The sequence below is a fragment of the Mesorhizobium sp. LSHC412B00 genome, from assembly GCF_000503035.1.
Classification (GTDB): Bacteria; Pseudomonadota; Alphaproteobacteria; order Rhizobiales; family Rhizobiaceae; genus Mesorhizobium.
In genome coordinates this window covers 1-230,686 of record NZ_AYWB01000006.1, presented here as the reverse complement: position 1 = coordinate 230,686, position 230,686 = coordinate 1, and the positions used below count along the sequence as shown (strand labels likewise).

At 63.0% G+C, this 230,686-nt stretch carries 208 protein-coding genes and 8 pseudogenes (1 of these 216 cut by a window edge); 99 read left to right on the top strand and 117 right to left on the bottom strand.

The features are described from left to right. The 3 genes in view from X757_RS150910 to X757_RS150920 are tightly spaced (at most 8 nt apart) and all read right to left on the bottom strand, a layout consistent with a single transcriptional unit that may run on beyond the window. Positions 1–138, bottom strand: the start of a protein-coding gene (locus X757_RS150910) for a HEAT repeat domain-containing protein (protein ID WP_156933430.1). Its footprint begins 930 nt before the window's first position; 138 of the gene's 1,068 nt are visible here — the first part of the coding sequence; it begins with the start codon at positions 136–138; the stop codon falls past the left edge of the window. Then, positions 138–563, bottom strand: coding sequence for a DUF6484 domain-containing protein (locus X757_RS150915; protein WP_023726332.1), 426 nt, complete (start codon positions 561–563; stop codon positions 138–140). Before X757_RS150915 ends, X757_RS150910 begins: the two co-directional genes overlap by 1 nt. A gap of 8 nt (positions 564–571) precedes the next feature. Further along, positions 572–2,905 carry a type VI secretion system Vgr family protein gene (locus tag X757_RS150920; protein WP_023726331.1) on the bottom strand — a complete coding sequence of 778 codons (2,334 nt, stop codon included), beginning with the start codon at positions 2,903–2,905 and terminating at the stop codon, positions 572–574. Positions 2,906–3,176: 271 nt separating this feature from the next. Between X757_RS150920 and tagH the strand changes: the two genes are divergently transcribed. From tagH to X757_RS150960, 8 genes are all read left to right on the top strand, one after another. Then, positions 3,177–4,199: a type VI secretion system-associated FHA domain protein TagH gene (tagH, locus tag X757_RS150925; protein ID WP_023692193.1), complete on the top strand. Its 1,023-nt coding sequence runs from the start codon at positions 3,177–3,179 to the stop codon at positions 4,197–4,199. A 250-nt stretch (positions 4,200–4,449) separates the two neighbouring features. Beyond that, positions 4,450–5,976, top strand: a complete 1,527-nt coding sequence (gene tssL, locus X757_RS150930) for a type VI secretion system protein TssL, long form (RefSeq protein WP_023726330.1) — start codon at positions 4,450–4,452, stop codon at positions 5,974–5,976. Continuing rightward, complete coding sequence (tssM, locus tag X757_RS150935) at positions 5,973–9,494, top strand: type VI secretion system membrane subunit TssM (protein WP_023726329.1); 3,522 nt, start codon at positions 5,973–5,975, stop codon at positions 9,492–9,494. The genes tssL and tssM overlap by 4 nt, the downstream gene beginning before the upstream one ends. Before the next feature lie 157 nt (positions 9,495–9,651). Next, the gene (locus X757_RS150940) at positions 9,652–10,410 is read left to right on the top strand and encodes a PP2C family serine/threonine-protein phosphatase (RefSeq protein WP_023692196.1); all 759 of its coding nucleotides are present in this window, start codon (positions 9,652–9,654) and stop codon (positions 10,408–10,410) included. Then, a complete protein-coding gene (locus X757_RS150945) occupies positions 10,407–12,776 on the top strand; it encodes a serine/threonine-protein kinase (RefSeq protein ID WP_023726328.1) in 2,370 nt (789 codons plus the stop codon). The genes X757_RS150940 and X757_RS150945 overlap by 4 nt, the downstream gene beginning before the upstream one ends. 11 nt (positions 12,777–12,787) lie before the next feature. Further along, positions 12,788–13,249 (top strand): DUF1036 domain-containing protein, encoded by a 462-nt coding sequence (locus X757_RS150950; RefSeq protein WP_050485828.1) that lies wholly within the window; start codon positions 12,788–12,790, stop codon positions 13,247–13,249. Then, positions 13,246–15,642, top strand: a complete 2,397-nt coding sequence (locus tag X757_RS150955) for a M23 family metallopeptidase (protein ID WP_023726327.1) — start codon at positions 13,246–13,248, stop codon at positions 15,640–15,642. The genes X757_RS150950 and X757_RS150955 overlap by 4 nt, the downstream gene beginning before the upstream one ends. 265 nt (positions 15,643–15,907) lie before the next feature. Beyond that, positions 15,908–17,521, top strand: a complete 1,614-nt coding sequence (locus tag X757_RS150960) for a caspase family protein (protein WP_023695271.1) — start codon at positions 15,908–15,910, stop codon at positions 17,519–17,521. A 79-nt stretch (positions 17,522–17,600) separates the two neighbouring features. Here the strand turns inward: X757_RS150960 and X757_RS150965 are convergent, their stop codons facing one another. Next, positions 17,601–18,137, bottom strand: a complete 537-nt coding sequence (locus X757_RS150965) for an OmpA family protein (protein ID WP_023682635.1) — start codon at positions 18,135–18,137, stop codon at positions 17,601–17,603. A 229-nt stretch (positions 18,138–18,366) separates the two neighbouring features. Here X757_RS150965 and X757_RS150970 point away from each other — a divergent pair, with 229 nt between their 5' ends. After that, the gene (locus X757_RS150970; RefSeq protein ID WP_023726325.1) at positions 18,367–18,930 is read left to right on the top strand and encodes a hypothetical protein; all 564 of its coding nucleotides are present in this window, start codon (positions 18,367–18,369) and stop codon (positions 18,928–18,930) included. 57 nt (positions 18,931–18,987) lie between these two features. Here X757_RS150970 and X757_RS150975 read toward each other — a convergent pair whose 3' ends face one another. After that, positions 18,988–20,232, bottom strand: coding sequence for a caspase domain-containing protein (locus tag X757_RS150975; RefSeq protein WP_023667915.1), 1,245 nt, complete (start codon positions 20,230–20,232; stop codon positions 18,988–18,990). A gap of 56 nt (positions 20,233–20,288) precedes the next feature. Next, complete coding sequence (locus X757_RS150980) at positions 20,289–21,368, bottom strand: OmpA family protein (protein ID WP_245275064.1); 1,080 nt, start codon at positions 21,366–21,368, stop codon at positions 20,289–20,291. 378 nt (positions 21,369–21,746) lie between these two features. On the opposite strand from X757_RS150980, the gene X757_RS0133945 reads away from it, so the two are divergent. The 4 genes from X757_RS0133945 (at position 21,747) to X757_RS150990 (ending at position 28,898) form a co-directional block, all read left to right on the top strand. Beyond that, positions 21,747–22,394, top strand: a complete 648-nt coding sequence (locus tag X757_RS0133945; protein ID WP_031244072.1) for a response regulator transcription factor — start codon at positions 21,747–21,749, stop codon at positions 22,392–22,394. A 336-nt stretch (positions 22,395–22,730) separates the two neighbouring features. Beyond that, positions 22,731–25,538, top strand: coding sequence for a DUF5801 repeats-in-toxin domain-containing protein (locus tag X757_RS1000000168525; RefSeq protein WP_023726320.1), 2,808 nt, complete (start codon positions 22,731–22,733; stop codon positions 25,536–25,538). A 105-nt stretch (positions 25,539–25,643) separates the two neighbouring features. Continuing rightward, on the top strand, positions 25,644–27,359 hold the full coding sequence (locus tag X757_RS150985; protein WP_023726319.1) for a type I secretion system permease/ATPase: 1,716 nt from the start codon (positions 25,644–25,646) through the stop codon (positions 27,357–27,359). A gap of 3 nt (positions 27,360–27,362) precedes the next feature. Beyond that, entirely contained in the window at positions 27,363–28,898 is a 1,536-nt protein-coding gene (locus X757_RS150990) for an HlyD family type I secretion periplasmic adaptor subunit (RefSeq protein ID WP_023726318.1), read from the top strand. 199 nt (positions 28,899–29,097) lie between these two features. Here the strand turns inward: X757_RS150990 and X757_RS150995 are convergent, their stop codons facing one another. After that, the gene (locus tag X757_RS150995; RefSeq protein WP_023726317.1) at positions 29,098–29,745 is read right to left on the bottom strand and encodes a ThuA domain-containing protein; all 648 of its coding nucleotides are present in this window, start codon (positions 29,743–29,745) and stop codon (positions 29,098–29,100) included. Between the two features lie 256 nt (positions 29,746–30,001). On the opposite strand from X757_RS150995, the gene X757_RS151000 reads away from it, so the two are divergent. Beyond that, positions 30,002–30,646: a YjbE family putative metal transport protein gene (locus X757_RS151000; RefSeq protein ID WP_023687004.1), complete on the top strand. Its 645-nt coding sequence runs from the start codon at positions 30,002–30,004 to the stop codon at positions 30,644–30,646. A 13-nt stretch (positions 30,647–30,659) separates the two neighbouring features. Here X757_RS151000 and X757_RS01000000164805 read toward each other — a convergent pair. Further along, a pseudogene (locus X757_RS01000000164805) lies at positions 30,660–32,044 on the bottom strand (FAD-binding oxidoreductase). Between the two features lie 225 nt (positions 32,045–32,269). On the opposite strand from X757_RS01000000164805, the gene X757_RS151005 reads away from it, so the two are divergent. Then, the gene (locus X757_RS151005) at positions 32,270–33,334 is read left to right on the top strand and encodes a LacI family DNA-binding transcriptional regulator (protein ID WP_031251301.1); all 1,065 of its coding nucleotides are present in this window, start codon (positions 32,270–32,272) and stop codon (positions 33,332–33,334) included. Here the strand turns inward: X757_RS151005 and X757_RS151010 are convergent. From X757_RS151010 to X757_RS151020, 3 genes are all read right to left on the bottom strand, one after another. Continuing rightward, positions 33,322–34,302 (bottom strand): alpha/beta hydrolase, encoded by a 981-nt coding sequence (locus X757_RS151010; RefSeq protein WP_245275063.1) that lies wholly within the window; start codon positions 34,300–34,302, stop codon positions 33,322–33,324. The genes X757_RS151005 and X757_RS151010 overlap by 13 nt on opposite strands. A 14-nt stretch (positions 34,303–34,316) precedes the next feature. After that, complete coding sequence (locus X757_RS151015; RefSeq protein ID WP_023726312.1) at positions 34,317–35,465, bottom strand: Gfo/Idh/MocA family protein; 1,149 nt, start codon at positions 35,463–35,465, stop codon at positions 34,317–34,319. A gap of 254 nt (positions 35,466–35,719) precedes the next feature. After that, positions 35,720–36,481 carry a DeoR/GlpR family DNA-binding transcription regulator gene (locus X757_RS151020; protein WP_023726311.1) on the bottom strand — a complete coding sequence of 254 codons (762 nt, stop codon included), beginning with the start codon at positions 36,479–36,481 and terminating at the stop codon, positions 35,720–35,722. A 163-nt stretch (positions 36,482–36,644) separates the two neighbouring features. Between X757_RS151020 and X757_RS151025 the strand changes: the two genes are divergently transcribed. From X757_RS151025 to X757_RS151065, 9 genes are all read left to right on the top strand, one after another. Further along, positions 36,645–37,445: a class I fructose-bisphosphate aldolase gene (locus X757_RS151025; RefSeq protein WP_023692211.1), complete on the top strand. Its 801-nt coding sequence runs from the start codon at positions 36,645–36,647 to the stop codon at positions 37,443–37,445. A 3-nt stretch (positions 37,446–37,448) separates the two neighbouring features. After that, positions 37,449–38,399 (top strand): PfkB family carbohydrate kinase, encoded by a 951-nt coding sequence (locus tag X757_RS151030; RefSeq protein ID WP_023724285.1) that lies wholly within the window; start codon positions 37,449–37,451, stop codon positions 38,397–38,399. An 89-nt stretch (positions 38,400–38,488) separates the two neighbouring features. Beyond that, on the top strand, positions 38,489–39,634 hold the full coding sequence (locus X757_RS151035) for an ABC transporter ATP-binding protein (RefSeq protein WP_023686996.1): 1,146 nt from the start codon (positions 38,489–38,491) through the stop codon (positions 39,632–39,634). Positions 39,635–39,749: 115 nt separating this feature from the next. Further along, positions 39,750–40,997: a sugar ABC transporter substrate-binding protein gene (locus tag X757_RS151040; RefSeq protein ID WP_031251297.1), complete on the top strand. Its 1,248-nt coding sequence runs from the start codon at positions 39,750–39,752 to the stop codon at positions 40,995–40,997. Positions 40,998–41,136: 139 nt separating this feature from the next. Then, entirely contained in the window at positions 41,137–42,033 is an 897-nt protein-coding gene (locus X757_RS151045; RefSeq protein ID WP_023726309.1) for a carbohydrate ABC transporter permease, read from the top strand. A gap of 4 nt (positions 42,034–42,037) precedes the next feature. After that, complete coding sequence (locus X757_RS151050) at positions 42,038–42,880, top strand: carbohydrate ABC transporter permease (RefSeq protein ID WP_023726308.1); 843 nt, start codon at positions 42,038–42,040, stop codon at positions 42,878–42,880. 39 nt (positions 42,881–42,919) lie between these two features. Next, positions 42,920–43,741: a sugar phosphate isomerase/epimerase gene (locus tag X757_RS151055; protein WP_023726307.1), complete on the top strand. Its 822-nt coding sequence runs from the start codon at positions 42,920–42,922 to the stop codon at positions 43,739–43,741. A 4-nt stretch (positions 43,742–43,745) separates the two neighbouring features. After that, positions 43,746–44,471 carry a ribulose-phosphate 3-epimerase gene (locus X757_RS151060; protein ID WP_023726306.1) on the top strand — a complete coding sequence of 242 codons (726 nt, stop codon included), beginning with the start codon at positions 43,746–43,748 and terminating at the stop codon, positions 44,469–44,471. Next, positions 44,471–45,493: an ROK family protein gene (locus tag X757_RS151065; protein WP_023726305.1), complete on the top strand. Its 1,023-nt coding sequence runs from the start codon at positions 44,471–44,473 to the stop codon at positions 45,491–45,493. The genes X757_RS151060 and X757_RS151065 overlap by 1 nt, the downstream gene beginning before the upstream one ends. 77 nt (positions 45,494–45,570) lie before the next feature. On the opposite strand, the gene X757_RS1000000168935 is transcribed toward X757_RS151065, so the two are convergent. The 3 genes from X757_RS1000000168935 to X757_RS151075 all read right to left on the bottom strand — a co-directional run bounded on the left by X757_RS1000000168935 (position 45,571) and on the right by X757_RS151075 (position 47,273). After that, a complete protein-coding gene (locus tag X757_RS1000000168935; protein ID WP_280940380.1) occupies positions 45,571–45,765 on the bottom strand; it encodes a hypothetical protein in 195 nt (64 codons plus the stop codon). Between the two features lie 220 nt (positions 45,766–45,985). Next, entirely contained in the window at positions 45,986–46,267 is a 282-nt protein-coding gene (locus tag X757_RS151070) for a hypothetical protein (RefSeq protein ID WP_023726303.1), read from the bottom strand. A gap of 88 nt (positions 46,268–46,355) precedes the next feature. Then, the gene (locus X757_RS151075) at positions 46,356–47,273 is read right to left on the bottom strand and encodes a LysR substrate-binding domain-containing protein (protein ID WP_023726302.1); all 918 of its coding nucleotides are present in this window, start codon (positions 47,271–47,273) and stop codon (positions 46,356–46,358) included. A gap of 102 nt (positions 47,274–47,375) precedes the next feature. On the opposite strand from X757_RS151075, the gene X757_RS151080 reads away from it, so the two are divergent. From X757_RS151080 to X757_RS151090, 3 genes are all read left to right on the top strand, one after another. After that, positions 47,376–48,011: a DsbA family protein gene (locus X757_RS151080; RefSeq protein ID WP_031251296.1), complete on the top strand. Its 636-nt coding sequence runs from the start codon at positions 47,376–47,378 to the stop codon at positions 48,009–48,011. A gap of 51 nt (positions 48,012–48,062) precedes the next feature. After that, positions 48,063–48,671, top strand: coding sequence for an NAD(P)-dependent oxidoreductase (locus X757_RS151085; RefSeq protein ID WP_023667893.1), 609 nt, complete (start codon positions 48,063–48,065; stop codon positions 48,669–48,671). 161 nt (positions 48,672–48,832) lie between these two features. Continuing rightward, entirely contained in the window at positions 48,833–49,564 is a 732-nt protein-coding gene (locus X757_RS151090) for an SDR family oxidoreductase (RefSeq protein WP_023726300.1), read from the top strand. On the opposite strand, the gene X757_RS151095 is transcribed toward X757_RS151090, so the two are convergent. Beyond that, complete coding sequence (locus X757_RS151095) at positions 49,515–50,444, bottom strand: LysR family transcriptional regulator (protein WP_031251294.1); 930 nt, start codon at positions 50,442–50,444, stop codon at positions 49,515–49,517. The genes X757_RS151090 and X757_RS151095 overlap by 50 nt on opposite strands. Positions 50,445–50,708: 264 nt before the next feature. Between X757_RS151095 and X757_RS151100 the strand changes: the two genes are divergently transcribed. From X757_RS151100 to X757_RS1000000169405, 5 genes are all read left to right on the top strand, one after another. After that, the gene (locus tag X757_RS151100) at positions 50,709–51,623 is read left to right on the top strand and encodes a dihydrodipicolinate synthase family protein (protein WP_031251292.1); all 915 of its coding nucleotides are present in this window, start codon (positions 50,709–50,711) and stop codon (positions 51,621–51,623) included. Positions 51,624–51,858: 235 nt separating this feature from the next. After that, positions 51,859–53,715, top strand: coding sequence for an ABC transporter ATP-binding protein (locus X757_RS151105; RefSeq protein ID WP_023726297.1), 1,857 nt, complete (start codon positions 51,859–51,861; stop codon positions 53,713–53,715). Next, positions 53,715–55,601, top strand: coding sequence for an ABC transporter ATP-binding protein (locus tag X757_RS151110; protein WP_023726296.1), 1,887 nt, complete (start codon positions 53,715–53,717; stop codon positions 55,599–55,601). The genes X757_RS151105 and X757_RS151110 overlap by 1 nt, the downstream gene beginning before the upstream one ends. Before the next feature lie 368 nt (positions 55,602–55,969). Next, positions 55,970–56,134, top strand: a complete 165-nt coding sequence (locus tag X757_RS1000000166545; protein WP_023667887.1) for a DUF3309 family protein — start codon at positions 55,970–55,972, stop codon at positions 56,132–56,134. A gap of 212 nt (positions 56,135–56,346) precedes the next feature. Next, positions 56,347–56,481, top strand: a complete 135-nt coding sequence (locus tag X757_RS1000000169405; RefSeq protein ID WP_023682661.1) for a hypothetical protein — start codon at positions 56,347–56,349, stop codon at positions 56,479–56,481. Here the strand turns inward: X757_RS1000000169405 and X757_RS151115 are convergent. Both X757_RS151115 and X757_RS151120 read right to left on the bottom strand, forming a co-directional pair. Next, positions 56,472–57,653 carry an MFS transporter gene (locus X757_RS151115; protein ID WP_023726295.1) on the bottom strand — a complete coding sequence of 394 codons (1,182 nt, stop codon included), beginning with the start codon at positions 57,651–57,653 and terminating at the stop codon, positions 56,472–56,474. The genes X757_RS1000000169405 and X757_RS151115 overlap by 10 nt on opposite strands. Before the next feature lie 102 nt (positions 57,654–57,755). Then, a complete protein-coding gene (locus tag X757_RS151120) occupies positions 57,756–57,983 on the bottom strand; it encodes a DUF1127 domain-containing protein (protein WP_023735668.1) in 228 nt (75 codons plus the stop codon). Between the two features lie 255 nt (positions 57,984–58,238). Here X757_RS151120 and X757_RS151125 point away from each other — a divergent pair, with 255 nt between their 5' ends. Then, on the top strand, positions 58,239–59,756 hold the full coding sequence (locus X757_RS151125) for a winged helix-turn-helix domain-containing protein (RefSeq protein ID WP_023726294.1): 1,518 nt from the start codon (positions 58,239–58,241) through the stop codon (positions 59,754–59,756). Between the two features lie 538 nt (positions 59,757–60,294). Beyond that, a complete protein-coding gene (locus X757_RS151130; protein WP_023726293.1) occupies positions 60,295–61,791 on the top strand; it encodes an aldehyde dehydrogenase in 1,497 nt (498 codons plus the stop codon). A gap of 25 nt (positions 61,792–61,816) precedes the next feature. On the opposite strand, the gene doeB is transcribed toward X757_RS151130, so the two are convergent. From doeB to X757_RS151180, 10 genes are all read right to left on the bottom strand, one after another. Beyond that, complete coding sequence (doeB, locus tag X757_RS151135) at positions 61,817–62,821, bottom strand: N(2)-acetyl-L-2,4-diaminobutanoate deacetylase DoeB (RefSeq protein WP_023667881.1); 1,005 nt, start codon at positions 62,819–62,821, stop codon at positions 61,817–61,819. Positions 62,822–62,826: 5 nt separating this feature from the next. Next, positions 62,827–64,005, bottom strand: a complete 1,179-nt coding sequence (doeA, locus tag X757_RS151140) for an ectoine hydrolase DoeA (protein WP_023726292.1) — start codon at positions 64,003–64,005, stop codon at positions 62,827–62,829. Between the two features lie 129 nt (positions 64,006–64,134). Continuing rightward, entirely contained in the window at positions 64,135–65,127 is a 993-nt protein-coding gene (locus X757_RS151145) for a cyclodeaminase (protein ID WP_023726291.1), read from the bottom strand. 232 nt (positions 65,128–65,359) lie between these two features. Continuing rightward, positions 65,360–66,346: a hydroxyectoine utilization dehydratase EutB gene (eutB, locus tag X757_RS151150; protein WP_023710007.1), complete on the bottom strand. Its 987-nt coding sequence runs from the start codon at positions 66,344–66,346 to the stop codon at positions 65,360–65,362. Between the two features lie 5 nt (positions 66,347–66,351). Continuing rightward, positions 66,352–67,131 (bottom strand): ectoine utilization protein EutA, encoded by a 780-nt coding sequence (eutA, locus tag X757_RS151155; RefSeq protein WP_023710008.1) that lies wholly within the window; start codon positions 67,129–67,131, stop codon positions 66,352–66,354. 8 nt (positions 67,132–67,139) lie between these two features. Further along, on the bottom strand, positions 67,140–67,799 hold the full coding sequence (gene ehuD / locus X757_RS151160) for an ectoine/hydroxyectoine ABC transporter permease subunit EhuD (protein WP_023686970.1): 660 nt from the start codon (positions 67,797–67,799) through the stop codon (positions 67,140–67,142). 34 nt (positions 67,800–67,833) lie between these two features. Then, a complete protein-coding gene (gene ehuC, locus X757_RS151165) occupies positions 67,834–68,493 on the bottom strand; it encodes an ectoine/hydroxyectoine ABC transporter permease subunit EhuC (RefSeq protein ID WP_023667875.1) in 660 nt (219 codons plus the stop codon). Between the two features lie 206 nt (positions 68,494–68,699). Continuing rightward, complete coding sequence (ehuB, locus tag X757_RS151170) at positions 68,700–69,551, bottom strand: ectoine/hydroxyectoine ABC transporter substrate-binding protein EhuB (protein WP_023686968.1); 852 nt, start codon at positions 69,549–69,551, stop codon at positions 68,700–68,702. A gap of 63 nt (positions 69,552–69,614) precedes the next feature. Continuing rightward, on the bottom strand, positions 69,615–70,400 hold the full coding sequence (gene ehuA, locus X757_RS151175) for an ectoine/hydroxyectoine ABC transporter ATP-binding protein EhuA (protein WP_023667873.1): 786 nt from the start codon (positions 70,398–70,400) through the stop codon (positions 69,615–69,617). Positions 70,401–70,524: 124 nt separating this feature from the next. Next, a complete protein-coding gene (locus X757_RS151180) occupies positions 70,525–71,910 on the bottom strand; it encodes a PLP-dependent aminotransferase family protein (RefSeq protein ID WP_023667872.1) in 1,386 nt (461 codons plus the stop codon). Between the two features lie 83 nt (positions 71,911–71,993). On the opposite strand from X757_RS151180, the gene X757_RS151185 reads away from it, so the two are divergent. The 4 genes and pseudogenes from X757_RS151185 (at position 71,994) to X757_RS151195 (ending at position 76,631) form a co-directional block, all read left to right on the top strand. Then, entirely contained in the window at positions 71,994–72,485 is a 492-nt protein-coding gene (locus X757_RS151185; RefSeq protein WP_031251290.1) for an Lrp/AsnC family transcriptional regulator, read from the top strand. Between the two features lie 129 nt (positions 72,486–72,614). Beyond that, a pseudogene (locus tag X757_RS01000000164790) lies at positions 72,615–74,107 on the top strand (NAD-dependent succinate-semialdehyde dehydrogenase). A gap of 32 nt (positions 74,108–74,139) precedes the next feature. Continuing rightward, complete coding sequence (locus tag X757_RS151190; protein ID WP_023726287.1) at positions 74,140–75,519, top strand: aspartate aminotransferase family protein; 1,380 nt, start codon at positions 74,140–74,142, stop codon at positions 75,517–75,519. A gap of 8 nt (positions 75,520–75,527) precedes the next feature. Further along, positions 75,528–76,631 carry an alcohol dehydrogenase family protein gene (locus X757_RS151195; protein WP_023726286.1) on the top strand — a complete coding sequence of 368 codons (1,104 nt, stop codon included), beginning with the start codon at positions 75,528–75,530 and terminating at the stop codon, positions 76,629–76,631. 12 nt (positions 76,632–76,643) lie between these two features. On the opposite strand, the gene X757_RS1000000166535 is transcribed toward X757_RS151195, so the two are convergent. Continuing rightward, a complete protein-coding gene (locus X757_RS1000000166535) occupies positions 76,644–76,820 on the bottom strand; it encodes a hypothetical protein (protein WP_023692240.1) in 177 nt (58 codons plus the stop codon). Between the two features lie 177 nt (positions 76,821–76,997). Between X757_RS1000000166535 and X757_RS151200 the strand changes: the two genes are divergently transcribed. The 6 genes from X757_RS151200 to X757_RS151225 are packed head-to-tail and all read left to right on the top strand — an operon-like array spanning position 76,998 to position 81,899. Further along, the gene (locus X757_RS151200) at positions 76,998–77,744 is read left to right on the top strand and encodes an amino acid ABC transporter permease (protein WP_023726285.1); all 747 of its coding nucleotides are present in this window, start codon (positions 76,998–77,000) and stop codon (positions 77,742–77,744) included. Next, positions 77,744–78,415, top strand: a complete 672-nt coding sequence (locus X757_RS151205; RefSeq protein ID WP_023692242.1) for an amino acid ABC transporter permease — start codon at positions 77,744–77,746, stop codon at positions 78,413–78,415. The genes X757_RS151200 and X757_RS151205 overlap by 1 nt, the downstream gene beginning before the upstream one ends. A gap of 1 nt (position 78,416) precedes the next feature. After that, a complete protein-coding gene (locus X757_RS151210; RefSeq protein WP_023692243.1) occupies positions 78,417–79,151 on the top strand; it encodes an amino acid ABC transporter ATP-binding protein in 735 nt (244 codons plus the stop codon). 2 nt (positions 79,152–79,153) lie between these two features. Further along, positions 79,154–80,074, top strand: coding sequence for an isoaspartyl peptidase/L-asparaginase (locus X757_RS151215; protein ID WP_023726284.1), 921 nt, complete (start codon positions 79,154–79,156; stop codon positions 80,072–80,074). A 17-nt stretch (positions 80,075–80,091) separates the two neighbouring features. Continuing rightward, positions 80,092–80,883 carry a transporter substrate-binding domain-containing protein gene (locus tag X757_RS151220; protein ID WP_023726283.1) on the top strand — a complete coding sequence of 264 codons (792 nt, stop codon included), beginning with the start codon at positions 80,092–80,094 and terminating at the stop codon, positions 80,881–80,883. Next, positions 80,877–81,899, top strand: coding sequence for a LacI family DNA-binding transcriptional regulator (locus X757_RS151225; RefSeq protein WP_245275062.1), 1,023 nt, complete (start codon positions 80,877–80,879; stop codon positions 81,897–81,899). The genes X757_RS151220 and X757_RS151225 overlap by 7 nt, the downstream gene beginning before the upstream one ends. A gap of 80 nt (positions 81,900–81,979) precedes the next feature. Here the strand turns inward: X757_RS151225 and X757_RS151230 are convergent, their stop codons facing one another. From X757_RS151230 to X757_RS151255, 6 genes are read right to left on the bottom strand one after another with little or no spacing between them, the layout of a single operon-like run. Beyond that, entirely contained in the window at positions 81,980–83,239 is a 1,260-nt protein-coding gene (locus X757_RS151230; RefSeq protein WP_023692246.1) for an ABC transporter substrate-binding protein, read from the bottom strand. Between the two features lie 36 nt (positions 83,240–83,275). Continuing rightward, a complete protein-coding gene (locus X757_RS151235) occupies positions 83,276–83,704 on the bottom strand; it encodes a hypothetical protein (RefSeq protein ID WP_023667860.1) in 429 nt (142 codons plus the stop codon). Beyond that, a complete protein-coding gene (locus tag X757_RS151240; protein WP_023726281.1) occupies positions 83,701–84,756 on the bottom strand; it encodes an aldo/keto reductase in 1,056 nt (351 codons plus the stop codon). Before X757_RS151240 ends, X757_RS151235 begins: the two co-directional genes overlap by 4 nt. Continuing rightward, positions 84,753–85,106, bottom strand: coding sequence for a TIGR04076 family protein (locus X757_RS151245; protein ID WP_023667858.1), 354 nt, complete (start codon positions 85,104–85,106; stop codon positions 84,753–84,755). Before X757_RS151245 ends, X757_RS151240 begins: the two co-directional genes overlap by 4 nt. Continuing rightward, the gene (locus X757_RS151250) at positions 85,107–85,595 is read right to left on the bottom strand and encodes a DUF3830 family protein (RefSeq protein ID WP_023667857.1); all 489 of its coding nucleotides are present in this window, start codon (positions 85,593–85,595) and stop codon (positions 85,107–85,109) included. Position 85,596: 1 nt separating this feature from the next. Continuing rightward, positions 85,597–86,319 carry a GntR family transcriptional regulator gene (locus X757_RS151255; RefSeq protein WP_023686960.1) on the bottom strand — a complete coding sequence of 241 codons (723 nt, stop codon included), beginning with the start codon at positions 86,317–86,319 and terminating at the stop codon, positions 85,597–85,599. A 124-nt stretch (positions 86,320–86,443) separates the two neighbouring features. Here X757_RS151255 and X757_RS151260 point away from each other — a divergent pair, with 124 nt between their 5' ends. Genes X757_RS151260 through X757_RS151280 form a run of 5 tightly spaced genes read left to right on the top strand, consistent with a single transcriptional unit; the run spans position 86,444 to position 91,164 of the window. Then, positions 86,444–87,244 carry an ABC transporter ATP-binding protein gene (locus X757_RS151260; RefSeq protein WP_023726280.1) on the top strand — a complete coding sequence of 267 codons (801 nt, stop codon included), beginning with the start codon at positions 86,444–86,446 and terminating at the stop codon, positions 87,242–87,244. After that, on the top strand, positions 87,241–87,987 hold the full coding sequence (locus X757_RS151265) for an ABC transporter ATP-binding protein (RefSeq protein WP_023667854.1): 747 nt from the start codon (positions 87,241–87,243) through the stop codon (positions 87,985–87,987). Before X757_RS151260 ends, X757_RS151265 begins: the two co-directional genes overlap by 4 nt. After that, entirely contained in the window at positions 87,984–88,892 is a 909-nt protein-coding gene (locus tag X757_RS151270; protein ID WP_023682690.1) for a branched-chain amino acid ABC transporter permease, read from the top strand. Before X757_RS151265 ends, X757_RS151270 begins: the two co-directional genes overlap by 4 nt. Beyond that, positions 88,889–89,872 (top strand): branched-chain amino acid ABC transporter permease, encoded by a 984-nt coding sequence (locus X757_RS151275; protein WP_023686957.1) that lies wholly within the window; start codon positions 88,889–88,891, stop codon positions 89,870–89,872. The genes X757_RS151270 and X757_RS151275 overlap by 4 nt, the downstream gene beginning before the upstream one ends. Further along, positions 89,869–91,164 (top strand): FAD-binding oxidoreductase, encoded by a 1,296-nt coding sequence (locus X757_RS151280; protein WP_023686956.1) that lies wholly within the window; start codon positions 89,869–89,871, stop codon positions 91,162–91,164. Before X757_RS151275 ends, X757_RS151280 begins: the two co-directional genes overlap by 4 nt. Before the next feature lie 130 nt (positions 91,165–91,294). On the opposite strand, the gene X757_RS151285 is transcribed toward X757_RS151280, so the two are convergent. The 8 genes from X757_RS151285 to X757_RS151320 all read right to left on the bottom strand — a co-directional run bounded on the left by X757_RS151285 (position 91,295) and on the right by X757_RS151320 (position 102,228). Beyond that, complete coding sequence (locus X757_RS151285) at positions 91,295–94,132, bottom strand: nitrate reductase (protein ID WP_023726278.1); 2,838 nt, start codon at positions 94,130–94,132, stop codon at positions 91,295–91,297. 3 nt (positions 94,133–94,135) lie between these two features. Beyond that, a complete protein-coding gene (nirD, locus tag X757_RS151290) occupies positions 94,136–94,465 on the bottom strand; it encodes a nitrite reductase small subunit NirD (RefSeq protein ID WP_023686954.1) in 330 nt (109 codons plus the stop codon). 5 nt (positions 94,466–94,470) lie between these two features. After that, complete coding sequence (nirB, locus tag X757_RS151295) at positions 94,471–96,921, bottom strand: nitrite reductase large subunit NirB (protein WP_023726277.1); 2,451 nt, start codon at positions 96,919–96,921, stop codon at positions 94,471–94,473. A gap of 4 nt (positions 96,922–96,925) precedes the next feature. After that, complete coding sequence (locus X757_RS151300; RefSeq protein WP_023682696.1) at positions 96,926–97,723, bottom strand: ABC transporter ATP-binding protein; 798 nt, start codon at positions 97,721–97,723, stop codon at positions 96,926–96,928. 11 nt (positions 97,724–97,734) lie between these two features. Further along, positions 97,735–98,625 carry a nitrate ABC transporter permease gene (gene ntrB / locus X757_RS151305; protein WP_023726276.1) on the bottom strand — a complete coding sequence of 297 codons (891 nt, stop codon included), beginning with the start codon at positions 98,623–98,625 and terminating at the stop codon, positions 97,735–97,737. Positions 98,626–98,717: 92 nt separating this feature from the next. After that, positions 98,718–100,046 (bottom strand): CmpA/NrtA family ABC transporter substrate-binding protein, encoded by a 1,329-nt coding sequence (locus tag X757_RS151310; protein WP_031196724.1) that lies wholly within the window; start codon positions 100,044–100,046, stop codon positions 98,718–98,720. Positions 100,047–100,384: 338 nt separating this feature from the next. Continuing rightward, the gene (locus X757_RS151315; RefSeq protein ID WP_027050164.1) at positions 100,385–101,623 is read right to left on the bottom strand and encodes a CmpA/NrtA family ABC transporter substrate-binding protein; all 1,239 of its coding nucleotides are present in this window, start codon (positions 101,621–101,623) and stop codon (positions 100,385–100,387) included. Positions 101,624–101,625: 2 nt separating this feature from the next. Then, positions 101,626–102,228 (bottom strand): ANTAR domain-containing response regulator, encoded by a 603-nt coding sequence (locus tag X757_RS151320; RefSeq protein WP_023667842.1) that lies wholly within the window; start codon positions 102,226–102,228, stop codon positions 101,626–101,628. A gap of 282 nt (positions 102,229–102,510) precedes the next feature. On the opposite strand from X757_RS151320, the gene X757_RS151325 reads away from it, so the two are divergent. After that, positions 102,511–104,799 carry a mechanosensitive ion channel family protein gene (locus X757_RS151325; RefSeq protein ID WP_245275061.1) on the top strand — a complete coding sequence of 763 codons (2,289 nt, stop codon included), beginning with the start codon at positions 102,511–102,513 and terminating at the stop codon, positions 104,797–104,799. 175 nt (positions 104,800–104,974) lie between these two features. Here the strand turns inward: X757_RS151325 and X757_RS151330 are convergent, their stop codons facing one another. The 3 genes from X757_RS151330 to X757_RS151340 all read right to left on the bottom strand — a co-directional run bounded on the left by X757_RS151330 (position 104,975) and on the right by X757_RS151340 (position 109,164). Then, a complete protein-coding gene (locus X757_RS151330; protein WP_023726272.1) occupies positions 104,975–106,462 on the bottom strand; it encodes an aldehyde dehydrogenase in 1,488 nt (495 codons plus the stop codon). Beyond that, positions 106,459–107,652, bottom strand: coding sequence for a cytochrome P450 (locus X757_RS151335; RefSeq protein ID WP_023726271.1), 1,194 nt, complete (start codon positions 107,650–107,652; stop codon positions 106,459–106,461). Before X757_RS151335 ends, X757_RS151330 begins: the two co-directional genes overlap by 4 nt. Positions 107,653–107,715: 63 nt before the next feature. Beyond that, a complete protein-coding gene (locus X757_RS151340) occupies positions 107,716–109,164 on the bottom strand; it encodes an APC family permease (RefSeq protein WP_023726270.1) in 1,449 nt (482 codons plus the stop codon). A 166-nt stretch (positions 109,165–109,330) separates the two neighbouring features. Between X757_RS151340 and X757_RS1000000168930 the strand changes: the two are divergent. From X757_RS1000000168930 to X757_RS151365, 7 genes and pseudogenes are all read left to right on the top strand, one after another. Continuing rightward, positions 109,331–109,390, top strand: a pseudogene (locus X757_RS1000000168930) (hypothetical protein); the annotation flags it as partial. Between the two features lie 47 nt (positions 109,391–109,437). Further along, positions 109,438–110,085: an IclR family transcriptional regulator gene (locus X757_RS15970; RefSeq protein ID WP_023726269.1), complete on the top strand. Its 648-nt coding sequence runs from the start codon at positions 109,438–109,440 to the stop codon at positions 110,083–110,085. Continuing rightward, complete coding sequence (locus X757_RS151345) at positions 110,085–111,368, top strand: Tm-1-like ATP-binding domain-containing protein (protein WP_023740567.1); 1,284 nt, start codon at positions 110,085–110,087, stop codon at positions 111,366–111,368. The genes X757_RS15970 and X757_RS151345 overlap by 1 nt, the downstream gene beginning before the upstream one ends. Further along, positions 111,365–112,027: an HAD family hydrolase gene (locus tag X757_RS151350; protein ID WP_023726267.1), complete on the top strand. Its 663-nt coding sequence runs from the start codon at positions 111,365–111,367 to the stop codon at positions 112,025–112,027. The genes X757_RS151345 and X757_RS151350 overlap by 4 nt, the downstream gene beginning before the upstream one ends. Positions 112,028–112,047: 20 nt before the next feature. Further along, complete coding sequence (locus X757_RS151355; protein WP_023726266.1) at positions 112,048–113,397, top strand: aminotransferase class III-fold pyridoxal phosphate-dependent enzyme; 1,350 nt, start codon at positions 112,048–112,050, stop codon at positions 113,395–113,397. Between the two features lie 33 nt (positions 113,398–113,430). Continuing rightward, the gene (locus tag X757_RS151360) at positions 113,431–114,738 is read left to right on the top strand and encodes an aminotransferase class III-fold pyridoxal phosphate-dependent enzyme (protein WP_023726265.1); all 1,308 of its coding nucleotides are present in this window, start codon (positions 113,431–113,433) and stop codon (positions 114,736–114,738) included. Beyond that, complete coding sequence (locus X757_RS151365) at positions 114,735–115,766, top strand: phosphotransferase enzyme family protein (RefSeq protein ID WP_023726264.1); 1,032 nt, start codon at positions 114,735–114,737, stop codon at positions 115,764–115,766. The genes X757_RS151360 and X757_RS151365 overlap by 4 nt, the downstream gene beginning before the upstream one ends. A 17-nt stretch (positions 115,767–115,783) precedes the next feature. On the opposite strand, the gene hpaH is transcribed toward X757_RS151365, so the two are convergent. Genes hpaH through X757_RS151390 form a run of 5 tightly spaced genes read right to left on the bottom strand, consistent with a single transcriptional unit; the run spans position 115,784 to position 120,402 of the window. Next, the gene (gene hpaH, locus X757_RS151370) at positions 115,784–116,593 is read right to left on the bottom strand and encodes a 2-oxo-hept-4-ene-1,7-dioate hydratase (RefSeq protein ID WP_023710038.1); all 810 of its coding nucleotides are present in this window, start codon (positions 116,591–116,593) and stop codon (positions 115,784–115,786) included. Further along, on the bottom strand, positions 116,587–117,462 hold the full coding sequence (locus X757_RS151375) for a fumarylacetoacetate hydrolase family protein (protein WP_023726263.1): 876 nt from the start codon (positions 117,460–117,462) through the stop codon (positions 116,587–116,589). Before X757_RS151375 ends, hpaH begins: the two co-directional genes overlap by 7 nt. Before the next feature lie 29 nt (positions 117,463–117,491). Then, positions 117,492–118,472, bottom strand: a complete 981-nt coding sequence (gene hpaD / locus X757_RS151380; protein WP_023704725.1) for a 3,4-dihydroxyphenylacetate 2,3-dioxygenase — start codon at positions 118,470–118,472, stop codon at positions 117,492–117,494. A gap of 14 nt (positions 118,473–118,486) precedes the next feature. Beyond that, the gene (gene hpaE, locus X757_RS151385; RefSeq protein WP_023704724.1) at positions 118,487–120,004 is read right to left on the bottom strand and encodes a 5-carboxymethyl-2-hydroxymuconate semialdehyde dehydrogenase; all 1,518 of its coding nucleotides are present in this window, start codon (positions 120,002–120,004) and stop codon (positions 118,487–118,489) included. Positions 120,005–120,015: 11 nt separating this feature from the next. Further along, the gene (locus X757_RS151390; protein WP_023695203.1) at positions 120,016–120,402 is read right to left on the bottom strand and encodes a 5-carboxymethyl-2-hydroxymuconate Delta-isomerase; all 387 of its coding nucleotides are present in this window, start codon (positions 120,400–120,402) and stop codon (positions 120,016–120,018) included. A gap of 201 nt (positions 120,403–120,603) precedes the next feature. On the opposite strand from X757_RS151390, the gene hpaR reads away from it, so the two are divergent. Then, complete coding sequence (gene hpaR, locus X757_RS151395) at positions 120,604–120,999, top strand: homoprotocatechuate degradation operon regulator HpaR (RefSeq protein ID WP_023667826.1); 396 nt, start codon at positions 120,604–120,606, stop codon at positions 120,997–120,999. A 10-nt stretch (positions 121,000–121,009) separates the two neighbouring features. On the opposite strand, the gene X757_RS151400 is transcribed toward hpaR, so the two are convergent. Together X757_RS151400 and X757_RS151405 are read right to left on the bottom strand one after the other, a co-directional pair. After that, positions 121,010–121,519 carry a flavin reductase gene (locus X757_RS151400; RefSeq protein WP_023667825.1) on the bottom strand — a complete coding sequence of 170 codons (510 nt, stop codon included), beginning with the start codon at positions 121,517–121,519 and terminating at the stop codon, positions 121,010–121,012. A gap of 6 nt (positions 121,520–121,525) precedes the next feature. After that, on the bottom strand, positions 121,526–123,070 hold the full coding sequence (locus X757_RS151405; RefSeq protein WP_023726262.1) for a 4-hydroxyphenylacetate 3-hydroxylase N-terminal domain-containing protein: 1,545 nt from the start codon (positions 123,068–123,070) through the stop codon (positions 121,526–121,528). Positions 123,071–123,162: 92 nt separating this feature from the next. Here X757_RS151405 and X757_RS151410 point away from each other — a divergent pair, with 92 nt between their 5' ends. The 3 genes from X757_RS151410 to X757_RS1000000166530 all read left to right on the top strand — a co-directional run bounded on the left by X757_RS151410 (position 123,163) and on the right by X757_RS1000000166530 (position 125,298). Further along, positions 123,163–124,032, top strand: a complete 870-nt coding sequence (locus X757_RS151410) for a helix-turn-helix domain-containing protein (protein WP_023667823.1) — start codon at positions 123,163–123,165, stop codon at positions 124,030–124,032. A 266-nt stretch (positions 124,033–124,298) separates the two neighbouring features. After that, positions 124,299–125,045: an IclR family transcriptional regulator gene (locus X757_RS151415; RefSeq protein WP_023667822.1), complete on the top strand. Its 747-nt coding sequence runs from the start codon at positions 124,299–124,301 to the stop codon at positions 125,043–125,045. Between the two features lie 22 nt (positions 125,046–125,067). After that, positions 125,068–125,298 carry a helix-turn-helix domain-containing protein gene (locus tag X757_RS1000000166530; RefSeq protein ID WP_084629545.1) on the top strand — a complete coding sequence of 77 codons (231 nt, stop codon included), beginning with the start codon at positions 125,068–125,070 and terminating at the stop codon, positions 125,296–125,298. 86 nt (positions 125,299–125,384) lie between these two features. Here X757_RS1000000166530 and X757_RS151425 read toward each other — a convergent pair whose 3' ends face one another. Next, positions 125,385–126,110 (bottom strand): SDR family oxidoreductase, encoded by a 726-nt coding sequence (locus X757_RS151425; RefSeq protein WP_023682721.1) that lies wholly within the window; start codon positions 126,108–126,110, stop codon positions 125,385–125,387. Between the two features lie 147 nt (positions 126,111–126,257). Between X757_RS151425 and X757_RS151430 the strand changes: the two genes are divergently transcribed. Beyond that, positions 126,258–127,154 carry an AraC family transcriptional regulator gene (locus tag X757_RS151430; RefSeq protein ID WP_023667819.1) on the top strand — a complete coding sequence of 299 codons (897 nt, stop codon included), beginning with the start codon at positions 126,258–126,260 and terminating at the stop codon, positions 127,152–127,154. 70 nt (positions 127,155–127,224) lie between these two features. On the opposite strand, the gene X757_RS151435 is transcribed toward X757_RS151430, so the two are convergent. Both X757_RS151435 and X757_RS151440 read right to left on the bottom strand, forming a co-directional pair. Continuing rightward, on the bottom strand, positions 127,225–128,244 hold the full coding sequence (locus X757_RS151435) for an NAD-dependent epimerase (RefSeq protein ID WP_023667818.1): 1,020 nt from the start codon (positions 128,242–128,244) through the stop codon (positions 127,225–127,227). 31 nt (positions 128,245–128,275) lie between these two features. Next, positions 128,276–129,556, bottom strand: a complete 1,281-nt coding sequence (locus X757_RS151440; protein ID WP_023667817.1) for a nucleotide sugar dehydrogenase — start codon at positions 129,554–129,556, stop codon at positions 128,276–128,278. Between the two features lie 102 nt (positions 129,557–129,658). Here X757_RS151440 and X757_RS1000000168520 point away from each other — a divergent pair, with 102 nt between their 5' ends. From X757_RS1000000168520 to X757_RS151455, 3 genes are all read left to right on the top strand, one after another. Then, positions 129,659–129,841, top strand: coding sequence for a hypothetical protein (locus tag X757_RS1000000168520; protein ID WP_023667816.1), 183 nt, complete (start codon positions 129,659–129,661; stop codon positions 129,839–129,841). 175 nt (positions 129,842–130,016) lie between these two features. Continuing rightward, entirely contained in the window at positions 130,017–130,994 is a 978-nt protein-coding gene (locus X757_RS151450; RefSeq protein WP_023667815.1) for a UDP-glucuronic acid decarboxylase family protein, read from the top strand. 223 nt (positions 130,995–131,217) lie between these two features. Continuing rightward, positions 131,218–133,179, top strand: coding sequence for a 3-hydroxyacyl-CoA dehydrogenase NAD-binding domain-containing protein (locus X757_RS151455; RefSeq protein WP_023726260.1), 1,962 nt, complete (start codon positions 131,218–131,220; stop codon positions 133,177–133,179). A gap of 7 nt (positions 133,180–133,186) precedes the next feature. Here X757_RS151455 and X757_RS151460 read toward each other — a convergent pair whose 3' ends face one another. From X757_RS151460 to X757_RS151480, 5 genes are all read right to left on the bottom strand, one after another. Further along, positions 133,187–134,458, bottom strand: a complete 1,272-nt coding sequence (locus tag X757_RS151460) for a cysteine desulfurase-like protein (RefSeq protein ID WP_023726259.1) — start codon at positions 134,456–134,458, stop codon at positions 133,187–133,189. 45 nt (positions 134,459–134,503) lie between these two features. Next, on the bottom strand, positions 134,504–135,178 hold the full coding sequence (locus X757_RS151465) for an amino acid ABC transporter permease (RefSeq protein WP_023667812.1): 675 nt from the start codon (positions 135,176–135,178) through the stop codon (positions 134,504–134,506). 150 nt (positions 135,179–135,328) lie between these two features. Then, a complete protein-coding gene (locus tag X757_RS151470; protein ID WP_023682726.1) occupies positions 135,329–136,126 on the bottom strand; it encodes an ABC transporter substrate-binding protein in 798 nt (265 codons plus the stop codon). Between the two features lie 77 nt (positions 136,127–136,203). Continuing rightward, positions 136,204–137,403 (bottom strand): pyridoxal phosphate-dependent aminotransferase, encoded by a 1,200-nt coding sequence (locus X757_RS151475; protein WP_023726258.1) that lies wholly within the window; start codon positions 137,401–137,403, stop codon positions 136,204–136,206. Positions 137,404–137,558: 155 nt separating this feature from the next. After that, the gene (locus tag X757_RS151480; RefSeq protein WP_023740557.1) at positions 137,559–138,320 is read right to left on the bottom strand and encodes an HpcH/HpaI aldolase/citrate lyase family protein; all 762 of its coding nucleotides are present in this window, start codon (positions 138,318–138,320) and stop codon (positions 137,559–137,561) included. Between the two features lie 120 nt (positions 138,321–138,440). On the opposite strand from X757_RS151480, the gene X757_RS151485 reads away from it, so the two are divergent. Further along, a complete protein-coding gene (locus X757_RS151485; RefSeq protein WP_031251287.1) occupies positions 138,441–139,532 on the top strand; it encodes an LLM class flavin-dependent oxidoreductase in 1,092 nt (363 codons plus the stop codon). 23 nt (positions 139,533–139,555) lie between these two features. Here the strand turns inward: X757_RS151485 and X757_RS151490 are convergent, their stop codons facing one another. The 13 genes from X757_RS151490 to X757_RS151550 all read right to left on the bottom strand — a co-directional run bounded on the left by X757_RS151490 (position 139,556) and on the right by X757_RS151550 (position 153,263). After that, complete coding sequence (locus X757_RS151490) at positions 139,556–139,951, bottom strand: RidA family protein (protein WP_023667806.1); 396 nt, start codon at positions 139,949–139,951, stop codon at positions 139,556–139,558. Between the two features lie 54 nt (positions 139,952–140,005). Further along, positions 140,006–141,154, bottom strand: a complete 1,149-nt coding sequence (locus X757_RS151495; protein WP_023710054.1) for an acyl-CoA dehydrogenase family protein — start codon at positions 141,152–141,154, stop codon at positions 140,006–140,008. Next, the gene (locus tag X757_RS151500; RefSeq protein WP_023726255.1) at positions 141,154–141,966 is read right to left on the bottom strand and encodes an enoyl-CoA hydratase family protein; all 813 of its coding nucleotides are present in this window, start codon (positions 141,964–141,966) and stop codon (positions 141,154–141,156) included. The genes X757_RS151495 and X757_RS151500 overlap by 1 nt, the downstream gene beginning before the upstream one ends. Then, positions 141,963–142,433 (bottom strand): MarR family winged helix-turn-helix transcriptional regulator, encoded by a 471-nt coding sequence (locus X757_RS151505; RefSeq protein WP_023699860.1) that lies wholly within the window; start codon positions 142,431–142,433, stop codon positions 141,963–141,965. Before X757_RS151505 ends, X757_RS151500 begins: the two co-directional genes overlap by 4 nt. After that, positions 142,427–143,200 carry an SDR family NAD(P)-dependent oxidoreductase gene (locus X757_RS151510; RefSeq protein ID WP_023699861.1) on the bottom strand — a complete coding sequence of 258 codons (774 nt, stop codon included), beginning with the start codon at positions 143,198–143,200 and terminating at the stop codon, positions 142,427–142,429. The genes X757_RS151505 and X757_RS151510 overlap by 7 nt, the downstream gene beginning before the upstream one ends. Then, a complete protein-coding gene (locus tag X757_RS151515; protein ID WP_023726254.1) occupies positions 143,197–145,491 on the bottom strand; it encodes a bifunctional salicylyl-CoA 5-hydroxylase/oxidoreductase in 2,295 nt (764 codons plus the stop codon). The genes X757_RS151510 and X757_RS151515 overlap by 4 nt, the downstream gene beginning before the upstream one ends. Positions 145,492–145,632: 141 nt before the next feature. After that, positions 145,633–146,232, bottom strand: coding sequence for a VOC family protein (locus X757_RS151520; RefSeq protein WP_023667800.1), 600 nt, complete (start codon positions 146,230–146,232; stop codon positions 145,633–145,635). 77 nt (positions 146,233–146,309) lie between these two features. Next, positions 146,310–147,140 carry an ATP-binding cassette domain-containing protein gene (locus X757_RS151525; protein ID WP_023726253.1) on the bottom strand — a complete coding sequence of 277 codons (831 nt, stop codon included), beginning with the start codon at positions 147,138–147,140 and terminating at the stop codon, positions 146,310–146,312. Further along, positions 147,133–148,011: an ABC transporter ATP-binding protein gene (locus X757_RS151530; protein ID WP_023686914.1), complete on the bottom strand. Its 879-nt coding sequence runs from the start codon at positions 148,009–148,011 to the stop codon at positions 147,133–147,135. The genes X757_RS151525 and X757_RS151530 overlap by 8 nt, the downstream gene beginning before the upstream one ends. Continuing rightward, on the bottom strand, positions 148,008–148,856 hold the full coding sequence (locus X757_RS151535) for an ABC transporter permease (protein ID WP_023726252.1): 849 nt from the start codon (positions 148,854–148,856) through the stop codon (positions 148,008–148,010). The genes X757_RS151530 and X757_RS151535 overlap by 4 nt, the downstream gene beginning before the upstream one ends. Further along, positions 148,849–149,856, bottom strand: a complete 1,008-nt coding sequence (locus tag X757_RS151540; protein ID WP_023726251.1) for an ABC transporter permease — start codon at positions 149,854–149,856, stop codon at positions 148,849–148,851. Before X757_RS151540 ends, X757_RS151535 begins: the two co-directional genes overlap by 8 nt. A 190-nt stretch (positions 149,857–150,046) precedes the next feature. After that, positions 150,047–151,576, bottom strand: coding sequence for an ABC transporter substrate-binding protein (locus X757_RS151545; protein ID WP_031251286.1), 1,530 nt, complete (start codon positions 151,574–151,576; stop codon positions 150,047–150,049). A gap of 112 nt (positions 151,577–151,688) precedes the next feature. Then, positions 151,689–153,263 (bottom strand): NAD(P)/FAD-dependent oxidoreductase, encoded by a 1,575-nt coding sequence (locus X757_RS151550; RefSeq protein ID WP_023726249.1) that lies wholly within the window; start codon positions 153,261–153,263, stop codon positions 151,689–151,691. 118 nt (positions 153,264–153,381) lie between these two features. Here X757_RS151550 and X757_RS151555 point away from each other — a divergent pair, with 118 nt between their 5' ends. Genes X757_RS151555 through X757_RS151575 form a run of 5 tightly spaced genes read left to right on the top strand, consistent with a single transcriptional unit; the run spans position 153,382 to position 160,026 of the window. Beyond that, positions 153,382–154,173 carry a cyclase family protein gene (locus X757_RS151555; RefSeq protein ID WP_023695181.1) on the top strand — a complete coding sequence of 264 codons (792 nt, stop codon included), beginning with the start codon at positions 153,382–153,384 and terminating at the stop codon, positions 154,171–154,173. Between the two features lie 16 nt (positions 154,174–154,189). Beyond that, positions 154,190–155,761: an NAD(P)/FAD-dependent oxidoreductase gene (locus tag X757_RS151560; RefSeq protein ID WP_023726248.1), complete on the top strand. Its 1,572-nt coding sequence runs from the start codon at positions 154,190–154,192 to the stop codon at positions 155,759–155,761. Continuing rightward, positions 155,761–156,243, top strand: a complete 483-nt coding sequence (locus tag X757_RS151565) for a MarR family winged helix-turn-helix transcriptional regulator (protein WP_023726247.1) — start codon at positions 155,761–155,763, stop codon at positions 156,241–156,243. Before X757_RS151560 ends, X757_RS151565 begins: the two co-directional genes overlap by 1 nt. Before the next feature lie 44 nt (positions 156,244–156,287). Beyond that, positions 156,288–158,441 (top strand): indolepyruvate ferredoxin oxidoreductase subunit alpha, encoded by a 2,154-nt coding sequence (locus X757_RS151570; RefSeq protein WP_023726246.1) that lies wholly within the window; start codon positions 156,288–156,290, stop codon positions 158,439–158,441. Next, entirely contained in the window at positions 158,434–160,026 is a 1,593-nt protein-coding gene (locus tag X757_RS151575) for an indolepyruvate oxidoreductase subunit beta family protein (protein ID WP_023726245.1), read from the top strand. Before X757_RS151570 ends, X757_RS151575 begins: the two co-directional genes overlap by 8 nt. 133 nt (positions 160,027–160,159) lie before the next feature. On the opposite strand, the gene X757_RS151580 is transcribed toward X757_RS151575, so the two are convergent. Further along, complete coding sequence (locus X757_RS151580) at positions 160,160–161,056, bottom strand: LysR family transcriptional regulator (RefSeq protein WP_023726244.1); 897 nt, start codon at positions 161,054–161,056, stop codon at positions 160,160–160,162. Between the two features lie 228 nt (positions 161,057–161,284). Between X757_RS151580 and X757_RS151585 the strand changes: the two genes are divergently transcribed. The 5 genes and pseudogenes from X757_RS151585 (at position 161,285) to X757_RS1000000167945 (ending at position 164,430) form a co-directional block, all read left to right on the top strand. Beyond that, entirely contained in the window at positions 161,285–162,019 is a 735-nt protein-coding gene (locus X757_RS151585) for an SDR family NAD(P)-dependent oxidoreductase (protein WP_031251285.1), read from the top strand. Between the two features lie 50 nt (positions 162,020–162,069). Beyond that, a pseudogene (locus tag X757_RS01000000164785) lies at positions 162,070–162,821 on the top strand (SDR family NAD(P)-dependent oxidoreductase). A gap of 32 nt (positions 162,822–162,853) precedes the next feature. Then, positions 162,854–163,453 (top strand): NADPH-dependent F420 reductase, encoded by a 600-nt coding sequence (locus X757_RS151590; RefSeq protein WP_023726240.1) that lies wholly within the window; start codon positions 162,854–162,856, stop codon positions 163,451–163,453. 136 nt (positions 163,454–163,589) lie between these two features. After that, on the top strand, positions 163,590–164,222 hold the full coding sequence (locus X757_RS151595) for a class I SAM-dependent methyltransferase (protein ID WP_023726239.1): 633 nt from the start codon (positions 163,590–163,592) through the stop codon (positions 164,220–164,222). A gap of 55 nt (positions 164,223–164,277) precedes the next feature. Further along, complete coding sequence (locus X757_RS1000000167945) at positions 164,278–164,430, top strand: hypothetical protein (protein WP_023726238.1); 153 nt, start codon at positions 164,278–164,280, stop codon at positions 164,428–164,430. Positions 164,431–164,493: 63 nt separating this feature from the next. Here X757_RS1000000167945 and X757_RS151600 read toward each other — a convergent pair whose 3' ends face one another. Together X757_RS151600 and X757_RS151605 are read right to left on the bottom strand one after the other, a co-directional pair. Beyond that, positions 164,494–165,087, bottom strand: a complete 594-nt coding sequence (locus tag X757_RS151600) for a DJ-1/PfpI family protein (protein ID WP_023686902.1) — start codon at positions 165,085–165,087, stop codon at positions 164,494–164,496. Positions 165,088–165,248: 161 nt separating this feature from the next. Beyond that, the gene (locus X757_RS151605; RefSeq protein ID WP_023667782.1) at positions 165,249–165,947 is read right to left on the bottom strand and encodes a GntR family transcriptional regulator; all 699 of its coding nucleotides are present in this window, start codon (positions 165,945–165,947) and stop codon (positions 165,249–165,251) included. A 174-nt stretch (positions 165,948–166,121) separates the two neighbouring features. Between X757_RS151605 and X757_RS151610 the strand changes: the two genes are divergently transcribed. The 3 genes and pseudogenes from X757_RS151610 to X757_RS0133885 all read left to right on the top strand — a co-directional run bounded on the left by X757_RS151610 (position 166,122) and on the right by X757_RS0133885 (position 169,686). Beyond that, complete coding sequence (locus X757_RS151610) at positions 166,122–167,348, top strand: iron-containing alcohol dehydrogenase (RefSeq protein ID WP_023726237.1); 1,227 nt, start codon at positions 166,122–166,124, stop codon at positions 167,346–167,348. 58 nt (positions 167,349–167,406) lie between these two features. After that, positions 167,407–168,862: pseudogene (locus X757_RS01000000164780) on the top strand (NAD-dependent succinate-semialdehyde dehydrogenase). Between the two features lie 59 nt (positions 168,863–168,921). Continuing rightward, on the top strand, positions 168,922–169,686 hold the full coding sequence (locus X757_RS0133885; RefSeq protein WP_306413622.1) for an alpha/beta hydrolase: 765 nt from the start codon (positions 168,922–168,924) through the stop codon (positions 169,684–169,686). A 333-nt stretch (positions 169,687–170,019) separates the two neighbouring features. Here the strand turns inward: X757_RS0133885 and X757_RS16245 are convergent. Continuing rightward, positions 170,020–170,977, bottom strand: a pseudogene (locus X757_RS16245) (NAD(P)/FAD-dependent oxidoreductase). Between the two features lie 129 nt (positions 170,978–171,106). On the opposite strand from X757_RS16245, the pseudogene X757_RS16250 reads away from it, so the two are divergent. The 3 genes and pseudogenes from X757_RS16250 (at position 171,107) to X757_RS151625 (ending at position 174,069) form a co-directional block, all read left to right on the top strand. Further along, positions 171,107–171,809: pseudogene (locus X757_RS16250) on the top strand (TetR/AcrR family transcriptional regulator). Positions 171,810–172,334: 525 nt separating this feature from the next. After that, positions 172,335–173,510, top strand: a complete 1,176-nt coding sequence (locus X757_RS151620) for a zinc-dependent alcohol dehydrogenase (protein ID WP_023682758.1) — start codon at positions 172,335–172,337, stop codon at positions 173,508–173,510. Positions 173,511–173,520: 10 nt separating this feature from the next. After that, positions 173,521–174,069: a hypothetical protein gene (locus X757_RS151625; RefSeq protein WP_023726231.1), complete on the top strand. Its 549-nt coding sequence runs from the start codon at positions 173,521–173,523 to the stop codon at positions 174,067–174,069. 249 nt (positions 174,070–174,318) lie between these two features. Here X757_RS151625 and X757_RS1000000167940 read toward each other — a convergent pair whose 3' ends face one another. Further along, on the bottom strand, positions 174,319–174,543 hold the full coding sequence (locus X757_RS1000000167940; RefSeq protein WP_156931519.1) for a hypothetical protein: 225 nt from the start codon (positions 174,541–174,543) through the stop codon (positions 174,319–174,321). A 1,045-nt stretch (positions 174,544–175,588) separates the two neighbouring features. Between X757_RS1000000167940 and X757_RS151640 the strand changes: the two genes are divergently transcribed. Next, on the top strand, positions 175,589–175,795 hold the full coding sequence (locus X757_RS151640; protein WP_023825912.1) for a hypothetical protein: 207 nt from the start codon (positions 175,589–175,591) through the stop codon (positions 175,793–175,795). Between the two features lie 283 nt (positions 175,796–176,078). On the opposite strand, the gene X757_RS151645 is transcribed toward X757_RS151640, so the two are convergent. Continuing rightward, complete coding sequence (locus X757_RS151645) at positions 176,079–176,546, bottom strand: hypothetical protein (RefSeq protein WP_023726228.1); 468 nt, start codon at positions 176,544–176,546, stop codon at positions 176,079–176,081. 414 nt (positions 176,547–176,960) lie between these two features. Between X757_RS151645 and X757_RS0133875 the strand changes: the two genes are divergently transcribed. Continuing rightward, the gene (locus X757_RS0133875; RefSeq protein WP_031196712.1) at positions 176,961–177,560 is read left to right on the top strand and encodes an EF-hand domain-containing protein; all 600 of its coding nucleotides are present in this window, start codon (positions 176,961–176,963) and stop codon (positions 177,558–177,560) included. A 199-nt stretch (positions 177,561–177,759) separates the two neighbouring features. Here the strand turns inward: X757_RS0133875 and X757_RS0133870 are convergent, their stop codons facing one another. Then, positions 177,760–177,924, bottom strand: a complete 165-nt coding sequence (locus tag X757_RS0133870) for a hypothetical protein (protein WP_023667766.1) — start codon at positions 177,922–177,924, stop codon at positions 177,760–177,762. A 71-nt stretch (positions 177,925–177,995) separates the two neighbouring features. Beyond that, a complete protein-coding gene (locus X757_RS1000000167935; RefSeq protein WP_156933429.1) occupies positions 177,996–178,376 on the bottom strand; it encodes a hypothetical protein in 381 nt (126 codons plus the stop codon). Between the two features lie 558 nt (positions 178,377–178,934). Between X757_RS1000000167935 and X757_RS151650 the strand changes: the two genes are divergently transcribed. Then, positions 178,935–179,594: a L,D-transpeptidase gene (locus tag X757_RS151650; RefSeq protein ID WP_023682764.1), complete on the top strand. Its 660-nt coding sequence runs from the start codon at positions 178,935–178,937 to the stop codon at positions 179,592–179,594. A 10-nt stretch (positions 179,595–179,604) separates the two neighbouring features. Next, positions 179,605–180,117 carry an OmpA family protein gene (locus X757_RS151655; RefSeq protein ID WP_023726224.1) on the top strand — a complete coding sequence of 171 codons (513 nt, stop codon included), beginning with the start codon at positions 179,605–179,607 and terminating at the stop codon, positions 180,115–180,117. Between the two features lie 306 nt (positions 180,118–180,423). Here the strand turns inward: X757_RS151655 and X757_RS151660 are convergent, their stop codons facing one another. The 9 genes from X757_RS151660 to X757_RS151700 all read right to left on the bottom strand — a co-directional run bounded on the left by X757_RS151660 (position 180,424) and on the right by X757_RS151700 (position 188,224). Further along, positions 180,424–181,293 (bottom strand): SDR family oxidoreductase, encoded by an 870-nt coding sequence (locus tag X757_RS151660; RefSeq protein ID WP_023726223.1) that lies wholly within the window; start codon positions 181,291–181,293, stop codon positions 180,424–180,426. A 1-nt stretch (position 181,294) separates the two neighbouring features. After that, positions 181,295–181,459 carry a hypothetical protein gene (locus X757_RS1000000168515; RefSeq protein ID WP_023726222.1) on the bottom strand — a complete coding sequence of 55 codons (165 nt, stop codon included), beginning with the start codon at positions 181,457–181,459 and terminating at the stop codon, positions 181,295–181,297. A gap of 23 nt (positions 181,460–181,482) precedes the next feature. Then, on the bottom strand, positions 181,483–183,249 hold the full coding sequence (locus tag X757_RS151670) for a thiamine pyrophosphate-dependent enzyme (RefSeq protein WP_023726221.1): 1,767 nt from the start codon (positions 183,247–183,249) through the stop codon (positions 181,483–181,485). A 10-nt stretch (positions 183,250–183,259) separates the two neighbouring features. Next, positions 183,260–183,421, bottom strand: coding sequence for a hypothetical protein (locus tag X757_RS1000000167930; protein WP_023695157.1), 162 nt, complete (start codon positions 183,419–183,421; stop codon positions 183,260–183,262). Between the two features lie 481 nt (positions 183,422–183,902). Next, complete coding sequence (locus X757_RS151680) at positions 183,903–184,148, bottom strand: hypothetical protein (RefSeq protein ID WP_023686880.1); 246 nt, start codon at positions 184,146–184,148, stop codon at positions 183,903–183,905. 13 nt (positions 184,149–184,161) lie between these two features. Continuing rightward, positions 184,162–184,377 carry a hypothetical protein gene (locus tag X757_RS151685; RefSeq protein ID WP_023686879.1) on the bottom strand — a complete coding sequence of 72 codons (216 nt, stop codon included), beginning with the start codon at positions 184,375–184,377 and terminating at the stop codon, positions 184,162–184,164. A gap of 180 nt (positions 184,378–184,557) precedes the next feature. Then, positions 184,558–185,685, bottom strand: a complete 1,128-nt coding sequence (locus X757_RS151690; RefSeq protein WP_023695155.1) for an FAD-binding oxidoreductase — start codon at positions 185,683–185,685, stop codon at positions 184,558–184,560. Positions 185,686–185,745: 60 nt separating this feature from the next. Next, the gene (locus X757_RS1000000169400) at positions 185,746–187,287 is read right to left on the bottom strand and encodes an amino acid ABC transporter permease/ATP-binding protein (protein WP_023667755.1); all 1,542 of its coding nucleotides are present in this window, start codon (positions 187,285–187,287) and stop codon (positions 185,746–185,748) included. A 94-nt stretch (positions 187,288–187,381) separates the two neighbouring features. After that, the gene (locus X757_RS151700; RefSeq protein WP_023686876.1) at positions 187,382–188,224 is read right to left on the bottom strand and encodes an ABC transporter substrate-binding protein; all 843 of its coding nucleotides are present in this window, start codon (positions 188,222–188,224) and stop codon (positions 187,382–187,384) included. A 213-nt stretch (positions 188,225–188,437) separates the two neighbouring features. Between X757_RS151700 and X757_RS151705 the strand changes: the two genes are divergently transcribed. Next, positions 188,438–189,532, top strand: a complete 1,095-nt coding sequence (locus tag X757_RS151705) for a LacI family DNA-binding transcriptional regulator (RefSeq protein ID WP_023726220.1) — start codon at positions 188,438–188,440, stop codon at positions 189,530–189,532. Positions 189,533–189,708: 176 nt separating this feature from the next. Here the strand turns inward: X757_RS151705 and X757_RS151710 are convergent, their stop codons facing one another. The 8 genes from X757_RS151710 to X757_RS151745 all read right to left on the bottom strand — a co-directional run bounded on the left by X757_RS151710 (position 189,709) and on the right by X757_RS151745 (position 198,248). Then, positions 189,709–191,127, bottom strand: a complete 1,419-nt coding sequence (locus tag X757_RS151710; protein ID WP_031251281.1) for an FAD-binding oxidoreductase — start codon at positions 191,125–191,127, stop codon at positions 189,709–189,711. Next, positions 191,124–191,987 carry a PfkB family carbohydrate kinase gene (locus tag X757_RS151715; protein WP_023695150.1) on the bottom strand — a complete coding sequence of 288 codons (864 nt, stop codon included), beginning with the start codon at positions 191,985–191,987 and terminating at the stop codon, positions 191,124–191,126. The genes X757_RS151710 and X757_RS151715 overlap by 4 nt, the downstream gene beginning before the upstream one ends. Continuing rightward, positions 191,984–192,838 carry a sugar phosphate isomerase/epimerase gene (locus X757_RS151720; RefSeq protein ID WP_023726218.1) on the bottom strand — a complete coding sequence of 285 codons (855 nt, stop codon included), beginning with the start codon at positions 192,836–192,838 and terminating at the stop codon, positions 191,984–191,986. Before X757_RS151720 ends, X757_RS151715 begins: the two co-directional genes overlap by 4 nt. A gap of 21 nt (positions 192,839–192,859) precedes the next feature. Continuing rightward, the gene (locus tag X757_RS151725; protein WP_023726217.1) at positions 192,860–193,720 is read right to left on the bottom strand and encodes a carbohydrate ABC transporter permease; all 861 of its coding nucleotides are present in this window, start codon (positions 193,718–193,720) and stop codon (positions 192,860–192,862) included. Beyond that, entirely contained in the window at positions 193,717–194,676 is a 960-nt protein-coding gene (locus tag X757_RS151730; protein ID WP_023682778.1) for a carbohydrate ABC transporter permease, read from the bottom strand. Before X757_RS151730 ends, X757_RS151725 begins: the two co-directional genes overlap by 4 nt. An 11-nt stretch (positions 194,677–194,687) precedes the next feature. After that, entirely contained in the window at positions 194,688–196,010 is a 1,323-nt protein-coding gene (locus X757_RS151735; RefSeq protein WP_023686870.1) for an ABC transporter substrate-binding protein, read from the bottom strand. A 28-nt stretch (positions 196,011–196,038) separates the two neighbouring features. Continuing rightward, positions 196,039–197,052: an SIS domain-containing protein gene (locus tag X757_RS151740; RefSeq protein WP_023726216.1), complete on the bottom strand. Its 1,014-nt coding sequence runs from the start codon at positions 197,050–197,052 to the stop codon at positions 196,039–196,041. A gap of 173 nt (positions 197,053–197,225) precedes the next feature. After that, positions 197,226–198,248: a LacI family DNA-binding transcriptional regulator gene (locus tag X757_RS151745; RefSeq protein ID WP_031251278.1), complete on the bottom strand. Its 1,023-nt coding sequence runs from the start codon at positions 198,246–198,248 to the stop codon at positions 197,226–197,228. A gap of 1,012 nt (positions 198,249–199,260) precedes the next feature. Here X757_RS151745 and X757_RS151750 point away from each other — a divergent pair. The 6 genes from X757_RS151750 to X757_RS151775 all read left to right on the top strand — a co-directional run bounded on the left by X757_RS151750 (position 199,261) and on the right by X757_RS151775 (position 206,163). Continuing rightward, the gene (locus X757_RS151750; RefSeq protein ID WP_023692318.1) at positions 199,261–200,340 is read left to right on the top strand and encodes a substrate-binding domain-containing protein; all 1,080 of its coding nucleotides are present in this window, start codon (positions 199,261–199,263) and stop codon (positions 200,338–200,340) included. A gap of 365 nt (positions 200,341–200,705) precedes the next feature. After that, positions 200,706–201,698 carry a substrate-binding domain-containing protein gene (locus tag X757_RS151755; protein ID WP_031251276.1) on the top strand — a complete coding sequence of 331 codons (993 nt, stop codon included), beginning with the start codon at positions 200,706–200,708 and terminating at the stop codon, positions 201,696–201,698. Positions 201,699–201,778: 80 nt separating this feature from the next. Next, positions 201,779–203,293, top strand: a complete 1,515-nt coding sequence (locus X757_RS151760) for a sugar ABC transporter ATP-binding protein (protein WP_050593934.1) — start codon at positions 201,779–201,781, stop codon at positions 203,291–203,293. Beyond that, positions 203,286–204,293, top strand: coding sequence for an ABC transporter permease (locus X757_RS151765; RefSeq protein WP_023726211.1), 1,008 nt, complete (start codon positions 203,286–203,288; stop codon positions 204,291–204,293). The genes X757_RS151760 and X757_RS151765 overlap by 8 nt, the downstream gene beginning before the upstream one ends. Further along, positions 204,290–205,315, top strand: coding sequence for an ABC transporter permease (locus tag X757_RS151770; RefSeq protein ID WP_023726210.1), 1,026 nt, complete (start codon positions 204,290–204,292; stop codon positions 205,313–205,315). The genes X757_RS151765 and X757_RS151770 overlap by 4 nt, the downstream gene beginning before the upstream one ends. After that, a complete protein-coding gene (locus X757_RS151775) occupies positions 205,312–206,163 on the top strand; it encodes a sugar phosphate isomerase/epimerase (protein WP_023704358.1) in 852 nt (283 codons plus the stop codon). Before X757_RS151770 ends, X757_RS151775 begins: the two co-directional genes overlap by 4 nt. A gap of 189 nt (positions 206,164–206,352) precedes the next feature. Here X757_RS151775 and X757_RS151780 read toward each other — a convergent pair whose 3' ends face one another. After that, positions 206,353–206,667: an alcohol dehydrogenase catalytic domain-containing protein gene (locus X757_RS151780; protein ID WP_031251272.1), complete on the bottom strand. Its 315-nt coding sequence runs from the start codon at positions 206,665–206,667 to the stop codon at positions 206,353–206,355. 44 nt (positions 206,668–206,711) lie between these two features. Here X757_RS151780 and X757_RS151785 point away from each other — a divergent pair, with 44 nt between their 5' ends. Continuing rightward, positions 206,712–207,662, top strand: a complete 951-nt coding sequence (locus X757_RS151785) for a helix-turn-helix domain-containing protein (RefSeq protein ID WP_023726207.1) — start codon at positions 206,712–206,714, stop codon at positions 207,660–207,662. A gap of 139 nt (positions 207,663–207,801) precedes the next feature. On the opposite strand, the gene X757_RS151790 is transcribed toward X757_RS151785, so the two are convergent. The 10 genes from X757_RS151790 to X757_RS151835 form a co-directional block, all read right to left on the bottom strand. Continuing rightward, positions 207,802–208,788, bottom strand: coding sequence for a branched-chain amino acid ABC transporter permease (locus X757_RS151790; protein ID WP_023686861.1), 987 nt, complete (start codon positions 208,786–208,788; stop codon positions 207,802–207,804). Between the two features lie 5 nt (positions 208,789–208,793). Beyond that, positions 208,794–209,690 carry a branched-chain amino acid ABC transporter permease gene (locus X757_RS151795; protein WP_023686860.1) on the bottom strand — a complete coding sequence of 299 codons (897 nt, stop codon included), beginning with the start codon at positions 209,688–209,690 and terminating at the stop codon, positions 208,794–208,796. Further along, positions 209,687–210,403, bottom strand: a complete 717-nt coding sequence (locus X757_RS151800) for an ABC transporter ATP-binding protein (protein ID WP_023686859.1) — start codon at positions 210,401–210,403, stop codon at positions 209,687–209,689. Before X757_RS151800 ends, X757_RS151795 begins: the two co-directional genes overlap by 4 nt. Continuing rightward, entirely contained in the window at positions 210,396–211,133 is a 738-nt protein-coding gene (locus X757_RS151805; RefSeq protein WP_023723345.1) for an ABC transporter ATP-binding protein, read from the bottom strand. The genes X757_RS151800 and X757_RS151805 overlap by 8 nt, the downstream gene beginning before the upstream one ends. A 142-nt stretch (positions 211,134–211,275) precedes the next feature. After that, positions 211,276–212,484, bottom strand: a complete 1,209-nt coding sequence (locus X757_RS151810; RefSeq protein ID WP_198024405.1) for an amino acid ABC transporter substrate-binding protein — start codon at positions 212,482–212,484, stop codon at positions 211,276–211,278. A gap of 55 nt (positions 212,485–212,539) precedes the next feature. Then, a complete protein-coding gene (locus X757_RS151815; RefSeq protein WP_023686856.1) occupies positions 212,540–212,929 on the bottom strand; it encodes a nuclear transport factor 2 family protein in 390 nt (129 codons plus the stop codon). 17 nt (positions 212,930–212,946) lie between these two features. Further along, entirely contained in the window at positions 212,947–213,741 is a 795-nt protein-coding gene (locus X757_RS151820; RefSeq protein ID WP_023726205.1) for a MoaF C-terminal domain-containing protein, read from the bottom strand. A 13-nt stretch (positions 213,742–213,754) separates the two neighbouring features. Continuing rightward, positions 213,755–214,543, bottom strand: coding sequence for an SDR family NAD(P)-dependent oxidoreductase (locus tag X757_RS151825; protein ID WP_023726204.1), 789 nt, complete (start codon positions 214,541–214,543; stop codon positions 213,755–213,757). A 265-nt stretch (positions 214,544–214,808) separates the two neighbouring features. Further along, complete coding sequence (locus X757_RS151830) at positions 214,809–215,396, bottom strand: YceI family protein (RefSeq protein ID WP_023726203.1); 588 nt, start codon at positions 215,394–215,396, stop codon at positions 214,809–214,811. A 35-nt stretch (positions 215,397–215,431) separates the two neighbouring features. Beyond that, on the bottom strand, positions 215,432–216,325 hold the full coding sequence (locus tag X757_RS151835) for a hypothetical protein (RefSeq protein ID WP_023695132.1): 894 nt from the start codon (positions 216,323–216,325) through the stop codon (positions 215,432–215,434). 209 nt (positions 216,326–216,534) lie between these two features. Here X757_RS151835 and X757_RS151840 point away from each other — a divergent pair, with 209 nt between their 5' ends. After that, a complete protein-coding gene (locus X757_RS151840) occupies positions 216,535–218,037 on the top strand; it encodes an aldehyde dehydrogenase (protein ID WP_156933195.1) in 1,503 nt (500 codons plus the stop codon). Between the two features lie 4 nt (positions 218,038–218,041). Beyond that, positions 218,042–219,631 (top strand): GMC family oxidoreductase, encoded by a 1,590-nt coding sequence (locus tag X757_RS151845; protein ID WP_023695130.1) that lies wholly within the window; start codon positions 218,042–218,044, stop codon positions 219,629–219,631. Positions 219,632–219,783: 152 nt separating this feature from the next. Here the strand turns inward: X757_RS151845 and X757_RS1000000167925 are convergent, their stop codons facing one another. Further along, positions 219,784–219,948: a hypothetical protein gene (locus X757_RS1000000167925; RefSeq protein WP_023715648.1), complete on the bottom strand. Its 165-nt coding sequence runs from the start codon at positions 219,946–219,948 to the stop codon at positions 219,784–219,786. Between X757_RS1000000167925 and X757_RS1000000168915 the strand changes: the two are divergent. Continuing rightward, positions 219,908–220,161: pseudogene (locus X757_RS1000000168915) on the top strand (MBL fold metallo-hydrolase); the annotation flags it as partial. The gene X757_RS1000000167925 and the pseudogene X757_RS1000000168915 overlap by 41 nt on opposite strands. A gap of 23 nt (positions 220,162–220,184) precedes the next feature. Here the strand turns inward: X757_RS1000000168915 and X757_RS151855 are convergent. The 7 genes from X757_RS151855 to X757_RS151885 all read right to left on the bottom strand — a co-directional run bounded on the left by X757_RS151855 (position 220,185) and on the right by X757_RS151885 (position 227,841). Then, positions 220,185–220,928, bottom strand: a complete 744-nt coding sequence (locus X757_RS151855; RefSeq protein WP_023681808.1) for an ATP-binding cassette domain-containing protein — start codon at positions 220,926–220,928, stop codon at positions 220,185–220,187. Between the two features lie 9 nt (positions 220,929–220,937). Continuing rightward, positions 220,938–222,137 carry an alanine racemase gene (locus tag X757_RS151860; RefSeq protein ID WP_023726201.1) on the bottom strand — a complete coding sequence of 400 codons (1,200 nt, stop codon included), beginning with the start codon at positions 222,135–222,137 and terminating at the stop codon, positions 220,938–220,940. A 12-nt stretch (positions 222,138–222,149) separates the two neighbouring features. Beyond that, positions 222,150–223,118: an ABC transporter permease gene (locus X757_RS151865; protein WP_023726200.1), complete on the bottom strand. Its 969-nt coding sequence runs from the start codon at positions 223,116–223,118 to the stop codon at positions 222,150–222,152. A gap of 35 nt (positions 223,119–223,153) precedes the next feature. Beyond that, entirely contained in the window at positions 223,154–224,215 is a 1,062-nt protein-coding gene (locus X757_RS151870) for a substrate-binding domain-containing protein (protein ID WP_031251269.1), read from the bottom strand. A gap of 68 nt (positions 224,216–224,283) precedes the next feature. After that, a complete protein-coding gene (locus tag X757_RS151875) occupies positions 224,284–225,345 on the bottom strand; it encodes a substrate-binding domain-containing protein (RefSeq protein WP_023726198.1) in 1,062 nt (353 codons plus the stop codon). Positions 225,346–225,376: 31 nt separating this feature from the next. Beyond that, on the bottom strand, positions 225,377–226,630 hold the full coding sequence (locus X757_RS151880; protein WP_023726197.1) for a M20 family metallopeptidase: 1,254 nt from the start codon (positions 226,628–226,630) through the stop codon (positions 225,377–225,379). Further along, the gene (locus X757_RS151885) at positions 226,627–227,841 is read right to left on the bottom strand and encodes an ROK family transcriptional regulator (RefSeq protein WP_031251268.1); all 1,215 of its coding nucleotides are present in this window, start codon (positions 227,839–227,841) and stop codon (positions 226,627–226,629) included. The genes X757_RS151880 and X757_RS151885 overlap by 4 nt, the downstream gene beginning before the upstream one ends. A gap of 711 nt (positions 227,842–228,552) precedes the next feature. On the opposite strand from X757_RS151885, the gene X757_RS151890 reads away from it, so the two are divergent. Beyond that, a complete protein-coding gene (locus tag X757_RS151890; RefSeq protein ID WP_023667728.1) occupies positions 228,553–229,899 on the top strand; it encodes a family 1 glycosylhydrolase in 1,347 nt (448 codons plus the stop codon). Between the two features lie 258 nt (positions 229,900–230,157). Continuing rightward, the gene (locus tag X757_RS1000000169690; protein WP_373432836.1) at positions 230,158–230,475 is read left to right on the top strand and encodes a MucR family transcriptional regulator; all 318 of its coding nucleotides are present in this window, start codon (positions 230,158–230,160) and stop codon (positions 230,473–230,475) included. Positions 230,476–230,686 lie beyond the last annotated feature (211 nt).

Genomic DNA, 230,686 nt, shown 5'->3' with positions numbered 1-230,686 from the left:
CTTAGCCGCCACCGCCGCGGGTGGCTCTTGCGCAAGAAGGCTCTCACGCTGCACCCAAAGAAAGGCTACCAGTTCCGCGTGCTGCCTAACCACAAGGCTAGCGATGCGTGGGCGATGGAAGCTTTCGACGGGCGACATCAGTTCAGATTGATCGAGCCGCCACGGATATGATTCGGCCCGCTGGAGTGGCTGACCAAGTATGTACCGCGGATGACGATCTGCCCATCACTATCCATCACGATGGATGCCTTGCCGCAACGCAGTTCGAGCCGGTCATTGGCGCGGATGCGCACACGCTTGCCGTCGCGGATAACCTCGACGCCGGGCCTGCGCGCCGGCTCGACGATGCGACCGACGATCAGCGGCTTGCGCGGATCGCCCTCCTGGAAAAGCAGCGCCACCTCCTTGCCGACCATATCGGAAGACAATTCGCTGAGGCTGCGCGCAGGCTGCGCCGTTTCCTCGGGATTGCCGGCAAAGACCACGAGGGGTACGCCTTGTTCGCCGAACCCCATGAAAACTCCGATCACAACGCCATCGATCGTGCTCTTGACCCTGCCCATCACGTCCCTCAATTCTCGTTGATCTTCGAGCCTTTGATGATGACATCGCTCGACGCCTTGACGTTGATTTTCCCTGAACCCTTCACCGTGATATCCTTGCCCTCGATGATGATCGTACCGTCCTTCTTCATCACGATCTTGGAGCTGCCGCACTTGAGGGTAATGTCGTCAGCTGCTTCCACTGACAGGCTCTTACCGACCTTGATGCCGGTATTCTCCTTCACGTCGGTAAGGCTGCCCTTCGCTACCTTCAGGATGTAACCGCCGCCGACGTCGGTGCTGTCGTTCGACTTGATGTTGGCGGCGCGCGAGGCGCCTACGTCCGTCGTCTGGGATGTAGCGATCGCAACCGACTGTCCGGCACCGATGCTGATGCTCTGTCCCGCGCCTATGGTCCATGTATCGCTCGTGCCTATGCTGTGCGTCTGACTGATGCCCACGGTCATTGAGCGTGTCGCGCCGATGGTATTGGTCTGCACCGCACCCACGGTTCGGGTCTCGGAGGCCCCAACGGTATCGACCCGCGCCGCACCGACCGTGATCGTCTGCACGATCGCCACGGTCTGCGTGTGATTGGCGCCGATCGTCTCGGTCGAGTTCGAGCCGATGTTGATCGTCTCGTCGATGCCCACCGTCAGCGAGCGGTTCTTGCCGACCGTCTCGGTGTCGTTCGACCCGATATTCGTCGTCTGGTCGACGCCGACCTTGACAGTCTTGTTGTTGCCGACGTCCTCGTCGAGGTTGTGGCCGACGGAGTGCTTGGCGTCGTGGTCGATGCGGTCGGACTGGTCGTGCTGGACCAGCTTCTGGCGATCATTCTTGATCAGAAGGTGGTGGTCCTTCTGCGCCTGGAAGTTGACCAGCTCCGAGCCGGCCTTGTCCTCGAACATCAGCTCGTTGTAGCCGCCACCGCCCTTCGACGAGTTGGACTTCCAGCCCGACTGCGTGGCGTTGCCGGGCAGTCCGTAGGGCGGCATCTGCGAGGCGTTGTAGACCCTGCCGGTGATGATCGGCAGATCCGGGTTGCCTTCGATGAAATCGACGATGACTTCCTGCCCGATGCGCGGGATCTGGATGAAGCCCCAGCCGCTGCCGGCCCAGGTCTGCGACACCCGCACGAAGCAGGAGCTCTTCTGGTCCTTCTTGCCGAGGCGGTCCCAGTGGAACTGCACCTTCACCCTGGCATATTTGTCGGTGAAGATCTCCTCGCCGGACGGACCGACCACGGTCGCCGTCTGCGGGCCGCGCATGATCGGCCTTGGCGTGATGCGCGGCGGCCGATAAGCAACTGAGGTCGGCGCCACACCGAGCACCACCTTGAAATTCTCGCCATCGGTGTCGACGCCGGCGCGATAGCCCGGATCGAACAGCCGGTACTCGGCGCTGATCACCAGATACTCCTTGTTCTGGTCGTCGCGCGGAAAGCCGTCGAGCTTGAAGGTGCAGCCGGAGAACAGGCCGCGCACCGTGCCGACGGCGGCAATGCGCAGGTGTGGCGCCTGGATTTCTTCGCGCCTGATCGCCGCCAGGCTGTCGCCGCGCCCGACTTCCAGATGCGCGCCGGGGTGGCGATAGTTCTCGCCCGCGGCCTGCTTGTGGCCGAAGGGCTGCGCCGACTTCGCCATCAAATCGGCGGCGGGTTTTTCGAAGTCATAATCGGTGTGGGCATAGGCGCCGGGGCGCACCGCGCTGCCTGGAATCCAGTCGGTGATGTATTCGACGTCGCGGCGCGAGCCCTGCCCTTCGAACTGATATAGCACCGTCTCATAGCCCGGCGCCGGCTTGAGCTTGCTCATGGCGTCGGCCAGGATCAGTGTGTGCTCACCCTCGGCATGCTCGAAGAAGTACATTATGCCTTCATGCTCGAGCAACCGCTGCACGAAATCGAGGTCGCTCTCGTCATATTGCACGCAATATTCGCGCGGCGGATAGGAGCCTTGCAAGCGCTTCTCGAACTTGGCGATGCCGCCATATTTGGAGAAAATCTCCTCCACGATCTCGACGGCGGTCTTGTCCTGGAAAATGCGGCAGTCGGTGGTATTGCCGAGGAACCACAGCCACGGCCTGACGACCGCCTCATAGTGAGCCAGCCGATCTTCGATGCGGGTAAGGCGAAACTCGGCGATGAGGCCGCTGAACCAGCGCTTGGGGTCGGCCTCGCCTTCGATCGAAACGGCGCCGCCCAGCATCTTCAGCGGGTCGATATCGGCATTGGTCGAAACAAATCCAACGGTGTAGGCAAGGCAGCGGCTGATCTCGTCGCGGCCGACGAGATGCGTGAAAGTCAACAGTTCGGCGCCGACCGGCGTCTGCACAAGCGCGGCGCGTTGTTCACTCGGCATGGGTCGTGCCCCTCCTGAGCGCTAGTGTGGCAGGTTCGAAGCCCTTCTTGTGTTAACGACCTCACGTTCAGGGATATTTCGCAACTTGCCACCCAAGCCATGTTGAGCCTACCACATGTTCTATGGCAGACCAAAGAGGACAAGCGGCAGGCCGTTGCTGTTTGCGCCGCTTTCGCCAGTGTGAAACGCCGCTCTCCCGCTGTGCCCGCAAGCTGCTAGACTGTGGCACATCGGATCAATGGAAACGGCAGCGGTCGACGGTCCATAGCGCATGTTCATCAGTCTGCAGATCAGCAATGTCGATGTCCTGCCTGCCGGGCTGCCGCCCGGCTACGCATCGCGCGACCGCGGCTTCGAGATCGGGCGGGAGAACTGCGCCTGGACCTTGCCCGATCCGGACAAGTTCATCTCCGGCCGACATTGCGAAATCCGCTACGAAGGCGGCGCCTTTTTTCTCCACGACGTCTCGCGCAACGGCACATTCGTCAACGGGTCGAGCCAGCGCCTGACCGGCCCGCATCGGTTGGCGCAAGGTGACCGGCTCCGGATCGGCCGCTATATCGTCTCGGTGTCGATCGATGACGGGAACCCAGCCTTCGGTGGCCATGGTTCGACGCAACGGCAGATGCCCGTTGCCGGATCCTTTCCAGACCATGTCGCATCGCCACGGTCACCGACCGCGCCACCCGCTTCGGTCTCCAGCCGGCCGCAGCAAGCCGACGAGATCCTGCGCGCGATTGCCGCCGGCGCCGGCATTCCGCCAGAGGTGCTTTTGCTGCGCCAACCGCAGGAGGTAGCCGGCGAGATCGGCGCGGTGCTGCGCATCGTCGTCGACGAGCTGGTGTTGCTGTTGAAGGCGCGCGCCGCTGCAAAAGTCCTGGCCAAGACCAGCGACCGGACCATGATCAATTCCGCCGACAACAATCCGCTGAAGTTCGTGCCCGGGACAGACGAAATCCTCGACATCATGTTCGCGCGGCGCAGGGCCGGCTATCTCGATGCCAGGCACAGCATCGAAGACGCTTTCCACGACCTCAAAACACATGAATTCGCCACCTTCGCCGCCATGCAGGCAGCGCTGTCGCGGTTGCTTGACGATCTGTCGCCCGAGGCGATTGCGAAAAAACTGCCGCCATCCTCCTTTGCCTCGAAGAAGACGCGCGCCTGGGACGCGCTGGTCGCGACCTGGCGGGCCAAGGAGGAAGCGCACGAGAACGGCATGCTGGACATATTCCTCACCTATTTCAGTGAAGCCTATGCCAAGGCCGCCAAACAGAAGACCGGCAAGGGCTAAGCCCGCGCACTTCTGAAGACACCGTGAAGGCGACCCGAGCACGGGCCGGCCACCAAAATTGCGCCGGGTTTCCATCGCAACCTTCTGAGACTACGATCACATACGACGATTGAGCACGCGGGTACGGTTGGTCGACCTCGGGGGTCTGCGGCACATGTCATGTCACGGCGAGATAGCGTCCTGCGGTCCGCGTTTGCGCGGACATGGCGCTGTGCGTCGCGGCGCGCGGGCGTAGAGGCAGGGATCGGCGATGAGCTCGAAGGATGATCCTTTCGATCCGACCGGCAAAACCGTCATCCGCCCCAGCCGCCCCAATCCCGGCCGCAAGCAAAAGACGGTTCTCGCCCGCGATGCGCCGGCCCCCGGCAGTACGGTGATCGCCCCTGCCAGCGTCCCGGAACCCACGGTTTTCGATCCCAACGCCGGCCGCCAGCCGCCGTCCGACGTCACGGGGACGGTGATCTATCAGGGAACGCCCTTCGCCAACGCGCCGGCCGATCCGCCCGTTCACGGCTCAGCCGGGACGGCGGGGAAAACGCCATGGGATGCGCTGCTCGGCGCCAGCGATGCCGTCGATTATGGCGCGGCCAACCCGATCGTCGCTGCCGCGGCGCCCTTGCTGATACTGCTTGGGCATCTGCGGCTGATGGCTGTCGAAAGACCGGCCGAGCCGCTGGCGCAGCATGTCGCCGGCCTGATCGAGGATTTCGACCGCAAGATCGCCAGGACCGATACCTCGGAAGAGGATGCGCGCATCGCCAGCTATGTGCTTTGCGAAACCGCCGACGATATCGTCGCCAATCTGCCCGGTTCCAGCCGGGATGCGTGGGCGCAGCACGCCATGCTGCAGCGCTTCTTCCAGGTCAAACCCACCGGCGCCGGTTTTTTCCAGGCGCTGAACACGGTGCTGGCGACGCCGGAACCTCATCGCAATCTCATCGAGCTGATGCATGTCTGCCTGTCGCTTGGCTTCGAAGGCCAGTATCGCGGCCAGCCGCGCGAGAGCCTCGAACGGGTCCGCCGCGACGTCTACGAGACATCAGCCTATTTCCGCGTCCTCGGTGACGACGACATCTCGCCGCGCTGGCAAGGCTTGTCGGTCACATCGGCGCAAGGCTCCAGGCGGGTTCCGCTCTGGGCCATAGCCGCTGCAACCGCGGCAGTTTTGACCGCAGCCTTTTTCACGCTGCGCGTGCTCATCACCCATGATGGCGAGGCTGTTGCCGGCGAGTTGCTGGCGCTCAATCCGGCGACGCCGGTCACCATCGAGCGCACCGGTTTCGTGCCGCTGACCGAGGAGGTGAAAGTCGTCGCAGCGCCAACGACGATTGCGCAGGTCGATCGCATCCGCACTGCCTTGGCCAAGGAGATCGAAGGCGGCGGCGTCAGCGTCGGCACTAAGGGTGATTTCATCATCGTGGAAATCAGCAACGCCCTGCTGTTCCAGTCGGGACGAGCCGAGGTCAAGCCGGAGTTCGAGCCGGTGGCCGCCAGCATCGCGGCGGCTCTCGACGCGGAGCGCGGGCCGATCCGGATCGTCGGCCACACCGACAACGTCAAACCGAAGAAGACCAGCGCCTTCAAATCGAATTTCGACCTCTCCGTCGCACGTGCCCAGTCGGTGGAAAAGATGATCGCAGCGCATTTCAGCGATCCGTCGCGGACAAAGGTCGAGGGCAAGGGCGAGGACGAGCCCATCGCCGACAATGCAACGCCGGAGGGCCGCGCCAAAAACCGCCGTGTCGATGTAATGATCCCGCGGGAGGAGATGCTGTGACCGGCTGGCTGCTGCGCATCTTCAGCGCGCTCGCGCTCGCCGGCTTTGCCGCCGCGGTCTGGTACGCCGGCCCGTTAATCCGCTTTGCCGGCGCCCGGCCGTTGGATCCCATCTGGCTGCGGGCAGCGATCATCGGCATCGTCGTCGGAACGGTGGCGATCATCTATGCAATCCGGTTCTGGCGCAGGCGCAAGGCGCAGAAGGCGCTGGAGGCTGCCATGGCCAGCGCCGAGGATGACGGCAGCGATGCAAAGGTGCTGGAAGCTCGCATGAATGAAGCGGTCGCGACGCTCAGGCAATCGAGCGGCAAGCGCAACTTCCTCTACGACGTGCCCTGGTACATCGTCATCGGCCCGCCGGGCGCCGGCAAGACCACCGCGCTGGTCAATTCCGGCCTGAACTTTCCGCTTGCCGGGTCGGGCCAGGCGCAGCCGGTGGCGGGTGTTGGCGGTACGCGCAATTGCGACTGGTGGTTCACCGACGAGGCGGTGCTGATCGACACGGCCGGGCGCTACACGACGCAGGATTCCCATGCACGGACCGACAGCAAAAGCTGGCTGGCGTTCCTGTCGCTGCTCAAGCGGCACCGGACGCGTCAGCCGATCAATGGCGTCATCCTGGCGATCAGCCTTGCCGATCTGATGGCGGACGGCGAGCAGGCGGCCCGTGTCGCCGAGATCCGCAGCCGCCTGCAGGAAATCCACGAGGTCCTGAAGGTCCGCTTTCCCGTCTATGTGCTGTTCACCAAGGCCGACCTGGTCTCCGGATTCATGGAATATTTCGGCGGTTTCGACGAAGCACGCCGGCGCAAGGTGTGGGGCGCGACCTTCCAGACCGCCGAGCGCGGCCTGAACATGGTCGCGGAAGCGCCAGCCGAATTCGACGCGCTGGTGAAGCGCCTGACCGAAGAGATGAGCGAGCGGCTGCAGGCGGAGACCGATCCGGTCGCGCGCATCGCCATTTTCGGCTTCGCCGCGCAGCTCGGCGCGCTGAAAGGCCGGATCGTGCATTTCCTCGAGGGCGTTTTCGAGCCGACGCGCAAGCAGCTGAACGCCCCCCTGCGCGGCCTGTATTTTTCTTCCGGCACGCAGGAAGGCACGCCGATCGACCAGTTGCTGGGCAGCATAGGCCGCAGTTTCGGCAGGAGTGCCCAGGCGCATCTTTCCGGCACCGGCAAAAGCTTCTTCCTGCACGATCTGTTGAGCCGCGTCATTTTCGCCGAGTCCGGCTGGGTGTCCTATGACAGGGCGGCCGACAGGCGCGTTGCGATCGCCCGCTACGCCGGCCTGACAGCGATCGCGGCCATAGCGATCGCCGCGCTTGGCGTTCTCGGCCTGAGCTTTACGACCAACAAATCGCTGGTCGCCGCGACCGGCCAGGCGGCAGGCCAATACCGCGCGACAGCCGCGCCGCTGCTGGCCAGCACGACGGTGTCGGATGCCGACCTCGAAACCGTCATCGGTGCGCTAGATGCGCTGCGCGGCCTACCAGCCGGCTATGACACCAAGGATCAGCCGACGCCGGCCACGGCGACGTTCGGCCTCAGCCAGCGCGAGCGTATCCTTTCGGCTTCCGAGACTGCCTACCGGCAAGGGCTGGAGCGCATGTTCCGCTCGCGCCTGCTGTTCCAGCTCGAACGCACGATCGAGGCCAGGATGGCCGATCCGATGGCGCTGTACGAGCCGCTGAAGATTTACCTGATGCTGGGCGGCAAGGCGCCGAAAGTGGATGACGAGCTGGTCGTCACCTGGCTGAAACGGGACTGGGAACAGAACCGCTATCCCGGCGCCCACAATCGCGACGGCCGGGCGCAATTGGAGAAGCATTTGCGCGCCATGCTGGCGCTCGACAACGACCAGGATCCCTCGTTCGAACTCAACCGCACGCTGGTCGAATCCGCCCAGCGCTCGCTCGGCCGCATGAGCCTTGCCGATCGCGCCACCGCGCTCATCCAGTCGGCCACCTATGCGGCGGCGCTGGACGATTTTTCGGTGTCATCGCAAGCCGGCGCGGAGGCGCCGATGCTGTTCGAGCGCAATGACGGAAACGATCTCGCCGGCCTTCGCGTCCCCGGTCTCTACACCCATGCCGGCTTCGACTTCTATCTGGCGCAACTTGCCAGGAGCGCGCAGGCGCTGGTCGACGATCAATGGGTGATCGGCTCGAGCGGCGAGCAAGGCGGTTTCGACCAGGAATTGCTCAAGCTCGGCCCGGAGCTGCTCGATCGCTATGGCAAGGGCTTTGCGGCGGCGTGGAACGAGGTGCTCGACAGGTTGAAGTTCAAGGCAATGGCCGCCGACAAACCGCAATATCTGGCGCTGTCCGCAGCGGGATCACCGAGTTCGCCGCTGATGCAGCTGTTCGAGGCGATCGCGCGCGAAACAGCTTTGACGCAAGAGCGCAATCCGGCTGCGCCGTCTCAAGACAGCGGCCAGGAAATCGCGGCACGCGCCAAGGGCCTCGCCCGCATCGGCATCGAGCTTGCAGCGCGCAAATCGCAGAGCAGGGCCGGGACCGCCTTTGTCAGTACGCAGAACCAGGATCCCGGCGCCAACATCGAAGCCCAGTTCCGGTCTTTCCAGGCTTTGGTGGCCGGGGCGCCGGGGCAGCGGCCGCTCGACGCCCTGACCCAGAATTTCCGCGAAATTTATCAGAGCGTGCGGCTGGCCGCCGATGTCCCCGCCCAGACGGACCAGGCCAACGCCAATCTGCAGCTGCAGATATCGACTCTACGCGCCAACGCCTCGCGGCTGCCGAAGGCGCTGGCCAGGATGGTGAGCGCGGCGGCGGACGATTTCGAGGGCACCGTCGCCGAAACATCGACCACGCATCTCAACGAGATGCTGGAGGAGACCGTCGGCCGTCCGTGCGAAGAGATGATTGCCGGGCGCTTTCCATTCGCCCCCGCCGGTACCGACGATGTCGCCATGGCGGATTTTGCCAGATTGTTTTCTCCAGGCGGGGTTCTCGACCGGTTCTTCGCGCAGAACCTGGCGTCGCTGGTCGACATGAGCGGCCAGGACTGGGACTGGAAGCAGGACACCAGGTTCGGCCGCAATCTGGCGAAATCGACGCTGAAGAACTTTCAGCTCGCGGCACAAATCCGCGCGGCTTTCTTTCCGCTCGGCGGGCCGGTGCCGTCGATCAACATCACCTTCACGCCGCTGTCGCTGCATGGCGATGCCGACATGGCGCTGCTCAATATCGACGGCCAGGTGCTGCAGGCCACCCAGGCCGGCAACACGCCGGGACTGATTCCGTGGCCGGGCAAGACCGGTTCGGCCAGTCTCAGCCTGACGCCGGAGCTGCCCGGCCGCGAGTCCGCAATCAAGTTCGACGGTCCCTGGGCTTTGAAACGATTGCTGGACAAGGGGCAGGTCACCGCCAATGGCGATAGTCTCGAAGCGCATTTCCTCATCGGCGGACGGGATGTCGCCTACACGATCAAGACCGGGGAGGACGGCAACCCATTCACGCTGCCGGCGCTTTCCGCGTTCAGCTGTCCGAAGGCTTTCTGATGGGGAATTGCATGGCAGGACCAGCGATTGCAGGACGCAGAGACAGCGGCGGTACCACACGGTCCGTCATCAGCGGCTTAGATTTCGATACTCTAATGAATGGGGCTGTGGCAGACTGGCCAGGCACGTCAGCCAAGGCGTTGCGGAGCGTAGGCAAGTGAACGATGCCGCCTTTGAGAGCTACGGCGTGAGCCACAAGGGCTGCGTGCGCGACCACAATGAGGACAGCTTCCTGGTCGAGCCGCGGATCGGCCTCTGGGTGGTGGCCGACGGCATGGGCGGGCACGAGGCCGGAGAAGTCGCTTCGGCAAGCATTGTCGAGCATCTGGCGACGATCGGCATCGCCAGTTCGGCGCCGGATCTGCGCGCCCGCTTTGAGGATCGGCTGAACCGGGCGCATGCCGAGATCCGCCGGATTTCGCGCTCACGCGGCGTGACCATCGGCTCCACCGTTGCCGCACTGCTGGCCATGGACGGCAGGTTCGCCTGCCTGTGGTCGGGCGACAGCCGCGTCTATCTCGTGCGCAACGCCGCGATCTCGCAGATTTCGCGCGACCACACCGAGGTCCAGGAACTGCTCGACAGCGGCGCGATCAGCGCAGCCGAAGCGGAGAACTGGCCGCGCCGCAACGTCATCACCCGCGCCATCGGCGTCAACGACGAAATCGCCATCGACTTCCAGCAGGGAGAGACCCTTGCCGGCGACATTTTCATCCTCAGCACGGACGGCCTGACGGCGCATGTCAGTGACGCGGAGATTGCGGCTGCAGTGCTCTCGGCAGCGCCGCAGGCTGCCTGCGAAAAGCTGCTTTCCATGGTGCTTGAGCGCGGCGGCACCGACAACGTCACCATCGTTCTGGTCAAGATCAGAGACAAAGGCAATGGCCTGTCCCGAGCAGAAGGCCGCGACCGATGAGCTCCGACGACAAGACCCGGCTATTGCCCAACATGGCGGATACCAGCGTCGGCACGCAGCTCAGCGGCATCTACGAGCTCGACGAACGCATCGCGTCGGGCGGCATGGGCGAAGTCTATCGCGGCCACAACATCCAGACCGGCGATCATGTCGCGATCAAGATCGTGCTGCCGGAATTCGCCCGCGATCAGACGATCCTGTCGCTGTTTCGCAAGGAAGCCTCGATCCTCAACCATCTGTCGCATGACGCGGTCGTGCGCTACCACGTCTTCACCATAGATCCCGGCATCGGGCGGCCCTATCTGGCGATGGAATTCGTCGACGGCCAGTCGCTGTACGACGTCATGCGCGGCGGGGCGATGGCGACTCCGGATGTGCGCAAACTGTGCCACCGGCTAGCCTCGGGCCTGAGCGCCGTGCACCAGGCCGGCGCCATCCACCGCGATCTGTCGCCCGACAACATCATCCTGCCGGGCGGCCGGGTCGAGCGGGCAAAGATCATCGATTTCGGCATTGCGCGATCGGCCGCGGTCGGTGGCGAGACGCTGATCGGCGGCAAGTTTGCCGGAAAATACAATTACGTCTCCCCCGAGCAACTCGGGCTCTATGGCGGCGAGGTCAGCGAACAGTCCGACATCTACAGCCTGGGGCTGGTGCTGGCGGCGGCGCTGCGCGGCAAGCCGATCGATATGGGCGGCTCGCAATACGAGATCGTCGAAAAACGGCGGACCGTCCCTGATCTCTCCGGCATCGATGCCGATTTCAGGGACATTGTCGAAGCGATGCTGCAGCCTGACCCGGATGATCGACCGGCCAGCATGGCCGAAATCGCCCGGTTGACGCGCGACGACAGCGACGCGACCTTGCCGCCGGCATCGCTCGCGCCCCGGCCCGGTCTGCCGCGAACCGGGCAGACCGCAGGGCCTGTCTCGAAGGTCGGGGACTCCCCGGCCCAAGGCTTCGGTTCGGCCCCGCCAAGCGGCACGGCGGAGCCGTCTTTCGTGCCGCACGTGCGCCCGGCGCACCTGTCGCACCCGAAACCGGCTGCTGAAACTCCCAAGCGAGCAAGCACACCACCGAAGCGTGCTACTACAGGCAGAAATCTGACGATCGCGGTGCTGTCGGCGGTGGCCGTGGTATCGCTTGGAGGGCTCTATGCATCGGGTATCGTGGGATTCGGAGACCGGCCTCGCGTCACCGACACCGGCAAGCCGCTCCAACCCGAACTGACAAAGCCGATCGTCGCTGACAAGCCCGTTTCGGACACTGCGCCGGTCGAGAAGACGGTGCCAAAGCCGCAACCAGCGGAGACTCCGGCTGAAGATCAGGCCAAAGCGCCGGTCGAGCCGCAGCCGACGCCGCCAGTCGCGTCGAGCGCCACGGCCCCGCTGCCGGCCGCACCAACCGACAAGACCGTCGCGCTGCAACCGCCATCCGGCCCGTCACAGTCCGATGCCGCGAAGAACCCCGAGCCTGTCAGTCCGCCGGTAGAGCCCAAGGCGACAGCGCCAGCCACGCAAACACCTGAACCGACGGCCGAGGCCCCCAAACCCACAGCACCGACGCCGGAACCCACCGCTCAAGCGCCCGAGCCCAAGGCGCAGGCGCCTGAACCGACCGCGGAGCCTAAGCCGAGCCAGCCCGATATCGCCAGCGGTGAGCAGGCCGACAAGCCGGCAGAGCCCGACATTGCCATGAACGTGCCCAAGCCGGAGGTGCCGCCACCGGCCGATGCGGCCGCGGAGCGGGTCACCTGGGTACGCGCCTTCAATGGTGGTGACTGTTTTTATGCGACGGTGACGTCGGCCACCGACAAGGGTGTCGCGATCGAGGGCTTCGGCACGTCGGTGCCACCCTTCGAACAGTTGCTTGGGGAATTCCAGGCGAAGTTCCATGTCGAGCCGGATATCAGCGTCCGCCTTATCCAGCCCCCGCAATGCGGGATCACCGGCTTCCTGCGTTTCATGGGCGCGAGCACGGCCGACAGGCCGCAGCTTGTCCTCGACCAGACATCGGTGCCGGACGGCTCGCCGATCGACGGCACGCTGGTGACGCATGGCGGGCTGGTGTCGAGCGTGTTCCTGATCGACCACAGGGGCATCGCCTTCAACCTCGACGACCATGTTGTCGTACAAGCCGACAAGGCGACCTTCTCGATCCCGATCGGGCTCGGCGCCGCCGACAAGGCGGCAGGCAAGGCGTTGCCGCAGATCATCATGGTGATCACCGGGCCGCAGGACATTAAGGCGGCGGACTTCACAACGCCGACGCCGGCCTCGGTGCTGTTGCCCAGGATACTCGACGAGATCGGCGCCAGGAGTTCGGCATTTTCGGCGACCGCCAAATATTTCCGCCTCGGCGGCTAGCACCGACGCCGATGCAACGCCGTCGCCGAGATCCCGTCCTGCTTGCCCGGAACGTGCGCGTGAAGCTCGCCGCGAGCGCGGTCGCGACGCTGTTGCTGGCGCTTCTTTCCACCGGGCATGCGCGCGCCGAATTCACCGTCTGCAACCAGACGCTCGACGTCGTCAATCTTGCCGTCGGTCAGAAGGTCGACGATGCCGACCAGACCGATGGCTGGTGGACCATCGGCGCCAATCAATGCGTCAACGTCATTCGCGAGGAGCTGACCAACCGCTACATCTACATCTACGCGACGGATGTCTTCGGCCACGCCATTCTGGCAGGCTCCACCGACATGTGCATCGAGCGGCGGCGGTTCTCGATCCGCGGCATCGATGAATGCTGGCAGCGCGGCCATATCGCGGCGAAGTTTCTCGAAGTCGACACGCAGGAACAGGTGCGCTGGACCTTCTTCCTGACCGGAAGCGCACCGTGACGCACAGCATCGACACCAGCTTCAAGGCAAAGAAGCAGGCGCGCGCCGCGCTACGCAGGCGCAGGATCTGGCTCGGGCTGGCGGCTGGCCTGGCGACAATCGTCCTCGCCGCGATTGCCACCGGCTTCTATCTTACCGCCGACTACTGGTCGTTCCGCGACGAGGACGAGGAACTGCATGCCGTCGAAGACTCGGACGACGTGCCGGCCGACGCATCGGTCTACGTGCCGGCCATCATCGACCTTGCCGGCGACCCGATGTGGATCACACTGGCGCCGGAGGCGGGCGCCGCCAAGAGCCGCGGGATGCCGCGCCCGACGGAGCTCGACCAGGCCGGCATCTCCCCTCAGATCATGGTTCTCTCCGACGTGATGCTGAGCGCCAGCGAAAAATTCATGACGACGATCCCCTCGACGCAGGAGGATTTCGCCTTCTTCCAGGCGCAGCGGAAGACCGCGGTCGCGCCACCCGCCGAACCCAACGATCCGCAGAATGACCTGCAGAACGATCTTCAACCATCGCCCGGCGCGGACGGGGCTCCGGCGGCCTCCGGCCCAGCTCCTGACCCGCAGGCTGCTCCGGGTGCATCGGCGGCGGCCGATGACCCCGAGGCCGGCTGGGGCGAGACCATCGATGAGGGCGAAGCAGCACTCCCCGCCTTTCAGAAGACAGCGGTCGAAAACAACACCAGCGTTGCCAACGTCAGCTCGGAACATCAGCGCTTCGAGGCGACCGAGGACATTTTCGTGAAAATCCTCAACGACCGCAGCCTGGACAGCGTGGCGCTCGATGCGCATTTTTCCGCCGACGACGCAAAGCTTGCCGGCGAGGCGCTGAAGGCGCTGTTCGACAAGGACGGCCTGCAGCCTGGTTATGTCGTGGCGATGCGCGGCTTTAGGCCGACGCGCGAGACCACGACGATGTCGCTGATGCAGGTCTCGATCTACGCCAGGAACGTCTTTGTCGGCACGCTGACACGCAACGCGGCCGGTGCCTTCGTGTCGGGCGTCGACCCGTGGGTGCGCGAGGACCTGTTCAATTATTCGGGCGCCGAGACCGAAGGCACGCAGAAACGACAATACCGCCTGCTCGACGCGATCTATTCGACGGCGGCCCGCAACAATGTGCCGAGCGGCATCATTGGCGAAGCCATCATGTATCTGTCGCGGGGACAGGATCTGGATGCTTTCGCCAGCGAGGACCAGCGTCTTGTGCTGATCTATTCGCAGACGCCGCGCGGCAAGAACGAGACCGACGGACGGGTGCTCTATGTCGGTATCCAAGGCACGCAAAAGAGCTTGGATTGTTTCGTTTTCCAGCAGAGCGACGGCCAGTTTTCCTGCGTCTCGGGCGATGACCAGGTGCGCTCGCTGACGGTGGCCAACGGCATGGTGACGCCGGTCAACGGTGTCATGACGTCGACCTTCGGGCCGCGCAAGCATCCGATCCTGGGCGTTGTTCGCATCCATAAGGGCGTCGACTGGGCAGCACCCGTGGGGACGCCGATCGCCGCAGCCTTCGACGGCGAGATCATCTTCCAGGGCGACGGCGGCGGCTACGGCAATGTGGTCAAAATCGCCCATGGCGGCGGCCGCGAGACGCGCTACGCGCATATGTCGAAATTCGCCATTGCCAGCGGTGTCGGCACCAAGGTGAAGGCCGGCGACATCATCGGCTATATCGGCACCACCGGCCTGTCGACCGGGCCACATTTGCATTTCGAACTCTATCAGAGCGGTCAGGCGATCGATCCGCTCGGAACAGTGACCGCTGCAATCGCCGTCACTTCCAGCGATCCCGCCGTCGAAACCCTGACCGACCGTATCGTCCACGTCGAATCGGGCGGTAGCGCGCGGGCCAAGAACCCGCTGTCTTCGGCAACAGGCGCCGGCCAGTTCATATCCAAGACCTGGATCCGGATGATGAACACCTATCGTCCCGAACTGGCGCGCTCGCTGTCGACCGCAGACCTGCTCGCTTTGCGCTACGACGCCACCATCTCGCGTGAGATGGTGCGCAATCTGGCGCGCGAGGGCGAAGCCTATCTCAAGGCGCGCGGCCATCAGATTACCGCCGGCCGGCTCTATCTCTGCCATTTCCTCGGCATGGAAGGCGCACATCAGGTGCTGGCGTCGCCGGGATCGGCGCAGTTGAGCGCCGTGCTCGGCTCGTCCGTTATCCAGGCCAACCCGTTTCTTGCCGGCAAGACCGCCAGCTACGTCGTCGACTGGGCGGAACGGAAGATGGGCCGCAAATTGCCGACGCCCGCCACCACCGATGCGGGCCAGCAGACGACGACGGAAGTCCGCCAGACATCGCCGGAGTTCGAAAAATACAAGCAGGCGATAACGGCACTGGTCGGCTCGATCCAAAATACTCTTGAGCCGGGCTAGAGCTGGCAGTTCGCCCCGGCTTTCGCCAAGCCGATTGGTTCTGAGGCCGGCGAATGGTATGTTTGCGGATATTTGGGAAGGTTTTTGGGTCCTTGTGAACCAAAACTGTGGCTGGGATCACATACGCCCAACAGCCATTTTGGCAGAAGCGATACAGTCGCTGGTGAAATTTAGCATGCGCAGCCATCAATAACGCGCCCCATTGGGGCGGAGGGCCGATCCCATGAAAGCGTTTGCCGTCCTTTTGAGCGGATTTTTTCTGTTAATGCTGACCGCGCTTGGCACCGTCCAGGCGGCGGCGCCGGATGCCGGTGGCGTCAAACGCGTCGCGCTGGTCATCGGCAACAGCAAATACGTCCATGCCGTCGAATTGCCCAATCCGGCCAATGACGCGCATCTCATCGCATCGACGCTGCGCAATGCCGGCTTCGAGGTGATCGAGGGCGTCGACCAGGACAATGCCGGCATGCACAGCCTGATCAGCAAATTCACCGAGCAGTCCTACGATGCCGACCTCGCCGTCATTTTCTATGCCGGCCACGGCATGCAGGTCGACGGCAAGAACTTTTTGATCCCGGTCGACGCCGAACTGACGTCACCTGCCTATCTCAAGACCCGCACCGTCCAGATCGACGACTTCATGGCCGCATTGCCACCCGACCCGGCGGTCGGCGTCATCATCCTCGATGCCTGCCGCGACAATCCGCTGGCACGCACACTGGCGGCCGCGATGCCGAAGACCCGCTCCACCGCGCTGGGCACCGGCCTGGCGCCGATCGACCCTAAATCAGAGGGCGTCGGCACCGGCGGCATCCTGATTGCTTATGCCACCGACCCGGGCGCCATCGCCTTTGACGGCAACGGCGTCGACAGCCCCTACTCGACCGCGCTCGCCAGGCACCTGACCGAACCCGGCATCGAGATCCAGAGCGCGCTGACGCGGGTGCGCGGCGAAGTGGCCGAGACCACGCAAGGCCGCCAGCGGCCATGGCACAACGCATCGCTGGGCCGCGAGGTTTTCCTTGGCAAACCGGCCGCCGAAGCCGTGCCGGTGGCAAAACCGGCCGCCGACGACGCGAACGCCGCGACAGCGCCCGCCCCTGCCCCCGTCACCAGCGAACCGCCTTCGTGGGAAGTCGAGCAGCGGCTTTGGGACGAGGCCTCGAAGCGCAACACCGCGCCATTCTACGAAGCCTATCTCGAACAGTTCCCGAATGGCCGCTTCGCCACGGTGGCGCGGCTCAACATCGATGCGCTGAACGATCCGAAAGCCCAGGAACGGCAGGTGGCAGCGCTCGATGCCGACGAAGCGAACTCGGGTTCTGCCGTGCGCACCTCGGTCGGCATTTCGGACGACATGAAGAAGGTGCTGGGCACCGAGGCGACGGAGAACGCGATCGGTCTCGATCGCCAGGGCCGCATCGACCTGCAATTGCGCGTCGAGGCGCTGGGCAACGAACTTGGCCGCGTTGACGGCAATATCGGCGCCAAGACCCGGCAAGCGATCGGCGACTGGCAAGAGGGGAACGGGCTGCCTCCGACCACCTTCCTGACGCGCGAGCAACTGGCATTCCTGGTTATCCAGACGGATCCGATGATGGAGGCCGTGCGTGCCAAGCATGAGGCCGACCAGGCCGGCGTGGACAAGCCGAAAAAACAGATGGTGCAGAAGGCCCGCACGCTGAAGCCGGTGGCGGAAAAGCCACGCAAGAAGCAGTACGCCCAGAAGCCGCGCCGACAGCAGCAGTTCGTGCAGAAAAGGCGCAACCGGGAGGTCGTGCGCGAGGATGAGCCGCCGCCGCGGGACAACAATGATTTCCTGACCAAGGCGCTGATCTTCGGCACCGGCGTAGCGGTCGGCGGCGTGCTCAAGAACTGATCGATCACATCGAACGACAAAAACGCCGCGTGTCCGTTGGACGCGCGGCGTTGATGGCCGGAAAACGCAGCCGGCGACGCTACTGCGCCTTGATCCGCATCTCGACCCGGCGATTGACGGGATCGTAGGGGTCGGGGTTGCGTGGATTGGCCTCGCCGAGACCGACCGCCTTGATGCGGGTGGCTTCGATGCCGTTGGATTCGAGGAAGGCCGTCACCGACTGCGCCCTGCGCTGCGACAGCCCCTCATTGTAGGTCGCCGAGCCGGATGCGTCGGTATAGCCTTCGACGACGAAGGACAGCTTGCTCAGCCGATCGTCCTTCAGCGCCTTGGCGAATTCGTCGAGTTCGCTGCGCGCCTTGGCGTCGAGCTCGGACGAATCCAGGCTGAAATTGATCAGCATATCGAGGCCGGTCTTCTCCGGAGGCTTTTCTTTCTGGCCGGTCTTGCTCTTGCACTCGTCCTCGGTGCCGACACAAATCCCGCGTGCCGCGCCGTGATCGATCGTGCCGGCAAAGAACTTCACAATGTCTTCCGATTTCTGAAGTGGGTCGGCATAGACGTGAGTCGAGAAAAGCACGGTCGCCAATGCCAAGACTGAAATGTGCCGCTGCATAACGGTTACTCCCGTTTCGAGCATCCGATTTTCACTCAGGCCCGATCCATGGATCCGGGCCAACTCTTCCTGTTCGACAATGATCTGTCGAGATCACGGTCGGCTGTGGAATATACCAAACCGTGAGGCGTTTGTCTGTGAACAACGTCATGGACATGTGGTGGTCGACAGACTTGACCCGCGCCTCGCAGGCGGGTTGAGTGAGGGCTGGGGGAGGATAACAGCAGCGATGGTCAACGGGCTTCGATTCCAGACCGCACGCGATCTCTTCGCCGCGAACACGGCTGTCGCTCGGGACATGACGGCCGTTCCGACCGACCAACCCTCGCTCGAGTTCTGCCGCCGGCTGATGGCCGGGCGCATCCCCGAGGAAGCGATTACCTTTTGCGCCTATCTCCTGCCTGACCGGGCCGCAATCTGGTGGGGCCATGAGTGCCTTGGGCATCTGACCGAGCTGCTCGAAGAGCAGGATCTCGCAACGCTGGCCCTGATCCAGGACTGGGTCGGCGACCCCAACAATGCGAGCCGCCGGGAGGCTGTCGCCGGGGCGGCGATGAGGCAGCAGCACACGCCTGCCGGCTGGATCGCGCTAGCGGCGCAACGGCACATCAATGGCCTGACGCCGCAGACCAACGGGTCGAGGCTGCGGCCGCTGCCGGCTGCGCATGCCGTCAATGCCGGCATACTGGCCGGACTGGCGCGGGTTGCGGTGGCGGACCGTTTCTCCGTGCTCACCGCCTTTGTCGAGATGGGCATCCATCTGGCCGAAACCGAGGCGCTGCGCCGAGCCTGATTGCTCTGGACGTGATGAGATTTCATTGAAATCTGATCCAACCCATTGTTGGCGGTCTCATTTGCAGCCGTTTTGCGCCCATTTGCCGAGTGCCACCTTGAAGCGCGTGCCCAGCGGGTGTTGCAGGCGCAACACCGAGACATCATTGGTGACGTAGGTCTTGGCCTGGTCGCACAGCCGCTCCTCGGTCCATTGATGACAGTTGCTGCACTGGTTGTCCCAGACGGACTTTTCCAGGCCCTCGACCGGACTGAAGTGCGGCTTGCCCTGGATGAGTTGGGCGATGCTCTTGCCGTCGATCGCCGGGTCGCCGAAATTGACCGGAACGTCGAAAAGGACTGGCGCGTCCGAGCCCAGCTTCGGAATTTCCTCACGCAGCTGTTCCAGCGCCTGCTCGCCGGCGTCCGCACCCGGCGGATTGGCGGCCGCGCCGGTGCGCGCCTGCGTATCGCCTTCGGGCGCAGCCGCGCCGGAATCGCCGACGATCAGCGGCGCCTTGAGATCGACCTTGTGAAGCACGACATCGGTGGTCAGCGAAACGTTGATCCAGGGCCGCTGGCGTCCGGCTGTGGCCTTGAACACATCCGACGTAACCCGGTTCATCGCTTCGGTGATCGAGACGTTGACCTCGCCGATATGGGCAAGCAGCGCCGCCGAAAATGGCGAGTGCTCGCCCGGTCCGTCATAGGCGAGCTGGTTGGGACTGGCAGCGAAGGCGACCAGCGTGCCGGCGCCGCCATTCTCGATCGGTATTTCGGCAAGGCCGCTGCTTGCCGTGCTGTCGCCGCCAGTCTCCTTGGCAAGCACATCGGCGAGCGGGTTGTCGCGGCAGGCGTCGAGGAACACCAGCCTGATGCTGGTCTCGCGCGACATCTGCCGCAGGATGAAGTCCACCTGCACGGCTTCGAAGTCGAGCGAGGTCTCGTCCTCCAGCGCCGCATCGACAGGCAGCAGGTAATTCCTGCCCGAGACCTGCAGGCCATGACCGGCATAGAAGAACAGCGCGATATCGGCGCCACGCACCTGCCGCGCGAATTGCGCGATCTTTTCCTGCGTCTGCGCCTTGGTGAGATCGAGGCCGGAGACGATTTCGAAGCCCAGCCCCTTCAGGCGATCGGACATTGCCTGCGCATCGTTCACCGGATTGGGCAGCACCGGCGCGTTCCGGTAATGGGAATTGCCGAGCACCAGGGCGATGCGGCGTTCGGCACTGGCCGCGGTCATGGTAATGGTCATGGTCAACGCAAGCGCCAGCACCGCGAGGCCGATGCCGCGCATGAAGTTGCCGCAACTTGCAATCATGTCCAAACGCACCGGATTCCTTTTCGGTTGACGGGCCTTCTCAGTTAAGGACCGGCTCAGTTGGCGAGCGGCGTGGCGGAGAACTCGATCCGCCGGTTCAGCGCCTTGTTCTTCGGCGTATCGTTCGGCGCCACCGGCTTTTCCTCGCCATAGCCGGAAGCCGTGATCTGCGCCGATGGAATGCCCGCAGCGATGATCGCGTCGGCGACCGCCTTGGCGCGCCGTTCCGACAGGTTCTTGTTGGCCGTCGGCGACCCGTCGGAATCGGTATGGCCCGAAACCTCGACCTTCAGTTTCGGACATTTGCCGACGACGCCGACCACCTCGGCCAGCAGTGGGCGGCTCTTTTCATCGAGCCGAGCGCTGGCTGGGCGAAAATAGACGGCGCCGGTGCGCGACAGCACCTCGAACCTGTTCAGGCATTCATCGTCGCTGAAGGACGTCTTGCCTGCATCTGTGGCGACCGGCCCGGCATCGGCTGGGGCCGCGACGGCAGGCGTGGCCGCAGGCTTGGCGCCATCAGCGGTGAAGACGAAGTCGAACGACACCGAAGCCGTCGGGACGATGCTGCTGACATTGGCCGCCTGCTGGAGTTTTTCGATGTTGGGCAACAGGCCGAAATCCTCGACATGCACGGCGACCGGCGCCTCCGAGGCGATCGACACCATGCTGTCGGTGATCATGGTGACCACGACATTGGCCTCAAGGTCCTTGTCGACGCCGTGCAGGCTCAGGCGAAACGGGATATGCGCGCTCATGCGCCGTTTGGTGGCGAGATCAGCAAAAGCGGCGGGATCGACTTTCGCCGTCACTTCCGCCGTCGGGAATTTGAAGGTTTCGAAGAACAGGAAGCGCATGCGGACATTGCGAAGGTCGATGCCGGTGTCGACCGAGTTGAGGTCGAACGTGACCTTGGCGGCGCCATCCGATGTCAGCGTGCCCGAGAGGTTCCTGATCTTGTTGGTTTCGACAATGGTGTTCTTCTTCACCGATTGATAGGTGAGCGTCGAATTCGCCGGATCGAGCGTCCAGTTCGGCTTCGCATTCGCCACTTCCGGTGCGAGCAGCAACAGCCCGAATACAGCGGCGACGAGAGCAAGGGCGCCGACGATGCGCCGGCCCTTTGAGAACGGCATTCGTTGCCGAAAAAATCCGCCGACCTCGAACATTGATGCCCCGCCTCAGGACAACAGACCTCAGTTCCGATCACGGCTGTCGAACGCAGTGATGCCAGCGAGCATAGAACATATGATTTGGCTTTGCGAGTAGCTCCGCCTGTCTGCCCAAGGGGAGAAGACAGCTCAAAAATCCGTCATCACTGGCAGCTTAACAGGCGTCAAATCCAGAGGCGCCTTGCGCGATCACGAGCGCTTCGGCGGGCCTGTCGAACGCAGAAAATGCCATTCATAGCCTTGAATATACTACAATATTAGCAACTCCTTGACAATCGACCGAAGCTCTGGTTTCTTGACATATTAAACAAAGTTCGTTGCGTTTTTTACGGACGTGTTCCCATGTCGAGCTTGGTAGTCGCGGACCCGCGGGGGGTGTATCTCGCCGGTCTGGAGTGGGTTTTGCGGAAGGCGGGACACAGCGTTGTCGCAGAATGCCACCACACGATTGAGGTTCTCCCCTTGGTGGAGCGCCACCGGCCCGATCTTGTCATCATAGGGTTGGATGGTGTGGACCGGCAGACGGCCGGCCTTTCCGCAAGGCTGAGAGCCACCAGCAGCCCTTTGGGCATCATCTACATCCTGCAGCCAAACGGCGGATTCGACTTCAACGAAATCCCCAAGCTCGATGCCGACGGCCTGCTGATGGACGGCATCAGCCACAGCTACCTTGTCGAATGCGCCAATGCAGTGGCAGGCGGCCGAAAGTGGGTCGACGACCATATCCTCCAGCATCTGCTGACGCCGAGATCGCTGCCTCAGCGCGCGCCAAAGCTTACTGGACGCGAGACGGAAGTCGCCGGCCTTGTTTCACGCGGCCTGCGCAACAAGATCATTGCGCAGCGACTGCATGTATCCGAAGGCACGGTGAAGATGCACCTGCATCACGTCTACGAGAAGCTCCGCCTCGGCAGCAGGGCGGAACTCGCCTGGGCGACTTTTGGCGAAGCTTCCGACCATCTGGGACCAAGTCACAAAAGCGGGCTTTGATCCTACCTTCGGCGAGCTGGCAAGGCAGGCTGCGTCGACAAGATGCCGACAAAAGGCCGGAAACCCACGGCATATCGATCGATCCATACCAACGCGGTTGCCCGCGAGCGCCTGTCGCGGCTCGATCTTTCGAAGGATGTATATCGTTCGATCAGGTAGGGGCATTCACCATAACACTATCGAACCGCGAATGGACGCGTCCTCTGCGTCGGCGGCACAATGGAGGATAAACGGCCGCAATTCTGTGCGCCGGCGGATGCCCTGGGGTAGGTGCATCCGACATCGGGTGGGGGTGAACCCCTTTTCTTGATGTTGTTCAAAAAGGGGAGAATCTCCATGGCAATCGACATCACAGCTCATGACATCATCATCGATGAGAGCGCTGGCCTCACGGACAATGATATTGACCCATCCGATCCGCTGTACAGCACCAACACCACGCTGCAATATCTGCTGAATCTTGGCACCGCGCTGGAGGTCGCCTTCAAGGAGGACTTCGTGGTGGCCTCTGCGGACCCAGGGGAGACCATCACCTCGGTCGTTCTCGCCCAGGACTCTTCGGGAACTGCGTTTTCACCCACCGACGGCGCGGTCACCGGCATCCGGACGGTCGATGGCAATTATGTCTGGCTGTTCCAAGACCCGAACAATGCAGACGTCGTGATCGGCGTCATTGGGACCTCTGACCCGACCTCAGTTGGCGAGCCCGATCCATTACTCGATCCCCTCGCCTTCTCGTTTGCGCTGGACGGCGACGCGGACCTGTACCTGGTCCAGTACGTGGCGTTGATGAATCCGGACCCTGACAACGCGGACGTCGATCTAATCGATCTGGATCAGCTAGTCTACGCCTCGGTCACCGGGACCAGCGTCCTGAATTTCAGCTCGCTTGGTGACGCCCCTCCCGGACACAACAAGTGGTATATCCTCGACGCTGACACGGCGAGCACGCAGAAGATCCTGGTCACGGCTCATGACAATGGCGTACAGGCTGAAGTCAATGTCAGCACGCAAGGCCTGGGCGTCTCATCACAAGACGTGCGCTTTGGCCGTGAGCTTCAGATCGACCTGATCAACGGCGGCACCCAGAGCGCCGGCAAGAACTTTACCAACACGCCGACCGCGCCGAACTACACAGATCACATCGAGACCGTCTCCACCGCGGGTTTCTCGATTTCGCAGTCTACTCCGACCCATACCGTGGCTGACATAGAGGTCCACGCCTACAACAATGATGACAACGCGAAAGGCGCCACGTTACCGGGTGATGACAACGATGCGGAAGTCAACATCGCCTCAGTGACTTTCAAGCTGAACGGCGTGGTAACGGATGCCGCCACCCTGGGCATCACGGTTGATTACACCAACCTGGGAGTGATCCTTCACAATGTCGGCGAGGGTGTGACGGTCGATTTCACCGCAGACGCAACCTTTGACCGCTTCACTATCAAGAACATTGACGAGCAAAAAGACTATTTCGATGTCAAGGAAGTGCATTTCGGCACAGATCAGACCAACGTCGCCAGCGCAGAGGTCGGCTCCTTGATCAACTTCGACGATGACGGCCCATCGATCGTGCCGTCCGGCAATGACGTACCGACCCTGGTGGTCGGCGATTCGGACTTCGTTACCGACGACTCGACCAGCTTCGCGGCGCTGTTCACGCCGAACTTTGGCGTCGATGGACCAGCGGCCACCGACGATGTGACCTACACGCTGGATGTACTCGGCGGCGGCAGTAACGTCGCCAGCGGCGTGTTCGATACGCTCAGCGGCCTTGAGGTGCTTCTCAATGTTGTCGGCGGCGACATCGTCGGCACTGCCGGCACGGATGAGGTGTTCCGCATCTCGGTCGATGCCGACGGCAACGTGACCCTCGACCAGTCGCGTGCGGTTGTCCATGGCGATCCAACCGATCCCGTAGAGGCGGACACTCCGGTCATCCTTGCCGCCAACCTGGTGAGCCTGACCGCAACCGCAACCGACGGCGACGGCGACAGCGCGCACACCTCGGTCGACATAGGCGGTGCCTTCACCTTCGAAGACACCGGGCCGGCAATTGCTGTGGAGAACGCAACCGGTGACTACGACAGTGGCGCCCATGGCACCTGGACGCACGACCCAGGCGCCGACGGGTTCAACCTGCTGGGCGTAACGCTGGACGATTATACAATCGACTCCAACCCGACGGTAACGTCGGGCCTATCCCTGACACCGGACGCGGCAGACCCTTACACCTTCACAGGCTCGATCCACGATGACTTCAACGGCGACGGCACGGCTGAAGACGTGGACTTCACACTGACCTTCGATCCGGTCAACGGCACTTACGACCTTGACGTCGACACCCCTCCCGGAACGATCACGACCTTCGACACCACACAGGGTTCGCTGAAGGCGGGCGGTCCGGACGCGGTGCAGACGCTGCAATTCCCGCCGACCGGTCACGACGGTGACGTCATCTTCTTCAGCAATCTGGTGACCGCTCCCCTGGAGAATGGGGCGGGCAGTTTCCCGAACGACATCGAAGACCTGGTCAACAATGACCCTACCGAGGCAACGCTGGAGGGGTATGGTGCCACTAGCCTGATCAACAGCTCATCGAAGATGAACGTGTCGACTTCGGGCATCGGCGTCAACAACAACAACCTCGACGGCAAGAGCGGGGGTACCCCGCTGTTCGCCGGCACCTCAATCACCTCGGGCGACGAGAGCTTCGTGGTCAATCCCCAGCAAGACGTGGATAAGGTCACGGTCTATATCGACAACTCCGTCGGCGGCTACAACCCGGCTACGGAAGACCTCTATTACATCGTCTACTATACGGACGGTACCGTCAGCGGTCCTACCGACGTGACGGCGGGCATGCTCAGCAATGCCCCGCGCCACGACCCGCTCATTCCTGACGTCGCGGAGGGCGGGAAGTACTTCGAGATCGACGGCGGCGCGAAGCAGATCGAGGCGGTCCAGCTCATCATGGGCGTGGGCACCGTCAAGATCCCCGTGATTCAGTTCTCGCTCGAGCAGGAGTCCAACCCGGCGCCGCTCGACCTGGATTTCACGGCCAATCTCGTCGACGGCGACAATGACAGCTTTACCGACACGTTCTCGGTCCATGTCGACGCCCCGGACGGCATCATCTGACCCGACACCGGGCGGGCGCCTTTCCTGGCGCCCGGCCGGCACAATCCAAAGCATCACAATGGGGGGCGAGCCGTGCCGCAGCCAAGACCGCAGTTCGAAGAGGTAATGCATCTGGCCCGGCGCCAGGCGCCCGCCCTGCTCATCTTCAGCCTGCTTGCAAACGTCCTGATGCTCGCCAGCACCGTCTACATGCTGCAGATCTACGACAGGGTGCTGTCGAGCGGGTCGATCGACACGCTGGTGTGGCTCACCCTGGCGGTGATCGGCGCGATCGCCGTCTATGGCCTTTTGGAACAAGCCCGCCGCATGATCCTCGGCCATATCAGCCAATGGCTCGACGACCAGTTGAACGTCCCGGTGATCGAACGAGCCATGGAGGCTCGCCTCGCGGGTAGCAACGTCGAGGCCGGCCTGAAGGACGTAGCGGACCTGCGCGGTTTCGTCGGTGGCGACAGCATGCTGACCTTTCTCGACGCGCCGTGGACGCCCGTCTTCCTGGCTTTCATGTGGCTTCTGCACCCAGCACTGGGCGTGCTCGGACTCATCGGGGCGATCCTTTTGTTCTGCGGCGCGCTCGCCAATGATTTCTTTACCCGCCGCAGGAGCCAGGAAACGTCGGCAGAGCTGCGTCGCAACCAGGTCGCGGCCGGCCAATACATCGATGGCGCTGAGACGTTGCGCTCGCTCGGCATGTCGGGCTCGGCGCTGCAGCGCTGGGAAGAAAAGCAGCAGTCGTTGATGACCATCCAGGCGCAACTTCTCGGTCGCACGACCAGCATCGGGAGCCTGTCGCGCTCGCTGCGCATGGCCCTGCAAGTGGCCGTGCTGGGACTTGGCGCCTACTTTGTCTTGCGCGGCGAACTGACGGCCGGATCGATGATCGCGGCATCGGTACTGCTGAGCCGCGCGCTTGCGCCGATAGAACGCTCGATCGGAGCCTGGCGCAGCCTGGTTACCGCTCGCACCGCGCGTCGCAACCTCATGCGCCTGTTCGCGGACACCAATTCTAGGCAGGGCGGTGAAGTGACCTTACCCCGCCCGCAAGGCCGGCTAAGGCTCGAGAACGCACACTACCATGCGCCGGGTACACAGCAGGCCCTGATGAACAAAGTATCCTTCAACGTCGAGGCCGGCGAGACCTGCGGCGTGATTGGTCCGTCGGGTTCCGGCAAGACCACACTTTGCCGCCTCATGGTGGGAACGTTGCGGCCTTCGCTCGGTCATGTAAGGCTGGACGGCGCAGAGCTCGCGAGTTGGCCTTCGGACCAGCTTGGAATGCACATCGGCTACCTGCCGCAGCAGGTCGAGCTGTTTCCGGGAACGATCGCCGACAACATTGCGCGCTTGCGCGATGTCGATAGTGCCGCAGTGATCGCCGCGGCGCAGGCCGCAGGTATCCACGAGACGATATTGCGGATGCCAAATGGCTATCAAACGGAGGTGGGGCCGCATGGGGCGCGAATCTCGCGTGGCCAACGTCAGCGCATCGCTCTCGCCCGGGCGCTATTCGGCAATCCCGCGCTCGTCGTGCTCGACGAACCGAACACTGGCCTCGACGGCGATGGTGAAATGGCTCTGTTCAATGTTCTTCACCATTTGAAGGAACGGGGCTGCACCGTCATTCTCGTCAGCCACCAGACGAACCTGCTGCGTACGGCGGATCATGTCGTTTTCATGCACGACGGCACCGTTAAGATGTTCGGCACGCGCGACGAGGTGCTGGGCGCGCTGGGCGGTCACCGCAAACCGACTGCCGTGCCGTCGTCCGGGCAAGACAAGACCAGCGTCGTCGTTCCGGCAAAATTGAAGGCGGCGGAGTGAGCCATGAGCGACCGATTTAGCGACCTGTCGAAGATGATGGACATGCTGATGGCCAGCCTGCGTGACGTGCTGGACAGGTTAGTTGTCGCTGCTGGAGATCTAGCTGCGGCGGCTTCGAACCGTTTCGACAGCCTGGACGTGCCGGCGCGCGCCGCGCTGGCTGCAACTGCCACCGCGCTGTTCGTGCTCGTGCTTGTCGGGCTTGTCGGGCTTGTCCGGCGGCGTTCGTCTGCATATCGCGATAGCAAGCGCGACCTGAATCGCCGGACGCGTCCAGCGCGTATACTCGGCTATTTCTCCGCGCTGTTCTTTGTCGGCGGCATCGCCCTCTGGTCAGACGTGGCCCTCCTGGCCAGCGCCATCGTGGCCCCCGGCATCGTCAGCCCGGACGGCTACCGGAAGACCGTTCAGCATCTGGAGGGCGGCATCATCGGGATGATCCACGTGCGGGATGGCGACAAGGTCACAGCGGGCCAGGTTCTGATAAGCATGAAGACGACCGATGCACAGGGCCGCTACGACGAGCTGCATGAGCGCTACATTCGCTTGCTGGCGGTCGAAGCGCGCTTGGGTGCGGAGGTTGCCGGAGAAGATCAGATCATTTTTCCCAAGGAACTGACATCGGCTGACAACCAGGCCGGGCAGAAAGTGGCCGCTGAAGAGCAGGAACTGCTTCGCAGCCGCCTTGCCACTCGCGAGGGGCGCGAGCAGATCCTCAACAAGCGGATACGGCAGATAGAGGAGCAAATCACCGGGTCCAGGGAAGTGATCGCAGCCGAGGAGGAGCAACTGGGGCTGATCGACCGCGAGATCGCTTCGGCACAGGAAATGTACAAAAAGGGATTGGAGCGCCTGCCGCGGATCCTTGCGCTGCAGCGTGCCCAGGCCGACATCCGAGCGAGCCAGGCGTCGAACCGGTCGCAGGTCGCGCGCAACGAACAGCAGATCGGCGAGACCGAGCTGCAGCTTCTCAATTTGCGGCAACAGGATGGTGAGAAAGCGAACGAGGATCTTGGCAAGGTGCGCGGCGATCTGGCCGAATTGCGGAGCCTGTTACCCTCGCGTCAGGATGTGCTGGCCAGGACTGACATTGTCGCGCCGATCGCGGGAACAGTGATGAACGTGCGTGTCACAACTGAATCTGGCGTGATTTCCAGCGGCCAGCCCCTCCTCGATATCGTTCCGAATGGGTCCAACCTGGTCATCGATTCACGGATCAAGCCGCGGGACATCGACATGGTGCATCCGGACATGCCGGCACGCGTTGTGCTGTCAGCCTATCCAACACGGCATCTTCCGCAAATCCACGGGTTGCTCACCTCGGTATCGGCCGACCGGCTGACGGACGAGAGGACCGGAGAACCCTATTTTCTCGCCAAGATCAAAGTCGATATGGCTGACCTCGCAACCCTCCATGACGTAAAATTGTCGCCCGGCATGCCTGCCGAAGTGATGATCCTGACTGGCGAGCACACACTGCTCGACTATATGCTGGCGCCGGTTCGCGACTCGCTCAATCGAGGATTCAGAGAGAATTAGAGTCTTCTACTTTCCCGTATCCCGACGCCATCCAATCCTCCGAAAAGCCGCCCGTCGAACGATACGGCTCGAGTGTCATGGCATTGGCGATTCCTTCGCCAGCGCGCCCCCAGCAGTGTCGGGAGCGCCGCTTCGCGGAACTGGACGATCGCTATAAGCAATCCGTCCCACTGCGCTCAGCTTGACGCCAAGCCCGGGATCAGGCCGATCGGCTGGCCCACAGCACCCCACGCTCGAGAATGGTGCGCATTTGCGGCACGGAAAACTCATCCGCGGTGTGGCCGAGCGCGCTGAAGAAGACGCGGCCCTTGCCATAGCGGCGCTTCCAGACCACGGGCATGACGACGCCGTCGATGAAGTCGAGATGCTCACCGCTGAACGTCGTCGTCGCCAGCACCTCGTTGCTCGGGTCGACATGCATGTAATACTGCTCGGAATGGTAGGCGAAACCCTCGATACCCCTGACGATCGGATCGTCGCTGATGATGTCGACACGGTAGTCGATGATGTCGCCGGGGTGCGCGACCCATTGGCCGCCGGTCATGAACTGATAGGCCGGTTCGTTGCGAAAACTGTCGCCCATGGTGCCATGGAAGCCGGCAAGGCCGGTCCCGCCGCTGACGGCGGCGGTGAGGTTTTGCAGCTCCGGTTTATCGATCGTCGACATGGTGATCACCGGCACGATCAGATCGATGGCCGGGAGCTGCGGATCGGCGAGCGCCGATGTGCCCTCTTCTATCCGCACTTCGAAGCCATGCCCCGTCAATATCTCGCTGACGACAGCGGCGCTGCGAGCCGGCGTGTGGCCTTCCCATCCGCCCCAGAAAATCAGTGCCGTCTTGCTCATGCTCGTCTCTCCTTTGGTCGGCAATATTGATAGGCAAGCGGAACGCTTTTGTCTTCCTTCCATGATGGGCATTCTGGGACGGGCATTTCTGGTCGGAAATCACGAACCGGCGATGAATTCCGTGGATGAGGACCGATTGGCCGCGCTGGCGTCTTGTTTCAACGCCGGGCTGCACTCAAATCAGCTGTCTTCGCGTTTGCGCAGACATCGGTCCGATCCGCCGCAACCAGCCGGAGCCTTCCGGGGAGACCGCTTTATGAGTTTCGACCAGACGACTGTCGCCGCCTATCTGGAAGTCATCACCATCAACCTTGTGCTGTCTGGCGACAATGTCGTGGTGATCGGCATGGCGGCCGCAGGCCTCGCCAAGGCGTTGCGGCAGAAGGCGATCATCGCCGGCATTGCCGCGGCGGCGGTGATCCGCATCGTCTTTGCCGTGATCGCGGTGCAGCTGCTGGAAATTCCTGGGATCATGCTGGTCGGCGGCATGCTTTTGTTCTGGGTGTGCTGGAACATGTTCCAGGAGTTGCGCTCGGCCGGCGACGGCGAGGACGTCGACAATGAAGCCGCAGCACTTGCGACGGCGCGGCCGGCCAAGGCGCTGCGCACCGCGATCCTGCAGATCGTCGTCGCCGATGTCTCGATGTCGCTGGACAATGTGCTGGCCGTGGCGGGCGCCGCCGCCCACGACATGAATGCGCTGGTGTTCGGTCTCATCCTGTCGGTGGTTCTGATGGCGGTCGCCTCGACGCTGGTGGCGGCGCTGCTTGCCAGGTATCGCTGGATCGGCTGGCTCGGTCTGGCAATCATCGTCTATGTCGCGGGAAATATGACTCTGGACGGCGTCGAGCAGATGAGAACGGTCGGCTTCCACGCGCTGCTCTCGCCAGTTGCAAGCTAGATCCTCCTGGCGATCAAATGATATCGAAAATCCGCCCTGGGTTGAGAATGTTGTGCGGATCGAACGCCACCTTCAGCCGGCGCATGGCTGATAGTTCGGCGTCGCTGCGCACGAGGTTCAGCCATTTCTTCTTGTCGAGGCCGATGCCGTGCTCGGCCGAGACGGCGCCACCGCATGCCGCTACCCCGTGATAGATGATCTCATAGGCGGCCGCCGGTTCCGTGGTGTCGACCTGATAGTGCAGATTGCCGTCGCCGAGATGGCCGAAGACGTAGATCTCGGCGCTGCTGTCGACGGCGTGGATCGCGGCTTCGGCGTTGCGCAGGAAATCCGCCATGGCCGCCAACGGGATGCTGATGTCGACGCAGAGCATTCCCTCGATCGCAAACAGGAATCGGTTAGCCTCTTCGCGCACATCCCATAGCGCACGGAATTCGCGTGGCGACTGCGAGACGACCACGTCGTCGACGATGCCGTCCTCGACCTCCTGCATCAGCACCGAAGCGAAACGCTCGCCGTCCAGCTCGGCCTGGCTGCCCTGGATCTCGGCCAGCACATAGACCGGCGCGCCGACAGGCAGCGGCGCCGGCGCCGCCATGCCGGCAATCATGGCGCCGTAGAGCGGCGAGAAGTTTACCTCATAGGCCGAAGCAAGGGCCCGAGCCGCTGCTTGAGCAACCCCAGCAACGCAATCGCCGCCTCCAGCGAGCCAAGGGCGCAAAAGGCGGCAACCTCGGTGGCGGGCTTGGGATGCAGCCGCAGGCAGGCGCGAGTAACCACGCCCAGCGTGCCTTCGCTGCCAATGAAAAGCTGGTTGAGATCGTATCCCGAATTGTCCTTGGCCAGGCCACGCAACGAAGTCAGGATCGAGCCGTCGGCAAGCACGGCCTCCAGCCCCAGCACCTGGGCGCGGTACATGCCGTAGCGCAGCACGCGAATGCCGCCAGCATTGGTGGCGATGTTGCCGCCGACCGTCGCCGTGCCGCGCGCGCCGATATCGACGCCGAACATCAGGCCGGACGCATCGGCCGCTTCCTGCACCATTTGCAGCGGCGCGCCGGCTTCCGCGATGATGGTTGCCGCGGCGCCGTCGGGCGCTTCGACCGCGGTCATGCGCTCCAGCGACAGCACCGCTTCGCCCGGCTGCACGCGCGCGCCGCCGGCCAGCCCGGTGCGGCCGCCATGGACGACCAGCTTCTGGCCGATACCACTGCATAGGCGCAGGATTTCGGCGACGTCGGCGGCGTTGCGCGGACGCAAGACCAGTTCGGGCTGGCCGCCGCCCTTGCCGGAGAGGTCGTCGCCATAGCGCGGATCGATAGCATCGCCGATCACAATCGCGGCGGCATCGAGCCGACGATATAGCTGGGAAAGAAGCCGATCGATCTGTTGTGTCATGGTGCCTGGACTTTTCAGCGCTCTTTGTGACCGAGACTTTGATGCGCGACAATTTTCGCGTCAATTGAACAAATTTACGCACGGTATAATCTGTTATTGCGCGTTGAACCCACTGACGTTTCCTGTAAATTTCGTCTGCCGTTGCGTGGCGGACGCGCCGGCTGCAGGACCGTGGGCAGCGTCAAGGGATGACCGAGGTTCTGGCGCGTGCCAGACGAGGATTGAATGCCAATGACGCACAAGACGATGGAGGATTTCGCCCGCTCCTGCGGCGTCTCCAGGCCGACGCTGTCGAAATATTTCGACGATCCGACCAGCGTCAAGCCGGCAACGCGCAAGCGCATCGAAGAGGCGTTGCGCTCATCCGACTACCAGCCCAATCTGTTTGCCCGCAACCTCAACCGCAAGCGCACCCGCGCCATCGGCATTGTCGTACCGACGGTCACCGACCCCTTCTATTCCGAAATGGTCAGCCGCATCGAACTTCGGCTGCGCGACGAGGGCTACTGGCCGATCGTCATCTCCTCGCATGGCTCTACCGAGCTCGAAATGGAGGCGACACGTACCATCCTGTCGCTGAAAGTTTCGGGCGCGCTGATCGCGCCGCTCGGCTTGCGCTCGGACCGGCGCACGCTGGAGAAGCTGACCCAGACAATGCCGGTCGTCTATTTCGATACCTATCTCGAAGGCGGCACGCCCTTTGTCGGCAACAACAATGCCCAGAGTGTCTCGACCATCGTCGACTATCTCTGCCGCTCCGGCGACGCCCCGATCTATTTCGACATCCCGCATGTCAATCACAATTCGCCGGAGCGCCTGAACAGTTACGTCGCCGCGATGCGTCAGCTTGGCCAGGAGCCGGTGGTTATCGGCAACACCCGAGACTACACATGGGATTTCGAGCGCATCGGCTACGAGCAGATGGAACAGATGCTCGGGGCCAGCGGCCTGCCGGGCAAGACCGGGGGTCTGCCCGGCAAGACCGGGGGTCTGCCCGGCAAGACCATACTGTGTGCTAATGACCGCCTGGCCTTCGGCGTGATGGCGGCAGCCTTCGCGAAAGGGCTGAAGATCGGCCGCAAGGCCGATTGCGACCTGCGTATCGCCGCCCATGACGACCATCCGCTGAGCCGCTACACCTGCCCCGCACTGACCACCATCGCGCAGGATTTTGCCGCCATGGCGGGGCGCAGCGTCGAGACTCTGCTCGCTTTGCTCAACGAGGATAGGGCAAACGTCGCGCCGAAGGTCAGCCTCGACGCCGCCCTGGTGATGCGTCAGTCCGCTTGAGCCTTTCCAAAGGCAGGATCGAAGCTTCGCCACGCGGCAATGGCGGCGGCAACCGCCTGTCTCGCTGCCGGGCCGTGACGGCCCATCGAGACGAAGCCGTGGATCTGACCGGGCCAGTGTTCCAGCACGACCGACACGCCGGCCTGCTGCAGACGCCTGGCATAGGCCTCGCCTTCGTCGGCAAGGATGTCGCGACCGGCGATGGCGATGAAGGTGGGCGGCGCACCGGCGAGGCTTTCCGCCTTCAGCGGTGAGGTACGCCAGTCGCCGATGTCGGCGGCATTGCGGATATAATGGTCGCGGAACCAGGCCATGGTCGAGGCGGTCAGGCCAAAGCCTATGGCGAAGCGGCGATAGCTGTCCGTCGTCTGCCCGGCATCGGTGTTGGGATAAAACAGCAGCTGCGCTGCCGGCGGATTTTTGTCCCCCCGCGTGAGCAGGCCGAGCACCGTAGCGAGATTGCCGCCGGCGCTGTCGCCGGCAACCGCAATGCGGGCAGCCTCGATGCCGAGTTCGTCCGCGGCGCTTTGCATGAAGTTGAGCGTTGCGCGGCAATCCTCTATTGCCGCCGGGAATTTGTGTTCCGGCGCCAGCCGGTAGTCGACGGAAACGACGACTGCGCCCGCCTCGTTGGCGAACCAGCGGCAGATCTCGTCATGCGAGTCGAGATTGCCGATTACCCAGCCGCCGCCATGGAGATAAAGCAGCGCCGGAGCGCCTGCCGAAGGCGCGCCCTGCCCGCGATAGATCCTGAGCCTAAGTGGTCCGCCGGGTCCGGCGACGATGCGCTCGCTGAGTGCCGCTACCGGATCACGCTCGCCTTGCAAGTTTGGGAAGCCCTCATTGTAGGCACGGCGCGCCTGTTCAGGCGTTCCCGTTTCGAACGGCGGCGCGCCGGCCTGGCTGCCGAGTTCGAGCACATGCCGGGCCTCCGGATCGAGTGTCGGCAGGGACGGTGGCAATGTCACGGACGAACCTCCCGTCAGGCAAGCAGGCTTGCCGCTTCGTCTTCGCCAAGCAGCGGCGGCTGGTCGACCGTGCCGTTGACCGCGACGGAGCCGCGGCTTTCGCCCGAGGCCAGGATCGCCTCCATGATCTCAAGCACATGCAGCGCCAGCTCGCCCGAGGCGCGCGGTTTTCTGCCCGCGTCCAGCGCGCGCGCCAGATCGGCGACGCCGAGCATGCGGTAATTGGCACGGTCGGGCGCGGCATAGGGCCAGTTGCGGGCGCCGTAGAGTTCGTTCTTGCTGGCGAAATCGGCCCAATCGGCGCCACGTTCCGACAGCGAGACCGTGCCGCCGAACGTGTCGGGATCGGGTAGCCTGAGCGAGCCTTCGGTGCCGTGCAGTTCGATCGGATGGTTGGAGTGTTTGAACACGTCCCAGGAGGCGCCGAAGGTGACGGTGGCGCCGGAACGGAATTCGAGCAGCGACATTATGTTGGTCGGCGTGCCGACCTTGAATGTCGTGTTCTTGAACGGCCCGTCGGCCGTGATCAGCCTCTCCTCCTGGCCGCGCGTCGCCATCGCCATGACGCGCTCGACCGGCCCGAGCAGATTGACCAGCACGGTCAGGTAATAGGGACCCATGTCGAACACCGGACCGCCGCCGGGCTGATAATAGAATTGCGGATTGGGATGCCAGTGCTCCATGCCCCGTCCCATCATGAAAGCGGTGCCGGTCACCGGCTTGCCGATCGCGCCGTCATCCATCAGCCGGCGCGCGCGGCGGCCGGCTGCACCCAGGAATGTGTCCGGCGCCGAGCCGATCAGCAGGCCGCGCTTCGCGGCCTCGGCGACAAGGCGGCGGCCGTCGGCGGCAGAGGTTGCCAGCGGCTTTTCGGTGAAGACATGCTTGCCCGCCGAGAGCGCTGACAACGAAATGTCGAAATGCGCCGCCGGGATTGTCAGGTTCAGCACGAGGTCGATATCGGGGTCGGCCAGCAGCGCGTCAACGCCCAGGGCGCGGATGCCGTATTCCCTGGCGCGCAGCTCAGCCATGTCAGCGGAAATGTCGGCGCAGGCGCGTAGCTCGACACCACCGAAGAGCGCTGCATTGCGCAGATAGGTCATCGAGATGTTGCCGCAGCCGATGACACCGATGCCGAGCTTTGTCTCTGATTTTCCGTGCATTTCCAGCTTTCCTCTCAAGCCAAGGGCATGCTGCGCAACCGTTGCAGTTCCCACGACCCCCCGCAATCCGCTATACAGGACTTTAAATGTTGACGCGCGTAAAATTTTTATAGAGCTTATGAGAATTCTGGCGTGCACTGGGAGGCCGCCAGCGCAAGGAGGAGAACATGACCGGCATGAAAAACGGCCGACGGCCGCTGCGAAGCCCGTGGGTCATGCGCGCTTTCCGTCGCGCATCAGAGACCGGGATGGGTTCAGGCATAGATCACCTTGGCCCCGATCCTATCAAGCTCGCTGCGTATTGGACCGGGCAGGCCATCGTCGGTGATCACCGCATCGACGGCCGACAGCGAAAATGCCTTGGACGTCCCGCTGACGCCCCATTTGCTCGAATCGGCGAGCAGGACAACGCGCCGGGCCATGCGAACGAGGTTTCGCTTCGTTCGCGCCATGTCTTCGTTCACGTCGACCACATCCAGTGACGAGTCTATCGCATGCGCTCCAACAAAGACCTGATGCGCTACCAGGCCGCCGAGAGCCGTATCGGCATCGGTGATCAGCGTGCTCACCGTGTCGGGATAGACCCGGCCGCCGATCATATGAACGTCGAGCCCGGGACGATGCATAAGATGCTGCACGATATTCATGGCCGTGGCCGCGACCACGACATTGCTGAGCGGCGGTAACTGCATGGCAAGTTGCATCAAGGTTGAGCCGCCGTCGAAGATGACCGATTGGTTGTCCTCGAACAGGTCCAGCGCCGCCCGGGCGATGCGCTTCTTTGCGTCGAGGTTCGTTTGCATCCGGCGGGCGAACGCGGCCGTCGTCGAATCGGTGGTCCGGGTCACCGCCCCTCCACGGGTCTTGGTCAGCAGTCCCTTGCGGTCCAGTATTTCGAGGTCGGAGCGCACCGTGACCTCCGACACGCCAAACCCGTCCGACAGGTCCTTGATGCGAACCTGTCCGCTGCGTTGCACCTCGCCCAGGATCGATTGGCGTCTCTGCTCCGACAACATTGCCCTGCCCCTGCCTGCCTGCGCCGAGCAATCGCGCCGGCCTCGGCTCACCTTACCGAAAAATATGGAGATTCGAAAGCTTTCGAAAGATTGTTTTTCTTTTTTCTTTCGGAAACACTGGATCGAGCATTTTTAAATCAACCGATCAGGGAATTTTGGACTCATGAGCCTAGGAACCAAGGTGCGCCTCGCGCGCCTCTTCTCGCATCCATCGGGGAACCTTTTTGGCGGCGCGGTCGACCACTTCGTCGGCTATGGCGACGTGCGCAAAGGCGGCCTTGCCGACCTGCCGGGTGCGCTCGCACGCGTCATGGCGGGCAAACCCGACTACGTCAGCATCCAGCCTGGCACCGCGCGCCATCTGTGGCCGCAATATGCGGGCAAAGCTTCCCTGGTGATTCAGGCGGGCTGCTTCACCGCGGACGATCGCATCAGCGAGTTGATCGCAACGCCCGAGGACGCGGTGCGCGCGGGGGCCGATGCGTTGGCCGTGGCCATTCCGGTGCGCGGCGCGACGGAGGGCAAATACATACGCTGGCTGACCGATTCGGTGAATGCGGCGGCCCGCTACGGCATGCCTGTGGTGGCGCATATCTACCCTCGCGATTTCACCGACGGAGCAAAGATCGTCTTCACCCCCGACGAGATCGCCTATGCGGCGCGCATCGGCTACGAGTCCGGCGTCGACGTGATCAAGATCGGCTACACCGGGGATTTCGAGTCGTTCCGGGAGACCGTCCGGACCTGCCCGGTGCCGGTTGTCATCGCGGGCGGTCCAAAGACCGATACGCTGCTCGGCGCGCTTCAGCAGACGGCGGATGCCATCCGTGCCGGCGCGCGCGGCGCCGTGGTCGGCCGCAATCTCTGGGGGCACGGCGATCCGGAGAAGGCAGCGCTTGCCTTTCGCGGCGTCATCCATGACGGCCTTTCGGCGCAAGACGCCCTGGCGAAGGCGGGTGCCTGAACGATGCCCACCATCCCCTCGATCCTCGGCTTCGGCGCTATTGCGATCGACGACATCGTCTACGTCGATCAGCCATTGTCGGCGGGCAAGGGTAAGGTTCTGCAAAGTACCCGCGCCTTCGGGGGAAATGTCGCGACGGCGCTGGCCGCCGTCGCGCGGCTCGGCGGAACCGCCGGGTTCGTCGGATGGCTGGCCAGTGCCTCGGACGACGCGGTGCAGCTCGATCTCGTGGCGAGCGGTATTGAAACCGCATTCGCGCCGCGCCATCCCGACGCGCGCCCGGTGCACTCGCGGATCACCGTCGGCTCGGACGGGGAAAGGTTCATCGCGTATGACGACGATGCGATGCTGGGCACCGCTCCGGACTTTCCGGACGATATCCTCAGCCGCGCGACCGTCCTGATCGTCGATAGCTATGCGACCGGGTCGCTGGATGTCGTGGCTCGGGCTCGCGATCTCGGCCTTGCGATCCTGGGCGACATCGAATGGAGCAGCGGTCCCGCCACGGAACGGCTGATCGCGCTCTGCGACCATCTCATTCTTCCACTTAGCTTTGCACGGACTGCCACGGGGCGCCGATCGCCTGCCGAGATGCTCGATGCCTTGTGGTTGCCATCGCGATCCGCCGTGGTTCTGACCGATGGAGGCAGGGGTGTGTACTATCGCGGCCGTGAAGAGACAGGTCTCTGGCACCTGCCCCCGCACCGGGTTGCGGTCGTCGACTCCACGGGCGCGGGTGACTGCTTTCATGGCGCCTATGCCCATGCGTTGACGCGCGGAGCCGACACCGCGGGCCGGATCGCATTCGCGGCCGCGGCGGCGGCCGTTTCGATAACGGGGCGTGGCGGGCGCGAGGCGCTTCCGACCGAGGACCAGGTCACGCAACTCCTGGCATCGGCGAACGCGCCGTCAGCAGTCGACCTGAAAAATGCGCATGTGGATGCTGGAGTATGACCTGAAACGATCCGACGAAACATTTCGCAGGCGAACACAAGCCCAGGAGAATCATAAAAATCAGGGCTTATACTTGTGGAGGCAGGAATATGGCAGAAGTCATTCTTGAGAAGATCTGCAAAACCTACGGGAACAGTTTTCGCGCAATCGACCAGTTGAACCTGTCGGTCAAGGACGGCGAGTTCTTGATCCTCGTCGGGCCTTCCGGCTGCGGCAAATCCACGGCGTTGCGAATGATCGCGGGGTTGGAAGACATCACCAGCGGCAGCCTTCGGATCGGCGGGGTCGACGTCGTCGACATGCCGCCCAAGGACCGCGACATCGCGATGGTGTTCCAGAGCTACGCGCTCTACCCGCATATGACGGTATCCGAAAACATCGCCTTTTCGATGCGGCTGGCAGGCAAGCCGAAGGCCGAGCGCAAGAAGCGCGTGGACGAGATCGCCAAAACTCTTCAGCTGACGTCTTTGCTGGACAGCAAACCCGCGAACCTGTCAGGCGGGCAGCGTCAACGGGTTGCCATGGGCCGCGCCATGGTGCGCGAGCCGGCCGCCTTTCTCATGGACGAGCCGCTTTCCAATCTGGATGCGAAACTGCGTGTGCAAATGCGCGCCGAAATCACCAGCCTGCAAAAGCAGCTCGGCGTCACGACCATTTACGTGACCCACGATCAGATCGAAGCGATGACGATGGGCGACAGAGTCGCGGTGTTGAAAGGCGGTGTGCTGCAGCAGGTCGACACACCCAAGAGGCTCTATGAATCGCCGGTTAACGCCTTCGTTGCCGGCTTCATCGGCTCTCCTTCGATGAACCTTTTCGAGGCGACCCTGAAGGGCGGCGAGCTCGCTTTTCGCGACTTCGCCGTCCGGCTGCAGGATGCAGCCTTCGTGCGCAGGCCGGCCTTGAGGTCGTATGCGGGGCGCAAGGTCGTGTTCGGGATCAGACCGGAGGATCTTTATGACAGCAGCCTTGAATCCGGCCGCAAGTATCAGACGATACCGGCCAGGGTGACCTCGATCGAGGAACTCGGCTCCGAACAGATCGTCCACATGAACATCGACGCGGTCCGGGTGGACTCCGGCGATCCGGATGCGGTGGACGATTTCGGCCTGGCGTCGAACGCGGTGGCGAGGTTCGAGCCGATCAGCGCCGTCCGCTCCGGCTCGGAAATCCGGTTGGCCGTGGATGATGCCAAGTTCCATTTCTTCGATCCCGAAACGCATCTGGCGATCTGAAGATCTGCGGAAGACCGCGGGCGGGAGCGAGGTGCCTGCGGAAGATACAAGAAGGCTTCTGAATGAACAGACGATCGTCCGCATTGTGCGGCCGACCTTGAAGAAGGAGGAGAAAATGATGTTTCGGATACGACCCGCGATGCTGAAAATAGCCGCGGCCGCATGGTTGCTTGGTGCAACCGGCGCCATGGCGGACACGACGCTGGAATTCACCCAATGGTGGGAGCCCGAATTGCCGGCGGGATCGCTCAGGGCAATCATGAACGACTTCGAGGCTGCAAACCCCGGCATCAAGGTGACGCTGGTCAGCGGTCCCTATGCGACTACGCGAGACCAGATCTCGGTCGGCGCCGCAACCGGAACGCTCAGCGACGTCGTCGGTCTCGACGGCGCCTGGGTGAACAATCTGAACGCGCAGGGTGCGCTGGCCGACATGAACCCGATGATGGATGCGAGCGGGTTTGACAAGACCCAGGTCGCGGATATCATCAAGGTGGACGGCAAGGCGGTGATGTTTCCCGTGGCTTCGTTCGTCTATCCGGTCTTCGTCAATCTGGACCTCGCCGCCCAGGCAGGCGTCACCAAGCTGCCGTCGACCCGCGCGGAGTTTCTCGAAGCCGCCAAGAAGATGACCCATGCCGACAAGAACCAGTATGGCTGGGTGCTGCCCCTGTCGCTGCAAACGCCGTCCGGTGTCCAGAACGACCTGATGTCGTGGGTCTGGGCCTCGGGTCAATCGATGATGGTTGAAGGCAAGCCGGCTCTCGAGGGCAAGCCGGTCGTCGATATGCTCACTTTCGTCAAATCGCTGAACGACGCCGGCGTCATCTCGCCCGGCATTGCCACCAAGACCGAGCAGGAAAAGGTCGAGGAATTCGTCAACGATCGGGTCGGAATGATGATCGACTCGCTCGCGCATGTGAATCTCATCCGCAAACGCAATCCCAAGCTGAACTTCGACCCCATCCCGGTCCCGGTCGTGGCGGACTACAACGGCAAGCGCGGCCTTCCCTATGCCTCCTGGGGCATCGGCATCTCCGCCGCCTCGAAACATCAGGATGAAGCCTGGAAGCTCGTCCAATATCTGATGAGTGAAAAGGTGAATGCCAAGCTCGTGTCGCTTGCAAACGCCTTCCCGGGCAACGTCAACGCCAAGCCCGATTTCGTGACCTCGGACAAGGCTTTCGCCAAGGCTTTCGAAATCTTCAAGACCGGCTATCTCGCCAACGAGTTCACGGGGCTGCCGGTGGCCGAAGACCTGATGACCAAGTTCGATGTGGAAGCCCAGAAGATGCTCGCCGGCGAGCAGTCTCCGGAACAAGCCGCAGCCAACGCTCAAAAGGGCTGGGTGGAGAAATTCTGAGCTGCCCATTGCCCGTTTGCTATCTTCCACCGGGTGGCCCGGCCTCGGCCAGGCCCCCCGTCAACAACGGATCGCAATTTGAGATGGACCTGTTTTTGAAGCGCACCTTCCTCCTGAAGGCACATCCCAGGGGTCGCACATGACCGGGCAGAAGCGCTCCCACCATCGACTGAAACGAGCGGTCGCACCCTATCTCTATCTGTCACCATCGCTCCTCATAATCGGCCTTCTGATGCTGCTGCCGATGGTGACGGTGATTGGCTATTCGTTCCAGAACAGCGCGGTGCTGCGTCGCGACCCGTCCTTTGCCGGACTGAAACACTACCAGGCGATCTTTGCCGATCCGGTGTTCTGGGCCTCGCTGTGGCACACGCTCTACTTCACCTGCATGAGTGTCGTCTTCCATATGACCATCGGCATGCTCTTCGCACTCATGCTGAACAGCGACCGCATCAATCCGACGCTGCGCAACATTCTGCGCGTGCTGTACATACTGCCCTGGCTGTTCACCGCGGTAATTATCGCGGTGATCTGGCGCCTTCTGCTTGAGCCGAATGGTGTCGTGAACAGTGTTCTCATGCAGATGGGCATCATCGGTTCCAAGGTCGAGTGGTTTTCCTCGCCCGCGACCGCGCTGCACGCCGTCACCTTCGCCAATATCTGGGCGGGCTACCCGCTTTTCATGGTCAGCCTGCTCGCGGGCTTGCAGGGCATTCCCGAGGATTTCTACGAGGCCGCCGATATCGACGGCGCGAAGGCCTACCAGAAGTTGATCTTCATCACCATTCCGCAGCTGATGCCGATCATCATCAGCATCTCGCTGCTCGACTTCATCTGGACCATGCAGGTCTTTCCATTGATCTGGATAACGACGGGTGGCGGTCCGATCTACTCGACCGAGGTCCTCAGCACCTACACGTACAAGCTGGCGTTTTCGAGCTACAACCTTTCGCAGGCCTCGGCGAGCGCCGTGGTCATCCTGCTGATCTCTCTCGGCCTGACGCTGTTCTACATCCGCTATCAAAAGGCTCGGTAGTCACATGAGGAAAAGGCACACGCCCAAAGACAGGCTGATCACCGCCGCGCTCCATGTCGCGCTTGCCGCAGGGCTCTTTTTCGCGGCCTTCCCGATCTACTGGATGCTGAGCAGCTCGTTCAAGTCGAACACCGAAATCTTTGCCCTGCCACCAACCGTCCTGCCGAAGGCCTTCACGCTGGAAGCGTATGCGGCCATCCTTGGTGATCCGGTAAAGCTGCGCTTCTTCTTCAACAGCTACTTCGTGGCTGGAGCGGTGACCGTGCTGACGGTGCTGATCGCCTTGCTGGCGGCCTATGGGTTCAGCCGTTTCAATTTTCGCGGCAAGGGCAGCCTCAACACGCTCATCATCAGCACGCAGACGATCCCGCCGATCACGCTTTTGATCCCGTTCTTCGGGCTTGTCGTCTCGTATGGCATCTTCGACACCTATGTCGCGCTGATCCTGACCTATCTGGTGTTCACGCTGCCCTATGCGATCCTGCTGATGACGGGATATCTGAACACCTTGCCCCGCGACCTCGATGAAGCGGTGGCTGTCGACGGCGGCACCAGTTGGACCGCACTGTGGCGGGTGATCGTCCCGATTTCACTGCCTGGTATCGTGGCGACGTCGGTCTACACCTTCCTGTTGTGCTGGAACGAATTTCTCTTTGCGCTGACGCTAACGAAGTCGACGTCCATGCGCACCGTCCCGATCGGCATCCAGCTGTTGATGGGACAACATGCCTTCGAATGGAACCAGATGATGGCGATGAGCGTGCTCGGCTCGCTGCCACTGCTGGTCATCTACCTGGTTGCCCAGAGGTTCTTCCTCGCCGGCATGACCGCGGGCTCGGTCAAGTAGGGTATCCCTCGAACGGAGGTGGAATCAAGGAATGAAAGGATGACCGTGAAAGACCTGAAAGTCGGCTGCCAGACCTTTACCTGGGAAATGCTCGGGGACCGCTTCGCCGGCGGCCCGGACGATCTGCTCAAGGCGATCGCCGATGGCGGCTATGCCGGCATCGAGATCACCGACACGATGATCGGCCGCTATGCCGAAAAGCCGGCGGAGTTCGCGGCCGCGCTGAAATCATCCGGACTGACGCTCGTCTCCTTCGCCTTCGGCTCGAAGAGCGGTTTCACGCTCAGGGATGAGATCGGCGCCGACCTCGAGACCGCCAAACGCTGGATCGACTTCGCCGCCGCCTTTCCCGGCGCGCTGGTGTCGATGGGCTCGGCCACGATCGTTTCCGACGGGCCGCGCGACGGCAAGTTTGCCATCGCCGCCGAGGTCTACAACAAAGCCGGCGAGCTCGGGCGCGAGGCCGGCGTCCAGGTCGCGGTGCATCCAAGCTCGCATCACAATACGCTGCTGTTCGACCGCGCCGACTACGACCGCATCTTCGGGCTGCTCGACGCCTCGCTGGTGGGCTGGGTGCCCGACACCGGCCACATCTCGCGCGGTGGCCAGGACATGGCGGATACGCTCACCACTTATCGCGACCGCATCCGCTATTTGCATCTGAAGGATGTCGACGCGTATGGAACCTGGGCGATGCTCGGCAAGGGCGTCTGTGACACGGCGAAGGTGATCGAGATCGCTGGTGCTGCACCCAATTTCAACGGCTGGCTGGTGCTGGAGGAAGAATCCGAAACGGCTGCCGCCGACCCTGCCGGCGCCGTCAAAACCAACCGCCAGACAATGCGCGGCTACGGAGCCTGAGACGATGACGACGAACAAGCCCCTGTCCGGCCCCGCCGCAATTGCCGCTCTGCCGCGCAACCGGCTTATCGGCGAGTTTTCGCTGTGGTCGGCCGACCTCGCCAATATGGAGCGCGATTTGAAGCGCATCGAGACCCATGTCGATGTTCATCATATCGACGTCGCCGACGCCCGATTCACCCCTGGCTTCCTGTTCTTCCCGGACCTGGTGGCGCGCATCGCCAAGCTCACCGCAAAGCCTATCCATGTCCATTTGATGGTCGAAGCCGAGATCGTCGAGGAACAGACGCGCCAGTTCATCGAGGCCGGCGCCGACCTGATCAGTGTGCACGCCGAAAACGGCGAGACCGGTCTGCGCGCCGTGAAAGTGGCGCGTGAACTCGGGGCCGAGGCCGGCGTGGTGCTGCGGCTGGAAACACCGGTCGCGGCCGTCACGCCCTTCCTGCCGGAAGTGGCGTTTATGACGCTGCTCGGCACTTCCATCGGCGTCAAGGGCCAGAGCCTGTCGGAGCAGGCGTGTCCGCGCCTGATCGAGGCCCGCGCGCTGATGCGCAAAGCCGGCCGCGAGGCCGACATCGTGCTCGCCGCCGATGGCGGCATCCGCCACGAGACCGTGCCCTTACTGCGCGCCGCAGGTGCGGAGACCGTGGTGCTGGGCTCGCTGGCCTTCGGCGATCCCGACCTTGCCCGGCGCATGGCCTGGCTGCACGGGCTGGAGGTCGCCGCCTGATGACCAAGCTTGCGCTGGCCTTCGATCTCGGCGGCACGGCGCTGCGCGGTGCGCTGGTCGAAAGCGATGGCCGTATCGTCGCTCATGCTTCAGCGTCGACGCTTGCCGGTGCGGGATCGGAGGCGGTGATCAGCCAGATCGTCGCTTTGGCAGGCACGCTGCTTAGGGAACACCCGCAGGCAAAGGTCGCCGGCATCGGCGTCGGTGCGCCGGGGCCACTCGACCCCAAGGCGGGGATCGTCATTGCGCCGCCAACGCTGGCCGGCTGGCATGATGTGCCGCTGATCGACATTCTGGGGCGGCATTTCGGCCTGCCGGTGCGGCTGGAAAACGACGCCAATGCGGCGGCGCTCGGCGAATGGCGTTTTGGCGCCGGACGCGGCAGCGGATCGCTGGTGTTCGTGACCGTATCGACCGGCATTGGCGGCGGCGTCGTCGCCGATGGCCACATCTATCACGGCAGGCGCGGACTGGCGGCCGAGATCGGCCACATGACCATCACCGGTGAAGGCGACCGCTGCTTTTGCGGCGCCATCGGCTGCTTCGAGGCCGTTGCCTCCGGAACCGCGCTCGGCCGCCGCGCCACGCGACTGACCGCGCCGGGCGACGGCTCGCTCTTACGACGGCTGTCAAATGATGGCGACGTCTCGGCCAGGCATGTCGTAGAGGCTGCCAAGGCCGGCGACGCCAACGCTCTCGACCTGATCGAGGCGGAAGCACAATGGCTGGGCATCGGCTTCACCAACCTGCTTCATCTCTATTCGCCCGATCTGATTGTCATGGGAGGCGGCCTTTCCAACGGGTTCGACCTTCTGGCACCGTCGATCAGAGCGGTCATCCAGCAGCGGGCGATGCCGGCCTATCGCGACGTGCCGATCGTGCAGGCTGAACTCGGCGACCGCGCCGGGCTGATCGGCGCCGCCAGCCTGATCCTGTGGGAAGGCGGTGCGCCGCTGGCGATGGCGCAGGACGACAAGGACAGAGGCGCGACCCCCGATGCCACGGAGGCACGCCATGGCTGAACTCGAGCTGCGCGGCGCGCGCGAAGATGGTGAATGGTCCAGTTTGAATGCAGCGCCAAGGTCCCCGAAGAGGACCCCTACCCTTCGCGATTCCAGCTGGCGTATTTTCGGATCGTTTGCCGCTTGTCTTCCGACAAGCCAACAAGGAGATTCTCCTCGAGATAGCCTTGCCGGATGAGATTGGCGAAGACCTGTATTAGCTGTGAATAGCGATAGTCGAACATCTGGTCCATCTTCCGTCGCTGCTGCAGCAGAAGTCTTCGACATCCCACATTTCGGAAGGCGTTGCCGCAACGTGGGCCCTGCTCTTGAGTTCAGCCAGCGTCTTATCGAGCGCCACCTTCAGCGCTGCGTCATAGGCAGTGCGGGGCGACTTTCTTTTCGGACGGAGACCATTTCTCATCAGCGGTCATCGACTGTCTCTCTCAAGTTCGCGGCGGCCGTCATCCGGTAAAACCTGCGACGCAGGACAACCCCGCCGTTGGGACCAATCTACTTTCCGCAATGGTGATCGTTGACCTTGTTCAGCGCATTCGCGTCCGGCCCGACCCGGTCGTAAGAGCACGGGCCGGCCGCCGTGGTGATCAGCATCTTGTCATAGTAGCGCGGGCCGCCGAACAGGGCATAGACGAGGTCGCGATGGGCGGGAACGTAGCGTTGCTCCGGTTCCGGCTGGCGATGGCGGTGCTTCTTCTCCTTGGCGAGCGCTGCGGTAGACAGGCTGCAGCCAAGCGCGAGAACAAGGGCGGAGATCGCGAGGATCTTGATGGTCATCGGCAATACCCTTCTGACGGTTCGGAATCGCAGCATATTCAAAAGCGTGGGCCGAACAAAGGTTCCCTGATTACCATAGCCAGCGAAATCAGCCTGTAACGGCACTGCGCGCGCGCCGCCGTTCGGCTGCAACCAAGAGGTCGACGAAAGCGCGCACCTTGGCCGGCCTGAAGCGCGCCGGCGGGAAGACGGCATGGATGCCACCGGACGGCAAGGTCCAGTCCGCGAACACCCGCACCAGCCGGCCGCGCGCAATGTCGTCGGCGACACTGTAATCCGGAAAGATGCCGAGGCCGATGCCGGCCAGCACGCAGGACAGCACGCCTGGTGTCTTGTCGCAGCTGACGACGGGGTTGAGTTCGGCCAGCACCGTTTCCGTGCCCCTCGAGAACAGCCATTGGCCGACCCCGCGCAACTGGGCGTTGCCGACCCAGGGCAGCGACTTCGCCTGCCTGGGGCTGGCTTCCCCAGGCAGCCTGGCGGCCAGTTCCGGGCTGGCGACGACGAATTGCTGCAGGCTGCCCAGCCGCCGCGCCAGATTGCTGGAATCGGCAAGCCAGCCGACGCGGATGCCAAGATCGATCTGCTCGTCGACCAGGTTGCTGACCGCATCGTCGAAGATCGTCTCGACCCGCATTTTCGGGTATTTTCTGATGTAGGCGGCGATGGTCGGCGCCACCACCTTCTCGCCATAATCGAGCGGCGCCGTCAGCCGCAGCGTCCCCGTCGGCTGCGCCGCTCGCTGCGAAATGTCGCCATAGGCTGCCTCCGCCTCGCGCAGGATGATCGCGGTCCGGTCATAGAACAGACGACCCTCTTCGGTCGCCGTCACGCGCCGGGTCGTGCGCCGCAACAGCGTAGCGCCAAGCTCTTCTTCGAGCTTGCCGACCTGATGGCTGACCACAGCCTTGGCAACATCGAGACGGTCGGCAGCGGCCGTGAACGAGCCGGTCTCCACCACGGTGGCGAAGTAGACGAGCCGGTTGAGATTGAGGAGTTCGGTCACAGGCCGCTCATTGTCCGATTTTATCAGACAGTTTGTATGATTGATCGCTATTTTTCGCAAGCCGTCCAGCTGTCATCTATCGGGCAACAGAATGAGGCCGCCATGACCAATGTAACCCTAACCTATCTTTTCGACCCGCTCTGCGGTTGGTGCTATGGCGCCACGCCGATGCTGGATCGACTGGCCGCCGGGACCGCGCTCGAACTGCTGCCGGTGGGGCTTTTCTCCGGTGCCGGCGCGCGGCCGCTGGATGCAGGCTTCGCCGCCCATGCCTGGGACAATGACCAGCGCATCGCACGGCTGAGCGGACAGCGCTTCAGCCAGGCCTATCTCGACAATGTGCTCAATGTCAGCGGCACCTTGCTCGATTCTTCCGCTGCCACCATGGGCATCAACGCCGCCGGACTGGACGACTGGCGCAAGGAACTTGCGGCACTGAAGGCGATCCAGCATGCGCGCTATGTCGACGGCCGCGATATTGTGACAGTTGACGGCGTCGCCGCGGTACTGACCGACGCCGGCATGAGCGACGCGGCAAAGCTCTTGAAAGCGCCGACGCAGCCGTTTCTGGCGAAGCATCACGACCTGGTCAGCCGCGGGCGGATGTTGTTCCAACGGCTGCATGCCAATGGCGTTCCCGCGCTGGCGGTGATCGGCCAAACGGCGCCGCGCCTGATCGGCGCCAACGCGCTGTTCGGCAGCTACGACAATCTCGTCGCTCACATCGAGGCGGCGTAGTCCCAGAAATTCTCCCCAGACGAAATTCTCCCCAGCGAAAGGAAAATCCCCATGAAAATCGCACTTATCGGCGCGTCCGGCCAGGTCGGCTCGCGCCTGCTTAAGGAACTCTCCGATCGCGGGCACAGCATCACCGCCATTGCCCGGCATCCAGACAAGATCGCGGCACTTCCGGGCGTGACTGCCAAGAAGGGCGACGTCTTCGACAAGGATGGCCTTGCCGCCCTGATCAAGGGTCATGACGCGGTGATCTCCTCGGTGCATTTCCTCGACAGCGATCCCGATACGCTCATCGCAGCCGTGCGTGCTTCCGGCGTCAAACGCTACCTCGTCGTTGGCGGCGCCGGCAGCCTTGAGGTTGCGCCCGGCAAGCGCCTGGTCGACACGCCGACCTTCCCTGATATCTACAAGGCCGAGGCGCAGAAGGGCGCCGACTTCCTCGACACGCTGCGGACGGTCGACGATCTCGACTGGACCTTGCTGTCGCCTTCGGCGCTGTTCGTCGCCGGCGAGCGGACCGGCAAATACCGCATCGGCAAGGACACGCTGCTGACGTCCGACAAGGGCAGCAGCATTTCCTTCGAGGACTACGCCATCGTCATGGCCGACGAGATCGAAAAGCCGGCGCATATCAAGCAGCGCTTTACGGTCGGCTACTGAGCGCACTTCATTGACAGGGGCACTCGACGGAGCGGCCCGCGTCGGTTCCTATCGACGATAGTGCCATCGGAGCCTCCGATGGCACTATCGCTTTCTTCCGTTTCCACTCCTGCCGCCGGTCTGCGACTCTCGCCGGAGCGGTTCAGGACAGGAACGGAAACATGGCAGACATCGCAAAATCGAAAATCGCTATCATTGGCGGCAGCTCCGGAATGGGGCTGGCGTTGGCAAGGCGGTGCCTGGACTCAGGCGCCGAAGTCATCATCGTCAGCCGCAGTGAAGCCAGGCTCAAGCGTGCCGGCGAGGCGCTGCAGAACCCTTCCGCTTTGAGCGCCGTCGCGGCCGATATCGCCAGGGAGGATCAAGTCGCTGACCTGTTCAAGCGAATTGGCCGGCTCGACCATATTGTCAGCACCGCCGCCGACATCGAAGGCGCCTATGAGCTATTGCCTTCAGTCGACCTGAAGGCGGCGCAGCGGGTCGTCGAAAGCAAATTCTACGGGCCGCTGCTGCTCGCCAAGCATGGCGCGCCGCAGCTTTCGGCCAACGGCTCCATCACCTTCACCTCAGGCATTGCCGCCTACCGGCCGGAGGCGCGCGGCTCGGTCGTTGCCGCTGTCAACGCTGCGCTGGAAGGGTTGGTGCGGGCGCTGGCGGTCGAGCTGGCGCCGGTCCGTGTCAACGCCGTCTCGCCGGGCTGGGTCGACACGCCGATCTGGAGTTTTGTGGCCGGCGACAAGAAGGACGAGACGCTCGATGCAATGGCCAGGCGCCTGCCGGTCGGCCGCGTCGGACAGCCGGACGACATTGCCGATGCCATCGCCTTTCTGATGGGCAACGGTTTTACGACAGGGACGGTTCTGCATGTCGAGGGCGGTCACCGGCTGATCTGAGCGCAGCGAAATTCCTGGCCGCGGCCGCCAGCAGTTTCAGCGCCGGCGGCTGAACCCGCCGGCGGCGCCAGATCATGACCAGCGACGCCGTGCGGGCCGGACCCGGCCACGACAATTCGACGATCTCGCCGCGATCGAGCGCGTCGGCAACGGCCAGCCGCGGCACCAGGCCCATGCCGACACCAGTCGCCACCAGGCCCGCAATGGCGCCGATGCTGCCGACTTCGGCGGCAAGTTCTGGCGCTGCCATCTCGGCAAAGGCAGTGTCGAACAGATGCCGGTAGACGCATCCGGTTTCCGTCACCACGAAACGCATCGCGGCGAGCGCGGCCAGGTCGCTCTGCCCCGATGCGGGCGCATGTTCGGGTGAGGCGACAAGGACCAGCGGCTCGGCCGATATCGTGCGCCGGGCCAGGCGTTCATCCAGACCGCCCTTGTCGAAACAGAAGGCGACGTCGATCTCGCCTTCTTCGAGCTGCCGCAGCAGGGCATCGCTGCCGGCGATTTTGAGCCGCAGACCGATCTCCGGGTGGTCGCCTCGAAAGGCCGCCAGCCATTGCGGAAGTTTGACAGTGGCAATCGTCTCCAGCGCGCCGACCGTAACCGTTCCGGCGGTCATTCCCGTCGTTGCCTCGACGGCAATACGCGCCTCCTCCGCCAGTTGCAGAATCTCTTCCGCATAGGGTTTCAGCGCGTCGCCGGCCGTCGTCAGGTCGAGGCCGTGGCGCGAGCGGATGAAGAGGACGACGCCAAGTTCGCTTTCCAGCGACTGGATCTGGTCGCTGACGCTCGACTGCGCCAGATGAACCTCCCGCGCTGCGCGGGTGATATTACGGTGCCGCGCCACGGCGAGGAAGGTCTTGAGCAATCGTGGGTGCATGCCGTTTCCGGATCTGTCTCTGTTCGACATTTCGGGCTTGGCTGGTCCATTTGCAACCCTGGTCCATTTGCAACCCCGGTCCATTTGCAACCCATTGACGCCGGCGTCATCTGGTTGCGGCAGACCGAAGGGCCAGAATTTCGCGGCAATGACCCGCAAGTTTTCCCACGGCCGGCGCGGTGGCCCAAGAGATCGCCTCTGGCAGATCGCATCGTACGTATGCTCTATGCCAAGCTGATTTCCAGCACCGATGGAAGGACCGACATGCCCCGCCCGCAAGGTACCATCGCCCCGATCCTGACACCGTTCGAAAACGATGGCCGTATCGCTCGCGACCTGTGGATCTCACACGCCAAATGGGTGCTGGGCCAGGGCGCGGATTTCCTGTCGCCGTTCGGCACCACGGGCGAGGCACTGTCGCTCTCGCTCGACGAGCGCATGCAGGCGCTGGAATGGCTGGTTGCATCAGGCATTTCGCCGGGGCGCATGATGCCCGGCACCGGCGTCACCGCATTGCCCGAAACCGTCGAACTGTCGAAGCACGCGGTCGGCCTCGGCTGCGCCGCCGTGATGGTGCTGCCATCGTTCTTCTACACGGCCGCCGGGGACGATGGCCAGGCGCGCTACTACAGCGAGCTGATCGAAAGGGTGGCCAACCCGGCGCTGAAGATGATCCTCTACCACATCCCGCAGAACTCCGGCGTGCCGGTAAGCCCTGCCCTGACCGCCCGGTTGAGCGCGGCGTTTCCAGAGACGGTCGTCGCCTACAAGGATAGCGCCGGCGACTGGAACAACACGGCGGCGGTGATTGCCGCCGCACCCGACGTCGCGGTGTTCCCCAGCTCGGAGGCGCAACTGACCAAGGGGCTCGCCAGTGGTGCTGCGGGCTGTATCTCCGCGACCGTCAATCTCAACGCTGCGGCCATCCGCGCCCTCTACGACGCGACGATCGCTGGCCAAGACGTCACGGAAGCGGACGCCGCGATCAGGGCGTTCCGCAAGGTGATCCAGGATGCAGGCCTGATCCCGGCAATGAAGGCCGTGCTGGCGGTGCGCTCCGGCGACAAACGCTGGCTCAACCTGCGCGCGCCGCATGAGAATGCGACGCTGGAAAGCGGCAAGGCGCTGCTCACTGCGCTCGGTCCCGCGGCGGACCATATTGGTCGAGGTCGGGCATGATGGTGGCTGGTGCATGCTCGCATCTTTTCAATCGGCCTAAAGTGACGACCAGCCGCTTCTAACGCCGACTCGGGCTTAGGCAGCCGCGGACGATCAGCCCCTTCCAGGCACAGTGCGATACCGCCATTGGCCCTTGAACGGTCAAAATGGAGGCGTACCATCGCGGCATCTGAAACTGAGTCTTCTTCATTCGTCTGGGCTAATGTCCGGACCGGATTGGATATTTTCCTTGGCAATGGACGCAACCAGCGGCGCGGCGAAGCGCGGCAAATCGTTTGCCCATGTGGCGGAGGCGTCCTGGGGCAAGGGCCTCAGCACGCTGCTGCGCATCGTGCGCATGACGCTGCGCCATCCTTGGCAAGTTGCGATCACCATCGCCTCGACTTTCATCGCCGCGACGCTGCAGCTGTTCATCCCGCGCCTGCTCGGCCACGCCATCGACCAGGCGCAAGGCGTGATGGCTGGAGGCGGCGGCGCGGCGGCTGAGCAGGCGCTGTGGACGACGGCGATCACCTTGCTCGTCGTCAGCATTCTGCGCGGCCTCTTCACCATGGCGCAGAATTATTATGGCGAGGCCGTTGGCCACCGCACCGGCTATGAGCTGCGCCTGGCCTTCTACGAGAAGATCCAGCGGCTGAGCTTCTCCTTCCATGACCGGGTGCATACCGGCGACCTGATTACGCTTGGCCTGCTCGACCTCGACGGCGTGCGCATGTTCTTTTCCACCGGCATATTGCGCGTGGTGCTGCTCGGCGTGCTGATCGGCGTCGGCTCCTATCTCCTGATCAGCACCGATCTCGAGCTCGGGCTGCTCAGTCTGAGTTTCGTGCCGTTCGTCGCCTGGCGCTCCTCGGTCACACAGCTCAGGCTGCGCAGCACCTGGCTGACGCTGCAGGAGCGGCTGTCAGTGCTGAGCCGGGTGATGGACGAGAACCTCGGCGGAATCCGCGTCGTGCGCGCCTTTGCGGCGCAGCGGCATGAGCTGGAAAAATTCGACCGCGCCAAGAAGTCGGCGCTGGAGCTTGCCGACCAGCGCGTCGACATCCGCGTCTCTAACACCAGCGCCATGAATTTTTCCTTCCTGGCGGCCATGGGCCTGGTGCTGTGGTTCGGTGGCCAGAAGGTGATCGCGGGCCAGATCAGCGTAGGCACGCTGGCGCAGTTCCTCACCTTCATGACCATCCTGCAGATGCCGGTGCGCCAGCTCGGGCTGATGGTCAACTCGTTCGCCCGCGCCTCGACCTGCGGCACAAGGCTGTTCGAACTGCTTGACGCCGAACTTGACATCGAGGATGCGCCTGATGCCAAGGATCTCGTGGTCACCGAAGGCTTGCTGCGCTTCGACAATGTCGGCTTCCGCTACGCGGGCGCCGGCGGCCGGCCGGCGCTGTCGGGCATTTCCTTCGAGGCCAGGTCCGGCGAGACCGTCGGCATTGTCGGCCCGCCTGGCAGCGGCAAGTCGACCATCGCGCATCTGATCCCGCGCTTCTACGATGTGACGTCAGGCGCGATCACCATCGACGGGCAGGATATACGCGAGGTCACGCTGCAATCGTTGCGCAAGGCGGTCGGCGTCGTGCAGCAGGACGCCTTCCTGTTCACCACCTCGATCGAAAACAACATCGCCTATGGAAATCCCTGGGCGCGCGAGACCCGCATCGGGCAGGCGGCTGAATACGCCCAGTTGCACAATTACATCATCGGGCTTCCGGCCGGCTACACCACGGTCGTGGGCGAGCGCGGCTCATCGCTTTCCGGCGGCCAGCGGCAGCGCCTGACCATCGCCCGCACCCTGATGCTGCGGCCTTCGGTGCTGGTCTTCGACGATTCCACCGCGGCTGTCGACGCCGGCACCGAGCAGCGAATCCGCACCGCGATGAAGCGCTTCGCCAAGGACCGCGTGACGCTGATCATCTCGCACCGGCTGAGCTCGCTGATGCATGCCGACCAGATCCTGTTCGTCGAGAATGGCCGCATCTCCGAGCGCGGCACGCACCAGGAATTGTTGGCGCTGGGTGGACGCTACCGCGCGCTTTACGACCTGCAGCTGCGGCCGGACGACGATTTGCCGGTGGCGGTGGGAGCCGCATGATGTCGACACAGAACGACGACCAGAAGGAAGACACCAGCCGGCGGCCCACAAGGGCCGTCGTCGGTTCGCACCGCGACGAGGAAGAGGTCTTCGGCAAGGTCTACGATCCGCGCATCGTGCGCCGCATCTGGAGCTTCGTGAGACCGTATCAGGGCCGGATCTTCATCTCGGTCGCCGCCGTTTTGGTGTTCACTCTGACGCAATTGGCGATCCCGCTGGTCATCCGTTACGCCATCGACCACGGCATGGCGGCGGGCAAGGCCGACAGCTCCGTCATGAACTGGGCGATCGGTGCCTTCGCCCTGATCATCCTGATCAACTATGCCGCCAGCTATATCCAGGAAAGCGTCGTCGGCAAGGTGGCCGAGAATGTGCTGTCGGATTTGCGCCGCGCCATGTTCAGCCATCTGCAGCGCGTCTCGCTGAGCTTCATGGACAAGACCGAGGTGGGCCGGCTGATGTCGCGCCTGCAGGGCGACGTCAATTCGATGCAGGAATTCCTCGAGACATCGGTCATGTCGGTGGGCGACATCGTGCTTCTTTTCGGCATTGTCAGCGTGCTTTTGTGGCTCGATTTTCGTCTCGGCCTGTTGACGCTGTCGACCATGCCGGCGCTGTTCATCGTGCGCCTGTTCTGGCTGCCGCGCGCCAAGGTCGCCTTCATGGCCGCGCACGAAACCAATTCGATTGCCAATGGGGCGCTGGCGGAAGGCATCCATGGCGTGCGCACTGTGCAGAGTCTCGAACGCCAGCACGTCAATTTCGACCTCTATGACGAGAAGGTGCTGGCCAATCTCAGGGCTCACCTGACCTCGGCCAAATATGCGCAGGTGATGGTGCCGATCGTCGACACGCTGACCGGCATTGCGATGGCGACGGTCATCGTCGTCGGCGGTTCGATGGTGCTGTCGCACAGCCTCGACATCGGCGTCATGGTGGCGTTCCTGTTCTACATCCAGCGCTTCTTCGACCCGATCCGCTCGCTCACCATGCAGTACAGTGTCATGCAGCGCGCCATGGCGTCGGGCCAACGCATCTCCGAAGTGCTGGACGTGCCGGTCGACGTTAGCGACAAACAAGGCGCGGTGGCGCTGACGCGCGACATGGACGGTTCGGTCGAGTTCAGGAACGTCACCTTCGGCTACCGGCAGAACCAGCCGGTGCTGAAAAACATCTCCTTCCGCGTCAATCCGGGCGAGACGGTTGCGCTTGTCGGCCCGACCGGTTCGGGCAAGTCGAGCTGCATGGCGCTGGTGCACCGCTTCTATGATGTCTGGTCGGGCGAGGTGCGGGTCGGCGGCCACGACGTGCGCGACGTGACGCAGGATTCGCTCGGCGACCAGGTGGCGATGGTGTTGCAGGAGCCATTCCTGTTTTCCGGCACGGTGCTGGAGAACATCCGCTACCACAAGACATCGGCTACCCGCGAGGAGGTGGTGCGCGCGGCGCAGGCCGTCGGCGCGCACGACTTCATCGAGCATCTGCCCGATGGCTACGACACCGAGCTCGAACAGCGCGGCGGCAATCTCTCGCTCGGCCAGCGTCAGCTGATCAGTTTTGCACGCGCACTGGTCGCCGATGCGAAAATCCTGGTGCTCGACGAGGCCACGGCGAGCATCGATTCCTACACCGAGATGCTGATCCAGAAAGCGCTGGTCACGCTGCTGGAAGGCCGCACCGGGCTGGTCATCGCGCACCGGCTGGCGACCATACGCGGCGCCGATCGCATCATCGTTCTACAGAACGGCGAGATCGTCGAAAGCGGCAACCACGAGCAGCTGATGGCGGCCAAGGGCCTCTATGCCAGGCTCTACAACATGAACTACGCATCGTTCGACGATATTGCCGAGGAAGACATAGGCGCGCCGGCCGGCAAGGCGACGTGAGCTGCTGCCGGTTCGGCTCGACTGGAAATGGTGCGGGGCCAAAACTCGTCGTCGACCAATTCGGCTTTCAGATGCCGACACGTTTCATCTCGCCTTCCAGCGTAAGCCCGGCGTCACGCCTGCCGGCGCGTTCGGGTGGACGAGCCGCCGGTCGCCTTGAGGGCGATCCCGCCTAAATTCTGAATTCTACGCGCCGCCCAGCGCGCGCGATGGCACGCGCAGCTTGCGCCTGAACCTCAGCAAACGCCGTCATGATGGCTTTCGTTCCTTAGCCGTCGGATGAAAATCGCCGGGGAACAGGAAGGCTTGCTGGGAGTTTAGTTCTTCGAGCCGCGCCGTGAACGGCGCGGCAGCGAAGGAGACGGCATATGGGCCTGGGTACCATTCTTATTATCATCCTGATCATCGCGTTGCTCGGCGGCTTCAGCGGCCTCGGCGGCGGCCCGTTCTACGGCACTGGTTACTATGGCGGCGGTGGCCTCGGGCTGGTGCTGATCATCGTGATCATTCTGGTTGTTCTCGGGCGAATATAGCGTCGCCATTGGCGGCCGCCGAGTTTCTACGGCGGCCGCGTTTTCGCCTGACATCGAGGTTTGAAGACATGGCAGCTGAAGACATTGCTGGTCCGGACTGGGCCGGCGTCGGCGCGAGCGAGAGCGAACGCGACGAGCTGGGATATCCTAATGGTGGCACTATCCGAAGGCGGCGGGCGTAAGCTGCAGACCCCGACACCCGCCTGGCGGCCGTGGCGTTCATCGAGGCGGATCGGACGCTTCGAGAAACCCAGGACGGCGACGAGGCGGGTCCGGCCTTTCTCGCTATTGTCGACAAGGGCAGCATCGGCCTGAAGGCCGCAATGGCAGGCACGCCTTACGCCTGAACGCGGTCAACCCGCCGTAACTCCGCCAGCAGAAACACCACCAGCACGCAGCACAGCAGGCCAAGCGACAATGGCAGTCCCTGATGTCCGGTCAGTTGCATCGCCAGCCCGGCCACGGGTGAGCCGACGATGCCGCCTACCCCCCATACGAACGCGAAGGCGGCATTGCCGGCGATCAAGGCTTGACCGGTGAAACGCTCGCCGAGCTGGATCAGCGACAGCGTGTAGATCCCGAACGAGACCCCGCCCCAGACGAAGAAGAGCGGCCAGACAAGCCATGTAGCGAAGAGCAACGGCAACAGCAAACAACCGGCCAGGCAAGCCAGGACACAGAACAGCATCATCGGCTTCGAGCCAAACCGTTCGGCGGCGCGCCCAAGCACGACCTGCAGCACGGCATTGCCGGCGATGAAACAGGTGATGAGCGAAGCGATGCGCTGCTCAGTGCTGCCGAGCGCGGCACCATAGACCGCGAACAGCGAAAGCAGGACTTGCTCGAAGGCGGCAGCCGTGAAGACTGCGAACAAGAGCAGCGGCGCCAGCGCGAAGAAGCCGCCGACCGACACCGCTTCGCCCTCACGCGGCATGTCGGGCAGGCGTGGCGCGACGGCAAGCACGATCAGGCCGCAGACAAGGAAGGCCGCGCTGCCGATGATGAAGGGTGGCCATCCTTGCGTGCCGACCAAGCCTAGCGACAGCGGGCCGAGGCCAAAGCCGGCGGAAACGATGGAGGAGTATAGGCCCATGATGCGGCCTCGGCGTGCGGCGGGTGTGATCGAGACCAGCCAGGTTTCACTGATCACGTAAAGCGGATTGGCAAAGAAGCCGAGCAGGAAGCGCAACGGCATCCAGGCCCATACATCCTGCGTCCAGGCAATCGCGATCAGGACGGTTGCTGCCAGGATCGAACACACAACCGCAAAGCGCGCCGCGCCCACCCGCCGGACCAGCGCCGGCGTGAAGAGCGACGATATAATGAAACCCAGAGGCGTCATCGCGGCCGAGAGGCCGATGAGGCCCGGTGTCGTCCCTTGCCGTTCCAGGATGAAGCTGAGCAGCGGATACGTCAGCCCCTGTGCTATGGCGAACACCGTAACTGTCGCGATGATGCCGGCCATCGCGGCCCATTCGATGTGGTTCTCCGGCGGTGACGTCGCGTCTTCGGCGCTCATGCCGACTTCGAAGCAGGATCGGCACGTTCCGGCAAGTGCAAATGCCGGCAAAACGCCGCGGTACGCCCAAACAGGCGGGCGGGTCTTATCCGCGACATCAGCTCACACTTGCCAGAAGCGTTTGACGATTTCGGCCTCGAGCTGGCGTCTGGTCAGACCGATATCGTCGATCAGGTGCGGATTGGCCTCCGCCATCTGCTTGAGGTCCCAGCGAAAGCGTATCCGCTCGCGCCAGGCCGCGATCATGCCCCGCGGGCCCGTCGGACGCCGGCCCGATGACACCGCCTTTTCCGGCAAGGCTGCACGAGCAGAAGCAAGGGTATCGTTCATGGCAACCTCCATTCGGTTTGAGGAGCGACAGCCCTCGGCTTGCAAGAGGTTGAACTCTGCCGCATGCGGACGGCGCCGTAATTAAGCCCGGCCAAATAGTTCTCAAAAGTTCCAAACCGGCTAGAGCACCTCGCCGTTTCATGGAAACGGCGAGGTGCTCAACTCTTTGTTTTGACGCCATACGTCCGTGAAGCGCTCCGCCGCGCTTTCCCGTGGGAAAACCGCCTTCACACCTTTCCTGGAATCGCTCTATAGATGCGCGTTATGCAGGGATCGCGCTTTGCCTTTGGTCCGTTCGTGCTTGATCCGGGTGCGGGAACGCTCCTTCGGGACCAAGTTCCCGTAGCCGCCGGCCACCGCGGACTGCAGCTGCTGGCGGCGCTCGTCGCCCGGCCCGGCGAGATCGTGGCCAAGGCCGAGTTGATGGATGCGGCATGGCCAGGCACCGCCGTTGAGGAAGGCAACCTCACCGTCCAGATTGCGCAATTGCGCAAGCTGCTGGGTCCGGCCACGAACGGCGGAGAATGGATATCGACCGTTCCGCGCGTCGGCTATCGCTTCACCGGCGCCATCGAACAGCTCGGCGACGAGAAGCGACAGGCTTTGCCGCTGCCCGCCAAACCGTCGATAGCCGTGCTGCCCTTTGCCAATTTCAGCAACGACCCCGAGCAGGAAGCCTTCGCCGACGGGTTGACCGAAGACCTGATCACCGACCTGTCGAGGATTGGCGGCCTGTTCGTCATCGCGCGCAACTCGACCTTTGCCTACAAGGGCAAGGCGGTGGATGTGCGCGAGGTCGCCAGGGAACTTGGCGTGCGCTATCTCTTGGAGGGCAGCGCCAGACGCGCCGCCGGGCGCGTGCGCATCAACGCCCAGCTGGTCGACGCGCTGAGCGGCGAGCATTTGTGGGCAGACCGCTTCGATCGCGGCCTGGAAGATATTTTTGCCGTTCAGGACGAGGTGACGGCCAAGATCGTCGAGGCGCTGCTTGGCCGGCTGCGCGCGCCGCTGCCGCGCAACCGGCCCCGAAATCTCGAGGCCTACGATCTGTGCGTGCGAGCCCGCAACCTGATCGACGTCTCGCCGGAGACGGCGCGCGAAGCGCATCTGTTGCTGACGCGCGCGCTTGCGCTCGATCCGGACTATGCCGAAGCCTATCGCTGGCTTGCCATGAACCACTGGATGGGATGGGTGCATTGGGGAGAGCCCATTGAGCCTGCCCGCGGCCTTGCCCTGGAACTGGCGCGCAAGGCTGTGGCGATCGATCCCAACGATGCCGGCTGCCACTGGGTGCTTGCTAACCTGCTTGCCTATGAGCGCAGATTCGACGAAGCGGATGTGGGATTTGCCAAGGCGTTCGAACTCGACCCGAACGAGGCCGATGCCTGGGCGACATTGTCCGACATCGCGGTCCTGGCCGGGCGCGTCGAGGACGGCCTCGACTATATCAGCAAGGCGTTCCGGCTGAACCCGTTTCCGGCAAGCTGGTACTACCTGACGCTCGGCCAGGCGCAATATGCGGCGCGCGACTATGAAGCCGCGGTCGAGACGACGCGCCGGGACGAGACGTATCGGACAAGCTCGCGCCGTTTCCTTGCGGCAAGCCTTGCGCAACTCGGCCGGATCGATGAGGCGCGCGCCGAGGTCGACCTGTTCCTTGTCGCGAACCCACATTTCACCACCCGCCACTGGGTCGAGACGGAGCCGTTCCGCGACACGGCCACGCTCGACCATTTCGTCGATGGCTTCCGAAAGGCCGGCCTTCCGGAGTGACGGACCGGCGTGCTCGATCGATGCCAGGCACCGTCGGTTGCGGCTCAATCTGTCAATGTTTGCAAGTCGCGAGGCCGCTCGACCGATCTTGCTTCCGCGTGCAGTCATCCAACAGCGATTGCAGCGAAGCGGCGCGCGAAACCTCTGTCACGGTGAAGCCGGCTGGAACGGCCACGATCGATCCGGCCACGGGTGAGCGCTGGGTGGCGGCTGGCGACTGCCTGATTGCGCTCTCGTCTGCAATGCCGGCATCGCGGTCGCCGTGGGCAATGATCGGCTTGCCTCGTTGAGCTTTCAGCGACGCGCTCCGACAACTCGCGATGATTTTTTTCTAGATGCCGGTGATTTTCTAGATGCCGTTTGTCGAAGCATGATCTTTTCCGAAAACCGTTTCCCACTTTCTGGATCACGCTCTAGCGGCTCACGTGATCGGAAGTCACGCGCACAACCTGATTATCTGAGCGCCCTTTAGCTTTCCTTGTTTGTTTGAGGCCGGCGGCGGGAGTAATAGTCGCCACGGAATTGCGAGGAGGAAAAGATGACGCTGAACTTCGACCCGAAGGCGAAGGCCACGGCGTTGTACCATGGCGAATTCCGACCGATGTTCATTGGCGGCAGGTGGGTCGCGGCGCAGTCCGGCCAGGGCATGCAGGCACTCAATCCGGCAACAGGCGAGGTGCTGGCGACAGTGCCGCGCGGCGGGGCTGCCGATATCGACTCGGCGGTGGCCGCCGCGCGCGCGGCCTTCGAAGGCCCATGGTCCAAATTCTCGCCCTACGAGCGGCAGTGCGTGCTGCTCAGGATCGCCGATCTGTTCGAGACGCATTGGGAAGAGCTCAGCGTTTCCGACACGCTCGATATGGGACTGCCGATCACGCGCACGCTCGCCAACCGGCGCCGCGTCATCGGCATGCTGCGCTTCTATGCGGGCATGGCGACGGCGCTGCATGGCGAGGCGATCGACAATTCGATTCCCGGCGAGATCGTCACCTTCACCCGGCGCGAGCCGGTGGGCGTCGTTGGTGCGATCATTCCCTGGAACGCGCCGACCGCCGCCTCGATCTGGAAGATCGCGCCGGCGCTGGCGACAGGCTGCACCATCGTGCTGAAACCGTCCGAGGATGCGTCGCTGACGCCGCTGCTGATCGCGCAACTGATGCAGGAAGCCGGCGTGCCCGACGGCGTCGTCAACGTCGTCACCGGCACCGGGGCCGAAGCCGGTGCGCGGCTCGCCGAACATCCAGACGTCAACAAGATCGTTTTCACCGGATCGACGCTGACCGGCCAGGCCATCGCGCGGGCAGCCGTGGCCAACCTCAAGCGCGTTTCGCTGGAACTCGGCGGCAAGTCGCCGATCATCGTCTGCCGCGACGCCGACATCGACAAGGCTGTTCCGATCGCGGCGATGGCGGTGTTCGTGCATTCGGGCCAGATCTGCATTGCCGGCTCGCGGCTGTTCGTGGCGCGCGAAATCCATGACGAGTTCGTCCGCCGGCTCGCCGATTTCGCCGGCAGACTGCGGATCGGCCATGGCATCGAGGCAGAGACGGAAATCGGACCGCTCATCAATGCCAGGCAGGCAGCCAAGGTGGAGGGCTATATCAGGGCCGGCAGCGACGAAGGCGCCGAACTGGTCGCCGGCGGCTCGCGGCTGACCGGCGAGCTCTACGATGGCGGCAACTTCATTGCGCCGACGGTCTTCGGCGCCGTGTCGGACCAGATGACCATCGCGCGCGAGGAGATTTTCGGCCCGGTCATTTCGGCGATGCCCTTCGACACGCTCGACGAAGCGGTGGCGCGTGCCAATGCGACGCCCTATGGCCTTGCCGCCGGCATCTTCACGACACATCTGGGCACCGCGCACAAGCTTGCGCGCCGCGTCAAGGCCGGCTCGGTCTGGGTCAACATGTACCATGCCATCGACCCGGCGGTGCCGTTCGGCGGCACGAAGATGTCGGGTTATGGCCGCGAGGGCGGCATCGAGCATCTGCACGAGTATCTGGAGACCAAGTCGGTCTGGATCCAGACCGACTGATATTCGCGCGGCGTACTCTGCGAAATCACGATGAAACCACAACGGCCAGGACGGCGGCGCAGTCACCGGCTTTGACCAGGCCGGGGAAATGCCGCGCCGCCAGAATGCCGGACATTTTTGCCCGGATTTCCTGCGGAGCGATGCCGGTGCGGCCGGTGGAATGGATGCGCCCCAGCACCGAGCCTTCTTTCACAGGCTCGCCGAGATCGACCATGGTTTCGATCATGCCGTCGTCCTCGGCGAAGGAGAAGCAATCGCCTGACGGCATGTCGAGCCACTGCGTCGGGCTCTTCTCTACTGCACCGGCGACAATGCCGGCATGACGCAGCACATTGCTGATGCCGCGCCGCGCAATCCGCACCGTCTGTGCGCGCGAGGTGCCGCCGCCGCCAAGCTCGGTGCTGACGAAGACCTTGCCCATTTCCTCCGCCGCCGTGTCGTACATGCCGACGGAGTCGATCTCGATCATGCGCATGGAGAACGGAGCCGCGAATGCGGCGACCGCGTCGAAGGCTTTCTGCTCCAGTGCCTTGTCGGGCACCGTGTGCGCGGCACAGAAGGGCACGAAATCCAGCGTCCTGCCGCCGGAGTGGAAATCGAAGACGAGGTCGGCGCGCGGCAGCAGTTCGCGTTGAAAGTAGTCGGCGATCTTCTCGGTCACCGTGCCGTCGGGGCGGCCGGGAAAGCTGCGGTTCATATTGCCCTTGTCGATCGGCGACGTCCGCGTGCCGGCGCGGAAGGCCGGATAGTTCATCGCCGGCACAATGATCACCGTGCCGCTGACCTGTTTGGGATCGAGCGTGCGGGCAAGATCGTAGAGCGCCAGCGGCCCCTCATACTCGTCGCCATGGTTGCCGCCGGTGAGCAGCGCGGCCGGCCCCTTGCCGTTGCGGATGACGCAGATCGGGATCATCACCGAACCCCAGGCCGAGTCGTCGCGGCTGTAGGGCAGGCGCAGGAAACCATGTTGCACGCCGTCCTTGTCGAAATCGACGGTCGGCGCGATCGGAGATGGGCGGAGGCTAGGCATCGGGCTCAATTCTTCACCACCAGTTTGCGCGGTACATTGGCGAGGCACTCTACACCGGTTTCGGTGATCAGGATGGATTCGGTGATTTCCAGTCCCATCGTCTCCAGCCACAGACCGGTCATGAAATGGAAGGTCATGCCGGGCTTGAGTTCGGTGCGGTCGCCGGGGCGCAGGCTCATGGTGCGTTCGCCCCAATCCGGCGGATAGGACAGGCCGATCGAGTAGCCTGTGCGGTTGTCCTTGACGATGCCGTATTTCTTCAACACGGCGAAAAAGGCGTTGGCGATGTCCTCACAGGCATTGCCGGGCTTTGCCGCCGCAAGCCCCGCCTCCATGCCTTCCAGCGTCGCCTTCTCGGCATCGAGGAATTCCTGCGTCGGCTTGCCGAGAAAGACGGTGCGCGACAGCGGGCAATGGTAGCGGTTGTAGCAGCCGGCGATCTCGAAGAAGGTGCCCTCGCCCGACTTCATCGGCTGGTCGTCCCAGGTGAGATGTGGCGCCGAGGCGTCGGCGCCCGACGGCAGCAGCGGCACGATCGCCGGATAGTCGCCGCCGATGCCGTCGACGCCGCGCGTGCCGGCATCGTAGATCTCGGCGACCAGATCGCATTTGCGCATGCCGACCTGGATCTTGTCGACGATGCGCTGGTGCATGGCTTCGACGATGCGGGCCGCCTTGCGCATATAGTCGATTTCAGTCGGGCTCTTCACCGCGCGCTGCCAGTTGACCAGCGCTGTCGCGTCGACGAAGCGGGCGTTGGGCAGGTGCTTCTGCAACGCGGCGAAGGCGGCAGCCGAGAACCAGTAATTGTCCATCTCGACGCCGATGGTCAGCTTGCCCCAGCCGCGATCACTAAGCACGCTGGCCAAAAAATCCATCGGGTGGCGCTCGGTCGACTGCACGTAGTGGTCGGCATAGCCGACGATGTTGTCATGCGCGAGATAGGCGGTGCGCTTGGCGCCATTGGCATCCTGGCCGCGGCCGTACCAGACCGGCTCGCCCGATGGGGGCACAATCACCGCCTGATGCACATAGAACGACCAGCCATCATAGCCGGTCAGCCAGGCCATGTTGGATGGGTCGCTGACAACAAGCAGATCGACGCCTTTCCCCTCCATGGCTTTTCGCGTCTTGGCGAGGCGATCCGCAAATTCGCCACGCGAGAATTTTAGGTTCGGCTGCATTGTTCTTGGTCCTCGTTTGTTGGGCCTGGAGCCTGTTTCAACTTTGTTGGAAACAGGCTCGTCGTTCTTGTTTGAACGTGATCTCTGGGAAAAACCGGGTTGCACTTCCGGATCACGCTTTGGCCAGCATCAGCTTTCAAAAATGGTTCCGGCATTGGCCGCCCGCGCCCGGTTGCGAGCGAGCGTGGCGATCGCCGTATCCTGCACGCCGGTGCCGGTGAGGTCGGCAATGGTGATATCGCTGGGTGAGCGCCTTCCGTGCCGTTCGCCGGCGATGATCTGGCCGAGTTCGGTGACCGCGGCATCGGCTCCCATCACGCCCGATGCGATGGCGTGATGCAGTTCTCCCAGACGCCGTGTCTGCTTGGCGCTGTCGGCGACATAGAGATCGGCCATGCGCAGGATCGCCGGCGCGATCTCGTTCTTGTGTTCGGCATCCGAGCCCATGGCGGTGATGTGCTGCCCGGCAACGACAAAGCCGGCCTTGATCAGCGGCTCGGTCGACGGCGTGGTGGTGACGATGATGTCGGCGCCGATGGTTGCTTTGGCTGCATCCGGCTCGGCGCGCACGAGAATGCCGAGCTTTTCGCGCAGCGCGCCTGCGGCCGTCTGCGCCTTGACCGCATCGCGCGCCCAGATACGTGCCTCGGCGATCGGCCGCACCAACATGAGTGCTTCGAGTTGCAGCCCGGCTTGCACGCCGGCGCCGAAGATTGCGGCGACGGACGAATCCGGCCGCGACAGATGCTTCGCCGCGACGGCGCCGGCAGCAGCGGTGCGGACATCTGTGAGATAGCCATTGTCCAGCAGCAGCGCCTCGACCACACCGGTTCTTGCCGAGAGCAACACCATCATGCCGCCCCCGCTGGGCAGACCGAGCTTCGGATTATCGAAGAAGCCGGAGCTTATCTTGACGGCGAAACCGTCTATTCCAGGCACATAGGCGGACTTCACATCCACCTCGCCGCGCTGCTCGTGAATGTCCAACCGCAGAATCGGCGGCATCGCCACCGGCAATGTGGCGAGCGCGCGGAAAGCGTTTTCGACGCAGGCGACCGCGTCGAGATCGAGCGGCACGATTGTGCGCAGTTCCTTCTCGGTGAGGATGGTCATCGGACTCATGTGTCGCGCTCCGTACTAGCGCGCACCACGAAGGATAGTGTTCCGTCACACCCCCCTCTGGCCTGCCGGCCATCTCCCCCGCAAGGGGGGAGATTGGACTGCACTCCTGCCTTCTCCAATCTCCAGCGCAGCAAGAATAGCGACCGCATCGAAGCTGCCGATCTCCCCCCTTGCGGGGGAGATGTCCGGCAGGACAGAGGGGGGTGGGCGGGAATTCGGCGTGGGAGAGTTTTCATGCCGCGCGCTCCGCGATTGCGTCACCGCAGACGATCTTGCGATGCGTGTTCATGTCGATATTGCGGCCCGAGAGAAGAACGACCACCGGCCCGGTCGCCCTGACCTTGCCGGCGAGTAGCGCAGCGATGCCGACCGCTCCGGCGCCTTCGACGATCTCGCGCTCCTGTTCATAGGCATGGCGGATGCCGGCGGCGATCTCGTCCTCGCTGAGCAGGATGACGTCGTCGAGCAGATCGCGGCACATGGCGAAGGTCAGCCGGTTGCCGAGACCGATGCCGCCGCCGAGCGAATCCGCCAGCGTCGGCAGTTCTTCCACCTCGACCGGGCGACCGGCATCCAGGCTCGCCTTCATCGCAGCACCACGCGCCATCGAAACGCCGATGATTTTTGTCCCGGGGCTGACGCCCTTGACGGCGGCGGCGATGCCCGAGGCGAGTCCACCACCGGAGAGTTGCACCAGGACGAGAGCGGCATCCGGGACCTGCTCGATCATCTCCAGTCCGAGCGTGCCTTGCCCGGCGATGATGGCCGGGTGGTCGAAGGGCGGCAGCATCACCAGTCCCTCCTGCGCCACCAGCCGTTCGACCTCCTGCTGCGCCTCGTCCTGACTGTTGCCGATGATGCGGACATCCGCGCCAAGCCGACGGATTTCGTCGAGCTTGTTGCCCGGCACCAGTCGCGACATGCAGATCACCGCACGCATGCCTTCGAGCTTCGCAGCATGGGCCAGCGCACGGCCATGATTGCCGGTCGACGCCGCGACCACGCCGCGCGCCTTCTCCTCGGCGCTCAGCGAAGCAACGGCATTCGAGGCGCCGCGCAGCTTGAAGCTGCCGGTGGTCTGGCGGTGTTCAAGCTTGAGGTGGACGGGGATGCCCAGTCGTTCGGAAAGGCTGTGAGATAACCCTGTCGGCGTGCGTTCGATTTTGCCGGCAATTCGCTCCCGGGCGGCACGAATATCGTTAAGGGTGACTGTCGTCATGATCGTCAATCGCGCGGCAAAGGCAGCGTCATCAGACGGCCAAATTCGGGATGCGACGTCCCGTCGCCACACAACCGCAAACAATTCCAGGCGCTGGCCTGATTGCTGGTGACGACCGGGCGGTCGATCGCCTGTTCCATGCCGGGAACCGCGAGCGCTCCGCGCAATGCGGTGCAGGACACGAACAGTGCATCGGCCTCAGCGTGTGTCGCCTCTCGTGCGAGATCGACAATCGCTGCCGGCGCAATGCGCGCCATCTCGCGATCGTCCTCGAAGCCGAGACAGGTGAAGCTGACGATCTCGAAGCCGCGCTCGGCGAAGTAAGCTGCCATCGGCCTGGAGGTTTCGACGGTGTAGGGGGTGAGGATGCTGATCTTTTTCGCGCCCAGCGCCTGCAGCCCGCGCACGCCGGCCATCGGCGGCGTGACGACGGGAACACCCGGCTTGGCAGACTGGATCGCGGCCTCGATTTCAGCGTCGCCAATCACCACCGAGGCCGAGGTGCAGGAGTAGCAGATCGCGTCGAGCGGCTCATCGGGCAGGATGAGGGCAGCACCCGCCGCCAGCTCGGGCTGCATCTTGCGGAGATTCTCGGGCGTGGTTGGATTCTTGTAGGGAATGCGCGCGACATAGACGCCGACCCGCTCGCTCGCCACCATGCGGCGAAAGTCCGGCTCGCTGGTGTGGTCGGTGGCAAGGATGATCAGGCCGACGCGCTTTTCCAGCGGACGCGCGTCGAGCGCCGGCCTTGTCGGCATCAGCCTGATCTCGGGCAGCGGTTTCATCTTGAGAATTACCTTTCGATCTTGCCGTAGCGATGTTCCAGCCAGCGCAGCAGCACGACCGAGAAGAGGCTGATAACGAGGAAGAAAGCGCCGACCAGCGTGATCGGCTCAATGTAGCGGTAGTAGGTGTTGGCGACGCTCTTGGCCTGGTTCATCAGCTCCAGCACGGTGATCGCCGATAGGAGCGGCGTCTCCTTGAACATGGCGATGAAATAATTGGCCAAAGCCGGGATCATCGGTGGGATCGCTTGCGGAATGATGATGTTGGTCCAGGTCTGCGTGGCGCTCAGATTGCAGGCCTTGGCCGCCTCCCACTGGCCGCGCGGCACGTTGTCGATGCCGGCGCGATAGACTTCCGCCGTGTAGGTGCCGTAGTGCAGGCCGAGCCCGATGACGCCGGCGACCAGCGGCGGCAACAGGATGCCGAAATCCGGCAGGACATAGAAGATGAAATAAAGTTGCACCAGAAGTGGCGTGCCGCGGATGAATTCGGCCGCCCAGCCGACGGTGCGCGACAGGACCTTGTTGGGCGAGCGTCGCGCCAGCGCGATGCCCAGACCCACGATAGCGGCCAGCACGGAGCCGAGCAGCGTTGCCAGGATGGTGATCTTCACGCCCTGGATCAGCGTCGGCAGGATCTCCCAGACGAAGTTCCAATCCCAATCCATCAGGAGGCCCAATTTATCAGAAGGGCATTGGCCATCAGACGCGCACCCCGTCGAGGCCGCGCGCCATGCGGCGTTCCAGAGAACGCACGCCCCAGGAGATGATCAGCGCCAGGGCGAAATAGATGATCAGGATGGTGGTGAACGGCGCCAGCGTGTTGCCGGTCTGCGAGCGCACGACCTGCGCCTGAAAGGTGAGATCGGCGAGCGAGATCAGCGACACCACGGAGGTCGCCTTGAGCAGTTCGATGGCATTGTTGCCGAAGGTCGGCAGCATGACCAGTAGCGCCTGCGGCAGGATGACATGGCGCATACCTTGCCAGCGGCCGAGGTTGAGCGCGATGCAGGCTTCATATTGTTCGCGGCCGACCGACTGGATGGCGCCGCGTACCACCTCGGCCGCATAGGCGCCGACATTGAGGCCCAGCGCCAGCACACCCGCCTGCAGCGGGGTCAGTTCGAGGCCGATCAACGGCAACACGAAATAGGCAAAGAACAGCTGCACGAAGATCGAGGTGCCGCGGAAGAATTCTATATAGGCGGTGGCCAGCCAGCGCAGCGCAAAGAAGCGCGACACGCGGCCCATGCCGGCGAGGAAGGCCATGATCAGGGCGAGCACCGACCCCATCAGCGTCAGCTCGATGGTGACAAGCGCTCCCTGCAATATCAGGCCGAGGTAGCCGGACCACTGGGTCATTCGGGTTCCAACGTTGGCGGTTAGCTTCCTTCTCCCCGTTCACGGAGAGAAGATGCCAGTCCACCCTCCGAAGCTGCAGCGCAGCTGCTGCGGAGGACGGGCAGGCAGATGAGGGGCAGCGCTAAATTCTCAGAACCTGGCGCCGCCCCTCATCCGGCCCTTCGGGCCACCTTCTCCCCGTGAACAGGGAGAAGGCAAAAACGGCGCTATTTCGCCGCGCAGAGCTTGTCCCGCGTGGTCGACATCGCGGCTGCGGCCGAGAAGCCGTAGGGCTCGATGATCTTGGCGAACTCGCCGGATTTCTTCAGCTTGGCGAGCTCGACATCGAAGGCATCGCGCAGGGCCTCATCGCCTTTCTTGAAGGCGGCGCCGTCGCAATAGACCGGCGCGCCGACCACCGGGGCGATGACTTCGAGGTTCGGATCGTTGGCTTTCTTGACGAGGTCGTTGATCGACAGGACGGGAAGCGAATAGGCATCGATGCGACCGTCCTGCAGCATCTTCAGGCCGCTCTGGCCGTCCGGCACGACGATGACGCGCTCGCGCGGCACGCCGGCGTTGAGCGCCAGCTTCTCCTCGGTGCCGCCGCCCGGCGCGCCGATGGTGGCCGACGTGTCCTTGGCGACGTCCTCGTAGCTCTTGAAGCCCTTCGGATTGCCCTTCTTCACCAGCATCGCCTCGGCGTCGCACAGCACCGGCTCGGAATAGACGACCGCCGCGCAACGCTCCGGCTTCATGAACAGGCCGGCGGTGACGACGTCGAAGCGGCCGGCCTGCAGGCCGGGAATCATCGCGCCATACTCCGAAATGGAAGCGACGATGTCGGCAACACCGAGGCGCTTGAAGACCTCGCGCGCCACGTCGGGCGCCGCACCCGAAACCTTGCCGTCGGCAGCGACCGCAGTATAGGGCGGCTCGTTGGCGATGGCGACGCGGGCAAAGCCCTGTGCCTTCAATTGCTCGAGCTTGCCGTCATCGGCCGAACCGGTGCTCGACGCGGCGAGCACCGCCGTCAGTGCGAGACCGGCGACGCCGGCCAGAATGCCAAGTTTCTTCATTGTTCCCAACTCCTTGTTGTCTTCTTGGTTTTGTCTGGGGCGGTCTTCCGCCCCGCAAAGCGGTCAGACACGATGTCCGGCCGCGATGATCTTCTTCAGGAAGCCTTGCGTGCGCTCCTGCTTTGGATGGCGGAAAATCTCGTCTGGTTTGCCCTCTTCGACGATCTTGCCGCGGTCGAAGAACAGCACGCGGTCGGCGAAGTCGTGGGCAAAGCCCATCTCGTGGGTGACCAGCAGCATGGTCATGTCGGTCTCTGCGGCGAGCTTGCGCATGACATTCATCACCTCCTCGACCAGCTCCGGATCGAGGGCCGACGTCACCTCGTCGAACAGCATGATCTTCGGCGACAATGCCAGCGCACGGGCAATCGCCACGCGCTGCTTCTGGCCGCCGGACAGCTGCGCCGGCATCGACTTCGCCTTGTCGGCCATGCCGACCATGTCGAGCAGTTCCATGGCCCGCTTTTCAGCGGCGGCGCGAGGCGTGCCCTTGGTCAGCATCGGCGCCAGCGTGACGTTATCCATGACACATTTGTGCGGAAACAGATTGAACAGCTGGAAGACCATGCCGATCTTCTGCCGCATCTTGGTCAGGTGCCGCTCGTCGGCGGGCAGCAGCTGGCCGTTGCGCTCCATGTGGTAGAGCTGCTCGCCATCGATCTGGATATGGCCGCCGTCGATCTTCTCCAGCGTCATCAGGATGCGCAGGATCGTCGTCTTGCCCGAGCCGGACGGGCCGATCAGCGCCAGCTTCTCGCCGGGCATGACCTGCATCGACAGGCCGTCCAGCACCTTGAACGAGCCGAAGCTCTTCGAAATGGCGTCGACCTTGATGATGGGTGTGGACAAATGAATTTCCCCTGCTGGAGAAGCCTGTGCCCTTAACGATGGGGAACGCGCCAAATCATGTCAATTGGGAAAATAAAATTATGACAATATTTCCGGCGCTGCATGATTTCAGGGCAATTTCCGCTCAGATAGCGAGCAGCAGATGCTCCGGATCGCCAAGCAGCAGCTTGGTGACAACGCCTAAGCCGGCGCGCAGTTCCCCCTCGGTGGTCGAGCCTAGCGAGATGCGCACCGCCGGGTGCCAAGGCGTATCCGAAATGCGAAAAGAGGTGCCGGGCGCTATTGCCACGCCTTGCAAACGGGCTTGGGCGACAAAACTCTCCTCGGCGCGGTCGGGTGGCAGCTGCAGCCAGACATGCAGCCCGTCGCGCCTGGCGCGGTAGTCGACCCCGGCCAGCACCTCGGCGGCGATATCCTGGCGGCGGCGTAAGGCCGTGCGCTGCCAGCGGACGAGTTCCATCGCGGTGCCGTCGGTCACCCATTTGGTGGCGATCTCGGCCACCAGCGGCGTCGCCATCCAGTTCGACACTAGATGCCGGTTGGCCACCGCCGCGACGTAGCGATCCGGCGCTGCGAGATAGCCGATGCGCAGGCCAGGTACGGTGATCTTGGTGAAGGACGTGACGTAGAGCGTGCGCTCCGGTGCAAAGGCCGCGACAGGCGGCGGCCGGTCCTCCACCAAGGGACCCAGCACATCGTTCTCGATGATGGCGATGTCGTGCTTGCGCGCGACCGCGGCGATCTCTTCGCGCCGTCTGGCGTCCATCAGCGTCGCCGTCGGGTTGATCACCGAGGGCTGCACGAATACCGCGCGAATGTCGGTGAGCCGGCAGGCCTCGTCCAGCGCCTCGGGGATCAAGCCATTGCCGTCGATCGGCAGCCCTTCGAGGTTGAAGCCGAGATAGCGCGCCAGCGGCACCAGCGTGTGGTGGCCGATAGCCTCGGTGGCGACAGTCGATCCCGGCGGCGCAACGCTCATCAGCGCCACGGTCATCCCGGCGGTCGCGCCATTGGTCAGGCTGATATTCTGTGCGGAGGTGTCGAGCCCACACAGTTTCAGCCATTCGACAGCCACCGCGCGGTGACGCGGGAACACCATGTTGGGCCGGAACGACAACGCAGAACTGGATGGCAGGTTTTCGGCCAGCCAGCCCAGCGCCTGCTTCAGTCGCTCCAAATGCATCGGCTCGCAGACCGGCTTCAGGATTGACAGATCGATGACCTCGCCGAGGCGCTCCGGCAGATAGGGCGGCTCCGGGTCGCGGCGCTGCGTCTGGACAAAGCTGCCACGGCCGATCTCGCCCGAAATCAGGCCGCGCCGGATCAGTTCTTCGTAGGCGCGGCTGACCGTCTGCACCGACAGTTTCAGATCGTCTGCCAGCCTTCGATGCGTTGGAAGCCGCGCGCCGTTGGCCAGCCGCCCGTCATGAATGGCGCGCGCGAACTGGTCGGCCAGCGATTGATAGGCTGGCCGGCGGAGGAGCGTGGGGTCGGGTTGCCATAATGTCATGACTTATTAGAGATCGAAATCAGTGCAATTGACAATCGAAATAATGCGCCGTCATGGTGATGCCGACAAAAAAGCGGACGCCGATGACATCAGCGAAACTCGACGCGATCGACCTCAGGATACTCGACGTCATCCAGCGCGAAGGGCGCATCACCAAGCTGGCGCTGGCCGAACAGGTCGGGCTGTCGCCGACGCCGTGCTGGATGCGGTTGCGCAAGCTGGAGAAGGCCGGCATCGTCTCGGGCTATCACGCAAGGATCGCCATGCGCGTCGTGGCGCCGGTCGCCACCGTGTTGATGGAGGTGACGCTGGCCAGCCATCGCCAGGCCGATTTCGACCGCTTCGAACGCGTCATCCGCGACATCCCCGAAATCGTCGCCTGCTGGTCGGTGGGCGGCGGCGTCGACTATGTGGTCAAGGTGATGACGCGCGACATCGACGCCTATCAGCGGCTGGTCGACGACCTGCTGGAGCGCGAGATCGGCATCGACCGCTACTTCACCTACATCGTCACCAAGACGGTGAAGGACGAAATCGTGCTGCCGATAGCCGATCTGCTGCCGGCGTCGGCATAAGCCCGGAGAGAATGTCTGTCGGGACGGCACAATAGAGAGAGTCTCTCTCCTTCAGGGCGTCGAAACAGTCTCTCTGTCTGCATGTGACGGATAGTCTTCCCGCATCGTCCGAACCGGGAGGCCTCGACCATGTCCGCGCATTTTGCCCGCTCGCATCGCCATGAGGCGCTCGACCGCCTCTCCGACCGCCGGCTGCTGCGCGAGCTTGCCTATGTCGATGGGCATTGGACCGCGAGCGAAGCGGCCGAAAGCTTTGAAGTCACCGATCCGGCCACAGGCGCGACGGTCGCGTTTGTCGCCGCGCTCGATGCGCAGCAAACGACAAGGGCAATCGGTGCCGCCGCGCGTGCCTTCCCGGCTTGGCGGTCACTGCTGCCGCAGGAGCGGTCCAGAATTCTGCGAAAATGGTTCGAGCTGATCGTTGCAGCCAAGGATGATCTGGCCCTGCTGATGACACTGGAACAGGGCAAGCCGCTGCAGGAATCGTTTGGCGAAATCGACTACGCCGCCTCCTTCGTCGAGTGGTATGCCGAAGAGGCAAAGCGCCTCAACGCCGAGAGCGTCACCAGCCATCTGCCCAAAGCGGAAATGATGGTGCGACGAGAGCCGCTCGGCGTTGTCGGCGTCGTCACGCCCTGGAATTTTCCGGCGGCGATGCTGACCCGCAAGGCGGCGGCCGCCCTTGCCGCCGGCTGCACCATCGTCGCGCATCCTTCATCCGAGACGCCGCTGTCGGCGCTGGCGCTGGCGGAACTTGGCGAGCGCGCCGGCATCCCCGCCGGTGTCTTCAACGTCATCACCGGAAAGGCTGCAACCATCGTCGGCCGCATGTGCGAAGACCGCGCGTTCGCGCCATAAGCTTCACCGGCTCGACCGAGATCGGCCGGCTGATCGCGGCGCAAAGCGCGCCGACGATGAAGCGGCTGGTGATGGAGCTTGGGGGCCACGCGCCGCTGATCGTCTTTGCCGATACCGATCTGGACAAGGCGGTGAGCATCGCCATCGATGCCAAATTCGCCACCTCCGGCCAGGACTGCCTCGCCGCCAACCGCATCTACGTCCAGCGCCCGATCTACGATCGCTTCTGCGCCGCTTTTGCCAGGCGTATCGAGGCGCTGCGCACCGGCAACGGCCTTACCGACAAGATCGACATCGGGCCGCTGATGCATGAGCGTGCCGTCGCAAAGGTCGAAGAGCAGGTCGCCGATGCCATCGCTCGTGGCGCGCGCTGTCTCACCGGCGGCAAGCGGCATCAGGCCGGGCCGCTGTTCTACCAGCCGACGCTGCTGGCCGATGTCAGCGACGAAGCGCTGATCATGCGCGAGGAGACCTTTGGGCCGGTCGCCGCCGTCACGCCGTTCGACAGTGAGGACGAAGTGATCGCCCGTGCCAACGCCACAGAATATGGCCTGGTTGCCTATGTCGTTACCGAGAACGGCGCCCGCCAGCAGCGCCTGGGCCGCGCGCTCGACTACGGCATGGTCGCTATCAACCGCGTCAAGATCACCGGCGCGCCGATCCCATTCGGCGGCGTCAAGCAATCCGGCATCGGCCGCGAAGGCTCGCGCCATGGGCTCGAAGCTTTCGCCGATCTGAAGTACCTCTGCCTGGACGTCGCATAAGTCCGTCCGGCCATCTCTCAAGGAGTCAAAAAATGCTCGACCAATCCAACGAACTCAATGCCTGGGATCGCGACCATTTCTTCCATCCTTCGACCCATATGGGCACGCATGCGCGGGGTGAATCGCCGACCCGCATCATGGCCGGCGGCGAAGGCGTCACCGTCTGGGACAACAATGGCAGGAAGAGCATCGATGCCTTTGCCGGTCTCTATTGCGTCAATGTCGGCTATGGCCGCCAGAAGATCGCCGACGCGATCGCCACCCAGGCGAAGAACCTCGCCTACTACCACGCCTATGTCGGCCACGGGACCGAGGCCTCGATCACGCTGGCCAAGATGATCATCGACCGCGCGCCGAAGGGCATGTCGAGGGTCTATTTCGGCCTCTCGGGTTCGGATGCCAACGAGACCAACATCAAGCTGATCTGGTACTACAACAATGTGCTGGGACGGCCGGAGAAGAAGAAGATCATCTCGCGCTGGCGCGGCTATCACGGCTCGGGCGTGATGACGGGATCACTGACCGGGCTCGACCTGTTCCACAACGCTTTCGACCTGCCGCGCGCGCCGGTCCTGCACACGGAGGCGCCCTATTATTTCCGCCGCGCCGACCGCTCGATGAGCGAGGAGCAGTTCTCGCAGCATTGCGCCGACAAGCTTGAAGAGATGATCCTGGCCGAAGGTCCCGAAACCGTCGCCGCCTTCATCGGCGAGCCGATCCTCGGTACTGGCGGCATCGTGCCGCCGCCGGCCGGCTACTGGGAGAAGATCCAGGCGGTGCTGAAGAAGTATGACGTGCTGCTGGTCGCCGACGAGGTGGTGACGGGCTTCGGCCGTCTGGGCACCATGTTCGGCTCCGACCATTACGGCATCAAGCCGGACCTCATCACCATCGCAAAGGGGCTGACCTCGGCCTATGCGCCGCTGTCGGGTGTCATCGTTGCCGACAAGATGTGGCAGGTGCTGGTGCAGGGCTCCGACAAGCTCGGTTCGCTCGGCCATGGCTGGACCTATGCCGCGCATCCGATCTGCGTCGCCGCAGGTGTCGCCAATCTCGAACTGATCGACGAACTGGACCTGGTAACGAACGCCGGTGAGACCGGCGCTTATTTCCGCGCCGAACTGACCAAGGCTGTCGGCGGGCACAGACACGTCGGCGACGTGCGCGGCGATGGCATGCTGGCGGCGGTCGAATTTGTCGCCGACAAGGACGACCGGGTGTTCTTCGACGCCTCGCTCAAGATCGGGCCGCAAGTGGCGACAGCACTTGCCGCCAGCGGCGTCATCGGCCGCGCCATGCCGCAGGGCGACATACTAGGCTTCGCGCCGCCGCTCTGCCTGACGCGTGAGGAAGCCGACATCGTCGTTTCGAAAACCGCCGATGCCGTCAACAGCGTGTTTTCCAATCTCTGAGATCGACCATGAATGCCATGACCAAGACCCTCCCCGCCACCATGGCCGCCGTGCTGCTCACCGGGCATGGCGGACCGGAAAAGCTCGTCTATCGCAGCGATGTGAAAGTGCCTGTGCCTGCCGCCGGCGAGGTGCTGGTTAAGGTCAGCGCTTGCGGTATGAACAACACCGATGTCTGGGTACGCCAGGGCGCCTATGGCACGGAGGAGGACGCTGCCGCCGTGTCGACGTGGCGGCGGCAAGGCAACACGCTTACCTTCCCGCGCATCCAGGGCACCGACACGGTCGGCACCATCGCTGCCGTCGGCGAAGGCGTTTCCCCGGGCCGTATCGGCGAACGGGTAATGGTCGATTTTTCGATCTACAACCGCGACGACGATTCCCTCGCCGACATTGACTATATGGGCCACGGTCGCGACGGCGGGTACGCCGAGTACCAGACGGTGCCGGGCGAGAATGCGCATTTCGTCGATACTGACATGAGCGACGTCGAACTCGCCACCTTCTGCTGCGCCTACCTCACCGGCGAACAGATGCTGGAGCGCGCCGGGCTGAAAGCCGGCGAACGCGTGCTGGTCACCGGCGCCTCAGGCGGCGTCGGTTCCGGCATCGTGCAGCTGGCGCGGGCGCGCGGCGCCATTCCCTATGCGGTCGTCGGCAAGGGCAAGGAGCAGGCGGTGCGCGACATCGGCGCCGAAGCGGTCATTACCCGTGGGGTTGCCGATCTTCCCGCCGCCGTGAATGAAGCCACTGGCGACCAGCCGATCGATGTGGTCGCTGATCTCGTCGGCGGCGCGATCTTCAACGACCTGCTGCGCATCCTGCGACCTGAAGGCCGCTACACCACCGCCGGCGCCATCGCCGGCCCGGTCGTGCAGCTCGATCTCAGGACCATGTATCTCAAGCAGCTGCAACTGCACGGATCGAGCCAGGGCACGCGCGCCGACTTCCGCCGCATCATTGGATACATCGAAGCGAAGAAAATCCGGCCGCTGGTCGGCGGCGTCTACAGGCTCTCCGATTTTCACAAGGCGCAGGCAGACTTTGTTGCCAAGGACTTCGTCGGCAAGCTGGTGGTTGTGCCGGACGCCATGTGGAACATCCGCGCATAACGGCTCCCAACGTCAGAGCGCGTCGTAAACGGCATCAATCAACACCTTGCGGCGTGGATCGACGTCGTCGAAACCCAGCATGCGGTTGGTGACGTAGCCGAATCCGACACCGGCGCCGGGATCGGCAAAATCGAGGGCGCCGCCCCCAGCCGCCATGGCCGAGGGATTGCGGCGACGCGCGGCTGGCATAGGCGGCGTCCTCGAGCTGAAAGCCGGCGGCGAATTGCCGGCGCTTGAGACATAGCGCGCATGAGGCGAACCGGAATCATCGCAACGAATGCAAGCCACAGGCGGCAACCAGACCCTGCATCTTGACAGACGAGGCGAAAGCCAAAAGAGTGAAACCGGTTTCACTGGGGACCGCCGGTGCATTTCGATCTGTCCATTCTGCTCCCGCATCTGGGTTTTCTGGCGCGCGGCGCCGAACTTACGGCGGCGGCTTGCGCGCTGTCGCTGGTGGGAAGCGTCGTCATGGGCGCGTTGGTGGCGATCGCACGCACCTCCGCCTCGGCACTGCTTCGACGGATCGCCTTCGTCTACGTCGATCTCTTCCGCAATGTGCCGTTCATCGTCCAGCTGTTCTTCTTCTATTACGGCCTGCCCGAGCTCGGCATTTACATCGACGCCTTNAATGTGCCGTTCATCGTCCAGCTGTTCTTCTTCTATTACGGCCTGCCCGAGCTCGGCATTTACATCGACGCCTTCACCACCGGCGTCGTGGCGCTTTCCATTGCCGGCGGCGCCTATGCCTCCGACATCATTCGAGCCGGCATCCTCGCCATCGACCAGGGCATCATCGACGCCGCTGAAGTGAGCGGCCTGTCCAGGCGCAAGGTCTTTACCCGCATCGTGCTGCCGATTGCGCTGCGCACCTCCGTGCGACCGCTCGGATCCGTGCTCATCAACATGATCCTTACGTCCTCGATCCTCTCGACCATCACGCTCAACGAGCTCACCGGCTCAGCCCAGATCGTGGTCTCGCAGACCTATCGGCCCTTAGAGGTCTATGTGGTGCTGCTCTGTGCCTATGCGGCCCTGACTTATCTGGTTTCGCTGGGCGTCACCCTGCTCCACCGCCATCTCAATCGGGACATGATGGAGGCGGTCGGCTGATGCGGTTCAGCGATTTCACCTCCTACGACCTGATCCTGCTGGCGCAAGGTCTCGGCACCAACGTCGCGCTGTTTCTCGTCACCTCTCTGATCGGACTGCTGATTGGCCTGAGCTGGGCGTTGGTGCGGTTCTACCGTGTGCCGGTTCTGGCCCAGGTCGTCACCTTCCTGTCGGAGCTGTTGAAGAACTCGCCGGTGTTGGTGCAGCTGTTCCTGGTGTTCTTCGGCCTGCCGGCGCTGTTGCATATAAGGGTGACGCCGGTCACCGCAGCGACCATCACTCTGTCGGCGAACACCGCGGCATTCGTCTATGTCATCGCGGTCTCGGCGATCGAGTCGATCGAACGCGAGCAGGTCGAGGCCGCGCGTGTCTTCGGCCTGACCCGGTGGCAGGTCCTGCGCCATATCGTTTCGCCCCAGGCTGCCGCCTTCGCGGTCGGCCCGCTCGTCGCGCTGCTGGTCAACCAGCTTCAGGTGACGTCGCTGATTTCTGTCATCGGCGTCGTCGACCTGACCAAGATTGGCCACATCCTCAACATGCGAACCTTGAAGCCGTTCGCGGTCTGGACCGTCGTCGGGCTGCTCTACTATGGCGCGGCAAAGCTGGTCGCCCTGCTTGGCGAGCGTCTTGAAAACCGCCTGCGGGCGCACAGCGCCTGGCGGGGGCTTTAACATGCTCAAGATCGAAAACGTGCACAAAGCGTTCGGCGAGGTCACTGTGCTGGACGGCGTCGACCTGACGATCGCGCCCGGCGAAGTGGTCTCGATCCTCGGGTCGTCGGGGTCCGGCAAGTCGACACTGATCCGTTGCATCAACGGCCTCGAAAAGCTGAAGTCGGGCCGCATCACGGTCGACGATTTCGATGTCAGCAAGCCGAAGGAGCTGGCCGAGGCGCGCAAGCGCTCAAGCACCGTCTTCCAGCTGTTCAACCTCTATCCGCATATGAGCGCGCTTCAGAACATTACGCTCGCCCCGATCGAGGTGCTGAAGATGCCGCGCCCTGAGGCCGAGGCGCTGGCGCGCAAGCTGCTCGAGTCCGTCGGCCTCGCCGATCGGGCCAACGCCTACCCGGCGCAGTTGTCGGGCGGGCAGCGCCAGCGTGTCGGCATCTGCCGGGCGCTCGCCATGCAGCCGCGCTATCTGCTGCTCGATGAAGTGACCAGCGCGCTCGACCCGGAAATGACTTCCGAGGTGCTGGCCATCCTGGCAAAGCTCGCCGCGCAAGGCACGACGATGCTGTTCGTCACCCACGAGATCGAATTCGCGCGCGAGATTTCCAACCGCATCGTCTTCCTCGACAAGGGCAGGCTGGTGGTCGATCTGCCGACGGATCGTTTCTTCGCCGCGGACGGCGGCCGGGCGCAGCCGCGGGTTGCGCAGTTTCTCTCCAAGATGCGCAAGGACTAGGAATGCTGCTGTTAGCCAACAACGAAGCATGGCCGGGATTCGAAACCTCGGTGCAAATGCTGCGCGATGGCGCCGTCAGCCTGGACGCGATGGTTGCCGGCATCGGCATGGTGGAGAAAGAGGTCAAGGTTCGCAGCGTCGGTTATGGCGGCTGGCCGAACATGCTGGGCGAGATGGAGTTCGACGCCGGGGTCATGGACGGCAATACAAGAGAGGTCGGTTCAGTCGGCGCCGTGCCAAGGACCTTGGCGGTCGCTGCCCTGGCGCAGCAGGTAATGAAGCGCCTGCCGCATGTGATGCTGACCGGCGAAGGGGCGCGGCGCTTTGCCAGCGAAATCGGTTTTGCCGAAGACGAAGTCTTGTTCGAGGACAGCAAGCGCGTCTGGTGGGAGCGGCTGCAACAGGAACTCACACCGCAACAGCTGGCGAAATTCCCCGATATCGATCTGGCGCCGCTCAGCCGTACTATCACCGATCCCGAGCGGGTCCGCGACACCACCGTCTTCCTGTCGGCGGATGCGCGGCGCGGCATCCATGCCGCGGCTTCGACCTCGGGCTGGGCCTGGAAATATCCGGGCCGGCTCGGCGATTCTCCCATTCCCGGCGCAGGCTTTTACGCCGACAGCCGCTATGGTGCGGCGGCGTGCACCCATACCGGCGAGATGACGATGCGCTGCGCCACCGCACGGACCGTCGTGCTGGCCATGAAGCTTGGCCGATCCCTGTCGGATGCGGTCGCGCTGGCGGTCGAGGAACTGGCTGAACTCGACACCGGCTTCCTGGCCGGAGTGGTCATCCACGCCGTCGACGCCGAGCAGAACCACGAGGTGGTGAATTTCAGATGCGAGGGCGAGGTCCGCTACTGGCTCTGGAAGGATTCCATGTCCGCACCCGAATTGCGGGCGGCAAGACGCGTCACTTGAAAATAAGGAGAGGAACCATGAAAACCGTACTGCGTGCCTTCGCCGCGCTGGCCATCGTGGCCGGTTCGGCATTTCCGGCCCTTGCCGGCATGATTGACGACATCCGCTCACGCGGCACCATTCGCATCGGCGTATCGCTCGGCGGCGAGCCGATCGGCTTTCGCGATGCACAAAACAACCCTGTCGGCTACGATGTCGATGTCGCGACGCTGCTGGCGCAAAAGCTCGGGGTGCCGGTCGAGTTCGTCGACGTCTCGGGCGATGCCCGTATTTCCATGCTGGTGTCGGGACAGATCGATGTCGCGGTCGCAAACACCTCGGCAACGCTCGAGCGGGCCAAGACCGTCAACTTCACCATCCCCTACAACCGGGCCGGGCTGCGCGTCATCGTCCAGAAGGATGCCGGGATAACCGACCTCAAGGGGCTCGCCGGCAAGAAGGTTGTCGTCGGCCGCGGCACCACGGGCGAAACCTTCCTCAAGGCAGCCGTGCCGGACGCAGAGCTCGTTTATGTCGACCAGTTCGCGCCCGACGGGGTTCTGCAGCTGCAACAGAAGCGCGTCGATGCGGCGATCGAGGATTCCTCGCTGCTCGATTACCTCGCAACCAAGACACCGAGCCTGGTGACGCTGCCTGGCCTCTATTCCAACGATCCGATCGGCATCGCGGTCGCCAAGGGCGATCCCGAATTCGTCCGCTGGCTCGACATGTTCGTGTCCGACTTCATCCAGTCGGGTACCTATGAGACGACCTACAAGAAGTGGTGGGGGCCGGACTCCAACCCGCCGGCGCTCAACCCGCTGTGGTGACACCCACTACCGGTAACCGATCGGCGCACACTCGAGGCGCCGTCGCAACGATCGCCGATGTCGCGCGGCTGGCAGGCGTGTCGCGTGCCGCGGCCAGCCGTGCGCTGTCGAGCGGACCGCGACCGGTCTCGGCGGACAAACGCGAACGTGTCGTGCAGGCCGCCGCGCAGCTCGGCTACAAACCCAATCTCCTGGCGCAAAGCCTGACCACCAAGACCGTCAATCTGGTTGCCGTCGTGGTCAACCACATTCACGACCTTTCAGATCTCGACCTGTTCGACCGGCTGCTCGACGCAATCCAGTCGATCGGCAAGCAGGTCATCCTCATCCGCATCGGCTCGGCGGAAGGGGTCGAGGATTTTCTGCGCAACGGCGTTGCCTATCATGTCGATGCCGCCGTGGTGTTCTCCGACTTTGCCGATGCAGCGACGGTGCGGCGCATGTTTCGCTCGGACCTGGTCATCATGCTGAACGGACTGCATGACGATCTGTCACCCACCGTCATTCCCGATGAAGGCGTCGGCATCGCCGAGGCCGTGGCGGATGCGGCGGCCAAGCGCGCGCGCACGGCCAGCCTGCTGACCGGCCGTTCGTCCTCGCGGGTCGAACAGCTGCGCATCGGCAACTACCTCGAAGCGTTCCGGCATCATGGAATTGAACTGCTGCAGACGGTCCAGGGAGACTATTCCTACGAGTCGGGCTATGCGGCAGCCGCCGGCCTGACGGGACGCGGCTGTCCCGATGCGGTCTTTTGTACGTCCGACGCGATGGCCATGGGTGTTCTGGATGTCTGCCGGGCGGATTTCCCCGACAACCGGCCCAGCCGCTTCCGCCTCTATGGCTTCGACAATGTGTCCCTGACCAATTTCGACGCCTACCCGATATCGTCAATCGGCTACGACAAATCAGACTATGTGGGTCATATCGTCGGCGCCCTCTCCAATCCGCAGGTCTTCATGCCCGGCCAGCCGCCTGTCGTTATATTGACCCGGCTGATTTCGCGCTTGACCGCGTAACTAGCGCCGATGTTGGACTGCTTGTCCGGCGTCGATCTCCCAGAGATCGAACGGAGATCGCGCCGGACAATGTACCGGCGCTACTGCAATTTCGCCTGCAGCGCGTTGACGTCGTCGGTTGTCATTTCACCGTCGGTCGTCACCTTGCCGTCGACGATCTTCCACAGCCGGAACGGACCGGTGATGTCGCCATATTTGTCGAAGCTGACCGGACCGATGACGCCTTCATAGCGGATCGGCTTGCCGTCCTTGATCAGGCCGAGCGCCTTGGCGAACTCGTCCTTGCCGGCATAGATCGGTGTGCCGGCAGGATCCACCGCCTTGTACATGGCATCCTTGATCTTGGCTGGATCCTCGGAGCCGGCAATGGCAATGGCGAGGCCGACAATGGCGCCGGCATCATAGGAACGGTCGGCTGCCGGGTTCGACGGCTCGATACCCGAAAACTCCTTGTAGTTTTTCAGGAAGTAGTCGGTGGAGGCCGTCGGGCTGGTGCCGGAAGAGGTGCCATAGGCATCCTTGAGATAGTCGGCGCCGACGGATTCGATGAAGTCCGGGCTGTTCATGCCGTCATTGAGCAGGAATTTCTGCACGCCGCCCTGCGATATCCAGGTGCGGGCGACCGTTGCGCCGTCGACCGGCGTGCTGACGAGGTAGAGCCCGTCCGGCTCGCCTCCCATCGCCGCCGTCACTTCCGAAGCATAGCTCGACTGCTTTTCATTATAGGGCGTGTCGGAGACGATGGTGCCGCCGAGCGCTTTGTAGGCACGCGAGAATTCGGCCACCATGTTGACGCCGAAGTCGTTGTTGACATGGATGATCGACAGTTTCTTGAAGCCCTTGTCGATGGCGTATTTGGCGGCGGCCACGCCTTGCAGCGCATCCGACGTGATGGTGCGGAAGAAGATGCCGTTGGTCTTGCCGTCGCGGCCAAGGGCGGTCAGCGTCGGCGAGGACGAAGCCGGCGACACCTGCACGATCTTGGCCGGCCCGGTGACCGAGGTCAAAATCGGGATCGACACGGAGGAGATGATGCCGCCGATGATCACCGGCACCTTCTTGACCTGTACCAGCTGGGTCGCGGCATCGACCGCGATATTGCCCTGGCTCTGGCTGTCGCGCGTGTCGGTTGCGAGATCACAGCCGCGTACGCCACCGGCTTCATTGATGTCGCGGAAGGCCATTTCGACGGACTTCGCGCCGGCCTGGCCGTATTCGCCGGCCGGACCGGTGAGCTCCATGACCAGGCCGACGGTGATCTTGCAGTCCGCTGCGTGTGCGGCGCCGGCCATCGTCACGAGAGCCAGTGCTGTGGTGATTTGAAGTATCGTCTTCTTCATTGCCGTTCCCCTTTTCTTGTTTGAACTTTTGCCTGTTCAGCCTTCCGGCGCCTGCAGCCAGGTCTCATGCAGATGCCGCCATTCGACGCCGTTTGGTGCCGATGAACTGGTGGTGAAGACCGCACTGGACTGCCGGCGACTGTGTTTGCCGGCGCGCAGTTGCGCCTCGATGTAGAAGATGACGATCGTGTCCGCGTCCTGCCAACCCGGCCTGATGTCCTCGATCGATATGGCAAAACCGTCGTCGCAAGTGGCGCGGCTTGTCCGGACATGATCTACGACCGCGTCGCGATCGAGGATCTGGCCATTCGGCGCCACCATGGTGAGGCCTTCGCCCATGACAGCCTCGAAGCGGCCGAACTCCACAGCGTCGGCTCGCGCGGCGACAAACCAGTCGACGAAGAAGCGATGCAGGTCGATGATTTCAGCGCTGGCACGCGAAAAAAGGGAAGGCTCTCCGCTCATTTCTTCCCCGCATTGAGGTTGTAATGCATGATCGAGCCGTGGCGGCCATGACGGTCGCGCTCCAGCGCGTAGACATCGCCCGCGAGGCCGGTGCTTTGCGCGAGCACTGCGGCGATCCTGGCACGGTCTTCCGCATCGAGCACGATGTCCATGATCTTGGCATTGGCCAGCGCATGCGCCTGGTTGCGCGCGCCGACAATGACGGCCGCCACTTGTGGCTGTTCGAGCACCCAGGCCGAAGCGATGGTGGCAATGTCGACGCCGTGGCGATCGCCGACCGCTTTCAGCGCCTTGAGCAAGGACTGGAACAGCTCCCAGCCGCCGAAGTCGTCGATGATCAGCTTGTATTTGACCAGCGAGCGGTTTTCGAGCGGCGTGGAGGGCTCGGCCACGCCAAGCCATTTGTCGCTGAGGAAGCCGCCCGCCACCGAGCCGTAGCAGAGGAAGCGGACACCGTTCTTAGCGGCAAGGCCCGCAAGGCTGTTTGCCGGCCGCTGGTCGAGCACTGAATATTGCAGTTGCTGGCTGACCAGCGGGATGCCCGCGGAGAGGATTTCGGCTAGCCTCGGCGTATCGAAATTGGTGGTGCCGAGATTGCGCACCTTGCCTTCCAGCCGAAGCTCGTCGAGCCAACCCATCGCCTCGACGTAACGAGGCTGGTCATAATCCCACCAGTGAAACTGCACAAGATCGATCCGCTCCGTCTTCAGCCTGCGAAGCGACTGATTGACGATGCCCCTGATGTAGTCGCGGCTGATGCTTGCCAGTCGTTCGAGGTCCGGCACCAGCTTGGTGTGCACCTTCATCCTGGCCGCGACATCGAGACCGCGCTCGCCGGCCAGCCGCAGGCGCGCGGCGCCGATCAGTTCCTCGACGCCGGTGTAGATGTCGGCGCAGTCATAGGTCCAGATGCCGGCATCGAAAGTGGCGATGAGGTCGGTCACCGCCTGGCTGCGGTCGACGGCGCCATGCCCGCCGGCCAGCTGCCAGCCACCGCGGATGACTCGCGAGATCCCATAGCCGGGGCTGAGTTCGATGGTCCTGGCGGTCATCCCTTGTCGGTCTCCTTCGGCAGCGGCACGGCCGTGGTTTCGGCATGGCTGAACCGCCGCTTGGCAAGCCTGACGATGCGGAGCCGGCTGGCGCAATTGGGATCGGGACAGGCGATCTCGGCATCCGAGGTCATCCAGTCATTTGCATGCGTCGGGCGCTGCTTTGCCGCCAGGAGCGGCAACACGGCCGAGATCGAATAGATCGAAAAACCCTGCCCTGCCGGCAGCGAGAGCATTTCGCCCTTGAGTTCGAAATAGTCGCCGGCCCTGGCGCCGCAATAGACCGGCTTGCCCTCGGGGATGACCGCTTCGACGCGCAGATCGAAGAGTTCGAAACTGTCGTCGGCCATTCAGGCCTCCACCAGGCTGAAGGTGATGTCACAGGCGCCGTTGCGGCGGATGACGCCGCAGGCGGCGGCAAACTGATCGCGCTCTCCGGCAAGCACTTGCGCGACCACGCTGCCGGCCAGCCAGCCGATCGGGAACAGCAGCCGCGCCCCCTGCCCGTAGTACAGGCCGATATCGAAGATGGCATTGGGATTGCCGCCCCACACGCGTGGCGGCACATAGGACAGCACGATATCGCCGGGCTGCGGCGTCAGCGTTGCATTCTCCGGTGGCAAAGACTGGGCATAGGCCTGGCCGTGGAGATCGGCTGACGGAACCGGGCACGAGATTTCCGGTCCTGTCCACATCGCATGGATGCCTGGGATGATGCGTGGCTGCGCCAGATACGCCAGCAGGAAGGCGGCATTCTCCGGCGCCTTTTCGGGCAATAGCAGCGCCGTCACGGAAAGCTTCGAGCGTGGTTCTGTGATGCCGATGGCGGGCTTGGGCATGTCAGTCCTTCGCCGATTGAAGTTTGTCGCGCAGGAAGGCGAAGGGGCGGCTGATGTCGGCTACCAGCGCCTCGCGCGCCGCTTGCGCATCCTGTTTGGCAAGTGCCGCGACAATTCGACGATGATAGTGGGCGGTATCAACCTCGCCTGCCTCGGAGAAGGCATAGATGGCGACGCGGATGCAGGGACCCGATTGAAGCCAGAGGCTTTCGATCATCGGGATCAGCACAGCCGAGCCGCAGCAGCGGTAGATCTCAAAATGGAAGCTCTGGTTGAGCGTCGCTTCGCGATCGATATCCTTCTTGTGCTTCAGGGCCCGCATCTCGTCCCACTCGCCCAGCATGGCTTCGATCGATGCGATCTGGCGCGGGCTCATGCGCCTGGCGGCAAGCGCTATCGCTTCGCCTTCGATGAGGGAGCGGGCACGCAGGAGGTCGTCGATGCGCTCCAGCGTGATCGGCGGCACGCGCACGGAACGGTTGGGCAGCGCCTCCAGCGCCTTTTCCGTGATCAGCCGGCCGAGCGCTTCGCGTACCGGCATGGTCGAGGTGACCAGCGCATCGGCAAGACCACGGATGGTCAGCACCTGGTTTGGCTCGAAAAGGCCACCGATCAGAGCACGGCGCAACTCGGAATAGACGCGATCCTGCACCGTCTCGCGGCCGACCGGCGTAAGCTGGGCTGCGATCGTCTCGTTGTTCTTTTCGATGGCAGCCTTCTGCATTACCGGCATTTGCCCCGTTTTCGGCTTGCGAATGAAATTAAAGCCGAATAGCGTGATCAAAGCAAGTGTGATCACAAATCAAAAATCAGGAGGCGACAACGATCGTCTTCGGCCAGAGGGTTTGATGAGCGATGCAGCGGAGCGCCAAGGGCAGGAGACCCGTGCGCCAGTTCTGACGGCACGAAACGTCGTCAGGCGTTTTGGCGGCCTTGTCGCCGTCAACGATGTCTCGTTTGATGTCAAAGCGGGCGAAATCCTCGGCCTGATCGGGCCGAATGGCGCCGGCAAGACGACGATGTTCGATCTGTTGGCGGGCAGCATATTGCCAACCAGCGGCGATATCCTGCTCAATGGCACGCGCGTCTCCGGCGAAGCCGCTCATCTGCGTATCGGCCGTGGTCTTGGCCGCACCTTCCAGATCCCGCGCCCCCTGCCCAATCTGACGCTGATCGAAAACATCATGCTGGCGGCGCAGGGCCAAGCCGGCGAAAAATTGCTCGCCAACTTCGTCACGCCGTGGCGAGTGGCGGCACAGGAAAGAGCAGCCAGGGCAAAGGCACTCGAGCTGCTGGAGTTGGTCACTCTCACCCATCTCGCGCACGAGCCGGCACGCGTGCTTTCCGGCGGCCAGCGCAAGCTGCTCGAACTCGCCCGCGTCATGATGGCCGATCCGGCGATCATCCTGCTCGACGAACCGGCCGCCGGCGTCAACGCGACGCTGCTCGAGATCATCATCGACCGCATCCGCGACATCAACGCGCACGGCATCACCTTTCTGCTGATCGAGCACAATATCGACATGGTGACGCGGCTCTGCCACCGCGTGCTGGTCATGGCGAGCGGCCAGTTGCTCAGCGAAGGCACGGCAGAGGAAGTCGCCCGCGACCCGCGCGTCATCGAGGCTTATCTCGGGGGCGCCACATGAACGAGACCGTCCTCGACGTGCGCAACCTCGAAGCCGGCTATGAGCTTGGCGTGCCGATCGTGCGCGGCGCCTCGATCACCGTCGGCAAGGGCGAGATCGTCGTCGTGCTCGGTCCCAACGGCGCCGGCAAGTCGAGCTTCATCAAGGCGATCGCCGGCCTTGTCCCGATCACCGGCGGCACCGTATTTCTGGACGGCAAGGACATCACCGCCGCTCCCGCGCACACCATGGTTCGGCTCGGCCTGGCCTTCGTACCGCAGACGGAGAACATCTTCCCGCTGATGTCGGTCGAGGACAATCTGAAGGTCGCCTGCGGCATCCTCGAGCGACGCGAAATCCCTGCCCGCATCGAGGAAATGTATGCGGCCTTCCCCGACCTCGTCCGCCAGCGCCGCACCGCCGCCGGCAATCTGTCGGGCGGACAGCGGCAGATGCTCGCCGTCGCACGTGCGCTGATCGTCCATCCCAAGGTGCTGCTGCTCGACGAGCCATCGGCCGGCCTCTCGCCGAAATTCGTATCGATGGTGTTCGAGATGCTGGCCGGCATCCGCAGGTCCGGCGTCACCATCCTGCTGGTCGAACAGAACGCCAAGGCAGCGCTGGCCATCGGCGACCGCGCCTATGTGCTGGTCGAAGGCAAGGACCGGCACGAGGGTGTGGCGTCCGAATTGTGGAACGATCCTGTCGTCGCCGAACTCTATCTCGGCCAACGCCCTCACGCCGGCAAGGGAGGCGCGGCATGAGCCTGCAATTTGTCGTCGATGGGTTGCTGACCGGTTCGATGATCGGCCTCGGCGCCATTGGCGTGACGCTCACCTATTCGATCCTGCGCTTCTCGAACTTCTCCCATGGCGACTTCATGGCCTGGGGCACCTATGCGACGCTCGCCGTCGTCAGCACCATCGGCGCGATGTTCGGCAAGGTGGAGCCCATTGGACCGCTGTCCTTCGGCTGGTCGCTGCTGGTTGCGCTGGTTGTCGGCATGACTTTCACCGCCCTGCTGGCGCTGTTGCTCGACAAGGTGCTGTTTTCGCGGCTGCGCTCGCAGGGGCAAGCCATCATCGTGGTGATGGCGAGCTTCGGCGCCTCGATGGCGCTGCGCAGCCTGCTCGAATTCACCTTCAGCTCACGCCCGACCTATTTCAGCCGGGCGATCCAGATCGCCATGCCGGTCGGCTTCGGCATCCGCATCACGCCCGATCAGATCGCGCTGCTGCTGCTGACCGCAGTGCTGGTGCTCGGCGTGCATCTGTTGATGACACGCACGCAGACCGGCCGCTCCATGCAGGCGCTGAGCCAGAATGCGGCCCTGGCCCGCATCGTCGGCATCGATGTTGCCTCCGTGGTGCGCGTCACCTGGATCATCGGCGGGGCGCTGGCCTGTGTGGCCGGCGTGATGATCGGCATTCTGGTGCAGATCCGCCCGTTCATGGGCTTCGACATGCTGCTACCGATGTTCGCCGCCGCCATCCTGGGCGGCATCGGCAGCATACCGGGCGCCGTGCTCGGCGGCCTGATCATTGGCCTTGCCGAAGCCGGTGCGGTGCAGCTGATCGGCGCCGAATGGCGCGCCGCAATCTCCTTCATCATCCTGATGGCGGTGCTGTTCGTGCGGCCGATCGGCCTGTTTGGTGTGAGGGAACGCTGATGGACCTGCTCGGCTACGGCGCCTTCTTCCTGACCACCGCACTGATCTTTTCGCTGGTCACACTGGGGCTCAATCTGCAGTGGGGGCTGACTGGCCTTTTCAATGTCGGTCTTGCCGGTTTCGTCGCCATCGGCGCCTATACATCGGCGCTGCTCACGACCCCGGACGATGCCGCGCGCTTCGGCGGCTTCGGTCTGCCGATCCTGGCCGGCTGGGCGGGCGCCATGATCGTCGGCGGTATCGCCGCAGCAATTACCGGCATGGCCACGCTGCGTCTGCGATCAGACTACCTGGCGATCACCACCTTCGGCGTCGCCGTCGTCGTGCAGCTGGTCGCGCTCAACGCGCAAAAACTCACGGGCGGCCCGTTCGGCATCGGTTTCATCCCGCGCCCGTTCGGCGGCCTTGCCGAAACGCCGCTGTTGTTCAACGTGTCGAACCTCGCCGTCGTTTCGGCTGTGACGCTGATCGCCTATCTCGCTCTGGAGCACCTGTCGCGCAGCCCCTGGGGCCGCGTGCTCAAGGCGCTGCGCGAGGACGAGCGAGCGGCGATTTCGCTGGGCAAGAGCGCGCGCTTCTACCGCGTCCAGGCCTTTGCCGTCGGCGGCGCCATCATGGCGCTGGCCGGCGCTTTGCAGGCGCATTTCACCGGCTTCATCGCGCCCGATAACTATCTGCCGATCCTGACCTTCCAGGTCTGGGTGATGCTGATCGTCGGCGGCTCGGGCAGCAATGCCGGCGCCATTGCCGGCAGCATCCTGGTCTGGGCGATATGGGCGGGGTCGGGCACGCTGACCAGCGTGCTGTTTGCGCCCGAGCAGCAAGCACGCGCGGCCTCGCTGCAGATCGTCGCCATCGGCGTCATGCTCTGCGTCATCCTGCTGATCCGGCCGAACGGATTGTTCGGCGACCGGCCGCGCCGGCCGAAGCCCGGCAAACAGACAAAGGCGGCGGCCAGCGAGAACGAGGCCGGACCATGAATGCCATGATCCGGCAAGACGTGCATGGCGTTTCACTCTGGCATGCCGTCAGCCGCAACCGCCGCGACCGGGGCACGCTGCAAGGCGGGCTCGACGTCGATCTCGCAATCGTTGGCGGCGGCTTTTCCGGCCTGTCGACGGCATTGCATGCCGCCGAGAAGGGGCTTTCGGTCGCGGTCCTCGAAGCCGAATTCATTGCCTGTGGTGCGACCGGCCGGAATGCCGGCTTCGTCGTTCCGAACTTTGCCAAGCGGGATCCAGACGACATCATCACCGAACTCGGACCCGAGCGCGGCGGGAGGCTGATCGATTTCGCCGCGGGAAGCGCTGACCTGGTCTTCGGCCTGATCAAGCGGCATGGCATCGAATGCGACGCTGTGCAGAATGGTTGGATCCAGCCGGCGCATTCGTCCGCCGCGCTGGAAAAGACGCGATCGCGCGCCGAGCAATGGGCGGCGCGGGGCAGGCCGACCGTAACGCTCGATGCCAAGGCGGTCACGACGCTCACCGGTATCGGCGGCTACGCCGGCGGTTGGATGGATAACTCGGGCGGCGTCCTCAATCCGGTCGAGTATGCGCGCGGCCTGGCCGATGCCGCCGAAAAAGCCGGCGCGCGGATCTTCGAGCAGACGCGCGTCGCTTCCATCGACCGCGCTGCGGATGGCTGGACCTTGACGACCGCATCCGGCGCCGTGCGTGCGGGCAAGGTGGTGATCGCCACCAACGCCTATGGCGGGGCACTGAACCGGACACTGGCGCGGACCTATATCCCGCTGAAAGTCTTCCAGATCGCCACTGCGCCGCTGTCGCGGGCCATACGCGCGCGCCTGCTGCCCGGCGGCCAGGGCGTTGGCGACACCAGGCGCAACCTGTTCACGTGCCGCTTCGATGGCCAGAACCGGCTGATCAGCGGCGGCATGCATGTCGTCGGAGCCGGCGCTGAGACGCGCATGCCGCAAACGATTTGGCGACGGCTCGCCAGGCATCTCGATTTGCCTGACCTGCCGCCGCTTGCCTACAGCTGGACAGGCGTGGCGGCGGTGGTGCCGGATTTCCTGCCGCGTCTCATCGACCTCGGCCCGGGCCTGATCGCCGGCTTCGCCTGCAACGGTCGCGGCATCGCCATGACCACGGCAATGGGCAAAGTGCTGGCGGACTGGGCGAGCGGAACGGACGCCCGATTTCTGCCGCTCCCCTTCGCACCGCCAGCGCCGATCCCGCTGCACAACCTCGTGCGCTATGCACCGAATATGCTGCTCCCCTGGAGCATCCTGCGCGACCGGCTGGATTAGACAGCCAAGCCAGGTGATCCTCCTGCCGGCGCGCTCACAGCGACCCGAAAAGGACCGCCACACCTTCCGCAATCGATGACCGTGGTGGCCCAAGAGGATATAGTCAGATCCCCTCCCCATCCAGCCGCATCTACTCCGCAGCCTGAACCCGATTGGCCTGGATGACCGCCCGGATCTCGGACCGGCAGGAGCCGCAATTGGTGCCGGCCTTCAGGGCGCCGCCTATGGCTTCGACTGTCGCGCACCCGGCTGCCACTGCCGCCGCGATCTGGTTGACCCCGACGCTGAAACAGGAGCAGACGGTCGCGCCCGCATCGGGCCGATCGGCGCCGGCGCGACCGGCGACGATCCTGAAGCGTTCGCGTTGGCTGGTGTGAACCTCCTGGAGTTGCTGTGCCGCCCAACCCCGCGAAACCGCCACCGGTCCCGACGCGATAAACAAAGCCCCGGCGAGGTGCTGGTCGTCGAAGGCAGCAATACGATGCTGGCCGGTATCGCGGTCGTGATAAGCGAGCGTATCGGCTACGGGAACATCGAAAAGCGAACCAGCAAAACCAGCCCAGTCGATGTCGTCGTCAGCAAAGGCAAGCTCCACCCGCCAGCCGCCCTTGCATTTGGCCATGGCCCAGTAATCTGCTGCGACCGCCACCGGCTTGCGGCGCACCACGGCGAAGCCGAAGGCTCTCGCGGCGAACTTCTCGATGCGGGCGCCGACATGTTTCAGCGCAGGCTGACCGGAAACCGGATCGGTCAGAGGCGCGGTCAGCGTGTCGAGCCGGCCTTTTGCCGAAAACTGGTCAGTCCAGTGCATCGGCGCAAACACGCTGCCCTGGCGCTGGCGTGCCGTCACCAGCGCGCGCACCAGCACATCGCCGCGCGGGCTGGAGACGCGCACGATGTCGGCGTCGCCAATGCCGTGATGCGTGGCATCCGCGGGGTGGATCTCGACGAAGGGCTCGGCCATGTGCTGGGAGAGACGTGGGCTTTTCCCAGTGCGGGTCATCGTGTGCCAATGGTCGCGAACACGGCCGGTGTTGAGGATAAGCGGATAGTCCGGGCTGGTGCGTGTCTCGACGATGGGACGAATGGCGATGAAGCGGGCCTTGCGGTCGGGATTGTAGAAATTGCCGTTGGCGAAGAAGCGGGTGCTGGAAGGGTCAAGTCCCGCTTGAACACCCCCCTCTGTCCTGCCGGACATCTCCCCCGCAAGGGGGGAGATTGGCAGCTTTGACGCCGGCATATCTTCTGCATCGTTGGTAATTGGCGAAGGCCGAGGCGACGGCTGATCTCCCCCCTTGCGGGGGAGATGGCCGGCAGGCCAGAGGGGGGTGGCTGTGCTCGGCGCCGGCCACTGGAACGGAGCCAATTCTTCATAGGCGTCGGCATCGATCGCACCATAAGCGCCGATATCGAAATCCCGCGCGCCGTCATTCTCGAAACCCGACAGCGCGGCGTGTTCGGCGAAAACCTCCGCCGGCGTCACATGCGCAAACGCCTCGCCAAACCCCATCCGCTTGCCCACCTCGGCAATGATCTGCCAATCCGGCCGCGCCTCGCCGGGCACCGCAAGAAAGCTGCGCTGGCGCGAGATGCGGCGCTCTGAATTGGTCACGGTGCCGTCCTTCTCGCCCCAGGCGGCGGCGGGTAGCCGCACATGGGCGTGACGCACGGTGTCCGTGCTCGCCAGCACATCCGAAACCACGACAAACGGGCAGGCCTTGATCGCCGCCTCGACGGCATCGGCATCCGGCATCGAGTCGACCGGGTTGGTGGCCATGATCCACAATGCCTTGATGCGGCCGGCGGCGATCGCCTGAAACATCTCGACCGCCTTCAGACCGGGCTTTGGGGCGACGGCCGGCGCATTCCAGAAACGCTGCACGCGGTCACGGTGCTCGGGGTTTTCGATCTCCATATGGGCGGCCAGCATATTGGCCATGCCGCCGACCTCGCGGCCGCCCATGGCGTTGGGCTGGCCGGTCACTGAAAACGGTCCTGCCCCAGGTTTGCCGATGCGGCCGGTGGCGAGATGGCAGTTGATGATGGCGTTGACCTTGTCGGTGCCCGAAGACGACTGGTTCACTCCCTGGCTGTAGACAGTGACGGTTTTCGCAGTCGCGGCGAACAGGTTGTAGAAGCGGGTGAGCTCGTCCTCGCTCAGGCCGGTGGCGGCGGCAATGCCGGCAAGGTCGAGCGCCGATGCGGCGAAGAGAGCTTGGCCGAAGCCGGTCGTGTGTGCGGTCACATAGCCGCGGTCGAGTGCGTTGTGCTGGCCGAGCCAGGCGAGCAGACCAGTGAACAAAGCAACGTCGCCATCCGGCGCGATCGCCAGGTGAATGTCGGCGATATCAGCGGTCATGGTGCGGCGCGGGTCGACCAGCACGACCTTCATCTCCGGTCGTTTTTCCCGGGCCGCCGCGATGCGCTGGAAGAGCACGGGATGGCACCAGGCGAGATTGGAGCCGACCAGCACGATCAGGTCGGCGAGCTCGAGATCCTCGTAGGTGCCGGGCACGGTGTCGGAGCCGAAGGCGCGGCGGTGGCCGGCAACCGAGGAGGCCATGCATAGCCGCGAATTGGTGTCGATGTTGGCCGAGCCGATGAAGCCCTTCATCAGCTTGTTGGCGACATAGTAGTCTTCGGTCAGCAACTGGCCGGAGACATAGAAGGCGACGGAGTCAGGACCGTGCTCGGCGATGGTTTGCGAAAAGGTCGAAGCGACGCGGTCGAGCGCCTCGTCCCAGCCGGCACGGCGACCGTGGATTTCGGGGTAGAGCAGCCTGCCGTCGAGGTCGATGGTTTCGGCCAGGGCCGAGCCCTTGGAGCAGAGCCGGCCGAAGTTCGCTGGATGGTCGGGGTCGCCGCGGACGCTGACTTCACCGTCCGCGGCGACTTTCGCCAGCACGCCGCAACCCACCCCGCAATAGGGGCAGGTGGTCCTCACCTCGCGCGCTTCGCCCAGTTCCATGCTTCAGGCCGCGCGGCTGGCCAGCGCTTTCAGCGCAATGAACAGGAGCTCGCCCTCGATCCGCACAGGAATGGTGCGCACGGCGCCCTCGTCGGCGCCGAGCGCCTTGCCCGTCTCCAGCGAGATGACCCAATTGTGCAAGGGACAGGTGACGGCGGTGCCGTGGACGATGCCTTGGCTCAGCGGCCCACCTCTGTGCGGGCAATGATCGTCGATGGCATAGACCTGATCGTCCTGCGTGCGGAAGACGGCGATCTTGCCCTCGGGTGTGTCGACGCAGCGCGCGCCACGCCGCGGGATGTCGGAGAGTGAGCCGATCGATATCCAGTCCATTTTGATCACTCCGCCGCCTGCGCAAACCCGACAGAAGCCATTGGCCGGAACTCGTGCTTGTCCTTGCCGGAGACGCGTTCCGACCACGGGTCGACCTGGGCGAATTTCTGGCTGAAGACGAAGCGCTCGTAATAGGCCTTGCGCTTTGCACCGTCGTCCATGATCTGGCGCTTGATCTCGGGGATGCCGATGCGCTTGGCCCATTTGTAGATGCGCTCGAGATAGCGGCCCTGCTCGCGATACATCTGCGTCAGCGCCACGATATGCTCCAGCGCCTCGTCCTCGGTCTTGACCAGGCCAAGCACTTCGGTGCCCTTGATGTCGAGGCCGGCGGCGCCGGCGAAATGGATCTCGTAGCCACTGTCGACACAGATCACGCCGACATCCTTGCAGGTCGCCTCGGCGCAGTTGCGCGGACAGCCCGACACCGCCATTTTGACCTTGGCCGGGGTCCACGAGCCCCACATGAATTTCTCGATGCGAATGCCGAGGCCGGTCGAATCCTGCGTGCCGAAGCGGCACCAGTCGGAGCCGACACAGGTCTTCACCGTGCGCAGGCCCTTGGCGTAAGCATGGCCTGAGACGAAGCCGGCCTGGCCGAGATCGGCCCACACCGCCGGCAGATCCTCCTTGCGGATGCCCAGCATGTCGATGCGCTGGCCGCCGGTGACCTTGACCATCGGTATCTCGAACTTGTCGACGACGTCGGCGATGGCGCGCAGTTCGGCGGCGTTGGTGACGCCGCCCCACATGCGCGGCACCACCGAATAGGTGCCGTCCTTCTGGATGTTGGCGTGGACGCGTTCGTTGATGAAGCGCGACTGATAGTCGTCGGCGTAATCGTTCGGCCAGTCGCAGACGAGGTAGTAGTTGAGCGCCGGCCGACATTTTGCGCAGCCGCAGGAGGTCGTCCATTCCAGCTCCTGCATGACGGCGGGAATGGTCTTCAGGCTCTTGGCGATGATCAGCCGGCGCACCTCGTCATGGCCGAGCGTGGTGCAGCCGCACATCGGTTGCACGGCGGCCGGGTTGTATTTGTCGCCGATGGTCAGCACCATCAGCTTCTCGACCAGCCCGGTGCACGAACCGCAGGAAGCCGATGCCTTGGTGTGGGCGCGCACGTCGTCGAGCGAAGCCAGGCCCTTGGCCGTGATCGCGCCGGTGATCTTTCCCTTGCAAACGCCGTTGCAGCCGCAGATTTCCGCATCATCCGGCAAGGCTGCAACGGCCGCCATAGGGTCCAGCGGGGCACCCCCCTGGTAGGACTGGCCGAAGATGAGCGTGTCGCGCATCTCCGATATGTCGGTCTGCTTCTTCTTGAGATCGTTGAACCAGGCCCCATCCGCCGTCTCGCCATAAAGCACGGTGCCGATGATGCGGTCGTCCTTGAGCACAAGGCGCTTGTAGACGCCGGCGGCGGCATCGCGCAGCACGATCTCCTGGCGGTCCTCGCCTTCGGCGAAGTCGCCAAGCGAGAACAGGTCGATGCCGGTGACCTTGAGCTTGGTCGGCGTGTCCATGTGGACGAAGGCCGCTGCCTCGTTGCCGGCCAACTGGTTCGCGGCAACGCGCGCCATCTCGTAGAGCGGCGCGACCAGCCCGTAGACCTGGCCGTTGACCTCGGCGCATTCGCCGAGCGCGTAGATGTCGGGGTCGTTGCTGCGCATGCCGGCATCGACGACGATACCACGATTGACGGCTATGCCGGCCTCCCTGGCCAGCGCCGCATTCGGCCGGATGCCGACCGCCATCACCACCAGCGTTGCCGGGATAATAGTGCCGTCGGCAAGCTCCACCTGCCCGACCTTGCCGTTGCCGGTGATCGCCTGGGTGTTGGCCTTGGTGATGACCTTGATGCCGCGCTGTTCCACCGCGCGCTGCAGGAGATAGCCGGCGGCTGGATCGAGCTGACGCTCCATCAATGTCGGCATGACATGCAGCACGGTGACGTCCATGCCTTGGGCGTTCAAACCTGCTGCCGCCTCCAGCCCGAGCAGGCCGCCGCCGATGACCACGGCCTTGGCGCGCGACTGGGCGGCAAGCATCATGGCCTGAACATCGTCGAGGTCGCGATAGGTCAGCACCCCCGGCAGATCATGGCCGGGCACCGGAATGATAAAGGGCACCGATCCGGTGGCGATGACGAGCTTGTCGTAAGGCTCGGTGACGCCGTGGTCGGAGGTGACGGTCCTGGCCGCCCGGTCGATGGCGACGATCTTGTGACCCTTGTAGAGGGTGATGTTGTTGGCGATGTACCAGCCGTCGCCGTGGATGATGATTTCCTCATAGGCCTTTTCGCCGGAGAGAACCGGCGACAGCATGATGCGGTCGTAGTTCACCCGCGGCTCGGCGTTGAAGATGGTCACGGTGTAGCGGCCCGGCGCCTGTTCGAGCAGATGCTCCAGCATGCGCCCAGGGGCCATGCCGTTGCCGATGATGACGAGTTTTTCGGTCATGGCGTTACTCCGCGGCTTCGACGAAGCGATGACGTTCATAGAGGAACTTCAGCACCGCTTCGCGGCAGCGCAAAAAGGTGCGGTCGGAAGAGAGTTCGACTCGGCGACGCGGCCGCGCCAGCGGCACCGCCAGCACCTCGCCGATGGTCGCCGCTGGACCGTTGGTCATCATGACGATGCGGTCGGACAACAGCACCGCCTCGTCGACATCGTGGGTGATCATGATCGTCGTCGAGCCAAGCCGGGAATGGATGTCCATCACCGCATCCTGCAGATGGGCGCGCGTCAGCGCGTCGAGCGCTCCGAACGGCTCGTCGAGCAACAGGATCTTCGGCTCCATGGCAAGCGCCCGGGCAATGCCGACGCGCTGCTTCATGCCGCCCGATATCTCGGCCGGCCGCTTGTCCTTGGCATGGGCCATCTGCACGAGATCGAGATTGCGCATGATCCAGTCATGCCGTTCGGTCCTGCTCTTGGAACGACCAAAGACTTTCGATACCGCCAGGCTGATGTTTTCGTAGACGGTGAGCCATGGCAGCAGGCTGTGGTTCTGAAACACCACGGCGCGCTCGGGTCCGGGGCTGTCGACCTCCTTGTTTTCGAGCAGCACGGCGCCGGCGGAAACCTTGGTCAGCCCGGCGATCAGATTGAGCAAGGTCGACTTGCCACAGCCGGAATGGCCGATGATGGAGACGAATTCGCCCTTGTCGATGGTCAGCCTGATGTCCTTGAGCACCTCGCTGACCTGACCGCCGCGGGCAAAGGATTTGTCGATATGGTCGAGCTTCAGATAGGCCGTCATCGCCCTTCTCCTCACTTTGCCGTTGTGCCGCGGGTGACGAAAGAGCCGACTGCCGCGACCAGGCGGTCGAGGCAGAAGCCGGTGACGCCGATATAGGCGAGCGCGACGATGATGTCGGGCAGCCGCGACGAGTTCCAGGCGTCCCAGATGAAGAAGCCGATGCCGACGCCGCCGGTCAGCATTTCGGCGGCGACGATGGCGAGCCAGGACAGGCCGATGCCGATCCTTAAGCCGGTGAAGATGTAAGGTGCAGCCGCCGGAACCATGATCTTGACGAAAAATTCGAACTGGTTGAGCCGCAGGATGCGCGAGACGTTGCGGTAGTCTTCGGGAATGTTGCGCACGCCGACGGCGGTGTTGATGATGATCGGCCAGATCGAGGTGATGAAGATAACGAACAGCGCCGACGGGCTGGAATCGCGGAAAGCAGCCAGCGACAGCGGCAACCAGGCCAGCGGCGGCACGGTGCGCAGTATCTGGAACACCGGATCGAGGCCACGCATGGCCCAGATCGACTGGCCGACCAGGGCGCCGAGCGCGACGCCGACGATCGCCGCCAGGCCGAAGCCGATGGCGACGCGCTGCAGAGAGATCAGCACCCGCCACGCAAGGCCGATATCCTGCGGGCCGTTGTTGAAGAACGGATGCGCGATCAGGTCATAGGCCTCGTTCCACACCTGGCTGGGCGGCGGCAGGCTGGCGGTCGGCGACGAGCAGGCGATCTGCCACACGACCAGCATGAAGGCGATAACGATGACCGGCGGCACCAGCGCGGTGGCCAGCCTGCCGGCGATCGCGATCGGGTCGAAGCGGCGCCGCGCGCTGGCGGTGAAAGCGATGACCGCGGCAGGCTTCGCGGGGAACGCCTTCACCGTGGTTTCCTCAATGGCTTGGATGGACATGTCTGACAATAACTCCGGGGTCGATGCGGGCGACAACGGCGAAGCGCCGTTGCGCTGGGGCGACAAACGGCGCAACGCGCCGTTTGCGCTGGTCAAGCCGATGCCTTGATCTTCAGGCTGTCGAGATAGGCCGACGGGTTGGCCGGGTCGAAAATCTTGCCGTCGAAGAAGGTCTCGACGCCGCGCGACGACGAGGCCGGAATATCGGCTGCGGCAACGCCGAGATCCTTCGCCGCCTCGCGCCAGATATCCTCGCGATTGACCTGATCGACCAGCGTCTTGATGTCGGTGGTCGGCGCGAATTTTCCCCAACGGATGTTTTCGGCGAGGAACCAGCTGTCGTGGCTCTTGTAGGGATAGGAGACGCCACCCTTCCAGAATTTCATATAGAGGTCAGTGCCGGTGGCCACGCGGCCGTTGCCGTAGTTGATGTCGCCCTTGAGGCGGCCGATAATGTCGGCGACAGGCACGTTCATCCATTGCCGCTTGCCGATGATGGCGGCCATCTCGTCCTTGTTCTCCGTGGCCTCGCACCATTGCTGGGCCTCCATGACGGCCATCACGATCGCCTTGGTGGCGTTCGGGTATTTGTCGATGAATTCGGCGCGGAGGCCGAGCGCCTTTTCGGGATGACCCTTCCACAGTTCGCCGGTGGTGGCGGCGGTGAAACCAACGCCCTGGTGGACGAGCTGTTCGTTCCACGGTTCGCCAACGCAGAACACGTCCATGTTGCCGACTTTCATGTTGGCGACCATCTGCGGCGGCGGCACGACAATGGTCGAGACGTCCTTGTCGGGATCGATGCCGCCGGCGGCCAGCCAGTAACGGAGCCACAAATCATGGGTCCCGCCCGGGAACGTCATGGCGGCCTTGATTTCCTTGCCGGCCGCTTTCTTGGCGGCGAAGGCGTCCTTCAGCTTGGAGGCGTCGAGGCCGACACCGGTGCCGGCGTATTCCTGCGCAACCGAAATGCCCTGGCAGTCGTAGTTGAGCCGCGCCACGATAGCCATCGGCATCGGCTGGTTGTTCTGCGTCACCTTGCCGATGTGCATGAGATAGGGCAGCGGCGTCAGGATGTGAGCGCCGTCGATGCCGTTGGCTTCGCCGCCGAGCATCAGATTGTCGCGCGTCGCGCCCCAGGAGGCCTGCTTGAGCACCTCGACGTCGGGCATGCCGAACTTGGCGAACAGCCCCTTCTCCTTGGCGATCATCAGCGGCGCCGCGTCGGTCAGCGCGATGAAGCCGAGCTTGGCGCCGGTGACCTCCGGAGCGGTCGTGGCGGCATAGGCGCCCGAGGGGAAGAGCTTGCGGGCCGCCACGAACAGGCCGGCCGTCATGGCGCTGCTGACAAGAAAATCGCGGCGCGTCACATCCTTGAGCGATGTTCCCGTCCCGATCCATTTCCCTATTTTTTCTTTCATCGTGATCTCCGGTTGAACGCTTCGTCGAGTGGCCCAAAACAAAAAAGCCGCCGTCCAGGCCTCGCGCGTCCGTACATCCGGGATCGCGTCGTTGACCTGAGCGGCAGCTTTGCCTGTGGCGCCCGCCATTGGACGCCTGTTCCGTGACCCGGGAAGGGCCTGGCTAATTCAAAGCAGGAACCGTGCCAGTTCTGAGTGAAACGAAAAACCTAAATGAAATCAACATTACGCGCCAGACGCCGGCACGCGAGGCGACATCGCAAGCAGGTCAAAGATTGTTCATTACAGCAATCGCACGCACATTTTTTGTGCAATGCACAAGAATGGCGCGAGAATGATCAGGCTTCCGCGCGAGCGACTTTCTGGCGCGCTATATAGCCGTCGATCTCGTCGGGGTCGAAGGTCTGACCGTCGAAGAAGCCGTCCGGCCCAAGCACCAAGCCTGCCCCAGTCGCACCGACAGCCGTGGCGACCTTAAGCGCGCCCTCGACCTTCGCATTGGCGCCGGGAAGTGCAACGCCAAGCGGCTTTAGCGCCGAGCGGTAGAGGTCCGGACGGTAGCAGTCACGGGCGATAGCAAGGTTTTCCGGCGTGTGCTCGACATGCCCCCAGCGCACCATCTGCGTATAGAACCACAGCGCATGGCTCTTCCACGGAAAGTTCGCCGCCTTGTCGAAGGGCAGGAAGAAGTCGTCGACATCCAGTTCGGCGCCGCCGCCCAGTTCAAGATGGCCGGTCAGGATCGGCATCTGGACAGCTGGTGGCAGGCCGAGGAAGCCAGCTTGAGCCATCACACCAGCCAGTTCGGCGTGGTTGCCCGGATCCTGGCACCAGCGCGCCGAATGATGCAGCGCGCGCAGCAATGCTGCCAGCGCGACCGGGTTCTCCTGCGACCAGGCCTTGCGCACGCCGATCACCTTCTCCGGACTGTTGCGCCACAGCAGCGCCTTGATGGTGACGATATGGCCGGTGCCGGCGGCGACCGAGGCGCTGTTCCAGGGCTCGCCGACGCAGTAGCCGTCGATCCGCCCGGCGACCAGCGCATCGGCCATGAAGGGCGGTGGCACGATGACGATCTCGATCTCGCGCTCCGGATCGATGCCGCACCCGGCAAGCCAGTAGCGCAGTTCGTAATTATGCCCCGAATGCGGGTGCACCACGGCAAAGCGCAGCGGATCGCCGCCAGCCCCGGCGCGGTCGCGAATGAAGGCACCGAGGGCTGCGCCCGCGCGCGCGGGCTCGAGATCGGGTATGGCGCCGTGTGCCGCCATGCCTTCCCAGACAGCGTTGGAGATGGTGACGCAATTGCCGCCAAGCCCGAGCGAAAACGGCACGATGGTCTCGGAAGCAAGCGGCGTCAGCCCGAGATTGCAGGCGAGCGGCATCGGCCCCAGCATGTGCGCCAGGTGGAAATGGCCGATGGCGATGCGGTCGCGGATGTTGGCCCAGGAGGTCTCGCGGTGCAGTGTGAGATCGATGCCCTCGCGTGCGGCAAATCCAAGCTCACCCGCCGCAACCAGCACGGCACTGTCGAAGAGCGGCATGAAGCCGGCGGTGATCTGGTGCTCGGCGCTCATGCTCATTCGTCCTCCGACGGCCCGAGCAGCCCGGCGGCAGTCACCAGGCTCTGGGCAATGTCGCCGATCTTGCGGTTCTGGTTCATCGCCGTCTTGCGCAGCAGCGTGTAGGCGGCCTCTTCGGTCAGGCCGCGCGACTTCATCAGGATGCCCTTGGCACGGTCGATCACCTTGCGGCTCTCAAGCTCCCCTCGAACCTCTTCCAGCTCGCGCGCCATGCGCGAGAAAGCGTTGAAGCGGCTGACCGCCATGTCCAGGATCGGCTTGACGCGCTCTTGCCTGAGGCCGTCGACCACATAGGCCGAAACGCCGGCATCGACCGCCGCTTCGATCGATGCCTGGTCCGATCGGTCGACGAACATGGCGATCGGCCGCTTCACCGCACGCGACAGCTGGAACATGTTTTCCAGCATGTCGCGGTTCGGGTTTTCCAGGTCGATGACGATGACGTCCGGCTCGATCTCGGCGATCCGCCGCGCAATGCCGGTCACGTCGTGGATGACGGTGACCCGCTCATGGCCGGCCTCGCGCAAACCTGCCTCGATGATCGCGGCGCGGATACGGTTTTCGTCGATGACCAGGACGGCGAGTGAGCTGCGGACCATGCGCGCATTGTGGGCAAGGTCGCAAAATTGTGCAATGCGGCATGGTCACAGGCTCCCGCCGCGGAGCAACCGACGACCGACAATGACCCGGTCTAGGTGGTCGGGACAAGGAATGCAGCGCAACGCTGGCACTGGTGATGACAGCCTTGCCGGTCGCCTGGTGCCCTACCCAACGGTCTAGGTGCGATGAGACTTGCACCGCAACATCGGCTTGTTAAAGGTGGGGGCAACGACGGACATAGCTGTCCTTGCTCGCCGATCTGACCGGAAGGTTACCGCACGATGCTGCTCATGAAACGACGATTGGGGGCCAGGGAGCCGGCGCGCCCAGCACGGCGTCCCGGGAACCTGACGGCGATGTTCGTCCTGATAGCCGGGCCGCTCGTCCTTGGCATCGCCCTCCTGTTGGCTGGTCCGGCACAGGCCCAGGCACCGGCCGCCGTCACGCCCGACAAGGTCAAACAGCTGTTCGAGCTTCTCGACGATCCGTCGGTGAAGGCCTGGGTGGCCGAGCAACGAAATCAGGGCGCAGGATCGACGGAAGCGCCTGCCGAGACTAGCGCTCCGCCGGCCGACGCCGTGGCCGCACCGGGCCAGATGAATACTATGGCATCCTCGACGCTCGATCGGATCAAGCATCACATCGAAAAGATCGTGCGAACCTTGCCTTCGCTGCCGGACCAGTTCGCGCGCGTCCGGGCCAATACCATGGACGATATGTCCAGCAAGGGCCCCGTCAGCATATTGGTGCTGATTGCGATCTTTATCGCTGCCGGCCTGGCGCTCACCTGGGCAATATACAAGCTCACCCGTCCATTTCGTCTTTGGATCATCGCGCAACCCAGAGATACGCCCATCGGGCGGGCCAAGAAGATCGGCGGCCGCACGCTTTATTCCAGCATGATGATCGGCTCGTTCGCGCTGGGCAGCGCCGGTGCGTTCATGCTGTTCGACTGGCCAGCGCTCATCCGCGAGATTGTGCTGACATTTCTGATGGCTGCGGTCTTTACGTGGGCTGTGCGCCTATACGTGATGGCCACGCTCGTCCCTTCTTTCATGGAGGTCGAGCACGCCATCGAGGTTCGTGCCCTGCCGATCACCAACGGAGCTGCTGACCATTGGGCTTATTGGCTGCCCCGGATCGTCGGCGTTTTCGCCTTCTTCGCCGCCGCGTTTGTCCTCTTGCCGGGTCTCGGCATAGACCAGGACGGAATGATGGTCCTGTCGGTGGGCGCCGATTTCATCCTGCTGTTGCTCTTCCTGCTGGCCATTTGGCGTCGGCCAAGAACGCAGCGAGACGGCGCGCGCCACAGCGGTCACACGGCAGTGACATGGTTGTTGACGGCTTACTTCGTCGTTCTGTTCCTCGAACGCATTGCCGGCCTCTACACATTCTTCTGGTTTACCTTCACCGCATTCTTCCTGCCTTTGGCAATTGTGCTGACAGAGCGCGGGGTTAATTTCGTCCTGCGGCCCGGTTCGGAAGATGCCGGCCGGCCGACGATCCCGGCGGTGACGATCGCTGTCATCGATCGCGGTATCCGGATGATTTTCATCCTCGCGGCGGCTTACCTTCTCGCACGCGTACTGGGCCTGGACATGCAATCCATGCGCGGCAGCGATACGACCACCATGCTCATATTGCGCGGCTTGATCAACGTCGTGGTCATTGCCCTTGCTGCCGATTTCGGCTGGTCGATCATCAAAGCCTTGATCGAACGAAAGCTGGGCGTCGCGATACCGCAAGCGGTGGTGAGCGAAGAAGACATCCTCACCCTCGATCCGCATCAGGCGCGGCTGCACACGCTGTTGCCGATCATCCAGAACATTCTGCTAGCAGTGATCATCGTGATGGCGGTGCTGATGATGCTCGCTTCGATCGGCATCCAGATCGGCCCGCTGATCGCCGGCGCCGGCGTCGTCGGCGTCGCCGTGGGTTTTGGCGCGCAAACCATCGTCAAGGACGTGATCTCTGGCGTGTTTTATCTGCTCGACGATGCTTTCCGTGTCGGCGAATACATTTCATCGGGCAGCTACAGGGGTACGGTGGAGAGCTTTTCGCTGCGCTCGGTGAAGCTGCGCCACCATCGTGGTCCGCTGTTCACGATACCTTTCGGCGAACTCGGCGCCGTGCAGAACCAGAGCCGTGACTGGGTCACCGACAAATTCAACATCACCGTTGGCTATGACACCGACATCGACTTTGCTCGCAAACTGATCAAGCGAATTGGCCTGGAACTGGCGGAAGATCCGGAGTTCAAACACTGGGTGATCGAACCGATCAAGATGCAGGGGGTGCAGGAGTTCGGCGAGTACGGCATCGTCTTGAGGGTCAAGGTCACGACCAGACCTGGAGGCGCCTTCAGCATGAAAGGCAGGTTCTTTTTGCGCCTCCGCCAAGCCTTCAAGGAGCAGGGCATCGAACTCCCATTCCCGACCGTCCACGTCCAGGGGCTGCAAGACCCGCATGGGACAGAGAATGCGCCTTTGGAGATCACACCTGAATTGCGAATGGCCGTCGCGCAGTCGCACACCAATCGGCGCAGAAAAAAAGCCGGCACAACGGAGTAGGACGCTGTGATACCCGCCGGTCGCAACACGGCTTTCCGCGCAAAGCCTGGACCCGCGACACCACGCTAGTCGAGCTGCCGATTGCGACGACGCGATCGCCGCCAACCAGCACCAGCGTGGCGTTCTGAGGCCAAGCTTGACGAAAAGAGCAGATATGCTGGCCTTTCCGCGAGGCTCAGAGCGCAATCCAGGCGGTCTTGAGGTCAACAAATTTCTCCAGCGCATGCAGCGACTTGTCACGGCCGAAACCGGACTGTTTGACGCCGCCAAGCGGCACGGTGATATCGGCTCCGCCATAGGTGTTGACGTGGACGACACCGGCGTTGATGGCGCGCACCATGCGATGGGCCGTGGAAAGATTGGCGGTCCACACCGCCGAGGCAAGTCCGTAGACAGTGGAGTTGGCCAGATGCACCGCCTCCTCCTCGGTCTCGAAGCGCATCACGCCGAGCACCGGTCCGAACACCTCCTCGCGCGCCAACTGCATCTCTTGCGTCACGTTCTCGAAGATCGTCGGCGCCATGTAGCTGCCGCCGGTCTCGGTCAGTATCCGTTCGCCGCCGGCGACGAGACGGGCGCCTTCGGCTTGCGCCATGGCGACGAAGCCGAGATTCTTGTCCAGCTGTTCGGCGCTCGATACCGCACCGATATCGCTGGCGAGATCGAGCGGGTCGCCGACCTTGAGCCGCGTGGTTGCCGAGACAAGTTCGTCCATGAAAAGATCATAGACCGACGACTGGACGAGCAGACGCGAGCCCGCCACGCAGACCTGGCCTGAATTGCGAAAGATCCCGTTGGCCGAGACGACCGCCGCCTGCTTCAGGTCCGGAGCGTCGGCAAAGACGATGTTGGGCGACTTGCCGCCAAGCTCGAGGAAGACCCGCTTCAAATTGGAACGGGCGGAGTATTCGAGCAGCCGCCGGCCGACCGGCCCCGATCCGGTAAAGGCGATGGCGTCGACATCCATATGGAGGCCAATCGCTTCGCCGGCGACAGCACCATGACCGGTAACGACGTTGAACACGCCTTCGGGAAGTCCAGCCTCGCTTGCGAGTTCGGCCAGCCGCAGCAAGGTCAGCGAGGCGATCTCCGGCGGCTTGACGACGACGCTGTTGCCGGTGGCCAGTGCGGGCGCAATCTTCCAGGCACCGATCATCAGCGGGAAGTTCCACGGCACGATGACGCCGACGACACCGAGTGGCTCCCTGTGGATCAGCCCGAGCACATTGTCGGCCGTCGGCGCGATCTCGCCATAGACCTTGTCGATCGCCTCGGCGTAGTAGCGGATGGTGCCGGCCGCCGACAGCGGCTCGGCCTTGTAGGCCATGCCGATCTCGGTGCCGTTGTCGCGCACGCCAAGCACGGCCAGCTCATCGACATGTTTTTCGATCAGCTCGGCAAATTTCGTCAGCACCTTCTTGCGAAAGGCAGGGGCGGCGCGCGACCATGAACCCTTCTCGAATGCTTTTCGCGCCGATCGGACCGCGCGATCGATGTCAGCGGCATTGCCGTCAGCGATGCTGGCAAAAGGGCGGCCGTCGATCGGCGAAATCACCGCCAGCGTCGCGCCGCTCGTCGCTACGGCCTGTACGCCGTCGATAAACAAGCCCCGCTCGCCGATCTCCGTCTTGCGCAGCGCGTCGATGGCATTCTGGCTGATCATTGGTGGCGGACTCCCAGGGAAACATACAACGTGGTTGGCGCGCGGAATTCCCAGCCGCGAAACACCGGCACCTTGCCCGGCACCAGACTGAGATCGGGGAAGCGCAGGAGCAGCAGCCTTAATGCAAGGCACATCTGCTCGCGCGCGAAAAACCGGCCCGAACAGAAATGATGACCAAAGCCGAAGGCGGCATGATTGCCTTCCCTGCGGTTGATGTCGAAGCGGTCTGAATCGGCAAAGCGGCTCTCGTCGCGGCTTGCCGAGGAGACAAGTGCAGCGACCGCGGCGCCGGCAGGGATGGTTACGCCGCCAAGCTCGACCGCCTGCGTCGTCTGCCGCGTCTGGGTTCCGATCGGCGCCACCCAGCGCAAGCCTTCATCGACAGCCCTGGGCACAAAGGTCTCGGGATCGGCGAGCACCTGCCGCAATTGTTCGGGATGCGCAAGCAGGCCGGCGAGGATCGAACCGGCACCATGTCCGGGCTCCTGCATGCCGCCAAGCAGAATGACCTTGATGCTCGGCATCAAGAAATCGATCGGCCGCGTCGTGCCTTCCGGCATGCCGTCATGCAGCATATGCGACAGCGCCGAGCCGTCGGGGGCGCGCGCAAGTCTATCCAGAGTCGGCCGGATGGCTGCGCCGACCTCGGCGCTGATCGCGTCGGCGATCTCTTGCCGCTTCGGGTCGTTCTCGAAATTGATGGCGCCCTGCGCAAGGCCATAGAACCAGCGGCGCAGCGTCGGCATGTCGATGTCGGCAAGGCCAAGCGAGCGCGCCAGGCTGAGCGTCGACACCGGCTCGAAATAATCCGCCATCAGCTCGGCGGAGCCTTGTTCGGCGATCCGGTCGAGAAAAGGTTCGGCAATCGACCGTACGAGATCGCCGGCATAGGCGGCGACGGTGCGCGGCCGGTATTTCGGATCGACGCCTTGGCGCAGCTGTCTATGCGTTTCGCCGTCGGTGGTCAGGATGGTCGGCTTGCCGAACGAGCGTTCGACCGGAGACGTACCGACGACGGCGGAGAAGATGTCGGGTGACTTTGCGACGGTCTCGACGTCCTTCCAGCGGGTGACGAACCAGAGATTGACCGCCGGCACGAAAGCGACAGGCGCGCTGCGCCGCAGTTTCGCATAGATCGGATACGGATCGGCTTCCAGCGCCTCAACGGTGATGCTCTCGGCAAAGCTCAACGCCGTTACTCCCTTGCGATGGAAAGGGGCGGCGCCGAACGCGCTACCCCCTTGTCCTTTGTCCTAGTCCTTCAGCGGCACGCCGAGATTTTCGAAGGCAACCGGATCCCGGCTCTTCAACGCACCGGCAAGCAGCAGGCCGACCACCGCGGCAATCAGCACCAACCCCGGCAGCAACGCGCCGAGGAAGCCGCTGGCGCCCGACAGGCCACCGAAATTAATGACGATCAGGTAGATGATGACGACGAAAGCGATGAAGGCCAGCCCAGGCAGGATGGTGGTCTTCAGCGCATTCTCCTGCGTCGACGGGTTGGCGCGGAAGTACATCACCACGGCGAGCGAGGCCACCGCCATCATGACGATGACTCCCAGCGTCGCGACATTGGTCAGCCAGGAAAACAGCGCCAGAACCGGATCGAGGCCGAGTATCGCGAACAGTCCGATGACGATCGCTGCCAACACGCTCTGGATGACGGAAGCGACATGCGGGCTCTGGTGCACTGAATGCGTCACGCCGATCGCTTCAGGCAACAGCTTCTCGCGGCCCGAGACGTAGATGTAGCGGGCAACCGCGTTGTGGAACGCCAGCACGCCGGCAAACAGGCTCGACACGAACAGGATGCCCATGGCGTGCGACAGCATGGTTCCGGCGTAGCGGTCGGACAGGCCGAACAGGAAAGTCGTCGGATCCTGAAGCGCCTGCAGTGCCGGCAACAATTTGTCGACGCCGGCGCCGACCGCCATCAGCCAGGCCGTGACCATGTAGAAGACGCCGATCAGCAGCACGGAGAAATAGGTGGCGCGCGGAATGGTCACCTTGGGGTCGCGGGCTTCCTCGGCGTAGATCGTCGTCGCCTCGAAACCGATGAAGGCGGCGAAACAGAACAGGATGGCGATGGCGGGCGAGCCGCTGACGATCTGGCTCCAGCTGAACGGCGCCGCCGAGAGGCCGCTGTCGCCACCGGTCTTGAGGATGGCGAGGTCTAACACCAGCACCACGATGTATTCGCACAGCACCAGCACCGTCAGGATCTTGGCCGAGAGGTCGACCTGGCGGTAGCCCAACACCGCGACGATGGCAACGGCGATGAAGCTCCACACCCACCAGGGCAGGTCGATGCCCCAGCCGGCGAACAGGCCGGCGGTCGCGGCCCCCAGCAGGCCCATGACCCCGATCTGCATGGCGTTGTAGGACAGGATCGCGATGATTGCGGTTGCGCCGCCGGCAAAACCGCCGAGCCCGCGCGCGGCATAGGCATAGAAGGCGCCGGCATTGCCGACATGGCGCGACATGGCGACGTAGCCGACCGCAAACAGCAGCAGCAACACGGTCACGATAAGATAGGTTCCGGCAAAGCCCGCCCCATTGCCCATAAGCATGCCGAGCGGCGTGCCGCCGGCGACCGCGGTGAGCGGCGCCGCCGCCGAAATCACCATGAAGGTGATAGCGCCGACGCCAAGACTGTTCTTGCGCAGCCTGTTGGCGGGCGCCTGTTCCGAAACTGCTGACATTTGTCCCTCCAGTTTTACGAACCCGTGGGTTCGCGGCCGCTCGGCCTGCTCCCTGAATGCCATCGGTTCATTATTTGAACCCTTATTTTGAATATAGACTTGCAAAGAATGCGGATGCCTGTCAAGTTAATTCACACATTAAGTTTCTATCCGAGCGGGAGGCTGGATGGGTACGGTCGGCAAGGCGATTTCACTTCTGGAGCTGTTCACGGCGGACGAGCCCGAGCTCGGACTTTCCGATCTCGCGCGGCGGTGCGCCTTGGACAAGGCGNGATGGCGCTGGGCGGCCATGGCTTCGTCGAGCAGGATGCCGGCACGCGGCACTATCGCCCCGGCGCCGGCCTGTCGCGGCTGGCGCGTATCCGCGAAGCCTGCTTCCCGTTCCTGCAAACGGCAATTCCCGTGGCGCAGGATTTGGCGGGTTCGACAACCGAGACGGTGCATCTGTCGGAATTCGGCGTCGACAGGCTGATCACCGTCCATGTCGAGCATTCAAGTTGGGCAAACCGGGTGAACATCGATGTCGGCCAGCTTCTGCCGCTGCATTCCACCGCCTCCGGCATCGCCTATCTCGCCTTCGCCGACAACGCGACCGTGAAAGCATGCCTGACAGGTTCGCTTGAGGCCTTCACCGATCATACCCTCGTCGAGCCGGCCGCCATTTCAAAGTCGATCGGCGAGGCGCGCGACCGCGGCTATTCGATCTGCGACCAGGGCCATGAGGACGGCGTGATCGGCGTCGCGGCTGCAATCCGCGCCGCCGACGGACTTGCGCTGGGGACAATTGCGGTGGCAGCCCCGAAGGCCAGGACGACACCGGCTGCGATCGTGGAACGAGGGCTTGCGGTTGTGACCGCGGCACGGGAGATTTCGATGCGCCTCAATGGCGAAAACCTGCAAACCCTGAGGAGGCAGGCCTGATGTCTGCAGATATGGCGACGCCCCGCATCCTGGTCATCGGCACGGGCGACACCAAGACCGACGAACTGCTGTTCATGAAAGCGTGTATCGAGGCATCCAGTGGCCGCGCCGTGATGATGGATGTCAGCGTGCTGGGCGCCCCCGCCTATAGTCCCGATCACGACAAGCATGCCGTTGCGCGGGCCGCTGGCGTGACGATGGCCGAAATCGTCTCGAGCGGCGATGAAAACACCGCCATGACATTGATGGCCGTCGGCGCCGTTCAGCTGGTGCGCCAACTTCACCAGCGCGGCGAGATCGACGCTTTCATCGCCATCGGTGGTTCGATGGGAACCGATTTGGCGCTCGATGTCGCGCTGTGCCTGCCGCTCGGCGTGCCGAAATTCGTCGTCTCGACCATCGCCTACTCGCATCTCATTCCGCCCGAGCGTGTCGCGCCCGACCTGATGATGATCCTGTGGGCAGGCGGGCTCTACGGCCTCAACACCATCTGCAAGCTGGTCCTTTCCCAGGCCTGCGGCGCGGTCGTCGGTGCGGCGAGGATCGTGCTTGCATCCCGTGCTTCGGCCCCGGCGGTCGGACCGACCATCGGCATGACTTCGCTGGGCAGCAGTTGCCTGCGCTATATGAAGACGCTGAAGCCGGCGTTGGAGCAGCGCGGCTATGATGTCGCGGTCTTTCACACCACCGGGATGGGCGGCCGGGCCTTCGAATCGATCGCCAGCCAGGACCATTTCTGCGCGGTGTTCGACTTCAGCCTGCAGGAGATCACCAATCATCTTGCCGGCTCGGTCGTCAGCTCCGGCGCCGACCGGCTCGAGAATGCCGGCGCCCGCGGCATTCCGCAGATCGCAGCCCCTGGCGCCGTGGACATGGTCGATTTGCCGACCTGGCAGGCGCTGCCGACAAAGTTCGCGCAGCGGCCATTCCATGCTCATAACAGGTTGATCGGCTCGATCACCGTCGATGCCGCCGACCGCCGTGAAGTCGCCAGGACCATCGCCGCCAAGCTCGGTGCGTCGAAGGGGCGCTCCGCTTTCATCCTGCCCTCCGGCGGCATCCAGGAATGGGATGCGCAGGGCGAGCCGCTGTACGAACCCGAAGCCCTCGCGGCGTTCACCGATGAGATGCGCAAGACCATTCCCGCCGGCGTCGAGTTCCACGAGATCGACGCCCACATTAACAGCGACGAGTTCGTCGGCAAGGCGCTCGAAATCTTCGACCGCTGGGTCGAGGAAGGCATCATCCCGCGCGGCATGCCGGCCAAGGGAGTGGCTGCGTGAGCGCTGTTCCTGCCCAGGCGCTCGTCCTCGATTTCGGCGGCGTCGTCACCCGGACCCTTTTCGAGACCCATGCCTTGACCGAACAGGCGCTCGGCCTCGCGCCGGGAACGCTGCAATGGTACGGGCCGTTCGACCCGGATTCAGATCCGCTGTGGCGCTCAATGCAGGCCGACGAGATCAGCGAGCGCGATTATTGGCGCACCCGCACCAGCGAAGTCGGCCGGCTCGTCGGCGAGGACTGGCAGGCGATGGAGACATTCGTCCAGCGCGCACGCGGAGCCGAGCCGGAAAAGATCGTGCGGCCCGAAGCCGTCCGCGCAATCCGGACCGTGCATGCGGCGGGATTTCGCCTGGCGATCGTGTCCAACGAGCTAGATCTGTTCTATGGCGCCGGCTTCCGTCAGCGGCTGCCGCTGCTCGAGCTGTTCGACACCATCGTCGACGCCACTTATACCGGCATCCTCAAGCCCGATCCGCGCGCCTATGCCTTGGTGACCGAGGCGCTTGGCCTGCCTTCCGGCGCCTGTGTGTTCGTTGACGACCAGCAGCGCAATGTCGATGGCGGCCGTGCCGCCGGCATGCGCACGGTTCATTTCGACGTCGCGCGACCGGCACTTTCCTATGCCGAGGCCCTCGGCCATTTCGACCTCATCTCCTGAGACATTTGCGGAGCCTTGCGATGCGCGACATCAATTTCCTCACCGAGAAAAACGCCAAGCCGATCTGGCATCCGATGGCACACCCGGCCGAGATGCGGGCCAACCCGCCAAAGGTGATCATGAAAGGCGAAGGCGTGATGGTCACCGACATCGACGGCAACACCGTGCTCGATGCGGTTGGCGGCCTGTGGAACGTCAATCTCGGCTACTCCTGCGACCCCATCAAGAAGGCCATCGCCGACCAGCTCAGCGCCCTGCCCTACTATTCCGGGTTTCGCGGCACGTCGACCGGCCCGTCGATCGAGCTCGCTTACGAACTCAGCGAATGGTTCGAACCGGAAGGCATGGTGCGGACCTTCTTCACCTCGGGCGGCTCGGATTCGGTCGAAACCGCACTGCGGCTCGCCCGCCAACACTGGAAGATCCGCGGCCAGGGCGACCGGACAAAATTCCTTGCCCTGAAGAAGGGCTATCACGGCACACATTTCGGCGGCGCGTCGGTCAACGGCAACGCCAATTTCCGCCGCAACTATGAGCCGCTTATGCCCGGCGTCTTCCACATTCCCGCACCCTGGACCTTCCGCAATCCGTTCGACGAGACCGATCCGGCGCGGCTGGCCAAACTGTGCGCCAAAGCGCTGGAGGACGAGATCGCCTTCCAGGGCGGCGACACCATTGCCGCCTTCATCATGGAGCCGGTTCTCGGCGCCGGCGGCGTCATCGTTCCGCATGACAGCTTCATGCCGCTGGTCCGCGAGATATGCGACCGCCACGAAATCCTGCTGATCGCCGACGAGGTGGTCACGGGCTTCGGTCGCACCGGCGCCTGGTCGGGTTCGCGGCTATCCGGCGTGAAGCCGGATTTCATGACCATCGCCAAGGCGATCACCTCGGGCTATTTCCCGCTCGGCGCCACCTTGATCGGCGCCAAGGTCGCCGACGTCTTCGAGGCCGACAAGACCAGCTTCGGGGCGATCGGTCATGGCTATACCTATTCCGGCCATCCTGTCGGCTGCGCGGCAGGGCTGGCTGCACTTGCCGAGACCAAACGGCTTCGCCTGGACGAGAATGCAGCCGCGCGCGGCATCGAGCTGGCGGCGACGCTGGAGGGGCTAAAAGCCAAGCACGCGATCGTCGGCGACATCAGGTACAAGGGCCTGATGGCTGCGCTAGAGCTGGTCTCCGATCGCACGACGAAAAAGCCGGTGGACAAGAAGACCATGGCCGTGGTTTCGGAAGCCACTTATGACGCCGGCGTCATGCTGCGCGTGTCCGGCAACAACATCATCCTGTCGCCGCCGCTGATCATCGGCGCCGCCGACGTGGCAAAGATCGGCGAGGCCATCGATGCAGGTCTGTCGAGGGCCTGATGGACCCGCTGACGCAATGGAGTTTGGTACGCAATGACCCAATCTGAGAAGAACCCGAGCGAGGAAGCGCTCGTCAAGCGGCGTGCCCGCCTGCTCGGCGCGAAATCGCAATTGTTCTACGACGAGCCCGTGCACCTGGTGCGCGGCGAAGGCGTCTGGCTCTACGATGCCGACGGCCGCAAGTATCTCGATGCCTACAACAACGTCGCCCATGTCGGCCATTGCCACCCGCATGTGGTCGAGGCCTTGTGCCGTCAGGCAAGCCTGCTCAACACCCACACCCGCTATCTGCATACCGCAATTCTCGACTATGTCGAGCGGCTGACGGCGACCTTCGATGCAAGCCTCGCCACCGCAATCCTGACCTGTACCGGCAGCGAGGCCAACGACATAGCGCTGCGCATGGCGCAGGCCGCCTCCGGCAATATGGGCATCATCGCCACCGACGCCACCTATCATGGCAACACGGCGGCGGTTTCGCAGCTCAGCACGCGCATGCCTCCGATCCGCGGCCGCGCCCCCCATGTCAGGCTGGTGCCGGCCCCCGACAGCTATCGCCATCCCGATGCGATGGCCGATGGCAAGGCCTTTGGCGACGCCGTGCGTCAAGCGATCGCCTCGCTGGCACAGGATGGCATTGGCCTGTCTGGCATCATCTTGTGTCCGCTGCTCGCCAATGAAGGTTTCCCGGCTCTGCCCACCGGATTTTTCGACGACGCCTTGGGGGCCGTGCGCGAAGCCGGTGGTCTGGTCATCGCCGACGAAGTGCAGCCCGGCTTCGGCCGCACCGGCAGCCATTTCTGGGGCCATCAGCGCGCCGGCTTCGTCCCCGACATCGTCACCATGGGCAAGCCGATGGGCAATGGCCATCCGATCGCGGCCGTGGTCACCACCAAGGAGATACTGGCGACCTTCCGCGACGCTTTCCGCTACTTCAACACCTTTGGCGGCAACCCGGTCTCCTGCGCAGTCGCCAATGCCGTCCTCGACGTCATCGAACAGGAAAACCTTGTCGCCAACGCGCAAGACGTCGGCGCCTATGCGCTTGGCCTGCTGCGCCCGCTGGCCGATCGGCATGAGTGCATCGGCGAGGTCAGGGGGGCCGGACTGTTCTTCGGCGCCGAGCTGGTCCACGACCGCGACACGCGCGAACCGGCGCCCGACATTGCCGAGCAGGTCGCCAATCGCATGCGCCATCGCGGCGTGCTGATGGGCAAGACCGGCATCCACGGCAATGTGCTCAAGATCCGCCCGCCCATGCCGTTCTCGCGTGACAATGCCGACTTCCTGATCGGCCTGCTGGACGAGGTGCTGGGCGAAGTCGGCGGAGTGCCGGCGTGAATTCTGTTTCCACCCAATCCGAGCCCGAAACGGCCGCCGATGTCACGGAGCTTGCCAGGCGTGCGCTCGAACATTGGGGCGTCCGCAATTTTGAGCCGGAACTTCTGAAGCACCGCGAGAACGCCGTCTTCCGCGTGCGGCTGCCGGATGGCCAGCCGGCAGCCATGCGCATCCACCGGCTCGGCTACCACACGGACGCCGCGCTGCGTTCGGAACTGCAATGGATGGGCTTCCTGCAATCCGCCGGCGTCGCCACGCCGTCTTGCGTCGCAACACAGGCCGGCGATCCGTTCGTACTTGTCAGCACGGCCACCTCGGCGCAGCCCCGGCAGGCCGATTGCCTGAGCTGGCTGGAGGGCCGCGCCGTGGGCGCACGCGGCGTGCCACTGGTCTACACGGCCGACCAGTCGATCCAGATCTTCACGGCGATCGGGCGGACCATCGCCCATATGCACAATGTCACTGCCTCGTGGGCGCCGCCCGCGGGCTTCGCCCGCCATGCATGGGACTTCGACGGCTTCTTCGGTGCGAACCCGGTCTGGGGCCGGTTCGAGACCTCGCCCTTTCTCGATGGTCCTCGCCGCGCGCTGGTCTTGCAGGCGCGCGAGAAGGCAGTGAAGGCGCTGTCGGAACATGAGCGCAGCGCGCGCAATTTCGGCATCATCCACGCCGATCTGGTGCGCGAAAATGTGCTCATCCATGACAGCGCGGTGCGCATCATCGATTTCGACGATTGCGGCCATGGCTGGCACATGTACGACCTTGCCGTCGCCCTCTACCAGAACCGCGAGGAGGCGATCTACCCGCTGATCGAGACCGCTTTGCTTGACGGCTACCAGCAAGAGCGTGCGCTGACCCCGCAGGACATCGCCGCATTGCCTCTATTCGCCGCCTTGCGTGCCTTCGCGTTTCTTGGCTGGGTGCAAAGCCGCGTCGAAGGCGACATCACCAGGGATGTCGGCTTGCGGATGTCGACCATCGCAGCCGATGTGGTGATTGACTACCTGCGCGGCGAACAGCCCAACTGACGAGCCGATGAGAGCCGTCAGCTCTTGGCGAAATGGATGCTGACCGTTCCCGAGCTGCCGAAGTCGGCGACGATGGTATCGCCGGGCCGCGCCTCGACCGGGCGCACGAACGATCCGGACAGCACCACCTCGCCGGCCGCGATGGACATGCCGTAGCGGGCGAGCCTGTCCGCCAGCCAGGCAATGCCCATCGCCGGATGGTTGAGCACGCCGGCGCCAAGCCCGGTCTCCTCGACCTCCGCATTGCGCGAGACGATGGCGCCGATCCAGCGCATATCGGCTTCATCGGGTCGTTGCGGCCGGCCGCCGATGACAATGCCGGCATTGGCGGCGTTGTCGGAAATCGTATCGAAGAAAGTGCGCGCCTTCTTTGTCTCGGCATTGACGCGTTCGATGCGCGTGTCGAGGATTTCGAGCGCCGGCGTGATATAATCGGTGGCGTTGAGCACGTCGAAGATGGTCACGCCTGGGCCCCTCAGCGGCGCCTTCATGACGAAGGCTATCTCGGCCTCGACGCGCGGCTGGATGAAGCGGCCGACGGGTATCGTCGCGCCGTCGTTGAAGAACATGTCGTCGAACAGCACGCCCGAATCCGGCGTGTCGATGGCGAGCGCATATTGCATCGCCTTCGATGTCAGGCCGATCTTCCAGCCCTTCGGGGTCAGCCCGGCATCGGTCTTGCGTTTCACCAGCGCTGCCTGGACGCGATAGGCATCCTCCATCGTCGCGTCGGGAAAATCGAGGCTGAGCAGACGGATCTGGCGGCGCGAACGCTCGGCTTCGAACAGCCTTGCCGCGGCATCTTCAACTTGCTCGGGGGTCACGATGCTGCCTCGTCGACGACGCCGTTGCGGAGCACGCCGATGCCGTCGGCTTCGACTTCGATCACGTCGCCCGGCTTCAGCCAGATCGGCGGGTCGAAGCGGGCGCCGGCGCCGGTCGGCGTACCGGTGACGATGATATCGCCTGGCACCAGCGTGGTGAAGGTGGAGACATAGGCGATGATCTTGCGGAACGAGAAGATCATCCGGCTGGTGCGGTCCTGCTGGCGCAATTCGCCATTGACGCGGGTGGTCAGCGCGATGTCGGCAATCTCCGCCTCGTCGGTGAACGGCACCAGCCACGGACCGAGCGAGCCGGTGCGGTCGAAATTCTTGCCCTGCGTGACGTTGAACTTGGCGTGCCGTACCCAATCGCGAATGGTGCCTTCGTTGCACAGGGATAGTGCCGCGATATGGTCAAGCGCATCCCTCTCGGCGATGCGTCGTCCACCCTTGCCGATGACGATGACGATCTCGCCCTCATAGTCCAGCTGCGGCGATTCCGGCGGCCGCACCAGCGGCGCGTCGTGGCCGACGAAGGAGCGGGGGAAGCGGATGAACAGCGACGGGTTGGAAGGCGCGGCCTGGCCGTCCTTGTACTCTTCGTTGCGGTCCGGGTAGTTGACGCCGACGCAGATGATCTTTTCCGGCGACGGCAGAGGGATTTCATAAGCGATGGCGCCGACTGGAAAATCGACGGCGTAGGCTTCGGCCTCTTCCGCCAGCCGCCGTAGCACGCCGGCCTCGATCACTTCGCGCAGCGTCGGCCACTGGCTGTGCCGCGCCGACAGGTCGACGACGCCCTTATCTGTGACCGCGCCATAGCGCGTCTTGCCGCCGACGGTGAAGGTGGCGAGCCGCCCAGGTGCAGTCATCCCGGTCTCCGTCAGGTTCGCGTCTGTGGTCACGGTGCGATGATCGGCGACGCCGTCAAATCCGGTTGGCGTGCGGCCGCGCCGGCAAAGGTGCTGCCCTCCTCGAACCAGCTTTTCGGCGCCGGCGCGCCCCACAGCGTCTGGCGCTGCGGGTCCTTGAGGTCCCACTTGATCGGCTCCAGATCCGGATCGACCGTCTGGTAGTCCGAGCAGTAGATCTCGATGCGGTGATTGTCCGGGTCTCTGACATAGAGGAAGAAGGCGTTGGAAATGCCATGCCGGCCGGGGCCGCGCTCGATATTTGCGAGGTAACCCGTCGTCGCCATCAGATCGAGCAGGTCGATGATGTTGAGCGGTGTCGGCACCCAGAAGGCGACGTGATGCAGGCGCGGACCCACACCGTTGGTGAAGGCGATGTCGTGGACGCCGCCCTTGCGGTGCGTCCAGGCCGCCCACAGCTTTCCGCTACTGGCATCCTCGGTGTATTCGGTGACGCGGAAGCCAAGCTCGTTGTAGAAGGCGACGGACTCGTCGACATTGGGCGAGAAGCAGTTGAAGTGGTCGATGCGCAGCGGCTTCACGCCCTTGTAGAGCGCATATTTCTGATGAATCGGCGGCAGCCTTTCCATTTGGGCAAAGAACTCGAGCGGAATGCCGTGCGGGTCGCGGGTGCGGAAGGTGCGCGACTGGTACGGTCGCTCGACCCACTCGACCGGCAGGCCTTTTGCCTTGAAGAAGTGCTCGGCCTTGTCGAGATCCTCATCCGAGAAAACCTTGAAGCCGAGATCGCGTGCTTCGGCGCTGCCGGCCCTCTTCAGCACGATGCAGTGGTGTCCGCGCTCTTCCAGGGCCCTTAGATAGATGGCGTCCGATGTCTCGTCGGTAACCTGCAGGCCGAGCGTGTCGACATAGAAGGCGCGGGATTTCGCAAGGTCGGTGGCCGCCAGTTCGACATGGCTGAGGCGCACGATGTTGAAGGCGGGATAGAGGTTTGGTTTGGGCAGTGGCATGCGATGTCCTCCGGTCAGCCGCCGAGTTTCTGGATCGTGTGCGCTGAAGTGGCGAAGGCGATGTTCTTCGTCTCCATGTAGAAATCGAAGGAATGGTCGCCGCCGTCGCGGCCGATGCCGGAATTCTTGACGCCGCCGAACGGCGTCGGCAAATGCCGCACATTCTCCGAATTGACCCAGATCATGCCGGCGTCCAGCGCATCGGTGAAGCGGAAGGCGCGGGTAACATCCGACGTCCAGAGATAGCCGGTCAGGCCGTATTGGGTGTCGTTGGCCAGCGCCAGCGCTTCGGCCTCGTCCTTGAAGGAAATGGCGGTCAGCACCGGCCCGAAAATCTCTTCCTGGGCAATGCGCATCCTGTTGGTGGCGCCGGTAAACAGCGTCGGGCTGACATAGCAGCCACCGCCCGGACCGGCGAACTTGCCGCCGCCGGCGGCTACCACCGCGCCTTCCGATTTGCCGATCTCGATATAGGAAAGCACCTTTTCCTCGTGCACCGGATGGATCAGCGGACCAACCACCGTTTTGGGATCGAGCGGATGGCCAACCTTGATGCGCTTTGCCTTCTCCGCAACCAGATCCGTGAATGTGTCGTAGACCGAGGCTTCGACCAGAAGCCGCGACGATGAGGTGCAGCGTTCGCCGTTGAGCGAGTAGATCATGAACACGGCCGCATCCGCCGCACGTTCGAGATCGGCGTCGGCGAAGACGATCACCGGGTTCTTCCCGCCCAGTTCGAAATGCACGCGCTTCAGCGTATCGGCGCCTTGTTTCATGATCATCGAGCCGGTGCGGCTCTCACCGACAAAACCGATCGCCTTGATGTCAGGGTGCTCGGTCAGCGCCTTGCCGGCGTGCTCGCCGAGGCCGTTGACCAGGTTCCACACGCCTTTCGGCAGGCCGGCCTCCTTCGCGATCTCGACCAGCAGGCGAGCGGTCAGCGGCGAAAATTCGGCCGGCTTGTGGACGACGGTGCAGCCTGCCGCCAGCGCCGGCGCGATCTTCCATGTCGACAGCATGAACGGCGTGTTCCACGGCGTGATGATGCCGACCGGGCCGATCGGCACGCGCGTGGTGATGTTGACCTGGCCTGTCGTGCGCAGCGTCTCGCCGTCGCGCGCTTCCGGCGCGCGGTCGGCGAAGAAGCGGAAATTCTCGGCGCCGCGCAGCGCGGCCTTGGCCATGAATTTCAGCGCCTGGCCGGTGTCCATGCACTCGACGAAGGCGATCTCCTCGGCGCGCGCTTCGATCGCATCGGCTATCTTGTGCAGCAGCTTCTTGCGCCCGTCGCCCGGCATGGCGGCCCAGGCCGGGAACGCCGCCTTTGCCGCCTTGGCGGCGCGGTCGATATCGGCGGCGCTGCCACGCGCGACCTTGGCCAGCGGCTTGAGATCGACCGGCGACATGGCCTCGAAGGTCGAGCCATCCACCGCCGGCACCGCTTCGCCGCCGATCTGGTTCAGCACGCCGTCGCGCTTGAAACGGGCCAGATAGGCCTCGGCCTTTTTCAGATTGCCTTCGAGGTCGGACATATCAGCTTCCGTCACTTGCCGCGCAGTCGCGGGTGGATTGCATTTTTCTTCCAGCTCAGGACCGGATCGATTTCCCTGATCTCCAGGGAAAGAGCGAAATGCGGGGTCTCGAACAGGGGGGCGAGGTATTCGCTCACGGCGGAGAAGACCGCCTCCCCGGTTCGTCTCTTGTCCTCGGCACTGCGGCCGGTTCCAATGCGAAACGACATGTCGAGAAAGGCGTTTTCCGGTAAGCTGTCGGCGATCGCATAGGCCTCCGCGCGGAAGGCCCGCACCCGCACCGCGCCGGTTTCAAACAGCCCGGTGCCGAGCACGGTGCGCAACACCAGCGCGCACAATTCGCTCATGTCGACCTTGGCATCGAGGTTGGCCGAATACTCGATGGAAAAGTGAGGCACCGCGTCTCGCTCCCCGTATTGTTCCACTGCTGTAGTTAACGCGTTAATTACATGCAGCATCACTGAAGTCAAGCCTTGCATCCAAGTTGAGGCGACGATACGGGATGGAAAGGTCAAGTTTTGGCGTGCGGTCCCGCCGACCGCCCGCATCATTGGGGACGCTGCTTCTTGCTGCCTGAAAACACCCGTCGTTCTCTGCCGATGGCGCTGCTCCATGCCCGCGAAGTGGTGATGGCGCGGTTTCGTCCAATGCTGGCGGCGCATGATGTGACCGAACAGCAATGGCGCGTGCTGCGCGTTCTGAGCGAGGCCGGCGCTGTCGAGGCGACGGAACTTGCCGATCGCGCTTCGGTGCTGCCGCCCAGCCTGACACGCATCATCAAGACGCTCGAGGGCCGAAAATTCATCACCCGCAACAAGGCGGAAGGCGATGGCCGCCGTGTCGTGCTGACGATCGCCCCGGCGGGTTCCGCCCTGATCGATGCCTTGTCGCCGGAACGCCTCGTCATCTACCGCGACATCGAACAGCGCTTCGGACATGAGAGGCTCGAGCAATTGCTCGATCTGCTGGAGAGCCTGATCGCCGGCGAGAGCTGATTGCTGCGGCTCAGCCGCCAAAGCTGCCAAGCCGCGTCGGCTGCGTGTAATTGCGGTCGACATAGAGCAAGGCCGAGCCGCCGCTGCCGTGCCTGACGTCGATAACGCGGCCGATCATGACATTATGCGTGCCGACGATGTGCACATCCTCGATCTCGCAATCGAAATTGACGATCGCATCGGACAGCGCTGGCGTCCCCGAGGTCAGCGTTTGCCAGCGCGCCGCCGAATAGCGTGCCTCCATGTCCCTGGTCGCGCCGGCGAACTTGCCGGCCAGGTGCATATGGTCATGCGTCAGCACGTTGACGCAGAAGCGCCGGTTGGCGAGAAACATGGCCGCCTGCGTCGAGCGGCCGTTCATGCACACCAGCAGTGTCGGAGGTTCGTCCGACACACTGCACATGGCGGTGGCGGTGAAGCCGCCGCGCCCGGCCGGGCCATCTGTCGTGACGATGTTGACCGGCGCGCAGACCCTTGCCATGGCGTCGCGGAAATCGGCCTTCGAAATCTGCGTGGCCATCTGACATCACCCCGCCGATGAAGCGAGCGGATTGAGCCAGGTATCTCCCGTCCAGCCATTCTCGTCATAGTCGGCCATGCAGGTATCGACCAGTTCTTCCATGGCCTTCAGCCGGCCGCCGCGTTCGGCGCCCTTCAGCACCTGCAGCCGCACCTCTTCCGGCGCACCGGCATAGTTGAGTTCGTAGAGCGCGTGGCGGCCGCCGAACTCGGTGCCGGTCGCGTCCCACAACAGTTTCATGATCTTGATGCGCTCGACATGGCCCATGTCGTTGGAACCGCGCACATACTGCGCGAGGTATTTGTCGATCTCGGGATTGTTGAAGTCGCGCACCGATGACGGCAGGTAGATCAAGCCGGAGGCGATCACCCGGCGCACCGTGTCGATGACGCGCGGATAGGCTTCCGACATGAAAGTCCGGTAGGCAAGGGCTGCTTCCAGGTTGGGCAGGACAGCGCCATTCGCCCAGGGGATCGGATTGCAGGCCATGGCGTTGGAAAAGCTCCAGAACATGTGCCTGAGCGCGATGACCTCGCCCAGCGCCGCCTGGTTGCCGCGGAAGGCATCGCCGCCGGTGGCGCGCAGCGCCTTTGCCAGCAGGCCGGCGAGGAAGTCGAGCTTGACGGCAAAGCGTGTGCAGCCCTGGAAGCAATAGCCATGCATGAAGCCCGAAGCCGGATGGAAGGACAGGATTTTCTGCGCCTCGCGCAGCACCAGCACGTCCTCCCAGGGGATGAAGACATTGTCGAGCACCAGGATGGCATCGTTCTCGTCGAAGCGCGACGACAACGGATAGTCGAACGGAGCCGCCGCCGTGTTGGCCGTCTGCTCATAGGAGACGCGGCAGAACATCTTTACCCCCGGCGCATTCATCGGCACGATGAACATGACCGACAGCGACGGATCTTCGGTGACCGTCGCCGAACTCTGCGCCAGGAAATTGTAGTGGGTCAGCGCCGAGGACGTCGCCACCACCTTGGCGCCGGAGACATAGATGCCGGCGTCGGTCTCCTTGGTGATGTGGACGAAGACATCCTTCACCTGTTCGGCCGGCTTGTGGCGGTCGATCGGCGGGTTGACGATGGCGTGGTTCATGAACAGCACGGCTTCCTGCGCACGCTTGTGCCAGGCGAGCGCATTGTCCTTGAACGGGCCGTACCAGTCGGCATTGGCGCCGAGCGTGTTCATCAGTGCCGCCTTGTAATCGGGCGTGCGGCCCATCCAGCCATAGGACATGCGTGACCACTCGGCGATCGCGGTCTGCTGGGCCGCGAGTTCGCCGGAGGATTTGGCGACGCGGAAATATTTGTGGGTGTAGCCGCCCGAACCGGTATCGGTAGGCGAGGTCAGCGTGCCCTGCCGCTTGGGATCGTGCAGCGCATCATAGAGGCGCGCCAGCGACCGCGCCGAATTGCGCATCGCCGGATGGGTGGTGACATCGGCGATGCGCTCGCCGTTGATGTAGACCTCGCGGCCGTCGCGCAAGCTCTCCAGATACTCGGCCCCGGTGAACGGGCGCCCATTGTCGGCACGAAAGTCTTCCGATCGCATGATGTTCCTCCACTTATGGCATCAACTCTAGCGCTCCTGGCAAGGATCGGTTAGGACGTAACGGCAAAACCGATTGGACTTTTTCCGGCGCCATGAGCCTCAATTCCATTCCTGATTTCTTTGTCTATGGCGAGCCGGTGCGGCCGCTTGATGTCGGCTTCCTGCATGTCGAGACGGTGCTTGCGCGCAGCAACATTCATCTCGGCCAGGTTGCCGCGCACAAGCATCCGCAAATGGGCCAGATCACCTACTGGACCAGCGGATCCGGCACCTACCGCATCGAAGACCAATCCTGGGACTTTTCGGCACCGGCCGTCAGCTTCGTGCCGAGCACCATCGTGCATGGCTTCTCGATCGGGCCCGGCACCGACGCCATCGTCGTTTCGGTCGCCGATGATGCGCTTGCGGCAATAGCCGCTCACAGCCTGCTGCCATTGGACCGGCCGGTCTTTGCCGATAGCCTTCCTCAGCACGTCGCGTGGAAAAGGCTGGCGGCGGTGCTGGAGATGATCGCCGCCGAATATGCCGAGGCGCAGGCCGGCAGTGACAAGACCCTGCCGGCGCTGATCGCCGTCGCGCTCTCGCACATCGCGCGCCTTGGTCCCGAGGTAATGGATGCCACCGGTTCTTCCGATGCTGCATTGGCGCGCGGCTTGCGCCGTCTGGTCGATGCGCATTTCCGCGACAACTGGCCCGTCGACCGCTACGTCGGGGCGCTGGCCACGACACCGCATCTTCTCGACAAGGCCGCCCATACGGTGCTTGGCAGCGGCGTCAAGCGGCTCATGGGCGAGCGACGGTTGCTGGAGGCCAAGCGGTTGCTGCTGTTCACCGTGCGCACCGTCGAGGACATCGCCTACGAAATCGGCTTCGAAGATCCGGCCTATTTCTCACGCTTCTTCCGGGAGCGGGTTGGCCAGGCGCCCGCCGCCTGGCGCCGCGCGCAGCTGGGGCAGAGTTGAAGCTTCCGCGCCGGCCAGGATCAGGCGTTTGGGCCGACACGCCGGCCAGGCACGGCGCCGCCGAGTTGATCCACCTGTTGATAGGTGTTGCCGCGCAGCATCACCCCGCACGGCGCGGCGCATCGAGATTGATGTCGCCGCGAAACTTGCTGGTGTTTTTTGTCGCTTCCAAACGGTTCGTTATTTGAACCACCAATTTACGTGCTATGAGCGGACTGCAAGGTGGATTGGCTTCCGTCCCATGCGAAGTATCTTGAGGATGCACGATGAGCACAGTCGGCAAAGCGATATCGCTGTTGGAGCAGTTCACGCTCGGCGAACCGGAGATCGGCCTGTCCGAGCTCGCCCGCAAAACCGGCCTCGACAAGGCAACGGCGCGGCGCCTGCTGATGGCGCTGGCCGACCACCGCCTGATCGAACAAGAGCCGGCAAGCCGCCGCTACCGGCTCGGCGCCGGCCTGTCGCGGCTGGCCCGCTTTCGCGACGCGCATTTTCCCTTCGTGCGCGTGGCAGCACCTGTGGTTCGCGAGCTGGCGCTGGAAACCGGCGAGACGGTGCATCTGTCGGAATTCAGCGCCGGCGCACTGCTGACGGTCCATGTCGAGCTCTCGGCAAAGGCCAACCGGGTCAATGTCGATGTCGGCCAGGTGCTGCCCTTGCACGGCACCGCCTCCGGCATCGCCTTTCTCGCCGCTTCGCCTCGGGAAGCGGCCGAGGCCTATGTCGACAAGCCGTTGCCGACCTTCACGCCACACACGGTGACGCAGCCCGAAAGGCTGATGAAGGCGATCCGGCTTGCCGCCAAGCGCGGCTATTCCTCGAGCTCCCAAGGCTATGAAGAAGGCGTGCACAGCATAGCCGCGGCAATCCTCGGCTCCGATGGGCGTCCTCTCGGTGCGCTCGCGGTGGCCTCGCCTGTGTCACGCGCCGATGACAGCATGGCAGCCAGCCAGGGCGAAGCGGTGATCCAGGCGGCGCGGCTGATTTCAGCGCGCCTGGCCGGCGAAGCCTGACATCTCTACCGTCGCAGGGGAGATGATTAGCGGGTTAAGTTCCCAGCGGCGCACCGGCCTTGCCGCGAGACCGGAACGCTTCGTCTGGGACAGGCGGCTGGAGCGCAGCAAGGAAGAATTGTTGTCGCCCGCCCGCGCGTCGCCCACGATCTCGGAAATCGCCTTTGCCTGCGGGTTCAATTCGAGTGCGCATTTTTCGCGCGCGTTCGAGAGCCGGTACGATGTGGCCCGCGGGAATTGCGCCAGAGGCTGAGGGCGGTGGTGCATTAAGGGGTGGGCCGTTTGCCGGATCTTGGAGAGCGCCGTAGCTCGCCGAAAGCCGGCATCCGGCAGCAAGTTCTACATATTGGCAGCGGTTGGCCGCACGATCACTTCGTTGACGTCGACGCCATCGGGTTGATCAAGCGCAAAACGGATCGCCCGTGCAATGGCGTCCGGTGTGAGCGACTTCTGCCGCCATTCTTTCAGAGCCGTGGCGACCTGAGGATCGCTGATATCGTCGCCCAGTTCGGTTGCGGTCACTCCGGGGGAGATGATCGTGGCGCGGATGTCGTCATGCTCCTGCCGCAGCCCCTCCGTGATTGCCCAGACGGCATATTTCGTGCCGCAATAGACCGCCGCGGTGGGCAGCACGATATGCGCGCCGACCGAGGCGACATTGACGATATGCCCATTCTTCTGGGCGACGAAGCGCGGCAGCACCGCGGCGATCCCGTTCAGCACGCCGCCGATGTTGACATTGATCATGCGAGACCACTCATCGCGCTTCAGCGCGGCAAGCGGCGACAGCGGCATGACGCCGGCATTGTTGACCAGCACATCGATCTGCCCGAATTCGGCATGAGCGGCATCGGCAAAGGCGTCGAAATTCGCCGCGTCAGTCACGTCGAGTTCGCGCCACGCGACGCCTTTGCCTATTTCTGCGGCCAGCGCCTTGAGCCGCTCGGTGCGGCGGGCCCCGATGAACAGTCTGGCGCCGGCACCGGCAAGTTCCCGAACCGTCGCTTCGCCGATGCCGCTGGAGGCGCCGGTGATGAGTACAACCTTGTCTTTAAGTCCCGTCATGATCGTTCCTTTTTCGCTGCGGTGACGGGGAGATAGATGGCGCGAACCGGCAAAGGCCGGTAGCGTGATCGTCCAAAGAGTTTGCACGATCCTCCAAATGAACTCGAAATGCCTTGCAACATTTCGCGCCATGAAGATTTATGCGGCATGGAGAAAATCAATGAACTCGCCGAGCTGATCACCCGCTTTGCGCCGAAATCTGGCATGGCCGGCACTGCGGTGCCGCGGCTGTCGCTCATTCGCGCCAACCAGCCCAGTGCACCCGTGCCTGCGGTCTACGAGGCGTCGCTTTGCATAATCGCCCAAGGATCGAAGCGCGTCTCGCTGGCCGACCAGAGCGTGGTCTATGACGCATCGAGCTACCTGCTCGTCTCGGTCGACCTGCCGCTGGTCGGGCATGTGTTGGAGGCGAGCCCGGCGGCGCCCTACCTCTGTTGCAAGATAGATTTTGATTCCACCGCGCTGGCCGAACTGCTTGTGAAAGAAGGACGTGCATCCCCCAGCAGGGATCTGCCGGTGTTAGCTGCCTATCCAAGTGACCCCGACCTGATTGATGCCGCCTGTCGGCTTGTCAGGCTGCTCGATCGCCCCGAGAGCGTCACCGTGCTGGCGCCGCTGATCGAACGCGAAATCCTTTACCGGCTCCTCACCGGACCGCACGGTGACACGCTTCGCCAGATGGCGTCGGTGGACAGCCACCTGAACCAGGTCAGCCGCGCCATCGCCACGATCCGCAATCATTTCCAGGCACAACTGCGCATCGAAGAGATTGCGGCGGCATCAGGCATGAGCGCGTCGTCCCTTCATGCCCATTTCAAGGCGATTACGCGCATGACCCCGCTCGAATACCAGAAGCAGCTGCGCCTGCAGGAGGCGCGAAGGATTATGCTTGCCGGCGGCGCAAACGCAGGCACGGCCGGGTTCGCGGTGGGCTATGACAGCCCTTCGCAGTTCAGCCGAGAATATCGTCGCCTGTTCGGTGCGCCGCCCCGGAAAGATATTGACCGCCTTCAGGCAACACCCAGTTCGGCTGCGGCTTATTGAGTTTTCCGAGCGGCATGCGCCAGCCATGGCTGGTCAGGAGCCAGCCGCCTCCAGGTGGCGAAGCGTCCGATCATGCTCGGTAGAACTCCCGGTACCATTCGACAAAGCGCGGAACCCCTATTTCGATCGGGATTTTGGGCTTGAAGCCGGTCGCCTCCTCGAGCGAGCTGACATTGGCGAAAGTTGCCGGAACGTCGCCTGGCTGAAGTGGCCTGAGGTTGCGGTTTGCCTTGCGTCCCAGCGCGTCTTCGAGCACCTCGATCAATCGGTTCAGTTGAACGGGCGAATTGCCGCCGATGTTGTGAATCCTGAACGGGGCGTTGCTGGTCGCTGGGTCTGGCGCGACACTTTTCCACTCAGGATTGGGTGTCGCGGGTTGCTGCATGACGCGGATAATACCTTCGACAATGTCGTCGATATAGGTGAAATCCCGCTGCATGTTGCCATAGTTGAAGACCTCGATCGGCTCGCCGGCGAGGATAGCCTTGGCGAAGATGAACAGCGCCATGTCCGGCCGCCCCCACGGACCATAGACGGTGAAAAAACGCAGCCCGGTGGTCGGCAGTCCAAACAGATGGCTGTATGTGTGCGCCATCAGCTCGTTCGCCTTCTTGCTTGCGGCGTAAAGGCTGAGCGGATGGTCCGCCGGATCGTGCACGGAAAACGGCATGCGGGTGCTGCCGCCATAAATCGAACTCGACGATGCATAGACCAGATGGCCGACGGACGCCTGCCGGCATCCTTCCAGGATGTTGACAAAGCCGCTGAGGTTGCTTTCCACATAGGCGTGCGGATTGCTGATCGAATAGCGTACGCCGGCTTGCGCCGCGAGATTGACGACAACCTCCGGCGCGGCCGAAAGGAAGAGCTCCGAAATACGGTCCCGCTCCGTGAGATCGGCATGCTCGAAACAAAAATTCGAAAACGCTTTCAGCCGCTCGAGACGAGCCTGCTTCAGGCTGACGTCATAATACTCGTTCATGGAGTCGAGGCCGATAACCTGGCCTCCTTCGGCAAGCAGCCTCAGGCAAAGATGAAACCCTATGAACCCGGCTGCGCCGGTGATCAGTATCGGCCTGCTTGATGTCACTGCATATCCTAGCGTTAATTTCAGGCGAGCTTTACAAGCTCCAGTATTTTATGTTGTCGGGAACTTCATTGGGCTTGATGGCCGACTTGACATCGAACAGTGTCCCCCCCGGCCTGATCATTTGAAGAAGACGCGCTCTTTCGTTGGTGAGATATTGCCTGTGAGGCACCGCCAGAACAAGCGCCTGCAAATCGTTTATCTCATCGAGCGGCAGGATTGTTTCGCCGTGATCACGCCGAGCGGTTTCGACATCGGCAAGGGGATCATGGACTTTGGGGACAATTCCGAACTGCCTTAGTTCCTTGACCATGTCGAAAACGCGGCTGTTGCGCAAATCCGGCACGTCCTCCTTGAATGTCAGCCCGAGAATGCCGACAGAAGCCCCTTTGACGGGCGTGTCAGAACCAATCAGCCGTTTGACAACCTGCTGGGCGACGAAGGCCCCCATGCCGTCATTGATGCGACGTCCGGCGAGGATGATCTGCGGATGGTAACCTTCGGCCTCGGCCTTGGCGGTCAAATAATATGGATCGACGCTGATGCAGTGGCCGCCGACGAACCCCGGTTTGAAGGGAAGGAAGTTCCATTTCGTCGACGCAGCATCAAGAACATCCTGCGTCCGGATATCGAGCCGCTCGAAGATCATTGCCAGTTCGTTCATCAGCGCGATGTTCAGATCGCGCTGGGTGTTCTCGATAACCTTCGCTGCCTCGGCCACCTTGATCGACGGGGCGCGGTAGACGCCGGCATCGATGATACGGCCATAAACGTTCGCGACGCGCTCCAGCGTCTCGTTATTCTCGCCGGAGACGACTTTGACGATCTTTTGCAGCGAGTGTTCCCGATCGCCGGGGTTGGCGCGTTCGGGCGAATAGCCGAGGGCAAAGTCGCGGGGATGTCGCAGGCCGGAAACCTGCTCGATGATCGGCCCACAGAAATCTTCGGTCACACCTGGATAGACTGTCGACTCAAAAACGACGACGGCGCCTTTGCTCACCGCCTCGCCGACGAGTTCGGACGCCAGTTTCAAAGAAGCTAGATCGGGAGCGCGATTTGCGTCGATAGGGGTTGGCACGGCGACGATGAAGAAAGTAGCGCCTTTCAACATCTCCCGGTCGGTGGTCAGCCCTATCGAGGTCTCCTTGAGCGCCGTTGCATCAACTTCTCCCGTACGATCGACGCCGCCACGCAATTCCCCGATCCGACGCTCGCTGATGTCAAAAGCTATGGTGCCGGGGAAAACCTTCCCAAAGGCAATGGCTACCGGCAGGCCGACATAACCCAGGCCGATAACTGCAATGCGTTCGGACATCCGTGGGGTTCCTCGAGCCACCTGTTGAGCCGACGTGCTTGTATGGCAGGCTGTTGGCCAATTCAACGATGCTCTATCGCGAAGAGGAATGTCTCACGAAAAATGGTCGTTGCCATTTTCATGTTGCCATCCGCCGATGCCATCGATGTTGTGGATAAAATCCAGCAGGACCGGGTTTCGAGCCACTCTCTGCTGCGGATTGGGGTGAACCGTCAGGTTCTGCCGGCCATCTACGCAGCGGCGGCCCTGACGACAGGGCTGATATTCTCTGCTGCCAATCCATAGGCCACTATCGGCCTCAATCGTGCCTTCTGATCAAACCAAATGCCGGGATCGGAATTCGCATCGGCACCGAGCGGATCTGCGAAATTTCAGTTTGGTCCTTGTGCATTGGCTGCGGACACGTCGTATCCTGTGGCGACCGATATCTGGTCGATCAGCATTTGCCTGGGAGCAGAAATTGGCCAGACTCTATGACAGCCGCAGACGCATTCTCGTTACCGGGGGCGCAGGGTTTATCGGCTCGCATCTTATTGACCGCCTGTTGGAACGAGGCGACGAAATCTTGTGTGTCGACAACCTTTTCACCGGATCAAAGCGCAATATCGACCATTTGGCCAAGCATCCCCGCTTCGAATTCATGCGCCATGACGTGACCTTTCCGCTCTACGTCGAAGTCGATGAGATTTACAACCTGGCGTGTCCGGCCTCGCCTGTTCACTACCAGTACGACCCGGTTCAGACGATCAAGACCGCCGTGCACGGCGCCATCAATGTTCTTGGATTGGCAAAGCGGCTGAAATGCAAAGTCTTTCAGGCCTCCACCAGCGAGGTCTATGGTGACGCGTCTGTGCATCCGCAGCCGGAGAGTTACTGGGGCAATGTAAACCCGATCGGGCCGCGCTCATGCTACGATGAAGGCAAACGCTGCGCCGAAACGCTGTTCTTCGACTATCACCGACAACATGGCTTGTGGGTCAAGGTCGCGCGGATTTTCAATACGTTCGGGCCGCGCATGCACCCGGCAGACGGCAGGGTTGTCTCAAATTTCATCGTGCAAGCGCTTCGTGGTGAACCGATAACCATTTTCGGCGACGGCTCACAGACAAGGTCGTTTTGCTACGTCGACGACCTGGTGAGCGGCATGCTGCGCCTCATGGATACGGGGCCGGAGGTGACCGGTCCAGTAAACATCGGCAATCCAAGGGAAGTAACGATCAGGCGCTTGGCCGAACTGACGACGCAGATGACCGGATCAGGTTCGGATATAATTTACCGCGATCTTCCGCAAGACGATCCGCGGCACCGCCAGCCCGATATCACCCTTGCCAAAAGGCTTGTCGGCTGGGAGCCGACGGTGACTTTGGAAGCCGGGCTGCAACAGACGATCGACTATTTCAAAGCCCTGCTGCCGAAGGTTTCCACAAACTCGCCTTGACCCGGCACCGCAGTGCAACCGTCAAGTCTGACCGATCACCGTCGTGGTAGCGACGCCTTTTGCAGTCGACTCCGGTAGGCTTGAAGTTTTTTGAATTCTAATTATTTTAAGCTTGAAATTATTTGAAGAACCATGGCGCTTCATCCGTCCGAGCCGGGACACCGGCATTTGGCGGAGAGCAGAAGGAGGAGGAAGATTTGCCGTCGTTCCGGGATAAAACTCCATGAACACAGCACGATTTTCCGAGAGTGTCACAGGCAAGATCGTCGATGGCGTTCTCGTCGTCACGATCGAAAATCCGCCGGTCAACGCGCTGTCCTTCCATGTCAGGGCCGGACTGATGGCTGCGCTTGGGCGTGCGGCGTCGGATGAAGTGTCTGCCGTGGTGCTGACCGCCATTGGGCGCACCTTCATCGGTGGCGCCGATATCAAGGAATTCGGCAAGCCCGCTGTCTCGCCCACACTGCCTGACGTGATCGAAGCGATCGAGAGCTTCGCCAAACCGATCGTGGCGGCAGCAGGCGGCGCGGCGCTCGGCGGCGGCTGCGAGATTGCGCTGGCCTGCCACTACCGGGTGGCCAGCAAGGCGGCCAGCTTCAGCCTGCCCGAGGTCAAGCTCGGGTTAGTGCCTGGGGCCGGCGGAACCCAACGCCTGCCCCGCCTCATCGGCACGGTCGCCGCAATTGACCTGATCGGCACGGGTCGGCCCGCAAATGCCGACGAAGCGCTCGCTCTCGGTCTGATCGATACCATTGCCGACGATCTTCCCGAAGGCGCGCTCGACGTCGCCCGCCATCTCGTCGGCCAACCGCTGCGGCCCACGGGCGCGCTTTCCGTCCCGCGCTCGCAACCTGAGGCCGACGCGGCAGCCGCAAAGAAGGTGCTTTCCCGCAGCCGTGGACAGATCGCGCCTGCAGAAGCCGTGAGACTGGTCCGGGCTGCGTCCACGGCCAAACTTGAGGACGGTCTTGCGGACGAACGCGCGACCTTCCTGCGCCTCCGGGATTCTCGCGAAGCGGCAGCGTTGCGCCACGTCTTCTTTGCCGAGAGGCAAGCCAGCAAAGTCGACAGGCTGGAGGGTGTCACGCCTCGCAAGGTCGAGACCGTCGGTATCGTCGGAACCGGCCTGATGGGTGCAGGCATCGCGGTCTCGGCCTTGAATGCCGGCTATCGCGTAATCGGCATCGAGCAGAACGACGACGCCGCGGCAAAAGGATACGAGCGTATCGCCGGGCTTCTGGACAAGTCGGTCCAATCCGGCCGTCTCACCGATCATGCGCGCAGGGAGGCGCTGAGCCGGTTTGAAGCGGCCAGCGACGCCGGCAGGCTGGTGCAGGCCGATCTGGTCATCGAGGCAGTGTTCGACGATCTCGCGGTAAAAACCGAACTCTTCCGGAAGCTCGAACGTATCGTCCGCCCGGACGCCATCCTTGCGACCAACACCAGCTACCTCAACCCCGACGAGATCGCCTCGGCAACCGCCCGGCCCGAACGGATCGTCGGCCTGCATTTTTTCTCCCCGGCCAACGTCATGCGGCTAACCGAAGTGGTGGATTGCGCGGCGACGGCGCCCGATGTGCTCGCCTCGGCGATCGCCTTCGTCAGGAAGCTTGGCAAGCTGCCTGTCGTGTGCGGCGTTACCGAGGGTTTTATCGGCAACCGCATCTATTCGGCCTACCGCCGCGAGGCGGAGTTCATGGTGGAAGATGGCGCAGCACCCGATGAGGTGGATGCCGCGCTGGAGGCCTGGGGCTTCCCGATGGGGATCTTCGCGGTCAACGACATGGCTGGGCTGGAGATAGCCTGGGCGCGGCGCAAGCGACAGGCGGCGATGCGCGATCCGCAAGCACGTTATGTCGAAATCGCCGACCGGCTGTGCGAGGCCGGCCGCTTCGGCCGCAAGACCGGGCGCGGCTGGTACGATTATTCGGACGGCGAACGCCGGAGCGACCCGCAAGTAACGGCGCTGATCGAGGCCGTGCGAGCGGCCAAGGGCATCGTGCCGCGCCGCTTTTCGCCCGATGAGATCGTCACGCGCTTGCTGGCGGCAATGGCCGACGAGGGCAAGGCATTACTCGCCGAAGGCATCGCGGCGCGTGCCTCCGACATCGATCTGGTGATGATCAACGGCTATGGCTTCCCGGCCCACAAGGGCGGGCCGATGTTCCGCGCCGGAGAGGTTTAAGGACCAGCTACGACAGCCTTGCGATGACGGCGCGCAGTGCCTCGCCGAAACGCCTGACCTCGTCGACCGTGTTGTAATGGACCAGCGAGGCGCGGATGGCGCCGCTGTCCATCGACAGGTTGAGACGCTTCATCAGCCGGGGCGCATACATATGGCCGTCGCGGATGCCGATCTGCATGTCAGCCATTTCCTCGACGATCCGCTGCGGCGACAGCTTGCCGATGTTGAAGCAGAATGTCGGCACGCGTTCGTTGATGCGGGCTTCCTCGGCGACGCCGTAGATCGTGGCATTGCATCCCTTGAGCACGGCGAGCATCTCACGCGCCAGGAGCACTTCGTAATCGCGGATGGCGCCCATGCCGGCAACGATGTTGTCGCGCCGCGAGCGGTTGTTGTTGGGCGCCAGATTGCGGCCGATCAGTTCCAGGTACTGCACTGCGGCATCCATGCCCGAGACGTTCTCGTAGATGAAGGTGCCTGCCTCGACCTTGTAAGGCGGCTCGTCGGGGATGAAATCCTCGCGGAAGGTCGGCAGCCGCTTCAGCGTTTCGAAGCGGCCCCACAGAAAGCCCATATGCGGCGAGAAATTCTTGTAGCCGGAGCAGACGAGATAATCACAGTCCCAGGCCTGCACGTCGATCAGCCCGTGCGGTCCGTAATGCACGCAGTCAAGGAACACTTCGGCGCCGGCCACATGCGCGATCGCGGCCACCGAAGCGACGTCGACGATCGAGCCGATCGAATGCGCGGTCACCGTGCAGGCGACGAGACGGGTGCGATCGGAAACCAGCGGCTTGAGGTCGTCGACATGCAGGTTGCCGTCCTCGCGCATGCGCCACCATTTGAACTTGGCTCCGGCGGGCTCCAGCGCCAGCCACGTGGCGATGTTGGCGTCGTGGTCCATATCGGTGATGACGATCTCGTCGCGCTCTGTGTCCTTGGCCAGCATCTGGCCGATGCCGAGGCTGACCAGGCGAATGAACGAGGTGGCGTTCATGCCGAAGCAGATTTCCGACGGACTGTAGGCGTTGATCAGCAAGGCCACGCTCGTCCGAGCATCCGCAACCGATTGGTCGACCGTGACCGAGCGCCCATAGCGACCACCACGCTGCACATTGTGCGAGACCAGGTGATTGGTCACCGCGTCGAGCACGCTCTGCGGGATCTGCGCGCCGGCGGCGTTGTCCATGAAGATGAAATCACCGGCGCGCTGCAAGGCCGGAAACATGGCGCGGATGGTGTCGACCGGAAAGCCGCCGGCGGCTTGGGAATTGCTCAACTGTATCTCCTGCGAATGGCTTGGGAAGCGGGACGGTTGATGAGGTCAGCGCGTCTTCTCGGTCTTGAAGCGGTCTTCGAGCAGGCTGACGAGGCGGACCATCGGCCAGAGGAAGATGAGATAGACCAAAGCGGCGCCGATCAGCGGCGAGGGATTGGCATAGAGCGACTGCGCGTTGGTCGCTTCCTTCAACAGTTCAGGCAGCGCAACGGTGGAAGCGAGCGACGTGTCCTTGAACATCGAGACGCAATTGCTGGTCATCGGCGGGATGACGACGCGGATCGCCTGCGGCAGCACCACCTTGCGCAAGGTCAAAAGGAAAGGCAGGCCGAGCGCCTGTGCTGCCTCGAATTGGCCTTTCGGAATGCTCTCAATGCCGGAGCGGAACACTTCTGCTGAATAGGCCGACATGATGATGGCGAACGCCGTCACGGCGGAGGCCCAGGACGACAGACGGATGCCGAGGAAGGGCAGCGCATAATAGATCAGGATCAGCACCACCAGCACCGGCAGGGCCCGGAAGATGTCGGTGTAGCCGACCGCCAGCCAGCGCAGCGGCTTCGGCGCATAGAGCCGCAACAGGCTGATCCCCAGGCCAATGGGAATGCCGATGCCGATACTCAAAATGCCGAGCAGCAGCGTGTTCAGGAAGCCACGCAACAGCGCCGGCAGGCTGGACATGATCACGTCAGGATTGAAGAAGGTGTCGATCAGCGACATGGGAGCGTTCCCGAACCCCAGAGCAAAGGGTGCTCAAGTTAAAACCAATCGACCTTGCCTCCGATGAGGCTATCCGTGTGGCAGCAGGCGCCGGAGCGTGAAATGAATCGTGCCGGCCTGGGAGCCGGCACGATTTAAGTGCATTGCCGGTCAGGCCTTGGGCAGCGGCATTTCCTTGACCGTCGAGGAATCGGCTGGCGCGTCGCTGCCGAACCACTTCTTGTGGATCGCGGCCAGCGTTCCGTCCTTCTTCATCGCGGTCAGCGCGTCGTTCAGCTTGCCGAGCAGCGGATGGTCCTTGCTCATCATCAGGCCGTACTGTTCGCCGGTCTTGATGCGCTGCTTGACCTTCAGGTCCTTCATCTTGGTGAAGGAGTATTCCATGCCCGGAATATCGCTGACGGCGGCGTCCACGCGGCCCGCGCTGAGGTCGAGCAGAAGATTCTGCTGCGTGTCATAGCCCTTCACGTCGCTGTAGCCGTCAGCCTCCTGATGCGCCTTGACCCAGGTCTCGCCGGTCGAGCCTGAAAGCACGCCGACGATCTTGCCCTTGAGGTCGGCCTCGGTGTTAACAGCGCTATCGGTCTTCGTCGCAATGCCCATGTCGGAGTCATAATAGGGCTGGGTGAAGGACAGCGTTTTCAGTCGCTCCGGCGTGATGGTGATCGAGGAGATCGCGACATCGATGCGGTTGGAACTGACAGCCGCGAACAGCGCCTGGAAGCCGAGGTCAGCAATGTCGGTGGTCATGCCGGCACGCTTGGCCGCTTCGTTGACGATGTCGACTTCAAAGCCCTCGAAAGTGCCGCTCTCGTTCTTGTATTCGAAGGGCGGATTGGTCGGGTAGGCGCCGACATTGAGCACATCGGCGGCAAAGGCGGTGGCCGGGCCGGCAGCGATGCCGATCGTGGCGGCGAGAAGAAGCAGGTTGCGACGAGTGAAGCTCATTTTGTGTTCCCTCTGGTTGTTGATCGGGCGGGTTTGCTCCCGCACGGTTTGTTGCCGTCCCACCTCCCAGCGGGGCGTCAATTCATGGCGGCGACCATGCGCTCGAGCGCGGTCGCTATCTGGTCGCGTTCACGGCACACGCACATCCGCAGGAAGGCCGCTGCCGAATTTCCAAAGAGGTGGCCGGGAGCCAGCCCGACGCGCGCCGTCTCCAGTATCCTGGCGCAGGCCTGCCGGGCGTCGCTTTCGCCGTCCATGGCAAAGAAGGCATACATGCCTCCGCGCGGTTTCGTCGGCAGGATGATGCCGGGAATCTGGGCCAGCCTGTCATAGGCAAGGTCGAGGCCGGTTTTGATCCGCTGCCTGATCTCCTCGACCAGCGGCTCGCCTTGGCGGATGGCGGCGACAGCGCCTGCCTGGATAGGCGCGGCGGTGCCGCTGTTGATGTACTGCGTCATGGCGCCAAGCTGGTCGGCCACCCCCGACGGATGCGTCAGCCAGCCGATGCGCCAGCCGGTCATCGCCCACGCCTTCGAAAAACTGTTGACCGACAGCACCCGGTCGCCATCCTCGGCGATCTGCAGGATGGAAGGAGCAACATTGCCGTCGAAATAGAGCCGGCCATAGACCTCGTCGGAGATGATCCAGATGCCGGTGCGCCGGCTGAAGTCGAGCAGCGCCTGCATCTCCTCGCGCGACGCGGTCCAGCCGGTCGGGTTGGACGGCGTCGACAGGAAGATCGCGCGTGTGCGCGCATCGCAAGTGGCGAACAGCCGGTCGAGATCGAGATGCCAGTCGCCCTTGAAGTCGAGCGAAAACGGCCTTGGCTCGCCGCCGATCAGATGGATGGCGTTGTGGATGTTGGGCCATTGCGGCGCGACATAGACGACGTTGCTGCCGGTATCGACCAGCAGTTCCAGCGCCAGGTACAGCGCCTGCATGCCGCCAGGCGTGACCGTGGTGCGCGCAATCGGGATCGTCCGGCCGTGAATGCGCGTTTGGTATTCCGACAGCGCCTCGTTCAGTAGGGGGTGCCCACGCATGTTAGGGACGTAGAACGTCTGGCCTTCATCGAAGGCGGCCTTCGCGGCATCGCGGATGAAGGCCGGCGTCACCATGTCGCCTTCGCCGTACCAGAGCGCGATCACGTCGCCCAGTTCTCGGGCGCGCACGGCAAGGTTGGCAATGTTTTCGGTGTGCAGGTCACGGATCTGGGCACGTACGCCGTCGAAAGCATAACGCGCGATGGACGATGACTGGGGCAGTATGAACGACAAGGACTGAAACCCCTCCCACCCGGAGCACCGCGACGGACTGCCCGGCAAGCCCCACCGGCACGACAGTCGCCATCGAGTTTGGATGCTATCCAATGTGCTGCGCTTTTCAAGGAAAAAGTTTTAAGCTTAAAAAGTTTTTGCCCGATCCCGCCCGTCTACCGCAGCTCGGCGCGCGCAGCGGTGCAGTTGGCCGCAGCGCCGGCGCCAAGAAACATCGTATCGCTGGCCAGCACGAAGAAGCTCGCGCCGATAGCGGCCCACTGGCTGATCGTCTGTGGGCTGGCGCAAAATATGCCCGATGTCCTGCCATGCGCGACGGTCGCGCGGATGATCCTTGTGATCGCCTCATCGAGCTTGTCCACGCCTTTCGGCCCGATCGCATCGATCGACACGGAGAGATCGCCGGGGCCGACGAAGACCACATCGATGCCGTCTATGGCCGCGATCGCCTCGATGTTGGCCAGCCCCTCCGATGTCTCGACCTGGACCGCGACGACCACCCTGTCATTGGCCGCGGCCAGATATTCGGGAATGCGATAGCCATAGCCGGCCGCGCGGCCAGGCCCGACGCCGCGCTCGCCCAGCGGCGGATAGCGCGAGGCTTTCACCGCCGCCTCGGCCTGAGCAGCGGTCGAGACGCGCGGCACGAGCACGCCTTGTGCGCCGCTGTCGAGCGCCGCCTGGATAGCTTCCGGCGCATGACCGGGAACACGCACCATGGCCGGCACGCGATGCACGTCGGCCGCGCGCACCATGGTTTCGATCGTGTCGCGCGCGATCTGGGCATGTTCCCAGTCGATGCAGACGAAGTCGAGGCCGGTGAGCGCCATCACTTCGACGGCGACGGGATGGGGAATAGCGGCGAAGGAGCCGACGAGATTGGTCTTGCCGATGCACTTCTGACGGAACGCGTTCATATCCATCCCCTTTTCCCCTCCAAATTCATATCCGCAATCGGCGGCGAGGCGAAGCTATTTCAGGCTTGAAATATTTTTGCGCGGGCCTAGCGTGTCGGTCTCCCGCGACGAGTTCCCATGATGATCAAAACGCATCCCCTGCACGGCTCGAACAAACTGAAGCTCGGCGTCTTTTCGACCAATGCCGATGGCGGTCTGGCCATCACCGATGTGCCGGAACGCTGGACGGCAAGCTGGCAGGACAATCTGACGGCGGCGCAGATCGCCGACCGCGCCGGGCTGGAATTTATGCTTCCGATCGCGCGCTGGCGTGGCTTTGGCGGCCGCAACAAGGTGCGCGAATGGTCGTTCGAGACCTTCACCTGGGCAGCAGCTCTGGCGGTGGCCACCGAGCAGATCGGCCTGTTCATGACCGTGCATGTGCCGCTGGTGCATCCGCTCTATGCCGCCAAGGCGCTGGCAACTGTCGACCATATCAGCCAGGGCCGCGCCGGCTTGAACATCGTCTGCGGCTGGAACCCGAAGGAATTCGGCATGTTCGGCACGCCTTTGGTCGAGAAGGGCTACGACCAGGCCGCCGAATGGATCGAAATCCTGGAAAAGCTTTACGCCTCGGACCAGCCTCTGGACTACGAGGGCACCTACTATCGCCTCAAAGAGGCGGTGAGCCGGCCGGCCAGCGTGCAGCAGCCGCGACCGGTGACGATGAACGCGGCTTTCGGTGGCCCCGGCCGCGATTTCGCCGCCGCCCGATGCGATTATCTGTTCACGACCTTTGCGGAAATGAGCGACGCCGGCAAGCATGTCGCAGACATCAGCGAACGGGCCGACAAGGTTGGCCGCAACGTCGGCGTCTACACGGTGGCGCATGTCGTCTGCCGTCCAACCGTGGAAGAGGCGCAGGCCTACTACACGCGCTATGCCGTCGATCTGGCCGACCACGATGCGGTCGATGCTCATATGGCAGGCAAGAAGGAGTTCTCGCAGTCGCATGACCCGCATGCCTATGACCGCTACCGGCAGCGTTTCGCCGGCGGCGCCGGCACCTACCCGCTGGTTGGAACGCCAGAGACGATTGCCGCCGAGATGGCGGCAATAGCCGGGCATGGCTACCAGGGCATCGCGCTGTCGTTCGTCAACTACACCCAGGAATTGCCCTATTTCTGCGACCATGTGTTGCCGCTGCTGAAGCGGGTGGGGCTGCGCTGCTGATCAATCAGAGAATAACGAATTCGTTAATCCGGAATAACGGCGGTGGCCTGAATCTCGATTTTGGCGCGATCTTCCACCAGCGCCACCACCTGCATGGCGGCCATCGCCGGAAAATGCCGGCCGATCACCTCGCGATAGGCTTCGCCTATACCCTTGAGATTGCCGAGATATTCGGCCTTGTCGGTGAAATACCAGGTCATCGCGGTGATGTGCCGAGGCTCCGCGCCGGCTTCCGCCAGCACGGCGACGATGTTTTGCAGCGTCTGCCGCACCTGGCCGGCGAAATCGTCGGTCTCGAACTGGCACTGCCCGTTCCAGCCGACCTGTCCGCCCACGAAGACGAGCCTGCCGCGCGCAGCAATGCCGTTGGCGTAGCCGACCGGTTTCGCCCAGCCCTCCGGCTGCAGGATCTCGTGCATTTTCAAGCTTCCCCGGTATTCTTAAAGATCAATCTCAAATCAAATACATCGCCGTCAGGCCGCGCCCATCACCTGCCGTGCGATCACCACCTTCTGCACATCGGATGCGCCCTCGTAGATGCGTAGCGCGCGGATCTCGCGATAGAGGCTCTCGACGATATGGCCCTTGCGGACGCCGTCCCCCCCATGCAGCTGCACAGCCTTGTCGATCACCTCTTGCGCCTTGTCGGTGGCGAACAGCTTGGCCATCGCCGCCTCGCGGGTGACACGAGCCGCGCCCATGTCCTTGGTCCAGGCAGCGCGGTAGACCAGCAGCGCTGCGGCATCGATGTCCAGCGCCATGTCGGCGATATGGCCTTGCACCATCTGCAGCTCTGCCATCGGAGCGCCGAAAAGTTTGCGCTCGGCCACCCTGCTGATGCTTTCGTCCAGCGCCCGGCGGGCAAAGCCGAGTGCCGCCGCGCCGACCGTGGAGCGGAACACGTCAAGCACCGACATGGCGATGCGGAAGCCGTCTCCCGGTTTGCCGATCAGCGCCGAGGCCGGCACCCGGACCTGATCGAAGGAAAGCCGCGCCAGCGGATGCGGCGCGATCACTTCAAGGCGCTCGGCGATGCCAAGCCCCTTGGTGTCGGTGGGTACGAGAAAGGCGGAAAGTCCCTTAGCGCCCGGCGCCTCGCCGGTACGGGCAAAGACGACGTAGAGATCGGCGATGCCGCCATTGGAAATCCAGGTCTTCTCGCCGGTGAGGATATAGAAGTCGTCATTGCGGATCGCGGTCATTTCGGTGTTGGCGACATCCGACCCGGAGCGTGGCTCCGACAGCGCGAAGGCGGAAATCGTCTTGCCGGCCCTGGTCTTTGCCAGCCATTGCTGCTGGTCGGGTGTGCCGAACAGGCTGAGCGCGCCGGTGCCGAGCCCCTGCATGGCGAAGGCGAAGTCGGCCAACCCGTCATGGCGCGCCAGCGTCTCGCGCGTGATGCACAAGGTGCGGACATCGAGCGGTCCCGGATTGTCGGTATCGAGCGCCGTCGGCTTCAGCCAGCCGTCGCGGCCAAGTTTCGCCACCAGCTCGCGGCAGGCGGCATCGACGTCATGGTGATCGACCGGCAGGTTCCTGGCGCACCATGCTTCCAGCCTTTCGGCCAATTCGCGGTGGCGATCTTCAAAGAACGGCCAGTTGAGGAAACTCCTGTCAGCCATCAATTGCCCTCGAACACCGGTTTTTTCTTGGCGACGAAGGCCTTGTAGGCGCGCTCGAAGTCACGCGTCTGCATGCAGATCGCCTGCGCCTGCGCTTCTGCTTCGATCGCCTGGTCGAGCCCCATCGACCACTCCTGGTTGAGCTGTGTCTTGGTGATGCCGTGCGCGAAGGTCGGGCCCGAGACGATGCGCGCCGCCATCTCGAGCGCGTCGGCCTCGAGCACTGCGGCATCGACAAGCCTGTTGTAGAAGCCCCAGCGCTCGCCTTCCGCTGCCGTCATCGTGCGGCCGGTGTAGAGCAATTCGGCGGCACGGCCCTGGCCGATGATGCGCGGCAGGATCGCGCACGCGCCCATATCGCAACCGGCAAGCCCGACGCGGGTGAACAGGAAAGCGGTCTTGGCCTCCGGCGTGGCGATGCGGATGTCGGCGCTCATGGCGATGATGGCGCCGGCGCCGACCGCGACACCGTCGACCGCCGCGATGATCGGCTTGCCGCAATTGAGCATCGCCTTGACGAAATCGCCGGTCATGCGGGTGAAGGCAAGCAACTCCTTCATGTCCATCTTGACCAATGGGCCGATAATGTCGTGGACATCGCCGCCCGAGCAGAAATTGCCGCCATTGGACAGAAACACCACGGCGTCGACGTCGTCGGCATAGACGAGGTCGCGGAATGTGTCGCGCAGTTCGGCATAGCTGTCGAAGGTCAGTGGATTCTTGCGCTCCGGCCGGTCTAACCGCACCCTGGCGATCCTGCCTTCGACCTCCCACAGGAAGTGCTTCGGCTTGAGGCCGGCCATCGAACTCATTCGCGTCCCTCCCAGTTGCTGCGGAACGAGGTCAGCATGCCGGTCAGCCGGCGCGCATCCTCCTCGCTGACCTTGCCCAGCAATTCGCCGATCCAACCCTCATGCGCCGCGGCCATTGTGGCAAAGGATCTGGAACCCTCATCGGTCAGTCGCACCATGGATGTGCGGCGATCGCCATTGCGGCGCGCGCGCGCGACCAGGCCTTCCGAAACCAGCCGGTCGACAATGCCGGTGACATTGCCGTTGGAGACCAGCAGGAAGCGCGACAGATCGCTCATCAGCATGCCTTCCGGCGCGCGGTAGAGGGCGGCCATGACGTCGAAACGCGGCAGTGTCGTATCGAATTCTTTCTTCAGCCGCTCGCGCAGTTCCGCTTCGATCGTGCGCGAGGCGCGCAGCAGCCTGATCCAGAGACGCAGCCGGTCCTTGCCGGGTCCCGACGGCGCGGGCAATGGGCCGGCTACCATGTTTCGCCTCCTGAGATCGAAATCGCTTGTCCGGTAATCGACGCAGCCGCATCGCCGCACAGCCAGAGCACCGTCGCGGCAACTTCCTGCGGCTGGATGAAACGGCCTTGCGGGTTGGTCGAGGCAAGGCTCGCCCGCGCCTGCTCGACTGAGCGGCCGGTCTTTTCGACGACGCGCTGAATGGAGTCCGCCAGCATGTCGGTCTCTACGAAGCCCGGGCAAACGGCGTTGACGGTCACGCCGGATTTCGCCGTCTCGGCCGCCAGTGCCCGCATCAGCCCGACCACCCCATGCTTGGCCGCCACGTAGGGCGCGACATAGGCGTAGCCTTTCAGCCCTGCGGTCGAGGCGACGAAGACGATCCGGCCCGCCTTGCGCGCGGCCATGCCGGCCAGCGCCGGCTTCACCGTCAGGAAGGCGCCGGTCAGATTGACGTCGAGCGTCCGCTGCCAGTCGGCAAGCGAGGTCCTGTGCGCCGGCGTGCTGCCGGCCATGCCGGCATTGGCGACGACGATGTCGAACGGGCCGCGCACGGCTTCCGCTTGCGCGTAGAGCGAAATCATCGCCGCCTCGTCGGTGACATCGGCTGACATGGCGTGGATGCGGTCGTTCTCGCCGGCCAACTTGGCAAGCTCGGCGTCGCGCCTCCCGCATATGGTCACCTCTATGCCGGCCTCGGCCAGCACGAGCGCGATGGCCCGGCCGACGCCGGAGCCGCCGCCAGTGACCAGCGCATGTTTGCCTGAAATCGCCAAGGCCGTCGTCATACTTTCAGCCCCGCCGCCGCATCGCGCTCGGCCAGCCGGTAGATCTGGTCGCGTCCGGGCAGATAGGGATCCGGCCATTTGACACCACGATCACCGAGCGTCACGGCTGCATGCAGCGTCCAGTAGGGATCGGCGAGATGCGGCCGTGCCAGGGCCACCAGGTCGGCGCGGCCGGCCATCAGGATCGAATTGACATGATCCGGCTCGTAGATGTTGCCGACCGCCATCGTCGCCATGCCGACCTCGTTGCGGATGCGGTCCGAGAACGGCGTCTGGAACATTCGGCCATAGACAGGCTTGGCGGCAATCGAGGTCTGGCCTGCCGAGACGTCGCATATGTCGACGCCGGCTTCGTGCAGCATCCGCGCGATCTCCACCGCATCGGCCGGCGTCACACCCTCGATGCCGACCCAGTCATTGGCCGAAATGCGCACCGAGATCGGCTTTCGCGCCGGCCAGGCGGCGCGCACCGCATGGAAGATTTCCAGGGGATAGCGCATGCGATTTTCCAGCGAACCGCCATATTCATCCGTGCGCTGGTTGGTGACCGGCGTGATGAAGGACGACAGGAGATAGCCGTGCGCGGCATGGATCTCCAGCATGTCGAAGCCGCAGCGATCCGCCATCTCTGCGGAGGACACGAACTGGTCGCGCACCAAATCCATATCGGCGCTGTCCATGGCTTTCGGCACCTGGTTTTGCGGCGACCATGCAATCGCCGAGGCCGCCATGACCGGCCAATTGCCCGAGGAGAGCGGCACGTTGGTGCCCTCCCAGCCGACACGGGTCGAGCCCTTGGCCCCGGAATGGCCAATCTGGGCGCAGATTTTCGCCTCGGTCTCGGTGTGGACGAAATCGACCAGCCGCTTCCACGCCACCTCATGTTCGGACGCATAGAAGCCGGGACAACCGGGCGTGATGCGTCCTTCCGGGCTGACGCAGGTCATCTCGATATAGACAAGCCCGGCGCCGCCCTTGGCACGCTCGGCATAGTGGGCGAAATGCCAGTCGGTCGGGCAGCCATCGACTGCCTTGTACTGCGCCATCGGCGAAACGACGATGCGGTTGTTGAGCTGCATGTCGCGCAGTTTGAACGGCGCGAACATCGGTGCCCGGCGTTGCCTGTTGCCGCCTGCCCCCGCCTGGCGCTGGAACCATTGCTCGGCGCTTTCAAGCCATTTGGCATCGCGCAGCCGCAAATTCTCGTGGCTGATGCGCTGCGAGCGGGTCAGCAGCGAATAATTGAACTGTACCGGATCGAGGCCGAGATAGCGCTCGACCTCCTCGAACCACTCCAGCGAATTGCGCGCCGCCGACTGCAGCTTCAGCACCTCGGTGCGGCGCGCATCCTCATACTTGCGGAAGGCGGCGTCGAGGTCCGGTTCGGTTTTGACATATTCGGCCAGCGCCACCGCGCTTTCCAATGCGAGCTTGGTCCCGGAGCCGATCGAGAAATGTGCCGAGGCCGCCGCGTCGCCCATCAGAGCCAGGTTCTTGTAGGACCAGCGTTCGCACAGCACGCGCGGGAAATTGATCCAGGCCGAACCTCTGATGTGATTGGCATTGGTCATCAGCGCGTGGCCGCCGAGATGTTTCTCAAAGATGCGCTCGCAGACGGCGATGGATTCCTGCTGCGACATGGCGCCGAAGCCGAAGGCAGCCCAGGTCTGTTCGCTGCACTCGACAATGAAGGTCGCTGTCTCGCTGTCGAATTGATAGGCGTGCGCCCACACCCAGCCATGCTCGGTCTTCTCGAAGATGAAGGTGAAGGCGTCGTCGAATTTCTGGTTGGTGCCGAGCCAGACGAATTTGCATTTGCGGGTGTCGATGTCGGGCTTGAAGACTTCGACGAAGGTGTTGCGCGCCCTTGAGTTCAGCCCATCGGCGGCGACGACCAGATCATGCGTCGCCATATAGGGCTGAGGGTCGGCGATATCGCTCTCGAACATCAGCCTCACGCCAAGTTCGCGCGCGCGTCGCTGCAGCAGGACCAGAAGCCGCTTGCGGCCGATGCCACAGAAACCGTGGCCCGACGAGACCGTGCGCACGCCGTCATGGATGACGGCGATGTCGTCCCAATAGGCGAAATGCTTCTTGATCCAGACAGCGCTGACCGGGTCGTTTTTGGCAAGGTTGTCGAGTGTTTCGGCCGACAGCACGACGCCCCAGCCGAACGTATCGTCGGCGCGATTGCGCTCGAACACCGTGATCTCGTGGGCGGCGTCCCGCAGCTTCATTGAAATGGCAAAGTAGAGGCCGGCTGGTCCGCCACCGAGAACCGCAACCTTCATCCGTGCGATCTCCTCTTCGCTTGCTGCATATCAAGTATCGCGCCGGAGATAAAATATTTCAAGCTTAAAGTTTCATCTTGGAACGATTGCTGGACACGGGTGGCGCGCCTGCGGGCTGGCCCCGCAAGCGCGCTCTGGAAATCACTTGTCCGGGTTCTTCGGGCTCCACAGCACAGTCTCGGCACCCTTCTCATAGGCCATCCCATCGGGATAGCTGATCGCCTCCAGTTGCAATCCCCATGGCGCCTGGAAATAGAGGATGGTCTGGCCGGCCGCCGGACCTTCCTTGACCGGCAGCGGACCCATCCGCGTCTTCACCCCCTTGCCGTCGAGATAGGCTTTCGCCGCGGCGACATCATCGACATACATGGCAATGTGGAAGCCGCCGATATCGCTGTTCTTCGGAGTCAAATCCTTCTGGTCAGGCGCAGTGTACTTGAACAGCTCGATGTTCGATCCATAACCGCAACGCACCATGGTGACCTGCTCGATGACAGCCTTCGGATCGACGCCCAGAAGATCCTGCATGAAGGTGCCCTTGTCATCGGCGAACGGACCAAACGACATCGCCTTCTCGCAGCCGACGACTTCGGTGAAGAAGTCGACTGCCTGCTTCATGTCGGGCACCGTGATGCCGGTGTGGTCGTGGCCGCGCATGCCGGGGATCGCATCGGCCGAAGCCGTTCCCATCGAGCAGAACAGGATCGCGGCAAGCATCGTGCCGCGGGCTGCGTAATTCATATTACCCTCCGTTCGCGGGCTGATTTTGCCCTCATGCACGTCCGAAGCCCGCTGTTCGGCGTGGTGGGTGAACAGTCCTATGCCGGCGCTTTCGTTGCTGGCCGCAACCAGTCCGCGTCGATCTCAGGCAGTGGGATGGCGGCAAGCAGGTCGCGCGTGTAGGTCTCCCTGGGATTGTCGAACAGCGCATCGGTGGCGCTCGCCTCGACGATCCTGCCCTCGCGCATCACGATCACTTGTTGGCACAGCCGCCGGATGACCGACAGGTCGTGGCTGATGAAGGCGACCGTCAGCCCCATCTCCGCGGCCAGTCTCTCCAAAAGGGTGAGGATCTGCGCCTGCGTCGATACGTCGAGGCCGGAGACGATCTCGTCGGCCAGCACGAATTTCGGCGAAAGCGCCAACGCGCGCGCAATTCCGACGCGCTGGCGCTGCCCGCCCGACAGTTCATGACGATAGCGACTAGCGAAGCTTTGCGGCAGGCCGACGCGATGCAATGCCTCGGCGACGCGTTCCCTAAGCCTGTCGCCAAGCCCATTCTGCTTGAGCGGCGCGGCAATGATGCCGGCGATGGTGCGACGCGGGTTGAGCGACGACATCGGGTCCTGGAAGATCATCTGCAGGTCGCGGCGCAGAGGTCGCAGCTCTGCATCCGGCAGATGGGCGATATCGCGGCCCTCGAAATGGATGCTGCCGACGCTCGGCTCCAGAAGTCTGACAAGCGTGCGGCCGAGCGTCGATTTTCCGGACCCGGATTCACCGACGATGCCGGTCACCGAACCTCTCGGCAAATCGAAATCCAAGCCTCTCAAAATCTCGGCCAGCGGCGCGCGCCCGATCAGCGGCTTGCGGGTCATGTCGGGCAGCGCCACCTTCAGCCCGCGCACGGAAAACAGCGGCTCAACCATGCGGCCCTCTCCACGCCTGGTCGGAGGCGGCGATCTCCGCAGCGAGTCCTGCCAGCACCGTCTCATCCACCGGCTTCAGCGAGGCAAAGGGATCCGTGTAGCGCGGCGTAGCGGCCATCAATGCCCGCGTATAGGGATGCTCAGGCGCGGCGAAGAGAGCGGCTGTGTCAGCCTCTTCCACCACCTTGCCGGCGTAGAGCACAGACACTTGCTGGCTGATCTTTGCAACGACGCCGAGATCGTGGGTGACGAACAGGATCGCGGTGCCATGCTCGCGCTGCAGCTCGGCGATCAGTCGCAGGATCTGCTTTTGCACGGTAACGTCGAGCGCGGTTGTCGGCTCGTCGGCCACGATCAGCCGTGGCTCGGCGGCGAAGGCGGCGGCGATCAGCACACGCTGGCGCATGCCGCCGGACAGCTCGTGCGGATAGCATTTCAGCACCCGGTCGGGATCGCGGATCTGCACCTCATCCAACAATTGCCGGATACGCTTGTCCGCCTTGTCACCGTTCCAGCCGAGAATGCGCACCAGCCGATCAGTCATCTGCGGACCGATGCGGCGCGACGGGTTGAGCGCAGTCAACGGATCTTGCGGGATCAGCGCCGTGCGAGCGCCGATCAGCGTGCGCCTTGCCTTGGGCTGCAGCCTGCCGAGGTCTTCGCCTTCGAGCTGCATGGCGCCTTCGACGATGCGCACGCTTGACGGCAGCACACCGAGCACCGCCTTGCCGATCATCGTCTTGCCGGCGCCGCTCTCGCCAACAAGAGCACGCACCTCACCCGGCTGCACGGAGAGCGACACCGACCGCAGCACGCGCTGGCCGTTCGGCAGCACGGCGCTCAGATTGGCAATATCCAGGCAAGCGCTCATCGCAGCACCGGATCGAAGCGTGTCTTCAGCGCCTCACCGAACTGGCTGAACGACAGCACGGTGAGGATCAGCGTGACAAGCGGAAACACCAGCACCCACCAGGCCTGATGGATCGACAGCCGGCCCTCGGCGATGATGCCGCCCCAGGTCGGATCGTCAGTCGAGATCGACAGGTTGACGAAGGACAGGATGGCCTCGACGATGACGGCGATGCCCATCTCCAGCGACAGCAGTGCCACGATCGACGGCACCACATTGGGCAGCACCTCGCGCAGCATGATGCCGATGCGGCCATAGCCGGCGATGCGGGCGTTCTCGACATAGTCCATGCGCGACTGGCCCATCGCTTCGGCGCGGATCACCCGGCAAAAGCGCGTCCAGTCGATTATGACGATGGCGAGGATGACGGAACTGAGGCCGGTGCCGAGCACCGCGACCAGCAGGATGGCGAACAGCACCGGCGGGAATGCCATCCAGACGTCGACGATGCGTGAAATGATGCGGTCGGCCCAGCCGCCGAAATAGCCGGCGACCAGTCCGAGCGTCGAGCCGACAAGGCAGGCGGCGATCGCCGCCGCGAAAGCGACGATGAAGGCGATACGGCCGCCGAAGATCAGCCGGGAGAGGAGATCGCGGCCGAGGCTGTCGGTGCCCAGCCAATAGCCGGATTCCGCACCACTCATCCAGAATGGCGGCAGCCGTTCCAGCATCAGATCCTGCGCCAGCGGGTCCTGCGGCGCCACCAGCGGCGCGAACATCGCGGCAAGAAGTACCAGCAGCAGCCAGCCGCCGGCCAGCCACAGCCTCGGGCCCAATCCGCGCCGGGCGATGCGTGCCTCATCCATGGCGCAGCCTCGGATTGAGCAGCGCATACATCATGTCGACTGCAAGATTGATCAGCACGAACAGCAGCGCGAACACCAGCACGATGCCTTGGATCAGCGGCAGGTCGCGGTTGATGACGGCGTCGATCGCCATGTTGCCGAGCCCCTCATAGGAAAACAGCCGCTCGACGATGACCGTGCCGCCGATGAGGAAGGTGAACTGGACGCCGACCAGGGTCAGCGTCGGCAGCGCTGCGTTCTTCAGCGCCTCGCGCAGGATAACCTGCGTTTCCGAAAACCCCTTCACCCGCGCCAGCACGACATAGTCGAGGTCAAGCACTTCCTTCAGCGACTGTTTCAGCAACTGCGCGATGATTGCGGCCAGCGGCAGCGCCAGCGCCACAGCCGGCATCAGCATGTGCTTCAGCAGATCCCAGGTCAGGTCGAGGCGCAGCCGAAGCAAGCTCTCGAAGAAATAGAACTGGGTGACGAAGGGCAGGACTAGCTGCGGCGACACGCGGCCGGAGATATCGAAGATCGGCACCAGCACGCCAAACAAAAGGATCAGCACCAGGCCCCACAGGAAATCGGGAATGGAAAGGGCTGCGCCGCTGGCGATATCGATGCCGGCTTCGACCGCCGTCCCGCGCTCACGGGCTCCGAGGATCGCCGTCGTGCCGCCGAGCCCAACCGCCATGACGAGCGCGATGATGGCGAGTTCCAGCGTTGCCGGCAAACGATTGAAGACAAGGCTGAGCACATCTTGCCTGAGCGAAATCGAGGTGCCGAAATCGCCCCTGACGACGCCGGACAGCCAGATGAAGAATTGCTGCACGATGGTCTTGTCGAGCCCGTAGAGTGCACGCAGCCGGTCGATGTCGGCATCTGTCGCACCGGGGGGCAGCATCATGGCGATCGGGTCACCAGGCGCGACGCGGATCACGACGAAGACGACGACAGCCACGCCGAACAGCGTGATCAGCATCGTCAGCAGACGGATCAGGAATCGTTGCAGGAGCATTCTGGTGTTGGCCCAGTGCGTTTCTAACGAAGAGCCCCCTCATTCGTCCGCTTCGCGGCCACCTTCTCCCCGAGGGGAGAAGAGGTCACGGACGGCTGAGCTGGTCTCTTCTCCCCAGGGGGGAGAAGGTGGCCCGAAGGGGGCCGGATGAGGGGGCCGCTCAGCGAAGAGTGGCGCCCACAAGCCAATATCAGGCCGGGGTCATCAGCGCCGGCAGCAGCGCGCCGGACACATGCTGCACCACGTTGACGCCCCTGGCATGCACGATAGGTTGCGCATACTGAATCAGCGGCAGCACATAGGCCTGCTCGGCGATATACTTGTCGACAGCCTTCCAGCCGGCGATGCGCTTGGCCTCGTCCTTCTCGCCCCAGAGCGGATTGATCATGTCGATCAGGTCCTGGCTGTCCCACACCGAGTGCGGGCTCGGCCCATACATGGCAAAACCCGTCGACGTCGTCGGGTCGCCGATGGCGTTGCCCCAATTGTAGAAGGCGGCCGGCGCCAGCTTGTCGGCGGCGCGCAGTTCATAGTGCTTGGCGATCTCGTAGACCTCGATCGTCGCCTCGATGCCGACCTTGCGCCACATGCCGACGATCGCCTGGATCATCTCATAATCCTTGGGCTTGAAGCCCTTGGTCGTCTGGATGGTGAACTTGACCGGTTTTTCCGGCGAATAGCCGGAAGCCGCGAGCAGCTCCTTGGCCTTTTCCGGATTGTGCTCGACCTTGATCGAGGCGTCGAAGGCCGTGTACTCCGGGGTCTCCAGCGTAGCGATCGGTTGGCCATAGCCGCGCAGCAGCCGCTTGACCAGAAGCTCCTTGTCCACAGCCATGACGGCGGCCTGGCGGACGTTCTTGTCCAGCATCGCTTCGATGTCGTTGAAGAAGATCATGCCGATGTCGGAAACGGGCTTGCACGAGCCGGCAAGCCCGTCCTTGGCGATCAGCCGGTCATACTCTTCATAGGGGACCTCCAGCGTCACCTGCGAGGAACCGGATTCGATTTCGGCAACGCGGCTCGCCGCATCAGTGACGAACTTGATCGTCACATTCTCGAAGGCCGGCTTGTCGCCCCAATAGTGCGGGTTGGCCTTCAGTCGGAGGAAAGCATTTCGCTCGAATTTTTCCACCATGTAAGGGCCGGTGCCGATCGGCGCCTTCTCGAAACCTTCGGCGCCGACCTTCTCATAATAGGCCTTCGGCAGGATGTAGCCGGTCAGGAACGACATCCATTTAAAGTAGACCGGATCGAACTGCACGACGTCGCCGGTGATCTTGTTGCCGTCGATCTTGAAATTGTTGACGTTCTTCCAGACGAACTGGATCGGATTGCCGGTCTTTTCGTCGCCCGCCCGCTGCAGCGACCAGACCACGTCCTCGGGCGTGAAGGGCGAGCCGTCATGCCAGGTCACGCCTTCGCGCACCGTCATCGTCACCTTGGTGCGATCCTCGTTCCAGCCCCATTCGGTGAGCAGGCCAGGCGCAAAGGACAGGTCCGGCTTTTGCGGAATGAACTGGTCGAACACTGACTGGTAGAGGCCCTGGATCGTCGGGTTGACGGCCGAGGGTCCGGTGGTCGGATCCCAGGACGGCAGGTTGACGTTATAGGCGATGGTCAGCTCGCCCGCTGCCGCCTTGGCGATCTCAGGCAGGCCGATCGCCGCCACCCCAAGTGCCGCGGCACTGTATCCCAGCAATTCTCGTCTGTTGATTGTCATGGTCGTTCCCCTTGTTGGTTTTGTTGTCTTTGCGCGGCACTATCAGTTTATCGATCCGGGCTTCGTGGGCAGCAGCGCCTTGCCTCTCGTCGCCTTCATGAAATCTTGCGAGCTACCTCCCGCCAAGCTGTTGCGCGAGCATGAAGCCGGAGGCCGCGCCGGTGCCGGCGCCGGGCCATGTCGCGGCGCCTATGAGATGCAGATTGCCGACCGGCGTGTTCCAGCCGGCATAACCGCGCGCCGGGCGGAACAGGAAATTCTGTGCCAGATGGTGGCTGCCGCAGACCTGGTCGCCACCGACGAGATTGGGGTTCTCACGCTCGAGGTCGATTGGCGAGAACACTGCACGGCCGAGGATTTTCGCGTGCAGTCCGGGTGCGTAGATCTCGATGGTGTCGAGCACGCGTTCGGCATAGACGTCCTTGACCTGATCCCAATGCGCGGGCGCGATCTTGCCGGCCGCATCGCCCAGGATTTCGGCGGGCAGCATGCGCACCTGCACCCACAGCACATGCTTGCCCTGCGGCGCGCGTGACGGATCGACCGCTGTCGGCTGGCCGACGACCAGCACCGGTTGGTCCGGCAGCATGCCCGCCATCGCCTGCTGATAGGTGCGCGACATCGCGTCGAGCGAGGGCGACAGATGCACATAGGCGAACTGCCGCAGCTCGGCCCCGGCGCGCCAGTCCGGCAGGTCGTCGAGCGCCAGATGGATCATCATCGTGCCCGGCGCGTGCCGGAACTTCTGCATAGCCGTGTCGAAGCCGGTGTCGCCGGAACCGTTGGGCAGCAACTTGCCGGTCAGCGCCCTGGGCGCGACGCCGGCAATGACCGCCTTGGTTACCGTATGCGTCTCACCGGACGCAAGCCGCACGCCGGTCGCCTTGCCGGCGGAAACGGTGATTTCGGCAACCTCTGTCCCTGTGACGATCTTGCCGCCCGCCGAGGTGACCATACCTGCCAGCGCCCGGATGATCGTGTCGGCGCCGCCCTTGCCTATCACCATGCCAAAGGTCTGGTTGGCCATGGATTCCAGATAGGGGAACACGGCGCCGCCGGCGGTGTCGGGTGCAAAGTCGAGATGCATGCCCCAGGTGGCAAGCGTTGCCCGCACATGCGCGGACTCGAAATTTTCCTCCAGCCAGGCGCGCGGCGATGACAGCAAAAGCCGAGCGGTGTCGAATGCGCCCGACATGCCCTTCTTGCGCCACAGGTTCCAGGCGGTGCCGGCAAGCGCGCGGGCACTCATCGGCGAGCCCAGCAGCCGGAACAGATGCTCGGCCTCTGCCGGGAAGGCGGCGACCAGTCTACGCCAGGTCGCGGCATCGGCGGCGGAGAAAGCGGCCATGCGGCCGGTGGTTTTTTCCAGATCGTTGCTGACGCCGAACCAGCGTCCGTCCGGGAAGGCGCTGGCAAAACAGTCGGCGACCGGCGCGAACTCAAGACCCTGTGCTTTCAATTCATTTGCATATTTCCGGTGGAAGGCGGAGCCGGCGAACAGGCTCAGATTCATTGCACCGAAATCGTGCCGGAAGCCTGGGAGGGTGTATTCGTGGGTCTGGACGGCGCCGCCGATTGCTGCACTGCGCTCGAAAATCCCGGTTTTCCAGCCTTTGAGCGCCAGATGCGCAGCGCACGCCAGACTGTTGTGGCCCGCCCCGACAAAGATGGCGTCGAACTCGCTCACGCCCCGTTCCCATTTCCTTTATGCTTAAAGATAATTGCAGATGCATATGTTTTCGTCTAGTAGGATATTAAGGGCCGAGACGAGCCTTGATCTTCACCAGAAGAGGGAACTTCAGACCATGGACACGCAAAAACTCCTCGGCGAAGTCGCCGGCCAGCTGCTTTCAGGCGCCATCAGGGTGGTCGACCTCTCTGCGCAACTCGGACCCGATACGCCTCTTATCAAGCTGCCGCCGGAGCTTGCCGTCGACACGCCAAAGGTCGAGATCCATAACATCTCCCGTTATGACAAGAACGGCCCGTGGTGGGCATGGAACTGGCTGAAGCTTGGGGAGCATTCGGGCACGCATTTCGATGCGCCGCAGCATTGGATCAGCGGCAAGGACTATCCGGACGGCGCCACCGACACCATTCCGGCGCAGAATTTCGTCGGCCCGGTCAATGTCATCGACTGCTCGAAGGAAGCCGCCGCCGACCACGACTTCCTGCTCACCGTCGACCACATCAAGGCGTGGGAAGCCAAGCATGGCGCCATCAACGCCGGGGAGTGGGTGGTCATGCGCACCGACTGGTATAAGCGCAATGGCTCGGAAGCCGAATTCCTCAACGCCAACGAAACCGGCCCACATACGCCAGGTCCGACAGCCGAAGCCATCCAGTTCCTGATCAGCAAGGATATCAAGGGCTGGGGCTCAGAGACGATCGGCACCGATGCCGGCAAGGCCGGCGGCATGGAGCCGCCATTTCCGGCCCACACGCTGATGCACAAGGCGAACCGCTATGGCCTCGCCAGCCTCTGCAACCTCGACCAGTTGCCTCCGAAGGGCGCCATCCTGATCGCCGCACCGCTCAAGATCGAACATGGCACCGGCAGCCCGATCCGCGCGCTGGCGCTTGTATCCAACGGCTAGGTGAGAGCACGCCACGGTGAGCCAGCCGGATCACATCATCGTTGGCAGCGGCATCAACGCGCTGGTCTGCGCGGCGATGCTCGGCGGCAAGGGCGCGAAGGTGCTCATCCTCGAACGCAACAACCGCATCGGCGGTTGCATGCGTACCGAGGAGATCACCGCACCCGGCTTCATCCATGACGTGATGGCAACCACCTTCGTGCTGTTCATCACCTCGCCGGCCTTTGCGGCATTGGGCGGCGACCTCGCGCGGCATGGGTTGGAGTTCTGCCACACCGGCACGCCAACCGGCGTGCTGCGGCCGGACGGCAGTCATGCAGTGCTCACCACCAACCGCGCCGCCAATGTCGCGGCAATCAATGCGATTGCCGCCGACGATGGCGACCGGTATGCGGACGATGTCAGCGGCATCGAGCGCAATGCCGGCCTGTTGTTCGGCCTGCTCGGCGGCAGCCTGTGGTCCTATCCGACGGCGAAACTGCTGGCCGGCGATGCCTGGCGGCGCAGCCCACGCGGCCTTGCCGCCTTTCTCGGCGAAGCACTGGTGCCGGCGCGCAGCTGGCTGGAAAGCACCTATCGGTCCGAGACAATCCGCGCGCTGTGGGCGCCCTGGGTGCTGCACGCCGGGCTCGGACCGGAAGACGCCTTCTCAGGGCAGATCGCCAAGGTCATTGCCTTCGCGCTGGAAGCGGCCGGGGCGCCGATCGTCAAGGGTGGAGCGAAGACCCTGCTCACCGCCTTCGAAGCTCTGATAAGGGAACGTGGTGGCGACATCCGTACCGTCGCCGATGTCGCCTCGATCGTCCAGAGCGGTGGCCGCGCGACCGGCGTACGGCTCGCCTCGGGCGAAACGATTACAGCAAACAAGAGCGTCATCTGTTCGGTCACGCCGACGCAGCTTTACCACCGGTTGCTCGGCAGCGAGGCTCCCAAGGCCGATGTCGAAGCGACACAGAAATATCGCTACGGCAAAGGCAATTTCCAGATTCACTATGCGCTGAACAAGCCGCCGGCATGGCGCGGTGCTGGCCTGGACCAGGTGGCATTGTTGCACCTGACGCCGGGGCTCGATGGCGTCTCGAAAGCCTGCAACGAGGCGGCGCGCGGCATGCTGCCCGAAGTGCCGACCATCTGCGTCGGCCAGCCGCATGCGCTCGATCCGTCGCGCTGTCCGCCTGGCAAAGCAATTCTGTGGCTGCAACTGCCCGAGGCGCCCCGTCACATCAAGGGCGATGCCGCAGGCACGCTGCATGCACCGGCTGGCGGCCGCTGGACCGACGCGCTGCGCGAGGTCTATGCCGACCGCGCGGAGGCGATCCTCGCCAGCCACATCGACGGCTTCAAGGATAGCGTCATTGCGCGCCGCGCCTATTCGCCGGCCGATCTCGAAGCGATGAACATCAACCTGGTCGGCGGCGACCCCTATGGCGGCTCGTCGACTATCGACCAGTCGTTCCTCTGGCGGCCGTTCAAGACCAGCCGCAACCATCAGACCGGCATCAAGAACCTCTACCATATCGGCGCCTCGACCCATCCAGGCGCGGGCCTCGGTGGCGGTTCCGGCTTTCTCCTGGCGGGGAGGCTGTGATGGAGCAGAAGGTTCTGGAAAAGCGCCAGCGCATCTCGACCCTCGGCCAGATCGGCCTGCAGCAATTCGCGCCCTATCTGATGAACCGCATCATGGGGCGCTACAACGCCACCTTGCGCGACGATTTCCGCAAGCAGGGCCTGACTATTCCGCAGGTCCGCACGCTGGCCGTGCTGTCGGTCACCGACGGCGTCACCGTCAACGACCTCTCGGTCTACACCGTCATAGAGCAGTCGACCTTGAGCCGCACGCTCGACACGCTGGAGGGACAAGGCTTCGTGCGACGCGAGCAAGGCGTCACCGACAGCCGCATCCGCCATGTCTTCCTCACCGATGAGGGCCGCGCAGAGTTCACCCGCGCCTGGCCGGCTATGCATGACGCCTTCGAGGCAATGTTCGACGATGTCGACGATGCCGAATATGCAGCACTGATCGCGACGCTCTTGAAGATGCTCAAGAACATTCGCAAGCACGAAATCTAGACGTACGCGCTGCCAAGTTTCGGCGGCAACGGAAGGTTGGAAAAATGGCCGAACGGTCTTTTGCCAAGGAAGTCGAAAAGCTCCGGCTCGGCGCCGGCGAGGAGTTTGCCGGCGAGGGCATCCTCGCCATCACCAAGGCGCTGCTGCAATGCGGCGTCGGCTATGTCGGCGGATACCAGGGCGCGCCGATCAGCCATCTGATGGACGTGCTGGCCGACGCACAGGAGATTCTGGGCGAACTCGGGGTGCATTTCGAGGCGAGCGCCTCGGAAGCCACCGCCACCGCCATGCTGGCGGCCTCGGTGCATTACCCCATTCGCGGTGCGGCGACCTTCAAGTCGACCGTCGGCACCAATGTCGCGTCCGACGCACTGGCCAACCTCGCCTCCGGCGGCGTCACCGGCGGCGCGCTGATCATCGTCGGCGAAGACTATGGCGAAGGCTCCTCGATCATGCAGGAGCGCAGCCATGCCTTCGCCATGAAGAGCCAGGTCTGGCTACTCGACCCGCGCCCCAATTTGCCGTCGATCGTCAAGGCGGTGGAGGATGGTTTCGAGCTGTCCGAGGCATCCAACACGCCGGTGATGCTGCAGGTGCGCATCCGCTGCTGCCATGTGCATGGCCATTTCATCGCCAAGGACAACAAGCGCCCGCCGATGACGGTGGCCGATGCGCTCGACGCGCCGCGCCGCGACACCGGCCGCATCGTGTTGCCGCCCGCCTCCTTCCTCCACGAGAAGGAGAAGGTGCAGAAGCGCTGGCCGGCGGCGGTGGAGTTCATCGCCAAGAACAAGATCAACGAATTCTTCGGTTCGGACCATGGCTCGGTCGGCATCGTCATGCAGGGCGGCATGTACAATTCGGTCATCCGCGCCTTGCAGCGGCTCGGCCTTGCCGACACCTATGGCGAGACGGATGTGCCGCTCTACGTTCTCAACGCCGTCTATCCCCTGATCGATGACGAGTTCCTCACCTTCTGCGAAGGCAAGCAGGCGGTGCTCGTGGTCGAGGAGGGCCAGCCCAACTACATCGAGCAGACCTTTGCCGCCATGCTGCACAAGGCCGGGCGCGGCACCAGGCTGGTCGGCAAGGAGTATCTGCCGATGGCCGGCGAATATACCGGCCAGGTCATGCTGGACGGCATCGGCGCCTTCCTGCGCGCCGAGGCCCCGCATCTCTTGCCGGGTGAGGTGCGCGCGCCCAACAAGGTCGGCGACGGCGTTGACGCCGCGGACCTGATCAACGTCGTGCCGGGACGTCCGCCAGGCTTCTGCATCGGTTGCCCGGAGCGGCCGATTTTTGCCGCGACAAAGCTGGTCGAGCAGGAACTCGGGAACCACCACATCGCATCCGACATCGGCTGCCATTTGTTCTCGATCATGCCGCCTTTCGAGCTCGGCGCCACCACCATGGGCTACGGGCTGGGGCCGGCATCGGCATCGGCGTTCAATTCGCCCGACGCCAAACGGCGGTCGATCTCTTTCGTCGGCGATGGCGGCTTCTGGCACAATGGCCTGACCTCCTCGATCGGCAACGCGGTCTTCAACAAGAACGACGGCGTCATCGTCATCGTCGACAATTTTTACTCCGCCGCCACCGGTGGGCAGGACATCCTGTCGTCGCGTGCGGGCAACAAGACCAAGTCGACCAAGCATCCGATCACCGAGGCGGTGAAGGGCATGGGCGTCAAATGGCTGCGCCATGTCGACCGCACCTATGACATCACCAAGATGCAGGACACGTTACGCGAGGCGCTGACGACGGACGAAAAGGGTCCCAAGGTCATCGTTGCCTCGTCTGAATGCATGCTCAATCGCCAGCGCCGCGAAAAGCCGCTGGTCGACAAGGCGATCAAGGATGGGACTCGCGTCGTCAAGCCGAAGTTCGGCGTCGATGAGGATATCTGCACCGGCGACCATGCCTGTATGCGGCTGTCCGGCTGCCCGTCGCTGTCGGTAAAGTCGCTCGACGATCCGTTGCGCGACGATCCGGTGGCATCGATCGACCAGAGCTGCGTCGGCTGCGGCAATTGCGGTGAAGTGGCGGATGCAGCGGTGCTGTGCCCTTCCTTCTACCGCGCCGATGTCGTGCACAATCCCCGCCGCTGGGATCGTTTTCTGGAAGGCACGCGCCGCGCCGTGATCGGCCTGCTGCAGCGGCGCCGTGAAAGCCGCAGGTTGACGTTCGCCGATGCTTGACCAGGCTTCGCCCTTGCGCCCGAAATCCGATGCCGCCGATACCGAGCCGGTGATCAAACTCGCTTTGCTCGCGGTCGGCGGCCAGGGCGGCGGCGTGCTCGCCGACTGGATCACCGATGTCGCCGAGCGCAATTCCTATGTCGCGCAATCGACCTCGGTCGCCGGCGTCGCCCAGCGCACCGGCGCTACGATCTATTACGTCGAGATGGCCCGCGACACCGGCCGGCTGCCGGTCTTTGCCCTTTCGCCTTCGCAAGGCGATGTCGACATATTGATCGCCGCCGAGCTGATGGAAGCCGGCCGCGCCATCATCAGGGGCTTCGTCACGCCCGATCGCACCACGCTGATCACCTCCTCGCACCGTATCGCCGCGGTGTCGGAAAAGATCGAGCCGGGTGACGGCCGGGCCTCGTCTTCCAAGGTACGCGCGACGGCGGAAGCTGCATCGAAACGCTTCATCGCCTTCGACATGGAAAAGATCGCCGCGGACAATGGCTCAATGATCTCGGCGAGTCTGCTTGGCGCGCTGGCCGGCTCCGACGCATTGCCGTTCACGCGTGAAAGCTATGAGCAAGCGATCGGCGCCGGCGGCCGGGGTGCGAAAGCCAGCCTTGCTGCCTTCGCCGTCGCCTACGACCGCGCGCGCGGTACGACGGCCCCCGCGCCACAGCCGGCAGAACCGGCCACGGTCGACCCCGCTCCGGGTGCAGGGCGCGTGAGCGGTCCGCCGAACCTGCTGCAGGGTTGGCAGGCGCTGGCCGCCCGCATCGACCTGATGCCCGCGGCGGTGCGCGACATGGCGCTCCGGGGCCTGAGAAAGGTCGTCGACTACCAGGACATCTCCTATGGCGGCGAGTATCTCGACCGGCTCGACCAGGCGGTCGCGCTGGATAGCGCTGAACATGCCCATGCATTGTCCATCGCTGCCGCCAAGCATCTGGCCAACGCGCTGTGCTACGACGACATGATCCGCGTCGCCGATCTCAAGACACGTTCGACGCGTGACCGGCGGGTGCGCAAGGAGGTGGGCGTCAAGGACGGCTCCATCCTGCAAGTGACCGAATATTTCCATCCGCGCATCGAGGAGTTCTGCGGCACCTTGCCGGCGGGGTTTGGCAGCTACATCGAGAACCGGCCGAAACTTGCCGGCTTTCTCGACCGGCGCATCAATCGCGGCCGGCGCATCCGCACCGACAGCTTTGCCGGCTTTGCGGTCCTCTGGTTGATTGGCGGCCTGCGCCGCTGGCGGCGGCGCCTGTTGCGCCACAAGGTCGAGACGGCGCATCTGGAGCGCTGGTTTGCGCTGGCGCTCAGCCACGCGCCTCAGGACTACGCGCTCGCCGTCGAAATCTTGAACTGCCGCCGGCTGATCAAGGGCTACAGCGACACCCACCTCCGCGCCCAGTCCAAATTCGATCGCGTGCTGTCGGCGCTCGATCTGGTCAGGAGCCGCGATGACGCTGCCGACTGGATCAGGCGGTTGCGCGAAGCTGCGCTGAAAGACGAGAAAGGCGACATGCTCGATGGCGCGCTGAAGACGGTGGCATCGTTGTCTGATCATGGTGTGGGAAGAGGTCGAGCTTAGGCTGGTACCTCTACGCTACTGCCGCCGTTTCCCTACTCCCACTGGATTCGCGGATTGAACACGCCGCTTCAAGCGATCGCAGCTCGGCTTCCACCCGGATTGCGGGAAGCGTTGCCGGCGGATCTGCCGGGCGTCAGTCGCGCGATATGGACAGCCCCGAGAGAAGCGGAGCGTACGCGGCGAGCCTGCGGGATACGAACTCTGTGAAGAGCCGCACCCGCTTCGTCTTGCGTGTCTCGCCTTGCGTGAGAAGCCAGAGTGTCCCATGCATGGGCACGTCGATCCCCGGCACCCTCACCAGCAGGGGGTCGGTATCTCCGACGAAGCACGGCAGTTTCGTTATCCCAATCCCCTGGTGCGCCGCGATGATCTGCGTCTCGGCGTCAGGTGTCCTGAACGGTACTCCCGTGACGTGAACTTCTCCCTCGCGCGCCCAGTCCGGAATTCCATGATTGTCTATGCCTATCCACCGGATGGGATCAGGCGTGCCCGCACGCCACGCGGCTAGTCGATCGCGAGACATGTAGACGCCGCTGAACAGCTCCGGTCCCTTCAGGCCGTGAAGATTGAGCGGCAGGGTCTTGCGGTCGGCGACAATGCGGACCGCGACGTCGGCCTCTCGGTTGGTCAGATTTGCCAGCTCACCGGACGACAAGATTTCCATCTCGATGTCGCGATGCAAACGCGCGAAGTCGGCGAGATCCGGCATGAGCAGGTGTGTGGCGAGGAACGGTGGAAGCGTCACCCGCAAAAGCCCGCGCGCGCTCTGGTCACGACCGAAGACTCGCGTCTCCAGCTGGTGCGACGACGCTTCCATCTGGGTCGCGAGATCGAGGACCTCTTCGCCCGCAGCCGTCAGGCGGTAGCCGGAAGGCAGCTTTTCGAACATCTGCGCCCCGAGGCGTTCCTCGAGCTGAGCGATGCGTCGCAGCACGGTCGAGTGGTTCACACCGAGGTGTGCGGCGGCAGCACGCACCGAGCCTACGCGCGCGGCGGCAAGAAAGTAGCGAACGTCATCCCAGTCGATCATGGTGCATTCCTGCGCAGCGAAGTGCGGCTTGCAAAGCCCATACTAACACGATCAGCCGTAGTTCGTGCGGTCGCTGCGGCGTTCAATCATCTAGCTGGATCGTTTTCGCACCAGCGATGTGCGCGATTGCGCACTCACCGCCCGACTTCGGCGAACCCATCTTGAGGTTCTCGCGGGACTTTCCCGTACAGCCAAAGATACGAGACGGCGAAACGAAGGATGCATGACATGAACAGACTGAATGGAAAGACCGCTGTGATAACTGGCGGCGCTACGGGCATCGGCCGCGCCGCAGCCAAGCGCTTTATCGAGGAGGGCGCCTTCGTCTTCATCTTCGGCCGCCGGCAGGAAGCTCTCAACGCCGCCGTGGCTGACCTTGGGCCTAGTGCCCGCGCGGTTAAGGGCTCGGTCTCGGATGAGGCCGACCTGGACCGACTCTACGCTGCGGTGAAGGCCGAGCGCGGAAGCCTCGATATCGTCTTCGCCAATGCCGGGGCGGGAAACCCGCTTCCGCTCGGCCAGATCACCGCCAGGCACATTGACGAAACCTTCGACACCAATGTGAAGGGTACGATCTTCACGGTCCAGAAGGCGCTGCCGCTGATGAGCCAGGGCGGTTCGATCATCCTGACCGGGTCGAGCGCCGGCACCACGGGCGCTCCGGGGTTCACTGCCTATAGCGCGAGCAAGGCGGCAGTGCGCAACCTGGCGCGGACCTGGGCGGAAGACCTGAAGGGCACCGGCATCCGCGTAAACGTGCTGTCGCCCGGAGCGACGGCGACCGAACTCGCGAAGGAGGCGTTAGGCGAGGAAGGCCAGAAGGCCTACGGCGCGATGACCCCGCTCCAGCGCATGGCCGATCCGGCGGAGATCGGCGCCGCGGCCGCCTTCCTCGCGTCGCCGGACAGCAGCTTCATGACCGCCAGCGAGGTCGCCGTCGACGGCGGCCTGGCTCAACTCTGACCCCCAGCGCGGTCCGTACCTGGCCCGTGCGCAACGAAAGACAAAGAATTATGAAAAAACTCGAAGGCAAGATCGCAGTCATCACGGGCGGAAGCAGCGGGATCGGATTGGCCACAGCCAAGCGCTTCGTAGAAGAAGGAGCGCACGTCGTGATTACCGGGCGAAGAGAGAAGGAGTTGAAGAGGCCGCAGCCTTCATCATGAAAAACGTTACGACGGTCGTGGGTGACGTGTCGCTCCTGGAAGATCTGGATCGCCTCTATGCAGTCGTGAAGGAGAAACATGGTCATATCGACATTCTCTTCGCCAACGCCGGCGCGGGGACGATCGCACCGCTCGCCGTCGCTACCGAGGCACATTTTGATCAGACCTTCGATGTGAACGTGAAGGGTCTGTTCTTTACGGTGCAGAAGGCCCTTCCCCTGTTCAAAGACGGCGGTTCGATCATCCTGAATTCTTCAGTGTCGAACGTGTTGGGGCTTCCAGGGTTTAGTACCTACGCCGCGAGCAAGGCGGCTGTACGCAACTTCGCGCGCGCTTGGACACTGGAATTCAAAGACCGCAAAATCCGCGTCAATGCAATGAGTCCGGGACCAATCGAGACGCCGGCCTTGGAGACAACGACTGGCCTTACCCCTGAGCAAGCCGAGCAAGCGGCCGCCCAGTTTGCGTCACAGATCCCAATGGGTCGCAGGGGCAAACCAGAGGAAATCGCTGCTGCCGTAACGTTCCTCGCCTCCGATGAAAGTTCTTTCGTCACCGGCGTGGATCTCGCCGTCGATGGAGGCATGGCGCAAGTCTGAGCCCGGCATTAGCACCAGATCGGAGAAGTACTATGAACTATGCAATCGTAGGATTCGGCAATATCGGACAGGCCCTTGCCAAGGCGTTTGCCCGAAACGGCATCGAAGTTTCCGTTGCAACCACACGCGACCCGGAAAGCTTTGCCGCCGATGCGGCCGCGATCGGACCCACGATCATCCCCAAAAAACTGGCGGAAGCCATCAAGGCGGACATCATCTTTTTGGCTGTCCGCTTCGAGGCGCACCCGAATGTCGCGAAGGCGCTCCCCACATGGCAGGGGAAGACGATCATCGATGTGACCAATGCCTATGGCGTGCCCCCTGAGGAACTGGGAGGACAACCTTCTTCCAAGTTCATCGCGCAGGCCTTCTCTGGCGCAAAACTGGTCAAGGGCTTCAACCATCTGGTCGCCCCGGTGCTTGATCAGGATCCGGCCGTACATGGTGGCCGGAGGGTCGTGTTCCTGGCAAGCGACGATGACGCTGCCGCAACACGGATTGGGGAGCTTGCGGAAAATCTCGGTTTCGCGCCGATCAAGCTTGGCGGGGTGTCGGAAGGTGGCCTGCTGGTCCAGGCGCGCGGAGACAGCTGGGGTCATCTGATCTTCAAGGACTTGGTCAAGTTCGACTGACGAGCACGACGTCCACACCCGCAAAGAGACGACGCACGCGATCGGAGCTCGGATCGGATCAAGCGCGATCCGATCCGAGCAAATGGAGAAATCACTATGTGCACCGAGAAGAATATCCACTCCTAAGGAGATTTCGATGTACGACCAATCCAAGGTATCCGAGTTAATCCGGTTCGCACGAATCGAGGCGGGCTCCACCGTGATCGAAGTCTACCCTGGCGACGGAGACTGGACGCGCCTCTTCTCCGACATCGTCGGATCAGAGGGGCGGGTCTACAGCTTTGTGCCGGCCGAAGTCGCCCACCTCAAGAACGATCCGGTCGGCCTCATGCGGACGCTCGCGAAGGAGCCGGGCCGAGAGAACGTCGAAGTCGCCTCGGCGGACCTGGTCGCGATGCCGGAGGTTACGCAGCCAGCCGATGTCCTATGGCTGCACCTGTTTTACCACGATCTTCACACCGCCCTGATCCAGAAGAAGGGTGCGACGGCGGCCGACTTCAATCGAGCTGTCTACAAGCGGCTGAAACCCGGTGGGTTTTACGTCATCGTCGACCACGCCGCCGCCGCTTGGTCGGGCACGAGCGACACCCGGTCGCTGCATCGGATCGACCCTGCATCCGTCCGCGAGGAGGTGGAGGCGGCCGGCTTCGTGATGGACGCGGAGAGCACCATGCTCGCGAACAAGGATGACCCGCACTCGATCAAGGTGTTCGATCCCACGATCAAGGGCGAGACCGATCGCTTCGCGTTTCGGTTCGTGAAGCCCTGACAACTCCCGGGCGCCGACTTCATGTCGACCTCCCCATTGGGTCGATCAACTCGGGTTGGCACTCGTCAAGCTGGGAAAGCTCAACGAGGATGGCGCGCTGGTGCACGAACGCGATGCGGGCAGCGCCTTGAAGGCGTCCGAGGTGATGATGGCACAAGGTTCTGGAGCACACCTGCCGCAGGTTCCTGATCTGAACTTGATGAAATGACGGAAGTCGCCGCGCCGTTGAGGGAGCCGGCGCATCCCCTCAGGGATGCGCCGGACAAACCGTTCAAGAATGGTGGATTTCCGTTCCCAGCACCTTCAGGCATTCACGGATGAACGCCGCAAGCGCGGTCCAGCCTTTGGCTGAAACCATGGTCCCATCGACATAGGCGTCGGTGGGAGACAAATCGATATAAGTGCCGCCGGCAAGCGTCACCTCCGGCTCGCAAGCGGCGAGCGCCGCCACCTTCTTGCCGCGCACGACGCCGTCGACCGCGATCAGAATCTGGACGCCATGGCAGATCGTGAAGATCGGCTTTTTTGCCTCGTGGAAATGGCGCACCATCGCTTGTATCCGCTTGTCGGTGCGGATGTATTCGGGGCCACGACCGCCGGCGCAATAGACAGCGTCGTACTGGCTCAGCTGCCTCTCGGCGTCGGCGAAGGTCTTGTTGATCAGCGCATTGTGGCCGGGCTTTTCGGTGTAGGTCTGATCGCCCTCGAAATCGTGCAGCGATGTCTTGATCATGTCTCCGGCGCTTTTGTCGGGGCACACGACATGAACGGTGTGTCCCACCGCTTCCATCGCCTGCTGATAAACGAAGATTTCGTACTCCTCGGTGAAATCACCGGTCAGCATCAGGATTTTTTTGGCTGGCATGTCTTTTCCTCTCGGCTTGTTTCAGGGGCGAGGTGCACTGCGCGCCTCGCTTCCCGGGATCGAAATCGGCTCAGAACGGGGAATAGAATTCGTAGGCGGCAGGCTGGTCGGACAGCGGCGCGCCGCGCTTGAGGGTGCCTCGGACAAGCAACATCGCCAGGCTACTCGAACGCAGGCAGGAGCCTGTCCCGCGAATTTTCGATGTGCGCGCGCATGGCTTTTTCGGCGGCGTCCGGATCGCCCGCGGCAAAGGCAGCGAGAATAGCCTCGTGCTCGTCGAGCGCCTCTTCGGTCACCCTGGAGTGATACATCAGCCGGAAGATATGGAAGTGGGTATGCTGGTGATTCAGTGTCTCGCGAATGAGTTCGTTCTGGGCGAACTCGACGATCTTGTCGTGGAAGATCGCATCCTGACGGGCGAAGTTCGAATAGCGCAGGCGTTCGTCTTTCCCCACCCGCCGAGCCATGACGCCGGCCGCCTCCTGCAGCGCGGCAAGGCGCTCGCCGTCCATTGTTGCGGTGGCTTTGGCCGCGGCGGCAGGTTCAAGCAATAGACGCAGCTCGTAAAGCTCGTCGAAGCGCCGGCGGGTGATTTGTGGGGCGGCGCGATAGCCGATCAGGTGGGTTTTCAGAACCAGCCCTTCCCCCTCCAGCCTGCCAAGCGCTTCACGAATGGGGGTATGCGAGACGTTGAATTCCTTGACGAGATTGTCGACGGTGATGCGCGATCCCGGAGCAATCCTCAAAGACATCAGCTGCGCGAAGATTGCTTCGTAAACGTCGCCAGCCAGACTGTTGGCGCGCTGAATACGACCGGTCGCACGGGCTTCATTGTCAACCGTCAGGTCCGTGTTCTGCATCGTTTGCCTCTTGACAGAACCACCCACTAACACGATGCTCCGCGAAACTCAATCCTATATCCTATACGATTTTATTAGAGGGCATCGCATGATCATGACCTGCAGCGCCGAGGTCGGCCTCTGGCACGAAGCCAAGCCTGTCGGCTTCCAACCCGTCTTCGCAGGATCTTGTGCATGAGCTTGTTTGCAGCGGCGCGCCTGCCGAGCGAGATTCTGTTCGGCAAAGGCCAGCGCCATGTCCTGCCTGCCATCGCCGCCAAATATGGGCGCCGCGCGTTCGTCTGTACCGATGAGCGCTTCGCGGCGACGTCGCAGTTCGCCGAGATTCTCGCTGGCTTGCACAACGCGGCGATCGAGACGTTGGTCTTCGACCGAACGCTGCCGGATGTGCCGCGCGACAGCGTCGCCGCCTGCATTGCGCAGGCGAAGGATTTCAAGCCCGACATGGTGATCGGCATCGGGGGCGGCAGTTGCCTCGATATGGCCAAATGCGCTGCACTTCTGCTCAGCCACGGCGGCAAGCTCGAGGACTACTATGGCGAGTTCAAGGTACCCGGCCCTACCCTTCCGGTGATCGCAGTGCCGACGACGGCTGGAACAGGCTCCGAGGTGACCCCCGTCGCCGTGATCTCCGACCCGGATCGGACGCTGAAAGTGGGTATCGCCAGTCCGCATCTCATCGCGGCAGTGGCGCTTTGCGATCCGGATCTGACGGTGACCTGTCCACCATCCTTGACGGCGATCGCCGGCGCCGACGCGCTGACGCACGCAATCGAGGCCTATACAGCGGCCAAACGCGGCGCCGACCCTCATTTGCCGCAACAGCACGTGTTCATCGGCAAGAGCGCTCTGACCGACCATTTCGCGCTTCTGGCCATCAGGCTGCTCGGCCGCAGTCTCGAAAAGGCATATCGCGACGGATCGGACGAGGATGCGCGCGCCGACGTCATGATGGGAGCGCTGGCCGCCGGTTGCGCCTTCGGTACGGCGGGAACGGCCGCCGCCCATGCGGTGCAGTATCCCGTTGGCGCGCTTACCCACACCCCGCATGGCCTGGGAGTGGCCACGATGCTGCCCTATGTGATGACCTACAATCTGGCCGCAGCAGCCGCGGAGATTGCGGAAGTCGGCACTGCTCTTGGCTTTTCCCTTCAGGGCGGCGGCGCCGATGCCTTGGCGCACGCCACCATCCGGGAGGTGAGCCGGCTGTTTGCCGCCATCGGCATCACGCCGACATTGGCCGAACTGGGTCTTCCCGAAGACAAGATCGACTGGACGGCCGAGCAGGCGCTCGGCATCGACCGATTGATCAAGAACAATCCGCGTCCGTTCGACCGCGCCGCGATGCGACGGCTGATCAGGGCTGCCTATGACGGCGACATGTCCGCCACCATGATGTGATCGACCAGGAGTTCATCCAATGAACATTGCCGCAGGCATATCCGACGAGGATCAAGATATGTTCGACTACGCCACGGTCTCGCACGGTCTCTACATTGGCGGACGCTGGCGGCCCTCATCGGAGGGCCGCGTGATCGAAGTGGTCGATCCCTCGACTGAAGCCGTGATCGCTGCGGTTCCCGATGCAACGCTCACTGATGCCGCCGCCGCCGTCGACGCTGCCGCGAAGGCGGCGGCCGGCTGGCGCGAGACCCCGCCACGCAGGCGATCGGAAATCCTGCGGCGCTGCTTCGAACTGATGACCGAACGGATGGAGACGTTGGCTGCGCTGATCTCGCTGGAGAACGGCAAGGCGCTGCGCGATGCGCGCGGTGAAGTCGCCTACGCCGCTGAGTTTTTCCGCTGGAACGCCGAGGAGGCGGTCCGCATCAGCGGCGAGTTCGGCCTTGCGCCCTCGGGCGCGAACCGGATCATTGTCGACTACCAGCCCATCGGCATTTGCGTGCTCATCACGCCATGGAATTTCCCAGCCGCCATGGCGACACGTAAAATCGCGCCGGCGCTGGCGGCCGGCTGTACGGTGATCCTGAAGCCCGCCAGCGAGACGCCGCTGACGGCCTATGCGCTTGCGGCGCTCTACGAGGAGGCCGGCGTGCCGCCCGGCGTCGTCAACGTCCTGACGACCTCGACCCCCGGGCCGGTGACGGCGGCCATGCTGGCCGATCCGCGCGTGCGAAAGCTGTCCTTCACCGGCTCGACCGGCGTCGGCCGCGTGCTGCTGGCCGAAGCCGCAAAGCACGTCATTTCCTGTTCCATGGAGCTTGGCGGCAACGCACCCTTCATCGTCTTCGACGACGCCGACCTGGAAGCAGCCCTCGACGGTGCGATGGTTGCCAAGATGCGCAACGCCGGCGAAGCCTGCACGGCCGCCAACCGGCTTTACGTCCAGGCCGGCATCCATGATGCTTTCGCGGAAGGCTTGAGCAAACGCATGGCGGCACTCAACGTGGGCCCGGGCACAGACTCAGACACAGAATGCGGGCCGATGATCACCAGGAAGGCTGTGGATAACATCGATCGCCTCGTTCACGATGCGGTTGCCCGTGGCGCCAGGGTTTTGTGCGGAGGGACGATCGCCGAAGGCAAAGGATATTTTTACCCACCGACGGTGCTTCGCGATGTGTCCTCTGACGCCGCCATGCTCCACGAGGAGATATTCGGTCCGGTGGCGCCGATCATGCGCTTCGACAGCGAGGCGGAGGTCATCGCCAAGGCCAACGACACAGAATACGGTCTCGCGGCCTACATCTACACGCGCGACCTGGCCAGAGGAATGNGGAATGCGCGTGGCATCGAAGATCGAGTCCGGCATGATCGCGCTCAACCGCGGCCTGATGTCGGATCCGGCGGCGCCTTTCGGAGGTGTCAAGCAGAGCGGGCTAGGCCGCGAAGGCGGTCAGAAGCACGGCGTTGCCGAGTTCATGGAGGCCAAGTACATCGCCGTGACCCTGTGAGCGGACATCACGCCAAAGATCCGTTTCGCATTCGCGATCATGTGGTCGAGTTCGACGACATGGTCGCCGAGATCGTTCGCAGAAGCGAGGACACCAGGGCGAATGTTCCCATGGTCGCCGATGTCGCCTACGGGGCTGACGCCACCGAAACCGTGGATCTGTTCTTTCCCGAGGGCAAACGGGACCGCCTCCCGGTGCACATGTTCATCCACGGGGGCTATTGGCGCATGTTCTCCAAGCGCGACTATTCCTACGTCGCCGAGACCGTTACGAACGCAGGCGCGATCGCGGTCATTGTCGACTACGCGCTGATGCCGACCGTCAGGATGGCCAGGATCGTCGACCAGGTGCGCCGCGCCAAGCGATGGGTATTTGACAATGTCGCACACCATGGCGGCAATCCCGGCCTGCTGACCGTTAGCGGTCATTCCGCCGGTGCGCATCTGGCAACAATGCTTTTCGACGGTGACGAGCGGCCTTCCGGCATCAAAGCTGCGCTGCTGCTTGGCGGCCTTTACGACCTGAAGCCATTGCAGATGTCGTTCCTTGCCGCGGAGATCGCGATCACCGACGAGGAGGCCCGCCGATTCTCGCCGATCGACCACAGTTTCGATCCATCCGTGGGCGTAGATATCTCGGTCGGCGCCGATGAAACGCCGCCGTTCCACAGCCAGGCCGCACTCTTCACGGACCACCTTGACACACAGGGACTGACTGTTTCGCGCACCACCCTTGGTGGGGCCAATCACATGAGCAGCGTCCGTGACCTTGGCTTGGCTGGTACCGAGGCCGCGTCACTGCTGGCCCGCGTCGTGGCCGCCTGAGACTTCCGCCAGAAGCGCTGCTGGGCGCGACCGTTCTTCAAAGTAGCGTCGCAGCATCGAGGTGCCGACAGCGGTGGCAAATCTTCCGCCACCGGTCGCCATACCGTAAGCCCGCCGGCGATGTTGACGTCGACGTGGTTCATGCTTTCCAGCGTGATTGAGCTTGATAACCGATGTCGGCGATCGCCGTCATGCAGGCAGCCCAGTTGAGTTCTCAAGGCTGGCCGGCCAAAGACGCCCTTCAGGGGAGAGCGGGCCGACGTTCCGCAACACCGGCCCGCAACCTTCAGAATATGATAGCCCGCGGCACCCCGGAGAAGGGAATCTGCGCTCTCACACCAGCATCGACTGCTGGGCGAAGATGCCCGCCATCGCGCCGTGCGATATTGCCAGGGTGACCGATGGCGGCGTGAGGGGGTTGGCGAGGTCGCCCGCGGCGTAGATGCCGGGCATGCTGGTTTCGCGGCGCTCGTCGACCTTGAGGATTACGCCGAGGGGCGTATCGACCGTGGCGAGGCCCAGTGATTCATGCAGGCTTGCGGACGGCTTGTTGCGCGGATGCGCGAACAGGATGTCGACCGCGACCTTGGGGCCGGTATCGAACTTGACGGTGGCGTTATGCCCCCCGTGATGGGCGATCTCGCTGATCCGGCCGTCGACGACAGGTATGTTGCGGCGCGCCAGAGCGGCCCGGATATTGGGCGGAATGTCGTGACCATCAGCGAAGACCGTCAACCTGTCGGTCCAATCGTGGAACAGCCTGACCTGATTCATCGACTGTGGGCCGGACCAGACGAGGCCCCAATGCTGGCCGGCGACTTCAAAGCCGTCGCAATAGGGGCAGGGCACGATGGACGTGCCCCAGCTTTCGGCAAAGCCCGGAACATCAGGCATCTGGTCGACGACGCCATAGCTCAGGATCAGCCGGCGCGCCGCAAGGCTTCCGCCATCGCCAGTGAGCACGGAGAAATCGTCGATGGCGCCGGACAGGCTGTCGGCCCGGGCATTGACCAGCCTGATCGTGGGATAGCGCGCCAGCTGGTGCCGCGCCTCGGCCAGGATGTCCAGCGGCGGCTTGTGATCGTGGCCGAGCAGGCCATGCGAGTGGCCGGCGAAGCGGGTGCGCGGCAGNCGGCTTGTGATCGTGGCCGAGCAGGCCATGCGAGTGGCCGGCGAAGCGGTTGCGCGGCAGGCCGGTATCGAGAACGGTGACCTTGCGGCGGGCACGGCCGAGTTGCAGGGCGCCGGCGAGACCGGCAAAGCTGCCGCCGATGATAATGACGTCATCCATGATGGGCTCCGTGTTGTGGATGAGGGGCCGGTTGGACCTGGTTGAAACCTGCCCATCGGCTTGCGCATTTCAGAAACTACATGGTATCGTAATCCAAGAATTAGGATACTGTCAAGGACTGGAATTGTCGTGACCGAAAATAGCCAGGGCCGGCGCGGCCGGCCCGCCAACGAGGCGCTTGGCCAAACGATACTCGACGCNGTCCGAACTCTTTGTGGAATTGGGTTTTCAAGCGACGACATTGGACAAGGTCGCCCAGCGGGCGAAGATATCCAAACTCAGCATCTATCGGCACTTCGAGAACAAGGAGGCGCTGTTCAGCGCGGCCATCGCGTCCGGCTGCCATCATTTGTTTGCACCACAGGCCCTTCTTGAAGGCGTCGGCGGTTCGGTCGAGGATCAGCTCATGGCGGTGGGATCATCCCTGCTTCGCACGCTGTTGAGATCAGATGTCCGCAGTGTCGAAGCCATGGTCATGGCCGACCAGACGAATCCAAAGTCCTTAAGCAAGCTCCATTACGAAGCCGGCCCCGCCAATGTCATCGCCCAAATCGAGGCCCTGTTGCGTCAGTTGCACGCGAAGGCGGTTCTGAACGTGCCCGATCCTCTCCGGTCCGCCCGCTTGTTTGCCGCGCTTTTCAAAGGATCCGATCTCCTGATTATCGCACGCTTCGATGANCCTCTCCGGTCCGCCCGCTTGTTTGCCGCGCTTTTCAAAGGATCCGATCTCCTGATTATCGCACGCTTCGATGACGCGAGAGCAGCGGACGACAACGAAATCGAATCCTATTGCCGGTCGGCCGTCGCCATGTTCATCGCTGCGCACGGCTAGCAGTCCGCCCTGCCCGCTAATCATTGTATTTCTGCGAAATACTCCGCTAGAGCCGCCGTCGCGATGGCGCCCATCCACCTCATGTCGATCGCGTCGGGGTGGGACTGCGCGCCCGCCGGTGAGCGGCATCCCTACCTGCTCCGGTCACAGCGCTGCTTCGGCCGACCCTGTGCGGGCGAGGAAGAGAATGCCGGTTATGGCCGCGAGAATCGAGCAGATGAGGTGTCGATCGCCGCGAAGGGACACCTGCGGACGGACCTTCTTTGGTACACTTGAGTACGTCCATTCGTGGCTCGGGCTCCGGCGGTTCGTGCCCCGACGCGCCCGCGAAGGCCGCTGGTGCCCGCGACAGATCCTTCCAAGGTGCGGGTCTGGAATGGCCCAAAAATTCTCTCGAGCTCCCGGAACATCGGTCCGCCCCTGTGGTTCGACAAGCAGCGGCACAGTCGATCCAACCAGGCATCGGCCCGCTTAGGACAGGCGCGAGGTCCCTACCCACAGATCTTGCGAAAATAGGAGCAAGCTATGCGAGCGTTGGTCTGGCACGGCAAGGAAGACATACGCTGCGATCAGGTTTCGGATCCGGAAATTGAGGATGAACGTGACGCGATCATCAAGGTGACGAGTTGTGCCATATGCGGCTCCGACCTTCACCTCTACCACAACTATGTGCCAGCCATGCTGCCCGGCGACATCATGGGCCACGAGATGATGGGAGAGGTCGTCGAGGTCGGCAAGGGCGTCAACGGCGCTCTGAAGGAGGGAGACCGCATCGTCGTGCCGTTCACCATAATCTGCGGTGAGTGCGACCAGTGCAAGCGACAGAACTTTTCGGTTTGCGAACGCACAAACCGCAAGAAGAATCTCGGTGACAAGGTGTTCGGGCACACCACCGCGGGTCTGTTCGGCTACACTCATTTGACCGGCGGCTATCCCGGGGGACAGGCGGAATACATGCGTGTGCCGTTTGCCGATGCCACGCACGTAAAGGTGCCTGACAGCCTTACCGACGAGCAGGTTCTCTTCCTCGGCGATATTTTTCCTACCGGCTGGCAGGCGGCGGCACAGTGCGACATTGAGCCTACCGATACGGTTGCGGTGTGGGGCTGCGGCCCAGTCGGGCAGATGGCCATACGCAGCGCCCTGCTGCTCGGCGCGAAACAGGTGGTGGCGATCGATTGCCTGCCGGAACGGCTTTCCATGGCCGCGGCCGGCGGCGCCATCGCCATCAATTTCGCCGAGGAAAGTGTCGTCGAACGACTGCGGGAACTCACCGGCGGAAAGGGCCCGGAGAAGTGCATCGATTGCGTCGGCATGGAAAGCCACGTCTCGCTGGCCCAGCCCGATACCGTGTACGATCGCGCAAAGCAGTTGATGCTGATGGAAAATGATCGACCGCACGTTTTGCGTGAGATGATCTATGTCTGCCGGCCGGCCGGCGTGATCTCGATCCCCGGCGTCTACAGCGGGCTGGTCGACAAGATTCCGATGGGACAGGCAATGAACAAGGGGCTCACCTTCCGAATGGGGCAGACCCATGTCAACCGTTGGACCGAGGATCTGTTGCGCCGCATCGAAGATGGCCAGATCGACCCATCCTTCGTCATCACCCATACCGTGGGGCTCGAGCAGGGACCCGAGATGTACAAGGTGTTTCGCGACAAGCAGGACAGCTGCATCAAGGTTGTATTGAAACCGTAGGGAAATCGTCATGAACGTGATTGCCAAACTTACCAACATCACCCGATCGCCTGGCGATCCCAAAGTGCTGAAGACTGGGCAGAGTGCGGTCGGGGCCTCCGATGGCCTTGCCCGCAAGCTCGGCTGGTTCAGCATCGCGCTTGGCGTCGCCGAGCTGGTTGGCGCCGAGCGGATTGCCGGCGCGCTCGGCATGCGCGGCAAGGAAGACCTGATCCGCGCTTATGGGGCGCGGGAAATAAGCAGCGGCATACTCTCGCTTTCAGTGGACAAGCAGGCCGGGCTTTGGAGCCGGGTGGCCGGCGACGGCCTGGATATCGCGACATTGCTGACAGCGTATCGGCATGGCAACCCAAAGCGCGATAATGTAGGCCTAGCGCTTGCCATGGTCGCCGGCATCACATTGCTCGACATCATCGGTGCGAAAAGCGTGACCGCGCGCCACTCTCGGAGCGGGACCAAGCCACGCGATTACAGCGATCGAAGCGGCTTTCCCGGAGGCACTGCCGCAGCCCGCGACCGTGCCCGCTCGCAGCGCAGCCAGGAGGCCGGCACAGCCTGATAGAGATTTCCGAACCCTGGCGCCATTCGACCTGGACAGGTGGCATCTCGTCAGGCCCTAACGCCAGAGGTGGTTGCTTTCGGCGAGCCGACTTTGCTGGAACAGAGTGGACCGTCGAGTGGCCGTTCTCGCCGTGGATCACCGCCGCGCATGGTTGTGTGGCCGGTGCGTTAAAGGCAGAAGCAAGCAGCGATGCGACCAGGCGTCTAGCCTTCCATGTCTCGTACCTTGGCCAGGTTCCGGCGATCCTCAGGCCGAGCCGCGTTCGGGAAGCTCGGTCTCTTCCGCCACCCCTTTCCGCAGGTCTCGGCGCAAGCGTTCCGCTTCGTCGGAATTATTGTCGTCGTCTGTCCGCTCAAGTTCGCGATCGATTGTCTCGCGCGACCCCTCTGCCGGATCCTGTTGCGGAGATGTGTTCGGGCCGGTTTCGATCTTGCCGTCGCCGGGAACGGTGCGGTCGCCAGACTTCGTCATCTTCAGCTTCCCTTTCATCTGTCATCTGCCTCGCCATCTCCGATGGCATGAATTTTGGCCGCTTCCCTGCCGAACCGGATCGTCGACGCTTTGTTCCGGGAAAGCCCCCGCAGGTTCGTGCTGGTCGGCCCGGGGCATTGGTCGATGCCCTTGCCGGGAAGCATCCTATGCCAACGAGGTCGGCGGCAGCCTCATCGATGTCGTTACCAACATGTGGGCTGTGAAGGCGTTTTCGGCCCGGACACGCGAGCACGCCAGGCTCGCGGCGAGTTTTCGAACCGAAGCAGATGCGCAGCGTAACAGCTGGATGTATACGGAAAAGGCTGCCTCATCCACGACATCGCGCTTCGGGAGGGCCGGCGGCATGCTCGCCTGGGCGGTCCGGCAGCTGGTAGCGAACTGGTCATAGGCCTTTGCAAAGCCGCGTCGATGAAGCGGGTGCGGTAGCGCTGGTCGGTGTAGCGTCGACGCATCTGTCAATCGGAGACAAGCGCGACCACTTTTGTGACCTCACTGTTTTTTCCACCGGACTCGACATCTCACTATCATAGTTGATTGTGGCTACCGGTGACCCTGCGTAATGGATAGCCATTCCAACTCTCCAACAGGAAAACGGTATGTTGTATCCGGGTCGGTTTTTGGGGCCAAGCGACATTGAGATGCTCGCCCAGGTTTGTCACACGGTCTGCAAAGAGCGCGCCCTACCTCTTGCTTCGCAGAACGGAGAGCGCATAGCTGCGCACATACTCAGGCTGTTTATGAACGGCTTGATTGGGCAGAATGAACTGCTTGATGCTGAGAGGAACTGGGCTCGTCGGCCTGACCGTTCGGTCCAGCAGACGATGTCAACTACGCGCACATGAGAGGCCGCGTGACCCAGTCTTGGTAGTCGGAAAGCCGCCAAGGCCAGTTGGGAACAAACCTGACATTTAAGCGTTTGTAGAGCCCTTCCACCGGGCAACTCACCGAAATGCTTCTTGCCGTGCATGATGGAATATCGACGGCCGTTTTGGCGGGCAGGAGCGCCAATGCGGAAATAGTAGGCGTGGTCGACCTCACCAACAAAGCTGAGGTCGACATCGGCATCACCAGCTTGGGAAGAGCCATCCAGTTCGTGGCCAACGCCTCGGTGCTTGGATACGACATTCGCGGCGCCATGGTCTTTTATGGCGCGCCCGGTACCCCGAGCCTAAGGGCGAGAGAGTGCGAGCGCTTGTGGGCGCAGTTTGGCGGCGCGCTTCTACAGCCGTAGCTCTATCAGGACGTTCGCCCCGCCCGTTCTTGGTATGAACGCGTACGGAACTGAGGCGCTACCCAGCCGCAGCGGGAATGGCTCAGTGGTAGCTCTAGCTGGCGACCGCACTAAGCAGCTTTTCGGTGATGGGCTTTGAGCGGCTGAGCCAGCGTGAGAACGTTCGGCCGCATATCTGCCGGTGCCTGCTTTCATGTGACTGGGCGGGGCTATTGGGGAGCCGTGTTGACCACTGGGCCCTTAGCCGAGGGAAGCACAGTACGGCAACCTCGCTCTTTGCTGGCTAACATCCTTCCGCTCTCAGGGACCGGACCATGCGCACAACAACAGGGTCATACGGTTTCTTTTCGGATTTCCGATAATTCATTGTGAAAAGCGCGGCACGCTGGTTGCAGACCATAATTGCACGGACGTAGCGAATCTCGCCATTCTTGACCCCGGAGTAGCTGGCCCATTTCGGGGCTAGGCGCCGATAGGTCAGTCGCCAACCGGCCTTTTCGTCCTCGACCATGCGATGTTCAATCTCGGCGCGAAAACTTGCTTTGCCCAGTCGCGCGCCCCAAACGACCAGAAACGCGTCTCTTGGGCCCTGAAAAGCCGCGCCCTGCTGCGAATTCTGGGTCAGGACGAAATTCGGAGGAATATCGAAACTAAAGCCAAGCTGTCGGACGCCGAAGGGCTGCCACGCCTCGGCCTGAAGCAACGTGGTCCAAAAGAGAAAAATTGTAAGTCCCAGCAGGAGGCGTCGCATTGCTCTGATTTAGCGCTGGCTAACATGGTGTCCAGACGGACAGAGGTCCGTGACATAAAAAATATGCATCATGGCCGCGCAGCATATGGACGCGGGATTCGCGATTGACGGCGTGCGGTCGAAACGGCTTCCGTCCCACGAAAGGAGAGGACGCAGAGGGAATTGGTGCGTCGGTATGATCGACTGGCAGAAAATTGGCGAGGCCGAATGTCCAACGTTCATTGCCCGCAAAAATGGGCGCCGGCTTCCTCTTGTGCCTAGGGAAGAAGAGCCGAAATTATTCCCTGACGAAGACCCTGATCTACCTCAGACGGGGGGCATGCCCTGTAACTTCGCCGTGACCTGATCCCTTCGGGGAACAATCACATCGAGCTCCAGTTTGGCCTTCAAGCGAAAGCACTGATGGAGCATGCCATGAGATTTCCACACAGCACGACGGCCGCGGCCGCCGTTTTCATTGCCCTGACCTCCCCCGCACTCGCCCAGACAAGCGGAACACCATCACCCTCGACACCTGCACCCGCTCCGGCAACCGAACCGCCGACCGCCGGACAGTTGCCGGATGCGACCGGACAAGCGGATGGACCAACACGCGAAATGATCCGCCAGATGGTTGAGCAAGCTGTCCGTGACCGACTGCAGCAGGATCGCGGTTCCGAAGAGGGTTTCCGCGAGGAAGATAGTCGCAACTATCAAGGCGATCGCAACGAGGATGCTGACCGCCACGATGAAGATGGCGACCGTTGGCAGAACCACGGTGACCGCGATCGTGGACACAGAATGGCTGGACGCTGGCATCATCAGATGATGCGCGGTGCCGGCATGCGACTGATGTTCGGGCTGTTGGACACCGATGGCGACGGATCGGTGTCCGAGGACGAGGTTCAACGCGCGGTGGGCAGGATGTTCAGTAGCGTTGACGAGAATGGTGATGGCAAGATCGATGTGAACGAGATCCAGTCCTTCATGCATGGCTCCAGCATGCATGGCACTGATAGCGAGGACACGCCGTAGCTGTCTTCAAAGGGAATGCCCTCCCTCGGACAAAGCGGGCGCGTGGCGGCCGATCCCGAAGCGGTGTCTCTTGGCTGTTAGGCGCCCGGCCAGCACCCTTTAGGCTTGAGCTATTCCCGCAGTCCCGCGAGACGCCAGCCGTGACAAAAAAGGCTTCGCATTGCTGATCGAGGAACGATCGAAGCCGACCAACGCAAGGTCACTCGGGCGCTCGGTCTTCCAGCAGAACGAAGGATGCGGCGATCAAGTCGTCGCCATTGATACGTCCTTGGCTGTCCTCCAACATAGTTGCAACCTTGTGGAAGGCCATCATTTCACCCGCGTCAATCTGCGCTTCACGCATCTTGGCTGTGAGATCAGCCACGCGATTTCCTAACGAATGTGATTTTGCAGTCTCGCAATTCGACATGATTAGTCATCCTTTGCCTTGGGGTTTCACGCTGCCGAACGCAATGCTTCAGCGGATGTTCCGAATTTGGCCATCAGTCTTATGGGATAGGACTTGCGTCTGATTGCGGTTGGAAGAAGCCCGAACGGCGGAACACGCAGCCGGACGCCGAATTGGAAACCCACCGTCGATCGAAGTCCCTTGTCGCCGGTTGAGATCCCGCCATCTTCACTGTCGAGAGGGTGGCGGGATCGCCTTTCGAGGAGCGAGCGCATATGAGGTAATAGATATTTGGCAGATGTACTCACGGCCATCCTGCTCGCTTCTTTTGTCTGCGCATGTTCATTCTTTTCGGGAAACCCCATCTCTCCAACAACACGCAACAACCGCGTTGCTACCCACGATTGATGCGATGACAACTGCATCAACAAAGCAAAGCCTCTTCGCCTAAGGTGCGATTGCCGCGGGCTTTTTCGACTTGAAGGTCGTCCAACGCGCCCGGTGGTCAGGCCATGGCGTTCAGCGGGAGCCAGGTAGACTCATCGCGAAAATCCCGCAGCGAGGCATGTCGCAAGTCCTCCTCGCCGCGTGCGGATACTGGAATCCGCCTGGCTCGTTGTGACAGGCATGCGAAGATGAGTGTCGGCGCATGGACGCGGAAAAACCCGCCAGCGTGAGCCAGCGGGCCTTGTGATGGGATGGCCCGCGCGTGCGGTCAAGGCTGCGCGGGCCGACCATGATGAATGAGGGGACATCTTGGTCACCGGCACGACCGATGAAGAACGAGCCGGGTGTGACAAAACACCCTTGGAGCGAGAATGTTCCCGTCCGCACAAAAAAGCCCGCCGGCGTGAGCCGGCGGGCAGCCGCTATTTTGCCGTCAAGCGGACAGACCGCTTGCGGCCCACCCACTGCAGCATTTTCCACTTTGAGCCGGAATCATTCTCAACTATGGTTCGCCAGGCTTAAGGCATGGGGGATTGCCGATGGTTTTATCACGCAGGGGTGTCGTGCTCGGCGGTCTGGCGCTGGTCGCGGTCGGTGGAACCAGCAATATTGTTCAAGCCGCGGGGGCAAAATCCTTTTTCGCCGGTACCGCCAGCGATAACGATTTCGTCTATCGCAAGACCAACTTCGCCAAGATCGACAAGAGATGGCATCGCCAGATCGTCAAGTATTTCAGCAGCGAGCCGGTCGGCACCGTCGTGGTCGATACCCGCCACCACTTCCTCTACCTCATCATGGAAAACAAGACTGCCATCCGCTACGGCGTCGGCGTCGGCAAGGAAGGCTTCAAATGGTACGGCCGCGCGACGATCGATCGCCGCGCGCTGTGGCCGCAATGGGTCCCGCCCCCCGAAATGCGTGAGCGCAAACCGGACCTGCCGCCCATGATCGCAGGCGGCGCGTCCAACAATCCGCTCGGGCCGCGCGCGCTCTATCTGTACCGCGACGGCGCCGACATCGGCTACCGCCTGCATGGCACGCTGGAGCCATGGAGCATCGGCACCGACGCTTCCAGCGGCTGCATCCGCATGTTCCCCGAAGACATCATCGACCTCTACCAGCGGTGCCCGATCGGCACCGCGGTGGAGGTCCTGCCGCACATCGCCGACCAGGCGCCCGCTTCCACCACTGTCGAATGATTGGCGCATCATGAACCGCATGATTGAAAACACGCGCCGGCTGCTCGCCGCCGGCCTGCTGGTTGTGGCCACATCCTGCTCGACCAGCAACACGCTGGCCCCGTCGACGCCCGACGTCACCAACGCCGAGATTGCCGGCTTCCAGAACGTGCAGCCGGGCAGCGAGGAGGATTTTATCCTCAATGTCGGCCGCCGCACCTACTTCACGAAAGGTTCGGCCGCGCTCGATTCTGTCGCCAAGGCCACCCTCGACACCCAGATCGCCTGGTTGACAAAGCATCCGCGCTGGCTGCTCAAGCTGCAGGGTTTCGCCGACGATCCCGGCGCAAGTGAAACGGCGCTGTCACAGCAGCGCGCCGATGCGGTGATGGACTACCTCGCCGCCGGCGGCATAGACCGGGACCGCATGTGGGCCAAGGGCTACGGCAAGGACAGGCTGGTCCGCGACTGCCCCGACTCCGCCTGCAGGTCGCAAAACCGCCGCGTTGTGTCTAATTTGCGCGATGAGAGGGACGAGTCGTAGAGGCTGCTGTTTTGCTGGTCGCCAAATCAGTCTCACAACGCGATGGCGGCATGGCTGCAATGCGCCTATCGGGGACATTCACCCAGCGTTTGCCCCTCCCCGAAAGCTGACGCTCCGGTTGAACCCGGAGTGAAGTCAGCTTCCCGTCTACCAACCTCCGGTTCAGGGTCTGGTGGGAGGCTTCGGCATCCGCCTCGACCAGTTTGCGGACGTGGCGGTTGTCCGCGATCCTGATCGCGCATGAGCCTCGCCACATGTCGGTGTGCTACCGGGAGTGGGCGCCGTGGAGCTGGCAGGTACGCTCGCTCAAAGCATCGGCCGTCCACCGGTGACCTCGTAGAGTGCGCCGGTGGTGTAGCTCGATCCTTCCGAGGCAAGCAGCACATAGGTCGCTGCAAGCTCTGCCGGTTGCCCGGGACGCTTGAGCGGTGTGTTCTTCCCGAACTCCTTGACCTTCTCAGAGGGCATTGTCGACGGGATCAGCGGCGTCCAAATCGGCCCGGGAGCGACCGCGTTTACCCGAATGCCGCGTTCAGCTACCAGTCCTGCAAGTCCGGCGGTGAAGTTGGCGATCGCTCCTTTGGTAGTGGCGTAGGCAAGCAGTGCCGGCGAGGGACTGGTCGCGTTGATTGAGGATGTGTTGATGATGGTCGAGCCGGGTTCCATGTGCTTCACTGCTTCCTGGGACAGATAGAACATCGCATAGACATTGGTGCGAAAGGTGAGATCCCATTCCTCCGCGCTGATGTCCTCCAGCTTCTCGAACGACGCCTGGTGGGCTGCATTGTTGACGAGGATGTCCAGGCGCCCGCATTCATCGATAGCTCGCTGCACAAGCGACCGCGCGAAGATTTCGTCCGAGATGTCGCCGCGTGCGAGCACCGCCTTGCGCCCCGCTTCCTCGACCAAGCGCGCCGTCTCCTGCGCATCTTCGTCCTCTTCAAGATAGGAGATCATGACGTCGGCGCCTTCGCGTGCAAACGCGATAGCCACCGCCCGGCCGATGCCCGAGTCCGCGCCGGTGATCAGCGCGACGCGGTCCATCAGCTTACCGCTGCCGCGATAGCTCTCCTCTCCGTGGTCGGGCCGTGGATCCATCTCGTCGGTGTAGCCGGGCATGTCCTGCTGCTGTTCGGGAAGCGGCGGCTGAGGATATTTCTGCTGGGCATCCTGCATGTCAGCTCCTTTTTTGGCTGGAGTTGCGGTTGTGTCGATCCGGTTCCGTGATCGGTCCCTTGGCGGCTTTCGAGCCACCGCCCCATTCCTCGGCCTTGCACCCTTGGTCGCCGCCCATGAGGTCCGGCGAACTGCGATTTGCGGTGCCGCTGTCGGTCTTGTTCAACTCGTGCTCCTTCTTGCGTGTCGTCAGTCTTTCTCGCCGGCGGTAATCATCGACCTCAGCGGCTCTTGCGCCACATTCGCCTCGATTTCCGCGCGTCCGGGAGTGTCCGATAGCGCCTTGCGGAAATTTTTCGCATAATCCGGTGGCATCTTCGGTGGCATCATCGGTTCGTACGGGTCGACCACGGCCTCGATGACCACCGGACCCTCAGCAGCCAGGGCAGCGTCGAGAACACCTTCCACCTCCTCGGCGCGAGAGACGCTGTAACCAATGCCGCCCATGGCTTCGGCGGCCATGGCGAAGTCGATGGGCTGGAGTTCGCAGGCGAATTGCGGGTTGCCGAGGAACATCATCTGCTCCCAGGCGATCTGATTGAGCATGCCGTTCTTGAGCACGAGCACCTTGAGTGGGACCCGGTACCGAACTGCCGTCGAGAACTCGCCGAGTTGCATCGCGAGACCGCCGTCGCCGACGACCGCGAAGACCGGCCGGCCGGGAAAGGCCAGGCCCGCGGCGATCGCATAGGGCAGTCCGCATGCCATCGAGGCCAGCGCGCCCGAGACGCCGAAGGCCTGCCCGTCACGCAGCTCGATATGGCGGGCCGCCATCTCGGTGTTCTGGCCGGAATCGGCAACCAGGATCGCATCATCGGGCAATCGTTTCCCAAATGCGCGTGTGACCACCTGGGGCTTGAGCGAAGTGGCGGCCTTTTGCTCCGACTGCGCCATCATCTCGCGCCAGCGTCGCATGCCCGCCTGCGCCTTCTCGAGGAAGCTGCGATCATCCTTGCGCTTCAGGCGCTTGTTCAGCAGTCGCAGCGTCACGGCGGCATCGCCGGCAAGGCCGGCCTCAATGGGATAGCGCAGGCCGATGCGCTGCGGGTCGCGCTCGATCTGCACCCCGCGCGCCTGTCCCGGCTTCGGGTAGTATTCGATGTAGGGAAAGGTCGAGCCGACGACGAGCAGCGCGTCACATTCCTCCATGATTTCCTGCGACGGCAGCGTGCCGAGAATCCCGATGCCGCCGGTCGTCAGCGGGTGATCGTCGGGCAAGGCAGCCTTACCGAGCAAGGCCTTTGCGACGGGGGCACCAAGCAGCTCCGCCGTCTCTTCCAACTCGTGCCTGGCACCAAGCGCGCCCCGACCGGCGAGGATCGCGACCTTTGTCGCCCCGTTCAGGATCTCGGCGGCTTTCGCAAGTTGTTCTTCGTCGGGAAGCCTGCTTCCTTCGAACCAACGATCCGGCGTATGCGACGGTTTGTTGCGCTTCGAGCGCTTGGCTTGGTCGAGCGTGTGCTCCTGCACATCGCTGGCGATCGACAGATGCGCAACGCCGCGACGTGCCAGCGCCGACCTGCAGGCGAGACCGGCCAGGCTTTCCATATGCGCCGCGTCGGAGACCTGCGCGTTGAAGACGGCGACATCGCTGAAGACGCGCGTCAAGTCGACATCCTGCTGGGTGAAGGTCTCGATAAGGTCGTGGAACTGCATGCCGGTAATGGCGAGCACCGGCGCTTGGTCGAGCTTGGCATCGTAGAGTCCCGTCAGGAGGTGTGTGCCGCCAGGGCCGGAAGTTGCGAGGCAGACACCGAGCTTGCCTGTCCATTTTGAGTAGGCGCACGCCATGAACGCCGCGGATTCCTCGTGCCGCACCTGAATGAAGCGGATGCGGTCCTGCCGCCCGCGCAGCGCCTCCATGATGCCATTGATGCCGTCGCCCGGCAGGCCAAAGATGATATCGACGTTCCAGTCGATCAGCGTCTCGATGAGGATGTCCGCGGCGGTCGGCATGTCTCAGTCCTTACCGCGATGCGGATCCCGCCGCCTGGCTGCTCTTGTTCGCGGTCTTGTCAGTCTTACGCTGGTCTTTGTTGCCGCCGCGATTGCCGCCATGCAACTGGTCGGAAGATTGAGCGGTCTTGCCGTCTTCCAAATTAGTGGCCATGCGCAAAGCTCCCTTCATCCGGCCTGCCTAACCAGAAAGTCGGTGAGATGTTCCGTGCCCGAAGGCAATGCCGCCTACTCAGGTGCCCAAGGGAAACGTGTCAGGTATTACCCTCGATGAGGCGTGTTCGGCAGTTAGCGGCTGAACAGGCGAGGTGCGATCGAACCAGACGAAGGCATCGAACTGCTGCGAGGCCGAGGATTGCACGTAGTGGCCGAGGCTGCCTGATCGCCAAAAGCGCTCGCGGCAGAGCTGGCCGATGTTCAGGTCGCGTCTTCGCAGGTCCCTATAGCCAGAGCGCAACGCCGCCCGCACCGTCCCCATAGGCGAACTCCTCGCACCCCTCGTCGACGAATTTCCCGCGCGGGATTCCGCCTCAGTGGCGAAAGGACTCGTTCGTCGCGCACACCGCGGCGGGCGATGTGCGCTTCGACCATGCGGTGCCTGGCGTGCCGGTAGTCTGGCATGGCTCCTCGATAGCTTTAAAAAGACGGCAGGCTTAGTCGTCCTGCCTGCGCTTGTGGTGCTCGCTCTCCTGGTTTTCGCCGCGGATCATCTGGCGATCGTCCTTGTCGGTCAATTCCACGCCCTCGTCGCGTAGATTGGCGCCGTCTTGCCGCGCCTCGCGCTCCTGCTTGGATCTCTTCAGCTCATCCTCGGCATTGAAATCGTCGCCGGCATTGCTGGAGTTCTCGCGCTTTTCGATGATGCGCAGCTGCTGCTCGTGGGTCTTCCGGCCGGCCATGGCAAGGTGCCTCCTACTTGTTCGTGCGTCCGGTCTGGTCAGGGTTGATGCCGCCCTGAGGCGTGACGTCGTTCTCGACATCGCCTTCGAACGTATTGTCCCCATCGAGAGCATCGCTCTCGTCGAGCATATCGCCGCCCTTGACCGCGCCCTTCGAGGTGCCGATTCCCGGGTTGTCTCGCAGATCCTTGTCCGTGGGCTGTTTAGTCTTGGGGTGTTGGTTGGTCATGGAATTTCTCAGCGCTGGTTGAGCTTGGACGAAAGACGGTCCTGGCGCTGTCCAACTTCAACGTGGAGAAAATGTTCCGGTGTCAGGTTCGGTGCGCGTAAGCGGCCAGGCGGCCGCCGTCTCGGCTAGCGAAACTCCAGGCATGCCACATTACATCCCATTCCGAGGCGAATTGGCGGGCTAAAGTGAAAATCGAGACGGTCGAAAGCTTGCAAGGAGTGGGTGCTCTGTTCCGGTGGCGATCTCGGTTGCAAGCAGTTCGCCGGCAATCAAGCCAAGTGTTGCGCCGCTGTGGCTGAAGGCGACGTAATACCCCTCGATCTCCCGCAACTGGCCGAAGACCGGCTCGCCGTCTCCGGGGATTGGCTTGGGCCCGACACCGTAGCTCTCCAATTCCAATTTCGGATGACCGTCGAGAACATTCGACGCTTCGTCGAGAAGGCCCTGGATGGTCGATGCTTTTACGCGATAAGTCCCGTCCGGATTGACTACCACCTCTTCTTCCGACCAGGCAGAATCGAGCGCGAGGGCGCCATCAGGCGTCGGCCGGATGGCGACGCGCGGCGTGTTGAGCACGGCGCGTAGAGGCAAGTCGACTGGCTTGGTCCTGACCAGCAGCGCGATTGGTGTCCCATCGGCAATACGCTGACCGGCCACGGCGACCATTCGCGGCACATCCGCACCGGTCGCCAGAAGCACCGCGTTGGCGGCGAAGCTGATCCCGCTGGTGGTGGTGACGCCGGTGGCCCGGCCGTTGGCGACGGTGACGGTAGCGCTTCCGGCCTCGGTGACCACCTGGCCGCCCCGCTCCACGAATTCCGCGATCAATATTTCGATCAGCGACGGCAGGTCGACCCAGCCCTCGCCCGCGTTGAAGATCGCGCCTTGAGGCGTGACAGCGCTTGCGCAGACACCCGGCGTGACCAACCTTATGGCGTCCGCGGACAGATGCTGCGCATCATAGCCGAGACGTTTTTCGTGAGCGAAGACATCGGCGATCTCGTTTGAGGCATCGTCCGCATCCCACGTCAGGCCACCGTCGAAACGCAGCCAGGCGGCATCCGGGCATCGCGCCGACAAACTGCGGTAGCGGTCGATACCGATCATGCGCAGGCGATGATACTCAGCCGAGCGCCTGCGCGCCGAATTGATCCAGGCGAGCGAGCGGCCGGAAGCTCCCTTGGCGAGCGGTCCATCATTGACCAGCACGGTCTCGATGCCGAGCCTTGCAAGATGAACGGCCGAGGAGACGCCAAAAATGCCGCCGCCGACAACAACGACCTTGGAAACCTGATGTGATGCAGCCATGAGATATCTTTCACTGGTGGAGGTTGGTTTGGGCGGCCGTCTTGAAGGGCTCATGCGTGATCAAAGCACTTCGGCAAGGAAGTGCTTCAGACGCGGGCTTTTCGGCGTATCGAAAATCGCGGCAGGCGTGCCGGCCTCGATGATGCGGCCTTCATCCATGAAGACGACCTGATCGGCGACCTTGCGGGCGAAGCCCATTTCATGCGTCACCACGACCATTGTCATGCCGCGCCGGCCGAGATCCGCCATGAGGTTGAGCACACCCTTCACCAGTTCTGGATCGAGTGCGCTCGTTACCTCATCGAACAAGATGACCTCCGGGTCCATCGCCAATGCACGAGCGATTGCCACACGCTGCTGCTGGCCACCGGAAAGGCTCCCTGGACGATGGTGTTTGCGGGTCGCAAGCCCGACGTCGGCAAGGCGCGCCTCGGCGATGCGCTCAGCTTCCTGTACAGGGAGCCCCTTTACCTTGGTCAGCGACAGCATGACGTTTTCGAGCGCGGTGTGGTCGGGAAACAGATTGAACTGCTGGAAAACCATGCCGACACGCCGGCGCAGTTTTTCAGGCTTCATCGCCAGGATGCTCGCACCATCGAGCAACACCTCACCGCCCTTGGGCTCGACCAGGCGGTTGAGGCAGCGCAGCAGGGTCGACTTGCCCGAACCTGATGGGCCGATCACGCATGTGACCGTGCCAGGCTTGACTGCCAGGCTGACGCCTTTGAGAACATCGAGGTCGCCATAGGCCATGTCGAGATCGGTGATGGCGAGACTGCCGCCCTTGAAGCGGGGCAGCGCTGAGCGGGCATCAGAGCCGGCCTCCGAAGGTGCACTGCCGGTGGCGCCCTCCAGTTCGCTCACTTCGGCCAGGCCGCTGATGACGAGGCCGGCCTTTTGCTTTCCGACCCGCAGCGAGTTGTCGATGTAGTTGACCACATGGGTCAACGGCACGGTGATGACGAGATAGAACACGCCGGCCAGAAGCAATGGCGAGAGGTTTCCGGTGACCACTGCCTGGTCCTGACCGACACGGAAGATCTCGCGCTCCGAGGCGAGCAGACCGAGGAAGTAGACAAGGCTTGAATCCTTGACGTTGCCGATGAACTGGTTGACGAGGGCCGGCAAGACGCGGCGGATGCCTTGCGGGATCACGATCAGGCGCATGCCTTGGCCGTAGCTCATGCTGAGCGCCCTGCAGGCCTCCATCTGCCCGCGCTCGACGCTCTGGATGCCCGAGCGGAATATTTCGCCGATATAGGCGCCGGCGATCAGGCTCAGCGCAAGAATGCCGAGCGGAAAGGGCGAAGGGCCGAAGATTTCACGGCCGATGCGGGCAAAGCCCTGGCCTATCAGCAGGATGGTGACGATCGCCGGCAGCCCACGGAATATATCCGTGTAGACCCGCGCCGGAATGCGCAGCCAGCGCGATTGCGAGATGCCCATGACCGCCAGGATCATGCCGAGAATGACACCCAGCACCGTCGACGCGGCGGCGAGGATCAACGTGTTCTTCAATCCGATGGTGATCATGCTGGGCAGCACGTCCGCCATGGCCTGCCAGTCGAGGAAACTGCGCCGCAGGTTTTCGAGCCAGTTCATTCGCCCCCCTTTCGGTTGCGCTATTCACATCGTCCGCATCAAGGACGGCGGCGTAATCCGGCCGCCGGCATGAGAGCCAGCGGCCGGGTACGGTCTACTTCTTGGGAAGATACTGGTCGGGCATCGGCGAGCCGGGGAACCACTTTTCATAAAGCGTTTTCCAGGTGCCGTCCTGCATGGCCGCGTGAAGGGCGGTGTTCAGCGCATTGCGGAGCTTGTCGTTGCCCTTGCGCAGGACGAAGCCGGCCGGGGCGTCAAAGGAAGGAATATTGACCGCGATCTTCAGGTTCGGATAGCGAACGCCATAGTCCTTGGCAGCCTCGTAATCGAGGAAGTGGGCATCCACGGTTCCGTTGTTAAGCGCCGAAACGGCGGAGTTGTTGTCGGGGAATTTGACGAGATCGGTTCCGACAAAATTCTTCGCCGCGTAGATTTCTTGGAGCGTGCCTTGCACGACGCCGAGACGTTTGCCCTTGAGCCCGTCCGCCGACGTGATCGCCTTGTCGGCAGTAAGCACGGACAGATAGCCTGCGATATACCCGTCGGAAAAGTCGACGGTCTTCTTGCGTGCTTCCGTCGTGCCGATTGCCGCGACCGCGACATCGAAACGCTCGTTTGCAACCGAAGGCATCAGCGCCGAGAATTCCTGGCCGGTGAAGATCACCTGGTCGGGCTCGAAGCCAAGGCGGCTCGCGACGTTGCGGAACAATTCGATGTCGAAGCCGGTGAACGACCCATCGGCCTGGGTGAAAGCGTAGGGTTTGGCATCGCCCATGGTTCCGACGCTGATGACCTTCGCATCAATGAGGCCATAGGGATTGTCATCCGCGGCGGCCGCTCCTGAAACCAGCCCAGCGCCGACGCACATCGCCATAAGAGCCATTGCGCCGGTTCTGACCGGGCACATCAACGACTTGAGAATTTCTTTCCTGCTCATGTCTTTCTCCACTCTGAAGGTCTGTTCTTCTTGGTATTTCCGTCGAGCCGCCATCTGGCGCGCCGACATGCCCTTGCCGAAATCACGGTCCGTCACGCCTCTCGGCTCCACTCCTTTCAAAGAGACCGGTCTCATATTGCGTGAGACCGGTCTCTTTGTTAATCGTTATCGCCACGTTGACCTCCCGTCAACAACTCTTGTAGTCGTCATCCGATGAAAAGAACCGCCCCCAAGACCCCGTCGATAACGGTCAGCGACGTCGCCCGCGCGGCCAATGTTTCGAAAGCGACAGCCGCGCGCGTGCTCGGCGGATACGGCGTCGTCAGCGACATGATCCGCGCGGAAGTCATGGCCGCGGCCAAGGCCTTGGACTATCGTGCGAACGAGCTCGCCCGCAGCATGACGACCGGCCGCTCCGGCATCATCGGCGTGGTTGTCGGCGACATCGAGAACCCGTTCTTCAGCCTCGCGGTACGCGGCATCAGCGACGCGGCAAAGACAGCGGGGTTCAACGTCATCCTGGCCAATTCCGGCGAGAAGATCGAGGCGGAAAAGGCGGCCGTGAAACTGCTCATCGGCAAGCGCGTCGACGGGCTGATCGTCACGCCGTCGGAATCGCGCGACATCGCGCACCTGCGCGATATCCACCGCTCGGGCCGACCGCTTGCCCTGCTGGATAGGGCGCTGGCAGATCTGGATGTCGATACGGTCACGACCGACGATCGCGGCATCGCCATGCTGGCGACCCGCTTTCTAGCCGATGCCGGCCACCGCAACATCGCCTATGTGACCGCGGTCGACGCCGAAGGGCACGAGTACCGCGATCTCGGGCAGATCTACACCTCGTCGGTCCGTGAGCGCATCGACGGTTTCCTCACCGTGTGCCGAGAGGCCGGACTTGATCGGCCAGAACGCTTTGTTCGCCTTGGCGCGACAAGCCCCACCGAAACGCGCAGGGTTGCCGGCGAGATGCTGTCGGCGCCGGATCGGCCGACGGCGATCCTCGCCTCCGACAGCGTCATTGCGCTGGAGATCTTCAAGGTGACCCGCGAGCGCGGCCTGCGGGTTCCCGACGACATTTCGCTCATCACTTTCCATGATGCGGACTGGACGAGCGTCACCACGCCGCCCATCACCGTTATCGACCAGCCCGTCTACGCGCTTGGCAAGAGCGTCGCGGAATTGCTCATCCGGCGATTGAAGGGAGATTCCCGCCCGGCGGAAAAGCTCGTTTTGCCGACCGCCATCATTGCACGCGGATCCGTTGGCCCGCCCTCGAATGGAAAGCCGCAAGTGCGCCAAGCATAGGTGTGACGGCGATACGGCCCACATGAATACGTTAGAACAAGGTCGACGCACTCCGCTTTAAGAATGTACGTCGATCAACCCAGCAAGCACCTGATCGCAATGCCGCGTCCACCGTCATCGGGACGGCACGTGCCGGCTCATGGTTTGAAGAGCGTGACGATGAGCCAGATGCCCGGCTACTTCTTGCGCCTGCCTGGCTTCAGGGCCGCCAGAAGATTGGTGATCCTGCCCGCCTTTCGGTTGCGGATCTCGGCCTCGTTCTTGCGGCGCACCGCGGCGCGGACAAGCCTGGCGCCGAGATAACGCAAAGGCTCGGGCGGCAGCGACATGCGCCGCTCGATGCCGACCAGACCACTTTCGCTCCAGCGATCCTTTCGCTCGAGCACCAGGCTCGCCAGAATGCGTCCGGCTATCGGCGTCTGCGCGATGCCGGTGCCGTTAAATCCCATGCCGTAGAAGATATTGGGATGATCGCGCAGGTGGTCGAAGACAGGAACGTGTTCAGGCACGCAGTCGATCGGCCCCGACCAGTCATATTCGATCGCCACACCGCGCAGCGAGGGGTAGACCCGATGCAGCTCTCGCATATTGTCGCGACCGTGCTCCGGGCTGCGGTTGAAGCTGGCGCCGAAATTTCCACTGAAGGCGACGTTGCCGCTGCCACGACCGAAGACCACCCTGCCCCCGATGGTGCGCTGGTAGTAGAGCACCTGGGCCTGGGAATCGCAGATCGAGGCACCGTCGCGCCAACCGATGCTGTCGAGCAGTTCGGGAACGGCGGCAGTGGCAATCACCTCGCTGCCGACGACATAAAGATGTCGCCGCAGTTCCGGCAGCGCGGAAAGCCAGGCGTTGGCGGCAAGCACGATTTTGTCAGCCCGTACCGCGCCATGCGCCGTGCGCACCGTGCATGTCATGCCGGGTTCGATGGCGAGGACCGGGCTGCGCTCATGGATGATGACGCCGCGTGCCAGTGCCAGCTTGCGCAATCCGATGGCAAGTTTGGCGGGATGGACCGTGCCGGCAGTGGTCTCGACGACGCCGACATAGGAGGCCGATGAACCGGTGCGGCGTTGAATGTCCTCGGCTGTCAGCGGGCTGAAACGGTTTTCTCCAACAACCGCCGTCAAGGCCACGGCGGTCTCCCAGGCGCCTTCCTGCGCAATGGAGCTTGCTGTCCACAACCATCCGTCCAGCCTCAGGTCCATGTCTATGGTGCCGTTTTGCTGCAGCGTCTTCAGCTCCGCGATCGATGCCACCGTGTCGGCGCACAGCAGGCGCGCTTCCTCGAGACCGACGACCGCACTGATCTGGTCGATTTCGGCGAACCATGAATGGACCTGACCGCCGTTGCGCCCCGAGGCCCCCGATCCGCACAGATCGGCTTCAAGGATCACCACCCGCGTTTGCGGCGCAAGTTCAAGGATCCGCAGCGCCGTCCACAGACCGGTATAGCCGCCACCGACGATCACCACGTCGGCGCGCTCGTCGCCTCGCAATGGCTCGGTCGCAGGGGCGGCGGCAATGTCCTGCAGCCAAAACGACCGGTCAGATGCAAGCGCGACCGCAGGCTGCCGCAAACGAATTGTACTCACGCTTGGGCTCCCTGCGCATCGACAATGAAGCTGGCATATTTGGCTGGCAGCCAATCGGGTATCGGACGCGGTCTCTGGGGAAACCCGCCAAGATGGGTGCAGGTCTGCGCCGCCGCGATCGACGCCCTGTGCAATGCCTCCAGGGCGCCGAGGCCGCCGAAATGGAAGCCGGCGAGGAAAGTGGCAATGAAACTGTCGCCGGCGCCACACGTATCCACGACATCGACAAGCGTCGCCGGCGCATGCACGACATTCGTGCCATCGTCGAAGTAGGAGCCGCGTCGACCACAGGTCAAAACTACCTGCCTTGCGCCGGCCGCCCTGAGCGCGCCCAGCGATGGCTCGATGGGAACATCGACATCGTCCGGTCCGGACGCAAACAAAAGCGGGACACCGTCGAGCGGCAGCGCCATATGGGCGGTCGATAGATCGATGCTGAACGGCACATGGTCCGCCACCAATCGTTGAACAAGGTGCTTGTTGGCGTTGGTGCCGAGATGCACCCAGTCGGCCGCGGCGATGACCGCATAATGCGCGGGCGCCGGCATGTAGTTTTCGCCCACACCGAAGGATTCGTGCAGGAACTTCCGGTCGCCGGATTCATCGCGCAGCAAGGTGACGGCCGTATCGCCGGGACGCCGTTCGACGTCGTCCGGAGATAGGCCGGCACCTTGCAGTTCGGCAAGCACCACGTCGCCTTCGGGATCGTTCCCGACGGCGCCGAAATAGCGCGCGGACCAGCCGTTGCGCCGCCATTGCGCCGCGACATTCAAGGCATTGCCGCCCACCGTCATCAAGTTGTTGGTCAAATAGGCATCAAGGCAATTGTCCCCGACCGCGATAAGCTTTTTCGACCTCATGCCGGCACCGTTGCGCGATCGATATACGGCGCGATGGCGCCAAGGCAGCGTGTCCAGGCTTTTACCGGATCGAGCGCGTAGGAGCCGTTGCCGAACGGCTCGAAGGTGAACTTACCGGCATAGCCGAGGCGCGCGAGTTCGCTGACATAGTGGTCGAGCGGCAGCGTGCCCTCCCCCCACACCAGATGCCCGGCTGGCGTGCCGTCGACCAGATGAACATGCGCCAGCCGCGAGCCGAACAGGTCGACATAGCCGGCCACGGTGTCGCCGGCCGTGGCCATGGCGACAGTGTCGAGCACGATATCGATATTGCCGGCGCCCACCTCATCCAGCATTTGGCGCAGGCCTGCCGCATTATTGACGAGGTTGCTCTCGAACCGCTGCAACGGCTCGAGCAGGCAGCGCACCCCGTTTGCGGCGGCGCGCCGGGCGATCTCGCCGATCGAACCGACCGCGCGGTCCCATGCCGGTTGCCGGGGTTCGCTCTCGTAGCCCCGGCCGGGCGTCAGGAAGAGATAGCGGGCGCCAAGCGCCGCGCAGATGTCGGCTGCACGCCAAAACCGCTCGATGCTGTCCTGGCGCAGTGCGGCGTCGCCGGAGGCAATGTTGATTGGATACAACACCTGCTCAGGCGTAAAGCACCAGGCCGACAGCTCGTTGTCGGCGAGTACCCGGCGAACGGATTCGACACGTGCGTCCGTGGCGTGGAACAGGTCCAGATGCTGGGCAATCCCCCACAGCTCGATCTCGCGCAGGCCAAAGCCTCGGATCGTCCTGGCGACCTCATCGAAGGGGAAGTGCTGGAAGCTGAAATTGGCTCCGATCAGCTGATGAGCAGCGAGCTGCGGCATGAAGGCTCCTTTCGGGAATTGTTATTTGCCGATGCCTTCGGCCAAGCCACGGATGAAGTAGCGTTGCGCGCCAAAGAACACGATCACGATAGGCAGCGCCGAGATCGTCATGGCCGCGAACACCACGGCATAGTTGGTCCCGTGGGTTGCCATGATCGACGTCAGTCCGACCGGCAGCGTCTGCACATCCGAGCCGCTCGTGAAGATCATGGCGAAGAGATATTCGTTCCAGGCGAACAGGACGTGCAGGATGACGCAGGAAATGATGATCGGCCGGCACAGCGGCAAGGTGATGCGCCAGAAGATCTGACCCTCGCTGGCGCCATCCATCGTCGCCGCCTCGTCGATGTCTTCAGGCAGATCCAGCATGTAGGCGCGGATGAGGAAGGTGGTGAACGGCACACGGAACGCCGTGTAGAGAATGATCAGCGCCCAGTAGGTGTTGTAGAGACCGAGCGCCTGCAACATCTTCACCAGTGGAATGATCGCCACCGTGGGGCTCAGCATCAAGCCGCCCAGAACGATGGCGATAACCAGCGGCTTTGCCGGCATCTTGGTGCGGGTCAGGCCGAAAGCCGTCCAGGCGCTGATCAGCACGGTGCATATGGCCGAAGCGCCGGTCACCAGCACCGAGACTGTCACGTAGCCACGCACGCCCTGGTTCCACGCTTGCACGTAATTGTTCCACGACCAATGGGTGGGCAGGGCGAAGGGATCGCCGAAGATCTGCGCATTGTCCTTGAAGCCGCTCAGCGCCATCCAGATCAGCGGATAGATGACGACGACACCAAGGCAGACCAGGAATGAATAGAGCAACGTCCTGGCGATGACCGACCACACATTGACGTGCCGGCTGCGACCGGCTGCGACCATCGCACTCATAGCTGCACCCGGCGGCGCTTGGTGTACCAGAGCTGTGCCGCACCTGTGAGCATGGTCAACATGAAGATGACGGCGGCGATCGCCGCGCCATAGCCGAAATTGTCCTCGATGAAGGCCTTCTGGTAGAGCCACGTGCCCAGCACCTGGCTGCTGTTGTTGGGCCCGCCTGCGGTCATCACCATGACCTCGTTGAACACCTGGAACGCGCCCGTGATGGTGACGATGATCATCAACCCCGTCATTTCCCGGGTCAGCGGAAAGGTGATGCTCCACAGGCGGCGAAGAGGACCCGCGCCGTCGATCGTTGCGGCATCGTAGAGGTCGCGCGGGATCTTCTGGATGGCGATGGCGAACAGCAGCGTCGAATAGCCAAAACCCTGCCATTGGCTCATGGCGATGATGGCATAGATGGCGGTGTGCTCATTGCCGAGCCAAGGCATGACGAGCTGGCTCAGTCCAACACGGCTGAGCGCGGCATCCAGCAAGCCGATCTGCGGCTGGTAGATGAAATAAAACAGCAGGCCGGTCACCGTGATCGAGATTGCCGACGGCACGAAATAGACGGCGCGCCACAGCCGGCGCCAGCTTTCGCTTTTCAGGTCCTCGATAATGGCCGCCAGCAGGAACGCGCCGAAGACCTGGAAGATGACGGAGATGAGAGCGTAGAGGCAGTTGTTCCACAGCGCCAGCAGCACGACCGGGTCATGCAGCAGCCGGTCGTAGTTGGCGAGGCCGACATTGGTGACCTCGCCGGTGTAGATGTCCTGGTCGGTGGTGCTGACGATGAAATTGTCGACGATCGGATAATAGACGAACCAGCCGATGAGGATGAGCGCGATCGCCGCCCATCGCAACGACAACAGGTTGGCGAAGCAGGCCCGCCGGCTCTTTGGCCGTTGCGGCCTGGCGACGCCGATGTCGGCGCCGCTGTCCACTGTGTCCGAGGCCCTTGCCATGCTCGCCTGCTTTATTTGGCCGCGGATGCGGCTTTGCGCACCTCGTCCATCACTTGCTCGGGCGTCATCGAGCCGCCCGCCAGCGCCTGCAGGCTGGACAGCCAGACGGCGGCGACGCGCGGTGGGTTGGCCGTATCCAGCCAGGGCATGAGGTATGAGGCGGCGTTGATATCCTTGAGGCCATCGACCACAGCCGCGCTCATGTTCGATTCCGAGGCGCCGCCGATGGTGGCGCTCGGCTGGCCATAGGGTGGCGCAGACAAGACCTGCGCATTTTCCTTCGAGGTCACGAACTTCATGAAATCGATCGCCAGCGGGATGTTCTTCGATGCCGCATTGATCATGTAGCCCTCCGGCGCGCCCTCGATCGACTTGGCGTCACCCTTGGCGCCGGCGGGCACCGGCAGCCGGAAGAATCCGAAATCGGCGGGCTTTAACGCCGACTCCGGCGTGGCGGCCTGATCGAACTCGATGATTTCCTGGTAGTACATGGCCGACTGGGCGTTGGTGAAGGCCTGGAGAGCCGAGGCATAGGATGTGCCGTTGACGCCGGCGCCATCGGTGCAGCGCTCGACAAGCTGGCTGAACTGCTTGAGTGCTGCGACATAGCCTGGATCGCTGTATTGGGCGGTGGCCGGATCGAAGTCGCGTTCCAGCGTTGCCTGCGGCACGTTGTAGGCGAGCAGCTGGCCTGCAAAGTGGATCGCCGGCCAAGCCTCCTTGTTGCCGAAGGAGATCGGTGTCACGCCGGATTTGCGGATGGCATCGCAGCTGGTCAGCAAGTCCTCGAAAGTGGCGGGTGCCTTGAGGCTGAGCTTGGCGAAGATCTGCTTGTTGTAGCCCATGAACTTGGCATCCTGGTAAAGCGGAATGCCATAGAACTTGCCGTTGTACTGGAACGCCTTGACGGCGGCTGGAGACAGCGACTTGCCCCACTCGGTATCGGCAGCAATGACGGGCGTGAGATCAACGGCGCGATTGCCGCGCACGAAATTGCCACCCCAACTGCCTGTCCAGGAGAAATAGATATCGGGCAGCGAGTTGGAAGCGACCAGCGTCTTGGTCTTGCCCTTCACGCTGTCGTCGCTCTCCTGGATAAGTTCGACCTTCACATCCGGATGGAGCTTCTCATAGGCCTGTGCCAGGTTGACGAAATAGGGCGACAGCTGTTGCAGCCCGAACTTGGTCAGGACCGAAAGCGTGCCGGTGTATTCCACCTTGGCGTTTGGGTCGGCCGTGACAGCCGGCGAAGCGGCGGAACTGCCGCTTATCGACAACCCCAATGATGATACCGCGGCCACCGTGACCGCCACGACTTGCAGCGAACGTTTCATGGATAGCTCCTTCAGAGGTAAGAGGGGATCAATATTCCACGCGTTTGTAGTAGCGACGGGTGGTCAGCGGGTGGTTGCGCAGCACCTCGAGATGGGCGCTCAGCCGCTCGAGCAAGGTGGCGAGCAGAACCGGCGAGATCATGCCGCGGACCTTTGCGGAGATGCCCGGCAACTTGACCGAGGCCGCGTCCAGCGTGCGAACGCGGTCCGTGTAGCGCCTGGCGAAGTTCTCGACCCGGTCGGCCAGGGGCCGAAGGGCATCTTCGCCCTTGAACACGAAAACGCTGACGCCCGGCTCGACCAACTCGAGCGTACCGTGGAAGAAGTCGGCGGCGTGCACCGGGCGGGTGCGAATCCACTGCATCTCTTCGAGGATGCACATGCCGTAATAGTGTGCCTCCGGCCACACCGAGCCGGCGCCGGTGAAGATGTGATAGGTATCGTCCTTGATTGTCTGGGCCAGTTCGGCCGCCCTGTCCTCAAAGGCAGCCTTGGCGTCGGCAAGCAGATCCGGCAGCAGTTTGAGTTCGGCGACAGTGCCATCAAAATCATCATATTCGCCGCGCTCTTCCAGCAGGGCCAGGACGATCAGCAGCGTCTGCAGGTAGAAGGATTCCGACGAGGTGTCGTCTTCGGCGAAGTTCGTGAAATTGTGGTCAGCCTCCCGTGCGATTGGCGTATCCGAATGGCCGGTGAGCGAAATCGTGCGCACACCGGGTTTTTTCAGAAAGGCCATGAGCTCGACGCCTTCCTTAGTCGTGCCCGACAAGGACGGGATGACCACCACGGCCTTGCTGTCGAGACCGGCGGGCGGATCGATCACGACCTGCGCCGGATAGGCACCGCTCACCGGGAAGGTGGAACAGCGCTGCGCCAACTCGATCGCGGGCAAGGTTAGAAGCTGCACGCCGCCGGTGCCCATGAAAAACAGCCGCTCGACGCCATCTGCCAGCAGTGTGCGCATGAGTGAGCGAACCTCACCTGCGACGGCGACGGCCCCGCTTTGGATCTTCACGAAGCGGTCCCTATCGAAGTTCAGCATGACGTTTTCCTTGTATTTCGCATGTTACAGGCCTCTAGCCCGCCTTAGGCGTCGGTGGGCCGTCTAGCTCGTTTTCCCAATGTGAGATCGATCTCACAAGCAATAATGGGCACGCAATTTCGCCAATGGCAAGTCCTTTAGACGAAATTCTCCGAAATCGAGGGGTTTGCTCTTTAGCGCACAGCGCGCCGGGCAACCGATCCGCGTACGATCAAGCGGGTCTGAAATCGGGTACGGCGCGGTGCAACCTTTTTGCCGGCAAGCCGCTCCAGCAGGTATCTGGCGGCGAGCGGTCCGATCTCGGAGATGGGTTGCGCCACGACCGTTATCTGCGGATCGGTGAACGTGGCGAGGTTGAAGTCATCGAAGCCAACCACCGACACATCATGCGGAATCGAGAGCCCCATTGAACGCAGGCCAAGAAGCGCGCCTTGCGTCATGAGGCTGTCCACCGTGAACAGTGCGGTCGGGCGATTGCGCCGGCTGAACAGGCGGATCGTGGCTTCGATGGCGTGCTCGACGGTCGAGCGCGATACGCCGATGAGCGCTTCATCGATTGCGATCCCATGCGAGTGGAGCGAGTTTTGGTAGCCAGCCAAGCGTTCCTGTGCCGTAAAGATGCGTGACTCGTCGCGCAAAAGACCGATCCGGTGGTGACCGTTGCCAACCAGATAGTCCACTGCCTCGCGTGCCCCGCCCTCGTTGTCGACGACGACGCTGTCGCATTGCAGGTCCTTTACCACGCGGTCGATGAGCACGATCGGTGCGCCTTCGCGGGCCAGTTGCACAATATGCTGGCTGTCGGTTGCAGACGTTGGGGCAAGGATGAAGCCGCGAATGCTGAGCGAGCGAAGGCTCTCAAGCAGTTCTTTCTCCTGTTCTACATTCTCCTCGCTGCTGGCAATCAGAAGATTGTGGCGGTGCTTGCGCAGTTCCACCTCTATGTCGTGCGCGATTCGGGCGAAGAACGGATTCTGGATATCGCCGGGCACGAAGCCTATGATCGGCAATTGTCCGCTGCGCAGCGCCTGCGCGACGAGGTTGGCCCGATAGCCCAGCCTTTCGGCTGCCTCAAGCACGCGGAGCGCCGTCTCGTCGCCAACGTAACCATAGCTGTTGAGCGCCCGCGCGGCCGTGGCGCGCGACACCTTAGCCGCTGCGGCAACGTCCTTTAGTGTGATTCCTTTCTGGGTCACAGGTAACCGTCCTTCTTGGATCTGAACATTGCCTCAGATCATCCTCGGCTCGTCTTGCCGGCATCGTTGTGCGGCATATCGGACGATTCTCAAACTGCGAACATAGCTTTCGCAACTCCTTGCCACCTAATCGAGATACGTGCGCTGTTTGGCTATCTGGAAATTTGATCCACGAATGCACCTACATATTGTGCAGTCAGTTCATTGCCTTGCACTGCCAGCATACGGCAATGAGTTCACGCCATGGTCCAGGCGGCCTCCCTGGCATCGATCATAACACCGATGGAGACGACTAGCCTTGCCGCCAAACTCGTCCAGCGATTGGAGGCGAGCTTTCAAAAAGGTCGAGCCAGACGCTCAAGGCCCGCTGCACGGAGAGCCACAGGCTGGGAGACTCTGAGCAAATCGGGAATCTGAGTCGCTTGCTCTGAACCGTCGGCATCATGCTGCTAACCGGTTTTGATCCTCCGGGGCTCCGCATTGGCAATAGCGACGAAAATGCTGTCGAGCAGACCTTGTCGCGGAAGGAACTTGCCAAGCAAGGGCACCTCGGCCAAGTACGCAAACAACGCCCGGAGACGAAGGCGCATCCGGCAGCACCCTTTTGGGGCCAGATAGAGACTCAGAAACCCAAAGCTTTCATCTTCCCGCTATTGAAACGGAGGACTCGATCGTGACGCGTGCGCCCGACCATCGCCAACGGTGGGCTCCAAACTGATCGAAACTTCTCGTCGACCTTTGCAAGGTGATTGATCATCGGGGAGACCAAAGCCGAAACACTGGGGTTGGTGTCTCCAGTGACGCTGAACGAAGCTTCAGGGAAAATCCCAAATCTGCCGATTTCCCTGGCGCTGTCATTGCAACGATCGAGACAATCAGGGAGACCGGACCGGAGGCACGAGAGGCCGCGTCCTTCCGTGGGGTCGCTCCTCCAAACCGTTTGACGCAATTTAGAGATGTTGCCTTGACCCCGCACTAGCGTCTACTGCATCTCCCAGCGGGAGCGTCACCAATGGCGAGAAAGTCTGTCCGACGCAAGTCAACGATTTATGATATCGCGGTGGCGGCAAAGTCGTCCCCGACCGCCGTCAGTCTCGTCCTCAATGGCTCGTGGCAACAGCACCGGATCAAGGCGGAAACCGCAGCGACCATCCTCGATTGGGCTGAGCGGCTTGGCTATGCTGTCAACCTCAAGGCACGAGGATTGCGGCTTTCCCGATCCGGACTCGCTGGAATGATCTTGCCACATTACCGCAATCGCTTCTTCGCCGGATTGGCCGAAGCCTTTGAAGCGGAATCCCGCGTCCACCGCTTGTGCCCGATCGTCGTCAGCACCCATCGCAATCCTGATAACGAGTTGAGTGTGACGGAAACCCTGCTGGCTCAGCAGGTGGAATTTCTCTTCCTTGCAGGCGTTCGTGACCCCGATCCGCTGAATGATCTGTGCCGGGCAGCGGGCGTCCGGTGCATCAACATCGATCTGCCAGGCCGTCGGGCTCCCTCAGTTGTTTCTGACAACTACGGGGGCGCCAAGGCGCTCACAGAGATCATTGTTCAGAAATTGAAAGAACGAGGGGGCTCCACCGAAGATCTCTTCTTCTTTGGCGGGGTCAGCGATGATGACGCAACACGTAGCCGTTTGCTGGGTTTTCACGATGCGCTGGCAGCGCATGGGATTGTTACGGGCCCGGGCACGATTGACTGCTGCGGATACGCACCGACCAACGCTGCTCGGTCTCTCGCTGCACGATACGCTCAGCTTGGGCATCTGCCCTCAGGTATGTTCGTCAACGGCGTGACCGCTCTTGAAGGAACATTGCGGTTCACTTCGACGCTAGCCTCAAGTGAGCTTGGACGGGTTGTTGTCGGAAGCTTCGACTGGGATCCATTCGCGGCGCATTTGCCCTTCGATGTGACCATGGTCCGACAGAATGTCGAGGTGATGATTGCTGAAGGATTTTCGCTTCTGGAGAATTATTCGATAGACCACTTTCCGCTGGTGACCGTACCGACCAGCTTTGGGCGAACCGGAGAGCATGACGGCGCCCAAGAAGATTGGGATTCGGCATCCAAATCGAGCATCGACCACTAGCAATTCTTTGTCACGAGACATCGTTGCAGAAGTTCAACTCCGTTCATCAGCACCTCGGATCTGGGTAGCACCGCCTCGACCCAAGGCTCGCGGGGGATCGCATGTCGTTTCTACGGGTGCAGCCTGAGTGCGAAAGGGCGGATCGTTTACATCAATCGAGAAATGTTTTTAGACGCTGGTGGCGTGACCGCCTTGCTAAATCTATTTAGCACCTTGACCGGCCGGCATTCAAAGTCTTTTATGGCGCGTTCTGGGAGGAATGCGGCGCCGAGTGCGTCAATGCCGTAGGGCCCAAAGGGGTGGGCCAAACAAAGCCGACATGGGCAATAGGCAACCCAAAAACTCGTCAATCAGGGAGGAACTAAATGTTAGCAAAAACTATACTCGCGGCGGCGTTCGGCGCAGCTCTTTCGGTCGCCACAATGGATGCTGCACTGGCGAAGGACATCAAGGTTGGAGTCGTCGTGAAGATCGGCGGTATTCCCTGGTTCAATGCGATGGAAACGGGAATAAAGGAAAAGTCGAAAGAGCTTGGCGACGACGGCTTCATGGTCGGGCCGACCAGCGCCGACCCGGCACTTCAGGTCCGCGCGATCGAAGACCTGATAGCTCAGGGCGTCAACGTAATTGGGGTCGTGCCGAATGATGCAAACGTTCTCGAGCCAGTTCTAAAAAAGGCGCGCGAAACGGGCATCAAGGTTATAACTCATGAATCGCCGGACCAGGTGAACGCTGATTGGGACTTCGAAATGGTCTCGGCCGTTGGTTTCGGTGAGGCCCATGCTAAGCTATTTGCCGAGAAAATGGGCGGCAAAGGCAAGTACGTGGTGTACGTAGGTTCTCTTACTGTGCCCGCACACAATGCCTGGGCCGATGCTGCAATCGCCTACCTGAAGAAGAACTTTCCCGACATGCAGATGGTTGGCGACAGATATGGCGTCGCCGAGAGCGCCGATGACAGCCGAAAGACGGCTCTGGATGTGCTTGCCGCCAATCCTGACCTCGGCGGCTTCCTGACGTTCGGCAGTCAGGGACCGATCGGCGCCGGACGCGCGATCGAGGAGCAGAAGCTTGGTGACAAGGTGGTTCTTGTCGGTTCATTCTCGCCTAGCCAAGGCAGCGCAATGCTCAAATCCGGCATTATTGACGGCGGCTATATGTGGAATCCTCTGGAAGCGGGCAAAGTATTCGTAACGATGGCTGATTTTCTGGCGGGCGGCGGTGAAATCACCGACGGCATGACGATCGAAGGTCTGGGTGTCGTTCACCCTGACTTCAAAACCGGCACCATCATCGTGGACGCTGTGCAGCCTATCACGGTCGAAACGGTCGATGGTCTTGCAGCCCTAGGGCTTTAGATGGCGGACCATGGCTGGCGTGCCGGGGTGGCAAATCAATCCCGGCACGCCCCATCCTTGTCATTTCAGAAGGGCCCGCCGTGAACCTCGTCGCGTCTACGACGCAGGACCTCCCATCGGTTCTGTCGTTTAGCAACATAAGCGTCACATTTGGTGGCGTTAGAGCCCTCCAGGATGTCGCCTTCGAGGTTCTCCCGGGTGAAGTGCAATGCATCGCCGGTGAGAACGGCAGCGGCAAGAGCACCCTGATCAAGGTAATCACCGGCGTTTGTCAGCCGCTAGCCGGCGCAAACATGTCGATCGCCGGAAAGTCTGTCGACATCATGTCGCCGGCTGCGGCGCGCAGCGCCGGGGTGGAAGTCATCTGGCAGGACCTCGCACTGTTTCCTGAAATGACAGTCGCGGAAAATATCGGGATCAGAACTGTCCTCGGCAACATGCCTCGGCTCGTCGATCATTCGCGCATTCGCGAGGTGGCGCGAGGGCTGTTGGTGCGGCTTGGCGCCGACCTCGATGTCGACGCGCCTCTGCGTAGCTTTGCAATCGCCCAACGTCAGATCGTCGCCATCGCCCGGGCGCTCGCCGGCGATGCGAAGGTTATTTTCATGGACGAGCCCACATCGTCGCTTACTCAATCGGAAACAGACCGGTTGCTCGCGATCGTTCGAACACTCTCGAATGAAGGCATGGCCATCGTCTTCGTCAGCCATCGCCTTGCGGAAGTTCTGGAGATCTCAAGTCGCGTCACCGTTCTGCGCGACGGTAAGGTCGTTGGGGTGTTCCCGACCGCCGGAATGACCCAATCACGCCTCACCGAACTGATGACCGGCAAGACGTTCGACCAAACCGTGAGCACGAGAAACCTTAGTGGATCACCCGTCGTGTTGAAGATCGATCGATTGACCCGCGCAGGCGACTATGACGACGTTTCGCTGACAATACGGCGAGGTGAAACGCTTGGCCTGACCGGGCTACTCGGCGCCGGTCGCACAGAACTCGCGCTTTCTATTTTCGGCATGCTGCGCCCAGACGGCGGCAGCATCGCACTCAACGGGACGGTTCTTCATCTGAACTCCAACCGCGACGCAATCCGCGCGGGTATTGGATATCTCTCCGAAGACCGCTTGTCCCTTGGTCTCATACAAGCTCAGTCCATCGCCGACAACGCCGTTATCCCGGTGCTCGACAAGATCCTTGATCGAGGGCTGATCTCCTCGGAGAAGAAGGACGCGCTCGTCAATCATTGGATCGAGGAATTGGCGATAAAAGTCGGGCGGCAGACCGATGCGATTTCCACGCTCTCGGGCGGCAACCAGCAAAGGGTGGCCATCGCCAAATGGCTGGCGGTCGGCCTGAAACTGATCATTCTTGATTCGCCAACCGTGGGGGTGGACGTTGGCGCGCGGGCCGGCATCTTCGAGATTGTCGCCAAGCTCGCTGCCGAAGGCCTGGCGATTCTGCTGATATCCGATGAAGTGCCGGAGGTCTATTTCAACGCCGATCGTATCCTTCATATGGCTGCGGGCAAGATAGTCGCCGAATACGATCCGCACGCCATCCCGCTCGGTGACCTGGAAGCTGCCGTCTATGCGTAACCGCGGCAAGCTCTTCCGGGCTCATCCCACCGAGACATGGCTCGTTGTGGTTCTTCTCATCATGAGCGCAGGTCTCTCGGTTGCGAGCGACAAATTCTTCACCATTGCCAATCTCTTCAACCTGCTCAACACAAGCTCGACAAATCTGATCTTCGCGGTTGGGCTGCTGGTGGTGTTGATCGCGGGAGGCATCGACATCTCCTTCGCTGTGGCCGCGTCAGTGGTTCAATACGTCGTGGCGCTGGCTCTAGCCCAAATGGGAGGTGGTGATTGGTTCATCGGCCTCACCTTGGCGGCAATTGTCGGGATCACCCTGGGTGCGGTGAACGCCGGCCTCATCTACTATTTCCAGATCATTTCAATCGTTGTCACCATCGCCACCTTCAATATTTTTTTCGGCCTGCTGATGTTCTTCACGCACGGTGTATCGATCTACAATCTGCCTGCATGGTGGACGCATCGCACTGTGCTTTTCGAGTTCAAACAGGCGAATGGCAATTGGGCCGAGCTAACACTGCCGGTTGCGATCATGGCGGTCTGCGTCGCCGCCACCTGGGGGCTTATCCGGTATACCACCACGGGACGGCAGCTATACGCTTTTGGCGACAACCCGGAGGGCGCCCGTCGCCTCGGTATCAACATCGCGGCGATGCACTTCATTGCCTTCGGCTGGCTTGGTTTGATGGCCGGGATCGCGGGACTTGTGCAGGTGCACTATTCCCAGGAAGTCGTGCCCAACGCATTGGTGGGGCGCGAGCTGGACGTGCTGGCAGCGGTAGTCCTTGGCGGTGCCAGACTGGGTGGCGGGCGCGGCACCGTGCTCGGTTGCATCCTTGGCGTGTTTCTTGTGTCGGTGACGCAAAACGGGCTGAACCTCCTCGGCATCTCTCCCTATGCTTTCAAGATGATCGTCGGGGCGATCATCTTGATTGCCATCACGCTGTCCAACGCGCCGCTCGGGCATATCCTCGCGGGCTTGCGGCAGAGGATGGGTACATGACGCAGCGCGTGCTCGAAACTGGAGCGCTACGGCACGAATTCTTGCGCCGTCTTGCCGGCACGTTGGGCGCCGAGAATATCGGACTTTTGCTGGCATTGATTTTGGTGATTGCATTCTTCGGATCTCTCTCGCCGCGATTCCTGTCCAAAGCTACCTTTGAATCGGTGGCCTTCCAGTTGCCTGAACTTGGACTGCTTACGCTCGCGATGTTGATGCCGATCATCTCGGGCGGCATCAATCTCGCCGTGACGTTCACGGCCAATCTCTGTGGCCTCACGCTCGCCTGGGTTCTTCAGGCCAACGGAGGACCGGACGCAAGCATCTATGCCTTTCTACTCGGTTCCGTTCTTGCGGTCGGCGTTGGCACGGCAAGCGGCTTGGTCATGGGCCCGGTGATAGCCTATACCGGCGCGCACCCCATCCTCGTTTCGCTCTCGGTGATGATTTTCCTGCGCGGCCTTGGCGAGTTTCTGACCCGCGGCGCCGATATTTCGGGCTTTCCCGAATTCATCCAGCCCCTGGGTCACGGCAGCATCGTCGGCATTCCTGTCCCGCTGCTGATACTGCTCGGCGCAGTCATCGTCTGGCATGTCTTGATGACCCGAACCAGGCTTGGCTTTTCCAACTATATGGTCGGCTCCAACATCGAGGCGACGCGCTATTCCGGCATCTCGACGCGACGCGTGATCATTCTGATCTACGCGCTGTCTGGCGCCATGTGTGCGTTGGCCGGCATTATCATGATGGCACGATTCAATTCCGTCCGTGTCGGCCATGGCGAGTCCTATGTGCTGATTACGGTGCTTGCCTGCTTCTTGGGCGGGGTGAATCCGTTTGGCGGCTTCGGCAAGGTCGTTTCGGTCTTCCTAGCCCTCATCGTTTTGCAGTTGCTTTCTTCGGGACTGAATCTCTTGGGCGCCAGCCAGCACCTGGCCACAGCCATTTGGGGCATCATGCTGATCGGCGTCATGATCTTGCGGTGGGCTGCCGGGCAGCTCAATTTCATGAGGACAACACGATGAAGGGTTTTGGCGTTCATACGAGCATGTGGACGAGTGGTTGGTCCGTAGAGGGCGCCGAGCACACTGTAGCGGCGGTGAAAAAATACGATCTCGATTTCATTGAAATTTCGCTGGCCGATCCATTTTCTTGCGATGCCGATCACACCCGCAAGCTGCTGGCGGCAAATGGCATGCAGGCGGTGTGCTCGCTAGGGTTGCCCGAATATGCGTGGGCATCGCGCCACCCACAGGAGGCGATTGACTTTCTCAAGGTGGCTATCGACAAGACGGCCGACATCGGAGCCCAGGCGCTATGCGGCGTAATCTATGGCGGCATCGGCGAGCGTACTGGCGTGCCACCTACGCAGGACGAACTTGATAACATTGCAAAAGTGATGACGTCCGCCGCCGCGCAAGCCAAGTCTCGCGGCATCGAACTCGGTGTTGAAGCCGTGAACCGCTACGAGAACCACATCATCAACACCGCGGCTCAGGCGGTGGCACTAATCGAGAGAGTCGGCGCCGACAATATGTTCGTGCACCTTGATACCTATCACATGAACATAGAGGAGAAAGGTATGGGCAACGGTATTATCGTCGCCCGCGATTACCTCAAATATATCCACCTCTCCGAGTCTGATCGCGGCACCCCGGGCGAGGGCAATTGCAATTGGGATGAGACGTTCGCAACGCTGGCCGCGATCGGCTTCAAGGGCGGGCTCGCGATGGAGAGCTTCATCAACATGGATCCGCGTCTGGCGTTTGGCCTCAGCGTGTGGCGTCCGGTGGCCGAGAGTGAAGCGGTTGTAATGGGCAACGGTCTGCCGTTCTTGCGCAACAAGGCACGGCAGTACGGGCTGATCGCATAAGTTACATCGCCATGCGAGATCGAAACTCGGCACATCATGAGCCGACTGCATCGACATTGCGGCGACTGCCTTCGAAGCAGGAGCCGCTTGAGAGGCAATATTGCGGCGTTTTAGATCCCGGCCTTCGGCTGCCCCCCGGGGCGCAAGCAGCCAACCGGTCGGCGATCGCAACTGCCGCGAACATCTATTTCACCGGCTCGGGCATCGCAGCCCTACCTTCGGCGGCCGCGAGCCGGCTCCGACCCGCTCACCGAACTCGATGGCGACGCCCTCACCGACCGCGGTCACGGTGCCCGAGAGTTCATGCCATGATGCGCGGATAGGCCAGGTAGGGAGCTTGCCTTCAAAAATATGGTAGTCGGTCCCACAGAGTCCGACATGGCTGATGCTGACCAGCGCCCATCCGGCTTCCGGCTGGCCGGGCGGCGCGGCGTGAAGCACCTCCGCCGTTGCGGCAAAGATGCTTATCATGTTAAGGATGGCGCGGCGCTGCCGCAGCGTCACAATCCCGCGACAAGACGGGAACAATGAGAATGTGGAGGAGACTTATGACCGCCCACCACGTGAGCGTCGCCGATGGCGAGGCTTTCCTATCCGCGTCGCGGATGCTGTTCGGCCCGATCACCCAGCGTTTCTCGCGCGGCGAGGCGCCGTCGCTGCCGAAGCTCGTGTCCGTGCATCTCGGCTCCTGCCGGCTCTCCGAGATCAAGGCCAAGTCGCATCTCGTCGTCAGCGACCGCACCTTCTGGCGTAGCTTCGATCCCGATGCGATCAAGATCCTGATGCAGCTCAGCGGCCGCAGCCGTTTCGAGCAGAAGGAGGTCGCGGTCGATCTCGGCCCACGCGCTGCGATCATCTATGATCCAATGCGCAGCTATTCGCTGCAAAACCTGTCGGATGTCGACCAACTCATCCTGCAGGTGCCGCGCTCGACTTTCGGCGACGGGACGTTGACGCGTCTCTCGGCGCCGGTGCCGTTGCCTGGCAACGACGATAGCCTCACCCATATCGTTTCCGGTCTGATGCAGATGGCGATCGGCACCGCGCACAAGCTCGACGAGGCCAATTGCCGCCGTGTCGGAGAAAGCCTTATACAACTCGTCAACGGACTCATCCAGGCAAGGCCGACGGCACCGGAGTTCCGCCGCTCGCCGCTGGAAGCGCTGCGTGAACGCATCGTCGCCTATATCGACGCCAACCTGGCGCGTTCAAACCTGTCGGCCGAGGACATAGCCCGCCACATGGGCTGCTCCCGCCGCTATCTGCACCGCGCCTTCGAAGGCGAAGGCACCACACTGGAGCGATTCGTGTGGGATAGGCGGCTGGAGCGCAGCAAGGAGGAGCTGCTGTCGCCCGCCCGCGCCTCAGCCTCCATCTCGGAAGTCGCGTTTGCCTGCGGGTTCAATTCTAGCGCGCATTTTTCGCGGGCGTTCAGAAGCAAGTATGATGTTACGCCGAGAGACGTGCGGGAGCGAGTGCGAATGGTGGTGGTGCATTAGGAAGGTGCTGCTAGCCGTACCTTTATCGGACACAGCAAATTGTTTTGCACCCACATAGGGGCACATTCTATCTCACCTTCTCGAGGACTCTCACTCCCGACCTGCAGCGCTTACGTCTCAATAGGGCTATACTCAGGCCTCAAGCCGTCCGCGCCCGGCCCGCAAAACTCCGCATCAGCCCCTTCGGCAAGAACAGCATCGCCAAGATGATGGTCAGACCCGAAATCACAGGGTGGTAATCCGGCACCACTATGCGCGCCAGGTCGAACACCGCGTACATGACGAAGGCACCGAGGATCGGGCCGAGCACCGTGCCGGTGCCGCCGACCACCGTCATCATCAGCGGCAAAAGCATCCAGTCAAGGTCAAAGACGGAGTCCGGGCCGACATGGAAGATGTAGTAGGTGTACAGGCTGCCGGCGACGCCGGCGATAAAGGCGCTGCCAGCAAAGGCGGCGACCTTGACCCTTAGCGTGTCAATGCCGTTGGCCGATGCCGCCATCTCGTCGTCGCGAACGGCGACTAGCGCCAGGCCGTAGCGCGAGCGCATCAGCAAGCGGATGGCAAGCGCCGTGCCCACCATCAGGCCGAGCCCGACCAGATAGTGCGGCAAGAGCGTATCGAAGGTGCCGGCGGGCGCCACGACGCCGAAGGCGCCGCCGGTGAAATCACCGCCATTGATGAACATCACCTTGACGATCTCGCCGAAGCCGAGCGTGCCGAGCGCGAAATAGTCGCCGCGCAGCTTTGACAGCAACGGCAGGCCGATGATGATGGCGGCGACGGCCGCGACCAGTCCGCCCAGCATCATCGTCGCCGGGTCGAAATAGTAGATCCGCGGATAGGCGTCATAGAACGAGCCCCAGAGATAATTGCCGCTCCACAGGATGGCGGTGGTGTAGGCGCCGAGCCCGAAGAAGGCATGATTACCGAGGCTGATCTGGCCGCCGAAGCCGGCGACGAGGTTCCAGCCTTGCGCCATGGTGGCGTAGATGAAAACGAAGAACAGGAGCGAAAAGGCATAAGAATCGATCGCGCCGGGCACGAGCGGCACCAGCGCGAGGGCCGCGACCACAGCAATTGCGATCCCAATCCAGAATTGTTTCGGCAAGGCTTTCTTGATCATGACGCTCAAGCCTTCTTGTAGGGCCGGCTGAACAGGCCTTCCGGCTTGAACATGAGCACCGCCAGGAACACGCCGTAGGCTATGGCGTTGGTCCAGCCGCCCGAGATGAAATACTGCACATAGGCTTCGATCAGACCGAGGATGATGCCGCCGGCAAGTGCGCCCGCGACATTGCCGATCCCGCCCAGCGCCAGCGCCACCAGCGCCTTGAGGCTGAAGATGAAGCCGGCGAACGGATTGAACGGGAATGTCGTCGCCACCGCGACCCCGGCCGCTCCGGCAAGCGCTATGCCGATCGCGAAGGCGATGGCGTTGACGCGGTGCGGGCTGATGCCCATCAGAGTCGCCGCCTCAATGTCCTCGGAGGCCGCGCGCACCGCCTTACCGACCAATGTCTTGCGCAGGAACAGCACCACCAGGCCGGTACCGGCGAGCGCAATCACGAAGCCCATCGAACGGGTGAAGGAGGTGCGCACGCCCAAAATCTCGATGCCGCTCGCCGTGTAGGAGGTGACGATCGCCGCGGTGTTGCCGCCCCAGATAACCGTCATCAGGTTCTGGATCAGGAACATCAGACCGACCGCGATCAAGAGCGAGATGTTGCGGTCCTCCGCTGCCGCCGCGCGGCGAAACAGGCCTTGGTAGACCAGCCAGCCGACAACGAGCCCGACGGGCACGACGATCAGCAGCGACACGAAAGGGTCGATGCCGACGCCGTAGAACAGCGCTCGTACGAAATAGGCGGACAGGATGATCATCGCGCCCTGCGCCAGAAAGATCAGCCGCATGGTGCCGAAGATGAGGCTGAGGCCCACCGCCGCAACGCCGTACATGGCGCCACCCAGCGCGCCGTTGAGCGACAGTTGCAGCAGGATTTCGGGAGGCGGAATGTTCTGCATCATTGCACCTCCAATACGCCCATATAGGCCTTCTGGATTTCGGGATCGGCGATGAGCTCGGCACCGGTGCCTTGCATGGCAAGCTCGCCGGTTTTCAGCACAAAGGCGTAGTCGGCGACCTTCAGTGCCTGATGGATATTCTGCTCGACCAAGAGGATGGTGACGCCCTGCTTGTGCAAGGTCTCGATCAGAGCGAACATCTGCTGCACCACGATCGGGCTCAGCCCCAACGACGGTTCATCGAGAATCAGCAGCGACGGGTCCGACATGGTGGCGCGCGCGATGGCCAGCATCTGCTGCTCGCCGCCGGAGAGCGAACCGGCCTTCTGCCCTGCCCGCTCCTTTAGCCGCGGAAACAGCGTGTAAGCTTTCTCCAGCGACTGCTTGAAGCGCTTCCGAACTTTGGGTTGGAAGGCGCCGAGTTCGAGGTTTTCCAGCACCGTCATCTGCCGGAACAGGCCGCGCCCTTCCGGCACATGCGCGATGCCCATCGTCGCGATCTCCTCCGGCGCCTTGCCGGCCAGCAGCGCGCCAGAGAGGAAGATCTCGCCGCGCTTCGGCTTCAGCAGACCGGAGATGGTCTTCAGCAGCGTCGTCTTTCCCGCGCCGTTGGCGCCGACAATGGCGACGATGCTGCCGGGCTCGACGTGGATCGACACGCCCCACAACGCGCCGACGTCGCCATAGGCGACTTCCACGTTGTTCACTTCAAGCAGCCGGTTCGCCAAGATAGGCCTCTATCACTTTGCGGTTGGCAACGATCTCGCGCGGCGTGCCGTCGGCGATCTTCTCGCCATGGTCCAGCACGATTACCCGGCTGCACACCTTCATGATGGCATCGACCTTGTGCTCTACCCACAGGATCGAGACCCCCTTGTCTGTGCGCACGCGGCGAATGACATCGACCATGCGCTGGATCTCGGTCGGGTTCAGCCCCGCCATCGGCTCGTCCAGCAACAGCAGCCCCGGGCGGGAGGCAACGGCTCGCGCGATCTCCAGCAGTCGCCGGTCCGACAGCGTCATGTGTGCAGTGCGGATATCGCGCTTGCCAGTCAGCCCGACCAGTTCAAGGGCCTCCTCGGCGGCTGCCGTCGCATGCTTGACCCGGCCGCCGGAGCCATAGACGGCGCCAACCATGACGTTCTCGAAGGCGGTCATGGTCAGGAACGTGCGCACCAGCTGGAAAGTGCGGGCAATGCCGAGCCGGCAGATGCGATGCGGGGCCGTGCCGGTGATGTCCTCGCCACGGAAGCGGATACGGCCCTGGGTTGGGGTGTAGAGCGCGGTAATTACGTTGAACAGTGTCGACTTGCCGGCGCCGTTGGGACCGATCAGGCCGATCAGCTCATTGGGTCCGACGGCGATGTCGATGTTGTTGAGCACGACAAGCCCGCCGAACCGCTTCTGGATCGCCTCGAGGCGAAGCAAGGTTTCGTCAGGCTGCATCGTGTGTTTCCGTTTCTCCAGGGGAAGCTGTCCATGCAATCTGTCGAGGTCAGCGCCGCCCTCGTCGCCCCGCCACCCTTCTCCCCGCGTAGGACGGGGGAGAAGGTGCAGGCGGCAATGTCGGAGCCCGTGCCCTCGCCGCTCAGCGCTTGTCCCAGGCCGGGGCCGGCTTGTAGGTCCAGTTGCCATTAGGGAAGATTAGCTGGTGCTTGCCTTGCCACCATTGCGTGGCAACGCTGGGGATCAGGGCAAAGCCTGTCTGGTCGAATTTGAGATCGCCGACGACGGTGTCCTTGAATTCCTGGTTGAAGATCACGTCATGCAGCGCGGCGGCATCGGTGGTTCCCGCCTTTTCGATCGCCTGCGCCAGCACCTGCGCATTAGCGTAGAAGGCGCCGACTGTGACGGAGTCCTTCTTGAATTCGGCCTCGTAGCGATCGCCGAGTTCCTTGGCGCCTCGATAGGGATAGCTCGACGACCAGAAACCGTCAGTCATGATGTAGTCTGAATCCGCTCCGAGCGCTTCGTGGAACTCGCCCGTCCAGGTGCCCTTCCAGCCATGCAGATAAGGTACGGAGAAGCCGAGCTCCTTCATCTGGCGCAGCAGCGTCACAGTGTCGGCCGGCGAGCCGAACACCAGCATGGCGTCGACGTTGGCGGCCTTGAGCTTGGTGATCAGTGCCGAGTAGTCGGTGGCCCCGATCGCCCAGGGATCGTCGACCGCGAAAGTGTAGCCATATTTCTTCGCAGCCGCCTCGAAGGCGCCGCCAAAGCCCTTGCCGTCGGGCGAATCCTCAGTGACAAGAGCCGGGTTCTTCGGCTTCTCATTGGCTGGCAGCTTGTTCCAGATCTCGAACGGCACTTCGGCGCCCGGCCCCGGGTGGAAGAAGAAGAGGGCCGAATATTTGAGCTTCAACGGCTGCCACTCGAACGGGAACGCCGTCGTGATCATGTAGAACTTCTTGTATTTCTCGGCGACGATGGCACCGGCGATGTTCATCGGCCCGGAATGGGTCGATAGCAGCGCGTCGACCTTCTGCACCTTGATGAGGTTTTCCAACGCCGAGGCGACCTTGCCTTCCGAGCTTTCGTCGTCGGCGACGACGAGGCGCACCGGCAGCTTCTTGCCGGCCGACTTGAGCATGATGCCGCCAGCCTTGTTGATATCGGCCACCGCTTGCTCATAGGCCCATTTCTGCTCCTTGCCGTCGCCGGCCAGCGGCCCGGTCAAGGAGATCGGCGCGCCGATGACGATCTCATCGCCGGCGGCATTCGCGACCCCTGTGACGCCGGCCGCAAGTGCGGTCGCCAGCACCAGGCCCGCCAGAATTGCCTTCAGATTTTTTCCCATTGCATCGTCCCAGGTTGTTTCATCGGCCGGACGCATCGGCGCCCGCCCGCATGCCTCAGACCGTCGCTGCCGCGACCAGTCTGGTGTCGGTGAATTGCTCGAAACTCACGGCTTTACCGTCGTCCATCTCCCAGACATGGACGACGCGCGCGGACATTGGCTTGCCGGTCTTCCTGTAGGTGCCCGAATAGGTGCCGATGCCGACGATTGTGGCGCCGCCATCGACCAGTCTTTCGAGCTTCAGCGCGTAGCCGTCCCACTCCTCGCCGATGCGCTTGAAGACCCCCGCTATGATGGCGTCGGGGCCGACATAGGTGCCGGCATAGGGGAAGCCCGCCATTTCGGTCCAGGCGGTGCGGCTGGTGATCGGCGCCATCATCGCGGCCAAATCCTTGGCATCGGAGCCGGCGTAATGAGCCTTGATAGCTTCGTAGTTCTTGTTCATCGCGTTCTCCCGCACGGTCAGACCGGCGCCTTGCCTTCGTCATAGACGGTTCTGGATTTCTTCTCGATGTGAGCGCCTGCCGGCTTGTTCTCGACCTTGCCCAGGCTGGTCAGGCCGAGGAATTTCCCGGTCGAGCGCATGACGTCCCAATTGTAGAAGAACAGCGAGGCGACCGGGATGATGAACTCGCGAAAGCCGAACACATATTGGTTGTCTGCAAACTTCCAGGTGGTCGCGAGGTCGACGTCGCCATGGCCACGCTGGATGCCGACGAGGTTCTGCCAGCCATAACGCTCGGAGCTCAGATAGATGTGCTCGTAGACGTGGTTGGGGCTGTAGGTGTAGTGCGCGGTGAGCCCGATCAGGTCCCGGCTCGGCGCCGGCTTGATACCGGTCGGCGCCTTGCCGGGATCCCCGAGTACGCCGGCCGACCAGGTCTGCGCGACGAGCGGCTCGCCGGGCGCTTCGCCTTCTTCACGCACCCGTTCGCGCACCGACAGCACCCGGCGCGTGCTGGTGTTCACGACGTAGGCCTCATCCTCGGTCGGCCGGGCGGCGAAAGTCATGTTGATGAAGAACACATTAGCGGCGACTTCGAGCGCCTCGTACCAGTCCGCCCCCGCCTCGCTACCCTCGCTCCACGCCACCGTGTCGGCCGACGTGAAGGCAAGGTCGATTGTGCGCCCGGTGTCCAGCGTGATCTTGAAGGTCTGGCCGCGCAACGCTGACGTCGTCGCCAGCCGGTTGGTGGCGATGCCGGCGGCGAAATCATCGAAATGCTTCCAGTCCGCCGGCCTGTTCTGGTCCTTCATCGCACTCTCCCAATCAATCGACAAAAGCTAATGTCGGCAGGTCGACGACGGTAGCGCCGCCGTCGACGGTCAGGATCGAACCGTTCATCATGGCCGCCTCGCTCGAAGCGACGAAGCAGATAACGTTGGAAACCTCTTCCGGTGTCGCCGGACGGCCGAGCGGCACATCCTTGGTCACCAGACGGTAGGCCTCGTCGGTCGAGCCAAGTCCGTGTTTCTCGACGATCAGCGCCATCTGCTCGTCGGCCATGTCGGTTGAGACCCAGCCCGGGCAGATGATATTGGTGCGCACGCCCTTGCGGCCATAGTCGCGCGCCAACGATTTGCCGAAGCCGATGCAGGCATGCTTCATGGTGACGTAGCCGGCAGCGTCCGGGCCGGCAAACAGCCCGGCGATCGAGGCAACGACGACGATGTTGCCCTTCCGCGCGATCAGATCCGGCAGGCATTCGCGGGCGCAAACGAAAGCGGTGTCGAGATTGGTGCGCGTCGCCAGGCTCCAGGTTTCGTCGCTCATCGAAATCGTCGGGCCGACACCATGGCCGCCGGCATTGGCGACGAGGATATCGACCGGTCCGATTTTTTCATGCATTTCGGCAAGCGCCGCACGCACCGCCTTCGGATCGGCGGCATCGCCCTGCACCACCAGACCGCCAATATCCCTGGTGACGGCCTCCAGCGGCTCGCGCCGCCGGCCCATCAGCACCACCTTGGCGCCGTCCGCCGCCATGCGCCTTGCGACCGCGGCACCAATGCCGGTGCCGCCGCCAGTGATGAAAGCCGTCTTTCCGGAAAATCGCATGGTTCCATCCCGATTGGTGCTGTGCCGGCTGCGCCGATCTTCGCTGGGCATAGTGCGGCATCAGCCGTTTCGCGTCTTGTCCAAGCGGGAACTTTGTTTTGACTGAGCGCGCACTTCGCGCCTCGTCCGTTAAAGCCGCGCGACCTCTCGGCCGCGCGGCAGCCGCCACCCCCGCAAGAGCAATTCCAGGAAAGTGTGAAGCGGTTTTCCCGGGGAAAGTGCGTATCGCTTCCCCCGGGGAATTGCGCCAAACAAAGAAAGCGGCCTATTTCTTCATCGCTTCGAGATCGATGACGATGTCGACATCCGGGCCGAGGCCGAAGCCGGCGGCAGCCTTGGCCATCGGGAAGTCCGCGGTGCTGACTTTTCCCGTGGCGGTGAACGCTGCCTTGGTCAGCGTCGCATCCCACGGCGCCGGCGCCTCATTGACCAGCGTCACGTCGAGCGTGATCTCCTTGGACACACCGCTGATGGTGAGATTGCCCGTGACCTTGCCGGTCTTGTCGCTGACCTTCTCGACCTTGGTGCTCTCGAACGAAATCGCCGGGAATTCGGCGGCGTTGAAGAAGTCGGGGCCTTTCAGATCGTTGTCGCGCTGGTCATAAGCGGTGTGCACCGAGCCGACATCGAGCTCGGCCTTCACGCTGCTCTTCGACGGATCGGCCTTGTCCATGACGATGGCGCCCTTGACGGCATCGAACTGGCCATGCGCGATGCCATAGATGCCGTGCTTGATGGTGAAGGTAACCCAGGCGTGCTGGCCATCGATCTCGTAGTTTTCGGCGTGCGCGGCCGATGCGAACGCGCATGTCGAGGCAAAGGCCAGCGCGGCCGTCAGTTTTCCTATTGTCACGTATCTCTCCCCATTGTTGGTTGTCATTTCTTGGCTCAGGAAAAGCCAAGCGCGGCTCCGTGCGGCGCCCGAACGATCGCCGTCAGGATGGCCAGCATCGCCGGCATGGCGATCAGCAGACCGGCAACCAGCGGCCGCAACGGCCTGATGCCGGGAACAAGGCGCCGCAGCGGACCGGGCACCAGGGCAGCCACGATCAGCGGCAAGGGCGAAAGCACCAGCGCGACCGGATTGGCCTTAGGCGCCAGCAGCGCCATCTGGATCAGCACCGTGGCCGCGGCGTAGACGAGGATCAGCTCGGCGCCCTTGCTCCAGGCGGCCGCCGTGCCGCCGCGCAGCACCGCGATATACTGGACGAGGCACCAGCCGCCGGCGAGCGCGGCCAGCGATCCCAGCAACTGCCCGGTGACGATCGACGCGCCAAGCACCGAGATGATGGCGCCGGCCAAGCACATGGCGAGCATGGCCGCGGGTGCCAGGAACGGATCCTCCACCAGCGGCGACGGCAAAGCCTTCAGGGACAGCAGCATCGCGACGCCGACGATTACGAGAAGGCCGGTGACGAGGGCTGCGATCATCTGCGGATCGAGCGAACCGCCAGCAAGGCGGCGCCAGCCGAGCCACAACAGCGCCGCCGCAAGGGCCGCGGCGACCAGCACGCCCGGGGTGCTCAACAGGCGCTCGGGCAACAGCCCGATGAGAATACCGGCAACAGCGAGATAGATCAGCTTCTGGCTGGCGGCGACGGGCGGCACGACCGGCGGGCCAAGCGTGTCCCAGTAGAAGAACAGCAGCAACGCGGCCCAGATCAACGAGAGCGCCGGCGAGGATCCCGGCAGCGCAAATCGTGCCAGCAACGCCATCGCCATGCCGAGCACAAGCGGCAGCGCCGCCGTGGTGACCATCGGATTGCCCAGCAATGCGCTCAATGGCCGACACCTCTTCGACGTCAGGGAGGCTCGCGCAAAACGCGCGGCTCGATGCGATCCTGATCTAGGCCACTCAATCGCGAGGTGTCTTGTCCGAGCGGGAACTTTGTTTTGACTGAGCGCGCACTCGCGCCGCCTTTGGCTTGAAGCCAGTCCATGCGCTCCATAACCCTCGCTGCACCGTGTTCATCAACATCGAGGAGGATGGCATGAACGAGAGAATGGTGCCGCCGATCAGCCCAGCCGCCGCCGCGTTCCTGGCGCGTTCGCACCGGCCCTTCATCAATGGCCGCTTTGTTGACGGCCTTGCCGGTAACGACCTCCCCGTCGACGATTCCGCCTCCGGCGAGATCGTCGCCCGTGTCCCCGAAAGCGGCCCCGAACTGGTCGATCGGGCGGTGCACGCGGCGCGTGCGGCGCTCGAAGGCCCTTGGGCGTCGATGCGGCCGGTCGATCGCCAGAACCTGATGCTGAAACTCGCCGACGCGGTCGAGGCCGACGCCGACCTTCTGGCCGAGATCGAAAGCATCGAGAACGGCAAGTCGCTCGGCGTCGCCCGTATGCTCAGCGCCGGCGGCACCGTCGACTGGCTGCGCTACTATGCCGGCTGGGCGACCAAGATCGAGGGCTCGACCTTCCAGGTGTCCATCCCCGTGCCGCCGGGCGCCAGACACCAGGCGATGACGGTGATGGAGCCGGTCGGCGTCGTCGGCGCCATAGTGCCGTGGAATTTTCCGCTGCTGATCGGCATGTGGAAGATCGCGCCGGCGCTCGCTTGCGGCTGCACCGTGGTGCTGAAGCCGCCGCAGGAAACGCCACTAGGCCTGCTCAGGCTCGCCGAACTGATCGAAGCCGTTGGCTTCCCGCCGGGCGTCGTCAACATCGTCACCGGCAGCGGCAGCGTCACCGGCGAGGCGCTGATCCGCCATCCCGGCATCGACAAGCTGACCTTTACCGGCTCGACGGAAGTCGGCAAACGCGTCGGCCATGCGGCGGTCGACCGTGTCGCCCGCTTCACGCTGGAGCTCGGCTCGAAATCGCCGATGATCCTGCTTGCCGACATGGAGGAAGGCATCGAGCCGCTGGTCGCCGGCCTTGGCATGTTCTTCAACCAGGGCCAGGTCTGCACCTCGGCCTCGCGGCTCTTGATCGAGAAATCGATCTACGACCGCACGCTGGCAAGGCTGGCCGAAATCGCCGACGGCATGACGCTGGGCGCCGGCCGCGATGCCGAAGCGCAAATCAATCCGCTGGTCTCGGCCAAGCACCGGAAAAGCGTCGAGGGCTTTGTCGAGCGTGGACTGGCGGCCGGAGGCGAGCGAGTCAGCGGCGCGCGACCGGTGCCGGCCAGGGGCCATTATGTGGCGCCGACCATCCTGCACAATGTCCGACCCGACATGGAGATCATGCGCGAGGAGGTGTTCGGGCCGGTGGTGGCGGCAATGCCAGTCGCCGACCTCGACGAGGCGATCCGCATCGCCAACGACACGCGCTATGGTCTCTCAGCCTCGATCTGGACCCGCGACCTGGGCAAGGCGATGACCGCCATCCACAGCCTAAAGGCTGGCACCGTGTGGGTCAATTCGCACAACACGCTCGACCCCGCCGCACCGTTCGGCGGCTTCAAGCAGTCCGGCATCGGCCGCGAACATGGCCGTGCCGCGATCGAAGGCTATCTCGAGACCAAGACCGTCATCATGCGCTACGCCTGACACGATGAGCGCCGAATACGACTACATCATCGCCGGCGCCGGATCGGCCGGCTGCACGCTGGCCAACCGGCTGGTCGGATCAGGCAAGCGCGTGCTCCTCGTCGAGGCCGGGCCGGCCGACAACACCAGGCTCATCGACATGCCCGCCACCTTCGCCAAGGTGATCGGCACGGCGCGCAGCTGGATCTACGAATCCGAGCCGGAACCGAGCGTCGGCGGACGCCGGCTGCCGGTGCCGCAGGGCCGCACACTGGGCGGCGGCTCTTCGATCAATGCCATGCTCTATGTTAGGGGCCAACCGCAGGATTATGATGGCTGGCGCGACCTCGGCTGCCCCGGCTGGGGCTGGGACGAGGTGCTGCCGGTGTTCCGGCGGCTTGAGCGCAACGAGCGCCTCGCCGGCGAACGCCACGGCACCGAGGGACCGCTCCCGGTCTCCGATCCGCGCTACCGCCATCCGTTGTCCATGGCCTATGTCAAGGCGGCGCAACAAGCCGGCTTCCGCTACAATGACGACTTCAACGGCGCCGGGCAGGAGGGCGTCGGCTTCTACCAGACGACTACATCGAATGGCGAACGCCAGTCGGCGGCAAAAGTGTTCCTCAAGCCGCTGGCCGGCAATACCAATCTCACCGTCGTCACCGATGCGCTGGTCACCGGCGTGACGCTGGAAAACGGCGCGGCGAGCGGCGTTGCCTACACCACTTCGGATGGCCGGAACCACGCGGCGACGGCAAAGGCCGAGGTGATCCTCACCTCGGGCGCGCTGGCAACGCCGAAATTGATGATGCTGTCGGGACTGGGACCCGCCGAACATCTGGCCGGGCTCGGCATTCCGGTCATCCGCGACATGCCTTCGGTCGGCCGCGACCTGCAGGACCATGTCGCCGCCCCCGTCTATGCGCTGACGCGCCAGCCGATCTCGCTGCTCGGCGAGGACCGTGGCCTGCGGGCGCTGCGCCATGGCATACAGTACATGCTGTTCCGCAGCGGCCTGCTCACCTCCAACGTCGTCGAAAGCGGCGGCTTTTTCGACACCGATGGCGACGGCCGGCCCGACATCCAGTTCCACGTCCTCCCGGTGATGATCGAAAGCGCCGAGCACGGCTCGATCGATCGCCACGGCATGGAGCTCAACCCTTGTGTGCTCAGGCCAAACTCGCGCGGCATGGTCAGGCTGCGGTCGCGCGACGCGGCCGCCCCGATCCGCTTCACCACCGGCTTTCTGACCGATCCCGGCGATCTTGCCCTGCTGCTCGCCGGCATGAAGATCGCCCGCACCATCCTGCGTCAGCCGGCCCTGCAGGCGGTGATCGCCGAGGAGCTGTCGCCGGGCGGGGCCGCCGACCTTTCCGATCAGTCCATAACAGACCACATCCTCGAACACGCCAAGACGGTTTATCACCCCTGCGGCACCTGCCGGATGGGCACCGATGACCAGGCGGTGGTCGACCCGCAATTGCGCGTGCGCGGCGTGCCGCGCCTACGCATCTGCGACGCCTCGATCATGCCGCGTCTCATCAGCGGCAACACCAACGCGCCGGTGATCATGATCGCCGATCGGTGCGCCGATTTCATCCTCGGCAGCGCTTAGCGAGAAACGGGCAGCCCAGAGAAATCCAGGCTGTTTTGAGACGGTGTATCTGTCCAGCGCATGCAGCGACTTTGTCGCGACCGAAACCGGACAGCTTGACGCCGCCGGGCGGCACGGTGATGTCGGCGCCGCCATACATTGCATAGGTCCTATCAAATCGAGACTGGGATAGCGATGCCAACGCGCTGCTGTTGGCCGCCAGAAAGCTGGTGCGGATACGCCTGGAGAAATTCAGGCGATGCAGGCAACTTCACCAGACGCAGCAGCTCCAGCAGCATCCATGACGGCGCCGAAGTCGCGCCCGGCTTCCAGATCATCGCTGCGCCGGCCACACGCCCGGCCACTCGGTCTACCTCGCAAACTCCGGCAAGGAACAGCGCATGATTTCGGCAGACACGATGTATGTGCCAGCGCTGCTGGCGCCGCATCCGGAGTGGCAAGGCAGCTACGACCAGGACGGGCCGATGGCGATCACCAGGCGGCACAAGCTGATCGATCGCGTGATCGCCGACAACATCCGGATCTCGGGCGGGGGCTCTCAGAGAGGTTCCTGCTATTGCTGCTGCAGGCCGGTGATCATGGCAATGATCTCGTTCTTATCGGTCTTCGCGGTCTCGCGAATTCCAATCTGCTTGCCACGCCTGAGAACACAGATGCGGTCGGAGAGCTTGAAGACCTGGTCGAGGCTGTGGCTGATGATCAGGATGCCGACATTGCGCTGCTTCAGCGACTGGACGATAGACTCCACCCGGGCGGTTTCGGCAACGCCCAGCGCCGCCGTCGGCTCATCCAGCAGGATCAGCTTGCTTGCCCAATGCGTGGCGCGCGCGATCGCAACGCCCTGGCGCTGGCCGCCGGAGAGATCGCGGATAGTGGCGTGGGCGGAGGGGATGCGCACGTCCAGTTCCTTCACCAGTTTCTCGGTCTCGTCGATCATGCGGCGGCGGTCGAGCAAACCGAGGCGGTTCAGCGGCTCGCGGCCGAGGAACATGTTCATGTAGACCGTCTGTTGGTCGGCCAGCGCCAGGTCCTGGTAGACGACCTCGATGCCGTGCGCGCGCCCCATGGTGGCATTCGACATCGTCACCGGTTTTCCTTCGATGACGATGGTGCCGGACGAGGGCGGGTGGACCCCCGAGACGATCTTGACCAGCGTCGACTTTCCGGCGCCGTTGTCGCCGACGAGTGCAACGATCTCGCCCGGGAAAACCTCGAGCGAAAAACTCTCGATCGCGGTGATGCCGCCGAAATTCTTGCGAATGTCGTGCAGCTGAAGGATGGGCGCGCTCACCGTCATGTGTTTCTCCTAGACTGGCCAGGCATAGGGTTCACCGAAGCCGTTCTCGATGGTTTCCACTTTCGGATTGTCCGTCGAAATGCCCGACACGCCGACAATATGGGCGCGGGTGACGAAGGCCTGGCCACGGAAGCCGAACACGGCGCTGTCGCCAGGCTTCGGCGCGTTCGCGCCGGCGGCATCGATCATGGCGTAATAGTCGATCGCCGAGGGCGGCGGCACCTCGACGCTGCGCAGTGCCGAGCCTGCCGTCGTCGGTTCAGCCGAGACGATCGCCTTGACGTCGTAGTCGGGGAAGATCGGATCGATGTAGAAGCCGCCGCCAAGGCAATAGGCCTTGCCGCCGGAGAGATGCGAGACCTCGGTGAGATAGAGCACCGCCGGCAGCTCCGGCAAATCTTCCATGACATGCAGCGCGGTGGTGCCATGTAGGCCATTGCCGGGCTCGCACTGCGTCGCGCCGGCCTCGGCGAGTGCCGCCAGCATAACGCTCGACGTGGTGCCCGGCGCGTTGATCTCAATGTCCTTGCGGCCTGCCTTAGCCAGCGCTTCCGCAGCTTTCGCGAGCGTCGCCAGATTGGGGGTCGGCAGCACTTTTCGCGAAGCATGGTCGAACAGCAGAGCAGGGAAAGTGGTGATGCCGGCGAAACGGCCGCCTTCGACGGCATCCAGCCGGTCGGCGACATCGATAATGTCGGCGGCATTGAAACCGCCTTCATGGCCGCGATAGAAGATATCGCCTTCGGCGGCGATGCGGGCCAGCAGGTCCTGCACATAGCCGGCCGCCTTGGCGCCTGTTGCCGCTTCCCCAGCCTTGGTATCGTTGAACACGGTCCAGTAGTCCGGCTTGAAGGTTTTCGCCGCAGCCGCCGCTTCGAATTTTGCGACCTGCTGGAGATGGCCGAGATGGCCAAGCTTCATGCCTGCCTTGTGGGTGGCGCGGGCGCAAGCCATGTCGACGGCGACCGCGCGGTCAATGCCGCCGCGCGTCACAGCCCGGCAGAACGACGAGGAGCGGCCGACCTGCTTGGTCATGGCGAAGATCTTCAGGCCGTTGCGGTTGGCCTCGCTCTTGAGAACCCGCGCATTGGCCTCAACCGTGTCGAGATCGAGCACATAAGCATTGGCCGGCAGCTTACCTTGCTGGTGCAACCGGATAGCTGATTCGATGAAGGCGGGGTTGCGGCGGCGCAGAATCTCGAGAAACATGGATGGCTTCCTTCAGCGGTTCTTTTCGCGCAGCGACACGGCGACTGCGGTCAGGATAATGAGGCCGCGCACGATCATCTGGTCGGAGACCGACAGGCCCATCAGGATCAGGCCGTTGTTGAGCATGCCCATCATCAACGAGCCGACCAGCGCGCCGACCACGGAGCCCTTGCCGCCATTGAGCAGCGTGCCGCCGACGATGACGGCGGCGATGACCGTCATCAGGTCGGTTTCGCCGAGAGTATATTTCGCCGCCTGCAGGCGACCGGCATAGAGCAAGCCGGCAAGACCGGCGAGCCCGCCGCTGATGGTCAGCACGGCGAGCCTGATCCTGGGCACGCTGATGCCCGATACGCTTGCGGCGCGGGCATTGTCGCCGGTCGCCAGCACATGCGCGCCGAAACGGGTTTCGCGGAACACCAGGTGGCCGATGGCCACGGCAATCACCGACCACCAGACGAGTGAGGGGACACCGACCAGCCAGCCGGAACCGAAGAAGCCGGTGAACGCTTCGTTGGTCACCGAGATCGAGCGAAGGTCTGTCATCGAACGCGAAACGCCGGCGAACAGGCCGAGCGTCGCCAGCGTCACCAGGAAGGAGGGCAGCCTGACATACGCCACCAGCACGCCGTTGATGACGCCGATCAGCAGGCCGGCGCCGAGGCCGGCGACTATCCCTGCTGGCATGCCGTACGCGTTGATGGTGACGGCGGCTGCAAGGGCCGCCACCGCCACGATCGAGCCGATCGACAAATCTATTTCGCCGGCCGACATGACGAAGACCAGGCCGATGGCCATGATCGTCACCGGCGTCGTCTGCAACACGATGTTCGATAAATTCCGGACGGTGAGGAAGCCGCTGTCCCGCAGCACAATGGCGAAGAATAGAAAGATCGCCAGGAAACCGAGGTAGACGACATATTGCTGCAGATTGAAGCGGCTTGCGAAGCTGCCACCGGCACTGGTGTTGGCACTGGACATTTTATCCCTCCGGTGGTGAGCGCTTCGCCTCGAGCCTATTTCACCGCGTCCGCGATGGCCGCCGGTACGTCCCTGTTGAGGGACTTCTTCCAACCGCCCTTCACCGTGTCCTTGGTGACGGCGATGGAATCTACGGCATAGAATGGTTCGGCCTTCTTGCCGACCAGCGAACCTGCCGAGGCGCGCGCCAGCGTCACGCCAATGCTGTAGGCCTCGTCGGCGACGAGGGCCGCGATGTTGCCGCCCTTGACCATGTCGAGCGCGGCAGGCTCGTTGAGGTCGAGCGTGACAATCTTGGTGTGTGTGTTGCCGGCACCGCGCAAGGCCGAAAGCACGCTCAGCGCCGGTTCGGCCCAGGTGACATAGATGCCGTCCAGGTCCGGATGCTGGGTGATCATCGCCTGGGCGATGTCTTCGCTGCGCGCCGGGTCGGCCATGCCGGCCTCGGCCTCGATCTTCATATCGGGATAGTCCTGCTCGATGGTCTTCTTGAAGGCCTGGTCGCGCTGGTTGGTGACGTAGAAGTCGGCATCGTGGAAGATGTAGCCGATCTTGCCTTTCTTGCCGAGCGCCTCGGCCATGGCGATGCCGGCCTTGTTGCCCATCTGAAAGAGATCGTCGGAGACGATGGTGACATAGTCCCTGCCCTGCTTATAGCCGGCCGGGGAATTGTCGACGAAGCCGAGCTTGACGCCGGCCTGGCGTGCCGGATCGTAGACCGAAGCTGCGGTCGCCGGATCGACGGGAAGCGACAGGATGATCGACGGCTTTTTGGCCATCACCGTCTCGATATCGGCCTTCTGTCGCGCGGCGTCGAAACCGGCATCGGTCTGCGCCACCACCTCGATGCCGAGGCGCTTGAATTCGTCATGGGCGCCGGCGTTGACGGCGTTGGTGTATTCGCTCATCTCGTGCCAGACGAGGGCGGCGGTGAACTTGCCGTCCTTGATCTGCTGCTCTTCGGCTTGCGTCAGCGTAAGACTGCTCGCCGGCACCGGCTTTTCACCATTCGGTCCTGTGGTGACGCCTTCAGCGGCGAAGGCGTGCATGGCTAGCAGGCTCGCCACTGTCGTTATGATTACAGATGCTTTGCGCATGTCCCGGGTTCCCTTTTTGTTGTGTCGAAGAAAAGCTCCGGTGCGGCGGGCCGCGCCGGAGCGAGAGCCTACTTGGCCGCGTCGAGCACCGGCTGCGGCGCGTCGCGGTTGAGCGAGTCCTTCCAGCCCTGCGCGACGTTCTCCTTGGTGACGGTCAGGGCCGGGGCGACGACGAAGGCTGGTGTCGGCTGGCCAAGCAGCGACTTCATGCCGGAAGCAGCCATGGCGCGGCCGAGTTCATAGGCCTTGTCGGCGACGAGGGCTGCGACATTGCCGCCCTTGACCATGTCGAGCGCGACCGGCTCGGCGAGGTCGAGCGTGACGATCTTGGTCCTGGCGTTGCCGGCGCCGCGTAGCGCCGACAGCACGCCGTCGGCCGGCTCGGCCCAGGTCACGTAGATGCCGTCGAGATCGGGATGCTGCAAAAGCATCGCGTTGGCCAGTTCCTCGGCGCGGGCCGGGTCGGATATGCCCTGTTCGGCGACGATCTTGATGTCGGGATAGACCTTCTCGATGGTGGTCTTGAAGGCTTGGTCGCGCTGGTTGGTGACATAGTAGGCAGCGTCGTGGAAAATGTAGCCGACCTTGCCCTTGCCGCCGATCGCCTTGGCCATCGCGTCCGCAGCCTGCTTGCCCATCTGGAATAGATCGTCAGTCACGATCGAAGCGTAATCGGTGCCCTGCTTGTAGCCCTTGGGCAAGTTGGACAAGAACACCAGCTTGGTGCCGTCCTTGACCGCCTGGCGGAAGGCTTCTGCCGAGGTGACCGGGTCGAGCGGCAGCGCCAAGATGACGTTGGGCTTGGCGGCCAACGCCGTCTCGATGTCGCTGCGCTGGCGGGCGGAGTCGAACTGGGCATCCGTTTTGACCGCAATGGTGATGCCGGCGCGGGCGAATTCGTCGGTGGCGCCGGCGGTTACCGCATTGGTGAAATCGGACGAGGTGTGCCAGAGCAACGCTGCCTTGTAGCTCTTTTCCTTGAGGGCGGCGATGTCGGCATCGCTTAGGATCACGTCGGCGCTCGGCGTGGCGCTCTCGCCCTGCGGGCCGACCGTCTGTGCGGAAGCTGGGTTGGCGGCAAGCATCAATCCTCCGGCAAAGGCGGCGGCGATCAGTGTCTTCATCGGCATGTCAGTTCTCCCATTTTGCTTCGTTGGTGGTTCAGTCGGCCACGCCGCAATAGCGGGCCATGAAGGCGGCGAAGCCGACTATGCCGGCGAAATATTCCTCGACATCGACGTGCTCCTCGAATGTGTGGCAATTCCTGATGTCGCCGGGCGCGCAATAGACGGCAGGAATACCGAGCTGATTGATGATGAAGGGGGACTCCGACCAGAACGGTGCGCCCTCGATGACGCCGCGTCCGCTCATTGCGCCAGCCATCGCGTCGGACAGCATGGCTACTTCCGCCCGCGTTTCGCCGATCTCGGCAGCGGTGCCGCCCAGCCTGTGGTCGCGGCCGGCGGGGTAGGCGAACTCTACCGAAATATCCGGATCGGCGATCGCGCCGCGCACGGCAGCCTCGATCTCGGCGGCGGCGGTGTCGAGGTCTTCGCCAGGCAACAGCTTGCGGATCAGCGAGAGCGTGCAGCGCTCGGGAACGGCAATGTAGCCGCCGCCGGCAAGCCCGGTGATAAGCAGGAAGCCGCGCCCGACCAGTTTGTGCTCGGCGCGCGCGGCGACCTCATCCGAATGCTTCCAAAGCGCCGTCATCGCGGCATGGCTTGCACGGAGCGCATCCTTGCCGAGTTCTGGCACACCGAAATAGGCGGATTTGCCGGTAATCGAGATATCGGTGATGAAGAAGCCGATCTGCGCCGCATAGACCGCCAGGCGGGTCGGCTCGACATAGACGCTGAAATCGGGTGCTGTGACCTCGCCGGCCTCGATGCGTCCGACGAAGTGCTTGATCCCGGCGGAAATGCCGGTGCCGGGCTGGCCGCTCTCCTCGTCGCCGACGAAGGCAAAGGCGACGTCGCCCTTGAGGCGAACGCCGGCCTTGTCGAGCAGCGCGAGTGCCGTAAGCGAAGCAGTGATGCCGGCCTTGAGGTCGCCGGAGCCTCGGCCCCAGACAGCACCATCAATGATCGAGGCGGCGAACGGATCCTCACGCTCGGTGCCTGCCCAATGCTCGCGCCAGCCGTCGACATGGACGGTGTCGGTATGGCCGATGAACAGCAGGCGCTTTCCCTGGTCGGCCCCCTTGCGCTCGCCCCAGATGTTGGGCCGCCCAGGAAGGAATTCCGTCCTGGTCAGGCCGCTGAGGTCAAGGTCGCGCATCCTGGCTTCGAGGAAGTCGACGAAGTTGGCTTCGTTGCCGGTGATGCTCTCGCGGCCGATGGCGCCGCGAAACAGCGTTAGTGCGTCGTCACGGTCGAGCGCTGCCTGCAGGCGGGCGGTAATATTGCGAGTCATATCGCGGCCTCCTTCAGCGCGGCGGCCTGGGCAGGCGGCAGCGAAATCCGGCCATCAGGCGCGTCGACGCCGAACAGCGTGTTGTGCAATTGGCCAAGGCCGATTGCCGCCGCGCCGATGAGGGCTGCGCGTGCGCCGAGTTCGCTCGCCTCGACCCTGACCGGATAGGGGAAGCATAGCGGCAGAAGCGCCTGCACCCTGGACAGGATTTCGGGCCGCAACCCAATCGAGCCGCCGAGGATAAACTTTTCTGGATTGGCGATTGCCGCGATTGCCGCAACGCCTTGCGCCAGATGGCGGGCAGTTTCGTCGAGCACGGTGAGCGCGTCCTTGTCGCCACGCGCGGCATTCTCGAATATTTCCGGCACGGAGATTTGCCTGCCGGTGAGGGCGTGGTAGCGATCGGTCATGGCGTGGGTGGCCACCGCGCGTTCGAATGCGCCGGTGCGCAGTGATTCCTCGGTGAAGGGATCGGCGCCGATCGGCATGAAACCGATCTCGCCAGCGGCGTGTCCAGCACCCCGCACCAGATGGCCGCCCAGCATCAGCCCGCTGCCGATGCCGGTGCCGAGCGCGATGTAGGCGAGATTGTCGATGCCCTGGCCTTGGCCTAGCCAGTTCTCGCCAAGCACCGCGAGGTTGACGTCGTTCTCGATCATCACCGCGACGCCGAGCGCTTCTTCGAAGGCATCCAGCACATTCATCGTGTCGAAGCCGGCAATGTTCGGCGCCATTAGAATGCGGCCGGTGGCCGGGTCAGGAGCGCCAGGCGCGCCGATGACGGCCAGGCGTATCTTCTTGCGCGCGACGTGCTGTCTGGCCGCGGCATCGAAGGCCAGCGCTGCAATCTGATCAACGACGAACTGGCCGCCGCGCGGATCGGTCGGTGTGGCGGCTTCGGCAAAGATCTGGCAGGCAAGGTCGGTCAGCGCGACCCGCACCTTGGTACCGCCAAGGTCGACGGCGATGATATAGGCTGCGTCGTGGACCAGTTCGTAGGTGACGGCGGTGCGCCCGACATGGCCGCTGGTGCGGCCGGTTTCCTGGACCCAGCCCTCCTGCTCGAGCCCGCGCATGATTTCGGAGATGGTCTGCTTCGACAGGCCCGTCAGCTTGGCGATCGAGGCGCGGGAGATCGGCCCGCCCTGGACGATCGCTTCCATCACGGAGCGCTGTGAGAACTGACGGGATATGCGCGGCAGGTCAGTCACATTGAACTCCGGTTAATTCGTTCTATGACCGAACTTATTATTCGGAACTGGACCTGTCAATGTATGTTCGCGAGCGGCCGTTTTTGCGCACGCGAACATTGATCCGGAGGCAGGATTCAGGCGCGGTGCTGCCGTTCGGCAGAAGATAAATGCGGTCAGGGAGTGGCTGGATCAGCTTCTTGAATCAATTGGGCGAACAGCTTCGCAGAGCATTGACGAATAACGATCATGCTAGTGTCTGAGGGTCACTGTTTTCTACAGGAGATCAATACAGGATGGTTCGCCGGTCCATATCTCTCGTATTCTCTCGTATGGGTCTGTCGAACCAAAGGACGATGAACGAGACTAACTATTGGCTTTGAGAATATTGGTGATGTACCGCGGGTCTGCCTCCCAGTGAATGGCTCAAATGGGGCCGGCAGCGGAACGTCCGCTTGCAGTTTGCAAACGTGGATAGCTACCATACCGCTTTCACTTGCAAAGGCGCGTTGGACGCCAACTGGTCTGGCCCGAAGCCGACATCTCCGTCCAGCATAGTCCGACCATGTTCGGCGCAAGCTGCTCGCTTGAACCGTGGGATAGAATTCCGCCAATTTCAGGCACGTGGTTGTCAGGCGCCTACCGAACTTGACAAGCAGTCTTGCAGGAACTGCGTCGAGCACTGAACGTTTGACCAAGCGCGGGCATCTCCGCCTTGGCTAAGGACCATCAATGTTCACGTTCATGTTTGCCACCGGCATCGAGAACAGCACCCCCACCATTCGACAAGGCCGGGAGCGCGTCGACGAAATGGAAAAATGCCGCTTCTACGAACGATGGCGCACCGACTTCGAACTGGTCCAGGATCTCGGGGTGCATTTCCTCCGCTACGGACCTCCCATCCACAAAACATGGCTGGGTGACGGACGTTATGATTGGGCATTCGCCGATGAGACCTTCGCGGACCTGAAGGCGAAAGACATTCTTCCGATCGTCGACCTTTGCCATTTTGGCGTGCCGGACTGGATCGGCAACTTCCAGAACCCGGACTTTCCGACACTATTCGAGCACTACGCCAGGGATTTCGCGATGCGCTATCCGTGGATCCAGCTCTTCACCCCAATAAATGAGATGTTCATCTGCGCCACCTTTTCGGCCCGCTGGGGATGGTGGAACGAACAACTGAGCAGCGACACTGCTTTCGTCACCGCCCTCAAGCACATCGTGAAGGCGAACGTGCTTGCCATGCGGGCGATTCTCGAGGTGCGGCCGGACGCCATCTTCATACAGAGCGAATCCTCGGAATACTTCCACGCCGATTCTCCCGAGGCGGTCGGCAGAGCGGAACGGTTCAACAGCGAGCGTTTCCTGTCGCTTGACCTCAACTACGGTCATGACGTCGACGCGCACACCTATCGCTATCTTCTCGAAAACGGGATGACGGCCGAAGAATACAGTTTCTTCCTGGAGAGCCATCTGCGCAGGCATTGCGTGATGGGCACCGACTATTACCAGACCAACGAACATCGGGTTTGGGCAGACGGAACGACGTCCGGGTCCGGCGAGGTGTTTGGCTATGACGAGATCACGCGGCAGTACTTCAACCGCTACCGGCTTCCCGTAATGCATACGGAGACCAACATCAGCGAAGGCCCCAATGGAGACGAGGCCGTCTATTGGCTGTGGAAAGAGTGGGCCAACGTGCTGCGGATCCGCAACGATGGCATCCCCATCGTAGGCTTCACCTGGTACTCGCTGACGGATCAGGTGGACTGGGACAGTGCGCTTCGGGAGAACAACGGACGGATCAATCCGCTCGGCCTCTATGACCTCGACCGAAATCCGAGGGCGGTGGGGCGCGCTTTCAAGGCGCTGATCGCGAACTGGAACAAGCTGTTGGCCACACAAAGTGTCTGCCTTGCTTTGCCGGTCTTTCTTCCCTCACAGCAAGACGATGCCATTGTTCGCGCGCAACAGGATTATGCGCGCAGCCTGCTGAGCGTGGATCGGGTCGCTGAAGGCTGGACTGAACCACTTGCTGCTCCCCAGAAAGAGGTCGAACCCGATGCGCCTGGATAACAAGACTGCATTGTAACCGGTGCTGCAAGCGGCATTGGACTGGCCATCGCCATGCGGTTGGGCACCGAAGGTGCACGGTGAGCCGACGTGGGTGGAGGCAAGGTCGAGAAGGCGCGCATCGGTTCGACAAGGGGCGCGCGGGGAGGCCGCTATCACGGTGCTGTCGACTTGCGCTCACGCGTTCGGCAGGTTGGTAATAATCGTCAACAACGCGCCGGCCTGATAATCTTTAACCATTGAGGCATTCACTAGAGCGGGCTGGCTGAAGGTGCTGAGCGTCGACCTGCTGGGAGCAATTTATTTCGCCGGAAAGGCATTCGCTCATATGACATCTGGCGGCGTCATCGTAAACATATTGAGTGTGCGCGGTCGAGACGAGCTCCGCATGTCAAGCTATACGCCGCGGCAAAGGCCACCCTCCTGTCTCTAACCGAGACCCGACGCAGTTCGCACCTTGGCCGACTGGGCATGAATCCGGACGATTACCGAACCAAATGGAACCTGCCTCGCAATTACCCGATGGTGGCACCCAACTATTCGGGAAGCGTTCCGCATATCGCCTCTAACACCCAGTAGCGGACAGCTCTCGCCTGAGGCGTCAGTCGTCGTTGAAGCGCTCCGGCATCGCATTCGAGGCCAAGGCTGGTGCACAAGGATCATGACATCGAATTCCACTCTATACAGGAACAAGTGCCTTTCCTCGAGATTAGGGTTCGACGCCGCAACGGCGTCGAACCCCAAAGGAGACTCACATGAAACGTAAGATTTTGACAGCTACAGCGATCTC

Coding starts and splice junctions, on each gene's coding strand:
- X757_RS0133885 (WP_306413622.1), top strand. CDS start 168,922: ATGGTCGCCGAGATCGTTCGCAGAAGCGAGGACACCAGGGCGAATGTT.
- X757_RS150980 (WP_245275064.1), bottom strand. CDS start 21,368: ATGCCGTTCTCAAAGGGCCGGCGCATCGTCGGCGCCCTTGCTCTCGTC.
- X757_RS151795 (WP_023686860.1), bottom strand. CDS start 209,690: ATGATGCAGAACATTCCGCCTCCCGAAATCCTGCTGCAACTGTCGCTC.
- X757_RS151455 (WP_023726260.1), top strand. CDS start 131,218: ATGAACACAGCACGATTTTCCGAGAGTGTCACAGGCAAGATCGTCGAT.
- X757_RS151215 (WP_023726284.1), top strand. CDS start 79,154: ATGCTGCTGTTAGCCAACAACGAAGCATGGCCGGGATTCGAAACCTCG.
- X757_RS151340 (WP_023726270.1), bottom strand. CDS start 109,164: ATGTCAGCAGTTTCGGAACAGGCGCCCGCCAACAGGCTGCGCAAGAAC.
- X757_RS151845 (WP_023695130.1), top strand. CDS start 218,042: ATGAGCGCCGAATACGACTACATCATCGCCGGCGCCGGATCGGCCGGC.
- X757_RS151810 (WP_198024405.1), bottom strand. CDS start 212,484: ATGGGAAAAAATCTGAAGGCAATTCTGGCGGGCCTGGTGCTGGCGACC.
- X757_RS1000000168520 (WP_023667816.1), top strand. CDS start 129,659: ATGGTCGTTGCCATTTTCATGTTGCCATCCGCCGATGCCATCGATGTT.
- X757_RS151610 (WP_023726237.1), top strand. CDS start 166,122: ATGAGCTTGTTTGCAGCGGCGCGCCTGCCGAGCGAGATTCTGTTCGGC.
- X757_RS151480 (WP_023740557.1), bottom strand. CDS start 138,320: ATGAACGCGTTCCGTCAGAAGTGCATCGGCAAGACCAATCTCGTCGGC.
- X757_RS151770 (WP_023726210.1), top strand. CDS start 204,290: ATGACGCAGCGCGTGCTCGAAACTGGAGCGCTACGGCACGAATTCTTG.
- X757_RS150985 (WP_023726319.1), top strand. CDS start 25,644: ATGCATCTGGCCCGGCGCCAGGCGCCCGCCCTGCTCATCTTCAGCCTG.
- tagH (WP_023692193.1), top strand. CDS start 3,177: ATGTTCATCAGTCTGCAGATCAGCAATGTCGATGTCCTGCCTGCCGGG.
- X757_RS151020 (WP_023726311.1), bottom strand. CDS start 36,481: ATGTTGTCGGAGCAGAGACGCCAATCGATCCTGGGCGAGGTGCAACGC.
- X757_RS151785 (WP_023726207.1), top strand. CDS start 206,712: ATGACCGCCCACCACGTGAGCGTCGCCGATGGCGAGGCTTTCCTATCC.
- X757_RS151585 (WP_031251285.1), top strand. CDS start 161,285: ATGAACAGACTGAATGGAAAGACCGCTGTGATAACTGGCGGCGCTACG.
- X757_RS151820 (WP_023726205.1), bottom strand. CDS start 213,741: ATGAAGGACCAGAACAGGCCGGCGGACTGGAAGCATTTCGATGATTTC.
- X757_RS151425 (WP_023682721.1), bottom strand. CDS start 126,110: ATGACGGGACTTAAAGACAAGGTTGTACTCATCACCGGCGCCTCCAGC.
- X757_RS151025 (WP_023692211.1), top strand. CDS start 36,645: ATGAGCCTAGGAACCAAGGTGCGCCTCGCGCGCCTCTTCTCGCATCCA.
- X757_RS151055 (WP_023726307.1), top strand. CDS start 42,920: ATGACCGTGAAAGACCTGAAAGTCGGCTGCCAGACCTTTACCTGGGAA.
- X757_RS151730 (WP_023682778.1), bottom strand. CDS start 194,676: ATGGCAAGGGCCTCGGACACAGTGGACAGCGGCGCCGACATCGGCGTC.
- X757_RS1000000169400 (WP_023667755.1), bottom strand. CDS start 187,287: ATGAACTGGCTCGAAAACCTGCGGCGCAGTTTCCTCGACTGGCAGGCC.
- X757_RS151620 (WP_023682758.1), top strand. CDS start 172,335: ATGCGAGCGTTGGTCTGGCACGGCAAGGAAGACATACGCTGCGATCAG.
- X757_RS151400 (WP_023667825.1), bottom strand. CDS start 121,519: ATGGCCACGCAGATTTCGAAGGCCGATTTCCGCGACGCCATGGCAAGG.
- X757_RS151740 (WP_023726216.1), bottom strand. CDS start 197,052: ATGCTGAACTTCGATAGGGACCGCTTCGTGAAGATCCAAAGCGGGGCC.
- X757_RS151575 (WP_023726245.1), top strand. CDS start 158,434: ATGCTTGACCAGGCTTCGCCCTTGCGCCCGAAATCCGATGCCGCCGAT.
- X757_RS151415 (WP_023667822.1), top strand. CDS start 124,299: ATGAGCACAGTCGGCAAAGCGATATCGCTGTTGGAGCAGTTCACGCTC.
- X757_RS151685 (WP_023686879.1), bottom strand. CDS start 184,377: ATGACCAACCAACACCCCAAGACTAAACAGCCCACGGACAAGGATCTG.
- X757_RS151825 (WP_023726204.1), bottom strand. CDS start 214,543: ATGCGATTTTCCGGAAAGACGGCTTTCATCACTGGCGGCGGCACCGGC.
- X757_RS151255 (WP_023686960.1), bottom strand. CDS start 86,319: ATGCAGAAGGCTGCCATCGAAAAGAACAACGAGACGATCGCAGCCCAG.
- X757_RS151735 (WP_023686870.1), bottom strand. CDS start 196,010: ATGAAACGTTCGCTGCAAGTCGTGGCGGTCACGGTGGCCGCGGTATCA.
- X757_RS151105 (WP_023726297.1), top strand. CDS start 51,859: ATGGACGCAACCAGCGGCGCGGCGAAGCGCGGCAAATCGTTTGCCCAT.
- X757_RS151235 (WP_023667860.1), bottom strand. CDS start 83,704: ATGAGCGGAGAGCCTTCCCTTTTTTCGCGTGCCAGCGCTGAAATCATC.
- ehuB (WP_023686968.1), bottom strand. CDS start 69,551: ATGAAGAAACTTGGCATTCTGGCCGGCGTCGCCGGTCTCGCACTGACG.
- X757_RS151040 (WP_031251297.1), top strand. CDS start 39,750: ATGATGTTTCGGATACGACCCGCGATGCTGAAAATAGCCGCGGCCGCA.
- X757_RS151375 (WP_023726263.1), bottom strand. CDS start 117,462: ATGACTGCACCTGGGCGGCTCGCCACCTTCACCGTCGGCGGCAAGACG.
- X757_RS151690 (WP_023695155.1), bottom strand. CDS start 185,685: ATGGCTGCATCACATCAGGTTTCCAAGGTCGTTGTTGTCGGCGGCGGC.
- X757_RS151750 (WP_023692318.1), top strand. CDS start 199,261: ATGGCGAGAAAGTCTGTCCGACGCAAGTCAACGATTTATGATATCGCG.
- X757_RS151300 (WP_023682696.1), bottom strand. CDS start 97,723: ATGACGGCCTATCTGAAGCTCGACCATATCGACAAATCCTTTGCCCGC.
- X757_RS151700 (WP_023686876.1), bottom strand. CDS start 188,224: ATGAGCAGGAAAGAAATTCTCAAGTCGTTGATGTGCCCGGTCAGAACC.
- X757_RS151315 (WP_027050164.1), bottom strand. CDS start 101,623: ATGAGCGCCGAGCACCAGATCACCGCCGGCTTCATGCCGCTCTTCGAC.
- X757_RS151185 (WP_031251290.1), top strand. CDS start 71,994: ATGACATCAGCGAAACTCGACGCGATCGACCTCAGGATACTCGACGTC.
- X757_RS150950 (WP_050485828.1), top strand. CDS start 12,788: ATGCAACGCCGTCGCCGAGATCCCGTCCTGCTTGCCCGGAACGTGCGC.
- nirD (WP_023686954.1), bottom strand. CDS start 94,465: ATGGACTGGATATCGATCGGCTCACTCTCCGACATCCCGCGGCGTGGC.
- X757_RS150965 (WP_023682635.1), bottom strand. CDS start 18,137: ATGCAGCGGCACATTTCAGTCTTGGCATTGGCGACCGTGCTTTTCTCG.
- X757_RS151660 (WP_023726223.1), bottom strand. CDS start 181,293: ATGCAGGATGCCCAGCAGAAATATCCTCAGCCGCCGCTTCCCGAACAG.
- X757_RS151525 (WP_023726253.1), bottom strand. CDS start 147,140: ATGGTTGAGCCGCTGTTTTCCGTGCGCGGGCTGAAGGTGGCGCTGCCC.
- X757_RS151565 (WP_023726247.1), top strand. CDS start 155,761: ATGGAGCAGAAGGTTCTGGAAAAGCGCCAGCGCATCTCGACCCTCGGC.
- X757_RS151465 (WP_023667812.1), bottom strand. CDS start 135,178: ATGTCGCTGATCGACACCTTCTTCAATCCTGACGTGATCATGTCCAGC.
- X757_RS150975 (WP_023667915.1), bottom strand. CDS start 20,232: ATGATTGCAAGTTGCGGCAACTTCATGCGCGGCATCGGCCTCGCGGTG.
- X757_RS151645 (WP_023726228.1), bottom strand. CDS start 176,546: ATGCGACGCCTCCTGCTGGGACTTACAATTTTTCTCTTTTGGACCACG.
- X757_RS151000 (WP_023687004.1), top strand. CDS start 30,002: ATGAGTTTCGACCAGACGACTGTCGCCGCCTATCTGGAAGTCATCACC.
- X757_RS151090 (WP_023726300.1), top strand. CDS start 48,833: ATGGCAGACATCGCAAAATCGAAAATCGCTATCATTGGCGGCAGCTCC.
- X757_RS151405 (WP_023726262.1), bottom strand. CDS start 123,070: ATGCGATCGGAAGACTTTCGTGCCGACAATGGGCGCCCGTTCACCGGG.
- X757_RS151035 (WP_023686996.1), top strand. CDS start 38,489: ATGGCAGAAGTCATTCTTGAGAAGATCTGCAAAACCTACGGGAACAGT.
- X757_RS150915 (WP_023726332.1), bottom strand. CDS start 563: ATGGGCAGGGTCAAGAGCACGATCGATGGCGTTGTGATCGGAGTTTTC.
- X757_RS151860 (WP_023726201.1), bottom strand. CDS start 222,137: ATGTTTCTCGAGATTCTGCGCCGCCGCAACCCCGCCTTCATCGAATCA.
- X757_RS151470 (WP_023682726.1), bottom strand. CDS start 136,126: ATGAGCTTCACTCGTCGCAACCTGCTTCTTCTCGCCGCCACGATCGGC.
- X757_RS151805 (WP_023723345.1), bottom strand. CDS start 211,133: ATGCAGCCTGACGAAACCTTGCTTCGCCTCGAGGCGATCCAGAAGCGG.
- eutB (WP_023710007.1), bottom strand. CDS start 66,346: ATGACGACAGTCACCCTTAACGATATTCGTGCCGCCCGGGAGCGAATT.
- X757_RS0133875 (WP_031196712.1), top strand. CDS start 176,961: ATGAGATTTCCACACAGCACGACGGCCGCGGCCGCCGTTTTCATTGCC.
- X757_RS151840 (WP_156933195.1), top strand. CDS start 216,535: ATGAACGAGAGAATGGTGCCGCCGATCAGCCCAGCCGCCGCCGCGTTC.
- X757_RS151570 (WP_023726246.1), top strand. CDS start 156,288: ATGGCCGAACGGTCTTTTGCCAAGGAAGTCGAAAAGCTCCGGCTCGGC.
- X757_RS151605 (WP_023667782.1), bottom strand. CDS start 165,947: ATGCAGAACACGGACCTGACGGTTGACAATGAAGCCCGTGCGACCGGT.
- X757_RS151080 (WP_031251296.1), top strand. CDS start 47,376: ATGACCAATGTAACCCTAACCTATCTTTTCGACCCGCTCTGCGGTTGG.
- ehuC (WP_023667875.1), bottom strand. CDS start 68,493: ATGACCCAGTGGTCCGGCTACCTCGGCCTGATATTGCAGGGAGCGCTT.
- X757_RS151220 (WP_023726283.1), top strand. CDS start 80,092: ATGAAAACCGTACTGCGTGCCTTCGCCGCGCTGGCCATCGTGGCCGGT.
- X757_RS151120 (WP_023735668.1), bottom strand. CDS start 57,983: ATGAACGATACCCTTGCTTCTGCTCGTGCAGCCTTGCCGGAAAAGGCG.
- X757_RS151265 (WP_023667854.1), top strand. CDS start 87,241: ATGAACGAGACCGTCCTCGACGTGCGCAACCTCGAAGCCGGCTATGAG.
- tssL (WP_023726330.1), top strand. CDS start 4,450: ATGAGCTCGAAGGATGATCCTTTCGATCCGACCGGCAAAACCGTCATC.
- nirB (WP_023726277.1), bottom strand. CDS start 96,921: ATGACCGAAAAACTCGTCATCATCGGCAACGGCATGGCCCCTGGGCGC.
- X757_RS1000000166530 (WP_084629545.1), top strand. CDS start 125,068: ATGATTAGCGGGTTAAGTTCCCAGCGGCGCACCGGCCTTGCCGCGAGA.
- X757_RS151085 (WP_023667893.1), top strand. CDS start 48,063: ATGAAAATCGCACTTATCGGCGCGTCCGGCCAGGTCGGCTCGCGCCTG.
- X757_RS151515 (WP_023726254.1), bottom strand. CDS start 145,491: ATGAAGGTTGCGGTTCTCGGTGGCGGACCAGCCGGCCTCTACTTTGCC.
- X757_RS151485 (WP_031251287.1), top strand. CDS start 138,441: ATGATCAAAACGCATCCCCTGCACGGCTCGAACAAACTGAAGCTCGGC.
- X757_RS151360 (WP_023726265.1), top strand. CDS start 113,431: ATGACCCAATCTGAGAAGAACCCGAGCGAGGAAGCGCTCGTCAAGCGG.
- X757_RS151505 (WP_023699860.1), bottom strand. CDS start 142,433: ATGGTAGCCGGCCCATTGCCCGCGCCGTCGGGACCCGGCAAGGACCGG.
- X757_RS151530 (WP_023686914.1), bottom strand. CDS start 148,011: ATGAGCGCTTGCCTGGATATTGCCAATCTGAGCGCCGTGCTGCCGAAC.
- X757_RS151510 (WP_023699861.1), bottom strand. CDS start 143,200: ATGACGACGGCCTTGGCGATTTCAGGCAAACATGCGCTGGTCACTGGC.
- X757_RS150995 (WP_023726317.1), bottom strand. CDS start 29,745: ATGAGCAAGACGGCACTGATTTTCTGGGGCGGATGGGAAGGCCACACG.
- X757_RS151345 (WP_023740567.1), top strand. CDS start 110,085: ATGTCTGCAGATATGGCGACGCCCCGCATCCTGGTCATCGGCACGGGC.
- X757_RS151590 (WP_023726240.1), top strand. CDS start 162,854: ATGAACTATGCAATCGTAGGATTCGGCAATATCGGACAGGCCCTTGCC.
- X757_RS151580 (WP_023726244.1), bottom strand. CDS start 161,056: ATGATCGACTGGGATGACGTTCGCTACTTTCTTGCCGCCGCGCGCGTA.
- X757_RS1000000166535 (WP_023692240.1), bottom strand. CDS start 76,820: ATGCCAGCCGCGCGTCGCCGCAATCCCTCGGCCATGGCGGCTGGGGGC.
- X757_RS151320 (WP_023667842.1), bottom strand. CDS start 102,228: ATGGTCCGCAGCTCACTCGCCGTCCTGGTCATCGACGAAAACCGTATC.
- ehuD (WP_023686970.1), bottom strand. CDS start 67,799: ATGGATTGGGATTGGAACTTCGTCTGGGAGATCCTGCCGACGCTGATC.
- X757_RS151410 (WP_023667823.1), top strand. CDS start 123,163: ATGAGCCTCAATTCCATTCCTGATTTCTTTGTCTATGGCGAGCCGGTG.
- X757_RS150920 (WP_023726331.1), bottom strand. CDS start 2,905: ATGCCGAGTGAACAACGCGCCGCGCTTGTGCAGACGCCGGTCGGCGCC.
- X757_RS150990 (WP_023726318.1), top strand. CDS start 27,363: ATGAGCGACCGATTTAGCGACCTGTCGAAGATGATGGACATGCTGATG.
- X757_RS151600 (WP_023686902.1), bottom strand. CDS start 165,087: ATGCCAGCCAAAAAAATCCTGATGCTGACCGGTGATTTCACCGAGGAG.
- X757_RS151495 (WP_023710054.1), bottom strand. CDS start 141,154: ATGGCTGACAGGAGTTTCCTCAACTGGCCGTTCTTTGAAGATCGCCAC.
- X757_RS151655 (WP_023726224.1), top strand. CDS start 179,605: ATGAACCGCATGATTGAAAACACGCGCCGGCTGCTCGCCGCCGGCCTG.
- eutA (WP_023710008.1), bottom strand. CDS start 67,131: ATGAAACCGCTGCCCGAGATCAGGCTGATGCCGACAAGGCCGGCGCTC.
- X757_RS151065 (WP_023726305.1), top strand. CDS start 44,471: ATGACCAAGCTTGCGCTGGCCTTCGATCTCGGCGGCACGGCGCTGCGC.
- X757_RS151280 (WP_023686956.1), top strand. CDS start 89,869: ATGAATGCCATGATCCGGCAAGACGTGCATGGCGTTTCACTCTGGCAT.
- X757_RS151755 (WP_031251276.1), top strand. CDS start 200,706: ATGTTAGCAAAAACTATACTCGCGGCGGCGTTCGGCGCAGCTCTTTCG.
- X757_RS151045 (WP_023726309.1), top strand. CDS start 41,137: ATGACCGGGCAGAAGCGCTCCCACCATCGACTGAAACGAGCGGTCGCA.
- X757_RS1000000166545 (WP_023667887.1), top strand. CDS start 55,970: ATGGGCCTGGGTACCATTCTTATTATCATCCTGATCATCGCGTTGCTC.
- X757_RS151705 (WP_023726220.1), top strand. CDS start 188,438: ATGAAAAGAACCGCCCCCAAGACCCCGTCGATAACGGTCAGCGACGTC.
- X757_RS151190 (WP_023726287.1), top strand. CDS start 74,140: ATGCTCGACCAATCCAACGAACTCAATGCCTGGGATCGCGACCATTTC.
- X757_RS151285 (WP_023726278.1), bottom strand. CDS start 94,132: ATGGAACTGGGCGAAGCGCGCGAGGTGAGGACCACCTGCCCCTATTGC.
- X757_RS151130 (WP_023726293.1), top strand. CDS start 60,295: ATGACGCTGAACTTCGACCCGAAGGCGAAGGCCACGGCGTTGTACCAT.
- X757_RS151245 (WP_023667858.1), bottom strand. CDS start 85,106: ATGGCCGACGACAGTTTCGAACTCTTCGATCTGCGCGTCGAAGCGGTC.
- X757_RS151430 (WP_023667819.1), top strand. CDS start 126,258: ATGGAGAAAATCAATGAACTCGCCGAGCTGATCACCCGCTTTGCGCCG.
- X757_RS151145 (WP_023726291.1), bottom strand. CDS start 65,127: ATGAGTCCGATGACCATCCTCACCGAGAAGGAACTGCGCACAATCGTG.
- X757_RS151535 (WP_023726252.1), bottom strand. CDS start 148,856: ATGGATGAGGCACGCATCGCCCGGCGCGGATTGGGCCCGAGGCTGTGG.
- X757_RS15970 (WP_023726269.1), top strand. CDS start 109,438: ATGGCGCTGGGCGGCCATGGCTTCGTCGAGCAGGATGCCGGCACGCGG.
- hpaD (WP_023704725.1), bottom strand. CDS start 118,472: ATGCCACTGCCCAAACCAAACCTCTATCCCGCCTTCAACATCGTGCGC.
- X757_RS151060 (WP_023726306.1), top strand. CDS start 43,746: ATGACGACGAACAAGCCCCTGTCCGGCCCCGCCGCAATTGCCGCTCTG.
- X757_RS151880 (WP_023726197.1), bottom strand. CDS start 226,630: ATGACTCGCAATATTACCGCCCGCCTGCAGGCAGCGCTCGACCGTGAC.
- X757_RS151330 (WP_023726272.1), bottom strand. CDS start 106,462: ATGATCAGCCAGAATGCCATCGACGCGCTGCGCAAGACGGAGATCGGC.
- X757_RS151855 (WP_023681808.1), bottom strand. CDS start 220,928: ATGACGGTGAGCGCGCCCATCCTTCAGCTGCACGACATTCGCAAGAAT.
- X757_RS151765 (WP_023726211.1), top strand. CDS start 203,286: ATGCGTAACCGCGGCAAGCTCTTCCGGGCTCATCCCACCGAGACATGG.
- X757_RS151555 (WP_023695181.1), top strand. CDS start 153,382: ATGGACACGCAAAAACTCCTCGGCGAAGTCGCCGGCCAGCTGCTTTCA.
- X757_RS151500 (WP_023726255.1), bottom strand. CDS start 141,966: ATGAGTTCGATGGCCGGCCTCAAGCCGAAGCACTTCCTGTGGGAGGTC.
- X757_RS151775 (WP_023704358.1), top strand. CDS start 205,312: ATGAAGGGTTTTGGCGTTCATACGAGCATGTGGACGAGTGGTTGGTCC.
- X757_RS151005 (WP_031251301.1), top strand. CDS start 32,270: ATGCCAATGACGCACAAGACGATGGAGGATTTCGCCCGCTCCTGCGGC.
- X757_RS150970 (WP_023726325.1), top strand. CDS start 18,367: ATGGTCAACGGGCTTCGATTCCAGACCGCACGCGATCTCTTCGCCGCG.
- X757_RS151790 (WP_023686861.1), bottom strand. CDS start 208,788: ATGATCAAGAAAGCCTTGCCGAAACAATTCTGGATTGGGATCGCAATT.
- X757_RS151715 (WP_023695150.1), bottom strand. CDS start 191,987: ATGAGGTCGAAAAAGCTTATCGCGGTCGGGGACAATTGCCTTGATGCC.
- X757_RS151545 (WP_031251286.1), bottom strand. CDS start 151,576: ATGACAATCAACAGACGAGAATTGCTGGGATACAGTGCCGCGGCACTT.
- X757_RS151110 (WP_023726296.1), top strand. CDS start 53,715: ATGTCGACACAGAACGACGACCAGAAGGAAGACACCAGCCGGCGGCCC.
- X757_RS151670 (WP_023726221.1), bottom strand. CDS start 183,249: ATGCCGACCGCCGCGGACATCCTCATCGAGACGCTGATCGACTGGAAC.
- X757_RS151625 (WP_023726231.1), top strand. CDS start 173,521: ATGAACGTGATTGCCAAACTTACCAACATCACCCGATCGCCTGGCGAT.
- doeB (WP_023667881.1), bottom strand. CDS start 62,821: ATGCCTAGCCTCCGCCCATCTCCGATCGCGCCGACCGTCGATTTCGAC.
- X757_RS151115 (WP_023726295.1), bottom strand. CDS start 57,653: ATGAGCGCCGAAGACGCGACGTCACCGCCGGAGAACCACATCGAATGG.
- ntrB (WP_023726276.1), bottom strand. CDS start 98,625: ATGTCCATCCAAGCCATTGAGGAAACCACGGTGAAGGCGTTCCCCGCG.
- X757_RS1000000167930 (WP_023695157.1), bottom strand. CDS start 183,421: ATGAAGGGAGCTTTGCGCATGGCCACTAATTTGGAAGACGGCAAGACC.
- X757_RS151355 (WP_023726266.1), top strand. CDS start 112,048: ATGCGCGACATCAATTTCCTCACCGAGAAAAACGCCAAGCCGATCTGG.
- X757_RS151720 (WP_023726218.1), bottom strand. CDS start 192,838: ATGCCGCAGCTCGCTGCTCATCAGCTGATCGGAGCCAATTTCAGCTTC.
- X757_RS150945 (WP_023726328.1), top strand. CDS start 10,407: ATGAGCTCCGACGACAAGACCCGGCTATTGCCCAACATGGCGGATACC.
- X757_RS1000000167940 (WP_156931519.1), bottom strand. CDS start 174,543: ATGACGAAGTCTGGCGACCGCACCGTTCCCGGCGACGGCAAGATCGAA.
- X757_RS151095 (WP_031251294.1), bottom strand. CDS start 50,444: ATGCACCCACGATTGCTCAAGACCTTCCTCGCCGTGGCGCGGCACCGT.
- X757_RS151440 (WP_023667817.1), bottom strand. CDS start 129,556: ATGTCCGAACGCATTGCAGTTATCGGCCTGGGTTATGTCGGCCTGCCG.
- doeA (WP_023726292.1), bottom strand. CDS start 64,005: ATGCAGCCGAACCTAAAATTCTCGCGTGGCGAATTTGCGGATCGCCTC.
- X757_RS151325 (WP_245275061.1), top strand. CDS start 102,511: ATGCTGCTCATGAAACGACGATTGGGGGCCAGGGAGCCGGCGCGCCCA.
- X757_RS151180 (WP_023667872.1), bottom strand. CDS start 71,910: ATGACATTATGGCAACCCGACCCCACGCTCCTCCGCCGGCCAGCCTAT.
- X757_RS151540 (WP_023726251.1), bottom strand. CDS start 149,856: ATGCTCCTGCAACGATTCCTGATCCGTCTGCTGACGATGCTGATCACG.
- X757_RS151650 (WP_023682764.1), top strand. CDS start 178,935: ATGGTTTTATCACGCAGGGGTGTCGTGCTCGGCGGTCTGGCGCTGGTC.
- X757_RS151195 (WP_023726286.1), top strand. CDS start 75,528: ATGAATGCCATGACCAAGACCCTCCCCGCCACCATGGCCGCCGTGCTG.
- X757_RS151070 (WP_023726303.1), bottom strand. CDS start 46,267: ATGACCATCAAGATCCTCGCGATCTCCGCCCTTGTTCTCGCGCTTGGC.
- X757_RS151680 (WP_023686880.1), bottom strand. CDS start 184,148: ATGGCCGGCCGGAAGACCCACGAGCAGCAGCTGCGCATCATCGAAAAG.
- X757_RS151815 (WP_023686856.1), bottom strand. CDS start 212,929: ATGAACAAGAACTACGAAGCTATCAAGGCTCATTACGCCGGCTCCGAT.
- X757_RS1000000167925 (WP_023715648.1), bottom strand. CDS start 219,948: ATGATCTGGAAGCCGGGCGCGACTTCGGCGCCGTCATGGATGCTGCTG.
- X757_RS151210 (WP_023692243.1), top strand. CDS start 78,417: ATGCTCAAGATCGAAAACGTGCACAAAGCGTTCGGCGAGGTCACTGTG.
- X757_RS151260 (WP_023726280.1), top strand. CDS start 86,444: ATGAGCGATGCAGCGGAGCGCCAAGGGCAGGAGACCCGTGCGCCAGTT.
- X757_RS151125 (WP_023726294.1), top strand. CDS start 58,239: ATGCGCGTTATGCAGGGATCGCGCTTTGCCTTTGGTCCGTTCGTGCTT.
- X757_RS151875 (WP_023726198.1), bottom strand. CDS start 225,345: ATGCCGATGAAGACACTGATCGCCGCCGCCTTTGCCGGAGGATTGATG.
- X757_RS151870 (WP_031251269.1), bottom strand. CDS start 224,215: ATGCGCAAAGCATCTGTAATCATAACGACAGTGGCGAGCCTGCTAGCC.
- X757_RS151270 (WP_023682690.1), top strand. CDS start 87,984: ATGAGCCTGCAATTTGTCGTCGATGGGTTGCTGACCGGTTCGATGATC.
- X757_RS1000000168525 (WP_023726320.1), top strand. CDS start 22,731: ATGGCAATCGACATCACAGCTCATGACATCATCATCGATGAGAGCGCT.
- X757_RS150960 (WP_023695271.1), top strand. CDS start 15,908: ATGCTGACCGCGCTTGGCACCGTCCAGGCGGCGGCGCCGGATGCCGGT.
- X757_RS151310 (WP_031196724.1), bottom strand. CDS start 100,046: ATGAAAGAAAAAATAGGGAAATGGATCGGGACGGGAACATCGCTCAAG.
- X757_RS151240 (WP_023726281.1), bottom strand. CDS start 84,756: ATGACCGCCAGGACCATCGAACTCAGCCCCGGCTATGGGATCTCGCGA.
- X757_RS151890 (WP_023667728.1), top strand. CDS start 228,553: ATGTTCACGTTCATGTTTGCCACCGGCATCGAGAACAGCACCCCCACC.
- hpaR (WP_023667826.1), top strand. CDS start 120,604: ATGGCGCTGCTCCATGCCCGCGAAGTGGTGATGGCGCGGTTTCGTCCA.
- X757_RS151015 (WP_023726312.1), bottom strand. CDS start 35,465: ATGCACGGAAAATCAGAGACAAAGCTCGGCATCGGTGTCATCGGCTGC.
- X757_RS151865 (WP_023726200.1), bottom strand. CDS start 223,118: ATGTCCAGTGCCAACACCAGTGCCGGTGGCAGCTTCGCAAGCCGCTTC.
- X757_RS151030 (WP_023724285.1), top strand. CDS start 37,449: ATGCCCACCATCCCCTCGATCCTCGGCTTCGGCGCTATTGCGATCGAC.
- X757_RS151250 (WP_023667857.1), bottom strand. CDS start 85,595: ATGCCCAAGCCCGCCATCGGCATCACAGAACCACGCTCGAAGCTTTCC.
- X757_RS0133945 (WP_031244072.1), top strand. CDS start 21,747: ATGTCGAGCTTGGTAGTCGCGGACCCGCGGGGGGTGTATCTCGCCGGT.
- X757_RS151725 (WP_023726217.1), bottom strand. CDS start 193,720: ATGAGTGCGATGGTCGCAGCCGGTCGCAGCCGGCACGTCAATGTGTGG.
- hpaE (WP_023704724.1), bottom strand. CDS start 120,004: ATGTCCGACCTCGAAGGCAATCTGAAAAAGGCCGAGGCCTATCTGGCC.
- X757_RS151100 (WP_031251292.1), top strand. CDS start 50,709: ATGCCCCGCCCGCAAGGTACCATCGCCCCGATCCTGACACCGTTCGAA.
- X757_RS151205 (WP_023692242.1), top strand. CDS start 77,744: ATGCGGTTCAGCGATTTCACCTCCTACGACCTGATCCTGCTGGCGCAA.
- X757_RS151230 (WP_023692246.1), bottom strand. CDS start 83,239: ATGAAGAAGACGATACTTCAAATCACCACAGCACTGGCTCTCGTGACG.
- X757_RS151050 (WP_023726308.1), top strand. CDS start 42,038: ATGAGGAAAAGGCACACGCCCAAAGACAGGCTGATCACCGCCGCGCTC.
- X757_RS151595 (WP_023726239.1), top strand. CDS start 163,590: ATGTACGACCAATCCAAGGTATCCGAGTTAATCCGGTTCGCACGAATC.
- X757_RS151520 (WP_023667800.1), bottom strand. CDS start 146,232: ATGAATTACGCAGCCCGCGGCACGATGCTTGCCGCGATCCTGTTCTGC.
- X757_RS151490 (WP_023667806.1), bottom strand. CDS start 139,951: ATGCACGAGATCCTGCAGCCGGAGGGCTGGGCGAAACCGGTCGGCTAC.